The sequence below is a fragment of the Enterococcus sp. S86.2 genome, from assembly GCF_059834485.2.
Map to the genome: position 1 here is coordinate 1 of NZ_CM206813.1, position 230,686 is coordinate 230,686.

197 protein-coding genes, 1 riboswitch and 2 other annotated features (1 of these 200 cut by a window edge) are annotated in these 230,686 nt (G+C 38.0%); of the genes, 161 read left to right on the top strand and 36 right to left on the bottom strand.

What is annotated here, in order from left to right:
- The 18 genes from dnaA (at position 1) to AC6R0T_RS00090 (ending at position 21,855) form a co-directional block, all read left to right on the top strand.
- The gene (gene dnaA, locus AC6R0T_RS00005) at positions 1 to 1,329 is read left to right on the top strand and encodes a chromosomal replication initiator protein DnaA (RefSeq protein ID WP_206902929.1); all 1,329 of its coding nucleotides are present in this window, start codon (positions 1 to 3) and stop codon (positions 1,327 to 1,329) included.
- A gap of 385 nt (positions 1,330 to 1,714) precedes the next feature.
- Positions 1,715 to 2,845 carry a DNA polymerase III subunit beta gene (gene dnaN / locus AC6R0T_RS00010; RefSeq protein ID WP_206902930.1) on the top strand — a complete coding sequence of 377 codons (1,131 nt, stop codon included), beginning with the start codon at positions 1,715 to 1,717 and terminating at the stop codon, positions 2,843 to 2,845.
- 596 nt (positions 2,846 to 3,441) lie between these two features.
- A complete protein-coding gene (gene licT, locus AC6R0T_RS00015; protein WP_206902931.1) occupies positions 3,442 to 4,284 on the top strand; it encodes a BglG family transcription antiterminator LicT in 843 nt (280 codons plus the stop codon).
- Between the two features lie 157 nt (positions 4,285 to 4,441).
- A complete protein-coding gene (locus tag AC6R0T_RS00020; protein WP_303753661.1) occupies positions 4,442 to 6,325 on the top strand; it encodes a beta-glucoside-specific PTS transporter subunit IIABC in 1,884 nt (627 codons plus the stop codon).
- A 36-nt stretch (positions 6,326 to 6,361) separates the two neighbouring features.
- Entirely contained in the window at positions 6,362 to 7,801 is a 1,440-nt protein-coding gene (locus tag AC6R0T_RS00025) for a glycoside hydrolase family 1 protein (RefSeq protein ID WP_303753662.1), read from the top strand.
- Between the two features lie 977 nt (positions 7,802 to 8,778).
- Complete coding sequence (gene yaaA / locus AC6R0T_RS00030) at positions 8,779 to 9,021, top strand: S4 domain-containing protein YaaA (RefSeq protein WP_206903063.1); 243 nt, start codon at positions 8,779 to 8,781, stop codon at positions 9,019 to 9,021.
- The gene (gene recF / locus AC6R0T_RS00035; protein WP_303753663.1) at positions 9,008 to 10,117 is read left to right on the top strand and encodes a DNA replication/repair protein RecF; all 1,110 of its coding nucleotides are present in this window, start codon (positions 9,008 to 9,010) and stop codon (positions 10,115 to 10,117) included. The genes yaaA and recF overlap by 14 nt, the downstream gene beginning before the upstream one ends.
- A 28-nt stretch (positions 10,118 to 10,145) precedes the next feature.
- Positions 10,146 to 12,095, top strand: a complete 1,950-nt coding sequence (gyrB, locus tag AC6R0T_RS00040) for a DNA topoisomerase (ATP-hydrolyzing) subunit B (protein ID WP_206902935.1) — start codon at positions 10,146 to 10,148, stop codon at positions 12,093 to 12,095.
- A 273-nt stretch (positions 12,096 to 12,368) separates the two neighbouring features.
- Positions 12,369 to 14,867, top strand: a complete 2,499-nt coding sequence (gene gyrA / locus AC6R0T_RS00045) for a DNA gyrase subunit A (protein WP_500559742.1) — start codon at positions 12,369 to 12,371, stop codon at positions 14,865 to 14,867.
- Positions 14,868 to 15,428: 561 nt separating this feature from the next.
- Positions 15,429 to 15,728 (top strand): 30S ribosomal protein S6, encoded by a 300-nt coding sequence (rpsF, locus tag AC6R0T_RS00050; protein ID WP_173101904.1) that lies wholly within the window; start codon positions 15,429 to 15,431, stop codon positions 15,726 to 15,728.
- Between the two features lie 45 nt (positions 15,729 to 15,773).
- Positions 15,774 to 16,310 (top strand): single-stranded DNA-binding protein, encoded by a 537-nt coding sequence (locus AC6R0T_RS00055; protein ID WP_206902936.1) that lies wholly within the window; start codon positions 15,774 to 15,776, stop codon positions 16,308 to 16,310.
- Positions 16,311 to 16,333: 23 nt separating this feature from the next.
- A complete protein-coding gene (gene rpsR, locus AC6R0T_RS00060) occupies positions 16,334 to 16,570 on the top strand; it encodes a 30S ribosomal protein S18 (protein WP_206902937.1) in 237 nt (78 codons plus the stop codon).
- Positions 16,571 to 16,645: 75 nt separating this feature from the next.
- A complete protein-coding gene (locus AC6R0T_RS00065; RefSeq protein WP_526159500.1) occupies positions 16,646 to 16,858 on the top strand; it encodes a hypothetical protein in 213 nt (70 codons plus the stop codon).
- A 958-nt stretch (positions 16,859 to 17,816) separates the two neighbouring features.
- Entirely contained in the window at positions 17,817 to 19,766 is a 1,950-nt protein-coding gene (locus tag AC6R0T_RS00070; protein ID WP_303753665.1) for a GGDEF domain-containing protein, read from the top strand.
- A gap of 185 nt (positions 19,767 to 19,951) precedes the next feature.
- Positions 19,952 to 20,404, top strand: coding sequence for a 50S ribosomal protein L9 (gene rplI / locus AC6R0T_RS00075; RefSeq protein ID WP_206902939.1), 453 nt, complete (start codon positions 19,952 to 19,954; stop codon positions 20,402 to 20,404).
- Positions 20,405 to 20,716: 312 nt separating this feature from the next.
- On the top strand, positions 20,717 to 21,037 hold the full coding sequence (locus AC6R0T_RS00080; protein ID WP_206902940.1) for a PadR family transcriptional regulator: 321 nt from the start codon (positions 20,717 to 20,719) through the stop codon (positions 21,035 to 21,037).
- Complete coding sequence (locus tag AC6R0T_RS00085) at positions 21,030 to 21,635, top strand: DUF1700 domain-containing protein (protein ID WP_303753666.1); 606 nt, start codon at positions 21,030 to 21,032, stop codon at positions 21,633 to 21,635. The genes AC6R0T_RS00080 and AC6R0T_RS00085 overlap by 8 nt, the downstream gene beginning before the upstream one ends.
- Positions 21,625 to 21,855 (top strand): hypothetical protein, encoded by a 231-nt coding sequence (locus tag AC6R0T_RS00090; RefSeq protein ID WP_230709807.1) that lies wholly within the window; start codon positions 21,625 to 21,627, stop codon positions 21,853 to 21,855. The genes AC6R0T_RS00085 and AC6R0T_RS00090 overlap by 11 nt, the downstream gene beginning before the upstream one ends.
- Positions 21,856 to 22,108: 253 nt before the next feature.
- On the opposite strand, the gene AC6R0T_RS00095 is transcribed toward AC6R0T_RS00090, so the two are convergent.
- A complete protein-coding gene (locus tag AC6R0T_RS00095; protein ID WP_303753667.1) occupies positions 22,109 to 22,732 on the bottom strand; it encodes a DUF6273 domain-containing protein in 624 nt (207 codons plus the stop codon).
- 311 nt (positions 22,733 to 23,043) lie between these two features.
- Here AC6R0T_RS00095 and AC6R0T_RS00100 point away from each other — a divergent pair, with 311 nt between their 5' ends.
- Entirely contained in the window at positions 23,044 to 24,696 is a 1,653-nt protein-coding gene (locus tag AC6R0T_RS00100; RefSeq protein ID WP_303753668.1) for a MutS-related protein, read from the top strand.
- Between the two features lie 103 nt (positions 24,697 to 24,799).
- Here the strand turns inward: AC6R0T_RS00100 and AC6R0T_RS00105 are convergent, their stop codons facing one another.
- On the bottom strand, positions 24,800 to 25,789 hold the full coding sequence (locus AC6R0T_RS00105; protein ID WP_303753669.1) for a LacI family DNA-binding transcriptional regulator: 990 nt from the start codon (positions 25,787 to 25,789) through the stop codon (positions 24,800 to 24,802).
- Positions 25,790 to 25,968: 179 nt separating this feature from the next.
- On the opposite strand from AC6R0T_RS00105, the gene AC6R0T_RS00110 reads away from it, so the two are divergent.
- The 9 genes from AC6R0T_RS00110 (at position 25,969) to dnaB (ending at position 36,855) form a co-directional block, all read left to right on the top strand.
- Positions 25,969 to 27,285 (top strand): ABC transporter substrate-binding protein, encoded by a 1,317-nt coding sequence (locus AC6R0T_RS00110; protein ID WP_303753670.1) that lies wholly within the window; start codon positions 25,969 to 25,971, stop codon positions 27,283 to 27,285.
- On the top strand, positions 27,285 to 28,160 hold the full coding sequence (locus AC6R0T_RS00115; RefSeq protein WP_230709799.1) for a carbohydrate ABC transporter permease: 876 nt from the start codon (positions 27,285 to 27,287) through the stop codon (positions 28,158 to 28,160). The genes AC6R0T_RS00110 and AC6R0T_RS00115 overlap by 1 nt, the downstream gene beginning before the upstream one ends.
- On the top strand, positions 28,147 to 28,983 hold the full coding sequence (locus tag AC6R0T_RS00120) for a carbohydrate ABC transporter permease (RefSeq protein WP_230709797.1): 837 nt from the start codon (positions 28,147 to 28,149) through the stop codon (positions 28,981 to 28,983). Before AC6R0T_RS00115 ends, AC6R0T_RS00120 begins: the two co-directional genes overlap by 14 nt.
- Before the next feature lie 12 nt (positions 28,984 to 28,995).
- Positions 28,996 to 30,504: an alpha-amylase family glycosyl hydrolase gene (locus tag AC6R0T_RS00125; protein ID WP_303753671.1), complete on the top strand. Its 1,509-nt coding sequence runs from the start codon at positions 28,996 to 28,998 to the stop codon at positions 30,502 to 30,504.
- Complete coding sequence (locus tag AC6R0T_RS00130) at positions 30,505 to 31,404, top strand: DUF1861 family protein (protein ID WP_303753672.1); 900 nt, start codon at positions 30,505 to 30,507, stop codon at positions 31,402 to 31,404.
- 10 nt (positions 31,405 to 31,414) lie between these two features.
- Positions 31,415 to 32,476 carry a BtaManbiosPhlase gene (locus AC6R0T_RS00135; protein ID WP_303753673.1) on the top strand — a complete coding sequence of 354 codons (1,062 nt, stop codon included), beginning with the start codon at positions 31,415 to 31,417 and terminating at the stop codon, positions 32,474 to 32,476.
- Between the two features lie 5 nt (positions 32,477 to 32,481).
- Positions 32,482 to 34,203: a phospho-sugar mutase gene (locus AC6R0T_RS00140; protein WP_303753674.1), complete on the top strand. Its 1,722-nt coding sequence runs from the start codon at positions 32,482 to 32,484 to the stop codon at positions 34,201 to 34,203.
- A gap of 10 nt (positions 34,204 to 34,213) precedes the next feature.
- Entirely contained in the window at positions 34,214 to 35,179 is a 966-nt protein-coding gene (locus AC6R0T_RS00145) for a DUF1861 family protein (protein WP_230709788.1), read from the top strand.
- 302 nt (positions 35,180 to 35,481) lie between these two features.
- Positions 35,482 to 36,855, top strand: a complete 1,374-nt coding sequence (dnaB, locus tag AC6R0T_RS00150) for a replicative DNA helicase (protein WP_206902952.1) — start codon at positions 35,482 to 35,484, stop codon at positions 36,853 to 36,855.
- Positions 36,856 to 37,050: 195 nt separating this feature from the next.
- On the opposite strand, the gene AC6R0T_RS00155 is transcribed toward dnaB, so the two are convergent.
- Positions 37,051 to 37,881, bottom strand: a complete 831-nt coding sequence (locus AC6R0T_RS00155; protein WP_303753675.1) for a hypothetical protein — start codon at positions 37,879 to 37,881, stop codon at positions 37,051 to 37,053.
- 163 nt (positions 37,882 to 38,044) lie between these two features.
- Here AC6R0T_RS00155 and AC6R0T_RS00160 point away from each other — a divergent pair, with 163 nt between their 5' ends.
- From AC6R0T_RS00160 to AC6R0T_RS00230, 15 genes are all read left to right on the top strand, one after another.
- The gene (locus AC6R0T_RS00160) at positions 38,045 to 38,602 is read left to right on the top strand and encodes a sigma-70 RNA polymerase sigma factor region 4 domain-containing protein (RefSeq protein WP_303753676.1); all 558 of its coding nucleotides are present in this window, start codon (positions 38,045 to 38,047) and stop codon (positions 38,600 to 38,602) included.
- Between the two features lie 286 nt (positions 38,603 to 38,888).
- Entirely contained in the window at positions 38,889 to 39,503 is a 615-nt protein-coding gene (locus AC6R0T_RS00165) for a VanZ family protein (protein ID WP_303753677.1), read from the top strand.
- Between the two features lie 392 nt (positions 39,504 to 39,895).
- Complete coding sequence (locus AC6R0T_RS00170; RefSeq protein ID WP_303753678.1) at positions 39,896 to 40,639, top strand: MerR family transcriptional regulator; 744 nt, start codon at positions 39,896 to 39,898, stop codon at positions 40,637 to 40,639.
- An 81-nt stretch (positions 40,640 to 40,720) separates the two neighbouring features.
- Complete coding sequence (locus tag AC6R0T_RS00175) at positions 40,721 to 41,959, top strand: MFS transporter (RefSeq protein WP_303753679.1); 1,239 nt, start codon at positions 40,721 to 40,723, stop codon at positions 41,957 to 41,959.
- Positions 41,960 to 42,297: 338 nt separating this feature from the next.
- The gene (locus tag AC6R0T_RS00180; protein ID WP_303753680.1) at positions 42,298 to 43,191 is read left to right on the top strand and encodes an AraC family transcriptional regulator; all 894 of its coding nucleotides are present in this window, start codon (positions 42,298 to 42,300) and stop codon (positions 43,189 to 43,191) included.
- Between the two features lie 182 nt (positions 43,192 to 43,373).
- A complete protein-coding gene (locus AC6R0T_RS00185) occupies positions 43,374 to 43,871 on the top strand; it encodes a GyrI-like domain-containing protein (RefSeq protein ID WP_303753681.1) in 498 nt (165 codons plus the stop codon).
- Positions 43,872 to 43,993: 122 nt separating this feature from the next.
- Complete coding sequence (locus AC6R0T_RS00190; RefSeq protein WP_303753682.1) at positions 43,994 to 44,128, top strand: hypothetical protein; 135 nt, start codon at positions 43,994 to 43,996, stop codon at positions 44,126 to 44,128.
- On the top strand, positions 44,129 to 44,449 hold the full coding sequence (locus tag AC6R0T_RS00195) for a hypothetical protein (RefSeq protein ID WP_303753683.1): 321 nt from the start codon (positions 44,129 to 44,131) through the stop codon (positions 44,447 to 44,449). It abuts the gene before it with no gap.
- Positions 44,450 to 44,928: 479 nt separating this feature from the next.
- Positions 44,929 to 45,489, top strand: a complete 561-nt coding sequence (locus tag AC6R0T_RS00200) for a YdeI/OmpD-associated family protein (protein WP_303753684.1) — start codon at positions 44,929 to 44,931, stop codon at positions 45,487 to 45,489.
- Positions 45,490 to 45,543: 54 nt separating this feature from the next.
- Positions 45,544 to 45,924, top strand: a complete 381-nt coding sequence (locus AC6R0T_RS00205; protein ID WP_526159509.1) for a hypothetical protein — start codon at positions 45,544 to 45,546, stop codon at positions 45,922 to 45,924.
- Positions 45,925 to 45,999: 75 nt separating this feature from the next.
- Positions 46,000 to 46,347, top strand: a complete 348-nt coding sequence (locus AC6R0T_RS00210; RefSeq protein WP_230709773.1) for a hypothetical protein — start codon at positions 46,000 to 46,002, stop codon at positions 46,345 to 46,347.
- Positions 46,348 to 46,802: 455 nt separating this feature from the next.
- The gene (locus AC6R0T_RS00215) at positions 46,803 to 47,345 is read left to right on the top strand and encodes a helix-turn-helix domain-containing protein (protein ID WP_303753686.1); all 543 of its coding nucleotides are present in this window, start codon (positions 46,803 to 46,805) and stop codon (positions 47,343 to 47,345) included.
- Between the two features lie 29 nt (positions 47,346 to 47,374).
- Positions 47,375 to 47,995, top strand: coding sequence for a class I SAM-dependent methyltransferase (locus AC6R0T_RS00220; protein ID WP_303753687.1), 621 nt, complete (start codon positions 47,375 to 47,377; stop codon positions 47,993 to 47,995).
- A 25-nt stretch (positions 47,996 to 48,020) separates the two neighbouring features.
- Positions 48,021 to 48,167 carry a hypothetical protein gene (locus AC6R0T_RS00225; protein WP_526159512.1) on the top strand — a complete coding sequence of 49 codons (147 nt, stop codon included), beginning with the start codon at positions 48,021 to 48,023 and terminating at the stop codon, positions 48,165 to 48,167.
- Between the two features lie 191 nt (positions 48,168 to 48,358).
- Complete coding sequence (locus AC6R0T_RS00230) at positions 48,359 to 48,862, top strand: cysteine hydrolase family protein (protein WP_303753689.1); 504 nt, start codon at positions 48,359 to 48,361, stop codon at positions 48,860 to 48,862.
- A 73-nt stretch (positions 48,863 to 48,935) separates the two neighbouring features.
- On the opposite strand, the gene AC6R0T_RS00235 is transcribed toward AC6R0T_RS00230, so the two are convergent.
- Complete coding sequence (locus AC6R0T_RS00235) at positions 48,936 to 49,097, bottom strand: hypothetical protein (protein ID WP_206902970.1); 162 nt, start codon at positions 49,095 to 49,097, stop codon at positions 48,936 to 48,938.
- Positions 49,098 to 49,271: 174 nt separating this feature from the next.
- On the opposite strand from AC6R0T_RS00235, the gene AC6R0T_RS00240 reads away from it, so the two are divergent.
- The 5 genes from AC6R0T_RS00240 (at position 49,272) to AC6R0T_RS00260 (ending at position 55,653) form a co-directional block, all read left to right on the top strand.
- The gene (locus tag AC6R0T_RS00240) at positions 49,272 to 49,514 is read left to right on the top strand and encodes an AbrB/MazE/SpoVT family DNA-binding domain-containing protein (RefSeq protein WP_206902971.1); all 243 of its coding nucleotides are present in this window, start codon (positions 49,272 to 49,274) and stop codon (positions 49,512 to 49,514) included.
- Positions 49,511 to 49,918: a type II toxin-antitoxin system death-on-curing family toxin gene (locus AC6R0T_RS00245; protein ID WP_303753690.1), complete on the top strand. Its 408-nt coding sequence runs from the start codon at positions 49,511 to 49,513 to the stop codon at positions 49,916 to 49,918. The genes AC6R0T_RS00240 and AC6R0T_RS00245 overlap by 4 nt, the downstream gene beginning before the upstream one ends.
- Before the next feature lie 492 nt (positions 49,919 to 50,410).
- Positions 50,411 to 50,644 (top strand) — a binding site (T-box leader).
- 124 nt (positions 50,645 to 50,768) lie between these two features.
- Positions 50,769 to 52,418, top strand: a complete 1,650-nt coding sequence (locus AC6R0T_RS00250; RefSeq protein ID WP_282461864.1) for a peptide ABC transporter substrate-binding protein — start codon at positions 50,769 to 50,771, stop codon at positions 52,416 to 52,418.
- A gap of 11 nt (positions 52,419 to 52,429) precedes the next feature.
- A complete protein-coding gene (gene pepT, locus AC6R0T_RS00255) occupies positions 52,430 to 53,653 on the top strand; it encodes a peptidase T (RefSeq protein WP_303753691.1) in 1,224 nt (407 codons plus the stop codon).
- Positions 53,654 to 53,985: 332 nt separating this feature from the next.
- Positions 53,986 to 55,653 (top strand): peptide ABC transporter substrate-binding protein, encoded by a 1,668-nt coding sequence (locus AC6R0T_RS00260; protein ID WP_230709931.1) that lies wholly within the window; start codon positions 53,986 to 53,988, stop codon positions 55,651 to 55,653.
- Between the two features lie 120 nt (positions 55,654 to 55,773).
- On the opposite strand, the gene AC6R0T_RS00265 is transcribed toward AC6R0T_RS00260, so the two are convergent.
- Positions 55,774 to 56,115, bottom strand: a complete 342-nt coding sequence (locus AC6R0T_RS00265; protein ID WP_303753692.1) for a DUF3899 domain-containing protein — start codon at positions 56,113 to 56,115, stop codon at positions 55,774 to 55,776.
- 523 nt (positions 56,116 to 56,638) lie between these two features.
- Between AC6R0T_RS00265 and opp3b the strand changes: the two genes are divergently transcribed.
- From opp3b to AC6R0T_RS00295, 6 genes are all read left to right on the top strand, one after another.
- Positions 56,639 to 57,580 carry an oligopeptide ABC transporter permease gene (gene opp3b / locus AC6R0T_RS00270; RefSeq protein ID WP_206902977.1) on the top strand — a complete coding sequence of 314 codons (942 nt, stop codon included), beginning with the start codon at positions 56,639 to 56,641 and terminating at the stop codon, positions 57,578 to 57,580.
- Entirely contained in the window at positions 57,580 to 58,623 is a 1,044-nt protein-coding gene (locus AC6R0T_RS00275; protein WP_282461862.1) for an ABC transporter permease, read from the top strand. The genes opp3b and AC6R0T_RS00275 overlap by 1 nt, the downstream gene beginning before the upstream one ends.
- Positions 58,624 to 58,625: 2 nt before the next feature.
- A complete protein-coding gene (locus tag AC6R0T_RS00280; RefSeq protein WP_206903067.1) occupies positions 58,626 to 59,669 on the top strand; it encodes an ABC transporter ATP-binding protein in 1,044 nt (347 codons plus the stop codon).
- 12 nt (positions 59,670 to 59,681) lie between these two features.
- Positions 59,682 to 60,635 carry an ABC transporter ATP-binding protein gene (locus tag AC6R0T_RS00285; RefSeq protein WP_303753693.1) on the top strand — a complete coding sequence of 318 codons (954 nt, stop codon included), beginning with the start codon at positions 59,682 to 59,684 and terminating at the stop codon, positions 60,633 to 60,635.
- A gap of 611 nt (positions 60,636 to 61,246) precedes the next feature.
- On the top strand, positions 61,247 to 62,332 hold the full coding sequence (locus AC6R0T_RS00290; RefSeq protein WP_303753694.1) for an RNA-guided endonuclease InsQ/TnpB family protein: 1,086 nt from the start codon (positions 61,247 to 61,249) through the stop codon (positions 62,330 to 62,332).
- Between the two features lie 469 nt (positions 62,333 to 62,801).
- Positions 62,802 to 63,047: a GlsB/YeaQ/YmgE family stress response membrane protein gene (locus AC6R0T_RS00295; RefSeq protein ID WP_206902981.1), complete on the top strand. Its 246-nt coding sequence runs from the start codon at positions 62,802 to 62,804 to the stop codon at positions 63,045 to 63,047.
- A gap of 304 nt (positions 63,048 to 63,351) precedes the next feature.
- Here the strand turns inward: AC6R0T_RS00295 and AC6R0T_RS00300 are convergent, their stop codons facing one another.
- Positions 63,352 to 64,971: a glycoside hydrolase family 13 protein gene (locus AC6R0T_RS00300; RefSeq protein WP_303753695.1), complete on the bottom strand. Its 1,620-nt coding sequence runs from the start codon at positions 64,969 to 64,971 to the stop codon at positions 63,352 to 63,354.
- Between the two features lie 278 nt (positions 64,972 to 65,249).
- Here AC6R0T_RS00300 and AC6R0T_RS00305 point away from each other — a divergent pair, with 278 nt between their 5' ends.
- The 7 genes from AC6R0T_RS00305 to AC6R0T_RS00335 all read left to right on the top strand — a co-directional run bounded on the left by AC6R0T_RS00305 (position 65,250) and on the right by AC6R0T_RS00335 (position 76,562).
- Positions 65,250 to 66,500 (top strand): sugar ABC transporter substrate-binding protein, encoded by a 1,251-nt coding sequence (locus AC6R0T_RS00305; RefSeq protein ID WP_206902983.1) that lies wholly within the window; start codon positions 65,250 to 65,252, stop codon positions 66,498 to 66,500.
- Between the two features lie 151 nt (positions 66,501 to 66,651).
- Positions 66,652 to 67,545, top strand: coding sequence for a carbohydrate ABC transporter permease (locus AC6R0T_RS00310; RefSeq protein ID WP_206902984.1), 894 nt, complete (start codon positions 66,652 to 66,654; stop codon positions 67,543 to 67,545).
- A gap of 15 nt (positions 67,546 to 67,560) precedes the next feature.
- Positions 67,561 to 68,391: a carbohydrate ABC transporter permease gene (locus AC6R0T_RS00315; protein ID WP_173101934.1), complete on the top strand. Its 831-nt coding sequence runs from the start codon at positions 67,561 to 67,563 to the stop codon at positions 68,389 to 68,391.
- 32 nt (positions 68,392 to 68,423) lie between these two features.
- Entirely contained in the window at positions 68,424 to 70,574 is a 2,151-nt protein-coding gene (bglX, locus tag AC6R0T_RS00320; RefSeq protein ID WP_303753696.1) for a beta-glucosidase BglX, read from the top strand.
- 12 nt (positions 70,575 to 70,586) lie between these two features.
- On the top strand, positions 70,587 to 73,868 hold the full coding sequence (locus AC6R0T_RS00325; RefSeq protein ID WP_303753697.1) for a GH36-type glycosyl hydrolase domain-containing protein: 3,282 nt from the start codon (positions 70,587 to 70,589) through the stop codon (positions 73,866 to 73,868).
- Positions 73,869 to 74,555: 687 nt separating this feature from the next.
- Positions 74,556 to 75,524, top strand: a complete 969-nt coding sequence (locus AC6R0T_RS00330; RefSeq protein ID WP_206902987.1) for a LacI family DNA-binding transcriptional regulator — start codon at positions 74,556 to 74,558, stop codon at positions 75,522 to 75,524.
- Positions 75,525 to 75,794: 270 nt separating this feature from the next.
- Positions 75,795 to 76,562 carry an alpha/beta hydrolase gene (locus AC6R0T_RS00335; RefSeq protein WP_303753698.1) on the top strand — a complete coding sequence of 256 codons (768 nt, stop codon included), beginning with the start codon at positions 75,795 to 75,797 and terminating at the stop codon, positions 76,560 to 76,562.
- 185 nt (positions 76,563 to 76,747) lie between these two features.
- Here AC6R0T_RS00335 and AC6R0T_RS00340 read toward each other — a convergent pair whose 3' ends face one another.
- The gene (locus AC6R0T_RS00340) at positions 76,748 to 77,461 is read right to left on the bottom strand and encodes a GntR family transcriptional regulator (RefSeq protein WP_303753699.1); all 714 of its coding nucleotides are present in this window, start codon (positions 77,459 to 77,461) and stop codon (positions 76,748 to 76,750) included.
- Positions 77,462 to 77,611: 150 nt separating this feature from the next.
- On the opposite strand from AC6R0T_RS00340, the gene AC6R0T_RS00345 reads away from it, so the two are divergent.
- From AC6R0T_RS00345 to AC6R0T_RS00375, 7 genes are all read left to right on the top strand, one after another.
- Complete coding sequence (locus AC6R0T_RS00345) at positions 77,612 to 79,324, top strand: class I mannose-6-phosphate isomerase (RefSeq protein ID WP_303753700.1); 1,713 nt, start codon at positions 77,612 to 77,614, stop codon at positions 79,322 to 79,324.
- Between the two features lie 15 nt (positions 79,325 to 79,339).
- Positions 79,340 to 80,269, top strand: a complete 930-nt coding sequence (locus tag AC6R0T_RS00350; RefSeq protein ID WP_303753701.1) for an ROK family protein — start codon at positions 79,340 to 79,342, stop codon at positions 80,267 to 80,269.
- Positions 80,270 to 80,367: 98 nt separating this feature from the next.
- Positions 80,368 to 81,639, top strand: coding sequence for an extracellular solute-binding protein (locus tag AC6R0T_RS00355; RefSeq protein WP_303753702.1), 1,272 nt, complete (start codon positions 80,368 to 80,370; stop codon positions 81,637 to 81,639).
- Positions 81,639 to 82,502 carry a carbohydrate ABC transporter permease gene (locus AC6R0T_RS00360; protein ID WP_303753703.1) on the top strand — a complete coding sequence of 288 codons (864 nt, stop codon included), beginning with the start codon at positions 81,639 to 81,641 and terminating at the stop codon, positions 82,500 to 82,502. Before AC6R0T_RS00355 ends, AC6R0T_RS00360 begins: the two co-directional genes overlap by 1 nt.
- 18 nt (positions 82,503 to 82,520) lie before the next feature.
- A complete protein-coding gene (locus tag AC6R0T_RS00365; protein ID WP_303753704.1) occupies positions 82,521 to 83,399 on the top strand; it encodes a carbohydrate ABC transporter permease in 879 nt (292 codons plus the stop codon).
- Between the two features lie 24 nt (positions 83,400 to 83,423).
- The gene (locus AC6R0T_RS00370; protein WP_303753705.1) at positions 83,424 to 85,811 is read left to right on the top strand and encodes a glycoside hydrolase family 38 N-terminal domain-containing protein; all 2,388 of its coding nucleotides are present in this window, start codon (positions 83,424 to 83,426) and stop codon (positions 85,809 to 85,811) included.
- 22 nt (positions 85,812 to 85,833) lie between these two features.
- Positions 85,834 to 86,976, top strand: coding sequence for a glycoside hydrolase family 76 protein (locus AC6R0T_RS00375; protein WP_303753706.1), 1,143 nt, complete (start codon positions 85,834 to 85,836; stop codon positions 86,974 to 86,976).
- Positions 86,977 to 87,073: 97 nt separating this feature from the next.
- On the opposite strand, the gene AC6R0T_RS00380 is transcribed toward AC6R0T_RS00375, so the two are convergent.
- The gene (locus AC6R0T_RS00380; protein WP_303753707.1) at positions 87,074 to 88,459 is read right to left on the bottom strand and encodes a M24 family metallopeptidase; all 1,386 of its coding nucleotides are present in this window, start codon (positions 88,457 to 88,459) and stop codon (positions 87,074 to 87,076) included.
- Between the two features lie 265 nt (positions 88,460 to 88,724).
- Here AC6R0T_RS00380 and AC6R0T_RS00385 point away from each other — a divergent pair, with 265 nt between their 5' ends.
- Complete coding sequence (locus AC6R0T_RS00385) at positions 88,725 to 89,135, top strand: hypothetical protein (protein WP_230709729.1); 411 nt, start codon at positions 88,725 to 88,727, stop codon at positions 89,133 to 89,135.
- A gap of 101 nt (positions 89,136 to 89,236) precedes the next feature.
- Here the strand turns inward: AC6R0T_RS00385 and AC6R0T_RS00390 are convergent, their stop codons facing one another.
- Positions 89,237 to 89,893, bottom strand: coding sequence for a Crp/Fnr family transcriptional regulator (locus tag AC6R0T_RS00390; RefSeq protein ID WP_206902996.1), 657 nt, complete (start codon positions 89,891 to 89,893; stop codon positions 89,237 to 89,239).
- 224 nt (positions 89,894 to 90,117) lie between these two features.
- Between AC6R0T_RS00390 and AC6R0T_RS00395 the strand changes: the two genes are divergently transcribed.
- The 3 genes from AC6R0T_RS00395 (at position 90,118) to AC6R0T_RS00405 (ending at position 91,944) form a co-directional block, all read left to right on the top strand.
- A complete protein-coding gene (locus AC6R0T_RS00395; RefSeq protein ID WP_206902997.1) occupies positions 90,118 to 90,438 on the top strand; it encodes a hypothetical protein in 321 nt (106 codons plus the stop codon).
- A 109-nt stretch (positions 90,439 to 90,547) separates the two neighbouring features.
- Positions 90,548 to 91,756 carry an MFS transporter gene (locus AC6R0T_RS00400; RefSeq protein WP_303753708.1) on the top strand — a complete coding sequence of 403 codons (1,209 nt, stop codon included), beginning with the start codon at positions 90,548 to 90,550 and terminating at the stop codon, positions 91,754 to 91,756.
- A 20-nt stretch (positions 91,757 to 91,776) separates the two neighbouring features.
- Positions 91,777 to 91,944 carry a hypothetical protein gene (locus AC6R0T_RS00405; RefSeq protein WP_206902999.1) on the top strand — a complete coding sequence of 56 codons (168 nt, stop codon included), beginning with the start codon at positions 91,777 to 91,779 and terminating at the stop codon, positions 91,942 to 91,944.
- A 168-nt stretch (positions 91,945 to 92,112) separates the two neighbouring features.
- Here the strand turns inward: AC6R0T_RS00405 and AC6R0T_RS00410 are convergent, their stop codons facing one another.
- Together AC6R0T_RS00410 and AC6R0T_RS00415 are read right to left on the bottom strand one after the other, a co-directional pair.
- Positions 92,113 to 92,406: a hypothetical protein gene (locus tag AC6R0T_RS00410; protein WP_282461849.1), complete on the bottom strand. Its 294-nt coding sequence runs from the start codon at positions 92,404 to 92,406 to the stop codon at positions 92,113 to 92,115.
- 62 nt (positions 92,407 to 92,468) lie between these two features.
- Positions 92,469 to 92,702, bottom strand: a complete 234-nt coding sequence (locus AC6R0T_RS00415) for a hypothetical protein (protein WP_526159524.1) — start codon at positions 92,700 to 92,702, stop codon at positions 92,469 to 92,471.
- A gap of 193 nt (positions 92,703 to 92,895) precedes the next feature.
- Between AC6R0T_RS00415 and AC6R0T_RS00420 the strand changes: the two genes are divergently transcribed.
- Positions 92,896 to 93,357, top strand: coding sequence for a hypothetical protein (locus AC6R0T_RS00420; RefSeq protein ID WP_303753709.1), 462 nt, complete (start codon positions 92,896 to 92,898; stop codon positions 93,355 to 93,357).
- Positions 93,358 to 93,512: 155 nt separating this feature from the next.
- Here the strand turns inward: AC6R0T_RS00420 and AC6R0T_RS00425 are convergent, their stop codons facing one another.
- Both AC6R0T_RS00425 and AC6R0T_RS00430 read right to left on the bottom strand, forming a co-directional pair.
- Positions 93,513 to 94,634 carry a permease prefix domain 1-containing protein gene (locus tag AC6R0T_RS00425; protein WP_303753710.1) on the bottom strand — a complete coding sequence of 374 codons (1,122 nt, stop codon included), beginning with the start codon at positions 94,632 to 94,634 and terminating at the stop codon, positions 93,513 to 93,515.
- 196 nt (positions 94,635 to 94,830) lie between these two features.
- Positions 94,831 to 95,157 carry a PadR family transcriptional regulator gene (locus tag AC6R0T_RS00430; RefSeq protein ID WP_206903003.1) on the bottom strand — a complete coding sequence of 109 codons (327 nt, stop codon included), beginning with the start codon at positions 95,155 to 95,157 and terminating at the stop codon, positions 94,831 to 94,833.
- Between the two features lie 423 nt (positions 95,158 to 95,580).
- Here AC6R0T_RS00430 and AC6R0T_RS00435 point away from each other — a divergent pair, with 423 nt between their 5' ends.
- Both AC6R0T_RS00435 and AC6R0T_RS00440 read left to right on the top strand, forming a co-directional pair.
- Positions 95,581 to 96,069 (top strand): hypothetical protein, encoded by a 489-nt coding sequence (locus tag AC6R0T_RS00435; protein WP_282461846.1) that lies wholly within the window; start codon positions 95,581 to 95,583, stop codon positions 96,067 to 96,069.
- Positions 96,070 to 96,116: 47 nt separating this feature from the next.
- Positions 96,117 to 97,409 carry an adenylosuccinate synthase gene (locus AC6R0T_RS00440; RefSeq protein WP_282461845.1) on the top strand — a complete coding sequence of 431 codons (1,293 nt, stop codon included), beginning with the start codon at positions 96,117 to 96,119 and terminating at the stop codon, positions 97,407 to 97,409.
- Between the two features lie 64 nt (positions 97,410 to 97,473).
- Here the strand turns inward: AC6R0T_RS00440 and AC6R0T_RS00445 are convergent, their stop codons facing one another.
- Both AC6R0T_RS00445 and hutU read right to left on the bottom strand, forming a co-directional pair.
- The gene (locus AC6R0T_RS00445) at positions 97,474 to 98,238 is read right to left on the bottom strand and encodes a formate/nitrite transporter family protein (RefSeq protein WP_303753711.1); all 765 of its coding nucleotides are present in this window, start codon (positions 98,236 to 98,238) and stop codon (positions 97,474 to 97,476) included.
- An 85-nt stretch (positions 98,239 to 98,323) separates the two neighbouring features.
- Complete coding sequence (hutU, locus tag AC6R0T_RS00450; RefSeq protein WP_230709721.1) at positions 98,324 to 100,348, bottom strand: urocanate hydratase; 2,025 nt, start codon at positions 100,346 to 100,348, stop codon at positions 98,324 to 98,326.
- A 218-nt stretch (positions 100,349 to 100,566) separates the two neighbouring features.
- On the opposite strand from hutU, the gene hutI reads away from it, so the two are divergent.
- On the top strand, positions 100,567 to 101,820 hold the full coding sequence (hutI, locus tag AC6R0T_RS00455) for an imidazolonepropionase (RefSeq protein ID WP_230709719.1): 1,254 nt from the start codon (positions 100,567 to 100,569) through the stop codon (positions 101,818 to 101,820).
- A gap of 177 nt (positions 101,821 to 101,997) precedes the next feature.
- Positions 101,998 to 105,051, top strand: coding sequence for an AAA family ATPase (locus AC6R0T_RS00460; protein ID WP_303753712.1), 3,054 nt, complete (start codon positions 101,998 to 102,000; stop codon positions 105,049 to 105,051).
- 48 nt (positions 105,052 to 105,099) lie between these two features.
- Here AC6R0T_RS00460 and glmL read toward each other — a convergent pair whose 3' ends face one another.
- Entirely contained in the window at positions 105,100 to 106,497 is a 1,398-nt protein-coding gene (gene glmL, locus AC6R0T_RS00465) for a methylaspartate mutase accessory protein GlmL (protein WP_303753713.1), read from the bottom strand.
- 617 nt (positions 106,498 to 107,114) lie between these two features.
- On the opposite strand from glmL, the gene ftcD reads away from it, so the two are divergent.
- The 14 genes from ftcD (at position 107,115) to AC6R0T_RS00535 (ending at position 127,411) form a co-directional block, all read left to right on the top strand.
- Positions 107,115 to 108,014, top strand: coding sequence for a glutamate formimidoyltransferase (gene ftcD / locus AC6R0T_RS00470; protein WP_206903010.1), 900 nt, complete (start codon positions 107,115 to 107,117; stop codon positions 108,012 to 108,014).
- A 10-nt stretch (positions 108,015 to 108,024) separates the two neighbouring features.
- Entirely contained in the window at positions 108,025 to 108,651 is a 627-nt protein-coding gene (locus AC6R0T_RS00475; protein ID WP_303753714.1) for a cyclodeaminase/cyclohydrolase family protein, read from the top strand.
- A gap of 37 nt (positions 108,652 to 108,688) precedes the next feature.
- Positions 108,689 to 110,356, top strand: a complete 1,668-nt coding sequence (locus tag AC6R0T_RS00480) for a formate--tetrahydrofolate ligase (protein WP_206903012.1) — start codon at positions 108,689 to 108,691, stop codon at positions 110,354 to 110,356.
- Positions 110,357 to 110,476: 120 nt separating this feature from the next.
- Complete coding sequence (locus AC6R0T_RS00485) at positions 110,477 to 111,844, top strand: APC family permease (RefSeq protein WP_303753715.1); 1,368 nt, start codon at positions 110,477 to 110,479, stop codon at positions 111,842 to 111,844.
- A 57-nt stretch (positions 111,845 to 111,901) separates the two neighbouring features.
- Positions 111,902 to 113,485 carry a histidine ammonia-lyase gene (gene hutH, locus AC6R0T_RS00490; protein WP_230709710.1) on the top strand — a complete coding sequence of 528 codons (1,584 nt, stop codon included), beginning with the start codon at positions 111,902 to 111,904 and terminating at the stop codon, positions 113,483 to 113,485.
- Positions 113,486 to 113,565: 80 nt separating this feature from the next.
- Positions 113,566 to 114,441, top strand: a complete 876-nt coding sequence (locus AC6R0T_RS00495) for a YitT family protein (RefSeq protein WP_206903014.1) — start codon at positions 113,566 to 113,568, stop codon at positions 114,439 to 114,441.
- 21 nt (positions 114,442 to 114,462) lie between these two features.
- Positions 114,463 to 115,059 carry a HutD family protein gene (locus tag AC6R0T_RS00500; protein WP_303753716.1) on the top strand — a complete coding sequence of 199 codons (597 nt, stop codon included), beginning with the start codon at positions 114,463 to 114,465 and terminating at the stop codon, positions 115,057 to 115,059.
- Positions 115,050 to 115,146, top strand: a riboswitch (THF riboswitch). (Overlaps the previous gene by 10 nt.)
- Positions 115,147 to 115,193: 47 nt before the next feature.
- A complete protein-coding gene (locus AC6R0T_RS00505) occupies positions 115,194 to 115,715 on the top strand; it encodes a folate family ECF transporter S component (protein WP_206903069.1) in 522 nt (173 codons plus the stop codon).
- Positions 115,716 to 115,758: 43 nt separating this feature from the next.
- Positions 115,759 to 117,081, top strand: a complete 1,323-nt coding sequence (locus AC6R0T_RS00510) for a bifunctional folylpolyglutamate synthase/dihydrofolate synthase (protein ID WP_303753717.1) — start codon at positions 115,759 to 115,761, stop codon at positions 117,079 to 117,081.
- 280 nt (positions 117,082 to 117,361) lie between these two features.
- Positions 117,362 to 118,144, top strand: a complete 783-nt coding sequence (locus AC6R0T_RS00515; protein ID WP_206903070.1) for a sulfite exporter TauE/SafE family protein — start codon at positions 117,362 to 117,364, stop codon at positions 118,142 to 118,144.
- Between the two features lie 387 nt (positions 118,145 to 118,531).
- Positions 118,532 to 119,971, top strand: coding sequence for a helix-turn-helix domain-containing protein (locus AC6R0T_RS00520; RefSeq protein WP_303753718.1), 1,440 nt, complete (start codon positions 118,532 to 118,534; stop codon positions 119,969 to 119,971).
- A 34-nt stretch (positions 119,972 to 120,005) separates the two neighbouring features.
- On the top strand, positions 120,006 to 120,512 hold the full coding sequence (locus tag AC6R0T_RS00525; protein ID WP_526159531.1) for a hypothetical protein: 507 nt from the start codon (positions 120,006 to 120,008) through the stop codon (positions 120,510 to 120,512).
- Positions 120,513 to 120,528: 16 nt separating this feature from the next.
- On the top strand, positions 120,529 to 126,735 hold the full coding sequence (locus AC6R0T_RS00530) for an MSCRAMM family protein (protein WP_526159533.1): 6,207 nt from the start codon (positions 120,529 to 120,531) through the stop codon (positions 126,733 to 126,735).
- Between the two features lie 295 nt (positions 126,736 to 127,030).
- Positions 127,031 to 127,411, top strand: coding sequence for a GNAT family N-acetyltransferase (locus AC6R0T_RS00535; protein ID WP_230709701.1), 381 nt, complete (start codon positions 127,031 to 127,033; stop codon positions 127,409 to 127,411).
- A gap of 204 nt (positions 127,412 to 127,615) precedes the next feature.
- Here the strand turns inward: AC6R0T_RS00535 and AC6R0T_RS00540 are convergent, their stop codons facing one another.
- Positions 127,616 to 128,656 carry a DHH family phosphoesterase gene (locus AC6R0T_RS00540; protein ID WP_303753643.1) on the bottom strand — a complete coding sequence of 347 codons (1,041 nt, stop codon included), beginning with the start codon at positions 128,654 to 128,656 and terminating at the stop codon, positions 127,616 to 127,618.
- Between the two features lie 183 nt (positions 128,657 to 128,839).
- Here AC6R0T_RS00540 and AC6R0T_RS00545 point away from each other — a divergent pair, with 183 nt between their 5' ends.
- From AC6R0T_RS00545 to AC6R0T_RS00580, 8 genes are all read left to right on the top strand, one after another.
- The gene (locus AC6R0T_RS00545; RefSeq protein ID WP_303753642.1) at positions 128,840 to 129,820 is read left to right on the top strand and encodes a LacI family DNA-binding transcriptional regulator; all 981 of its coding nucleotides are present in this window, start codon (positions 128,840 to 128,842) and stop codon (positions 129,818 to 129,820) included.
- Positions 129,821 to 129,905: 85 nt separating this feature from the next.
- On the top strand, positions 129,906 to 131,168 hold the full coding sequence (locus tag AC6R0T_RS00550; protein ID WP_303753641.1) for an extracellular solute-binding protein: 1,263 nt from the start codon (positions 129,906 to 129,908) through the stop codon (positions 131,166 to 131,168).
- Between the two features lie 5 nt (positions 131,169 to 131,173).
- Positions 131,174 to 132,052 carry a carbohydrate ABC transporter permease gene (locus tag AC6R0T_RS00555; RefSeq protein ID WP_303753640.1) on the top strand — a complete coding sequence of 293 codons (879 nt, stop codon included), beginning with the start codon at positions 131,174 to 131,176 and terminating at the stop codon, positions 132,050 to 132,052.
- A 5-nt stretch (positions 132,053 to 132,057) separates the two neighbouring features.
- Complete coding sequence (locus AC6R0T_RS00560) at positions 132,058 to 132,885, top strand: carbohydrate ABC transporter permease (RefSeq protein ID WP_303753639.1); 828 nt, start codon at positions 132,058 to 132,060, stop codon at positions 132,883 to 132,885.
- A gap of 17 nt (positions 132,886 to 132,902) precedes the next feature.
- Positions 132,903 to 135,035, top strand: coding sequence for an ADP-ribosylglycohydrolase family protein (locus tag AC6R0T_RS00565; protein WP_303753638.1), 2,133 nt, complete (start codon positions 132,903 to 132,905; stop codon positions 135,033 to 135,035).
- 19 nt (positions 135,036 to 135,054) lie between these two features.
- Positions 135,055 to 135,648: a hypothetical protein gene (locus AC6R0T_RS00570; protein WP_303753637.1), complete on the top strand. Its 594-nt coding sequence runs from the start codon at positions 135,055 to 135,057 to the stop codon at positions 135,646 to 135,648.
- On the top strand, positions 135,629 to 137,065 hold the full coding sequence (locus AC6R0T_RS00575; protein ID WP_303753636.1) for a glycoside hydrolase family 32 protein: 1,437 nt from the start codon (positions 135,629 to 135,631) through the stop codon (positions 137,063 to 137,065). The genes AC6R0T_RS00570 and AC6R0T_RS00575 overlap by 20 nt, the downstream gene beginning before the upstream one ends.
- Positions 137,066 to 137,078: 13 nt before the next feature.
- A complete protein-coding gene (locus tag AC6R0T_RS00580; RefSeq protein WP_303753635.1) occupies positions 137,079 to 137,951 on the top strand; it encodes an ROK family protein in 873 nt (290 codons plus the stop codon).
- Between the two features lie 198 nt (positions 137,952 to 138,149).
- Here AC6R0T_RS00580 and AC6R0T_RS00585 read toward each other — a convergent pair whose 3' ends face one another.
- A complete protein-coding gene (locus AC6R0T_RS00585; protein WP_500559741.1) occupies positions 138,150 to 138,275 on the bottom strand; it encodes a hypothetical protein in 126 nt (41 codons plus the stop codon).
- Positions 138,276 to 138,631: 356 nt separating this feature from the next.
- On the opposite strand from AC6R0T_RS00585, the gene AC6R0T_RS00590 reads away from it, so the two are divergent.
- The 8 genes from AC6R0T_RS00590 (at position 138,632) to AC6R0T_RS00625 (ending at position 147,383) form a co-directional block, all read left to right on the top strand.
- Positions 138,632 to 140,164, top strand: a complete 1,533-nt coding sequence (locus AC6R0T_RS00590) for an ABC transporter permease/substrate-binding protein (protein WP_303753634.1) — start codon at positions 138,632 to 138,634, stop codon at positions 140,162 to 140,164.
- Positions 140,161 to 141,099: an ABC transporter ATP-binding protein gene (locus AC6R0T_RS00595; protein WP_303753633.1), complete on the top strand. Its 939-nt coding sequence runs from the start codon at positions 140,161 to 140,163 to the stop codon at positions 141,097 to 141,099. Before AC6R0T_RS00590 ends, AC6R0T_RS00595 begins: the two co-directional genes overlap by 4 nt.
- A 90-nt stretch (positions 141,100 to 141,189) precedes the next feature.
- Positions 141,190 to 142,578: a dihydrolipoyl dehydrogenase family protein gene (locus AC6R0T_RS00600; protein ID WP_303753632.1), complete on the top strand. Its 1,389-nt coding sequence runs from the start codon at positions 141,190 to 141,192 to the stop codon at positions 142,576 to 142,578.
- A 493-nt stretch (positions 142,579 to 143,071) separates the two neighbouring features.
- A complete protein-coding gene (locus AC6R0T_RS00605; RefSeq protein WP_206903025.1) occupies positions 143,072 to 143,947 on the top strand; it encodes a DegV family protein in 876 nt (291 codons plus the stop codon).
- Positions 143,948 to 144,018: 71 nt separating this feature from the next.
- On the top strand, positions 144,019 to 144,663 hold the full coding sequence (locus AC6R0T_RS00610; protein WP_303753631.1) for a DUF998 domain-containing protein: 645 nt from the start codon (positions 144,019 to 144,021) through the stop codon (positions 144,661 to 144,663).
- Positions 144,664 to 144,741: 78 nt separating this feature from the next.
- The gene (gene ade / locus AC6R0T_RS00615) at positions 144,742 to 146,481 is read left to right on the top strand and encodes an adenine deaminase (protein ID WP_303753630.1); all 1,740 of its coding nucleotides are present in this window, start codon (positions 144,742 to 144,744) and stop codon (positions 146,479 to 146,481) included.
- Between the two features lie 187 nt (positions 146,482 to 146,668).
- Entirely contained in the window at positions 146,669 to 146,878 is a 210-nt protein-coding gene (locus tag AC6R0T_RS00620) for a helix-turn-helix transcriptional regulator (RefSeq protein WP_206903028.1), read from the top strand.
- The gene (locus AC6R0T_RS00625; protein WP_526159539.1) at positions 146,859 to 147,383 is read left to right on the top strand and encodes a DUF3278 domain-containing protein; all 525 of its coding nucleotides are present in this window, start codon (positions 146,859 to 146,861) and stop codon (positions 147,381 to 147,383) included. The genes AC6R0T_RS00620 and AC6R0T_RS00625 overlap by 20 nt, the downstream gene beginning before the upstream one ends.
- 822 nt (positions 147,384 to 148,205) lie before the next feature.
- On the opposite strand, the gene AC6R0T_RS00630 is transcribed toward AC6R0T_RS00625, so the two are convergent.
- Positions 148,206 to 148,502, bottom strand: coding sequence for a bacteriocin immunity family protein (locus AC6R0T_RS00630; protein WP_303753628.1), 297 nt, complete (start codon positions 148,500 to 148,502; stop codon positions 148,206 to 148,208).
- 331 nt (positions 148,503 to 148,833) lie between these two features.
- Between AC6R0T_RS00630 and AC6R0T_RS00635 the strand changes: the two genes are divergently transcribed.
- Complete coding sequence (locus AC6R0T_RS00635) at positions 148,834 to 150,366, top strand: zinc ABC transporter substrate-binding protein AdcA (RefSeq protein WP_303753627.1); 1,533 nt, start codon at positions 148,834 to 148,836, stop codon at positions 150,364 to 150,366.
- Positions 150,367 to 150,439: 73 nt separating this feature from the next.
- Here AC6R0T_RS00635 and AC6R0T_RS00640 read toward each other — a convergent pair whose 3' ends face one another.
- Entirely contained in the window at positions 150,440 to 152,062 is a 1,623-nt protein-coding gene (locus AC6R0T_RS00640) for an ABC-F family ATP-binding cassette domain-containing protein (protein ID WP_206903032.1), read from the bottom strand.
- A gap of 470 nt (positions 152,063 to 152,532) precedes the next feature.
- Here AC6R0T_RS00640 and AC6R0T_RS00645 point away from each other — a divergent pair, with 470 nt between their 5' ends.
- Together AC6R0T_RS00645 and AC6R0T_RS00650 are read left to right on the top strand one after the other, a co-directional pair.
- Positions 152,533 to 153,051 (top strand): HdeD family acid-resistance protein, encoded by a 519-nt coding sequence (locus AC6R0T_RS00645; RefSeq protein ID WP_282461826.1) that lies wholly within the window; start codon positions 152,533 to 152,535, stop codon positions 153,049 to 153,051.
- A gap of 87 nt (positions 153,052 to 153,138) precedes the next feature.
- Positions 153,139 to 153,960 (top strand): ZIP family metal transporter, encoded by an 822-nt coding sequence (locus AC6R0T_RS00650; RefSeq protein WP_206903034.1) that lies wholly within the window; start codon positions 153,139 to 153,141, stop codon positions 153,958 to 153,960.
- Between the two features lie 491 nt (positions 153,961 to 154,451).
- On the opposite strand, the gene AC6R0T_RS00655 is transcribed toward AC6R0T_RS00650, so the two are convergent.
- Positions 154,452 to 154,658, bottom strand: coding sequence for a hypothetical protein (locus AC6R0T_RS00655; RefSeq protein WP_206903035.1), 207 nt, complete (start codon positions 154,656 to 154,658; stop codon positions 154,452 to 154,454).
- A gap of 290 nt (positions 154,659 to 154,948) precedes the next feature.
- Between AC6R0T_RS00655 and AC6R0T_RS00660 the strand changes: the two genes are divergently transcribed.
- On the top strand, positions 154,949 to 155,380 hold the full coding sequence (locus AC6R0T_RS00660; protein ID WP_206903036.1) for a GNAT family N-acetyltransferase: 432 nt from the start codon (positions 154,949 to 154,951) through the stop codon (positions 155,378 to 155,380).
- An 89-nt stretch (positions 155,381 to 155,469) separates the two neighbouring features.
- On the opposite strand, the gene AC6R0T_RS00665 is transcribed toward AC6R0T_RS00660, so the two are convergent.
- Together AC6R0T_RS00665 and AC6R0T_RS00670 are read right to left on the bottom strand one after the other, a co-directional pair.
- Complete coding sequence (locus tag AC6R0T_RS00665) at positions 155,470 to 156,216, bottom strand: YibE/F family protein (protein WP_303753626.1); 747 nt, start codon at positions 156,214 to 156,216, stop codon at positions 155,470 to 155,472.
- Positions 156,213 to 157,238 carry a YibE/F family protein gene (locus AC6R0T_RS00670; RefSeq protein ID WP_303753625.1) on the bottom strand — a complete coding sequence of 342 codons (1,026 nt, stop codon included), beginning with the start codon at positions 157,236 to 157,238 and terminating at the stop codon, positions 156,213 to 156,215. The genes AC6R0T_RS00665 and AC6R0T_RS00670 overlap by 4 nt, the downstream gene beginning before the upstream one ends.
- A 302-nt stretch (positions 157,239 to 157,540) precedes the next feature.
- Between AC6R0T_RS00670 and AC6R0T_RS00675 the strand changes: the two genes are divergently transcribed.
- The 5 genes from AC6R0T_RS00675 (at position 157,541) to AC6R0T_RS00695 (ending at position 162,539) form a co-directional block, all read left to right on the top strand.
- A complete protein-coding gene (locus AC6R0T_RS00675) occupies positions 157,541 to 158,020 on the top strand; it encodes a PTS sugar transporter subunit IIA (RefSeq protein ID WP_303753624.1) in 480 nt (159 codons plus the stop codon).
- Between the two features lie 84 nt (positions 158,021 to 158,104).
- Complete coding sequence (locus AC6R0T_RS00680; RefSeq protein ID WP_206903040.1) at positions 158,105 to 158,938, top strand: PRD domain-containing protein; 834 nt, start codon at positions 158,105 to 158,107, stop codon at positions 158,936 to 158,938.
- Positions 158,939 to 159,155: 217 nt separating this feature from the next.
- Positions 159,156 to 160,760 carry a maltose/glucose-specific PTS transporter subunit IIBC gene (gene malX / locus AC6R0T_RS00685; protein ID WP_206903041.1) on the top strand — a complete coding sequence of 535 codons (1,605 nt, stop codon included), beginning with the start codon at positions 159,156 to 159,158 and terminating at the stop codon, positions 160,758 to 160,760.
- Positions 160,757 to 161,950: a MalY/PatB family protein gene (locus tag AC6R0T_RS00690; RefSeq protein ID WP_303753623.1), complete on the top strand. Its 1,194-nt coding sequence runs from the start codon at positions 160,757 to 160,759 to the stop codon at positions 161,948 to 161,950. The genes malX and AC6R0T_RS00690 overlap by 4 nt, the downstream gene beginning before the upstream one ends.
- 181 nt (positions 161,951 to 162,131) lie before the next feature.
- The gene (locus tag AC6R0T_RS00695; RefSeq protein WP_303753622.1) at positions 162,132 to 162,539 is read left to right on the top strand and encodes a DUF4809 family protein; all 408 of its coding nucleotides are present in this window, start codon (positions 162,132 to 162,134) and stop codon (positions 162,537 to 162,539) included.
- 210 nt (positions 162,540 to 162,749) lie between these two features.
- On the opposite strand, the gene AC6R0T_RS00700 is transcribed toward AC6R0T_RS00695, so the two are convergent.
- Together AC6R0T_RS00700 and AC6R0T_RS00705 are read right to left on the bottom strand one after the other, a co-directional pair.
- Positions 162,750 to 163,448 carry an SDR family NAD(P)-dependent oxidoreductase gene (locus tag AC6R0T_RS00700; protein ID WP_303753621.1) on the bottom strand — a complete coding sequence of 233 codons (699 nt, stop codon included), beginning with the start codon at positions 163,446 to 163,448 and terminating at the stop codon, positions 162,750 to 162,752.
- A 208-nt stretch (positions 163,449 to 163,656) separates the two neighbouring features.
- On the bottom strand, positions 163,657 to 163,806 hold the full coding sequence (locus tag AC6R0T_RS00705) for a hypothetical protein (RefSeq protein WP_173102006.1): 150 nt from the start codon (positions 163,804 to 163,806) through the stop codon (positions 163,657 to 163,659).
- A 398-nt stretch (positions 163,807 to 164,204) separates the two neighbouring features.
- Between AC6R0T_RS00705 and AC6R0T_RS00710 the strand changes: the two genes are divergently transcribed.
- Both AC6R0T_RS00710 and AC6R0T_RS00715 read left to right on the top strand, forming a co-directional pair.
- Positions 164,205 to 165,404: an MFS transporter gene (locus tag AC6R0T_RS00710; protein ID WP_206903044.1), complete on the top strand. Its 1,200-nt coding sequence runs from the start codon at positions 164,205 to 164,207 to the stop codon at positions 165,402 to 165,404.
- Between the two features lie 339 nt (positions 165,405 to 165,743).
- Positions 165,744 to 168,287, top strand: a complete 2,544-nt coding sequence (locus AC6R0T_RS00715) for an HAD-IC family P-type ATPase (RefSeq protein ID WP_303753620.1) — start codon at positions 165,744 to 165,746, stop codon at positions 168,285 to 168,287.
- On the opposite strand, the gene mafR is transcribed toward AC6R0T_RS00715, so the two are convergent.
- Positions 168,288 to 169,736 carry a global transcriptional activator MafR gene (gene mafR / locus AC6R0T_RS00720; RefSeq protein ID WP_500559740.1) on the bottom strand — a complete coding sequence of 483 codons (1,449 nt, stop codon included), beginning with the start codon at positions 169,734 to 169,736 and terminating at the stop codon, positions 168,288 to 168,290.
- Positions 169,737 to 170,197: 461 nt separating this feature from the next.
- Between mafR and AC6R0T_RS00725 the strand changes: the two genes are divergently transcribed.
- Positions 170,198 to 171,400: an MFS transporter gene (locus AC6R0T_RS00725; RefSeq protein WP_303753619.1), complete on the top strand. Its 1,203-nt coding sequence runs from the start codon at positions 170,198 to 170,200 to the stop codon at positions 171,398 to 171,400.
- Between the two features lie 56 nt (positions 171,401 to 171,456).
- Here AC6R0T_RS00725 and AC6R0T_RS00730 read toward each other — a convergent pair whose 3' ends face one another.
- On the bottom strand, positions 171,457 to 171,759 hold the full coding sequence (locus tag AC6R0T_RS00730) for a hypothetical protein (RefSeq protein ID WP_303753618.1): 303 nt from the start codon (positions 171,757 to 171,759) through the stop codon (positions 171,457 to 171,459).
- A gap of 299 nt (positions 171,760 to 172,058) precedes the next feature.
- Between AC6R0T_RS00730 and AC6R0T_RS00735 the strand changes: the two genes are divergently transcribed.
- Both AC6R0T_RS00735 and AC6R0T_RS00740 read left to right on the top strand, forming a co-directional pair.
- Complete coding sequence (locus AC6R0T_RS00735; protein ID WP_230709663.1) at positions 172,059 to 172,349, top strand: hypothetical protein; 291 nt, start codon at positions 172,059 to 172,061, stop codon at positions 172,347 to 172,349.
- A gap of 113 nt (positions 172,350 to 172,462) precedes the next feature.
- The gene (locus AC6R0T_RS00740; protein WP_303753617.1) at positions 172,463 to 172,780 is read left to right on the top strand and encodes a hypothetical protein; all 318 of its coding nucleotides are present in this window, start codon (positions 172,463 to 172,465) and stop codon (positions 172,778 to 172,780) included.
- A gap of 291 nt (positions 172,781 to 173,071) precedes the next feature.
- Here AC6R0T_RS00740 and AC6R0T_RS00745 read toward each other — a convergent pair whose 3' ends face one another.
- Positions 173,072 to 174,319: a glutamate-5-semialdehyde dehydrogenase gene (locus tag AC6R0T_RS00745; RefSeq protein WP_206903050.1), complete on the bottom strand. Its 1,248-nt coding sequence runs from the start codon at positions 174,317 to 174,319 to the stop codon at positions 173,072 to 173,074.
- A 200-nt stretch (positions 174,320 to 174,519) separates the two neighbouring features.
- Entirely contained in the window at positions 174,520 to 175,323 is an 804-nt protein-coding gene (gene proB, locus AC6R0T_RS00750; protein ID WP_206903051.1) for a glutamate 5-kinase, read from the bottom strand.
- Between the two features lie 638 nt (positions 175,324 to 175,961).
- Here proB and AC6R0T_RS00755 point away from each other — a divergent pair.
- The 16 genes from AC6R0T_RS00755 to AC6R0T_RS00830 all read left to right on the top strand — a co-directional run bounded on the left by AC6R0T_RS00755 (position 175,962) and on the right by AC6R0T_RS00830 (position 189,926).
- A complete protein-coding gene (locus tag AC6R0T_RS00755) occupies positions 175,962 to 176,474 on the top strand; it encodes a dCTP deaminase/dUTPase family protein (RefSeq protein WP_303753616.1) in 513 nt (170 codons plus the stop codon).
- 62 nt (positions 176,475 to 176,536) lie between these two features.
- Positions 176,537 to 177,907, top strand: coding sequence for a DNA repair protein RadA (gene radA, locus AC6R0T_RS00760; protein WP_206903053.1), 1,371 nt, complete (start codon positions 176,537 to 176,539; stop codon positions 177,905 to 177,907).
- 134 nt (positions 177,908 to 178,041) lie between these two features.
- The gene (locus AC6R0T_RS00765; RefSeq protein WP_303753615.1) at positions 178,042 to 179,280 is read left to right on the top strand and encodes a PIN/TRAM domain-containing protein; all 1,239 of its coding nucleotides are present in this window, start codon (positions 178,042 to 178,044) and stop codon (positions 179,278 to 179,280) included.
- Complete coding sequence (ispF, locus tag AC6R0T_RS00770; RefSeq protein ID WP_303753614.1) at positions 179,273 to 179,773, top strand: 2-C-methyl-D-erythritol 2,4-cyclodiphosphate synthase; 501 nt, start codon at positions 179,273 to 179,275, stop codon at positions 179,771 to 179,773. The genes AC6R0T_RS00765 and ispF overlap by 8 nt, the downstream gene beginning before the upstream one ends.
- Entirely contained in the window at positions 179,770 to 181,227 is a 1,458-nt protein-coding gene (gene gltX, locus AC6R0T_RS00775; protein ID WP_206903055.1) for a glutamate--tRNA ligase, read from the top strand. Before ispF ends, gltX begins: the two co-directional genes overlap by 4 nt.
- 68 nt (positions 181,228 to 181,295) lie before the next feature.
- Positions 181,296 to 181,496: a binding site (T-box leader), on the top strand.
- Between the two features lie 234 nt (positions 181,497 to 181,730).
- A complete protein-coding gene (epsC, locus tag AC6R0T_RS00780) occupies positions 181,731 to 182,261 on the top strand; it encodes a serine O-acetyltransferase EpsC (protein WP_206902664.1) in 531 nt (176 codons plus the stop codon).
- Complete coding sequence (gene cysS, locus AC6R0T_RS00785) at positions 182,258 to 183,670, top strand: cysteine--tRNA ligase (protein ID WP_303753613.1); 1,413 nt, start codon at positions 182,258 to 182,260, stop codon at positions 183,668 to 183,670. The genes epsC and cysS overlap by 4 nt, the downstream gene beginning before the upstream one ends.
- Positions 183,667 to 184,065 carry a Mini-ribonuclease 3 gene (locus tag AC6R0T_RS00790; protein ID WP_206902662.1) on the top strand — a complete coding sequence of 133 codons (399 nt, stop codon included), beginning with the start codon at positions 183,667 to 183,669 and terminating at the stop codon, positions 184,063 to 184,065. The genes cysS and AC6R0T_RS00790 overlap by 4 nt, the downstream gene beginning before the upstream one ends.
- On the top strand, positions 184,055 to 184,963 hold the full coding sequence (gene rlmB, locus AC6R0T_RS00795; RefSeq protein WP_230709649.1) for a 23S rRNA (guanosine(2251)-2'-O)-methyltransferase RlmB: 909 nt from the start codon (positions 184,055 to 184,057) through the stop codon (positions 184,961 to 184,963). Before AC6R0T_RS00790 ends, rlmB begins: the two co-directional genes overlap by 11 nt.
- A gap of 1 nt (position 184,964) precedes the next feature.
- Entirely contained in the window at positions 184,965 to 185,492 is a 528-nt protein-coding gene (locus AC6R0T_RS00800; RefSeq protein WP_206902660.1) for an NYN domain-containing protein, read from the top strand.
- Between the two features lie 98 nt (positions 185,493 to 185,590).
- Positions 185,591 to 186,166: a sigma-70 family RNA polymerase sigma factor gene (locus AC6R0T_RS00805; protein WP_230709646.1), complete on the top strand. Its 576-nt coding sequence runs from the start codon at positions 185,591 to 185,593 to the stop codon at positions 186,164 to 186,166.
- A 75-nt stretch (positions 186,167 to 186,241) separates the two neighbouring features.
- Positions 186,242 to 186,544 carry a Veg family protein gene (locus AC6R0T_RS00810; protein WP_396139821.1) on the top strand — a complete coding sequence of 101 codons (303 nt, stop codon included), beginning with the start codon at positions 186,242 to 186,244 and terminating at the stop codon, positions 186,542 to 186,544.
- 91 nt (positions 186,545 to 186,635) lie between these two features.
- Positions 186,636 to 187,076 (top strand): GNAT family N-acetyltransferase, encoded by a 441-nt coding sequence (locus tag AC6R0T_RS00815; RefSeq protein ID WP_206902658.1) that lies wholly within the window; start codon positions 186,636 to 186,638, stop codon positions 187,074 to 187,076.
- Between the two features lie 228 nt (positions 187,077 to 187,304).
- Complete coding sequence (locus AC6R0T_RS00820) at positions 187,305 to 187,859, top strand: RNA polymerase sigma factor (protein ID WP_230709642.1); 555 nt, start codon at positions 187,305 to 187,307, stop codon at positions 187,857 to 187,859.
- Positions 187,852 to 189,222 carry a hypothetical protein gene (locus AC6R0T_RS00825; RefSeq protein ID WP_303753612.1) on the top strand — a complete coding sequence of 457 codons (1,371 nt, stop codon included), beginning with the start codon at positions 187,852 to 187,854 and terminating at the stop codon, positions 189,220 to 189,222. Before AC6R0T_RS00820 ends, AC6R0T_RS00825 begins: the two co-directional genes overlap by 8 nt.
- An 11-nt stretch (positions 189,223 to 189,233) precedes the next feature.
- Positions 189,234 to 189,926, top strand: coding sequence for a C39 family peptidase (locus AC6R0T_RS00830; RefSeq protein WP_242595750.1), 693 nt, complete (start codon positions 189,234 to 189,236; stop codon positions 189,924 to 189,926).
- Positions 189,927 to 190,055: 129 nt separating this feature from the next.
- Here AC6R0T_RS00830 and mscL read toward each other — a convergent pair whose 3' ends face one another.
- The gene (gene mscL / locus AC6R0T_RS00835; protein WP_206902654.1) at positions 190,056 to 190,505 is read right to left on the bottom strand and encodes a large conductance mechanosensitive channel protein MscL; all 450 of its coding nucleotides are present in this window, start codon (positions 190,503 to 190,505) and stop codon (positions 190,056 to 190,058) included.
- A gap of 514 nt (positions 190,506 to 191,019) precedes the next feature.
- On the opposite strand from mscL, the gene yfmF reads away from it, so the two are divergent.
- From yfmF to recA, 7 genes are all read left to right on the top strand, one after another.
- Positions 191,020 to 192,282 carry an EF-P 5-aminopentanol modification-associated protein YfmF gene (yfmF, locus tag AC6R0T_RS00840; protein ID WP_303753611.1) on the top strand — a complete coding sequence of 421 codons (1,263 nt, stop codon included), beginning with the start codon at positions 191,020 to 191,022 and terminating at the stop codon, positions 192,280 to 192,282.
- The gene (yfmH, locus tag AC6R0T_RS00845; protein WP_303753646.1) at positions 192,279 to 193,577 is read left to right on the top strand and encodes an EF-P 5-aminopentanol modification-associated protein YfmH; all 1,299 of its coding nucleotides are present in this window, start codon (positions 192,279 to 192,281) and stop codon (positions 193,575 to 193,577) included. The genes yfmF and yfmH overlap by 4 nt, the downstream gene beginning before the upstream one ends.
- A 2-nt stretch (positions 193,578 to 193,579) precedes the next feature.
- Entirely contained in the window at positions 193,580 to 194,305 is a 726-nt protein-coding gene (gene ymfI, locus AC6R0T_RS00850) for an elongation factor P 5-aminopentanone reductase (RefSeq protein WP_206902652.1), read from the top strand.
- A gap of 20 nt (positions 194,306 to 194,325) precedes the next feature.
- A complete protein-coding gene (locus AC6R0T_RS00855; RefSeq protein ID WP_303753610.1) occupies positions 194,326 to 195,234 on the top strand; it encodes a helix-turn-helix domain-containing protein in 909 nt (302 codons plus the stop codon).
- Positions 195,235 to 195,266: 32 nt separating this feature from the next.
- Entirely contained in the window at positions 195,267 to 195,845 is a 579-nt protein-coding gene (pgsA, locus tag AC6R0T_RS00860) for a CDP-diacylglycerol--glycerol-3-phosphate 3-phosphatidyltransferase (RefSeq protein ID WP_206902650.1), read from the top strand.
- A gap of 436 nt (positions 195,846 to 196,281) precedes the next feature.
- On the top strand, positions 196,282 to 197,517 hold the full coding sequence (locus tag AC6R0T_RS00865) for a competence/damage-inducible protein A (protein WP_303753609.1): 1,236 nt from the start codon (positions 196,282 to 196,284) through the stop codon (positions 197,515 to 197,517).
- A gap of 218 nt (positions 197,518 to 197,735) precedes the next feature.
- On the top strand, positions 197,736 to 198,776 hold the full coding sequence (gene recA, locus AC6R0T_RS00870) for a recombinase RecA (protein ID WP_206902671.1): 1,041 nt from the start codon (positions 197,736 to 197,738) through the stop codon (positions 198,774 to 198,776).
- Between the two features lie 51 nt (positions 198,777 to 198,827).
- Here the strand turns inward: recA and AC6R0T_RS00875 are convergent, their stop codons facing one another.
- A complete protein-coding gene (locus AC6R0T_RS00875) occupies positions 198,828 to 200,435 on the bottom strand; it encodes a C39 family peptidase (RefSeq protein ID WP_303753608.1) in 1,608 nt (535 codons plus the stop codon).
- A 374-nt stretch (positions 200,436 to 200,809) separates the two neighbouring features.
- Here AC6R0T_RS00875 and AC6R0T_RS00880 point away from each other — a divergent pair, with 374 nt between their 5' ends.
- The 8 genes from AC6R0T_RS00880 (at position 200,810) to AC6R0T_RS00915 (ending at position 210,879) form a co-directional block, all read left to right on the top strand.
- On the top strand, positions 200,810 to 201,754 hold the full coding sequence (locus AC6R0T_RS00880; protein WP_206902647.1) for an ABC transporter permease: 945 nt from the start codon (positions 200,810 to 200,812) through the stop codon (positions 201,752 to 201,754).
- 13 nt (positions 201,755 to 201,767) lie between these two features.
- Complete coding sequence (locus AC6R0T_RS00885; RefSeq protein ID WP_206902646.1) at positions 201,768 to 202,694, top strand: carbohydrate ABC transporter permease; 927 nt, start codon at positions 201,768 to 201,770, stop codon at positions 202,692 to 202,694.
- Between the two features lie 18 nt (positions 202,695 to 202,712).
- Positions 202,713 to 204,182: an ABC transporter substrate-binding protein gene (locus AC6R0T_RS00890; protein ID WP_206902645.1), complete on the top strand. Its 1,470-nt coding sequence runs from the start codon at positions 202,713 to 202,715 to the stop codon at positions 204,180 to 204,182.
- A 203-nt stretch (positions 204,183 to 204,385) separates the two neighbouring features.
- The gene (locus tag AC6R0T_RS00895) at positions 204,386 to 205,000 is read left to right on the top strand and encodes a YesL family protein (RefSeq protein WP_303753607.1); all 615 of its coding nucleotides are present in this window, start codon (positions 204,386 to 204,388) and stop codon (positions 204,998 to 205,000) included.
- Positions 204,993 to 206,720 (top strand): sensor histidine kinase, encoded by a 1,728-nt coding sequence (locus tag AC6R0T_RS00900; RefSeq protein ID WP_303753606.1) that lies wholly within the window; start codon positions 204,993 to 204,995, stop codon positions 206,718 to 206,720. Before AC6R0T_RS00895 ends, AC6R0T_RS00900 begins: the two co-directional genes overlap by 8 nt.
- Entirely contained in the window at positions 206,713 to 208,197 is a 1,485-nt protein-coding gene (locus tag AC6R0T_RS00905; RefSeq protein WP_303753605.1) for a response regulator transcription factor, read from the top strand. Before AC6R0T_RS00900 ends, AC6R0T_RS00905 begins: the two co-directional genes overlap by 8 nt.
- 72 nt (positions 208,198 to 208,269) lie before the next feature.
- Positions 208,270 to 209,664: a glycoside hydrolase family 1 protein gene (locus AC6R0T_RS00910; protein WP_303753604.1), complete on the top strand. Its 1,395-nt coding sequence runs from the start codon at positions 208,270 to 208,272 to the stop codon at positions 209,662 to 209,664.
- 357 nt (positions 209,665 to 210,021) lie between these two features.
- Positions 210,022 to 210,879, top strand: a complete 858-nt coding sequence (locus AC6R0T_RS00915; RefSeq protein WP_303753603.1) for an ROK family protein — start codon at positions 210,022 to 210,024, stop codon at positions 210,877 to 210,879.
- Between the two features lie 45 nt (positions 210,880 to 210,924).
- On the opposite strand, the gene AC6R0T_RS00920 is transcribed toward AC6R0T_RS00915, so the two are convergent.
- The 3 genes from AC6R0T_RS00920 to AC6R0T_RS00930 all read right to left on the bottom strand — a co-directional run bounded on the left by AC6R0T_RS00920 (position 210,925) and on the right by AC6R0T_RS00930 (position 215,581).
- Positions 210,925 to 211,785, bottom strand: a complete 861-nt coding sequence (locus AC6R0T_RS00920; RefSeq protein ID WP_303753602.1) for a helix-turn-helix domain-containing protein — start codon at positions 211,783 to 211,785, stop codon at positions 210,925 to 210,927.
- A gap of 620 nt (positions 211,786 to 212,405) precedes the next feature.
- Positions 212,406 to 214,550: a GH92 family glycosyl hydrolase gene (locus AC6R0T_RS00925; RefSeq protein ID WP_268990994.1), complete on the bottom strand. Its 2,145-nt coding sequence runs from the start codon at positions 214,548 to 214,550 to the stop codon at positions 212,406 to 212,408.
- Complete coding sequence (locus AC6R0T_RS00930) at positions 214,547 to 215,581, bottom strand: GntR family transcriptional regulator (RefSeq protein ID WP_206902638.1); 1,035 nt, start codon at positions 215,579 to 215,581, stop codon at positions 214,547 to 214,549. Before AC6R0T_RS00930 ends, AC6R0T_RS00925 begins: the two co-directional genes overlap by 4 nt.
- 163 nt (positions 215,582 to 215,744) lie before the next feature.
- Between AC6R0T_RS00930 and AC6R0T_RS00935 the strand changes: the two genes are divergently transcribed.
- The 4 genes from AC6R0T_RS00935 to rny all read left to right on the top strand — a co-directional run bounded on the left by AC6R0T_RS00935 (position 215,745) and on the right by rny (position 223,269).
- Positions 215,745 to 217,034, top strand: a complete 1,290-nt coding sequence (locus tag AC6R0T_RS00935; RefSeq protein ID WP_303753601.1) for a glycoside hydrolase family 125 protein — start codon at positions 215,745 to 215,747, stop codon at positions 217,032 to 217,034.
- Between the two features lie 63 nt (positions 217,035 to 217,097).
- Complete coding sequence (locus AC6R0T_RS00940; protein ID WP_303753600.1) at positions 217,098 to 219,767, top strand: alpha-mannosidase; 2,670 nt, start codon at positions 217,098 to 217,100, stop codon at positions 219,765 to 219,767.
- Positions 219,768 to 219,902: 135 nt separating this feature from the next.
- A complete protein-coding gene (locus AC6R0T_RS00945) occupies positions 219,903 to 221,237 on the top strand; it encodes a beta-N-acetylhexosaminidase (protein WP_303753599.1) in 1,335 nt (444 codons plus the stop codon).
- Between the two features lie 481 nt (positions 221,238 to 221,718).
- Positions 221,719 to 223,269, top strand: coding sequence for a ribonuclease Y (gene rny, locus AC6R0T_RS00950; RefSeq protein ID WP_206902669.1), 1,551 nt, complete (start codon positions 221,719 to 221,721; stop codon positions 223,267 to 223,269).
- A 65-nt stretch (positions 223,270 to 223,334) separates the two neighbouring features.
- Here rny and AC6R0T_RS00955 read toward each other — a convergent pair whose 3' ends face one another.
- A complete protein-coding gene (locus AC6R0T_RS00955) occupies positions 223,335 to 224,801 on the bottom strand; it encodes a helix-turn-helix domain-containing protein (protein WP_303753598.1) in 1,467 nt (488 codons plus the stop codon).
- A complete protein-coding gene (locus AC6R0T_RS00960) occupies positions 224,794 to 225,702 on the bottom strand; it encodes a WxL protein peptidoglycan domain-containing protein (RefSeq protein ID WP_526159557.1) in 909 nt (302 codons plus the stop codon). Before AC6R0T_RS00960 ends, AC6R0T_RS00955 begins: the two co-directional genes overlap by 8 nt.
- Before the next feature lie 310 nt (positions 225,703 to 226,012).
- Here AC6R0T_RS00960 and AC6R0T_RS00965 point away from each other — a divergent pair, with 310 nt between their 5' ends.
- The 5 genes from AC6R0T_RS00965 to AC6R0T_RS00985 form a co-directional block, all read left to right on the top strand.
- Positions 226,013 to 226,987, top strand: a complete 975-nt coding sequence (locus AC6R0T_RS00965) for a WxL protein host-binding domain-containing protein (protein WP_303753596.1) — start codon at positions 226,013 to 226,015, stop codon at positions 226,985 to 226,987.
- A 51-nt stretch (positions 226,988 to 227,038) separates the two neighbouring features.
- Positions 227,039 to 227,785 (top strand): WxL domain-containing protein, encoded by a 747-nt coding sequence (locus tag AC6R0T_RS00970; RefSeq protein ID WP_303753595.1) that lies wholly within the window; start codon positions 227,039 to 227,041, stop codon positions 227,783 to 227,785.
- Positions 227,786 to 227,927: 142 nt separating this feature from the next.
- Complete coding sequence (locus AC6R0T_RS00975) at positions 227,928 to 228,962, top strand: WxLIP family cell surface protein (RefSeq protein ID WP_303753594.1); 1,035 nt, start codon at positions 227,928 to 227,930, stop codon at positions 228,960 to 228,962.
- 46 nt (positions 228,963 to 229,008) lie between these two features.
- A complete protein-coding gene (locus AC6R0T_RS00980; RefSeq protein WP_526159560.1) occupies positions 229,009 to 229,308 on the top strand; it encodes a hypothetical protein in 300 nt (99 codons plus the stop codon).
- Between the two features lie 17 nt (positions 229,309 to 229,325).
- Positions 229,326 to 230,686, top strand: the 5' portion of a protein-coding gene (locus AC6R0T_RS00985) for a collagen-binding domain-containing protein (RefSeq protein ID WP_303753592.1). 646 nt of this gene lie beyond the right edge of the window; only the first 1,361 of its 2,007 coding nucleotides appear in the window; its start codon is at positions 229,326 to 229,328; its stop codon lies beyond the right edge, outside the window.

Below are 230,686 nucleotides of genomic sequence, written 5' to 3' on the forward strand. Positions count from 1 at the left end.
ATGTCATCATATGAAGCCTTGTGGCAAGAGGTGTTAAACAGCTTAAAAAATGACCTCAGCCCTGCCAGCTTTCAAGTTTGGGCAGAAAGTGCTAGTCCTCTTTCACTAAAAAACGATGAACTTTTGATCAAAGTCCCAACTAAAGTTCACCGTGATTATTGGGAGAAAAATTTAGCACCACGGGTGTTAGAAAACAGCTATCGCCTTTATGGCAGAGAAATTATGCCGGCTTTTATCACAGAAGATGAAGTGCAAGAAGAAATGCCTCAAGCAAAAGAGGAAAAAGTGGAAGAAAAAGTAGATCGTTCCATTATGTTAAACCCAAAATACACCTTTGACACTTTTGTTATTGGGCAAGGCAACCAGATGGCTCACGCTGCCGCTCAAGTTGTCGCGGAAGAACCCGGTTCAATTTACAACCCGCTTTTCTTTTACGGCGGTGTTGGTTTAGGGAAAACCCACTTGATGCACGCAATTGGGCACGAATTGTTAAAATATCGCCCCAATGCCAAAATTAAATACGTTAGTAGTGAAAACTTCACCAATGACTTTATTACCTCGATTAAAAATCGTACCAGTGAAGAATTTCGCCACGAATACCGCAGTGTCGATTTATTGTTAGTCGACGATATCCAATTTTTGGAAAATAAAGTTGAAACGCAAAACGAATTTTTCTATACCTTTGAAGAGCTTTACAAAAATAACAAACAAATCGTCTTAACCAGTGACCGCTTGCCAAGTGAGATCCCGACTTTGCCGGAACGTTTGGTTTCCCGCTTTGCCTGGGGCTTATCTGTCGATATTACACCGCCAGATTTGGAGACGCGAATTGCGATTTTGCGAAAAAAAGCGGAAGCAGAGCGTTTGGAAATCCCAGATGATACCCTAAGTTATATCGCCGGTCAAATCGACTCCAACATTCGCGAATTAGAGGGTGCACTTTTGCGGGTGCAGGCCTATGCGACGATGAATAATGCGGAAATCAGCACCAGTCTAGCTGCCGAAGCATTGAAATCTTTAAAGAGCAATGGCGGCGTTGCCCAAATTTCCATTTTGCAGATCCAAGAAGAAGTTGCAAAATACTATCACATTTCAATTAAAGACTTAAAAGGAAAAAAACGGGTAAAAAGTATCGTCGTTCCGCGGCAAATCGCCATGTATTTATCCCGGGAGCTGACTGATAACTCTTTACCAAAAATCGGCGCTGAATTTGGCGGCAAAGATCACACGACCGTCATCCACGCCCACGAAAAAATTCAGCAATTATTAGACAATGATCTGACAACCCAAACTGAAGTTTCAGAAATTAAAAATTTATTATTAAAATAAGCATGTGGATAAATTTTGACGTTTTCCATTTTTTATCCACAAGTTATACACAGTGGAAAACTCTTCCTGCGTCTTAGGTTTTGACACTTATCCACTGCTTCAACAGGCCCTACTACTACTACTATCTTTTTACTCTTAAATATAAAGGCATCCGCCTTCTTTTAACTTTGAAAAAAATGCTATAATCAGCATGAGTCATTTTTAGTTTTTAGCCGTAGTAAGCTAGGGAAAATTATTAAAAAAAGTAAAACAACATCAGCTACATTTTTCTAATTGCAATTATTTGTAAAAAGCAAAATATTTAAGTTTTGCAGTTTGTGGTGTTTAAACCTATTTTCCACCTGATAAAAAATTGTTACACATTAAAAAGATTGGAGTGCCATCTATGAAAGTCACAATGAATCGTTCTGCCTTTATGCAGGAATTACAAACTGTCCAACGGGCGATTTCTTCTAAAACTACTATCCCAATTTTAACGGGGGTAAAAATTGTTTTAACAGAACGCGGTTTAACCTTAACTGGGAGCAATGCCGATATTTCCATCGAGACATTTTTAGCCGTTGACAATGAAAAAGCGCAAATGCTGGTGGAATCAGCTGGTTCTATCGTGTTACAGGCACGCTTTTTTAGCGAAATTATCCGCCGCTTGCCAGAAGATACTTTCACGATGGAAGTTGTGGAAAATGAACAAGTTGCCATCACTTCTGGAAAAGCTAACTTTATGGTAAATGGCTTGGATGCAGATAACTACCCACATTTGCCAGTGGTAGAAAGTCGCGATCAATTAAAATTATCTGCACAAACCTTAAATCAATTAATTAGTGAAACTGTTTTTGCTGTTTCTGCCCATGAAAGTCGCCCAATTTTAACTGGGGTTCACTTTGTGTTAGAAAACAAGCAACTATTGGCAGTCGCAACCGACTCACACCGCTTGAGCCAACGGGTTATACCCTTGGAACAAGAAGCAGAGGATTTCAATATCGTTGTTCCCGGCAAGAGCTTGATTGAATTATCTCGTTCTTTAGCAGATGATGAAGAAGAAATTGCGATTAGCATTATGGAAAATCAAGTCTTGTTCCAAACTGAAAATATGCTGTTTTATTCTCGCTTACTGGAAGGAAATTACCCTGATACCAATCGGTTAATTCCAAGTCAATTCAATACTGAAATCGAATTTAGCGTGCCGAATTTCTTAGCAGCAATTGAACGGGCCTCTTTGCTTTCTCATGAAGGTCGGAACAATATTGTGCGCCTTTCAATTAAAGAAGATGCCGTGATGCTTTACGGTAATTCTCCTGAAGTCGGAAAAGTAGAAGAAGCATTAAATTATGAAAAAGTTAGTGGCGATCCGTTGGAAATTTCCTTCAATCCTGACTACATGAAAGCGGCATTGCGAGCTTTTGGTGATATGAGTATTACCATTCGCTTTATTTCAGCTATTCGTCCTTTCACATTGGAACCTACAGCTGGCCAAGCCAACTTTATCCAATTGATTACCCCAGTGCGAACCAATTAATTGCTAAAAATTAAATTTTGAAACGATAAACTGCCAAAAAGTACCCTCCTTAGTAAAAATAAAGTTTATTTTTGCTAAGAAGGTGAAATTTATTTGGCAGTTTTTTTGTTATGGAAAAATTTGAGAAACAATTTCTGAAAATTTTGCGCTTATTGCTGACGAGTAAAACGAGTTCGCAAAGCTTTTCTTTGATCCAGCTGCACAAACTATCCCGCTAAGAAATAAGTCAAAATTTCCAAAAATTTGAAGAAACAATTTCTGAAAATTCTGCGCTTATTTTTAGCGAGCTACGCAAGTTTGTTTCGCTTTTCTTTGATCCAGTTATAGGAACTAACTCGCGGCGACAATAAACCAAAATCTTTGCTAAATTTGGAAAACAATTTAGCAAGATTTCATTTTATTGCTTGCGAGCTAAACGAGTTCCGATAACTTTTCTGTCTGAAAAGGCTTGCAAATTATTTTTTACTGTGCTAGATTATGTCTAAGGATTGTTACTGTTTGGCAGGCAAAACCGGAATTTACCGCAAGTATCAAGGGGGAAATTCTAGGTTTTTTTATTTTGTCTGGAAATGAAGCAGACGCAGGGAGTGGGAAGCGTGGTAATTGAAAAAATTCTAAATAACAACATCGTCATGTCCCGCAATGAAGCTGGTGAAGAGGTCATTTATATGGGACGCGGTCTGGCTTTTGGTAGAAAAGTCGGGGATGTGATTGACGCTGGTGTGATTGAAAAAGAATTTATTTTGAAAGATTCGCTAACTTCTGGTCAATTTCAACAATTGTTTGCTGATATTCCATTAGAGGAAGTAGATTTAGTCAAGCAGATCGTCGACAATGCAGAGGAAAAATTGCAGCAAGAATTGTCGTCAAATATTTATCTGACGCTAACCGATCATATTCACTACGCATTGGAGCGTTGCAAAGAAGGAATTGAAATTCCCAATCCGCTTTTATTTGAAACCCGCAAATTTTATCCTAAAGAATTTGCCTTAGCCCAAGATGCGATCACTTTAATTAACGAAAAACTGCACGTGACTCTGCCGGAGTCAGAGGCGGGTTTTATCGCTTTTCACATCGTCAATAGTGAACAGCTGAATGCCGACGGCTCGATGCAACAAACGATGCAGGCAACAGAAATTGTGCGGGATATATTGCAGATTATCAGTCGTTTTTATGGTGTGGTTTTCCGCCAAGATTCCCTAAGTTATCAGCGGATCGTCACTCATTTACAATATTTTGCCCAGCGCTATTTAAAAGATGAATTAAAAGAAGAGCCCGATGAATTTCTTTTTGCTTTAATTCAGTCTAAATACCCGAAAGCTTTTCAAACGGTGCAGCGTATCAATGATTATTTAGTTAAAACGTATCAAAAACCCCTGGGAGAATCTGAGATGATTTATTTGACGATTCACATTCAGCGGGTGGTTTCAGAGGAATAAACATTCAATCAATAACGGATTGTTACTGTACGGCAGGCAAAACCCAGATTGAAAAGACAAAGATACCAGATGATTTATTTTATTTGGGATCATGTTTTTTCTATCTGGGTTTTTTATTTTTTTTAAAACAAATTGAAAATGATAAGGAGAGAAAAAAATGAGTAGTAATGAAGAAATTGCAAAACGCGTCTTAGAAGCTGTTGGGGGCAAGGAAAATGTGAATAGTGTGGTACATTGTGCCACCCGCTTGCGCTTTAAATTAAAAGATGAAGGCGTTGCGGACACGCAGCGTTTAAGTCAAGATGACGATGTTATTCAAGTGGTACAAAAGGGTGGGCAATATCAAGTCGTTATCGGCAGTCACGTTGGTGATGTTTACCGAGAATTAAACGGTATCGCTGATTTTAATAATGAAAAAGAGGCCGCACAGGAAAAAGGTGGCAATATTTTTGACCGTTTAATTGATATTATTTCTTCTATTTTCACCCCATTTTTAGGAGCAATGGCTGGAGCTGGGGTATTAAAAGGCTTTTTGACTTTGGCTTTGACTTTAAATTGGGTGAGCGATACTTCTGGTGTTTACGTCGTTTTATGGGCGATTGCTGATGGTTTATTTACGTACTTGCCAGTGATGTTGGCTTTTACGGCGGCTAAAAAATTCCGTACCAATGAATTTTTGGCAGCGGCACTAGCAATGGCATTGGTGCATCCTTCCATTACTGCTTTAGCAGGGCAAACGTTAAGTTTTCTAGGCCTGCCGGTTATTATTGGAGCAAGTGCTTATACTTCTTCTGTTATTCCAATTATTTTAGCTGTCTTTTTACAAAGTTATGTTGAAAGATTCTTTAAAAAAGTTATTCCGAGTTTCTTACAAACCATTGTTGTGCCACTGGCTATCTTTTTAGTGATGGCACCTTTAACTTTTATTGCAGTGGGTCCTTTGGGTACGATTTTAGGGAACGCATTAGGTAGCGGTTATGACGCGATTTACAGTTTTAGTCCAATTATCGCCGGTGCTGTGATGGGTGGTTTGTGGCAAGTCTTTGTAATGTTCGGGATGCATTGGGGCTTTGTACCGATTATGATGCTGAATTTAAATCAAGTAGGTTTTGACACGATGACACCGATGCTATTACCAGCTGTTTTAGCACAAGGTGGTGCAGCCTTAGCAGTTTTCTTTATGACCAAAAATGTGAAGTTAAAAGGATTGGCATTATCTTCTACTATCACATCATTTTTCGGTATTACAGAACCAACTGTTTACGGGGTTAACTTACCGCTTAAAAAACCTTTTATTGCAGCTTGTATCAGTGGGGCTGTTGGGGGAGCATTTATCGGCTTTTTCCAAGTCAAAAATTACGTTTTTGGTTTAATTAGTTTGCTTAGTTTGCCAGGTTTTATTCCCCAAGACACGAAAGCTATCACAGGTTTAATGATGGCAGCTATTGGTACTGGGATTGCCTTTGTTTTAGGCTTTGTTTTAACATTTGTCTTGCGTTTTGACGATCAAGTGGAAGTAAAACAACTAGCTGCGGCTGATAAAGCAGATACAGTCACTCCAGTGGCACAAGAATTAGCAAGTGGTCATACGATTATGTTAGCAAGTCCTTTGAATGGTGAGGTTTTACCTTTGACCCAAGTAAAAGATCAAGTTTTTTCTTCTGGTGCACTTGGAAAAGGTGTTGCCATTGAACCAACGGAAGGAAAGTTGTATGCGCCAGCCGACGGAACTGTCACAACACTATTTCCAACTGGGCACGCAGTAGGAATTACCACAGATGAAGGTGCTGAAGTTTTAATGCATATTGGCATGGATACTGTCGAATTAGATGGCAAAGGATTTACGATTAAAGTACAACAAGACGATCAAGTCAAAAAAGGAGATTTATTAGTAGAATTTGATTTAGCTGCAATTAAAGCGGCTGGTTTATCTACGATCACACCGATTGTGATCACCAATACGAATAGCTTTATGGACGTTTTGGATATGGATCAAAAAGAAGTCATTCACGGGGAAGATTTTTTAACTGTGGTAAAATAAAAATAACAAATCATTCAACAAACAAGGAGGAAAATCATGACAAAATCAGTATTCAAAGAAGGTTTCTTATGGGGTGGTGCAACAGCGGCCAATCAATTAGAAGGAGCTTATCAAGCTGATGGCAAAGGCTTATCAGTAGCCGATGCGATGCCTGGTGGAAAACAACGCTGGTCTATTTTAGCCGGTGCAGAATTTGACTGGGAAATTGATGAAAATAACTATATTTATCCCAATCATACAGGGATTGATCATTACCATCGCTTCAAAGAAGATATCGCTCTTTTTGCCAAAATGGGTTTCAAATGCTATCGCTTTTCGATTGCGTGGTCCCGCATTTTTCCAAATGGTGATGAAACTGCACCAAATGAAGCCGGCCTGCGTTTTTACGATGAATTAATTGACGAGTGCTTAAAATATGATATTGAACCTGTCGTGACAATTTCTCATTATGAAATGCCACTGCACTTGGCTAAAAAGTATGGTGGTTGGAAAAATCGTGAATTAATCGCTTTTTACGAAAATTTTGCGACGGTGGTTTTAAACCGCTACTACCAAAAAGTAAAATATTGGATGACCTTTAACGAAATCAACTCTCCTTTTGAACTACCTGCTTTAAGTATGGGGATGGTCAAAAGTAATGGCGGTGGTGATTGGCAAAATATTTTCCAAGCGTGGCATCATCAATTTGTAGCTAGTGCTAAAGCAGTTAAAATTGGGCATGACTTAGATCCTCATTTGCAAATCGGCTGTATGATTATTTATGGGACAAGCTATAGTTATGATGCTAATCCCATCAATCAAGTGGCAACCATGATCCAAAATCAAGAGTTCAACTATTTTTGCGCGGATGTTCAAGTTAGAGGGCAATACCCGGCTTATGTAAAACGGATGTTTGAAAAATACAACGTGCAGCCGCTAGAAATGAAAGCAGATGATCTAGCTTTAATTGCCGCCCATACAGTCGACTACATTGGCTTTAGTTACTATATGTCAACGGCGATTAACGAAACGACGACCGCTGAAAAAGTACAAGGGAATATTCTAGGCGGCGTGAAAAATCCATTCTTAAAAGCTAGCGACTGGGGCTGGCAAATTGATCCAGATGGTTTGCGTATTGCGTTAAATGAATTGTACAACCGTTACGAAAAACCACTTTTCATCGTTGAAAACGGCTTAGGCGCATATGATGAAGTAGATGAGAATTTCTACGTTGCTGATGATTACCGCATCGATTACTTGCGCAAACATATTAAAGCAATGGGCCAAGCCGTGGCAGACGGTGTCGATTTAATGGGCTACACACCGTGGGGCTGTATTGATTTAGTCAGTGCCTCAACAGGCGAAATGAGCAAACGCTACGGCTTTATTTACGTGGACAAAGACGATGAGGGTCAAGGAACTTTCAATCGTTACGAGAAGAAATCTTTTGACTGGTACAAAAAAGTCATTGCCACAAATGGTGCCGATTTAGTCTAAAAAATTGTAATGCAGACAACCAGAAAGCATCCATTCCTGAACTTTATCGGAATGGATGCTTTTTTTGTATTTTTGTATTACCGCCGCTTTTAGCTTTTCTTTGATCCAGTTATAGGAACTAACTCGCGGCGACAATAAACCAAAATCTTGCGAAATTTGAAGAACAATTTAGCAATATTTTATTTTATTGCTTGCAAGCTAAACGAGTTCCGATAACTTTTCTTTAGATCCAGCTTCAAGCACCAACTCTTCGGGAAAAATTCAAAAATTTGATTCTGATAAAGAGCATCAGCATCCAAATTTCCGACATTTTTCCAAAGAGTTACCCAGCGCTTTCAGCTTTTCTTTAGATCCAGCTGCACAAACTAGCCCGCTAAGAAATAAGTCAAAATTTCCAAAAATTTGAAGAGACAATTTCTGAAAATTCTGCGCTTATTTTTAGCGTACTGAACAAGTTTGTTTCGCTTTTCTTTGGATCTAGCATTGCGAACTAACTCGCTGCGACAATAAGTCAAAATTTCAAGAAATTTGGAAAACAATTTATTGAAATTCTGCCTTATTGCTGACGAGTAAAACGAGTTCGCAAAGCTTTTCTTTGATCTAGTTATAGGAACTAACTCGCGGCGACAATAAACCAAAATCTTGCGAAATTTGGAAAACAATTTAGCAAGATTTCATTTTATTGCTTGCGAGCTAAACGAGTTCCTATAACTTTTCTTTAGATCCAGCTTCAAGCACCAACTCTTTCAGCTTTTCTTTTTGCAATAAAATGAAAAACAACTGTATTACTTTCAGAAACTGCGAAATCTTCTTAAAAGGGCATAAAATCGTTTTTGCGGGTTTTTTATCTTTTCGGATAAAAATTATCTAAAAAGATTAAAACTTCTTAGAAGTGAAAAAAACTGGGGAAAATTTGTTTTCTTCCTTAAAAAACGGTATAATAAACCTAACTGTGACTGGAGAAACGAGGGATGAAAATGAAAGCAAAAATCGCAATCACAGGAGACTACATGACCTTAGGACAAGTGCTAAAAGAAGTTAATGTGATTTCCAGTGGCGGACAAGCCAAATGGTATCTGGCTGAGAATACCGTTTTAGTTGACGGAGAGATTGAAAATCGCCGTGGCCGTAAGCTTTATCCAGGGATGATGGTAGAAATTCCCGACGAGGGGACTTTTTTTATGGCGCAAGCACAGGAAAAAGATAATGCGCCTGAATAATCTTTCTTTGCAGCACTTTCGCAATTATTCTGAGCTTGCGCTTCATTTTCCGCAAAATTTAACGATTTTTCTAGGAGAAAATGCGCAGGGAAAGACGAATATTTTGGAGAGTATTTATGTTTTAGCCATGACGCGAAGCCACCGGACCAATAATGAACAAGAGCTGATCGAATGGGGATCAGATTTTGCCAGCGTCAAAGGTGAGGTGCAAAAAAATCACAGTAAAGTGCCGTTAGAACTTTTGTTAACCAAAAAAGGCCGTAAGACCCGCATCAATCACATTGAGCAAAAAAAGTTGAGTAGTTATGTGGGTCAATTAAATGTGATTTTGTTTGCCCCAGAAGATTTGGCTTTGGTCAAAGGTAGTCCTGCTTTACGGCGAAAGTTCCTCGATATGGAAATTGGCCAGATTGATCCGATTTATTTATATGACCTCGTCCAGTACCAAAACGTTTTAAAGCAACGCAATCAATATTTAAAACAGCAAAAAAAAGTCGACATGCTTTATTTGAGCGTGTTAGACGATCAGCTGGTGGATTTTGGCAGCAAAGTTTTGTTAGCCCGCGCCAAGTTTGTCAAACGGCTAGAATATTGGGCTAATTTGTTGCATCAAAAAATCAGTCATGAAAAAGAGAATTTGACGCTAAGTTATGTCTCTACGATTGATTTTAGTTTAGAAGATGATTTAGAAGTGGTTAAGACGCGTTTTAAGTCTGTCTTGGAGAAAAACCAAGCAAGAGAATTGCAGCGCTTGACGACGCTGTCAGGACCCCATCGTGACGATTTGAGTTTTGCGATTAATGAAATTGATGTGCAGATTTATGGCTCACAAGGACAGCAGCGCACAACAGCCTTAAGTGTTAAATTGGCAGAAATTGATTTGATGCAAGAAGAAACCGGTGAATACCCGATCTTGTTACTAGATGATGTAATGAGTGAATTAGATGATTCCCGACAGCTGCATCTTTTAGAGACAATTGAAGGCAAAGTTCAGACTTTTCTCACCACCACGACACTTGATCATGTCAAAAATAAAATGACCGTGACGCCAACCATTTTTTATGTGGAAAAAGGTCACTTAAGCACTACGAAATAGATTATAAAAGAAATGAGGATCCCCATAGATGACAGAAGAAGAAAAAAGCTTAATTGAGCGTGCCAAGGAATATGACGCCAGTCAGATTCAGGTCTTAGAAGGTTTAGAAGCGGTACGCAAACGTCCTGGGATGTATATCGGCTCTACTAGTTCAGAAGGTTTACACCACCTTGTCTGGGAAATCGTCGATAATTCCATCGATGAAGCCTTAGCGGGTTTTGCTACTAAAATTCAAGTTATCATTGAAGAGGACAATTCCATTACCGTAACCGATGATGGTCGCGGAATTCCGGTTGATATTCAAGCTAAAACTGGTCGTCCCGCAGTAGAAACTGTTTATACGATTTTACATGCCGGCGGTAAATTTGGCGGTGGCGGCTACAAAGTTTCCGGTGGTCTTCACGGTGTGGGGGCTTCTGTTGTTAACGCCCTTTCCACAAAATTGAGAGTTAAAGTTTACAAAGAAGGCAAAGTTTATTTCCAAGAATATCGTCGCGGTGCTGTTGTGGATGATTTGAAAGTCATTGATGAAACAGATAAGCACGGGACAGAAGTTCGCTTTTGGCCAGATCCAGAAATTTTTACTGAAACGACAGTCTTTAACTTTGATAAATTGGCGACCCGTGTGCGGGAATTGGCCTTTTTAAATCGCGGCTTGAGAATCTCCATTGAAGATCGTAGAGAAGAAAAACCGGTCTTAAAGGAATATCATTACGAAGGCGGGATTAAAAGCTATGTGGAGCATTTAGACAAAAATAAAACAGTCTTGTTCCCAGACCCAATTTATTTGGAAGACCAACAGCAAGATATTGCCGTTGAGGTTTCTTTGCAATATACAGATGGCTATCACATGAATATTTTAAGTTTTGCCAACAACATTCATACGTATGAAGGCGGAACCCATGAATCAGGTTTTAAAACAGCTTTAACCCGGGTTATTAATGATTATGCCCGCAAGCAAAAAATTATGAAAGACAACGATGACAATCTTTCCGGTGAAGATGTGCGGGAAGGTTTGACAGCAGTTATCTCGATTAAGCATCCAGATCCACAATTTGAAGGACAAACCAAAACGAAATTAGGTAACTCTGAAGTTAGAACGATTGTTGATCGTCTATTTTCAGAACACTTTATGAAATTCTTGATGGAAAATCCAACGGTCGGCCGTCAAATCGTCGACAAAGGGATGCTCGCTTCAAGAGCACGTCAAGCAGCTAAACGCGCCAGAGAAATGACACGACGCAAAGGTGCTTTAGAAATTAGTAACCTGCCAGGTAAATTAGCGGACTGTTCTTCTAATGATCCGGAACGTTGCGAATTATTTATCGTCGAAGGAGACTCTGCCGGCGGTTCAGCAAAACAAGGTCGTAACCGGGAATTTCAAGCGATTTTACCAATTCGCGGTAAAATCTTGAACGTGGAAAAAGCTTCCATGGATAAAATTTTGGCTAACGAAGAAATTCGTTCACTCTTTACAGCAATGGGTACTGGTTTTGGTGCTGATTTTGACGTATCAAAAGCTCGTTACCACAAATTAGTTATCATGACTGATGCCGATGTCGATGGTGCCCACATTCGGACGTTGCTATTGACCCTGTTTTATCGTTACATGCGTCCGATTGTGGAAGCAGGATACGTATATATCGCACAACCACCGTTGTATGGTGTCAAACAAGGAAAAAATATCACCTATGTACAGCCAGGTAAAGATGCCGATGAACGTTTGCAACAAATTATGAACGAATTGCCAAAAACACCAAAACCAACCATTCAACGGTACAAAGGTTTGGGGGAAATGGATGACCATCAATTATGGGAAACCACGATGGACCCAGATAATCGTTTGATGTTGCGGGTTTCAGTGGACGATGCGATCGAAGCAGACCAAGTTTTTGAAATGTTAATGGGTGATCGCGTGGAACCACGCCGCGCCTTCATTGAAGAAAACGCCCACTATGTACAAAACTTGGATATTTAAGCTTGTTTTTTGAAATTCTTTTGAAATTATGATGAGGCTTTACCTTTTTTGCAATCTAAAATGAGGTCGTCATGATCCATTTGATTTTGCCAAAGGTTAAAGCCAATCAATTATTTTTGCTAGAAAAGTCGAGTTTAAACAACAACAGCATTTTTATTTTAGCGCTGCTAAAGGCAGTCAAAGACCGCTGGTGTTGTTTAAACATCTCAGTTAGGAGTGAAACACTTGGAAGATAATAAAGCCCATATTCATGACGTCAATTTGAGTAGTGAAATGAAAAACTCATTTATCGATTACGCCATGAGTGTTATTGTAGCGCGGGCATTGCCAGACGTTCGGGATGGTTTAAAACCGGTTCACCGCCGGATTTTATATGGGATGAATGAATTAGGTGTAACACCAGACAAACCCCATAAAAAATCAGCCAGAATCGTCGGGGATGTTATGGGTAAATATCACCCCCACGGCGACTCTGCGATTTATGAGTCCATGGTACGGATGGCGCAACCATTTAGCTATCGTTATATGTTAGTAGACGGGCATGGTAACTTTGGTTCTGTCGATGGTGACGGGGCCGCTGCTATGCGGTATACCGAAGCTAGAATGAGTAAATTAGCTTTGGAAATGTTGCGAGACATCAATAAAGATACGGTTGATTTCACCAGCAACTACGATGATACCGAACGTGAACCAGAAGTTTTACCCGCAAGATTTCCTAATCTGTTAGTTAACGGAACTACTGGGATTGCTGTTGGGATGGCAACCAATATTCCACCTCATAATTTAAACGAAGTAACCGCAGCGATTAATTTATTAATGGAAAATCCGGACGTGACAACCAATGAACTGATGGAAGTTTTACCCGGACCAGATTTCCCAACCGGTGGTTTAGTCATGGGTAAATCCGGTATTCGCCGTGCCTATGAAACAGGGAAAGGTTCCATTACCGTGCGCGGTCGCGTTGAAGTTATGGACATGCCAAACGGCAAAGAACGAATTTTAGTGACAGAATTGCCTTACATGGTCAATAAAGCGAAATTGATTGAACGTATCTCCGAGTTACATCGAGATAAACGAATTGAAGGCATCACGGATTTACGGGATGAATCAAGCCGTGAAGGGATGCGGATTGTCATTGACGTGCGCCGGGATGTTTCAGCTTCTGTTATTTTGAATAACCTTTACAAATTAACAGCGCTGCAATCTTCTTTTGGCTTTAACATGTTGGCTATTGAAAAAGGCGTACCAAAGATTTTAAGCTTAAAACGCATTTTGGAAAACTATGTGGAGCACCAACAAGAAGTGGTGACTCGCAGAACAGCCTTTGATAAAGCTAAAGCAGAAGCCCGTGCTCATATTTTAGAGGGCTTGCGGATCGCCTTAGATCACATTGATGAAATTATTGCGATCATTCGTAGATCCAATACCGATGATGAAGCTAAAAATACTTTAATGGCAAAATTCGAATTGTCCGACCGCCAAGCGCAAGCGATTTTAGATATGCGCTTACGTCGTTTAACCGGTTTGGAACGGGACAAAATCGAAAAAGAATACCAAGAACTATTGGCTCTAATTAAAGATTTAGCTGACATTTTAGCGCGTCCAGAACGCGTAAATGAAATCATTCAAACTGAATTAGGTGAATTAACCCAACGCTTTGGAGACAAACGCCGGACAGAACTTTTAGTCGGTGAAGTGCTAAGTTTAGAAGATGAAGACTTAATCGAAGAAGAAGAAGTTGTGATTACATTGACTAACAACGGCTATATCAAACGACTAGCCAACAGCGAATTTCGCGCGCAACGTCGTGGTGGCCGTGGCGTTCAGGGAATGGGTGTTCACGATGAAGACTTCGTGAAAACTTTAGTTTCTTGTTCAACTCATGATACATTGCTATTTTTCACCAATGCCGGTAAAGTTTACAAAGCCAAAGGATATGAAATTCCAGAATACGGCAGGACTGCAAAAGGAATTCCAGTTATCAACTTATTAGGTATTGATTCTGCCGAAAAAATTCAGACAATTATTGCGGTTAGTGGTCAAAGCGATAATAAATATTTGTTCTTTACGACCTTATTAGGGGTAGTAAAACGAACTTCTGTGGATGCCTTTAGCAATATTCGCAGTAACGGTTTAATTGCCATTAATTTAAAAGAAAACGATGAATTAGTCGATGTTTTAGAAACAAGCGGCGACGACACCATGATTATTGGTACCCATGCTGGTTATTCGGTTACCTTTAAAGAAGAAGCTGTCCGCGATATGGGACGAACGGCTTCAGGTGTTCGGGGGATTCGCTTAAGAGAAAATGATTTTGTCGTTGGCGTTTCAGTTATCACAGACGACAAAGAAGTATTGGTGATTACAGAAAACGGTTATGGCAAGCGCACAGCAGGCGCTGAGTACCCTGTCAAAGGTCGTGGGGGTAAAGGGATTAAAACTGCCAATATCACCCCTAAAAATGGTCCATTAGCTGGTTTAACGACAGTTGGTGGTGACGAAGATATTATGCTTGTAACCAATAAGGGTGTTATTATCCGCTTTAACGTTGCTTCTGTTTCACAAACCGGTCGCGCAACATTAGGTGTCCGCTTAATGAAACTAGAAAACGATGCGAAAGTAGTCACGATGGCTGCTGTGGAAGCAGAACCAGCAGAACCAGAAACAGAGTCAGTTGAAACGACGGAAACGTCAGATGAAACAATTGATGCTAAGGCAGATACAAATAGCCCAGCAACAAATGATGCAGGCGATGAAGATTCCGCTGAATAAAAAAATTCATTGCAACACCCCTCGCAAAAGAGAAAGTTTTGCGAGGGGGGTTTTTTTACAATTAACGAGAAGGAAGAGATCAAATTTTAAGGAAATTTGAAGAGCGGTGTATGGAAGGCTCGGCTTATTACTGGTGAGTTGAGCGAGTGCATTCAGCTTTTCTATAATTAAATGCGATTAAGAAAATGCAAATTGTGGAAAAAATTTTTGAACGCATTTTTTAAAAGTTATCCACTGTGGAAAACTGATTTTTTTATTTCATTTGTATTTAAAATTTTGAATCGTTTTTAGTAAAGACTGATACTGGTGCGATTGGTTGTAGTCTTATAGCAGGGTAATGGGTTAAGCGAAAAAATCTGCTGAATTTTTTGTCTAGATGAAATTGAACAAAAATAGCGTAGATAATGATGGAGACGTTGAAACAAGCTTAAGCTGCCAATAAAAAACTCTTGCGCAAATGGCCTTTTTCCTGTATAATTCTACTTTGTGAGTAGTCTCAATGATACTCTCTCTGCTCTTAGGAAGCTAAGGGCCTAAAGTCCATAGGGAGGTGAAAAATCAATGGAAAACACGAAGTATGAAATCATGTACATCATTCGTCCAAACATTGATGAAGAAGCAAAAACTGCTTTGATCGAACGTTTTGATGCAATCTTAAAAGACAACGGCGCTGAAGTTGTTGAATCAAAAGATTGGGAAAAACGCCGTCTAGCGTATGAAATGAACGGATTCCGTGAAGGTATCTATCATATCGTCAAAGTTACTTCTCCATCAGATGCTGCAGCGATCAATGAATTTGACCGTTTAGCAAAGATCAACGACGGAATTTTGCGTCACATGATCGTTAAGGAAGAAGCTTAATATTGTTTCACGTGAAACAAATCTATGACGAGGAGATGAACCGGTTTGATTAACAATGTCGTTTTAGTCGGTAGATTAACAAAAGATCCTGATTTGCGCTACACAGGCAATGGTGCTGCAGTTGCGACTTTTACTCTAGCAGTAAATCGTAATTTCACGAACCAAAGCGGTGATCGCGAAGCAGATTTTATCAATTGTGTAATCTGGCGTAAACCAGCCGAAACTTTAGCAAATTATGCCCGCAAAGGAACGCTGCTAGGAGTTACTGGCCGCATTCAAACTCGGAATTATGAAAACCAACAAGGTCAACGTGTTTACGTGACTGAAGTGGTTGCTGAAAACTTCCAATTATTAGAATCACGTTCTGCCAATGAACAGCGTCAACAAAGTGGCGGTAGTACTACCACGAATGGTGGCGGTGGTTTCAACAATAATTATGGTGGTGCCAGCCAACAAAACAATTTTAATCAAAACCAACCTTCTCAAAACAACGGAATGCCGAGTTTTGATCGCGACACTTCTGATCCATTCGGGTCTGACGCATCAACCATCGACATTTCAGACGATGATTTACCATTCTAAGCAATTGATAGGAGGGAAATAGGATGGCACAACAAAGAAGAGGCGGACGTAAACGTCGCAAAGTAGACTATATCGCAGCTAACCACATCGAACACATCGATTACAAAGATATCGAATTGTTAAAACGATTCATTTCAGAACGCGGTAAAATTTTACCACGTCGTGTAACTGGTACTGGCGCGAAAAACCAACGTAAATTAACCGTAGCAATCAAACGCGCACGGATTATGGGCTTACTACCTTTCGTAAGCGAAGACTAAAAATTATTTTAAGAGGTTGAAAGAAAAGTCATTTTGACGATTCTTTCAACCTCTTTTTTTGTCTAGCAAGAAAATATGAAATTTCATGAGAAAAATATTGATTTGACTGTCGCCTGCTGTCTAGCTCCATACATAACCTTTTGGGTAGCAATCAATCAAAAGATTGAGAAATTTGAGGAATTTTTATTGAAATTCAATATTATTTTGGCGTGTAAGCAACGTTGCACAGCTTTTCATGCTAGCCCAAATAATTTAGCTTCTCCTATAAGCCTAGAAAAGGAATATTAGAAGTTAAAGTACTGGAAATTTTACTACGTGACAAATAAAATAGCTTATAAAATTAGTCCTTTTAATTTGCTTTATTTAATACTTGAAGAGGAAATTTTTAAGCTTATTCCTTACTTTCAGGCTGCTCCATTTGCAAACTTTGTTTTTTTATAGTTAGAGATTCAGTTACTTGAAATAGATAATTCAAAATTTGTAAAAGAAAATAATCTGTCCAATTTAAAAAAATTGAAAGTCAGGCAATAGAAAAAAAGCTCAAATTCACCTATTTATCCACAATTTTAAAAATAGCACAATCCAGTGTTAGATCGCTAAAAACCCGCAAGATAAACACAAAATACCAAAAAACTTATCCACACTGTGGAAAACTATTCTATTTGCTAATAACGAGAAAAATAAGTTTGTGTAAAGTAGCGCAAGCTGATTATACAGCAGTTGAATACTTATGCATGTAATTTTAAAATGTTATTTAAAAAGATTGCATAGCCGATTACTATTAATACGAATTTTGTTAAAAAATATCGGTAATGACTATTCTTTGCGCTAAATTATAAGTAAGGAGTAGCTAAAGTGAAAAAATGCTGAACTATTGCAAGGAGGTAATACGTTACTCCCAGAAGATAATCAAATGATAGTGTAACTAGTCATAGTGTAACTCTTGACAGTCAGCTACGGTCTTACGGCCTGTTTGTAATTTTAAAAATGTTTCATGTGAAACATTTTAAAAGGGGAAATGTAGTTCAGTCGCAATGTTTCACGTGAAACATTTGATTGCTGCGCATAAAAAGACTAAAAATCGCGCTATTATAGGATTTATGATAAAATGAAGGGTAGCAAAATGAAATGTTTGCTGGTTTTGTTAGAGAATATTTTTACGTCAGTCAAATTGTTTACGTGAGGTAACCGTCTTACTTAAAAGCAATAAGATAGGATGAAATGACGTTAAAATGAGGAGTAAACTATGAAAAAATACCCTTTTCTAAAAGTGATGGTGCTAGTTTTCATTGTAGAATTCATCTGTTTGGTGTTTAATCCCAATTTATGGGTGAACCTGGTTCTTTTTGCTGCGATAAATGTCTTTGTCTATTATGTTTATTATACGTTGCAAAATTTACAAGCTTTGACAGATGATCAACGAATTCGAAAATCGGCACAAATTGCTATTGATAACTCTAAGTTTTTGTCTAGTGTTTCCCCTTCGATTATCTTTATTTATCAGCCAAAAACGTTTCGTTTGGATTGGATGAATCATCGGGCATTAGATTTGAACGAACAAGTAGGGCAAGATTTGCTGTGGGATAAGACGTTGAAGCCGCTTTTAGTCGGTAGTAAAGACGAGGGTACGTTGCGAGTTTCTGATAAAAGTTTTGAATATATCATTGACCGGCAAAAAAATATTGTCTTTTTACTAGATAAAACGACAGAAGTCGCTGCGCAAAATTATCAAGCCAATCAACAAACCGCAATTGGCATTATCTCAGTTGATAATTACGATGACGTTGTAGATAAAATGGATGCCAAAGAGACTTCGTACTTAAACTCGTTTGTGACGACCTTCATCTCCGATTGGTCAGATGAATACGGTATTTATTTGAAACGACTGAACGCGGAACGTTTTTATTTTGTGGCCCACGCCTCTGATATTAAGAAAATGGCACAAGAACAGTTTTCTTTATTGGATAAGATCCGGACAGCAGCCGAAGAGCAATCTATTCCTTTAACAATTAGTATGGGAATTAGTTATGGCGATCAAACCGGTGAAAAAATTGGGGAAGTTTCTCAAACTTGTTTAGATATTGCTTTGGTACGCGGGGGCGATCAAGTTGTAGTTAAAGAAGCCAACGATGAAGCGAAGCCGAAATTTTATGGCGGAAAGACTGCCAGCGTTACAAAGAGAACACGCGTTCGTTCGCGAGCAATGGGAACTGCGCTGAATAAAATTTTAGCTGCTGCTGAAGATATTTATATCATGGGGCATCGTTATCCGGATATGGATGCGATTGGTTCAGCCTATGGTGTGGCGACCTTAGCCGATTTTCAAGGGAAAACTAGTTATGTGGTCATCAATGAAAATGAATTGATTCCTGATGTGGAACGCTGTTTACAAGAGATCCATAAAGACGAAGAACTAGAAGGCCATTTAATCTCGGTTAAACAGGCTCTAGGACAGATTAAGCAAAATAGCCTACTTGTGATGGTGGATTACCACAAACCGTCGCTATCGATCTCTCAGGAGCTTTATGAGAAATTTGACAAGGTAGTGATTATCGATCATCATCGCCGGGGCGAAGAATTCCCGACACAACCCCTGTTGACCTATATTGAATCTTCCGCTTCTTCTGCTTCGGAATTAGTAGGAGAGTTAATTCAATATCAAAGTAGCACCAAAAAACAAATGGATAAAATGACTGCGACGTTATTATTAGCCGGAATTTTTGTCGATACGAAGAATTTTTCTGTCCGTACCAGTTCTAGAACTTTTGACATTGCAAGTTATTTAAAATCAAAAGAAGCCAATGGTGAATTGGTGCAATACATCCTAAGTTCGGATTTAACTTCATTTTTAGAGATTAGTGAATTGGTTTCAAAAAGTGAATTTATCGATCAAGATATTGTGGTGGCTTGCGCTAGTGAAGATAAGATTTACGATAGTGTAACGACTGCCAAAACAGCCGATACCTTACTTTCTATGAATGATGTTCAGGCTTCTTTTGTAATCACGAAGCGCCAAGATGGATTAGTTGGTATTTCGGCGCGAAGTAATGGCAAAATCAATGTCCAATCTATTATGGAAGATTTGGGCGGTGGCGGTCATTTTACCAATGCGGCCACACAAATCAAAGAGAAATCCCTTAACGAAGTGAAAACAATGCTTTATAATGAGATACAACATAGTCTAAAACAAGAATAATTGCTGCTGTCTGAAATTGTTTTACAGTAACAGCAAGAAAAAAACAGTTTAAAACAGCGGGATTATAAAAATTTAGGACTTGATTTGACCTTTCACAAAATGCATAATGTCAGAAAATTTTTAGCCTGACTGGCAGATGTCTGTAAACAAGGTCGAATAAACAGCTTTACAAGGAGGAAATTAACATGAAAGTTATTTTTTTAGCTGATGTAAAAGGTAAAGGTAAAAAAGGCGAAATCAAAGAAGTACCCACTGGTTACGCACAAAACTATTTAATTAAAAATAAATTGGCACAAGAAGCCAATAAAGGAAATGTCGCTGAATTAGCAGCCAAAAAGAAAGCGCAAGACAAGCACGATGCTGAAATTTTGGCCGAAGCAAAAGCATTAAAAGAAACATTAGAAAAAGAAGAAACAGTGATTGAATTAAAAGCCAAAGCTGGCGAGGACGGCCGTCTATTTGGGTCAATTCCTTCAAAACAAATCGCCACTGCTTTGGAAAAACAATACAATGTCAAAATTGACAAACGCAAAATCGAGTTGGAAAATCCAATTCGCTCCCTTGGCTTCACCAATGTGCCGGCTAAGTTGCATCCTGATGTCGTCGCAACGTTGAAAGTTCATGTTGGAGAAGAATAAATTTTAACCAATAACGCTTTCTTGAAGTAGATCTACGGCAACAAGCCGAAATTACCGCGGAATTTAAAAATAAAACAGGCAAACAAACTTCCAACTGTAGATTAAAAATCGAATGTTTGGAAGTTTGTTTTTTTATCAAGACTGATACGATTTGCTGAGAAAATTAGGTTTCCAGCATGACACACAAGCTCTTTAAGCTTTCCTTCTCAGACCAAAGGCTGATTTTTATTCTTCGTAACAGAAAATAATTGCTCACTAATACTATGTCATGTATAGTATCAGGTGTAAGGTAATAATAAAGGCGGTGATAACTTGGATAGTCAATTAAAAAGAGGCCTATTGGAATACTGTGTATTGGCGTTTTTATTGCAGCAAGATTCTTATGGCTATGAAATTGTTAAAAATATCTCGCCTATCATTCACATCAGTGAGTCCACGTTGTATCCGATTTTGAAACGATTGGAAAAACAGCAGTTAGTTGAGACGTATAAAGAAGAATTTAACGGTCGATTACGGAAATATTATCGTATCACAGCAAAAGGGCAGCAGAATTTGAAGATTTTTTATAAGGGTAAAAAACAAGTTGTCTCAATTTATGAGTACATTGGAAGGAGTTTGACGCAAAATGGATAGAAGACAGTTTTTAGCGAATTTGATGGCAGCGTTGCCGGCAGGCGTCGATCAATTAGAAGCCTCAGAATTTATTGATTATTATGATGAAGTTATCCGAGATTTTATTGCAGATGGCTATACTGAAGCAGAAGCTGTTGCGATGGTAGGTGATCCGGCTGAAATCGTGGCACAATCTGAATTTTTCAAAGGAGATTTTTTGCGAAATACACCTCAAACTGCGGTGAAAAAAGTTGCACCTTGGGTAATTATTTTATTAATTCTCGGCTTTCCTTTGTGGGGCAGTTTAGCGCTAGCCGCGTTTTGTTTATTTATTAGTGCCTACATCATTTTATGGGTGCCCTTAATTATTACCGGCAGTTTCACCTTAGCTGGCGTTATCGGAGGACCCTTTGCAATGCTGACTTCTTTTTTTGCTTTTGGTGATGGTCTGGGAATTGGTTTGCTTCAATTTGGCAGTGGTGCATTGCTTTTAGGATTAGGTTTAATTTGTGGTGTGATTACTTGGAAAATTGGCGGTAGTCTTTTGAAGATCACCTTTAATTTGACCAAATTTATCATTGGCAAAATGAAAGGCCAGGTGACTGCTTATGGATTTTAAACGTATCGTAAAACTTGGCGTAGTTTGTATTGGCATAGGTTTTGTGTCTATTGCGGCAGCGTTTATCGTATCCGGTGGCGATTTACAGGCAATTTCTGGTGGCCATCAAGATGCTTGGTACCGCGTAATTCGTTTTGATTCTGATGATTTTAGCGACACAAAACATGAAGATGAATGGGAAAAAGTAGAACACAAGCTAGACAATATGTTTGAAGACTAAAACTGTTTCTCGGTGCAGTTTACTAAAATTAATTGCCTACAACGGCTTTTCAAGGAGCGCATTTGGTAAAGTGGAGAATATAGGTCAACCATTTCTCTGAAATAAAAAATAAGACTAAAAAACACCAATTTCTGTTTGACGTAACGTATTTTTTCGTCAGAAGAAGTTGGTGTTTTTGTCTTTATATTGCAATCAGAAAAGCATCCTAAATCAGACTGTTTTTTTGTATCAGTAAACTTAGGAAATTTAAAAATCAGTGGAGAGAATCAAGGGAAAGCCATAATGCTGGGCGCAAACCACCACTATTATCACCTGTTAGAGGGTGAATGGTGGTGCTACTGTAGTGATCTGTTTTATTACCCTGAATTCCGACGTTGCCGTCACCGTGTATATAAATTGCCCGCTGCAAATCGCGTCCAGGAGTACGCAGCCACCACCACCAAATATGCTGATCATAAAAGGCGCGGCGTTGATCATTATTTGGATCTTTCTTTTGGAACCAATACCGTTGTTTCGGGCTTTTTTGCATAAGGTTTTTGCTGCTGTCACCAAAATAGTGGCAGACCACTTCTTCTAAGCTTAGCAGGAAAATGTGATCGTAGGTCTTATTGCCGCCAGTAACGTTGTACCAGGGATTATCAGCTGTCAAAATTTCAGTAGTTAAAATTTTTTCCCTATTTTGAGGTGCAAATGATTGGTAGAAGGTGTCGTTTAAATAGGCTCTCACTCCACTGGTTTCCCAAGTGACATCTCCTTTTTTGTGATGATAGGGACGCTGCTGGATAATATCTTCTGTTATCAATAAGAGGCGCCGCTCCTCTTTTGCTAATATCCGCCAAGTAAAACGATCAAAAGTCAGTGTATCGCCAATTTCCATAGCTGTCTCCTTTTTAGTTAGGCCGTTAAGTCATTTTAATCCTGACTAAAAGATAGAAAAAAGGCCTGCTTTTTATAATGATATTTTAATTTTAGCATAAAAGCGTATCCGTTACAGTTGCCAGAACAACTCAGAAATAAAAAAGCTTAAAAATAAAAGATTATATCCGGTATAATAAGGACACGTTGCAAGTGGATCGCTATTTTTACTTTTTATAAAAGAAGCCATTGCAAAATTTATGCGTGTTTTTAGTTGTGGGACTAAAAATAGGTTCGAAAAAATGAAATAACTAAAATTGATGAGGTGTAAAAATGTCACAAGAAATGATTTTAGTCATAACGCTCGCAGTCTTTGTACCGGTGGTGTTAGTTGCGCTGAATTACCGGTCTAGGATGAAGTTAAAACAAAGTATCCGACAAAAATGGGGGACACAGCCATATCAAAGCCGGCTTGATCAAGAGGAAAGCTTGAAAGAAGCCTGGCTGGAAGAAAAAAAATATCATCACTATGAAGCAGAAGTCGATGATTTGACTTGGTATGATTTAGATATGGCTAGTATTTTTGCCTTGTTGAACAATACTTACTCCAGCGTAGGTTCAGAAGCTCTTTACAAGCGTTTGCGCAATTACAACTTTAACGATCAAAAACGCTATGAAGCCTTAATCAAATTTTTTGCTGAAAACTCAGCGACAAGAGAAAAAGTGCAATATCTTTTTGCAAATTTAGGGAAACAAGACAATAATTTTTCCAAGCAATATCTGGCAGAAGGTGGTAAAAATAAATTACCAAACACATGGCTATATGTTATTTTAGGATGTATACCAATTTTGGCGATTTTAGCATTACCGTTGCAACCAGCTTTGTTTTTAATTGTTATTTTATTAAGCTTCTTTTTCAATGTAATCCTCTATTTCACCCAAAAATTTCGTTTGGAAAGAGAACTGACAATCATGCGTTATCTGGTGCAAACGCTGGTTTTGGCTAAAAAATTAAGCAAAGTTGCAACCCCGTTACAAGCCGACATAAAAGAAAAGGTAAAACCATTTAATGGCATTGAAAAATTTGCTTTTTCTTTTCGCGTCAAAGGAAATTCAGAAGCCGAAATTTTATTTGAACTGGTTAATATGATCTTTTTATTGCCGTTGATTTCTTATAATTATGTATTAGGAAAAATTACGCGGTACAATAAAGCGGCCATCTCACTATGGGATAATTTGGGGGATTTAGAAGTTGCCTTAGCGATTTTGAATTTTCGGACGTATATGCCCTTAACGTGTCAGCCTGTGGTAAAAGAAGGTGGTGTCGTTGCACAAGCGATTTATCATCCTTTAATTCAACATGCCGTGGCTAATCCAGTCGACTGGCAAAAAAATACGCTCGTAACAGGCTCCAATGCTTCAGGAAAATCCACTTATGTCAAAAGTATCGCAATCAACTGCATTTTAGCGCAATCGATTAATACCGCAACTGCTGAATCCTTCACATTAGAACCAGGGCATGTATTAAGTTCGATGGCTGTTGAAGATGATTTATTTGAAGGGGATAGCTATTTTGTGGCTGAGATCAAATCAATTAAACGTTTATTGGACAAAGTTGCAACCAACGAACGCTGTTATTGCTTTATTGATGAAATTTTAAAAGGTACCAATACGATCGAACGAATTGCTGCCTCCAGCAGTGTAGTAGAGTGGTTATCACAACAAGCTAGCTTGGCCTTTGTCGCAACTCACGACATCGAATTAACCGAAATTTTGAAAAACAGTTGTGACAATCTCCATTTTGAAGAACAAGTCACCGCTGAAAATGGTATCACATTTGACTATCGCTTGCGTCAAGGCGCAGCAAAATCCCGCAACGCCATCGCGTTACTTGGCGTTTTAGGCTACCCTGCTACATTAGTTGCAAATGCTAAAAAAGAAGCGGTTTATTTTGATCAGAAAAAAAGTTGGCAAGTGTTGGCGTAAGGGGGAGTCTTGGATAAAAACGACTTTACATTAGTTTAACAAAAAAGATTACAAACTACATGACAAGTAGTTTGTAATCTTTTTTTATTTGTAATTCGGATGACTATTTAAGTTTTACTGAACTGCGAATATTTAAACTTGGAATAATTTGTTGATGAACAAAAGGCGTAGCCGGATTTTCTATTCTTTGCATAAGAGCTTGTACAGCCAGTTGTCCCATAAAGTGCAGGTCAGTTGCAATATTTGTAATGGGCGGAACAGCCATACGCGTAAATTCTGTGTCATCGTAACAAATAATACTAATATCATCTGGAATAGTATATCCAGCAGATTGTAAGTAACTATTTAACATAAATGCTAAACCAGAGTTGACGCAAAACCAAGCGTCAGGCATTTTTTCAATATTTTTTAGCTTATTAAAAAGTGCTCCTTGTGTTTCTTCAATCTGAGTCACTTCTATTTTTTTATCATAAGCCAAGCCATACTCGCTCAGTGCGCGATGATATCCCCGATAACGTTCTAAATAACTTGGTGAAAATTCAATGTCACCAATAAAGCCAATTCTCTTTAAGTCATTTTCAAGCAATAGAGAAACAGCTTGGAATGTTCCATCTGTATTTTTTGAAAGAATAGCATCAGCTAATAAAGAAGGATCATGATGGTCAACGAGCACAACCGGGAGTTGTGTAGCGATAACTTCCTTTATGTAATTATTGTCACTATGCGATAAAAGAATTACACCATGATAATCTAAAATATTTGCCGGTAAAGTTAAATTCTTTATTTCTTTTTGAGTCAATGGATGAATATCTAGCTGGCACCCTTTTTTTCGAAGAGCATCTTCAATACTTTTAATGATCTCCCCAAAGAAACTTGTTTGTGAAATTGCAAATTCAGTAGCTACTAATAAGATGCGTTTTTCTCTATTTGTAAGAGGAGTAGTTTGGTATTCGTAGCCGATTTCATCGGCTTTTTGTAATACTAAGTTTTTTGTTTTTTGACTGACGCCTGGTTTGTTTCGTAATGCTTGTGAAACTGAATTTTTTGAGATTCCCAGTGCATCTGCAATATCTTGCATGGACGCTTTTTTCATGTTTATCACCTGATTTTCTAAGCTTTGTATTAAGTATATCATAAATTACTAAAAAATGTAATGTTTTGTAATTGTAAAATGTAATTATAAAAATATCATTACAAAACATTGACAACACGAATTACACATTGTAAGATACGTGTTGTAAAGAAAACGTTTACCATTTAGGAGGAACGATGATGAAAATGAACAAATTGATCGTAGGTATTTCTGCTTTATTGTTAGGAACTGTTGCTTTGGCTGGTTGTGGCAATTCCGGCGCAAAAGATTCTGGTTCAAGTGATGGCAAAACTAAAGTTACTTTTTGGGCCGCTCCAAATCCTACCCAAGTAAAGTATTGGGAAGAAATGGCGACTGAATTTGAGAAACAAAACAAAGATATCGATGTTGAAGTTAGTCAAATGAAAGAAAGCCCATCTTCTGAAGCCACTATTCAAAGTGCAATTGCATCAAAAACGGCACCCACACTATCTGAAAATATTAATCGTAGTTTTGCGGCACAGTTAGCAGCTAGTAAGGCAATTTTACCATTAGATAAAGAAAGTGACTTTAAAAATGTTGTCGAAAAAAGAAATATGAGTAAAACAATCGAGAGCTGGAAATTTTCTGATGGCAGTCAATACGTTTTACCAGTCTATTCAAATCCAATTTTGTTTGGTTGGCGTTTAGATACATTAAAAGAGCTAGGTTTTAATGAACCGCCTAAGACATACTCAGAATTATTAAAAGTTGTCGAAAAAATTAAAGGTACAGATAAAGCCTTGTGGGCGAAAAAAGATATTGCCGATCCAACTGCTTGGATGCGTTGGTTTGACTTCTTCCCATTGTATGACGCAGCAAGTAAAGGTGCCAATTTTGTTGAAAATAATAAATTTGTTGCAGATGAAAAAGCAATGGAAAATGTTTTTGATTTAATGAGCACATTATCTAAAGATAAAGTTTTGCGCACTGGTGAAGCGACTGATCCATTTGAAAATGGCGATAGCGTTATGACCGACATTGGCCCTTGGACATTCCCGAACTGGGCAGAAAAATATCCAGAGCTAAAATTTGGTGAAAATTACACAGTTACAACACCCGTTGTCCCAGATGAATTAGCTAATGAAGAAAATGTTTCCACATATGCTGATGCTAAGGGAATTGTGATGTACGCGCAAGCAACGGAAAAAGAACAAGCTGCTGCGATGAAATTTTTAGAATTTGTTTTTGGTGATGAAAATAATGATATGAAATTATTAGAAACAACTTCTTTGATTCCTGCACGTGATGATGCAACAGAAAATGCTGCGTTTAAAGAATACTTCGAAAAAAATCCAGTAATGGAAGTTTATGCTGCTAACGTTCCAAATGCAGTTCCAGCAATGGATAATGAAAAGTACAACGATATTCAACAAGTGTTTGGCGAACAAGCATGGGTACCTGTTGTTCGAGGTGAAAAAGCACTGGCTAAAGCCGTTACAGATGCAAAGAAAGCCGTTGAAGGGGCGCTTCAATAATGAACAAAAATACAAAATTGGGCTGGTTATTTACCAGCCCATACCTTATTTTTACATTTATATTTTTCCTTTTACCATTACTGTGGTCATTTTGGCTAGCCTTAACAAGTTGGAACATGATCTCACCAGATGTTGAATTTGTTGGAATCAAAAATTTTATCGATGCAGTCAAAAGTCCCGCGATTCAAGCGGCTTTTGTTGTTACATATAAGTTTTTGATTGTTTTTGTTCCAATGGCCATGATTATGTCGATGATTATTGCACTTTTAGTTAATAGTTTACCGAAGTTAAAAGGTTTGTATATGGTAGCTTTTTTCCTACCGTATCTTTCCAGTGGTGTTGTAACTTCCTTGATTGTTAAGGGATTACTATCTTATAACGGTCCTTTCAATACATTTTTACGTAATAAAATGGGCTGGGATATTGATTGGCTAGGAAATCCACATACGGCCATCATTATTGTGTCCTTGATGATTGCCTGGAAAATGTCTGGCTATTATGGTCTGATTTTAATTTCGGGTTTAAGCAATATTAATCAAGAAATTTATGAAGCTGCGGCTATTGATGGTGTCACACCGTGGAATCGTTTTTGGAAGATCACATTTCCAATGTTATATCCCGCTTTCTTCACAGTGGCTGTACTTGCTGTGGGGGTTAGTTTCGGCATATTTACGGAGGTCTATCAATTGACTGGTGGGGGTCCTAATTTTGCTACTAATACGTGGCAAATGGAAATTTACAATCAAGCCTTTGTCGGTTTGAAGTCAGGTTATGCTTCTGCTGTAGCTTTATTAGCCTCTGTGGTCACTTTTGCATCAATTGGAATCATTCGCAAGCTTTTAGAAAAATGGGGTGAAAGAAATGGTTGGACTTAAAAGAACGAAAGGACAAACCATTCTATTATATGTTGTTACGACATTAGTAATGTTAGTTATGATTTTTCCGTTTATTTATCTGGTAATGCATTCTTTTGCATCATGGGACCAAGTGGACCGCAAATTAATTCCGAGTCATTTTAGTTTGCGTTCATGGACGTGGTTATTTGGCGGATCGGCTACTTCAGCTAATGTTCCTTGGGTGGGCGCATTTATTAATACGGTTATCGTAGCTACCATCGCGACGTTTTTAATGTTGTTATTTGCATTGATGGTGGGATATGCCTTAGCAAAAATTGAATTTAAAGGCAAAAAATTTGTTAATAATTTTATTTTATTCCAAATGTTTTTCCCAGCCATTATTTTGTTGATTCCACAATTTTTAATGATTACAAATGTGGGATTACTTGATTCTTACGCAGGTATGATTATTCCAACGGCGATTAGCTTGTGGGCAATTTTTATGTATACCAACTTTTTTAAAGCAATTCCCGATGCCTTAATTGAAGCAGCAAAATTAGATGGCGCTTCTGAATTGCAAGTACTTTTTAAAGTTGTTTTACCAATGTCTAAATCTATTACAACAGTCATCTTTTTATTCTTGTTTACGGATCGTTGGACCAACTTATTGTGGGATATGATTGTTTCAAAAAGTGATAGTACGGTTACGTTGAATGTTTTAATCTCTCAAATGTTTGGCCCTTATGGTACGTATCCTGGACCAATGTATGCTGCTTCGGTATTGCTGACATTACCTTTGATTATTTTATTTTTAATCTTCTCTAAACGATTCCAAGATGGCATGCAATTTACTTTGAAGTAGGAGCAAACAAATATGTGGTGGGAAAAAGCTGTTTTTTATGAAATTTATCTACCTTCTTTTGCAGATAGTAATGGCGATGGGATTGGGGATTTTAACGGAATAAAAGAAAGATTGCCTTACTTGAAGCAATTAGGGATAGATGCACTTTGGCTGACACCTTTTTATCCATCACCAAAAATTGACAATGGATATGATGTGTCAGATTACTGCGATGTAGACAGGCAATATGGCACATTACAAGATTTAGAAGAACTAATTCAAGTGGCAAAAAAAAGTGGGATGCACGTCATTATCGATGTTGTTTTTAATCACACATCGACGCAACATCCTTGGTTTCAATCAGCATTACAAAGTACAGAGGACAAAAAACGAGATTGGTATATCTGGCGAGATAGACCGAATAATTGGGAAAGTTTTTTCGGTGGGTCGGCGTGGGAATACGATGAAAAAAGCCAACAATATTATTATCACAGTTTTGCCAAAGAACAAGCTGATCTAAATTGGCACAATCCTGCCGTCAAGCAAGCAATCTTTCAAATACTGGATTTTTGGATAAAAAAAGGTATTGATGGTTTTCGTTTTGATGTGATTAATAACCTAACTGTCAGCCAGGACTTTAAAGATAATCCAGTTGATGAAACCAGGCGACAGATTCACCAAAATGATGTAAATCAACCAGGTGTTCTCGCTATTTTAAAAGAAATCAATGCGTATATTAAAAACTGCAATCCAGAACTGTTTACTGTAGCCGAAATTAGCTCCGATGATCTTAAATGTATTGAACAGTATGTTGGGGCGGAGTTATTTGATACCGCTTTTAATTTCAATTTAGGTAGTCAAGAAAAACTGAATTTAAATTATTTTGCAAGCCAGTATGAAGCTATGAATACTGCTGCTGAAAAATTGCCAACGCTCTTTTTTAATAGTCATGATATGAGTCGGTCTTGGGAGCGTTTGGCAGACAAAAACGTAGATGTTTATTACTTGTTAATTGTCTTATTAACAATCAACCATGGCATAACTTTTTTATTTCAAGGAGAAGAATTAGGGTTAGGTGATTTCTTAGCTGCTAATTTGACAGATATTCGTGATATTCAAGCGAAAAATAAGTATTTTGAATTATTGCCCTCTGACGGTGAAGTAAGAGCGATAGCAGCAGCAAACCTAGTTAATCGTGATCGTTCAAGAGGAATGTTGCCCTTTAATATAAAGGGGTGGATTGGCTCAGCAAAAGTGAACGAGTCAGAAAAAGTAATTATGGCTGGCTACAAAGCGTTAATTGCACTGCGGCATAAAGAAGGTCCATTTTTACCCTTAGAAAAAATTCAAGCAGAAAATGACCTGCTTTCTTATTGGAGCGGTGATATTCACGTGATACTGAACTTTTCCGAGAAACCACGTCAGATTGAACTATTGGAAGATAGGCCGTGGCAGACGTTATGGTCCCATAATGGGCCGTATTTAGCAAAAAATAAAATTTACTTGCCCGAAAGAGCAGGTTGGATAGGAAAGAGAAATTAAATGATTTATGCGGAAGAGCTATTAAAAAAATACCGTGAAGAGCAACTTTATTCTAAAGCAACCGTCTTAACATTCAAAGATGTAGCAGACAAAGATGTTTATAATATTACGGCGCCATTTTTGCTAGAGGGACAAGTGGTTCTTGCAGGTAGAGTTGAGTCTAGAGATGATGAACATTCAGAAATCGTCTTGTTTACAGAAGCTGAAGAGAATACGTGGGTGCCTATTAAAGAAAGCGTTCGTCTTTCTTTACAAGATCCTTTCTTTACCGAAATTGATGGTGACATCATTTTAGGCGGCGTGGAAGTAAGCTTTCTTTCGTCAGGACAAGCCAAATGGCGTACCGTCTTTTACCGTTTAGAAACCAGCCAAGATGCTGTCCAAATTTTTGCCGGTCCATGGGGAATGAAAGATTTACGTTTAAAACAATTAAATGATGGGAAAATTCTTGTGTTAACACGTCCACAAGGTACAAAAGGTGGACGCGGCAAAATTGGAGCTGTGATTATTGACGACTTAGCATCTTTGTCCGTTGCGCTTATTGAAGATGCACCGTTACTAGCAAATCAGTTTACAGATAGTCAGTGGGGCGGAGCCAATGAAATTCATCAAACTAAAACATCTATTTGGGTTTTAGGGCATATTGCGAACTTTGATGAAGAAAATAATCGTCATTATTACGCAATGGCTTTTGAATTAGACTTAGCCAACTTCGCCATGAAAAATGCCAAGATTATTGCCGAAAGAAAAGATTTCGCAGCTGGACCAGCTAAACGGCCAGATTTAGTTGATGTTGTTTTTAGTGGCGGGATTGTTATGAAAGATCAAAAAGCCGTGATATATGCTGGGATCAGTGATGCTGGTGCTCAAAAATTAGAAATTGAAAATCCGTTTAGATAGAGGTTATGACATGAAAATAGATCGTTTTGCAGAGAACCCGTTAATTACACCTAAAGATGTGACGCCACTTCATGAAGGTTATGAAGTGATTGGAGCCTTTAATGGCGGCGTTGCCAAATACAATGATGAAGTATTGCTATTACTACGCGTAGCAGAAAGACCCATCTCTAAAGATCCAGAAATTATTAAAGCTCCAGTTTATGATGCACAAAAAAAAGAAATGACTATTATTGAATTCAATCGTAATGATCCCAAATATGATTTTGAAGATCCTCGTATGATTCGTCATACAGATAAGCTTGATAGTTTTGCTTATTTGACCTCTATTTCTTATATTCGCATTGCCCGCAGTCAAGACGGTCATAACTTCACCATTGATGATAAAGCCTTCTTATATCCATTTAACGAATACCAAAATTATGGGATTGAAGATGCGCGTTGTACAAAAATTGGTGACACGTATTACGTTAATTTTAGCTCAGTATCTCCTGTAGGTGTGTGTGATTCATTGATTGCTACGCAAGATTTTGAAAGCTATCAAGATTTGGGAAATATCTTTGCACCAGAGAATAAGGACGTTTTAATTTTTCCAGAAAAAATTAATGGGAAGTATTATGCACTGCATCGTCCTTCGCTTAAAAGTATCGGAAACTATGATATTTGGATTGCGTCATCTCCAGATTTAGAAAGTTGGGGACATCACCAACATTTAATCGGTATTCGCCCAGATTCTTGGGATAGTGGTCGTGTGGGTGGTGGTTTAGTGCCAATCAAAACGGCAGAAGGCTGGCTCGTTCTTTACCACGGCGCGACACCCGAACATCGTTACTGTATGGGAGCAGCCTTACTAGATTTAGAAGATCCGACTAAAGTTTTGGCGCGCTCTAACCAACCAATTATGGAACCAGATGCTGAATATGAAAAGAATGGTTTCTTTAGCGATGTTGTCTTTGGATCTGGCGGGATAGTAAAAGAAGATCAATTAACCATGTATTACGGTGTCGCAGATACTTCAATGGCAGGTTGCACCTTCTCCATTGCTGAAATTATTAGACAAACAAAAGAGGGCTAGCAGGAATGAATTGGCAAGAAAAATTACAAGAGTGGCAAGATTTTGCGACTTTAGATTTAGACTTGAAAAATGAATTAGACCAAGTGACTGACCAAGCAAATTTAGAAGATCGTTTTTATCGTTATCTTGAGTTTGGCACAGGTGGTATGCGCGGAGAACTAGGGGCGGGTACGAATCGAATTAATAATTATACGATTAAACGCGTTGCGCTAGGGCTGGCACGCTATATTGAAGAAAATGGTTCTTCCGCTTGTGAGCGTGGCGTAGTAATTTCTTATGATAACCGCTATAAATCAGAAGAGTTTGCCACATGGACGGCGCGCATTTTAGCAGCCTGCGGTGTTAAAGTTTTTTTGTCTGATACATTACGCCCGACGCCAGAACTTTCTTATCTAGTTCGTCACTATCATGCTTTTGCAGGAGTTATGATAACGGCTAGTCACAATCCCAAACAATACAACGGCTTTAAAGTATATGGCTCAGATGGTGGTCAAATTACGCTGGAAACTGCTGAACGCCTAATGACGTTATTAGAAAGTATTACAGATGAACTTCAAATTACCGCAAAATCTCGTGCCTACTATGAAAAAAATGACCGGATTACTGTATTTTCTGAAGAAGCAGATCAGTGGTATATTGAAGAATTAAAAAATGTTGTACAAAATCAAAAATTAGTCGCAAAAGAAGGTAAAAACTTAGCGGTTATTTACACACCACTACATGGTACGGGAAAAGTTTTAATCAAAAAGGCTTTTGCTGCCTTTGGCTTTGATAATTTAAGACTTGTTTCAGCGCAAGAAGATCCAGATCCAGGCTTTTCTACTGTGACTTCTCCTAACCCAGAAGATCAGGCAGCATTTGCTTTGGCATTAGAAGAAACAAAGAAAAATCCAGCTGATCTATTAATTGCTACTGATCCGGACGCAGATCGTTTAGGCGTAGTTGTGTTTAAACAAGACCAACCGATTTATTTAAATGGTAATCAAATTGGTGTTTTACTCTTGGACTATTTGATCCAACAAAAATCACCAGCGGATGTGAAAAATTATTTTTTAGCAAAGACAATTGTTACTTCTGATTTAGGTGCAAAAATTGCAGCAAAACACGGACTGCAAGTACGTAATACATTAACAGGCTTTAAATTTATTGGTGAACAAATCAAATTATCGGAACAAAAACAAGACAAAAAATTTCTCTTTGGTTATGAAGAAAGTTTTGGCTATTTAATTTCTCCTTTTGTCCGCGACAAAGATGCAATCCAAGCGGCCACGTTATTGGCAGAAGTTGCATTGGTTTGTAAGCTGTCAGATCGTAGCCTAGTAGATCGACTAGAAGAAATTTACCAAGAATATGGCTATTTTGAAGATGACTTAGAAACAAAAGTTTTTCTAGGAAAAGATGGTATTGCGGAAATGGCACAATTAGTTGAAAACTTACGTCAAAAAGAAGTGACCCACTTAGCAGGTGAGGCAGTTGTGTTTAAAGAAGATTATGGCTTAGGTACGCAAAAGAATTTAGTAACGCAGAAAGTAACCAAACTAACGCTGCCACAATCCAATGTTATAAAATTAATTTTGGCAGATGAGTCGTGGGTTTGTGTCAGACCCTCTGGCACAGAACCTAAATTTAAGATTTACTATTCAGTAAACGCTTCTTCAAAACAGGTAACAGAATCAAAATTGCAAGCGCTAAAAAGCGATTTTCATCAAATGCTGACAGAACTATAAGGAGATTAGTATGAAGGCAGATCAAAGAAAACGAGAATTTGAAGCCAACGTTTCAAATCACCCTCAAGCTGACATTTTGACATTTTCAGGTGTTGAAGAATTCGATGTATACAATTGTTCGCAACCTTTCAAAATTGAAAAAAACTGGTATTTATTTGGTCGTGTTGAACGCCGTGATGAATGGATGCGTTCATGGGTAAGATTATTTATTAGGGTAGAAAAAAATCATTGGACCTTAGTTGAAGATGCGATGATTTACCAACTGGAAGATCCATATATTGCTAAAATAGCGGATGATTTTGTCCTTGGTGGTACCCATGTTCAGGTGAAACAAGAAGATGTTTTAGACGCATATTATGGGTATTTTTACTATGGCAAACAATTAGATAATTTAAAATACTTCACTACGGGTCCAAAAAATATGAAAGACATTCGTATTGTCCCGCTTGCTGATGGCAGAATCGGTGTTTTTTCGCGGCCACGGGATAAAGAGCTAATTGCAACGTATGGTAGTGAAGCATTAATTGGTTTTACGATTATCGACAGTTTAAACGAGTTGACGGCTGACAAAATTAATCAAGCGAAAATATTACCTAATTTATTTGCCGATTTAGAATGGGGCGGCGTCAATCAAGCATTTTTACTCGATTCTGGTAAAGTTGGTGTGATTGGTCACTTATCTTTTAACCAAGATGATCAAAGCGTGTATACCATAGTTTCTTTTGTATTGAACCCTCTTACATTAGAAATAGCAGATTATCAAATCATTGCAACAAGAAGTTGTTATCCAACTGCACCGGCTAAACGAGCCTTTTTACAAGATTGTTGTTTTCCTTCAGGGATGATTTACCACACTGATGATTTTTGTGAGCTATATTCAGGCTTAGGCGATACATGTGAAGGTGTGATGGTAATTTCCTACCCATTCAAAGGTCACGGTAAAATAGTAGAAAAACAATATATTGTGAGCGACTAATGCAATTGCACTGATTCCATGGCAAATTTTTTTGCCATGGATTTTTTTTATAATCGTAATATGAAGTTAACGTCTAATTTATACCTTCAAAGAACGCACAACAAAAAGTTAACATCAAAAAATAAAGCCGCCCAATCCCAAGCTAAAAAGCTTTTTAACACTTTTTTAAAGCTTGCTTTAAAGGGATGGACAGCATTTTTTTGACGCATTTTTTCTCTTGGGAGGCACTTGCCATATATTGTACTTTTACTGAAAGTTATGTAAAATTAGTAGACTGAAAACTTTTAGGAGCGATTATAATTATGGCAGTAGAAGATATGTGGCAAGACCGCATGCCGCCGCAAGATATTCAAGCGGAGCAGGCTGTTTTAGGTTCGATTTTTTTGGCTCCCGATGAGCTGATTAATGCGATGGAAGTTTTGAGTGCCAAAGATTTTTATCAGCGGCGCCATCAGCTGATTTACCAAGCGATGATCAATTTATTTGATCGTAATGAAGCCGTTGACGTGGTGACGTTAAAAGCAGAATTGGAAAGAGGCAATGCTTTAGAAGATGTCGGTAGTGTCGGCTATTTAGTTGAATTATCCCAAGCGACGCCTTATGCAGGCAGCATTGGCTTTTATGCGAAAATTGTCGCGGACAAAGCATTATTGCGCAATTTAATCCAGGCTGCAAATAAAATTGTCGCCGCCGGGTATGAACAAGATGAAGACGTTTCGGCCATTGTCGAAGATGCAGAACGGGGAATTTTGGAGGTTTCTGAGCGCCGTAATAGTAATGGTTTCCAAGCCATTGAGGACGTGCTGCAAGAAACCTTCCGCAACATCGATCAATTAGCGCAAAACGATGAAGCCATCACGGGGATTCCAACTGGTTATCCGGCATTAGATAAAATGACGGCTGGTTTGCAGCAAGGGGAATTAATTATCTTAGCTGCCCGGCCCGCGGTGGGGAAAACGGCCTTTGCATTAAATATCGCCCAAAATATTGGGACGAAAACCGATGCTTCGGTGGCGATTTTTAGTCTGGAAATGGATGCGGAATCGTTAGTTAAGCGGATGCTTTGTGCCGAAGGTCTGATTGACGCAGGGCATTTGAAGACCGGTCAATTAACCGATGAAGAGTGGGGCAATTTAGTGGTGGCAATGGGAAGTTTATCCCGTGCCAGTATTTTTATCGACGATACCCCGGGGATTAAAGTTTCTGAGATTCGCGCCCGTTGTCGTCGCTTGGCCCAAGAAAAAAAAGATTTGGGTTTGATTTTAATCGATTATTTGCAATTGATTGAAGGGACTGGACGGGAAAATCGCCAACAAGAAGTTTCTGAAATTTCTCGGCAGTTGAAAAAATTGGCGAAAGAATTAAAAGTGCCGGTTATTGCCTTATCTCAGCTTTCCCGTGGGGTAGAACAACGGCAAGATAAACGGCCCGTGATGTCTGATATTCGGGAATCTGGTTCCATTGAGCAAGATGCCGATATCGTTGCCTTTTTATACCGGGATGATTATTATCAACGGGATTCAGATGATCCAGATGAACAAGAAGACACCCGCGATAATATTATCGAAGTTATTATCGAAAAAAATCGTTCTGGTGCCAGAGGGACGGTGGAATTGATGTTTATTAAAGAATACAATAAGTTTTCATCGCTTTCTCTGCGGGAGGACGCCATGTAACGTAAGATGAATAAAAGCGGTTGTGATAAAGGAAAGTTTGCCTTTGTCACAACCGTTTTTTTAGTTTTTTGTTGTGGGTAGTTGTTAAAAAAGATCCCTGTGTCTTTTTAAAACTAAAATTCAGTAAAAAGTTGTAGAAGGGTTTTTGTAACTGATCGCTCAAAGTTTGCGACAAACGGCTGCATATAAGTTTTTTTAAAGAAAAGCGGTAATTTTGTGTTGGTTGTCATACCAGGTTTCGTAATCTTCGCATAATGATTGAACGGCTTTATGGTGGCGCAGCGTGTCGTAGTGGGGGTAGAAAAACTGATTGGGCCAATGGCGTTGTCTGCTGTCAATTTCACTGCAAGCGGCGTTAATCAAAGGTGTAGGATCGATGTTTAAGTATTTGGCGACCGAATCGATTTGGGTGAGACGATCATAATTTTCTTCTTTTTTTATTTGGGTATGCAAAATGAAGGCTTTACTCATGCAGTGAATCAGAGCAGTTTTTTTAATGGGGATGACACAATCAAAACCTAATAAAGTTTTGACAATATTCTGATGGTTGGCGCAGTAAAAATCAGCCAGAATAATCGGATTGATCCAGACCGTGTTTTTCGGGGCGGTCTTGCTACCAGTTAAGGGTAAAAGGCAAAAATCGCGGGTAGCAAAAGGTGCTTTTTTGAAGTGGTAAAGGCTTGCGACGGCTTCAAAATAAAGTTCGCTGTCTTGGCAGCGGTAGGCAGGGAGGATGCGCTTTTTAAGTAATTGTGTCGGCGTACCATAAACTAGCGCCAACCCCTCATCACTAAAAACAAGAGAATACTGGCATTTTAGTTTTTCGTAGGGGATTAAAGCATAATATGTTTTGCCAAGGGAAAGCTCGGCATGGGGAATAAGCTGATCAGCCAGCTGATGACGAGAATCTTTGGTCAAAATAAAAGGTTGCTGCGGCAAGAAAGGGGAGATTTTAGCTCGAATTAGACTGATTTCGGGGCGTAAATGGAACTTTAAACAGTTTTCGTCAATTGGGACATAGGTCATTGAATCGCTTCCTTTCAAAAAGAACTTTAATTAACTATAGCTATTTTTTTGCAGGGTTGTCAGCTAAAATGGGGTTCTTTTGCTGTTTATTTTTAGGTAGCAGTAAGTCTTCTTTTTCTAAAATATAGTTACCGGCCGGAATAAAGCAAAAGAGGAAATTTAGATGAAAGAACAATTGATGAATGAAGCGTTGGAGCACTACGATACCTTGTTTCGTCGCGTTTTGGCTAAAGAGAATATCTTTGTGCAAAATAGTGAGTATGATGACTGTCTGCAAGAGATGCGGTTTAATTTAATTGAGCTGCTGCATGATTATCGGGATTTGGAAATTTTCAAAGAAGATTACAATAACAGTTATCTATTTCGCCGTTTTCAGTGGCTTTGCCAAGACTGTCGTCGCAAATATTTAAAGCGACCAGAAACATTGCTAGAAGAAGACGCCGAGCAAATTCAGGCGCCCTTTGATTTTATCGCAGACATTGAATTAGCGGAAATGCTGCAGCAAATTTATCTAGAACTAAGTGAAAGTGAACAGCGGGCTTTTACTTCGTTACTTATTGACAGTCACCAGCTGCAGGATAATATAACAGCTACAAGACAGTTTCCTTTGAAATATCCCAAAAGTAAGCCGCAAAAGAAAATTTCCCGCCAAGTGCGGGCTTATTACCGCAAAAAATTGCGGCGCGTCCGCAGTCAAATAAAAAAGGCGATGGAAAAATAAGGCTGCAATGCACTTGTCTGAAATAAAAGATAAGTAATGGGGGAGTTGCTGGTATTGAAAAAGCAAAAAAATTTGTTTCACATGAAACATTTTGAAATAGAAGTCTGAGAATGGGGGCGTTTTTAGCCAGGTAGTCAAGTGATTAGCCAAATTTGAAAGACAGCACTCCGAGATTGTTTTAGTTTTCTCTTAAGTATTTTAAGCCAAATTGACGCCACAATAGCTGCTAGTGTACTGTTTTGTGTAGTACACTAGCAGCTACATTTTTCCAAATGGAGGAAATAACATGGATAACTACACAATTTTTGATTATTTATGGGAAATTCTTTTTGTAAATCCCTTAGCTTTAATCGGCGTTATTTTGATTACAGCTTATATTTTGTCGTTTAAATTGTCTTGGCGGCGAAAAATTGCGATTTTGCTTCCGGCACTATTGCTGTTTTACTATTTGCAAATTGGCTTAACGCATATTTTTGGCATTACCACAGTGGGGGAATTGCAGCGCATGCTGCGATTAGGTGAAGGTGTTTTTCATCCCAGGTGGGAATGGCGTCTGCTAGCAGAAGGGCTATCTAGTGGCTTTATCGCAAATATTATGGTCTTTATGCCAATTGGTTTTTTACTGCCTTTTATTAGCCGCAGTTTTCAAAAGGTGTACAAGACGGTATTTCTTGGCGCGGGCATTTCTTTAGCTATCGAAATTAGCCAAATCTTCACGTTATATCGGGCAACGGATATCAATGATCTTTTAGCAAATACAATCGGAACGCTAATCGGGTGGTGTTGTTTCAAACTTGTCGCTAAAATTTTCAAACTGCAAGCAACAGTAGAAGCACAAACCCGATTTTTACCTATCATTGTTGTGGTCATTGCTTTTTTAAATGTATTTTTGAATGTTTAACTTTTTCAATGAAGCCAGCAATAAACGCGTGCTTTGTTTTTGTTTAGGATTTTATTTTGCTAGCTGGTTACTATTTGACGGCAGTAAATGCTACCCCGGGGATACGCAAGTGGAAAAACAAAAAAAGATTTCTACACGCAATCGCTTTTTCAATTTAAGTGTCAAGTATTGAATATGGAATATGAATACCTTACTGAAAAAGTAGTGGTAAAAAACCAGAGCTAGATTTATTTTTTGCACTAAAAGAGACATAAGCTGATAACAAAATTTAATTAATTGGCTATTTGTCTTCGACTAAGTAAATTTGCTAGAAGCTAAGGCAGCAAATATTTAAAAAAGGATCAAAGGAAATCAAGCTGATAACTAATGGTCTTTGTGAAAGGAGGCATATTATGCCAATGAAAACTTATCGAACGGCCGAGGTGGCGGCTGCAATTGGTGTACATCCTAATACGATTCGTTTTTATGAAGAGCAAGGACTTTTGCCAGTAATTCCGCGCTTGAAAAATGGTTATCGTATTTTTGATGAGACGCATCTCTTACAAGCAAAGTTGATTCGACTTGCATTTCAGGCAGAAATTCTCAGTAGTAATTTGCGGAAAAGCGCCATTGATATTGTAAAAACAGCGGCTAATGGTAACTTTTCTCGTGCTATCGAAAAAACCGAGAAGTATCAAACACAAATTAAAGAGGAAATTCAAAAAGCGCTGGAGGCGATAACCTTAACAGAAACGATTCTAGCTGATCCACATAAAGCAGATACTGTCTTTGAGGGCAATACAATAAGTAGAAGGGAAGCGGCGATCCAAATTGGCGTGAGCATGGATGTCCTGCGGGATTGGGAACGTAATGGTTTAATTGAAATTCCCCGCAAAGGAAATCGGCGAATGTATGGTGCAATGGAGTTGAATCGCTTGAAAATTATTGCTGTTTTACGCCATGCAAACTACTCGCAAATGGCTATTAGGCGCATGCTTACACAATTAGAGCAGGGGAACATCAATTTGCGCGCCGTCATTGATACGCCTGAGGACAATGAAGATATCATCTCAGTTGCAGATCGTTACCTAACGTCGCTTACTTTAGCATTAGCGGATACGAAAAAAATGCTAGTCATTTTACGTGAATTACGCTAAAAAGAAAGCAACCCTCCAGTATACCACCACCTTATTTTTTGATGTTAACCTAGTGTTACACGAAAAATAAGGGGGGATTTAATGAAAAAGCAAGCAAGTACGCTGACAAATCCAGCGTGGCAAAAAAATACAGTGCTATTTATTAGTAGTCAGGCAATTACGCTGTTTGGTTCCTCCATTGTTCAAATGGCGATTATTTGGCAAGTTGCACTGGAAACATCCTCGGGTCTCTGGATTACGCTACTCTCTTTAAGCGGAACCTTGCCGCAGTTGATTGTTTCTTTCTTCGGTGGTGTCTTGGCAGACCGCTATGCTAGGAAAAAACCAATTATTTTAGCCGATAGTTTCATTGCGGTCGTTACGTTTATGCTAGCAATGGTCATTTTAATTGGCCGAACAGCTGATCTATTACCTTGGCTTTTAGTCGTATCCATGCTGCGCTCGCTTGGATCAGGTATTCAAACACCCGCGGTCAGTGCTGTAATTCCACAAATCGTGCCGGAAGAACATTTAATACGCTATAACGGAATTAATAGCAGTATGCTAGCTATTGTCCAGTTTGCCGCACCGGCCGTAGCTGGCGCTATTTTATCTTTGGCGCCCTTCTATGTGATTTTGTTACTAGATGTACTGACAGCCATAATAGGTCTACTGATTTTGTTGTTTGTCGTTATTCCTTATCAAAAGCCGGAACCATCAAAGGAAAAAGTTAGTTTCTTTAGCGATATGAAAAGTGGCGTGAGCTATGCGGCAAAGAACAGTTTAGTGAGAAAGACACTGTTAGCATTTGGTACCTTCATTTTTCTCTGTACACCATCAGGGTTTCTTTCTGTTTTAATGATTGAACGCATTTTTGGTGACAGTTATATGTATTTAAGTGTCAATGAAATGGCGGGCTTTGCCGGCATGGTGGTTGGCGGACTGATACTGGGTATGTGGGGCGGCTTTAAAACGCGACAAAAGACAATGGCCCTAGGCTTAATTTGTTATGGCCTATTTTCAGTGCTGTTGGGTTTTGTAGATAAATTTTGGCTATTTGTTGCCTTAATGTTTATGATTAGTTTTTTTATTCCGGTAGTGCAGTCTTCCGCCACGACATTGTTGCAAGAAAATGTGCCCGAGGAAAAACTTGGACGAGTCTTTAGTCTATTTGGCATTATGTACAATGGGTTTATGCCGCTGGGAATGGCTTTTTTTGGACCACTAGCAGATAAGGTGGAGATTCAATTTCCCGTAATCTTTTGCGGTATAGCGATACTTGTACTTGGATTCAAGCTATTATTTGATCTAAATGTTAGCGGAAAAGCAACGTTACCTTAAAACTCACAAAGAGAATATCCTGTAATTTTTAACGATGAATAAAAATTGAATTTTACGTCATTAATAGTGGGAAAACGCCTTTGTTTTTATTTACGAACAAGCTAAAAGGTGTTTTTTTGCTGTTAAAGGCTTGTTCCTTTTTTGTATATTACAAGTGATAGGCAGTAAATAAAATGAAATTAGATGATAGCCAATTGAAAACAGTAAGAAAAATTAATATTATGTAATAGATAATTCTTTTTTGTTAGTACTTAAATAACTGCTGATGATAAGCTGAACAAAAAAGTTAATTTGATGTGTCCAAATTTTAAAAAATCTAGAATTAAATGGAGATTTATATGACCACAGATATTAAACGCTTTTCGGCAACCTTAGATTTTATCGAAAACCATCTTTTTGAAGATATATCCCTTAAATTATTAGCAAAGCAAGCCTTGCTATCAGAGTATACTTTTCATCGCTTTTTTACCTATCTGACTGGCCATTCCTTTTCAAATTATGTGCGTAATCGGCGCTTATCAGAAGCGGTAGAACTTTTACGAGCAGAGTATAGCATTGATGAAGTTGCCGACATGTGTGGTTATGCGAATCGTTCCGCATTTAATAGAGCATTTTCCAAATTTCATAATATAACGCCAAGTCAGGTTAATAATCCGTGTGTTTCCATCAATTATTTTCCCCCAATTCGCTTCGAATTTAATATCGATGGTGGAACTGTAATGCCTCATAGAATTGAGAAGTTACCAGAATTTCGTATTGTGGGAAAGATGAAAGAGGTCTCGCTGGATGATAAACTACTAGAAAATACATATACACAATGGATGTCTTTTTTTGGGGATCCAAGAATGAAGACACTTGAAGAGAGCAAAGTAATAAGAAAAGGTTTCTTTGGTGTAAACAGAGCACCCTATTTCGCCGTTGCTAATCCGAGTCTACCTAATTCAAATTATTTAAACTATTTCACAGGGTTTGTACTAGATGGCAACAGTCAATCCAGCGAGGATTTATCTTTCACGATTCCTGAACAAACCTATGTCGTTTTCTCAAGTGAAGCGTATGACGTCAATAATTTAGAAAAAGTTCCGACTATTTATGATGATCTACATAGAAGAATATATAATACTTGGTTTCCCCAGACGAAATATGAGAAATGTGAAGGACCAGAATTGGAAACCTATAATGCAATGGGCAAAAATGCTTGTCTTGAGATTTGGATTCCGATAAAAAATTGAATTTTCAAGAATTAAGTATCGGATGTTCTTGAGTAAATCGTTAGTTTGAGGTCATAAATAGGAGGCCCATTTTGTGGGACACATATGCTACTCCCTATAGTTTCTTTACCTTTTTTTCTTCAAGAAATGGTAAAAGGAAATGAAAAAAGTTTGCTATCATAAATTTATGAGGAGGAGTATATATGGAACATAGAATTGTAGAATTAGATAATTATAAGTTAGTGGGCTTTAAAAAGGAATCGACAAATGAGAATCAACAAGGAATGAAAGACTTGCCTGCTTTTTGGAATGAGATTTTGTCATCCGATAGTCAAGCATCACTATTACCATTAATCAATCGTGAGCCTTTTGGTTTGATTGGCGCAAGTTTTTACAACGTGGATGAAGTAGATTCAAAAAGATTTGACTATTATATCGGTGTAGCCACAACAGGAAAAACACCTGAAGGCATGGAAGAAATTGAAGTTCCTGCTAACATTTGGGCAGTCTTTCCTTGTACACGAGCGACAAATCACCAGACACAGTACAATATTGTAACGAAATGGGCACCAAACTCAGAGGAATATGCGTTGTTAAATACGGGCTATATGACGGGAGATATGGTATCTGGCGGTCCGGATATTGAAGTTTTTGGTCAAGGCGATGAAGTAGAGATCTGGGTGCCGGTTAAGAAAAAATAAATTTGTAGACAAAATCCATTTTAAAGAACAGCATTGAATATGAACTTATGTTTATTCAATACTGTTCTTTTTGGTATAGCAATGATATAACTTAGCAAATTAGAAATTTTAGGAGTAAAGCTATGCGGGATATTAGAGATTTAGTAAATGGACTTACTAATAAAAATAATAAACATGCTTATAAATGCTTGCATGAATTGCAATCACTTAGCAAACAAAATAATGAAATCTATAAATACTTTGATGAATTTTTATAAATGCTTAATAGTACCAATTCCTATATAAGAACAAGGGGATTCCTGCTAATTTCAGCAAGTGCAGAATGGGATGAAGACTGCAAAATTGATGAAATAATTGATAATTATTTGAAGCATATAAAGGATATCAAACCGGTTATTGCAAGGCAATGTATAAAGGCGCTACCTAACCTTGCCAAATATAAACCTGAATTAAGAGAGGATATTATCAAAACGCTAAACAAAGTAGATGTTTCTATATATGCCGAGAGTATGCAATCATTGGTACACAAAGATGTCAGGGAAGCATTGGCTGAGATTGATGACAAAAGTAGTTTATAAATTCATATGTAATGACCAAGCAATAAAATCCCAGACAATTAAATTGATCCGGGGTTTTGCATATTAATTCATATAATGAATGAAGAAAATGTGATAAAGATACTTTATCTACACTCTGAGTTACTTTTATAGTAACTTTGTGATAAGCAGTAATGTAGTTTATAGCAGGGCATAACTGTAAAACTCGGCTATAAAGCATTGAAGAAGCAATTATAGCGTTTAGGCGATAAAAGACGGCAAACAAGGAGATTTTCTTTGTAGGTCGTTTTTTTAGTTTAATATACTTGTACTAAAAACAGGAATTCGGCTTTTTTGCTATTTTTACATGGAGAACTTTGCTTAACAAGTTGCATAAAGACGTGCGCCGAATAGTTAGGGGCAAAGTAGGATCTCACTAACGTTTGTCAGCCTTCCTCAGGTATAATTTATGTAGAGCTTATTTCTAGTTTATTATGTGAAAAGAGAATGAAGGTGACGATATGGACAGAAAATTGACGTTTTCTAAGCGTGAAGATTTTCGGCAGTGGTTGGTAGAAAATTGTGAAACAAGTGAGGGTGTTTGGCTACTATTTGGCAAAAAAGGAGGTCTTCAGACACTAAAAGCGGCAGAAGCTTTAAAAGAGGCACTTTGTTATGGCTGGATTGATGGGAAAATGCAAAAAATCAATGAAACAACCTACAAAAAATATTTTAGTCAACGTAGAAGAAACAGCAAATGGTCTGAAAAGAATAAAAAGTTGGTTCAAAGATTGGAAGAACGAGCATTGATGACAGACTTTGGACGCCAAAAAATTTCTGAAGCAAAAGAAAATGGGCAATGGGATCTTGAACAGCCAACAGGGATAACAGCCGATCAGGTAGTAGAACTTACTGAAACTCTCGTTAAATATGAACCAGCCTATACAAATTTTTGTAAGATGTCGCCATCGGTAAAAAAAACTTACGCGCGTGCTTACTTTGATGCAAAAACAACAAAAGGACAACAAAGTCGCCTTACCTGGATGGTGAACCGACTAAATAAGAATTTAAAGCCGATGTAACGGTTTGAAAAGAAAGGGGAAAAAATGAAACAGTTGCTGATTTTTGATTTTGCTATGGCGATTTTTGGTGCCGTTGGTGCCGTTGCCGCTTTAGTACCTGGTGGTGCAAAAAGTATGGGGGTAAGTACTGATTTATTGGTTCATGCTCCCTTTGATACTTTTTTGATCCCGGGAATTTTTTTGTTGCTCGTGATTTTTGGCGGGAATTTTATAAGTGGCGTTTTACTTAGTAAAAAACGGAATATAGGTGCTTATTTGTCCGCTTTTATGGGATTTATCACAGGAATTTGGATCATAGCGCAGTGGCTTTTGATGGCAGCGGTTTTCCCGATTCAGCTTATTTTTATGCTGATCAGCTTTTTGCAGTTTATACTCTCAGTTTGGTTGATTCAAAAGCACAAATTGCCATTCCCCTTTGCTGCGTATCAGCATTGAATCTTGTCAGCAGTAATAAATCGACAGAAGGCTTGCTACTAAAAGAGAAAAGAAATTACTAGGAGGTGTTTTAGTTTGAATGAACAAATTTTGAACCAACCGTTAGAAGGGCTATGCGGACAAACATGTATTGCTTTATTGGCGGACACAACTGTTCAAGCGGTCGTAAGTAAAACCAAATGCGGTAAAAATAAAATGACTGGGCATAAATTATTTACAGCTCTAGATCAATATCATATTTCCCACGCCGAAAAAATGAAATACACCCGGGGAAAAACAGTAGTGTTGCCTAAACGTTGTTTACTTAGCGAGAAGGGACATTTCTTACTCTATGTGGATGGTTTGTTTTATGACAACATCAAAGGAGTGTTTTCCGAATATGATTATACAAAATTGACAGCTTATCTGGATTTAACGCTTTAAGCTATTAGTTGATTAAAGTTAAGAAGTTTATGCCAAAAATTTTGCCCTTAAATTTCGTGAGAAAAGCAAATTCATTATTTCACGTTTTCCTAATGTCGCTAAAATTGGGAACCACTACAATAGAAAAATTTAAAAGCGTGAAACATAATTTTTCTGACGAAACAATTGTTTATTCAAAACGAGACAAAATTTGACGGGCTGAAAAATGGGTGCCGTTCCAAAGTTTTGCTCTTTATTTTTATCAGATTTACTAGGACCATTCCAGTTTAAATAGAAAATAAATAAGGAGTAGAAGTGTGTTAAAGTATAGAATTTAAATTATTTTTTTTACTTAACACTCTTTAAAAAACCCGATATCAATAGGTTGCTACGAATAAGTTACAGTAAAATCATGAGAAGTTCTTTACTTGGAAAATTGATTCCGGTTACAGTGAAATTAGAAGGAGGGCACAGAGATGACGTCTGTTGGATCAAATATTAGGCACTACCGCCAGCTGCATCATTTGAGTCAAAATGATTTGGCAAATGAATTGCATATTAGCCGCCAAACGATTTCCAAGTGGGAACGCGGTATCAGCCAACCAACGATTGAGTATTTGTTGGGACTGTCTGAATTCTTCCAAATTACAATTGATGAATTGATCAAAGCTGAGCCAGAATTAATCAAAGAGGAGGAAACACTCATGAAAAAAGCAGTATTTCTTGTTAGTAGCTATACCGCATCTGGTGATAGTCAATGGGGAAAAGAAGCAAAAGATTATGGTACTAGAAACTTTCTTGCCAATCTTAGCCAAATGTATCCCATGTATGAATGGCGCGCAGCTAAACCAAGTGAACTGGCCGCTATTTTGGCAGAAGAAAAAATTGGCATGATCATGCTGGCACCGACCGTTACACCGAAAATAAAAGAAGTTGAAACACAATATCCCGGGAAAATGAAGATTATTGCTCCTGGGGAATACGCTAAAATTTCCATGAATTTTATTTTGGAAAGATAGCGTGATAGGTTGTGAATAAGGAGTTAAAAATGAATTATTTTGAGAAAAATAAGCAAGCCTGGGAAGAGGCTTTTGAACACCGCCACGAAAATTGGGGCGAAGATAATTATCGTCGTTTATTGAAAGAAGAGTTCCCATTTTTTGATGAGAACGTCGCCAATGAATTGAAAAAAATTAATTTTAAAGAAAAAAAGATTGCCCAATTCTGCTGTAATAATGGGCGGGAATTGCTGTCTTTAATGTCTTTGGGTGCAAAGTCTGGTGTTGGCTTTGATATTGCTGATAATATTTTAGCTCAGGCAAAAAACACGGCTGAAAAAGCGAATATTAAAAACTGTGAGTTTGTAACAGGGAATATTCTCGACATCTCACGTGCTTACCATGGACAATTTGATTTCATCTTTTTTACGATTGGGGCAATTACTTGGTTTGAAGATTTAGAAGTCCTTTTTAAGAAAGTCACAGCTTGTTTAAAAGCTGATGGTGTACTGCTTATCCACGATTTTCATCCCTTTATGAACATGCTTGCTTTGCCAGGAGAAGAAGATTTTAATGAGGAGATAAAACAGGTGAGCTATTCTTACTTTAGAGCAGAACCTTGGATTGAGACTGAGGGCATGGGCTTATATGTCAGAAAACTATTCCTCTAAAGAATTTATCAGTTTCTCTCATACCATGGCAGCAATTGTAACGAGCCTGGCAAAAAACAACTTGAAAATAACAAAATTAGAAGAATTTGATTACGATGTTGGCTTGACTGATGTCTATGATAAACAAGGTTTTCCTTTATCATTTTTAGTAACCGCCCAAAAAATTTCGTGAGATAGTTTATGAGTGATGGGACAATTCATTATTTTAAATAACGTTGTTTTCAAACGCGTAGATGATAGTCCGCACTGGTTTGAAAATTGTCTAAATCCGATCCCAGCATGAATTTTCACAGGGAAAAAAGGGGGCGAAAAATTGTCAAAAAATACAATTCAGCGTAGGATAATCAAAAAAGGGGTGGGACAGTGGAACAAGTAAGTGATGCATTATTAATCATTGATTTACAAAATGGTGTTTGTCACCAAGAAAATACGACCATTCATCAGCTAGAAAAGTTGGTTGCAACAGTAAATAAGCGCATTGCTTTATACAATCAGGCCAAATTACCAATTATTTTTGTACAACACAATGACAACGAACTGCGCAAAAATTCTTTTGCTTGGGAAATCTTGCCAGCAATACAAACGGATAAGGGTGATTATTTTGTTAATAAAACCCATGCCAATTCTTTTTATCAGACCAATTTGCAGACAATACTTACTAAAAATAACGTTAACCAAATAGAAATTTGTGGTGCACAAACGGAGTATTGCATCGATGCAACAATCAAGTTTGCCCACGGACTAGGTTATGATTTGCGGATGCAAAAAAACATGTCTACCACCTATGACAATGAATTTATGACCGCGACACAGACAATCAAATTTTACGAGAAAATTTGGGATAGACGGTTTTTGACGTTTATTTGAGTTGGAGAAGGTTTTCGCCTCACTGGAATCAAATAGCGAAGAAATTACATTAAACCATAACGCGTGGAAAAATTCAGAACCACATCACATCATCATTTACAAAAGTAGTAAGTGGTGAAGTCGCTTGTGTTCGTTTTCCAATGCCATTAAAGAAAGAATATCGAAAAGTAAATTGGGCATTACTTGGCCATGGCAATTCGTTGGGAATTGGATAAAGCAAAACACGGTGATACATATCGTCAAGTTATGTTGAAATCAGCCAAACCAAATCCAATTGCTCGTGTTACCATTTCAATTATTAGGTGGTCAGCGCTAGGTGGCAGGTGCTTTTCGCTCTTTCTTGCATCCTTCTCTAGTAGCGTATATACTGTATCTACAGGATATACAAAATTAAAAAGGGGTGAAAACTATGGCGATAACAGAAAGGAAGCTTCGCAAAGTGGGGAACTCAACTGTTGTAACGCTGTCTAAAGATTTTTTAGATAGTATGGGTATGTCTGAATCTGATACTGTCATCATTGATGAAGAGAAACTAAAGGAAGCAATGGTGAAAAAAGTGGAAAAAGATGAAGATCAATTACTAGTGGAGATGTCTATGGCTAAAATGTCTAAGCAATATGAAGAAACGTTTAAAGCTTTGGTGACAAAATGAAGTATTTAACTGGCAAGCAGATTAGCATGATGAATGCTTTTCAAATAGCTGAATATTCTCCTGGCGAAACAGTTGGAATAAGAGATATTAACGCTATTGAAATGGCGGTCAATCAGCCAAAACAAGTCGTTTTCGGAAAAGAGTTATATTCGACGATTGAAGAAAAGGGTGCTATTCTTGCAATTAACATTATCAAAAAGCATCCGTTTCATAACGCAAACAAACGAACAGGGACTTTTGCATTGCTTGTTTTTTTAGATTTAAATGGCTACGATTTTGTTATGGATAAACAAGAGCTAACGAAGTTGGTCGTTCATATTGCTATTTACGAAGGAGAATTTGACGACCTAAAGACTGAAGTATCTAACATCATTAAAAGCGCAATGGTAAAACGTGCAGACTAATAACAATATAAAATCTATCACTTGTGGATAGGTTTTTTTCTTATATTTGTTGATAGTCACGCTTTGTCGTTAACTATATTTCGCCTAAGAGTATTAGATTGTTACAGACACAGATAGGGAGGCTAACTTTCTATAGCTGTAATGAGGATTTGGGGTTTAGTTATTTTTATAGGAGATAAAATGAATGTGTAGCAAATAATTTCTCGTACGTGTATTCAGCCAAAAATTTTTGGAATTTATCCAGCTTTAATCAAATTGCTAGAGTCATTAGATGCAGTAAATTAAAATTGATAGATATGCTTAGTAAATATAGTATACCCTTCATTGTTTGAATCTTGCGACAAAAAAATGTAGAACCTGACTGTTTATTAGGCTTTGTTCCAACTTTTTTTCTGTTATTTTTATCCTTGAAATATTCCGACTTTTAAAAATTTTACAAAAAAATTGTTGACAATTGTCAAGAGGTTAAGTAAGCTAACAATCAATTAAAGAATTAATACGTTGAAGAGAAGAGTAGCTAAAAAGAGTGATCCAAGAGAGTCCGGTTGGTGGGAAAGGACATTGCGCGATTTAGTGAAGATGAGCTCTGAGTATTTCAAATGGTTTACGCTATTTGGACGGAAAAGCAATCGTTATCAATGCCGGGTATCAACAGGTACCGTTGAGATATTATTTGTGAGGATAATATGAATAAGGGTGGTAACGCGAAAAGTCTTCGTCCCTTTGTTTGTCATAGTTTGACAAACAAAGGGATGGAGATTTTTTTTTTGCTTTTGATAAGAGCTCATCACGATTTGACGGAATTTTTTGACGATTTATAGATTTAGATCAATTTGGAGGAGTTGGAAAAATGAAAGTGAAAAAGAGTATTTTGGTGGTAACAGGAATTTTGGCTGCGGTGACGTTAGCCGGGTGTAAAACTGGCGGGGCAGCTAAGGAAAGTGCTAGTTCAACAGCAAAACAAGCAATAAAACAAGAAATCAGTGTCAGTTTACCGGCGCCGTTAAGTACGTTAGATACAACGCAAACTACCGATAAAATCACATTTACTGTGGTACAGCATTTGTTTGAAGGGCTATATCGTTTTGATGATAAGAGTCAACCAGTGCCTGCTTTAGCAGAAAAAGTTGACATTAGCCCAGATGGAAAAACATATACCTTCACTTTAAGAGAAGACGCGAAGTGGAGTAATGGGGAAAAAGTAACCGCCAATGATTTTCTTTTTGCCTGGAAACGACTAGTAAATCCGAAAACAATGGGGCCAAATGCGTATTTACTGGATAATGTGGTGAACAGTCAAGCAATTCGTGAAGGTAAAAAAGCAATTGATGAAATTGGTTTAGCTGCACCGGATGAAAAGACTTTTGAAGTGAAACTAACACAAGCCCAGCCGTCATTTTTATCTGTGGTTTCCATTGGTTGGTTGGCACCGCAAAATGAAAAATTTGTCACCGACAAAAAAGATGAGTATGGCCGCACCAGTGAGGATCTTTTGTATACGGGACCTTTTGCATTAAAAGATTGGAAACAGACCGGAGATGAGTGGACCTTGGTGAAAAATGATGATTATTACGATAAAAAAGCTGTCAAATTGTCAGAGGTGCACGGTTCTACGATCAAGGAAGAAAATACCGGAATTCAGTTAGTGGACAGTGGAGAATTGGATTTACAGCGTATTAGTGGTCAATATGTGGAACAATTCAAAAATGATCCACGGTTAGTGACAGAAAAAGATGTGGCCAATCAATTTTTAGATTTTAACAAAAAAGCCAACAAAGCCTTAGGAAATGTACATGTTCGCAAAGCGATTGCCCAAGCAATTAATAAAGAACAACTGGCAAAAAATGTTTTAAATGATGGCGCCACGCCTTTAAATGGCTTGATTCCAACGGGTCTTTATAAAAATCCTCAAACAAAAGAAGATTTCCGCAAATTTAGCGGCGACTACAACACCTATGATGTAAAAGCAGCTAAAAGTGAATGGTCCAAAGCCAAAGCGGTCATTGGCGATAGCTTAACGTTGAAATTATTGGTAACCGATGATGATAACGGTGAAAAAGTTGGTGAGTATTTGCAAAGCCAGTTACAAGAAACATTGTCCGGCTTGAAAATTGTTATTAACAAACAACCAAAAGTGAATTTGAACCAATCCCGTACCGATGGAAATTACGAATTGTCGGTTTCTGGTTGGATCGCCGGTTCTAGTGAACTGGATTCCTATTTCAATTTATATAAGACGGGTTCTTCTTACAATTACGGCGGGTATGCTAACAAAACCTACACAGATTTAGTCGAAAAAGCCCGCACTACAGATGCGAATGATCCTAACGCATTTTTTAAAGATTACCAAGAAGCAGAAAAAGTATTGCTCGCAGATGATGCAGCGCAAGTACCGCTATATCAAAGTGCTTCAAATTATTTAATCAATGAAAAAGTAAAAGGTATCGTTTTTCACGCCTATGGTGATTATTTCAATTTACGGACAGCATCTGTGAAGTAAGGAGAGAAAGTATGCGTCAATTATTGGAAGATTTTTTAAGTTATGTCAAAGTGAATACCCGCTCAGATGAAAAATCCACCTTCATTCCTACTACGCCAGGTCAAATTGATCTGGCGCTGCAATTAAAAGAGCAACTGGAACAATTGGGATTAAGTAATGTTGCTTATTTTGAGAAAAATAGCTTTGTGATTGGGGCTTTAAAAGGAAATGCCGCAAAACCTGCAATTGGTTTTATTGCCCATGTGGATACGGCGGATTTTAATGCAGAAAATATTCAAGCGCAAGTTCATTACAATTACGATGGCAATGAGGTGGTTTTAAATGCAGCTCAAAATATTGTTTTGTCTCCTAGCCAGTTTCCCAATTTAAAAGACTATGTAGGCCAAACGCTAATTACGACAGATGGGACGACTCTTTTAGGTGCCGATGATAAAGCCGGGATTGCTGAAATTATGGCCGCGTTGCGAAACTTAAAAGAAGTTCCAAAAGAAAAGCGTGGGGATGTTTGGGTCGCTTTTGGGCCAGATGAAGAAATTGGTCGTGGGGCAGATAATTTTGAGGTTGCAGATTTTCCGGTGGATTTTGCCTATACAATTGACAGTGGTCGTGTTGGACATTTTGAATATGAAACGTTTAATGCTGCCAAAATTGAGATCACAATTGAAGGGACCAGTGTCCATCCTGGTACGGCGTATGGGCAATTGGTGAACGCCATCAAGATTGGGGAGACCATTGACAGTCGCCTCCCTCAAGCAGAAGTACCGGAATTAACGCAAGATTATGAAGGTTTTTATTTATTGAATAAATTTAGCGGGGATATTTCTTTAGCGCAGTTGGATTACATTATCCGGGATCATGATCAAGCCAAATTTATAGCCAGAAAAAATCAAATCGTAGCGATTATTGACGCCTTGAATGCCACCTTCACCTATCCGCGCATTACGTATCGCCTGTTTGATCAATATTACAATATGAAAGAAATCGTAGATAAAGAACCCCGGGCGGTAGACTATGCACTTTTAGCGCTGAAAAATTTAGGGATAAAACCGATTGTCACCCCATTTCGTGGTGGTACTGACGGATCGAAAATTTCGTATAAAGGAATTGCTACCCCGAATTTATTTACCGGAGGCGAAAACTTTCACGGACCATATGAATTTATCACCCTTGAAGCAATGGAAAAAGCCCGCGATACCATCGTTGAAATCGTTAAAGTAGCCGGTGAGGAAAAATAATTTAGTTATTTTTGACAGTTTTTGTTGGTTTTTGAATTCGTCAAAATATTTCACAAATAATTATTTTACTGAATTATTTTGAAGAATTATTCCCGCTTTTGGAATAGGAAAACCTGTTTTTATAATACTTTTCAAGAATTTGATTGTAAGTAATTTTCTTCACGTAAATTTCACGTCTTGTTTTTTGAATTATCAGAAAATTTATATATATTTGTTTTTTAATGAATAAAGTATTGCTTTTTTAATAATTATTGATTAAAATTTTCGTTAACTTCAGAAAATGTTTAATATTCTGAAAATTCAATACAAGACAAGGGGTAAAGGGAATGAAAATGAAGAAGACATCATTATTTGGCGTTATTGCTGTCTGCGGTGTTGTGTTATCAGCATGTGGCAGCGGTAGTGGCACAACAGATGGCAGCAGTGCTGCAGGCGGTTCTGGTAAAGAAGCGGACAAACAAGAATTTAGAGTTTCTGTCTTACAAGAAATGCCGAGTGCTGATTTATCACTTGCGACAGATACCATTAGTTTCACTGCGTTAAACAATGTCTACGAAGGAATTTATCGTTTGGACAAAGATAGCAAGCCAGTGCCAGCTGGTGCCGCTGAAGAAGCCAAAGTTAGTGAAGACGGTTTGAAATATACGATTAAATTAAGAGAAGATGCCAAATGGTCTGACGGAACACCCGTTAAGGCTTCTGATTATGTCTTTGCATGGCAACGAACAGTCGATGCCAAAACCGCATCTGAATATGCTTATTTATATGAACCCGTTGTGAATGCAGCCGATATTACTGCCGGCAAAAAAGATAAATCTGAGTTAGGCATTAAGGCTGTCAACGACTACGAATTGGAAATTACGTTAACGCGTCCAACGCCTTATATGGATTATTTATTCGCATTTCCTTCATTTTTCCCACAACCACAAAAAGTTGTTGAAAAAAATGGCGACAAATTTGCTACAAAATCAGAAAATTCTGTTTACAACGGTCCATTTGTTTTAGCCGGATTTGACGGTCCTGGTACTGATACAGAGTGGGAATACAAGAAAAACGATACTTACTGGGATAAAGATACAGTAAAATTAGACGCTGTCAAAGTCAGCGTAGTGAAAGAATCCTCCACAGGGTTGAACTTATTTAATGACGGACAAACAGACGATGCAATCTTAACCGGTGAATTGGCACAACAAAATGCCAATCAAGAAGCTTTCCAATCGGTTAAAGAAGCCCGCACTTCTTATCTAGAATTAAATCAACGAAAAGAAGATTCACCATTTATGAATGAAGATTTGCGTTTGGCAATCTCTTACGCAATTGACCGCAATGCAATCGTTAATTCTGTTTTAGGCGATGGCTCGGTTGCTTCTACTGGTTTGATTCCATCGGATATGTCTAAAAATCCAGAAACCAACGAAGATTTCACCAAAGAGGCGGGCGATTTGGTCAGCTTTGATGCGAAAAAGGCAAAAGACCACTGGGAAAAGGCTAAAAAAGCTTTAGGAAAAGATAGCTTTACCTTTGATATTGTCGCTTCTGACGATGACGGAACTAAAAAAGTTTTAGAATATTTGCAAAGCACACTCGAAGAAACATTGTCTGGTATCAAAATTAAACCAACGCCAGTACCATTTTCTGTTCGGTTAGATCGTTCAAATAACGGTGAATTCGACATGGTATTAGGTGGTTGGGGTGCTGACTACTCAGACCCATCAAGCTTTACAGATTTATTTGTTACAGGGAATTCATATAACCGCGGGCAATGGTCAAATGAAGAATACGATAAAGTTGTGAAAGAATCTAATACGACCAATGCAGGTGATCCGATGAAACGTTGGGCTAATTTGCAAGAAGCAGATAAAATTATCAGCTCAACTGCTGGAGTTATCGGCGTTTTCCAAAAAGCAGAAGGTCACATGATTAATCCGAAAGTAAAAGGTATCGTTCATCACGCTGCCGGCGCTTCATGGGATTACAAATGGACATATGTAACCGAATAATAAGTAACACTTAAGTTGCTACTCAAAACGTCATTTAAATAGTAAAAAGAGGCTGGCACTGCCAGCCTCTTGCAACTATTTTTGCTATTGGTGTAGTCATGCTTTAGAAATTAATAATTATTAAATGCTGCCAATGGCATAAAAAATGAGCGAGCAGACCAAGATGATACCGGCAATTTTTAGCCAAAAAAGATACACACCCTGGCCAACTTGTGATAAAGGCGTATAGTTAGCTTTTTTCTTTTGCTTTCTTCCTACAGCTTCATGCATGGATCGTTGAAAAGTATCGAAGAAGCCAGAGGAAAAAACCCATAACAAAATGCCAATAATCAAAAAAGGCAGTCCCAACATAAACAGAGTGTCTGATAACATGATCAGACTTAAATTCTTTTTGATCAGACCCCAGATAATAGCGATAACGAAGATAACGACGGCAATAAACGCGGGAGGATATTTTTTCATAATGGACTCCTTGTTGGTTTTTGTAGCTTTTATACAGGGCAAGTTTTTTAGCTAAAAACTAGCGCTAAACAAGTTTCAAAAGCTTTTCCAATGTCTAGCTTTTCAAACTAACTCTCGGCGACAATAAGCAGAAAATTCGAGAAATTTGAAGAACAATTTATCAAATTTTTGTCTTATTGCTTGAGCGCTAACCAAGTTTCAAAAGCTTTTTCAATGTCTAGCTTTTCAAACTGGCACTCTAAGAAATAAGACAAAATTTTCAAAAATTTGAAGAACAATTTTCGAAAATTCCGTACTTATTTTTTGAGCGCCAACCAAGTTTCAAAAGCTTTTCTTTTACTTTATCGAATCCATTTGGCAAAGTCAAAAGAGTTTTTTTTAGCACCATTTACTTCTTAAGGTAGGGAACTTGTTTTAAAAAACAGAAGATTTCCCACCTGCAAAAAATTTTCACTTCATGTGCAGTTGATGCATTTTTTGTTCTTGTTGCATATTCTCAATTTTATTTAGGAGGAGAAATAATTTGAATGACTTTCTCAAATATTTTCTAAAACGGCTATTTTTTATGCTGGTAACCTTGTGGCTGATTGCTACGATTACATTCTTTTTATCAAAAATGTTACCAGGAACGCCTTATACCAATGCAGAACGTTTAAGCCCAGACCAAATTGCGTTGTTAAATAAGCAAATGGGTTTGGATAAGCCGGTTATCGTGCAATATGGAACGTATCTGAAAAACTTACTTCAAGGTGATTTTGGAATTTCCTTCCAGTTTAAAAACCAACCAGTTGCAGCCTTACTGGCTGGTCGCGTGGGACCTTCCTTACAATTAGGGATGCAGGCGATTTTACTGGGGACTTTCGTAGGGATTATTTTAGGGACGATTTCAGCCATGAAACAAAATACATGGGTGGATACGTTAGCGACTTTAATTGCGATTTTGGGTCGTTCGATTCCAAACTTTGTCTTCGCCGTTTTACTGCAATATGTTTTTGCGATTAAATTGCACATTTTGCCGATTGCTAAGTGGGAAGGTTTTGCCTATACGATTTTACCAACGATTGCGCTGGCAATGTCGCCTTTAGCCGATTCGGCACGTTTTATTCGAACAGAAATGGTGGAAGTTATGCACAGTGATTACGTGGAACTAGCTCGAGCTAAAGGATTAAGCCGTTGGGAAATCGCCTTTAAACACGGCTTGCGTAATAGCTTGATTCCCTTGATGACATTACTCGGACCTTTAGCAGTTGCTTTAATGACTGGTTCTTTAGTAGTAGAAAATATTTTTGCGATCCCTGGTATTGGGGAGCAATTTGTAAAATCAATTACCACCAACGACTATCCAACCATTATGGCGGTAACCGTCTTGTACTCGGCAATGTTGATTATTGTCATTTTAGTGGTTGACTTATTATACGGCATCGTTGATCCACGAATCCGCGTGTCAGGAGGGAGCAAAGGCTAATGGAAAATGCAAAACCAAAATATGATACTATTGCCAAAATCCCAGCGTCAGAATTTGAGCTGTACCACGGTAGTACCATTAAAGAACGGGAAATGATTGCCGCTCCGTCTTTGACTTTCTTACAAGATTCTTGGCGGCGCCTTCGAAAAAATAAAGCAGCGGTCGTATGTATGGCGATACTACTCGTAATTATTGTGATTTCGATTATTTCAATTTTCTTTTCACCCCATAATCCCACGAAGCAAAATGTTGCTTATATGAATTTGCCACCACGAATTCCTGGGATTGATATTAATGGCTTAAACGGAAAAGCAATGGTTGGCGGACAATTAGTCGATAAATATGCCGCAGCGAATGTACCGGATAATTTGAATTATTATTTTGGGACTGACGGATTGGGCCGTGATGTTTTGAGCCGTCTTTTGATGGGAACGCGGGTCTCTTTATTGATCGCCTTTATCGCGGCGATGTTCGACATTATTTTTGGTGTTACTTACGGATTAATCTCTGGTTTAAAAGGCGGTACAGTGGATACGTTAATGCAACGTATTTTGGAAATTCTTTCTGGTATTCCAAACCTAGTTGTCATGATTTTAATGTTGGTCGTTTTTGAACCGGGTATTCCATCGATTATTGCTGCCATGGCCATCACTAACTGGATTCCAATGGCTCGGATCGTTCGGGCACAGACGCTGAAATTAAAAGACCAAGAATTTGTGTTGGCTGCCCAAACTTTAGGGGAAAGTAATTTCAAAATAGCCTTTAAACATATTTTGCCCAACATCTCCAGCGTGATTATTGTCCAGATGATGTTCAGTATTCCAACGGCGATTTTCTTTGAAGCCTTCTTGAGTTTTATCGGTTTAGGTTTAACACCGCCGAATGCTTCACTGGGTACAATGTTAAGTGACGGGTATAAAACCTTCCAATATCTGCCTTACCTATTGTGGGTACCAGCAGTTACGTTATCTGTCATTATGATTGCCTTCAACTTACTAGCTGATGGTCTTCGTGATGCCTTTGATCCGAAAATGAAAGAGTGATGATGATGCCAGAAAAAGTATTAGAAGTTAAAGATTTGGAAATCTCCTTTGATACTTATGCGGGAACAGTCCGCGCAATCCGCAATGTTAGTTTTGACCTTTATAAAGGAGAGACTTTGGCGATTGTAGGGGAGTCAGGTTCCGGTAAATCGGTAACTACTCGCAGTATCATGGGACTTTTAGCCAGTAACGCCAATATTGATAAGGGTGAAATTATTTTTAAAAATTCCGATATTGTCAAAAAATCGGAAAAAGAAATGCAGAAGATTCGAGGTAAGGAAATTGCGATGATTTTCCAAGATCCCATGACCTCTTTAGATCCAACCATGCCAATTGGCAAACAAGTTGCGGAGTCTTTGATTATTCACAACAAAGTGTCTAAAAAAGAGGCCTTAGCTTCCGCGTTGGAATTATTAAACTTAGTTGGTATTCCCAATGCCGAAAAACGATTGAAAAACTATCCCCACCAATTTTCCGGTGGACAACGGCAACGGATCGTAATTGCCATTGCGCTTATTTGCTACCCGGAAGTTCTGATTGCTGATGAACCAACGACCGCTTTGGATGTAACAATTCAAGCCCAAATTTTAGAGTTGATGAAAGATATTCAGAAAAAAATTAATACGTCGATTATTTTTATCACCCATGACTTAGGTGTTGTGGCAAACGTGGCTGATCGGGTGGCAGTCATGTATGGGGGCAGAATTATCGAAGTTGGAACGGCAGAAGAAATTTTTTACAACCCGCAACATCCGTATACATGGGGGCTGTTAGGTTCAATGCCGACTTTAGAAGGGGGCGAAGAACGCCTATATGCTATTCCAGGTTCGCCACCAGATTTGCTGCAACCACCAAAAGGGGACGCTTTTTATCCTCGTAATGAATTTGCTTTAAAAATCGATACCGAGCAAGCACCACCATATTTTGACGTCTCTAAAACCCACAAAGCGGCAACGTGGCTCTTAGCACCACAAGCCCCTAAAGTAACCCCACCGGCCGAAATTGTTCGTCGTTGGGAAATTTTCAAAGAAAAACAAGAAGCCTAAGGAGGTAGCCGCGTGAAAAAAGTTTTATTAAACGTAACTCACTTGAAACAATACTTCAATGTCGGACGTAAAGACGAAGTCAAAGCAGTGGATGATATTAGCTTTCACATTTACGAAGGCGAGACTTTTGGCTTAGTGGGAGAATCCGGTAGTGGCAAATCCACCACCGGGCGCACGATTATCCGCTTAAATACGCCAACTGATGGAGAAATTGATTTTGCTGGTCAAGATGTGATGAAAATTAAAGGCAAAGAAGGCTTAAAAACATTTCGTCGCGATGTGCAGATGATTTTTCAAGATCCGTATGCCTCTTTAAATCCTCGCATGAAAGTGCGGGACATTATCGCAGAAGGCATTGATATTAATGGTCTTGCAAAAAATGAAAAAGACCGCAATGCCCAAGTGGATGAACTGTTAGAAACGGTGGGGTTAAATCCTAGTCATGGAACGCGTTATCCCCATGAATTTTCCGGCGGACAACGGCAACGGATCGGTATTGCCCGCGCCCTAGCCGTAAAACCAAAATTTATTATTTGTGATGAACCAATTTCAGCTTTGGATGTTTCCATTCAAGCCCAGGTGGTAAATTTATTGCAAGACTTGCAAGAACAGCAAAATTTGACGTATTTATTTATCGCCCATGATTTGTCGATGGTAAAACATATCAGTGATCGCATTGGTGTTATGCACTTAGGCAAATTGCTGGAAGTGGGTACCAGTGATGCCATTTATAATCACGGTGTTCATCCATATACGGAAAGTTTGCTGTCGGCAATTCCATTACCAGATCCAGATCATGAACGTAACCGCAAGCGGATTAAATATCAGGCCCAACCTGATGATGGCAAACAGCGGGGAATGCATGAAATTGCAGAAGGACATTATATTTATTGTTCAGAAGATGAAATTACCATGTACCAAGCAAAATTACAGCAAAAAACGACGCAAAGCCAAGTGGCACTGTAATTGGATTCTTGCGGACTGAGAAAGTTCATAAAGCTTTTCTAGTTGTCTAGCTTCATGAACTAACTCTCGGCGACAATAAGTCAAAATCTTGAGAAATTTGAAGAACAATTTATCAAGATTTCGCCTTATTGCTAGCGAGTTGACCAAGTTCAATCAGCTTTTCTAGTTGTCTAGCTCTATGAATCAGCCCTTCGGCCATAAGCCAAAATTCGCGAAAATGAAAAAGCCATTTTAGCAAATTTTGATCTTATGGCTCAGGGCTAAACGATTCAATCAGCTTTTCTTGTTGTCTAGCTTCATGAACTAACTCTCGGCGACAATAAGTCAAAATCTTGAGAAATTTGAAGAACAATTTATCAAGATTTCGCCTTATTGCTAGCGAGTTGACCAAGTTCATTCAGCTTTTCTAGTTGTCTAGCTTTATGAACTAGTCCTCCAAGAAATAAGGCAAAATTTCCAAAAATTTTGGGAGCAATTTCCGAAAATTCCGCTCTTATTTTTTGCGGACTGAGAAAGTTCAATCAGCTTTTCTTTTAAAAAATTTGTTAGGTTAGGTAAGGTTAGGTGGGACAAGGGGAACGTCCCTACCAAAAGCCACCACAACTGAAGTAATGATCAGTGAGGGGAGGCAGGTACCAATTAAAATATTAAAAGCTTATAAATTTGCGCTTTATCCTGATGAAGCGCAAAAACAATTTTTTATTCAAACTTTTGGCTGTGTTCGTTTTACTTATAACACGTTATTGACACTGCGGCAGACAAACTATCAAGATAATAGCGAAACTTTTACAAATCCAGCTTCAGGGCGGTTAAAGACGCAAAAGTTAACGCCAGCTAAATTAAAAAAGGAATATTCTTTTTTAAAGGCGACGGATAGTTTAGCTTTGGCTAATGCGCAACGTAACTTGGAAAAAGCCTTTCAAAATTATTACCGCGGCCATGCCAGTTATCCGAAACTAAAGAGCAAAAAAAGTGCGTGGCAGTCTTATACTACAAATAATCAAGGTCATACTATTTATCTTGAAAAAGATGGCTTGAAGCTTCCAAAGTTAAAAAGTAAAGTTTTGTTGCATCAACATCGTAATGTGACGGGAAAAATTCGCTCGGCCACTATCTCTGCTAAAAATCGGCAGGAATTTTATGTTTCTTTATTATGTGAAGAAGATAGTACTGCTTTGCCAAAAACAGGTAGCAAAATTGAAATTACCTACAATGGGACAACACTAATTGAGCCAAGTGTGGCAGTGCGCGGCATACCGACGCTTTGCCAAGTGCAACTTTTAGCGCAGCTAAAAAAAGCGCAGCGGCGCCTTGCCATCCGGGCTAAGAGTGCACAGCGACGCAATGTAAAGTTGGAACAAGCTAAAAATTATCAAAAACAAAAATTGCGCCTCCAACAATTATATATCCGCAAAATGAAGCAAAAAGAAGACTTTACAGAACAACTGTCGATTGCTCTTGTGCGCCAATTTGATTGTATCGTGGTCACAATGCCAGCAGCAGGAGACGATGAAACAAAAAACAAGGGCAATAAAGCCCTTAAAACGCAGAAAAATAATCAAAGTACCCCAGTTTTGCAAAATATTGAAGAGAAATTTACTTTAAGTGACTGGAATCGTCTCCTTTTGAAATTGAAATATAAAGCCGATTGGTATGAAAAAGAGTTAGTCTTTTGTTCAAAGCAAAAAGCCAACTAAAATTAGAAAATTTTTTTAGTTTAAGAGAATTTGATTGAAAAAATATTTCCGACAGATAAAAAAAGAAACACTAACTGCAAAGCGTTTCTTTTTTAAGAACTGGAAGGGGCTCCAGGGATCGCCTTGGGTATATAAAAAGTGCATCAGCACTTTTGTTTCTAGGAATCCGCTCACTAATTATGATAAACCATTGTCAGCTTCTTTAAAAAGAGGCTGGGGGCATAGGCTAAGTTATGTAAATGACTTGGTCTATGTTTTTTTTGATTGAAAAAAAGTTCGAACACGTCATTTTGCACCCCACAAAACAAATTCACCTAAAATTTTCTAAAAATTAAAATATATTGCATAAAAAAGATAAAAATAAGTCGTTTTGTTTTTAATTTAGGCAAGAAGAGGGTATTCTATGGATACCCAAAAAAGCAATAAAATGAAAATTATTATAAATATTGGTAGAAAGAAGTGAGTGAAAATGGGTTTAATTTGGTCTTTAATCGTTGGTGGTGTCATTGGTGCGATCGCAGGTGCGATTACAAATAAAGGTGGTTCAATGGGAATTATTGCAAATGTCGTTGCCGGTCTAATTGGTTCTGCGATTGGGCAGTCTTTATTGGGTCATTGGGGTCCAACTCTAGCTGGAATGGCAATTGTCCCTTCTATTATTGGTGCAGTTATTTTAGTGGCAGTCGTATCGTTCTTTTTTGGTAGAAAAGCATAGACATAGTCAGCTTATTTTATTAGTAATAGGTCGTCATTTTGTGACAAGTTATAAATTTGCTGAAATGATTCGGATTGAAAAAAACAGGAATTCAATTTACAATCGTGGTCTATCTTTTGGTTAAATAACTAGAATGTTTGCAATCAGATAGAAGTATAATCCCAGAATGATATAAATGATATAACCGACAGTAAAAGTGTAGGTGCCATTTTAATGGGTGGCAAAACCTACTAAAAATCTGTCTGTAATTAAAAAAACTGCAAGCGCAGGTAAAGTCACGAGACTTTGCCTGCACTTGCAGTTTTTATGCTAGTTTTACGACAAATGTTTCGTAAGGCAGTAAGTTCAACTGATTTAAATGGTGATACGTATGGGGATAGTTTGTGATAATCGTTTCTGTGGCGGCATAAGGCAATGAGACTGCTTGTTTGCTGTCAGAAAAATTCGCACAAATAAGCCAAGTTTCCCCTTCGTAGCTGCGAGTATAGGCAAAAATATTTTCAGCGGTATCCAGTAAGTCATAATCTCCCCAGACAATTAGCGGATAATTTTTTCGCAACTGAATTAATTTTTGGTAGGTGTAAAAAATGGATTCAGGATCATCCAGCCGGGTTTGCGCATTGATAGTTGTGTAGTTGGGATTTAAATTGTACCACGGAGTTACGTTTTCTCCTGTAAAGCCAGCATTAGGCACATTAGACCACTGCATTGGCGTACGGGCGTTGTCACGTCCTTTAGTATTAATGGCTTGCCAAATTGTTGCCTCACTGCTGCCTTTAGCTTTTTCTTCTTCATAGTAATGAATACTTTCAATATCATCTAATTGGCTAATTTTATCGACGTATTGGTTGGTCATGCCCAATTCTTCGCCTTGATAAATAAAAGGAGTCCCCCGCATCAAATGGAGTAAAATGGCCAACATCTTACTGCTTTTCGTGGGGTAATCAGCTACATTGCCCCAACGAGATAAAATTCGTGGTTGGTCGTGATTACTCCAAAATAAACTATTCCAAGCTTCTTTTGGTAAGTCTGTTTGCCAGCGGGATAGCACCGTTTTTAACTCGGAGACATTTAAGGACTTCAAATTCCATTTTGAAGTTTTGGCAACTTCATCTAAGGCCATATGTTGAAATTGAAAGACCATCGACAGCTCTTTTCTCTTAGGATCTGTATACAAAGGAGCAGTTAATGGCGTGACACTGCCAGTCTCGCCGATGGTTACAACGTCGTGTCCTGCTAAAACTTCGCGATACATTTCTTGTAAATATGGATGTAAGGCGGGGCCGTCCCCAATAATTTTTTGATCGGGAATTTTACCAATTAATTCGATCACATCTAAGCGAAAACCACCGACGCCTTTTTGCAGCCAGAAATTCATAATTTGCCATACTTCTTTGCGGACAGCAGGATTTTCCCAATTCAAATCGGGTTGTTCTTTGGCAAATAGATGGAAATAATATTCGTTTGTTGCGGGCAAGTGTTCCCACGCACAGCCGCCAAAAAATGAATTTAAGTCATTTGGCAATCCATTTTTATCAGAACGAAAAATGTAATAATCCTTATAATGTGGATCGCCTGCTAAGGCTTTTTTAAACCAAGGATGTTCACTGGAGGTATGATTGACTACTAAGTCCATGATAATTTTTATGCCCGCTTTTTTTGCTGTGGCAATTAATTCTTCCATATCTGCCATCGTGCCAAATTCTGGCATAATAGCGCAATAATCACTCACATCATAGCCATTATCGACATTAGGAGATGCAAAAACTGGCGAGAGCCAAATGGCGTCGATCCCCAATTTTTCTAAGTAAGATAAACGCGCGGTAATTCCTTTAATATCGCCAATGCCGTCATTGTTGCTATCTTGGAAACTCCGGGGATAAATTTGATAAAAAACGCTTTGTTGCCACCATTTTGATGCCATAATAAAACTCCTTTCAAAAAAATAAACTTTTAGTGAAACGTTTTTCCTATTTAGTAAAATATTTGCAGCTAGATTTTACCATGAATTTGTTTTCAAATGGTTGTTTTATTAAAATATTGTCATTTAATTTTTGATAAATGCTTATTTAACGCTGATTTTACTTATTGTGAAAAGTTTTTTTATAAAAAATCGTAGAAAACGGTTGCAAATTAAATCGCGGCATTATATACTCTGTTCGTAGAAACGTTTCACCAAAAATGAAATACGGAGGAAGAAAGATGAAGATTTCGAAAAAGCTTTGTTTATTGGGTGTAACAGCAGCGATGACACTGGGTGTTTTAGCAGGTTGCGGGTCAGGTTCTGGCGGAGATTCTGCTAAAGATGACAAGGTCTTAAATATTTGGGGTATGGGAGAAGAAGTGAAACAATTATCCAAAATGACGGATAAATTCACAGATGAAACTGGGATCGAAGTTAAAATCCAGTCTATTCCTTGGTCAAATGCCCACGATAAATTATTAACAGCTGTTGCTTCTAAGAGTGGCCCAGACGTATTGCAAATGGGGACAACTTGGATGCCTGAATTCCAAAAAGCTGGTGCTTTAGCAGACATGAGCAAGTACATTGAAAAATACGACAATTTAAAAGCTGAAAACTTCTATCATGGTTCTGTTGAAACGACAAAATTTGACGACAAATATTACGGTATTCCGTGGGCAGCTGAAACACGCGTACTATTTTACCGTACTGATGTTTTAGAAAAAGTTGGCTATAAAGAAGCGCCAAAAACTTGGGAAGAATTAGAAGATGCTGCTAAAAAATTAGCTGCTCGCGGCGATGACAAATACGGTATCAACATCGACAGCAAAGAACAAACACTAGGCTTTATGTTTGCTCGTCAAAATGGTTCACCATTATTAGAAGATGGCAAACCTGTCTTCAATAAAAAACCTTTTGTTGACGCTGTTTCTTACTTGAATGACTTTATCCAAAAAGGTTACTCACCAAAAGAAGATTTAGGTTTGGATGTATCGCAAACTTTCTCTGGTGACGATGCAATGGTACCAATGTTTATCAGTGGTCCTTGGATGGCAAAAACTGTAAAAGACACAGTAAAAGATGTAGATGGCAAATGGGCGATTGCAACATTGCCGAAAAAAGAAAACAACATTTCTTCAATGGGTGGCTCAAACTTAACTATTTTTGAATACTCTAAGAAAAAAGATGATGCAGCGAAATTCATCGAATTTATGGCCCGTCCTGAAAACCAATTAGAGTGGATGAAATTAACTGACGCACTTCCAACTGCTTTAAAAGCTTGGGAAGATGATTCTTTGAAATCTGATCCTGTTTACAGCGTCTTTAACGAACAATTACAAAACTCTGAACCAATGCCTTTAATCCCTGAATTTGAAGAAATCGCACAAAACTACTTGAAACACTTTGAACAAATCTATCTTGGCGGCGCCAACGTTCAAAAAGAAATGGACGCTTTCAACCAAGAGTCAGAAACTACTTTAAACAAATAATCGTGGTATAAAAATTTAACAGCTAAGAAGTGTTAAATCGTCACCACAAATTTTTTAGGAGTGGTCCAAAAGTCCTGTTTGGACTTTTAACCACTCCTTGCTTTTGTCAATTCCTACAATTCACGAAATTATTTTGAAGGGGGCGCTTCCATTGCGAAAAGCCAAAACCACCAAAGCACCATATCTTTTCATTGCTCCAGCCTTGATTTTACTTTTGCTATTTTCAATTATTCCTATCTTTGTTGCATTTTTTATTAGTTTTACTGATATGAGTCTTGTTGGGCTCGCCGACTGGTCACAAATTAAATTTGTTGCGTTTAAAAACTATCAAGATATTGTTTTGGACCCTGTTTTTCTAAAGAGTATTAAAAATACGCTCTTTTATGTGGTATTTGGGGTGCCGGTTGTTATTGCCTTATCAATGGGTTTGGCGTTAATGATTAATTTTGGTAAAAATCGAATTTTTTCTGCTTTTCGAATGATTTTTTACACACCGGCGATTACAAACGTGGTTGCCGTGGCAGTAGTTTTTGCCTATTTATATAATCCAAGTTTCGGCTTTTTAAATTATTTGTTGTCACTTTTACACATCGATGCGGTGCCATGGTTAACCAATCCGGTCATGGCAAAAATTTCCTTAATTATTTTAGGGGTATGGCGCGCAGTCGGGGCCAATATGTTGATTTTCTTGGCTGCCATTCAAGGTATTCCAAAAGAATTATATGAAGCCGCTTCACTAGATGGTGCTTCAAAACGGCAGCAAACTTGGTATATTACCATTCCGTCTTTACGCTTTTCAACGTTCTTTGTTACCGTCACAACTTTAATCGGCTGGTTGCAATTCTTCGAAGAACCATTTGTTTTAACTAATGGTGGACCGCTAGATTCTACGACTTCTGTTGCGTTGTTTATCTACCGCAATGGTTTCCAATTAAGTAAATTTGGCTATGCTGCAGCGGGATCGTTCATTTTATTTGCTGCTATCATTATCGTGACATTGCTACAATTTAGAATGCAACGCAAAAATGCAGAAAATCAATTATAAGTGAGGTAATCAAAGATGACAAAAGAAATGCAAAGTAACCGTCGTGCCAAAATTGCAATCGGGATTGCCTTAGCCATTGGTGCGATTATTTGGATGATTCCTTTTGTATGGATGATCCTTTCTTCTTTTAAAACAGATGCGGAGATTATGCAATTTCCTCCGAAAATTTTACCGGAACATTTTTCTATGGATAACTTCAAAGAGTTATTCGGTGCCTTCAATTTTATCGTGTATTTGAAAAATACGTTGATCGTTGTCGCCTTCTCCTTTTTAGGCATGTTCTTTAACGCTATGGCAGGTTTTGGCTTTGCCAAATACAACTTTAAAGGCCGTGAACCTTTGTTTTACTTGGTCTTAGCAACAATGATGATTCCCGGTCAGGTAACGATGATTCCTGTTTACTTGATTATGAACTCTTTAAAATTAACCAATACTATGGCAGGGATTATTTTGCCCGGCTTAGTGGGGGCATATGGGATCTTTTTATTCCGCCAATTTGCTTCCGCTATTTCCAATGAACTTTTAGAAGCTGCTCGCTTGGATGGCGCAAGTGAATGGTATATCTTCACCCGCATCGTTTTGCCTATTTCCAAACCGGTGTTGGCCGTACAAGGGATTGCGACATTTATCGGTGGTTGGAATTCATTCTTATGGCCGTTGATTATGGCAAACGACGAAAAATATTACACCTTATCTGTTGGCTTGCAGTTGTTAAAAGGACAATATGCGAATAATTACTCCCTACAGATGGCAGGTTCAACCTTTATGGTCGTGCCAATTTTAATCATCTTCATGTTCTTACAAAAATATATCTTGGAAGGCTATAACGTTTCAGGAAATAAATAAAAAAAACGCACCAGCTAAAGGAGGATGCAGCAATGGAACAGGCAAAATTAACTGCATTGGTACAAGAAATGACATTGGCTGAAAAAGTCGATCAGCTTTTACAATTGGCTGCCGATTTTTATTCACAGGCCGCAGAAGAAAAAACTGGTCCCATGACAGAAATGGGCTTAAAAGATGAAAATATTCAAAATGCCGGTACTATTTTAGGTTTAGCCGGAGCCAGTGAAGCCAAGCGAATTCAAAAAGAGTATATGGAAAAAAATCGCTTGGGTATTCCTACACTATTAATGGCCGATATTATTCATGGCTTTCGCACAATTTTTCCGATTCCATTGGCTCTTGGCAGCAGTTGGGATCTAGCAGCCGCAGAAGAAATGGCGCAAATTTCTGCCAAAGAAGCAGCAGTTTCTGGCTTACACGTTACCTTTTCACCAATGGTCGATTTGGTAAGAGATCCACGTTGGGGCCGGGTGATGGAATCTACAGGAGAAGATCCATATTTAAATGCCCGCTTTGCTGAAAGCTTTGTTAAAGGTTATCAAGGGGATGACTTAAAAAATGACTTCACGCGCGTTGCCGCTTGTGTAAAACACTTTGCAGCTTATGGGGCAGCTTTAGCTGGTCGGGATTACAATACTGTCAATATGTCAGAAAGACAGTTGCGGGAAAGTTATTTACCAGGGTATAAAGCTGCCTTAGATGCCGGTGCTAAATTAGTTATGACCTCCTTTAATACCGTTGACGGCATTCCTGCCACGGGGAACAAGTGGTTATTCCGGGATGTTTTACGTCAAGAATACGATTTTGACGGCGTCGTGATTTCAGATTGGGGCGCAGTAAAAGAATTGATTCCTCATGGGGTTGCCGCTGATGAGAAACAAGCGGCGCAATTAGCCATTGAAGCGGGTGTCGATATTGAAATGATGACAACCTGTTATACCCATTATTTAGCAGAATTAATTGAAGAAGGCAGTGTAGATGAGGCGTTATTAGATGAAGCCGTTTTACGTATTTTAGAATTGAAAAACGATTTGGGATTATTTGAAAATCCCTATCGTGGTGCCAGTGTTGAAGATGAAAAGGTGATTTTATCACCAGAGCATCGCCAAGCAGCCCGTGAAATTGCGCAAAAATCAATCGTCTTATTAAAAAACGAAGCAGATATTTTACCTTTAAATTCAGAAGAAACCGTCGCAATTATTGGACCTGCGGCAGCCAGTCGCGATGTTTTAGGGGCATGGTCTTGGCAAGGAAAAATGGAAGAAGCCGTTTCACTTTTAGAAGGGGCGCAAGCGTATAGCTCACATTTATTAGTCGGCAAAGAAGAGTTTGATTACTTTACCCCAAGTCAAAAAGCTGTGGCAGAAGCCGTTTCATTGGCGCAAAAAGCCGATAAAGTTGTGTTGGCTTTAGGCGAAGCAGAATGGATGAGCGGCGAAGCGGCAAGTCGTAGCGATATTACTTTGCCAAAAGCGCAAATTGCCTTGTTTGAAGCTGTTAAAGCAGTCAATCCCAATATTATTGTGACCTTATACAATGGTCGTCCTTTGGATTTAAATGGCATCGATGAAGCCAAAGCCATTGTGGAAGCATGGTTTGCAGGTACAGAAGCTGGAAATGCCTTAGCCGATATTTTATGGGGGGCCTTTAATCCAACGGCGCGCTTGTCCATGTCATTTCCTGAAAGCGTTGGCCAAGTACCGATTTTTTACAATTGTGATAGCACGGGCCGCCCTTATGAGAGTGCACCGAATGAAAAATATGTTTCAAAATATTTGGATGTCTCCAATTATGCGAAATATCCTTTTGGCTTTGGCTTAAGTTATAGCCAATTTTCTTATCAAGACGTCGTGATTGACCAGACAGAATTAACGCCAGAAAACCAAATTCTGCTCACAGTGACAATCACAAATGAAAGTGAACAAACAGGCAAAGAAACAGTGCAGTTGTACATTCAAGATTTAGTGGGACAAGTTGTACGTCCGATAAAAGAATTAAAGGCCTTCCAGCAAGTTGTTTTAGCCGGTAAAGAAAGCCGCAAAGTTTCTTTTGCCATTACAGAAGAGATGTTGCGCTATGTCCATCAAGATCAAAGAACGATTAGTGATGCAGGTGCCTTTTTGGCAATGGTGGGACCAAACAGCCGTGATTTAACTGCGGTAACATTTAATTTAGTGAAGTAGGGAGCCAAAACAATGAAGCAAATCATTTTGAACGCCGGAGATGTCCAAGCGGCATTTTTACCCACAGGGGATTTATACGAGTTGTGCAGCAATGAAATTATGATTAATCAATTAGATGGTAACGCCTTAGATGGTAGCGTCAATCAAATTTATTTACGTATTTTTGATGAAAAAATCACAGCGATACCTTTAATTGGTTCAAATACTAACAGTACTTTTTCACAAAATGAAAATGGCGTAACGTGGCAAGGTAGCGTTGAAGAAATTAGGTACCAAGTGGACTTTACCTTAAGTAAAAAAAATATCTGGTTTTGGACGATCACGTTAAAAGGTGAAGGACAAGTTGTGGATGTCATCTTTGGGCAGGATTTAGGCAACGCCGCCAAAGGTGCTGTGCAATCAAACGAAGCATACATGTCCCAATATGTTGACCACAAAGTAACACAGCAAGAAAACGGCTATATTATCACTTCACGTCAAAACCAACCACAAGGTGGAGAATTTCCAGTAGTGGAACATGGTAGCTTAACGAAAAACCGCGGCTTTTTAACCGATGGCTATCAATTCTTTGGAACAAACTATAAAACTACAGCGACACCGCAAGCTTTAGCGATTGATCAATTTGAAAATGAAGTTTATCAATACGAGTTTGCTTATCCCGTATTACAATCTGAAAAAATGACTTTACAAGGTGAAGCAGAAGTAGTTTTTTACGGCGGCTTTAAAAATAATCATCCTAAAGAAATAACAGAAGCTCTTTTTACCAAAGAGCAAGTTGCTGCAGCCTACCAGAAACCAGTAGTTTTACAAAATGAACAAGGAAACACGCGTCAGAAAAAAATCGGTGCGCCTTTAACGGGGAAAAAATTAACTGCCGCTGAAATTGATGCCTTATTCCCAGAAAAAAACCAAGTCGAAGTAGTTGATGGCAGCGTATTGTCTTTCTTTACACCAAATTATCATCACGTGGTTTTACAAGAAAAAGAAGAACAGATGGAACGGGCAACCGGCCACATTTTACTAAGTGGGACGGACTTAACTGTCGATAAACCGCTTCTAGCAACGACAGCTTATATGTACGGAATTTTCAACTCCCAAGTGGTTTTAGGCAACACTTCCATGAATAAATTAATGAGTAACAGCCGTAACAGCTTAAATGTTTTAAAACATTCTGGCCAACGCCTGTATGTAAAAGAAGGCGAGAACTGGCGTGTTCTAACCATGCCTTCTGCTTTTGAAATGGGCTTAAATTCGGCAACTTGGTATTACCAATTAGACGATGATTTACTGACAATTACGACCTATACGATTGCAAATGGCCGCGAAATTCGTCTGAATTGCCACAGTGCCATTGGCAAAAATTATACCTTTGCTTTAACGAGTCATCTTTTGATGGGGGCACAAGAAACACCAACGTATCAAATGACACAAACGGGCAATCAAATGACGATTAAACCGGCAGCAAGCTCACCTGTAAACAGTGAATACCCTGATTTGATCTATTATATGACCATGGATACAGCATTTAGCGTGACAGATGAAAGTCTCTTTGGAGTAGAATCTTCTGACTTGCAAGTTGTAGTTTTAGAAGATGTTTCAGGTTTTGAAAGTATTATCCAAGGCACATTAACAGGGGCAGATTTTGTTGAAACTAAAACGGATTTGATTGCAGAAGATGCAGCCTATGTAGCTTTTGTTGACAGCTTATTACACAATTTCAAATTGGAGCATGAAACGGCAGACGTTAGCAGTATGAATTATTTGAGCCGCTGGTATGTTCACAATATGCTCGTTCACTACTTATCCCCACATGGTTTAGAACAATATGGCGGGGCTGCCTGGGGGACGCGGGATGTTTCCCAAGGTCCAACTGAATTTTTCTTTGCAATTAACCGACCAGAAGTTGTAAAAGATATTATTAAAAAGGTGTATGCCAACCAGTTTGACGATGACGGCAACTGGCCGCAATGGTTCATGTTTGATCGTTATGAAACGCAAAAAGCTGATGAAAGCCATGGGGATGTAATCGTTTGGCCAATGAAAATTATTGCAGATTATTTAGCTAAAACAGCGGATTACAGTATTTTGCAAGAAAAATTGCCTTATACAAAACGCAGTGATTTCCATAAAACGGCTGAAAGCTACACGTTATTTGACCACTTGAAAAAAGAAGTTCAATATATCGAAGATAATTTCTTAGCGGGAACGTATTTATCTTGCTATGGCGATGGCGATTGGGACGATACTTTGCAACCTTATGACAGCCGTTTGAAAAAACATATGGCCTCTAGTTGGACTGTCGCTTTAACATACCAAGTTATGAATAAGTTAAGTCACGTTTTAGCGACAGAAGATGCCGCCTACAGCCAACATTTAGAAAAACTTGTAGCTGGTATTAAAACAGACTTTACAAAATATATTTTAGGCACCGATGTTATTCCTGGCTTTGTTTATATGGAAGAAGATGGCACGCCTGAATTAATGATTCATCCAACTGACAAAAAGACCGGAATTCAATACCGTCTATTGCCAATGACTCGCAGTATGATTGCAGAATTACTAACACCTAAACAAGCACAAGCTCATTTGGCTGTGATCAAAGAAAACTTGCAATTTCCAGATGGCGTACGCTTGATGAATCGTCCTGCTCATTATGCCGGCGGTGTGAGCACTAACTTTAAACGGGCCGAACAAGCCGCTAACTTTGGGCGGGAAATTGGTTTGCAATACGTTCACGCCCACATTCGTTTTACCGAGGCAATGGCAAAATTAGGCAAAACAGAGGAAACTTGGCGGGCATTACAAACCATTAACCCAATTAATTTAAAAGAGCGGGTAAAAAATGCTAAATTACGCCAAGCCAATGTGTATTTCAGTAGTTCTGATGGCGATTTCAAAACAAGATATGAAGCACAGGAAAACTTTGGTAAACTAAGAGATGGAAGCGTTGACGTCAAAGGCGGCTGGCGGATTTATTCTAGCGGCCCGGGAATTTACTTAAATCAACTGTTAACGAATGTTTTAGGCCTAAGAGAAGACAGTAAAACAATCGTCTTAGATCCCGTTTTACCGGCAGAACTTGACGGACTTAAAGTAAATTATGCTCTAGCTGATGCACCAGTAGCGATCACTTTTTATACTGCAGCAGATAAAAAGCGCAAAGTCGTAATCAATGGTAAAGTGGTGGAAACAAAAATAGAAGCGAACCCATATCGTACCGGTGGCTTTGTCATAGACAAAAAAGACTTCAAAGAATATTTGAAAGACGGCAATCAAATTGCTGTTTATTGCTAGCCTTGAAGGTATAAGTATTTGAAAAAACGTAGCAGAAAGAAATTCAATTGTGAAACGACAATTGAATTCTTTCTGCGAGTTTTAGAAAAAGCAGTTTTTAAGGCTAAACGTGACGCATGTTTGGACTTGTTTTTTAGAAAAGAATAGATCTGCTTAAAATGAAATAGGATGTCAGTTTCTCACAGCGGTTTTCGCTGATGTGAAATGATATACGAAGAGAAAATAAGACTCATTTTTTTCAAAAAAATGAATACATTAAAATGAAATAGGATGTCAGTTTCTCACAGCGGTTTTCGCTGATGTGAAATGATATACGAAGAGAAAATAGAACTCATTTTTTTCAAAAAAATGAATACATTAAAATGAAATAGGATGTCAGTTTCTCACAGCGATTTTTGCTGATGTGAAATGATATACGAAGAGAAAATAGGACTCATTTTTTTCAAAAAAATGAATACATTAAAATGAAATAGGATGTCAGTTTCTCACAGCGATTTTCGCTGATGTGAAATGATATACGAAGAGAAAATAGAACTCATTTTTTAAAAAATGAATACATTAAAATGAAATAGGATGTCAGTTTCTCACAGCGATTTTCGCTGATGTGAAATGATATACGAAGAGAAAATAAGACTCATTTTTTTCAAAAAAATGAATACATTAAAATGAAATAGGAGCGTAAGGCACATGGTTGGTATTAAAGATATAGCAAAAGCCGCAGGGGTATCGATTTCAACAGTTTCATATGCTTTAAACGGCAGCACCAAAGTAACAGAACAAACCCGCCAGAAGATCATGGCAATCGCCAATGAGCTGAACTATGTCCCCAACATGGCCGCCCGCACTTTAAAAAGACAACAAACAAACATTATCGGTGTCTACCTAGCCGATTATGCTGGTAGCTTTTATGGTGAATTATTAGACGGGATCAAACGGGGACTAGCGGCTTACGATTATGAAATGATTGTTTGCAGTGGGCAAAAATCACACTTATTTATTCCAGAACGAATGGTGGATGGGGCGATTATCTTGGATTGGACTTTCCAAACCAAAGAAATTGAAATGCTCGCAAATCGTGGTCATCAAATGGTGGTATTGGATCGTGAGATTGCCAACGACAATATTTCCCGCGTTTTATTAGATAACAAAGGTGGTGCAACCTTAGCGATTGAGCGATTAGTTGCGGCACAGACGAAACATGTTTATCTGGTAACCGGTTCAATGGGTTATGATAATGAACAACGCTTGTTAGCCAGCACGAAAGAATTAACGCGTTTCAATATTAGTTATGAAATAATTGAAGGAAATTTCACAGAACCTTCTGGCTACGCCGCCGCTGAGAAAATCGCGGAGAGGCTCGATCAAAAACAAAGTGAAACACCAATTGATATTTTTTCCTTCAACGATGAAATGGCCGTTGGGATTTACAAATTTTTCGCAGATCGGCCAGAAAAAATTGGACAAGATATTCGGATTGTCGGCTTTGATAATATTGAAATTAGTTCATTTTTAACACCACGATTGGCGACAATCGCCTATTCTAAACATCGATGGGGCATGGTCGCTGCCGAAAAAATTATTCGCCTGATTCAAGGTGAAAAAGTCGAAGACGAAGCTATCTACACCACCTTTGTCTCTGGTAGTTCACTAAGTTAAAAAAACTCCAGTTACCGCAATTTCCAAGTATGACTTCAATTGTACTTGGAAATTGCGGCTGGAGTTTTTTAATTTAACTGAAAGAAAAAGTTCTTTTTGCCAAGGTGTAAGGTGATTTTTCTTGTGAAAATCTTTGAAGAGCAGTGGGTAAATTTGAATTCTTATCAAGCAATAAGTTAGAGGCTATCAGAATGTTATAAGTAACGGTGTAAAAGAAGTGTTATAAAGTAAGAATCAATTTTCACATTTCACATACAAAGGAGTTTTTTTATGACAATTTGTCGGATGAATTTTAAATCACAGGTTTTAGATTTGAGCACCAGTGTCAATGTCTACTTACCAGATAATGAGGTAATGATAGCAGAGGCGCCAATACTTTATTTGCTCCATGGGTGGTCAGATGATTGCAATGCGTGGCTTGATAGTACAAATTTAATACGACAAGCGCAAGCATACCCTTTTGTCATTGTGATGCCGCAAGTAGGTTTAAGTTATTATACGGATATGGTTACAGGAGGCGATTATTTCACTTTTTTGACGAAAGAATTACCACAAAAAATTGCGCAATGGTTTCAAATTATGCCGCAAAAAAAGAAAACTTTTGTCGCTGGGCTTTCCATGGGAGGATACGGTGCTTTTAAATGGGCGCTAACATATCCCGAACAATTTTGCGCTGCAGCTTCCTTGTCAGGTGCACTAGACGTTGTAAATATATGGCGCCAAAAACCAGAGCGTAAAAAGCATCTTGCGGCCATTTTTGGTGATTTGGATTTACTTACAGATAGCCGTAACGATTTATTTGCTTTACTAAAAAATCCGGCGCTAGTAGAAAAATCTTGCGAGACGCATTTTTTCCAAATGTGTGGGACAGAAGATTTTGTTTACGCCGATAATCAACGCTTTTTACAAATAGCAAAAAAAACTTTGCGTAATTTTGAATACCAAGAAAGTCCCGGCGATCACAATTGGGATTATTGGGAGGGAGCGATTGAGCTAGTTTTGAAGCGCTTTGCGGGGATTTATGAGGAAACAGTATAATGATTAAAATAAAGCGTCGTTTCTTTTATGCGTGAAATTTATTTTTTTGAAAATTGTTTATATCCTTTGAAATAGATTCTGAGGTGAAATTCTTATTTATAGTATCTTCATCTCAGAGTCTATTAGTGATGATTTGGGAGTAGGAAATAAAGAATATTGAAGTTTATAAATTAAGATTTTTAAATTCACTTAAAGCTCAGATAGTACTTATATTCACTCCCGATATAATAACATTCTGTATACTCTTTGAATAAGTTTCTTTGGTCACTAGTGAATCTAGTTCTTTTTAAAACAGGCGTATTCTGTGAAATTTTAAGTATATGTGCAACCTCTTTGGTAGGCAAAACAGCTTCGATAATTTCTTCATTATTTGTAACTCGAATATCTAATGTACGAAGTAATTCATAAAAAGAAGCGTAATAGTACTTTTTATCGAGAGGAAAGAAAGATTCAAATTTGAAATAAGTAATAAAATAAGCAAAACCTTTGTTATCAAGCCCTCTTAATCGTTTCAAAATAATTATTTTTTCTCCAATAGGGATATCTAAGTATTTACTGAGTTTTTTATCTGCAAAGGAAGTCAGAACATTGACTTGAAGTGTGGTAATATCAATTCCGATTTCTTTCATTTCTTCAGTAAATCCACGAAAATGGGTGAAATGGTCAGCTTTTTCTTCTGTAAAAGATTTTACATATGTTCCTTTGGGTCTTCTCTTTACTAATAAATTCTCCTTCACAAGTTCTTCTATAGCATTGCGTATTGTTATTCTACTAGTATGGTAAATTTCACATAGTTCCATCTCAGTAGGAATTTTTTCGCCTTCCTTCCATTTCTCAATTTGAATATTTTTTCTTAATTCATCCGCTACCTGTAAATAAATTGGTAAACCATTATACATAAATTATCTCACCTTTCATTGTTATAAACATAATACAATAACTAGAAACACTTGTGCTGTTTGAAGCAATTATAGCCACAAAACGTTATTGAAATCGCTAACAAATTGATTATACTATTGTTATAACAAAAAAACAAAGGGTGGTTTATGGTGTACGATGCAAAACCAAAGATTGAGATAAAAAGAAAGATAGAGACTCTTTCTGGATTGGAAAAAACAGCAAGTAAAGTTATTAATGAAGTCTATGCGGATGATTCTAAAATTGTAAGACTGGAATGTTATCCAGGTGTAGATACAACAAAATTAGAAGCGCAGATTAAGGCGATGGATCCAAAAATTGAGATAAAAACTACAAGTGAATTTTTTTTATCGCCAGATGAAATGGAAGGACGATTAAAAGAAACATTAACAGAGGATCGTGTTTTCGGAAGATTTTGTCATGACGCTTTTATGGATTTTTCGATTCCAAGTAAAGTAACCAATTTCCAATTAACACTTCAAGAAAAAGAGCACCCTGTAATTTTAATTGGTGTTGGGGCATCTCAGATTTTGGCTGAAGGTAGCTTAATCTATGCTAATATTTCGCGTTGGGAGATTCAAACACGTTATAGAAAAGGAATGTCAAACTGGCAAGCAAATAATAAAGATTCAGAATTTCTTCAAAAAGTTAAACGAGGGTATTACTTTGAATGGCCTGCTGCGGATGAATTAAAAAAACAAGTACTTCCTCATTCGAAGTTCATTATTGATTTTAATAATATAGATATTCCTCAAATGTTAGCAAAAGATGATTATTTACAGATTTTAGCTGAAATTCCAAAACAGCCCTTTCGATTAGTTCCATATTTTGATCCTGGGGTTTGGGGCGGTTCATGGATGCAAGATAAGTTTGAAGTGGACACTGACAAAACTAATCTTGCTTGGAGCTTTGATGGAGTACCGGAAGAAAATAGTATTATTTTAAAATTTGATAACGCAGAAATGGAATTTCCAGCAAATGATCTTGTGCTCTTTTATCCAGAATCTTTAATGGGCCCAAAGACATTCGGACGTTTTGGCAGTGATTTTCCAATTCGATTTGACTATCTGGATACTATGGATGGTCAAAATCTCAGCCTACAAGTCCATCCCACGTTAGATTATGCCTATAGAAAATTTGGATTGAAATATACACAAGATGAAAGTTATTACATTATGGACTGCAAAGAAAATGCTTTTGTATATTTGGGCCTCAAAGACGGAGTAAACGAAAAAGAATTGATTGCTGCTTTAGAAAGCAGTCAAATTACTGGCGAATTTGATGCTGATAAATATATTAATAAAATTCCAGTCAAACCTCATGATCATTTTTTAATACCAGCTGGAACGATTCACTGTAGTGGTAAAGATTGTGTAGTCTTGGAAATAAGTACAACACCCAATCGTTTTACATTTAAGCTTTGGGATTGGGATCGTGTAGATTTTGATGGGAAACCAAGGCCAATTCATGTGAATCACGGCAAAAAAGTCATTGATTTTAAAATGACATCAAAAAAAGTTTATTCAGAACTTGTGAACCATTTTGAAATCTTAAGTGAAGAAAATGGAATTATCGAAGAAAAAACAGGGCTGCATCCGAAAGAGCCGATTACAACGATTAGGCATACATTTACAAATACTGTCCACCATAAAACAAATGGCGAAGTTAACATGATTAATTTAGTTTCAGGTTCAAAGGTTATTGTAACGAGCCCTACTGCTGAATTTTCTCCTATGACGATTAATTATGGAGAAACATTTATTGTTCCAGCAAGTGTTAAGGCGTATAACATATCACCAACTAACCAAGAAGAATGTAAAACACTGAAAGCTCATATCAATTAAGGAGGGATGTATCTCGTGGCGGAGAAATTAAATATTTGTTTGGACATCGGCGGCACTTTTATTAAGGGCATGGTTTTTGATGAATTACGAACCGAAAAAATTGAAGGCATTAGTTATTATCCTTCAAAGTCAGATGAATCTAAAAATAAAATCATTGAAAATTTTTACTTAATTATAAAGGATTTATTGAGTCAAATCCCTGATGAATATATTTTATCGTCAATCACTATGGCATTTCCTGGTCCATTTGATTATGAAAGGGGGATTTGTTTAATACAAGGACTAAATAAATACAATTCACTATATAAAGTAAATGTTGGTAGTGAAATAAAAGAACGATTGAATCAGGATTCGAAATTTAAGGACTCAGATATTCCAATTCATTTTTACAACGATGCAGTTGCTTTTGCATATGAGGAATTTTGTAGTAACCAACCTAAGAATTATAAAGGTGCATATTTCACACTGGGGACAGGTTGCGGCTCAACATTTATCGATAGAGGAGAATTTGTGAAAAATGAATACGGTATTCCAGAATCAGGGATGATTTATAATGAAAGATTTAATAATAGTGTAATTGATGATTACATTTCCGCTAGAGGATTGGAAGATATTATTTCTGAAAAGTATGGTTATCGAGTAAACATTGAGAAAATTGCTTCTAAAGCAGAAACAGGGAATAAAGATGCTACTGATATATTTTTCCAGTTTGGTGAAAATATTGGCTTAGCGTTAAGACCATTTTTAGAGAATTTTTCTCCTTCGGCAGTTATTTTTGGAGGACAAATAAGTAAAAGTTTCAAATTTATGGAAGAAGGGTTCAATAAAGGAGTAGGGGATTTAAAGATAGATCACATTGGTGTATCTAAAGATACTTCATACTCAACAATTCGTGGTCTAATGCGCTTAAGCAAAAAACAGGTCATAAATAGTTCAGAAGTATAGCCTAATTTTTAAAAGAATATTTGTTGCTCAAAGTGCGTATAAGTTAAATATAAAAGTAAGTATATCTGAAATATGAATAAAAATAAGGAGTGAGTATTTTGAAAAAAATCGTTATGACCCTGCTAATTGGATTAAGTACTTTGTTGCTAGTGACTGGGTGTGGAAGTAGTGGTAAGGCATCCGGCAATACCGGGGAAGAGAATTCTAAAGATTTAACATTTTGGGGACCTTGGGATGGAGAAACACAAGAGCAAATTCAAGTAATTGTTGACGGGTTTAATAAAGAAAACGATGCGAATGTGAAGTACGTTAGCCAAGCTGATATGATGAATACATTTCAAGCATCATCTATCTCAGGTGATGTGCCAGACGTTATGTTGTGGGATGGAACAGAAGTACGTCGCTATGCCAAAATGAATCAATTAGAACCACTAGATTCGTATATGGAAAAACTTGATGTCCCGCTAGCAGATTATAATGATCAAGCGATTGATGAACTTACCCACGATAAAGAGGTTTACGGGATCCCTATTAATATCGATATTTGGGGTGTTTATTGTAACTTAGATATTTTAAATAAAGCGGGCATTAAGGAAGTACCTAAAAATTGGGAAGAGCTTGAAGCTGCTGCTGTTGCAAGTATGGACGTAGCAGGTGTTAAAACAGGGTTAAATATGAAAAATGCACCAGGGTTATTTAATTCATTTCTCGTTGCAAATAATGGCTCAGCGTTAACTGCCGATGGTAAAAAATTAAATTTGAATGAAAATGCTCTTCAGACTTTGGAATTTTATAAAAAGTTACTTGATGACAAAGTATATTCCACTGATTACTCCGCTTCAAAGGGTTCAGACGGCTTTTTAACAGGAGAAGAAGCAATGACGTTCTGGCCAACTTCTATGTTAAGAACATATAAAAAATATGGAGATAAAATGAATTTTACATTTGTACCAATTCCTGCCGGTGAAGCGGAAGGTGCCAAAGCAGGGGGCATTCAGACGAGTTTTAGTTTAGTAGTGCCACAAAAAGCTTCCAATAAAGAATTGGCAACAAAATTTATAAAGTATGCACTTCATGATGAAAAAAATAGTTTAATTTGGTCTGATATTATTGGCGGTTTTTCAACATTAAAATCTATTCAAAATGATGAAAAGTTTGCAAATGATCCGTACTTGAAAAATGTCTTATCTGAACTAAATAATTGTAAAGTGCGTTCAGATGTTCCTGGATTTATTAATTTAGAGCAAACTTGCTTCATCCCAGAAATCGAAAAAATGTTTGAAGGATCACAGACCCCACAAAAAACGATTCAAGCAATGGATAAACAAGGCAATGAACTGCTTAAAAAATATAGAGAAGAGGGGAACTAGTGAAGCGAAAGACTAATTTGATAGGATGGGGCTTTATCGCACCAGCCATGATCTGTTTTGTTATTTTCTTACTATTTCCTGCCATCATGGCTATTTATTTAAGCTTTACATCTTATAACGGCTTTACACCGAGTAAATTTATTGGGTTAGATAATTATATCAGGTCTTTTCAAGATCCTATTTTTCTTAATTCTTTAAAGAATGTAGGGATTTATGTGGCTCTTTTCGTTCCAATAGTGGTGATTTTATCGTTTTTGTTAGCGGTGTTACTCAACAACAAAATGAAAGGTATTAAAATTTTTAGGATTCTTTTTTACCTACCGTGTTTAACATCAGCAGTTGCATCATCTATGGTTTGGAAATGGCTAATGAACCCTTCTGAAGGTTTGTTAAATCAAATATTTAGACTGCTACACATCCCAACATCGTCTTGGCTCAATAATAGTAAGACTGCGATGATTTCGATTGTAATTATTTGTGTCTGGTCCGCGTTGGCTAGTAATATTATGATTTATTTATCGGCACTTCAAAATGTTCCGGATAGCGTGTACGAATCTGCAGAGTTAGATGGAGCAGGTCCCATTCGTAGATTAGTGTCTATTACATTTCCATTGGTTGCACCAACAACCTATTTTGTAATCACGATGGCATTAATAGGGGCTTTTCAAGTATTCGACCAAGTTTATGTTTTAACTTCTGGGGGACCAGCAAATTCAACAACGGTGCCGCTGTATCTAATATACACAAACGCCTTCAAAGAAGCACAGGTTGGCTATGCTTGTTCGCAAGCAATGATCTTATTCCTTCTTATCATGGCAATCACATTGATTCAAAGAAAATATAACAAGGAATCGCTGATTTAGTGAAAGGGGAATAATTGCATGAATAAAAGAAAAAGAAACTCCCAGATTTCAAATGGACTAAATATGGTAATGTTAATATTTTTTGGGATTGTGTTTACGTTACCTTTTTACTGGACGGTTTTAACCGCAATTCGTCCCAACAGTGAAATCTTTTCTTCGGGGCTTAAATTGTTTACTACTAATCCAACTTTCGAACATTTTGTGAAAGCGTTTAATGTTATTCCTTTTATGGAGTATACCAAAAATACGTTGCTGATTACGGTAATTATAATTGCAACAAATTTAATATTTTGTTCATTAGCAGGATATGCTTTTGCAAAAATTGATTTTAAATTTAGAAAATTTATTTATAGATTACTGCTGTTTAGCGTGATGATTCCAGGTGCAGTATTAATGATTCCTCAATTTTTAGTTCTTGCACGATTTCCTTTAGCTGGCGGGAATAATTTGATGGGTCAAGGTGGTAGTGGTTTTTCAGGTAATTTACTAGGTGTCGTTTTACCTACTGCAATCAGTGTTTTTAATATTATGTTTATGCGCGCCTCATTTATTTCCATGCCAGATGAATTAGGAGAAGCGGCTCGATTAGATGGTGCAAGTGAATTACAGATTTTTTATCATGTTTACTTGCCCCAAGCTAAGCCCGCATTAGCAACGTTAGCAGTCTTTTGCTTTCAAGCAGGCTGGAATTCCTTTATGTGGCCTAATATCATCTTACGAAGTGGTGACTTTAAAGTCTTATCACAAGGACTGCAATCCTTCACAACAAATAACAATGTTGACTATGGTCCAATGATGGCTGCTGCGGTATGTGCCACAATTCCTGTAATTATTATATTTATTTGCGCCCAAAAATATTTTATCAGAGGCATAGCTTTTTCAGGATCAAAAGAATAATTTAACAGATTAAGGGGATATATAATGAGTACAAAAAATAATAAATTTAAAATCTATGTTTTACACTTTTCTCATACAGATGTAGGGTACACGGACACACAAGAAAAAATGAAGGCACATCACGTTGCCTTTATTAAAGAAGTGCTAGATATTATTGATGAACGAGAAGACTTTAAATGGAATTGTGAAACTTATTGGGTAGTTGAATGTTTCTTAAAAGAAGCAAGTCAAAAGGATGTAACTCGTTTTATTGCTGCAGTTAAAAATGGAAGAATTGGATTATCAGGTAGTTACCTTAACTTGACAGAACTTGTTCCAGAAGGTGTCTATCGTGAAATTATGAGTGACTGTAAAAAGCAACGTGATTTACTAGGTATTGAAGCTAAAAGTGCGTTAACTGCAGATATAAATGGATATAGTTGGGGATTTGCAGATATCTTAGCGGAACAAAATATTACAAACCTGATGTCTTGCATTCATACACATCATGGTTATCACCCTATGATGAAAAAGCAAATGCCTTTTTGGTGGGAATCTCCAAAAGGAAAGAAAGTTTTGGTTTGGAATGGAGATCACTATAATTTAGGAAATGAGTTAGGTTTTGCTCAGGCTTCCTCATTTGAATATACCATACAAGATGGTTTAACCTTCTCGGATTTAAATCAATTTGATAAATCTGTTTTACGAATTAAAACGTATGTTGAAACAATCAAAGAACAAGGCTATGAGTATCCATTTGTTCCGATTAGTTTGAGTGGAAATATGACGGATAATTCTCCGGCATCAACTAAGATTCCAGATTTTATTGAAGAATTTAACCAATTAGATTGTGATATTGAGTTAGAGATGTGTACATTAGATGACTTTTTTGACTTACTACAAGCACAAGATCGGATTGAAATTCCGACGTATAAAGGTGATTGGACGGACTGGTGGGCAGATGGTATCGGATCTACACCGGCAGATATCATTCAATATCGTAGAGCTGCTAGAAACTATAACATTGTGGAAAAGATGGATTCAGAACGTCAATTGATTTCAGATGAAATGTTCAAATCTGCTCGTCATGACTTAATGTTTTATGGGGAACATACCTGGGGATATTCATCGTCAATTACTGAACCATATCATCCTCAGGTGAATAATCTAGATCAATGGAAGCGTCTGTATGCGCTTAAAGCGAGTGAGACAACGACGATTATGCTAGAAAAAGTTCAACAAAATTTGGGCGAAACTGCACTCTCATTGCGTAAAGAACTTCAATTTAAAGCGGTGAATCCACATAATCGTCCAGTTAAAGAGATGTTGACAATTGACCTTGAACATTTTTATGGTCATGAAAATTTCGATGTTGTTGACAAAGAAACTGGAGAATTTGTACCATTTCAAATTAGTCGCTATTCTCGTGGTCCCGAAATGTGTATATGGCTAGATATGAAAGAAAAAGAAGAAAAAGTTTTTGTATTAAAGGAGAAAGAAAAACGCCTGAACTCACCTGGTCTAAAAGCATTAACCGGAATCGAAGGTGTTGATGATCTTGCTTGGAGAAGAGCAGAAGAACTTATGACTGGTGGAACAGCAAGTATCGAAGGCATTGAAAATAATTATTTGAAGATTGATTTTAATAAGACTTCAGGGATTTACTCTATTTATGATAAAGTGCGTGACATTGAATATCGTGATAATGATAAACCATATGGTATGTTTACGCCGATATATGAAGTGACACCACGAGAAATGGGAGAAGACTACCTGTTTGTTCGACGGAACTTGGGGCGAAATCGAAAGGCATTTCGAACAGAGCGTAGTGTAGGTAAACTATGTGATGTTAAGATATTAGAAAATGGAGATCTCTACTCCCGAGTTGAACTAAAATATGATCTTCAAGGTACGGGGGATTGCGCTGTAATCCTTACAACATATCACTTAACTCCTAAAATGGATATCGATTTACGATTACACAAGGACAGTGTATGGGAACCAGAGAATGTCTATTTATCATTACCTTTTATTAGTAAAACTACGTATATTGATAAATGTGCATCGATTGTTAGACCTCGTATTGACCAACTTCCAGGAACTTGTGTTGATTTTTATTCAATACAAAATGGTTTAGTTTTTGAAAATGATAAATCGCAGATTCTATTGAGTTGCCAAGATACACCACTAATTTCAATGGGAACATTAGATGCACATAATATTCGTCTAATGGGTGATGATGTTTCCAATACAGCAGAAGTTTATTCTTGGGTTATGAATAATTTTTGGGAAACTAACTTTAAAGCAAGTTTAGGTGGTTTTTATCAATTCCACTACGAGATGGAAATTAGTGATAAAAAAGATGTTGCAGATTCGTTTGAACAACTTGAAGCAATGAACGAAGGCGTATTACAGTTCTATACGTTTGAGTAAGCTTAAAAGCCGGAGGAATATTATGAATGGTAATGAACGGATAGAATTTTTAGAAGCAATCATTAATAGCTATGCCATCGATGAAGAAAAAGGAATTTATAAAGAATATGCACCACCAAAGACAGAAGATATTCCTTATGCGTATTTATTCTCTCAATTTGGATTGACAGGAATGTTATATTTTGCTGTCAAATCTGGTTTAGAGGTAAAAAAGCAGTATAAAAGTGCATTGGATGGTTTGAACTATTATAGATCAATGCCATATGATGATGATAGTATCAAGTATCATTCTGAACGCGGAGAAAACTATAATGGTGGTCATGCTACCTGTTTTTTTGATGATAATATTTGGGTAGCGAGAAATAATCTCTTTGCGTATGAAATTTTTGGAAAAAAAGAATATTTGCTGGAGGCCCAGAGAATCACTCGTTATATTTATAAAGGCTGGGATGAAGAATTAGGCGGTCTAGTATGGAATGAGCTTGGTTTAACTCCAAAAGGTAGTGAGCAAGATCTTGAAAGAGGGCTTTCAGCCAATGCTTGTTGTATCATTGTAAACAGTCTACTTTATCAAATCACAGGAGAAGAGTCCTATTTGAATTGGGCCAAAAAATTTTACAAATTTTGTAAAAGAATGCAAGATCCGGTAACAAAAGTCTATTACAATGGTGTTCATACTATCGTTGAGGATGCGAAGAAACATTCTGGTGCCATTAATAAAGACCTCTATGCTTATAATTCAGGCAGTATGATATTAGCAGATATCTTGCTTCATGAGATTACTAACGATGATAATTATTTGCAAGATGCCATTGCTTGTGCACATGCAACACATAAAGCATTCCTTGTTGATAAGGAGGATAATTTGAAATACTATGATGGGTTCAATTGGTTTACTGCAATTCTGATTGAAGGATATCAAGCATTGGTAGAATATCCTAAGACTCCAGATTCTGATCGTGAGCTAGTTTTGAGTTATATGGACATGGTTAAAGAAGGGTTAACATATTCATTTGACAATTTTAAATCTGAATATGGCCTACTGCCCCACGACTATACTATTGGTTGGCGAGATAATGAACCAGAAGAAACAAAAGTGTTTGATAGGCTGTTTTTAACGCAAACTGGACTGGCTGAAATGGTATTTTTAACAGCTGATAAATAGTGCAGATGTGAAATAATTGAATCCAATTAAAAGTCGCGCTGAAAATGTATGTTTTTAGCGCGACTTTATTTTTTTTAATATATTAGTAGCCTCCTCTTTATCCCTTCACAAAAGCTAAGTCTTTTGCTAAGAAGAAGGGAGTGTAAAAGGCGACACCGCTTGATAGTGGCAAGACGTGGTCAGGTAAAGTGATATTAAGTGTTTGGCGAATGTATTCTTGTCGGGTTTTAATGCGTTGCCAAACTGCTGGGTAATTTGCGGCTAACTCTTGGCGGAGGTTAGCGTCGGACAAAGCGACGCCGTTTTCGCAGCTGACGCCAGCAAAGCCTGCGACCGCAGGAATGATGTCAATTTGCAGCAACATTCCTGAAGTGAGTTTAACGGACGAATTTTCCTTCACGGGCGAAGACATCCACTCTTCATCAGCGGTTAAGTGACCAGGATTTAAATGCCAATGATACGTATTTTGGGGCAGGACATCTTCAATTATTTGATACAATTGCCCGCCTGTCATTCCGATTTCAATTTGCTCTAACCACGTTGTCACAGCGTTAAAGTAAGGTTGCGCAACTTTGGACAAATAATTTTCTTGTCCTTTCGGTAATTCTTTTGCAGTGTGAATAACATAGCCACTGCGACTAGCTAAACCACCTTTAAAGCCAGTCGTTAAAGACATTTTATCTCCTAATTGAATTTTTTTGTCAGTTGGGGAGATAAAGGCGTTCAAAAAGCGCTCGCCACAAGCTGCAATCGGCATAACATTTGGTGTTTGCCCATAGCGCACGAGGTGACTAGCGACCTCCATTTCCGTTTTGCCGAGGTTTACGGCATCAAGGGCGCTTAATACGCAGTCAGAAGCCAGACTGGAGCCAAATTCATAATAGGCGATTTCGTTGGCGTTATTTGTTGCACGCACGCCATAAGCTGGATGAATAAAGATGTCACTGCGATTTTCAATCTGACTTTTTGGCGCGGCGGCCTCTAATGCTGCAAGGATAAAATGCGGGACATCAAAAAGCTTGCGATTGTCTTCTTGAGCGCTGGTAAACATTTTCCAACCGATAACGCCAATATTTTGCTGTTCGTTTGAGATTTTTGCTGCTTGTAAAACAGCTGTCAAAGATTTTTCACCGTTCATTGGCTGGTCGGGCAGTGAAAATTGCGGATAATGCAGCAGCGTCGCAGGTAGGCGGCTGTGTTGATTCATCTTCAAATTTTCATTTCCGGAGATGAAAAAAGCGGTCCCGTCTTGATGTAAAACCAGCAGACTTTCTTCAAAGCGGGTCATAAAACCCGTTAAATAAGAAAAATTACTGCCGTGTTCTAAATCGCAATATATAATGATGCTGTCGATGTTCTCTTTTTGCATTGCAGCTAACACTTTTTCTTTTCGTAACGCCATTGTTTCATCGGTCAGATGATAAATTTTTGCTTCGTTGTCTTTAGTAGGCGGCGTTACTTTTTTTAATTCAATTTTCGCCATGGGAGACCTCTTTTCTTGGTTTACGTCTTTAGAATCAATTCTTTCTTTTATATTACGCAAAAAAGAGTAAGAAACGAAGTCTTTTTCATCATTCTTACTCTTTTTTTGCTAATATGTAGGTATTTTTGCGAAACGATCATATTTTTTTGTGCTTTTACTGTAATTGGTACAGCCAGAGTAAGTTATTTCAATAGTAATCACAACGCCAATTTACAATTTTCTGCTAAACTAAAAGTAGTTTCAAAATGACGAAAGTGGGATTGTGATGGAAAAGATATTGAAGAAGATTCCGGCTTTATTAGCCAGCAAGCTTTCTATTTTTATTTACCTATTTCTATTTTTTTATTTGGTCATCTTTGCCTTTTTAACCAAATTAATTCCAGCTTTAAATTCGTGGGCGCCGGATAATAATGTCCAATTAGTCTTGGGCAATTACACGAATGTATTGAGCGCACTGGGGGCTTCCATTGCGGCTGGCAATGGCGTGGCGGTACGATCAAAAATGGATAAAATGCAACGCCGGCATGAAGATATGCACCAAGAGCTGTCAGACAAGATTGCCGAACTACACAGCAAACTGGAACATCTGGAAGCATTGCGCTCCGCAGAAAGCACAGCAGCAAAAAATGATGGGACGAAAGCTGAACAGATAGTGGACAGTGATAAAATTGAGTAAGTAAAAAAACATGAACCAGCAAAAAGAGGCATAAAGTCCTTCAAAAATTGCTGGTTCATGTTTTTTTTACCGGCGGAAGGATAAATTTTTACCCAACTTCATTAAAAAATAATATTATCCTTAATAATCTCAAGGTCTAAAATTATAATTTTTCGCCTTTTCATGGTGATGGCGCCCATATCTTTTAGTTGTTGCATCATGCGGTTGACGCTACTGGCAGAAGCGATGCCGCAAAAATGCGCAATTTCTTCGTTGGTAACGACAAAATCGATTAATAAGCCTTCGGGTGTTTTTACGCCAAAGGTATCGTAAAGTTCATAAATTTGCGTGCAGACGGCACCAAATTTGCCATTCATCAACATTTGTTGCATGCGTTTCATGGAATGCAGCAAACGCACGCGGTAATAATCTTTTACAAAAAGCTGTAAATCCAAGTTTTGATTGATGTCTTTCCAAAACTGTACCCGATCGATTTGATACAATTCTGCTTTACAGGATTCCACGCGAATATTAAAGGGTGCATCAATAAATTGGGAATATTCATCTTTTAATAGTGAAACAATTTCCAAGCTGTTGATATAGCGCAAATTAAATTCTCGTCCATCGCGGGAGATGACGCTTGTTTTAATCGTACCGCTTTTTAAAATGTAAACATTTGAGTCTTGCAATCCCTCATAAGTTAAATACTTTTTCTTCTCCTTAACCACTACCGGAAAATCATGAGCTTGTAAATAGTCCTCCAACACTCGATTATCCATTCAAGTAACCGCTCCTTAGCCTTTTTTAAGTAACTTTCATTTTTTTTCAGAAAAATACAGTTAGCACTATTTAAACTGATAAAAGCTAGAAAAACAATAACAAATGTTAATGTTTTTTGTTTTTGCGAAATCTTTTTAACTTTTTTTATGCACAAAATCGCATTTTTTCTCTGCTTTGTATCGCTATACTAAGGCACACAACGAAAAGAAAGAAGGAAATTTTCATGAAAGAATGGAAAGAAATGATTTTAGAGCGATTGGACGCGGCGTATAAAGCACGATTTGAAAAAGATCAAGCGCTAATTTTTTTAAATGATGCCTATCAAGATGTCTTATTCTGGAAAATGCAAGTAAATGGTAGTGAGAAAACTGACTTTACGGCATTTATGGCGGAATTTATGGAAGTACGGGATTTATTTATTGGTCTTTTAGTAGATCGTTATCCTTCAAATTACCGGGAAGTAGAAGCAAAATTGGAACATTTGAAAACAGGAAATATTCCTGAAACAGAATTTGTTGCCAATTTAGCGGAATCTTTTGCTTAAGGATAGGCTGCAAAAAAATTTTTAAAAATTTTCGTCAGGTTAAATATCATTTAGTTTACGAAATGTTTAAAAAAAGAGACGGAAATCAAAAATTCTAGGAGGAAAAAGATTGGAACACCAAGCAGAAAAATTATTTAATAAAGGCTTTATTAGTATCACCCTCATTAATTTTGTTGTGTATTTAGTGTATTATTTGTTAGTTGTCATTATGGCGGTCATTGCGCAGGATAATCTTCACGCGACATTAGGACAAGCGGGACTTGCAACCGGCATTTATATTTTAGGAACTTTATTAGCCCGCTTAATTATCGGAAAAACATTAGAGCTGTGGGGACGAAAAGCCGTCTTGCGCTACGGGGCGCTATTTTACTTAGTGACCATGATAGCTTACTTGTATATGCCGACAATTGGGATGATGTATTTGATCAGATTTTTAAATGGCTTTGCCTACGGAACGGTTTCAACAGCAACCAATGCGATTGTGACCGCCTATATCCCCAAAGCAAAATACGGTGAGGGCATTAATTACTACGGCTTATCTACAAGTTTAGCTGCCGCAATTGGACCGTTAATCGGGATGGTATTACTAAATACGACGAATTTTTATTTTATTATTATTTTTTCCATTGTTTTGATCTTCATCACGACAATTGCTTGTTTTGCCTTTCCAGTCAAAAATATTGTTTTAACCAAAGAACACCGAGAACAATTGTCAAAATGGACCTTTGATAGTTTTGTAGAAAAGAAAGTTGCCTTTATTTCCTTTATCGGCTTTTTGATGGGGCTAGCTTACTCAAGTGTCTTGGCTTTTCTTTCTTCATACGCCAAAGCAATTGATTTAGTAGAGGCAAGTTCATTGTTCTTTGTTGTTTATGCACTGGTCATCACTTTTACACGACCAATGTCTGGGCGTATCTTCGATTTACGGGGTGAAAATTATGTGATGTATCCCAGCTATCTCTTCTTAACTGGCGGGCTCTTTTTATTGAGTATCACCAACGCTAGCTGGATGTTGCTTTTAGCCGGTGCCTTAATCGGTTTAGGTTATGGAACCTTTATGTCAAATGGCCAAGCGATTTGTTTGAAAGTCAGCGAAGATCACCGCATTGGGATTGCACTGTCCACTTATTTTATCGGTCTTGATTTAGGTCTTGGCATTGGGCCTTTTGTTTTAGGGGAATTACGCAGTGTTTTATCTTTCCAAGGAATCTATTTAGTAGCAGGCTTTTTACCTGTAATTTGTGCAATTTTATATGGCATTTTTTATCGGGTAAAAACGAGTGAAAAGAAAGAAAATCTTGTCGTAGAAGAAGATTAAACCTTACAGGAGGCAAAAAAATGAATACAGAACAAATCACAACCTTATTGCAGCAAGTGTTGGTGAAATTAGAAGAAACCGACCAGTGCTTAGAAGAAATCAAAGCCCAAGAAGCTGCCCAAGTGCAAAATACTAAAAAATACCTTTGTGCCATTCAAGAAGTGATCCAAAACAATAATGTTATGTAGTAAAAAGCTGTCAGGTGACAGTTTGAAAACTGCTAACTAAGCTGACTAGAAAATTCTATGTATGACAAAACAGTTAAGATTGTTTTATTAAAAAATCAAAAAATTAGGCAAATAAAAATACCGCGGAAACCAGTAGCTGTTTTCTGCGGTATTTTTTTAATTTGTAAATTATGAGATATCTAAGAGTATAACAAGGAAAATAATAATACAAGTAGTTGTCATATACAGCATGTTTTCAAATTTTCGTGTCTTTGTTTGAAATAATAAACCAGGCTCAGTCGAAAAGAAGTTGCTACGGTATTTCATTGGAATAAAATTTCCAATTAATATCCCTACCAACAAGAGATAAAAAGGCCAGTTTTGTGTCATTCCCCTAGCTAAAAAGGCCCATACAAGAGAAATTCCATAAATGATAGACTGAATGAGTGTCACAATGAAAAAAATTTTTTTATCCTTATGCAAGGACTATTCCTCCTGCTACATTATATTTGTTTCATTTTACCATTCCCTTGGCCTTACTGTCCCTAAACAAAATAAAAATAACTGATATGATTAATTAAAATAACGAATTTTTGATTTGGAAACACAATTAAATGTGATAAGATTAATCCAACCAACAAGAAAAGGGTTTCAAAAATGGTGAAAGCAAAAGCTGTACTAGCAACTTCAATGATGATAGCCGGAGGCCGTTTAGCAGCATGTAAAACTGATGTGCAAGCGCCAGCAAGGTAAAAAAGTAGTGGAGAATACATATTCATAAGCTTAGTTAAAAGAGAACACAATTAACGGATCAATAACGAAAATTGAAGATACGAAAGACAGTGCTGAAAATCCGGCAGTACTGATTACATCTGAAGTAATCAAAAAAGCTATTCACTTACAGCCCGGGCAAATGCTGTAAAATTTACTCCGTAGTAAAACCAATAATAGAAAAATGTAAAGGAAACCTTCATGAAAAAAGTAATTGTTGCAATTTTAGGAATAGCCATAACACTAGGAGGAATTTTATTGATTAACTCCGAAATGAAAGACAATTCAGTGCAGACAAAAAATGATAGTTCTTCAACAAAAGTCGACAATGATTCAGTCAAGTTCAAAATTGTGGATGGAAATAAAGAAGATTTGGGAAGAAACATAAGTCTGGATAATTTAGATTCCGGAGAAATTCTTTTTATTTTTGATTATCTGCCGATGTCTTATTATTCGGGTATCTTTTTAGATGGCAAACAGGTGCAACAAGCAACACGCGCTACCAAACGGGAGTGGGGCTTTTATTTGACCGAAGATGCGCATAGTGATTTCTTGAAAATAGGAAATCATGAAATTGATATAAAAATATTTAAAACCAAAGAGGATATTCAGGAAGATAATGTTTTTGAAGACGTACATTTTGAATATTCAATCCAAAAATGATGCCACGAAGAAAATCCAAGCAAAAAAAGTAAAGTCAGTTTGTAGTGTGTACGGCCCCCAGAAGTTAGAGCAAAATTCTAGCCTTTGGGATCGGTACAGTTGCTGAAACTGACTTTACTTTTTTATTGTTAAAAATTGGCAGGTTTTGGGTAGCATTACTGTTTATTTTTGAAATATTTTAAAATGCTGTCTTGGAAAATTCCGGCGATAACAAAAATCAGCCAAGAATAACCCCAACCGCCAAAAATAAAGGACCAGATAAGGTAGATTACAACGACAGCCGGCCAATAAACCGTAGAAAACATGCCCACAAGGGGTGCGTTTTTGCCATAAATATGCTGACGGGCATTTGGACCAGGCTCATCTTCATCTGAGATAAAAATAGGACCATTATCAAATCGTTTGTAATAAGCTTGCACAATACTGCCGTAAATAATTAAAAAGGCACCCAGACCGGCGATAATTAAAAACAGCGTAATACCTAAATGCTCACTGTATTGGAAAATAAAAATAGGCATAAAAGAAACGATACACATAAAAATACCCGCAACCAGTGAAAAACTAAAACTACGGTGATATTGCTGGGCGTACATTTTACCTGTTTGGCGCACATCTTCTTTAATTGGACGATCATCCAATACTTTGTGGGCACCAGAAAATTTCATTCCTGCGGTAATAAACATGGTCACGGCGACCGCTACGAGTAAAAAGAAGCCCGCCAAGCCAAGAGCATCAGAACCCCCCCCACCTTGAAAAACAAGGAAAGCAATGGCAACAACGCAAAGTAGGACGCCGCTGGCAATGAAAAGCGCAAATTGACGGATCATACTCCAGTAATCTTCTGCTTCACTTAAGGTAATAGGATTGGCTAAATTGTAGCTGTAATCTTCATCTGCAGCATCTTTTTGATTTGGATCTTCTTCTGCAAACTCTTCGTGGTTGGCTCGCCAAGCAGCTTTGGAAAAGTCTTCTTCGTCGAAATTAAAGTCATCATCCAAACTATTTTGTGTTTTTTCATTGGCTTTTTGGATCGTTTTGCTTGCTGGTGGGGCTTGGGGTATTTCCCGCTTTAAGTCTAACTCTTCTAGTAATTCATCGATTGAACCAAATTCGGTAATAACAGCGCCGATTGCTTCATGTTCATTTTTTCCCTCAGCAATTAATTCGTTGTAATGGTCTTCCATCAAGGCCAGTAAATCTTCTTTTGCTTTTTTTGTTTCCGGCGTGATGGGGACATTTAAAAACAAACTATCTAAATACTCTGCGATAATTTTCATTTTTATTCCTCCTAGTTTGATCGCTGTTAGATTTTGTTATCAGACTAACAACGCAGTCCATATTTCAAATTAAAGCTGTCTTTTTTAAGTATTTTTAAGTGTGAAGTTAAAAGACCTTTTTATTTTCCAGCTAAAATTGAAGTAGCGTAATGACGATTTATTTTTGTACGGGTTTAAAAATATGTGCAGCAATTATTTAGGAGCCAATTAAAAAACGATCTACGACTTTTTTTGTCTGCTCCCATTCGGCGATCTTTTCTGTCAAAGCACTTTTACCGGCAGCGGTGATGGCATAGTAGGTACGTTTTTTCCCGTGGGTCACCTCACCGGGATAAGAAGTAATAAAGCCAAGTTTCCCCAAACGCGTAAATGCGGAGTAAAGCGTGGTTTCTTTGATGACATAGATTTCGTCGGTGCGTTCTCTAATTTCTTTTGAAATCGCATAACCGTAAGAATCACCTTCTGCCAAAATGGTTAAAATAATCGCATCGTTGTAACCGCGAATCCCATCGCTTGAAATCATAGTGTCACCGCCTTTTATAATTACTTCATCTGTCGTAATAATAATAGCATGTTTACTACGACAGATGAAGTAAAAAAACTTAATTTCACAAAAATCAGTCGCAAGTCTGATTTTCTTTTGACAAGGGGCTGCTTTTTTTCGTTGTTAAAGTGAAAGGCAAAATTTTTTTGCTGTGTTTGGCAGCTGGAGCCTAGATGAATAGGAGCGGGATATTCATTTAACTCAGTTGCTATTCACGGATAAAGGTTGTGACACAAGGAGCGTTTTTATAAATAAGTCGAAATTTCACAAAAATTTGAGGAACGATGTTCACAAAATTTTAGCTTTTTTTGAAGCTGAACACTTTTATCCCAAGTTCAAAAAGCTGATTGCAAGTCCAACTGTAGGTCGCAAATAATATTCAAAAAAGAAAGGAGCAATGCGATGTATTGCCCATTTTCAGCCAAACAAGTCTTTGGCTTAACAGCAAAAACTCTAACCAAACGCATCAAAACCTACTATCAAGGGGAAGAATTTGATGAAAGGATTTACTTACAGTTGTTGAAATGTTTTCAAATACGGGAATACCTTGCACAAACGCCCGAATTTCCCGCTGCTTGTTTTGCCCGCGAACTTGCAGAAATTTATACAAAAGAAGAATGGAGTCTTTGGCAGCTGAAATTTTTCTATGACTTAAAGCGATTTTTTGCTGCTAAAAATTGGGTATTATTTTCTAAACGTTACATTACAAAAATTCGTCAGCTGGGCTATGCTCTTGTCAGCTGTCTTAAAATAAATCAAAAAACTCGTGTGCAAGTGGAGCAAAATAAAAGTGCTGAAATTTTGACTACGTTGTTTAATGTTCGTGTTTTGGCTCGTTTGAAGAATAAATTAAAATCATTATTCGAGAATAAGTTGAATAATTCCAGTTAACCTGATACAATAGTTCAGGATTGAATAAAAGAAAATGAGGTGTTCGTATGTCATCAGTAGTAGTTGTGGGGACACAATGGGGCGACGAAGGAAAAGGAAAGATCACTGACTTTTTAAGTGAAAATGCAGAAGTTATCGCACGTTACCAAGGCGGCGATAATGCGGGACACACGATCAAATTTGATGGTGTGACATATAAATTACATTTAATTCCCTCAGGTATTTTTTACCGGGAAAAAATCAGCGTGATCGGTAACGGCGTCGTAGTGAACCCGAAATCATTGGTGCAAGAACTGGCTTATTTAAAAGAACACGGTGTTGCTACTGATAATTTACGTATTTCAGATCGCGCCCATGTTATTTTGCCTTACCATATTAAATTAGATCAATTGCAAGAAGATGCAAAAGGGGATAACAAAATCGGCACGACCATTAAAGGAATCGGCCCAGCTTACATGGATAAAGCAGCGCGGGTTGGGATTCGAATTGCTGATTTACTTGATAAAGAAATCTTTGAAGAGCGTTTACGTATCAATTTAGAAGATAAAAATCGTCAATTTACCAAAATGTTTGACAGTGACGCAATGAACTTTGATGATATTTTTGAAGAATATTACGCCTATGGTCAAGAAATTAAAAAATATGTGACAGATACTTCAGTTATTTTAAACGATGCTCTAGATGCAGGAAAACGCGTTTTATTTGAAGGGGCACAAGGGGTTATGTTGGATATCGATCAAGGCACATACCCATTTGTAACTTCATCAAATCCAGTTGCCGGCGGTGTGACAATTGGTTCTGGCGTTGGTCCTTCAAAAATTAATAAAGTTGTCGGTGTCTGCAAAGCCTACACTTCTCGTGTGGGAGACGGCCCGTTTCCAACTGAATTATTTGATGAAACTGGTGAACAAATTCGCGAAGTTGGTCGTGAATATGGTACAACAACAGGACGTCCGAGACGGGTTGGCTGGTTTGACTCTGTCGTGATGCGCCACAGCAAACGGGTTTCAGGGATTACCAATCTATCACTAAACTCCATTGATGTTTTAAGTGGTCTTGAAACGGTTAAAATTTGTACGGCCTACGAATTAGACGGCGAATTAATTTACCACTATCCAGCCAGCTTAAAAGAATTAAATCGTTGTAAACCTGTTTATGAAGAATTACCAGGTTGGTCAGAAGATATTACAGCCTGCAAAGATTTAAGCGAATTACCAGAAAATGCCCGCAATTATGTGCGCCGTATTTCTGAATTAGTCGGCGTCCGCATCTCAACATTCTCTGTCGGACCAGACCGTAACCAAACCAATATTTTAGAAAGTGTTTGGGCACAAATTTAAGGTAGAAAGTAAAAGCTCTGTTTCACTTTATGTGAGACAGAGCTTTTTTTCTTAGACGAAAAATTTATTTTTTTCCCCGATAGCTAAGGTAGTAAAATCCTGAAACAAACAGCGCGCCGCCCAAAATGTTACCTAAATAGACCGGCAAAAAGTTCAGGATAAAATCTTTCCAAGTTGCACCGCCTTCAAAAATAGCAGCTGGAATAATAAAACAATTTGCCACGCTATGTTGAAAACCGATGGCAACAAAGATCATAACGGGAAACCAGATTGCAACTATTTTTCCTGCTGCGTCTTTTGCCCCATAGCATAACCACAGTGCTATGCCTACAAACCAGTTGCAACCAATACCAGAAACTAATGATTGCATAAAAGTAGCATGAATCTTGTGTTGTGCAATCGTTCGTACATGTTCTTGGTAAATACCGTTGCTGGTTAACCCAATAAAATGTCCAAAAAAGTAAGCAACAAAAAGTCCACCGATAATGTTCCAAAAAGTAATGACAAGCCAGTTGGATAAAAGATTTTGGAGTGAAATTTTTTTATCGTAAAAAGCAATGGATACAGCCATCATATTACCAGTAATTAGTTCTCCTCCAGCGAGTAAAATGACAATTAAACCAATCGGAAAAACAGATGCGCCTAAAAGGGTTCCCAGTCCAGTAAACTCTGTGGGAATAGGGGCTGATATTCTAATATAGGCAAGATAGCCTAAAGAAATCATTGCCCCACCAATAAAGCCTAAAATGCACTTTGCCTGTACAGTTTTATGGATTTTTTTTATCCCAATTTGAATAGCAATTTCCATGATTTCCTCTGGTACATACATGAATTTACATCCTTTCAATCTGTGCTTTAAAAAAAGATGTTGGTGACCTCACCAACATCTCCTAAAGCAAAAGTCTTACATTTTATTATTTAAAAAGCGTATTGATTGCAGTGTCAATCATACTTTGATTAGCTAGGTAAGGAATTGTGATATGATCAGTACCTTTATTCATTTTGTTATATTCAATCGATGTTTCAATGGCGTGATCATTTCGTGCCCAACTACGACGTGCTACACCGCCCATTGTATCCCAAGCGATAGCAGATTTAATAATATCATCTACTAATTTTGAACCGTCTAATACAAGGCCAAACCCGCCGTTGATTGATTTTCCGATGCCAACACCACCGCCGTTATGAAGCGCAATTAATGACATTCCACGAGCAGCGTTGCCTGCATAACACTGTGTTGCCATATCGGCACAAACATTGCTGCCATCTTTTATATTGGATGTTTCTCGGAATGGTGAATCTGTTCCGGAAACGTCGTGGTGATCACGCCCAAGCATAACTGGGCCAATTTTTCCTTCTCGAACCAATTCATTGAATTTTAGTGCGATATTTACTCTACCCATGCAATCTTGATATAAAATGCGTGCTTGCGTGCCAACAACAAGTTGATTTTTTTCCGCATCACGAATCCAGTTGTAGTTATCGCGATCTTGATAGCGACGATTAGGATCAATAACTTCCATCGCGGCATGATCGGTTGCCACTAAGTCTTCATGGTTGCCACTCAAGCAAACCCAACGGAAGGGGCCATAGCCATAATCAAACAACATCGGGCCCATGATATCTTCTACATAAGAAGGCCAAATAAAACCGTCTTTATCATCCACGCCGTTTTTAGAAATCTCTTTAATACCGGAATCATAAATAGCCTTCATAAATGAATTGCCATAGTCAAAGAAATAAGTTCCTTTGGCAACAAGTGATTCAATGACATGATAGTGGCGTTTTAGCGTTTCATCTACGAGTTGATGGAATTTCGAGCTGTCTTTTGCGAGTAGTTCTGTTCTTTCTTCAAATGTAATTCCGGCGGGACAATAACCGCCATTATAGACATTATGGCAAGAAGTTTGGTCAGATAATAAATCAACATGGATATCATGTTGCGCAATATATTCTAACAAGTCCACGATATTTCCATGATAAGCAATTGATGTTTTTTCTTTTCTGGCAAGATACTCTGACGCAATTTTTACAGCTTCTGCCGGCGTAGTAGCAAGATTAGAAATCCAACCCTGTTCTAAACGAGTATCAATACGTGAACGGTCAACCTCTGCAATGATTGCCACCGCATTGGCAATTTCTCCGGCCTTCCCTTGTGCACCGGACATGCCCCCAAGACCAGAAGAAATAAATAATTTTCCTGCTAGATCACCATCGTCGGCAATTCCCAGTTTTAAGCGCCCAGCATTTAAAAGTGTATTAAAAGTGCCGTGTACAATCCCTTGTGGTCCAATATACATCCAACCGCCTGCTGTCATTTGTCCATAGTTGGTTACACCCATTTCTTCGGCGATTTCCCAATCGTCGATATTATCATATTCTCCTACCAACAAACCATTTGTGATAATTACGCGAGGCGCATCCTTTTTAGATTTGAAAAGACCTAGTGGGTGTCCAGATTCCACTACTAAAGTTTGTTCGTCTGTCATAATTTCAAGGTACTTTTTTATTAGATTATATTGCATCCAGTTGGAACAAACTTGTCCAGTTTCGCCATATGTGACTAATTCATAAGGATAAAGAGCAACTGAAAAGTCCAAATTGTTATCAATCATAACTTGCATTGCTTTTGCAGCCGTGCAATTTCCTTGGTATTCATCAATAGGCTTTCCGTAAATCCGTTCTTTGGGGTACCAACGATAACCATAAATCCGTCCCCGTGTTTTTAATTCTTCCAGAAATTCAGGAATCACAACTTCATGGTATTTTGGATGGACATAACGCAGGGCATTTTTCAATGCAAGCTCAGTTTGTTCCTTCGTTAAGCGAAACCCGCGGTCGGGTGCTCGCCGAATTCCCTCTTGAAAAATAGTTTTCTCTGGTAAAAAGTCATCTAATTTTACCGTCATCGCTTGTTCGATGTCTTTTAAGTCAATCATTGGTATTTCCTCCTTCATGTTTCTAATTGTTTGTGAATGAATGAAATGATTTCAAAGCTTTTACGCCTTTTAGTATATGTAAGCGGTGTCAACGAAGCGTCTATCGCTTAAAAAATTTTTTAAAAAATTTTTTTGACAAAAGGGAAGTCTGGTTTGACTCCTATTTGACTATATTTTTTTATACTAGAGGTACGAAAATGATATGAAGGAGTAAAATTATGAAAGCAGATAAAATTCTTAAAAATTTTAGTCAAATTTTTTGTCCTATTGATAACGGAGTTCCTTTGCGAGGCGAGGAAATGAGTAAGGCGGTAATCATTGAAGATGGTTATATTGCGATTAAAGATGGCAAAATTTTAGCTGTTGATCAAGGAGAGCCAGATAGTGATCTAATTAATTATGATACCGAGATTGTTGATTATACAGGTAAATTAGCTACACCAGGCTTAATTGATTGTCATACGCATTTGGTTTATGGCGGTAGTCGTGAACATGAATTTTCACAAAAATTAAATGGCGTCCCTTATTTGGATATTTTAGCGCAGGGCGGTGGAATTCTGAGCACGGTGAGAGCAACAAGAAAATCTTCTTTTAATGAGCTTTACGATAAGTCATCTGCTCTACTTGATAAAATGTTAGCTCATGGTGTGACAACAGTAGAAGCGAAAAGTGGTTATGGCTTAAATTGGGAGACAGAAGAAAAGCAACTAAAAGTCGCAAAAGAGTTGAATAAGAATCATGTTGTCGATGTAGTTTCGACATTTATGGGGGCGCATGCTATTCCCGAAGAATATAAAAACCGTTCAGGTGAATTTATTGATTTCGTGATTACAGAAATGTTGCCAAAAGTAAAATCAGAAAATTTAGCCGAGTTTTGTGATATTTTTTGTGAAAAAGGGGTATTTACAGCAGCAGAGTCCTATAAATTATTACACGCAGCAAAAGAAATGGGTTTTAAATTACGCATACATGCTGACGAGATTGCTTCCATTGGCGGGGTAGACGTAGCAGCACAATTAGGTGCGGTTAGTGCGGAACATCTGATGATGATCACAGATGAAGGCATTAAAAAATTAAGTGAAGCCCACGTTATCGGTAATTTATTACCAGCGACAACATTTAGTCTTATGGAAGATACGTATGCACCAGCAAAAAAAATGATTGAAAATGGGATGGCGATTACTTTGACAACAGATAGTAATCCAGGCAGTTGTCCCACCGCAAATTTACAATTTATTATGCAATTGGGCTGTTTTATGCAGAAGTTAACACCCATTCAAGTATTTAATGCCGTAACAATTAATGCAGCGTATTCTATTTGTCGAGCAGAAACTATTGGGAGCTTTGATAAGGGAAAAGCAGCTGATATTGCTATTTTTGATGCACAAAATATTGATTATCCATTATACTTTTTTGCCACAAATTTAGTGACAGATGTATATAAAGCTGGAAATTTAATCAGTGCATTATGATAAAATAACCAGTAAAAAGCATTTTGTTTCTTATCCTCTCAAATTCTAGCTATAGAATTTGAGAGTTTTTTACTAGTCTGTACTTTTTGCTTTTGAAAGCGGTATCTTTATTTGGATGCTTCCTTTAGAATAAGGATGAAGAATTGGCGGCAATAATGGTTGAAAGAAGGTACAACGATGCCACATATATTATCTTTTGAATTATTAGGTACGCCATCTATTAAAGTAGATGGGGAAACAAAAATTTTTTCATTTTCGAAGATCAATGCATTACTTTATTACATGGTCATTAATAAGCGAATTAGTCGGGATGAGATTGCGGGTATTTTATGGCCTAGTAAAGATGAAAAAAGTGCAAAAAAAAATTTACGCAATACAATTTATCAAGCCAATCGTGCGATGGGCGGCGAATTTATTGTTTCGCCAAATAAAACAATTTTGACCTTTAATTGTGATGTGACAGTTGAAAGTGATACTTATCGTTTTGAAGAAGATGCTTATACGCATCTAGAAGAATATCGTGATGAATTTTTAAAGGGCTTCTATTTGAAAGACTCGGATTTGTTTGATGCTTGGTTAGCAAAAATGCGTAACTTGTATGAACACCAATTTATTGAATGTTGTTATCAAAAAGTAGCAGAAGATATTTCGTTTCATGCTGTAGCCGATGTGGAAAAGAATATTCGTAAATTAATTGCGATTGATGAATTTGATGAACGTAATTATCAATTGCTGATGCGTTTTTATATCGAGAACCATCGAAATGGTAAAGCAATTGAAACATATTACGAATTAGCGGAAATTTTAAAAGTTGAATTGGGGATTGAACCAGGAGAAGAAACAAAGCAGCTATATCAAGAAACATTGAAAATTGCCAACCAGAAACATGGTGATTTACGAAAAAAAAGAGCGTATCATTTTTATGATCGTGCCAACGAGGTTGAACGCTTGGAGTTAAACTTAGCAAATTTAAAACAAAAGAAACCATTTCAATCCGTTTTGGTTAAAGGTGATTTAGGCGTTGGCAAATCAGCTTTATGTCAGCTAGTTTTAGAAAATATTCAATATTCATACGAATGTCTCAAAGTGACTTGTTATAAAGCAGAGCAAAAACATTTTTTACGTCCTTGGCGAGAATTATTACAGCAACTGATGCTTTTATTGCAAAAAGATAATTTGGCTGAGATCGATCAATGGGAACAAACATTTAGTCGACAATTTCCTTTTTTTAAAGAGTTAAAAGCACAATCTATGTCAGAAAACGTCGCCCCAGCTGAACTTAATTTTTTGGCACAAAGCATTTCAGAAGCCTTGCAACAGCTAGGGAAAAAAAGACCCCTTATTATATTTATTGAAAATCTCCAATGGATGGATCAAGGGAGCATCAAATTATTGACGAGTGTACTTCTGCACAATCCTCATTCTGATATTATTTTTATTATGACCTTGCAGACGGGCTACCGCAAAGAAATATACGATTTTATTGCCAGTGTCCGGCATTACGAAAAGATCATTACCTTAGACTTATCACCATTTAAAGACTTTGAAGTACGGGCTTTTTGTGAAAAACAACTTCCTGATTATTCGTTTCAAACGACAACGCTAGATTTTATTGCAAGAGAGTCAGAAGGAATTCCTTTATATATCAATGAATACTTGAAACAATTACAAGAAAGCAACACGTTAGAAGTATTGACACCAAAAATGAATGATGAGTTAAGCTTACAATTTGTAAATTTGACTGCACTGGAATCTGAATTGGTCGACTTTATTTCATTTTTTCAAAAAGTTGCGCCAATGAGCCTTTTAACGCAACTAGCTGATGCCAAAAAAATTGAGATATATACCGCCTTGGATAATTTAAACAAGCAGGGATTGGTCAAAGAAAATGTTTATCTTGATGAAGTATGTTTTAGCTTCAATCATAAAAAAATGAAACAATATATTTATGCGCAGCAGTCCGCAATGAAATTACGAGTTATTCATGAAAAAATCGCAATTTTATTGGAACAAAAATTAAATGAGGTTACAGAGGATAGTGAACTACTAGCGGCGATCGGGTATCATTATCGCCATGCCCATCAAGAGCTAAAATCTTTAGATTATGAGTTGTCGCATCATCAAGCCTTTTTAAGAATCCAGCATGAACTATTTCCGATTTATCATCAGGAACATCTGTCATCGCAAGAGACAGTTAGAAAAGCAGAACCAAGCGAATTGGAAAAGTTTAAAGAAATTGGAACGAGATTAAAAGAAATTGAAGGACAATATGCAGAAGATAGTACCTATCAATTGTTGTTAGTAAAATTTCTCTATTTAGAAGGACGTTACTTGATTAATTGCGGTGATTACAACCAGGGCTTGGAAAATATTCAGCGTGTTATCGTGAAAGCCAAAGATTTTCATCTTACAACTTACCTATTGCGCGGGTATCGTCAGATGATTTATTACTATATTCAAACAGACAATGCTACGGACATGGCGCATTATATTGATTTGGCAATGGACGTTGCAATCAGTGCGAACAACAATGAATCTATCGGGATTTTATTACGCTTGAAGGGATTATATCATTTGATGATTGGAGATTTGGATCAAGCAGAATCGCTGTTTCAAGAGTCCATTACGATTTTTAATATAGCCAATCGCTTTGATGAAAAATACAACAGCAATATTGCTGCAGCCTACGATTATTTAGCAGAGATTCAGCGCTTACGGTCAAATTACCAGCAATCAATTAAACTACAACAAAAAGCCATCAATCTTTGCAAAGATAATAATCTTATGACAAGCTTAGCTATTTTTTATGTGGATATGGGAATCACCCTTTATGCAAAAAAAGACTACGACCAAGCGGAAACCTATTTTTTAAAAGCAAATGAATTATTTGAAGTTACCGCATCTCTTTGGAAACGTGTCCAGCTAAATGCTTATTTGTCACTGATTTATTTATTTAAGCAAGATTATGAAAAGGTAGCTTTTTATATAAAAAAAACCATTAGCTATCAAAATCAATTAGCCAATCCTCGCGATAGTGGGCTTGTCTATTTTAGCAAAGCACTGATTAAAGAAAAATGTTTGGCAAATCAGATTGAAAATTCGCAATTAGGTGATTTAGTAACCGAGGATCTATCCTATTATGTGACTAAAGCTGTAGAAAATCTCAGTCAATATCGTGATCGGTATGAGTTACAAGTATTAAACGAAACTTTTCATTTGAAGATGAACTAAGTAAAAAGCCACGCAATATTGCGCGGCTTTTTACTTTATCAGGCAGGATCAAAGGCGGCGTAAACTTTTTTTTAAGATAGTCAGCGCCGCTTCCGGATATTTTTGACTTAAAAGCCCCATTGCCGATAAAAGATAATCTTGGTCAACATACCTTTTTGGATTGATCGGTAGCAATGCATCATCTACTGGCAAAAGCTCATTTTTTACGATTTCTTCAGGGTGTTGACTGTGAACGACAACACCACCAGTGGCAATAATGGTGTTGAAATGTTGAAGATTTTTTCCTTTTTGATAATACAGCGTCCGCGTTGGTGTTTGAACTGCTCTTTTCACACCCGCGTGCCGCTTTAAGGCAAATGTCATACTAGCCTCAGCAAGAAATTGATCAAAATCAATTTCTATTTTTGTTTTTGGAACAAAGGTTGGATGAGTACAGCGATAGTGGCAAGCCGATCTTAAAGCAGATATATTTTCAGGCAGCAAATCTTCTTTTATTTCAGAGCTGCTTAAAAGCTGTTCCAACAAACTTTCAGCTGAAGAGCGCATACCAAGATCACCTTCGACAGTTCTTTTTAAATATGGTTCAGCTAAGCCTTCAAAAAATACATCGTCAGATTGAAAGAGACCAGAACCGACTGAATGGACATCTGTTGTTGCACCACCAATATCTACGATTATTAAATCTCCTAGTCCTGAACAGGTTTTTGTTCCTTCCTTCAATAGTTTTGCAGCAGTTAAAACGGCTGTCGGTGTTGGAATAACAGGTTTATTACTATAAGGAGCAACCTGGTTCAGCCCTTTTGAATGAATAATTTTTTTCAAAAAAACCTTTTGTACAATTTTACGTACAGGGTCAGGATTTAACATATTTATTTGGGGCATAACGTTTTCAGTATAGAAGACATTTGCCCTGTTTTTGAAAGTAGCACTAAGTTGAGCAGTGGCAGCTTCATTTCCGGCTACGATAATTGCAATATCTGAAGGTAATTGTGCAAGTAAGCACGCATTATAACAGATGATTTCCAGATTACCCCCGTTGCATCCCCCAGTTAGCAAGATAACATCGGGCTTTAGCTGATAAATTTCAGTGATTTGATCTAAAGTCAGACGGTAACAATATGTTTTTAAAATCCGGCTACCTGCACCTAATGCGGCTCTTTTGGCTGCTTCGGTAGTTAGGCTTTCTGTTAAACCAATCGCCACCATTTTGAATCCTCCCCAAGCAGATGAACAAAAGTATTCTTCTACAGGTAGTTGATTTTTTTCCCCTATTTTATTAAGTAACTTTTCCTTCCCTTTTTTATAGCACAGATAAAGCCCTTCTTGGCTACTAGTAGGCAGTTTTAGTGTCGCTACAATTACTGCCTCAATCGGATTAACTAGTGTTAGTTTTGTGTAAGTACTCCCAAAGTCAATTAATAAAGCAAGTTTTTGCAAATTTAGCACCTCTTTTTTTGATAAATTCTGTTATAAATAGAAAAAATTTCAGGAGAATAATTAGTTTTTTTTAATCTTTATTTATAAAAAACGAAACACTTCGACTATTAAACGTCAAAAATGATTTCTTATTTAAATATTCAATTTTTATTTCCCATCATTTTTTTAAAGAGGATTTAACCCATTGGCATAATGTCCTCTTGGTTTATAAAGAACGATTTTTTAAAACGCAGAAATCATTAGCTATAATCCAAAATATTATCTTGTTTTCTATCTGTTTTGGTACAGGTTTTTTAACAAGGTAATTTTATTTTAAAAAATATAGTCAAAAAAAGGTCAAATGAAAAAAATGACAAATAAAATCAATAGATTGATTATCGATTTTTACTTAAAAAAACAGTTGTAGGTTTTATGAAAAAATTATAAAAAGCTGATTTTAACGGCATTTGCAACCGTTTTGAAAGAATGATAAGCTGATTTTGGCTGATGGAAGCGGTAACAAATGAGCGCATGTTAAGAATATCTGCTAAGAAAAATAACATGTGTAAAAAAATGCATGAAAGAGTAAAGTAACAAAATAAAAACTGAACGAAACCAAGTTCAAATTTAAGAAGGAGTGTTTTACGATGGCAAAATTAATCGAGTGTATTCCAAACTTTAGTGAAGGGAGAAACCAAACTATAATTGAGGGCTTAGTTAAGATCGCTAAAAATGTAAAAGGGGTTACGTTATTGGATTATTCTTCTGACTCTTCTCATAACCGAAGCGTCTTTACTTTAGTTGGCGATGAAGACGGGATTCAAGAAGTTGCTTTTCAATTGGTAAAATATGCCAGTGAAAATATTGATATGACAAAACACCATGGCGAACATCCACGGATGGGAGCAACTGATGTTGTACCTTTTGTCCCAATTAAAGATGTCACCATGGCTGAATGTATTGCTATTTCAAAAAATGTTGCCAAACGAATTAATGATGAATTGCAAATTCCTATTTTCTTGTATGAAGATTCTGCGACAACTCCAGAACGAAAAAATTTGGCTAAGGTTCGTAAAGGACAATTTGAAAAGATGCCAGAAAAATTATTAGAAGAGCAATGGGCACCTGATTTTGGAGAACGTAAAATCCATCCTACTGCTGGAGTTACTGCCGTAGGGGCAAGAATGCCGCTGGTTGCTTTTAACGTTAACCTAGACACCGATAATATTGAAATTGCCAATAAGATTGCAAAAATTGTGCGCGGTTCTTCTGGTGGTTGGAAATATTGTAAAGGAATCGGAGTTATGCTGGAAGGACGCAATATTGCGCAAGTTTCTATGAATATGGTGAACTTTGAAGGAACACCGTTATACCGTGCTTTTGAAACGATTCGGTTTGAGGCCAAACGTTACGGCGTTTCGATTATCGGAAGTGAAGTTATTGGTTTGACACCAGCAAAAGCGTTGATCGACTGTGCGGAGTACTATTTGCAAATTGAAGAATTTGATTATGACAAACAAGTTTTAGAGAACCATTTGTTGAATTAGGAGGATTATTATGAAACTCGTTGATATGCAGTTAAAAGAATTTGTTAACGTCCTTGGTTCTGATGCACCAGCTCCCGGAGGTGGCTCTGCTTCTGCTTTAGCGGCTGCCCAAGGAATTGCACTAACAAAAATGGTGGCAGAACTGACGATTGGTAAGAAGAAATATGCTGATTTTGAAACTGAAATGAAAAATTTACAACAAAAAGCAACTGATTTGCAAGCGGAATTACTCGTCGCTATTGATGAAGATACTGCGGCCTTCAATCAAGTTTCAGCCGTTTTTGAAATGCCAAAAAGTAGTGAAGAAGAAAAAAAAGAGCGTCGCAGAGCACTCCAAAAAGCCTTGCAAGGAGCCGCAGTTACACCGTTTAATCTGATGGAAAAAATTGTTACAGCCTTAGAACTTACACAAGGAGCTATTGGTAAATCCAATAGCAATGCTGCAAGTGATCTAGGCGTTGCTGCACTAAATTTGAAAGCAGCACTCCAAGGGGCTTGGTTAAATGTTTTGATTAATCTTTCAAGCATTGAAGATGATGCTTTTGTCTTAAAATACCGAAAAAATGGGGAAAAACTAGTAAAACAAGGAAATAAAATCGCTGATGACATTTATCAAAAAATTATTGAAATCATTTAACGGTTTAAATTTTGTTTGAAGAAAGGAAGTTTGCTACATGGTCTTATCAGATATCGAGATTGCAAATTCAGTCACAATGAAACCAATCGAAGAGATTGCAGAATCTATTGGAATTAACAAAGAAGATTTATCTTTGTATGGCAAATATAAAGCCAAAATTAATAATATTAAAGATTTAGACGGTAAAGATAACGGGAAATTGATTTTGGTCACGGCTATTACACCAACACCGGCTGGAGAAGGTAAAACTACGACGTCAGTTGGCTTAGTAGATGCCCTCACAGCAATTGGGAAAAAAGCTGTCATTGCGCTACGTGAGCCTTCATTAGGGCCAGTTTTTGGCGTAAAAGGTGGTGCAGCTGGTGGTGGCTATGCACAAGTTGTCCCAATGGAGGATATTAACTTACATTTTACAGGAGATTTTCATGCTATTGGTGCGGCAAATAATTTATTAGCGGCGTTATTAGATAATCATATTCATCAAGGCAATGTCTTGCAGATTGATTCCCGTAAGATTACGTGGAAACGAGTTGTCGATATGAATGACAGGCAATTACGGCACATCGTTAATGGTCTGCAAGGACGTGTCAACGGTGTTCCACGGGAAGATGGTTATGATATTACAGTGGCTTCTGAAATTATGGCAATTTTATGCTTAGCCAATGATATAACTGATTTGAAAAATAAACTACGCAATATTATTGTTGCTTATAATTTTGAAGGTGAGCCGATTACAGCCGGAGATTTAAAAGCAGAGGGCGCATTGACCGCATTATTAAAAGATGCGATTCAACCGAATATTGTTCAAACTTTGGAACACGCACCAGCTTTCATCCATGGCGGCCCCTTTGCCAATATCGCTCATGGCTGTAATAGCGTATTGGCGACAAAATTAGCACTAAAATATGCTGATTACGCTGTAACAGAGGCGGGTTTTGGAGCTGATCTTGGAGCAGAAAAATTCATTGACATTAAATGTCGCTTGGCCAACTTAAAGCCAGATGCAGTCGTATTGGTAGCCACAATTCGTGCTTTGAAAATGCACGGCGGCGTTAAAAAAAGTGAATTGGGAACAGAAAATGTCGCGGCGGTTATTGCAGGTATCCCGAATTTGGCTAAGCATTTAGAAAATATTACAGAAGTTTATGGCATGCCAACAGTTGTAGCGATTAATAAATTTCCAACAGATACATTAGAAGAAGTCGCGGCGGTTGAAGAAGCATGTGAAAAATTAGGTGTTGCAGTCGTTTTATCTGATGTATGGGGCAAAGGGAGTGCTGGTGGTAAGGCGTTGGCTGAAAAAGTTGTTGCTTTGGCCGAAGAACCCAACAACTTTAGCTATGTTTATGATTTAGACGATTCAATTGAAGAAAAATTAAATAAAATTGTTCAGAAAGTTTATGGTGGTAAGAAGGTAGACTTAACACCAAGCGCAAAAAAAGAACTAAAAGAGTTAGAACGTCTTGGTTTTGGGAATTATCCCATTTGTATGGCAAAGACACAGTACTCATTTTCTGATGATGCAACGTTGTTGGGAGCGCCAACAGACTTTACAGTAACAATCCGAAATTTAAAAGTATCTGCCGGCGCGGGTTTCATCGTCGCGCTTACGGGTGCGGTTATGACAATGCCAGGGTTACCAAAATCTCCTGCGGCTGAACGAATTGATGTTGATGAAAAAGGGAATATTACCGGTCTATTTTAATGGATTAAAAAGATATAGGGAGATAAAAAATCTCCCTATATCAAATTATCTTTTAGAAAGTAGTTCAATTTCCAAAATATTGAAAGCGCTTTAAAAAATACAAAATAAGAGGTGAATATTATGCAAAAAGATGTGGAAATCCCAGAGGTATCAGATGTCAAAGACATTGATTCAGCAGAACTGGCAGAAAACGAGAACGCCAAATTTAGTTTGGGAGGCGCAACCTTATACGGCATTAATGCTGTTATTGGTTCAGGAATTTTCCTATTACCCCGAACGATCTATCAAGATTTAGGCCCGGCTTCTTTAGTGGCCATGCTGTTAGATGCTGTTTTAGTTTTGATGTTAGCGGTTTGCTTTGCCGAAGTTGCTGGTTATTTTAATAAAAACGGCGGCGCCTTTCAGTATTCAAAAACCGCCTTTGGTGATTTTATCGGGTTTAACGTAGGAGTTTTAGGTTGGTTTGTTACAATTATCGCTTGGGCTGCCATGGCAGCGGGTTTTGCTAAGTTATTGATTCAAACTTTTCCTGCTTTAGAGGGGCAAAATACACTAATTAGTATTTGTTTGGTTATTTTCTTATCCATTATTAACAGCATGGGTATTAAAACTTCAAAAATTTTTACAATTGTAATTACCATCGCAAAATTGATTCCGATTATTGCCTTTACACTGATTGCAATTTTCTTTATTAAAAGCGGTATTAATGGGGGCAACTTTACACCATTTTTACAACTAAACCCAGACTTAACGTTATCAAAAGCGATGGCTTCGACATCACTTACAGTCTTTTATGCTTTTATCGGGTTTGAAGCCTTACCAGTCGTTGCTGGTGAAATGCGAAATGCTAAAAAGAATGTACCCAAAGCTATTATTGGTTCCATTAGTATCGTGTCACTACTTTATTTCATGATTATCGCTGGCACCATTGCCATGCTTGGAACAGGTATTTTACAAAGTAATGCACCCGTTCAAGATGCCTTTGTTAAAATGATTGGTCCTGCGGGTAAGTGGATCATCTCTATTGGAGCTTTAATTTCCATAGCAGGGTTAAATATGGGGGATTCGTTGATGATACCTCGTTATGGTGCTTCCATTGCAGATGAAGGTCTTTTACCAAAAGTTATTGCGAAAAAAAATAAAAAGAATGCGCCGATTATTGCCATTATCTTTTCTGGATTGTTAACAATTGCCTTTTTATTGAGTGGATCTTTTGAACAGCTAGCAGAATTATCAGTTGTTTTTCGATTCTTCCAATACATTCCCACTGCATTGGCAGTTATTTGGTTAAGAAAAAAAGATATGGAAAATGTCCCAGCCTTCAAGTTACCATTTGGCCCAGTCATACCAATTATTTCGATTATTGTTAGTATTTGGATGGTAGCAGCTGCAAATCCAATCAACTTGGTTGCCGGTGTTATCGGTGTAATTGTGGCAAGTATTTTATATGTCATTTTGAACAAAAATAAAATGAAACAAGCGAATTAAGTTTGTCTCTTATAAGCTGTATTGCGAATGAGAGAGATTAAAAAGTGAGGGAAAATTATGAAAACCTTAGTTAAAGATCAAAAACAAGATTTTGATAGATCAGCTGTAATTATTTTGGATGGAGCTAGTTTAACCTTAGAAGATGTTGTAGCAGTAGCCCGTCACCACGTGCGTTGTGAAATCGCAGAAAGTGCCAAAGAAGCGGTTATTGCATCCCGTAAAATCGTTGACAAAATAGTAGAAGAAAGACGAGTTGTCTATGGGGTCAATACAGGCTTTGGGTCATTATGTAATGTCAGCATCTCTAAAGAAGATACAGTGCAGCTACAAGAAAATTTGATTCGGACTCACTCTTCTGGTTATGGTGAACCATTTTCTGAAGATATTGTACGCGCCATCATGTTAATTCGGGTTAACTCCTTAATCAAAGGTTATTCTGGCATTCGCTTAAGTACAGTTGAAAGTCTGCTGGCTATGTTAAATGCCGGAGTACATCCGCACATCCCAGAAAAAGGTTCATTGGGAGCTTCTGGCGATTTGGCACCATTGGCTCATATGGTTTTACCATTATTAGGTCTGGGAAAAGCATACTACGAAGGAGTTTTATACCCTGGTAAAGAAGCAATGGAAAAAGCAGGTTTACAAATTATTCAACTAAGTGCTAAAGAAGGCCTAGCGTTTATTAACGGTACGACCGTGTTGAATGCAGTCGGTGCTTTAGCAACTTATGATGCTATTGAATTATTGAAACTCTCAGATATTGCCGGCGCACTTTCTTTAGAGGTTCATGATGGGATTTCTAGTCCATTTGAAGAAGATTTGCATACAATTCGTCCTCAAAGCGGACAACTAGCGACGGCCCGTAATATTCGCCGTTTGATTGAAGATAGTCAATATATCACAGAGGCAACACCAGATCATGTGCAAGATCCATATACTTTGCGTTGCATGCCACAAATTCACGGTGCTAGTAAAGACTCGATTGCCTATGTGAAAGAAAAAGTAGAAATTGAAATTAATTCTGTGACCGACAATCCAATTATTACGCGTAGTGGTGAAGTAATTTCAGGTGGGAATTTCCATGGGGAGCCACTAGCACAACCATTTGATTTCTTAGGAATTGCAGCAGCTGAAATTGGAAATGTTTCAGAAAGACGGGTTGAGCGGCTAGTCAATCGACAGTTAAGTAAATTACCATCTTTTCTAGTAAAATATCCAGGTTTAAATTCTGGCTTTATGATTACACAATATGCATGTGCTTCATTAGTTTCTGAAAATAAAATATTGGCGCATCCGGCAAGTGTAGACTCAATTCCGTCTTGTGAAAATCAAGAAGACTTTGTCAGCATGGGGACAACAGCTGCACGAACAGCATTAGAAATAGTGAAAAACTCACGTCGTGTGGTAGCGACTGAGATTATGGCAGCTTGCCAAGCGTTGGATATTAAAGGTTATCAGCATGGATTGGGTAAAGGAACCCAAGTAGCCTATGATGCTTTTAGACGTAATGTATCTTTTATCGAACATGATAAAGATATTGAAATGTATGATGAATTGAATAAAGCAACAACCGTTTTAGAGGCTGGAGATTTCTTAAAAGAAGTTGAAAAAAATGTTGTATTAGATTTGCAGTTTAATTAAATCAGTTTTTCTAAATTGATTTGCAATATTGCATCAGTGATAAGATCGTTCACCTCATAAAAAAGGATGTTAAATAAGTCATGACACATTTCAAAAGAAAAGAAGTCTGGCAAGAAATGGTGACAAAATTAACAGTTATCCTTATTTATGCCTTCTTATATTCCTTGGCGCTAAATATTTTTTGGCAGCCAGGGAATATTTATGCAGGCGGGCTAACTGGGATTGCTCAAATTCTAGCAACTATATTTTCGAGCCGTCACATTGCTTTGCCTATTTCTATTATCTACTATTTATTGAATGTCCCCATGTTTATTCTTGCTTGGTTTAAAATCAATCGAAAATTTGTGTTGTATACGATTATTTGTGTAACGGTGGCTTCCTTTGCAATTCACATTGTTCCAAGCACGACATTGACAACAGATCCTATTATTTGTGCAATATTTGGTGGCGCTATTAATGGTTTTTCATTAGGGTTGGCTTTAAAATATGGGCTTTCAACGGGTGGTATGGATGCACTTATTATTACCATTCGGCAAATAACCGGTCGCAGCATTGGTGTTATTTCTATTATTATAAATGGCATTATCGTTTTAATTGCTGGCTACTTATTTGGCTGGCCGTATGCTTTTTATAGTGTACTATCAATTTTTGTAAGCGGGAAAGTGACAGATTTAGTTTATGTGAAGCATAAAAAAGTCCAAGTGACAATTATCACGCAAAAACCAAATGAAGTAATTCCAGCCTTGCAAAAGAAACTCAGCCGTGGGATTACCATCATCCCTCATGCATTAGGCGCCTATAATCAAGAAACACAAACAATTTTGATTTTAGTTATTACGACTTATGAAATGGAAATTTTGGATCAGATTATGAAAGAAGTAGATAACCGGGCATTTGTCAGTGTGGCCCAAGATATTAAAATTCTTAGTCAGTTTGAAGAATTGGACATTGTGTAAGCTGTTGGAGGTAGTCTTAAAGTGTTAGAAAAGAAGTTAAAAAAAGATTATTTTACGACGAAATGGGCAGGGGGCGTTACTACCGAAATTTTAATTGCGCCGGCAGCAAGTAGCTTGGCACAACGAGATTTTGATTATCGCATTTCAACAGCGACTGTTACGGACTCACCATCTAATTTTTCAAATTTTACCGGGTATGAACGAATTATTCTGTCTTTAGACGAACCTATTTCGTTGCAGCAAAAAAATAACGTTATAGAACTTGCACCTTTTGTACCTTATCGCTTTGACGGAGATGTCGCGATGAAGAGTCTAGGTAAATGCCAAGATTTTAATGTGATTTTTAAGAAGAATAATCATGTTTGGGTAACGCTATTGCAAAATGGTGCAGCGCAGGATTTGATTATCGAGGGAGAAAATATTTTATCTGCTCTCCAAGATATTAAGGTGAGACTGATTGCTCGGAGCAAAAAGCAAGAAATTTTATTACAAAAAGGTGAAACACTTCTTATCAGGCAAGAACAGTTTGAGCAGATACAAATAATAGCGCAAAAAAAGTCTTTAATGGTAGAAAAGACGGCTATTTTGACGCAGATAAAAAAGAAAAAAACAGAGTAGGAGATAGAGCGTTAAGTGTCAAAAGGATGGGATGTTGCCTTTTGGACGAAGAAGCGTATTCACGATTCTATCTTCGCATTCGCTGCATGAATAAATTATGTAGCAGCTCTATTTAAGGAGATGCACGGAAAATGATAAAGAAGAAAATAGATGCACATTTTATTGCAACAATGGGGTTATTAATTGGTCTAATGGTAGTATTGTCGCAAATACTCGGTTTTGAAACACAACTGTTAAAAATTACCTTTGATTTTATTCCTGAAGTTGTCATGGCAAGTTTATTTGGTCCTTTTTGGACAGCTGTAGGTGCTTCAATTGCAGATATTATTGGTAATACGATACTAGGAAAGGCCCCTTTTTTTATTGGTTTTACCTTGAATTCTTTTATTGCGGGTTTAATATATGGTTACTTTTTTTATAAAAAGCCCATTACAGTTAAAAATGCTTTTTTATGTGTGTTGTGCAATACATTATTAATTAGCTTGTGCTTAACACCGATTTGGTTATCTATGATGTATGGTATACCTTTAACGGATGCTAAACTTTGGGGGATACGTTTGCTTAAAGCAGTTATTATGCTACCTGTCCAAACGGGATTAATTGTATTTTTTGGAAATGCACTTCCTTTTAAACGTTTCGCAAAAAGTATGGTATAAGCGCAATTTTAAGGTTGTTTATCAGATGTGGAGATGATTTTTAATGTTTGAAACTGGAGAAGAAGCGATAGAATGGATTCATTCTCGTAAAAAATTTGGTTCACGCCCAGGACTGATACGAATTAAGAAATTGCTGAATTTAAGTGGCAATCCTGAAAAAAATGTCATAGGAATTCACATTGCTGGAACAAATGGGAAAGGTTCTACGGTTACGTATTTACGCTGTCTATTAGAAACGCAAGACATTAAAGTCGGGACTTTCACGTCACCGTATATTGAAAGCTTTTACGAAAGAATTTCAATTAATGGACAAGCAATATCAGCGGATGATTTTGTTAAGTTAGCCAATAAATTCCGACCGTATATAAAACAGATGGATGGCTGTCCTTCTTACCAGGGAATAACAGAATTTGAAATTTTGACGGCGATGGCTTTTGATTACTTCAAAGAGCGTGTGGATGTCGCAATTTTTGAAGTGGGCATTGGGGGTTTAATGGATAGTACAAATGTTTTTACGCCAATTTTGACGGCCATTACTACAATCGGCTTAGATCATACTGATATTTTAGGGGAGACAGAAGAAGCGATTGCCAAGCAAAAAGCGGGTATTATAAAACGAGGTGTCCCCATTGTAACGGGAAATATTGCTTCTGGTCCCCTGCAAGTAATCTACCAAACTTCTCTTAGACAAAAAGCTGATTTATTTAGACAAGGAAAGTCTTATCAAGTTCAGTATGTTTCAAGTGATAACTTACACGGCGAAAACTTTCATTTTCAAAATGAAGATTACTATTTTACTAACTTGAGAGTTCCGTTATTAGGAAAATATCAGGTGGAAAATGCCGCTGTTGCAATTCAACTATTCTTGTTATATTGTCAGCAACAAGGAAGATTTGTAAATAAAAAAACGATTATAAAAGGGCTAGATCACGCGTTATGGCCGGGGCGGATGGAACGAATTAGTACAACGCCGAATATCATTATTGATGGGGCCCATAATCCCCACGCTGTAAAGCAATTTGTCAAAACGGTTAACGAAGAGTTCCAGTACGGAAAAAAATACATTTTGTTTTCGGCACTTACAACAAAAAATATTAAGGAGATGCTAAATGAGATTCAATCTATCTCACAGGCAGAGCTGGCATTGACGACCTTTGCGTATCCCAATGCATTAAAGATGGGTAGTAGTTTTAACCACGGAGATAAGCAGATAACTTATTATCCAGATTGGCAACGCGCAATACAAGAAATAATAACAAAAATGACTCCAGCAGATACTTTGTTTATTACAGGTTCTCTTTATTTTGTGGCACAAGTAAGAGATTTTTTTAAGAATAAACAGTTAGAACAAGCTGTTTATTCTTAACACGATATGTTTAGGAAAGCTTTAAGACAAAAGCAAACGTAAATTTTGTCTTAAAGCTTTTTTTTGGATAAAAAGGAACGCAAAGCAATAAGAAAGTTTTACAAGTTTACAGTGCAATAAAAAATATCTCTAGTTGGCTTTAGCATTTACATAGTCATTTTTCCCATTCTTTTGTACAATTTTAGTGAGGCGTTTTTAAAATTATATTATGTATTAAACGTGTAGTTTCACACATTTTGTTTGACGCACGAGCTAGGTTTAAAGAAAGGATTTTTTTATGCTGATTGGGATTATTTATTTTGTGGTGATTGTTTTAGCCAATACGATTGGCGCGGTTTCTGGTATGGGCGGCGGCGTTTTGATCAAACCGATTTTAGATTTAATTGGGGCCCATTCGGTGGCAACAATTTCTTTTTATGCAACAGTGGCAATTTTTGTTATGAGCTTTGTCTCTACTTGGCGGCAGGTGAAAAAAGGAAGTGAGATAAATTTTCATCTAGCGGGCTATGTGGCAGCAGGTTCCATCGTAGGGGGGATTTTAGGCAACTTGGCTTTTGAGTTGTTACTCGCACTTTTTGCAGAGGAGTCTTCTGTTAAATTAATTCAAATTGCGCTGACGCTTGTCACGCTGATTTTTGCTTTATTGTACTCTTGTTTTGACTGGAAACATTACCGTTTAAAAGAAGGAAAATGGTATGTCATAGCTGGTTTAGTGCTGGGTTTTTTGGCTAGTTTATTAGGAATTGGCGGCGGCCCAATCAATGTGTCGTTACTGATGCTGCTATTTTCCATGCCAATCAAACAAGCAACCCTATACTCGATTACGACAATCTTCTTTTCCCAATTGGCAAAACTTGTCACGATTGCTTTTGCCACTGGTTTTGGGCGCTTTGATTTGAGTATGCTTTTTTATGTGATTCCTGCTGCTATTTTAGGGGGAGTTTTAGGGAGTCAATTAAGTAATATCCTTTCTGCCAAAAAAGTTACTCTCGTTTTTCAAAGCTTGATTGTAGTGGTACTCTTAATCAATTTATATAACGGCTGGCAGATTGTGGTGGAATAATCTTTTTAAGATTAAGTTATAACTGATAGGAAGAATTTGTTCGGCTACACAAAAAATATAACAATTATTTTTTATTTGAAAATAAAACTAATTTTCAAATTGTATTTTCATAATATTAATGTTGTGCTAATATTATAATATTGAAAAAGAGATTTATAAGTGATAAGTCTCTTTTTTTTTGAGAAAATTTGAAAATATAAGGACAAAAACATCATTTTACTAATTAAAATATATTTGTCCAAATAATATAATTAAATAGTCTAGAATAAACTAATCGTTTTCCCATTTTTAAACATGCCTAATTTAAATTATCAACAAAATAAACTACTAAAATAAAAACTTTGTTTAATAACTATACAAGATTGTTCTGTAGGAAAGGAGCGAGAAATGCAAGCAAATGATCTATTGATGGACGATGACCGATACAAATGGTATTTGCTCCAATATTTAGAATTAAATAAAAATGCCCATTGCACTATTGACCAGCTTGGAGATATTTTGGAGGTTTCTCGTTATAAGTTGGAAAAGTATTTACAAGAACTTTGTGATGAGTTACGGGAAAATAACTATCTTGCTTCAATTGAACTGCTTGAAACTGGTGAGATTGAGGTGAAACAACTAACACATTCAATTGTAAAAAAAATGCGACTTATTTTACTTGAGCGAAGTTTGATATATCAAATTTTTCATTGTTATGTGACAAAAGAAACCAGCTTAGATAAGCAAATTGCACTGTTGCATGTTAGTCGTTCTAGCACCTATCGATTGTACAAACGATTAAAAGAATTACTGCATGATGAAGGTTTTGAGTTAAAGAAAAATCAGTTGATTGGGAATGAATTTGCAATCCGCAGTTTTTTATTTGGATTATATTATGAGATTTTTAATGGGATAGCCAGTCCCTTTGAAAAAGAAATTCAAAAAGAAGCAAAGGAAATTTTTCATCATTTAGAACATTATTTAAACCTCTCATTACCTAAAACGAAAGAACACAAATTACTATTTTTTATAAGTATTTCTTTGATTCGTTTAAGGAAAGAACATTTGCTTGACCAAGAATATATTGTCTATGAGAAAAGCGCCGTAACAGACTATTTAGAAAAATGGTTGGGAAAACATTTTATGTTGACATCAGTAGGAAAACGGCAAGAAATTGCTGCATTACTGCTATTTTGTCAAATGATGGAAATCGATTTGCAACAGGAACTGGTTTTTACCTCGCAAAATGAAAATGAAGAAGCTGAGAGAATCGTTGCTGAATTTTTAGAATTTCTTGCAGTCAATTCTCGTTTTGAGCTTTCTTATTTAAAAAAAAATAAGCAATTAGTTGATGGATTACTAAGAATTAATCGACATTGGCTAATTTATCATTTAAGAGAGTCAACATTTGTCACCAAAGTTCAACGTCGCTACTTTCAAGAAATCAATCCTAAGCTAGATGACTTGATTCAAGCCTTCATTGAAAAAATTGGACAACGTGGCCTTTTTCATTCGCATCAAGAGCGAAACAAATTGTACTATGATTATTTATTCTTTTTAATAACTCAAATTTCAGTGGAAGAATTGGAGGAGCCAGTTTTTATTTGTATCGATTTTTCTCATGGTAGTAGTTATAACGCATATATTCAAATGATGTTACGTTCACTGCAAAGTATGAATATCTGTTATGAAAATAAGCTAAGTACAAAAACTCAGATTTATTTGTCCGATTTTTTGATTGACAACCTTCCCTGCTTACAAATGATTTGGAAACGACCACCGACACCAGATGATTGGGCGGAATTTGGCCACCTATTGATAAAAGTTAAAGGAGATGCCTATGCATAGAAATCTGTTGGTTGCCCTTGCTCTTCCTTCTATAATGTTCTATCAATCCAGTAATCCGTTTTTATACAGTAACGATAAGTTAATTACGCAAGAAGAACAAGAAATGCTGACCTTTGATTTGAGCGAAACGGGGAATACATTGGTTATTTCCAATGATCGGCTAGAAGAACCCGTGATAGAAGAGACGTATCAGCAAGTTGAGCTAGGCCAAGTAACTAATCAAACGAGAGCAGATTCACTTATAGATGATTGGATAGATGAAAAGGCAGATAAAAATGATCTATTAGATGGGGCATTTTTGGAAAGAGAAGGTGAAATTCCACGCACAGGCAGGCAAACACAATTATCGCTAAATAAAAAGAAAAATCACGATGCGTTAGAAATGATTGAACGAAGAATCAGTGACTTACCCTTCGTTGAACCACATACTAACAAAAATAATGCATCTGAACTGGCACGTATGTTAGCAAGTATGTCAGGAACGATTCTATATGGTACCAAACAACAGTCAAATAATTGGCAAGAATATATTACATTTTAAAAGGAGATGAAAATAAATGAACCGCTTGAAAAAACTGTGGTCATTAACAGCAATTTTTGGAATGGTCATTGGAATGATACCACTTTCTGTTTTCGCAGAGACAACAGAAGTAACAAAAGTTGAGATTACAAAAGCTAAAATAACAAATGCAATGGATGAATCCATTACCAAAGAAAATCGTTTGAATCAAGGGGATGCTGTCAAGATTCAACTTGGTTGGTCCCTTAATCAACCAACCTTGATTGAAAAAGGAACCTCGCAAATCATTGAATTGCCAAACAATTTAAACTATCCAGACCAATCTGGCCAGTTAGCTGATATGGGGAGTTTCCAATTACGAGGTAACCAGCTACTCCTCACTTTCAATCAAAACTACAAGTTATCTGTTGATGAGAAGACACCTGATTTTTCCAGTGTCAAGCTTTACGCGGGAATGTTGACATTAACTGCGACAACGATTGCACAAAATCTTGAAACTGAGAAAGTGTCTTTTGGTAAAAATATTAGTCAGACACTTTACTATAATAAACAACTTGATCCTTCCGCAGATCCCCTAGTAGAAAAAGTGACGCCTCAAAAAAGGGGTATACAAAAAGAGTTAAATCATAATTTGAAAGAACGCGGCATTAACTTATTTAATAATATGAAAATCACTGATCTTGATGGCAATGAGTTTTCGGAATCAAATCCAGCAGTCAAAGATGCGAATATCAAAATTCACTTTGATTGGAGTTTAGACAACAGTGTAGATCTTCAAGCAGGTGATTTTTATGAGTATCAACTACCTGATTATTTTTCAATTCATAATTCTGTAAACGGCGATTTGAAAAATGATGCGGGGAAAACTTTAGGTAAGTTTACCCTTGATCAATCTGGGAAGTTAGTGGTTACCTTCAACGAGGTTGGAGTGAATCTAAGTGATCGCGAAGGGACAATTGATTTACAAACAGAGTTAAAACTTGTCACTGAAAATGAAGAAGTTGAAATTGTCACTGACATCAAAGATGACGATGGTGAAGAAATTAACATCACTATTCCAGTTGTTAAAGGTGATATTAATAAAACGGGCATGATCAATGCCGACAATACGGTATCTTGGACCATCATCGTGAATGAAGATCGTAAAGAATTGAGAAATCCAATTGTGACAGAACATTTTCCAGAAGGAATGAAGCTTTTATACCACAGTTATTTCGTGATGAATGATGCAGGGGTATGGGAGAAGTCGCCAGATGGTTTTATTCAAGGCTGGGAAGTTTCGGAAAAAAGGCAATACGTCTATAAATTATCAAAAGACATTATGAATAAACCAGTAAAAATTGTTGTTAATATGAAAGTTACCGATAAAGAAAAATTAGAGTTTTTAAACAAGGCGACAATTACTGGGGATAATTTTTTAGAAAATGCTGCAGAAGCTAGTGTTTCTTTTAACAATAAAGAAAATTACAAAATGTGTACAGATTATAATGTAAACACGGGTATCTTTAACTGGGAAGCAAAGACTACCTACTCGCAAGATGGTGGAATTTTTAAAGATTGGATGTATCAAAAGTATCAAGATCCTAGTACCGCCAATCACTACTTACTAAAAGATACAATTGAAGTTTATGATGAAAATAATGATTTGGTGACCAATTGGACTTATTCGGAAGAGCCGGATGATTCAAAAACAAAAGATGATAAAATTGTTCATTTTACACTGAAATTTGCTGATAAGGGTGTCTATAAAATCAAGTATACAACACAGTCATTTGTAGTACCTGTACCGATTCAGACTGAAATTTATAATACTGCAACGATTATTGATGGTGATGACTCAGAAGATGTTACCGGCGGAGAAAAGGTTGCTGTCGATGGTACGTTGGGCGTTGATAAGGGAATTAATACTAAGGATTTTGCAAATCATACGTTTGATTGGCAAGTACGCGTGAATAAAAACCGAATTCTAATGAAAGATGCGGTTATTGCAGATAAATTCACATCATTAAACGGTACGAATGTAAGCGCGATGCAGCTAATTGAAGATTCTTTAGAAATTACTGCAGAAAATGGAACAACGAAGAAATTAGTAAAAGGTACTGATTATACTTTAGAAAAATTAGCAGGAGATCCAGATTACAAAACAGGGTTTACCGTTAAGTTAATAAATAATTACGCCGCAACAACTGATTTAATCATTATGAAATATAAAACAAAATATTCGATTGATGAACAAAATAGTGAGACCAATGGTCCTGCCCGAATTAAATTTGATAATAGTGTTCTGGTTACCTACACAGGTGAAGATGGCCGTCCGCACACAGATGGTGATGAGTGTGCCGTATGGTTGCATAAAGATCTAAGTTATAATGGTTTGAAATTTGGGAAATACGTTCCAAAAGGCGGCGAAGTTGCAAGTGCGTATACTCATGAAAATCCTTTTTCAGAAACCATTGCCGAAAAAGACAGTGTTTATTGGACAGCATTGTTCAATACTTGGAAAAGAGAGCTGCCCAAAGATACGACAATTGAAGAAGCATTAGGTGAGGGCCAAACAGCTAGAGATATCGTGATCTATGATGTCAATATAAATCCAAGTGCAGTAATTGTCGCGAGTCTTGGAACAAAGTGGGTTGAAGATACGGATTATAAAATCGAAGAAAAAGATGGCAAATCGGTAATTACGTTATTGAAAGAGAAGAATAATCCTTTTGCAATTTTTGTCGCTGCGGATGCCGCTGAAGAAGTTTATAAATATAAAAACGTGGCAACTATGACTATTCCAGGTATGAAAGATCCGTTAAAGGTAGAAGGAATGGCTGAAAAAAGCGATAAGGATGCGTGGATTGATAAAAGTGGCGTGCAAGGCACAGGTGACGATTATCGTAAAATTAATTGGTCGGTTGTATTAAATAAAGATGCCCATAAGATTGTTGAGCCATATATTCAGGACACAATCAGTGTGAACGACCAATCATTTATCTACGATGACGACAAAAATGTCGTAGTAAAAGTTTATAAAGCTAAATCCGATGGTAAAAACGGTTTTGTAAAAGATGGTGACGCACTCATCTTCGCTGAAGATGATAAACCTTATGTGTCCGTTGATGCAGTAAATGGAACACAAACATTGACGATTGCCTTAGGCGAATCAATTAGTTCACCATATATTGTTGAGTATCAAACATTGCTTGATCCTGGAATTAAAAATAATGAAAAAATCAGCAATAGTGCGACTCTTTTTGGAAAAGATATTAGTATTCAAAATACTAGTAAGGAAGTTGTAGTAAAATCGACAGATGGAGAAGGTACCTCAAGTGGTAAAAACGGATCCCTAACGATTGAAAAACTAGATAAAGATAATAATTTGATTACTAGCGACTCTGCTTTCTTTGATCTTTATCGCAAAGATAATGACGGAAATTTGGCACTCTTGTTCTCTGATATTGAGGTTAAAGGGGATAAGATTATTGAAGATGGTATAGAAGTTAATCAAATTTCAAATCTACGTTATGGAACTTATGTTATCGTGGAAAACACCGCACCAAATGGTTACGTGAAAAACGATCAGAAATCTGAATTTGTTATCTCGAAAGATCAAGTACATTATACGTTTAGTTTAGTTAATCAACGCCAAATTTTACCAGGCAGTGTACAACTAGAAGCGAAGAAAGAATTAAGCGGTCGCCCATTAAAAGCAGAAGAATTCAGCTTTACCCTAAAAGGTGATGGGAACGTAAATGAAACCAAGAAAAATGACGAAGATGGTAAGATTTTATTTGATGAAATCAAATATGACAAAGCAGGTACGTACGAATATACAATCACAGAAGCAACACCAAGCACACCAGAACTAGGGATTACGTACGATAGTACGCAATACAAAGTTACCGTAACGGTAACAGAAAAATCTGGGAAGCTAGAAGCAACCGTAGTATATGAAAACGTAAAAGCAGAAGAAGTCCCTGTCTTCAAAAATACGTACAAAGCCATACCAGGCAGTGTACAACTAGAAGCGAAGAAAGAATTAAGCGGACGCCCATTAAAAGCAGAAGAATTCAGCTTTACCCTAAAAGGTGATGGAAACGTAAATGAAACCAAGAAAAATGATGAAGACGGTAAGATTTTATTTGATGAAATCAAATATGACAAAGCAGGTACGTACGAATATACAATCACAGAAGCAACACCAAGCACACCAGAACTAGGGATTACGTACGATAGTACGCAATACAAAGTTACCGTAACGGTAACAGAAAAATCTGGGAAGCTAGAAGCAGATGTAGTATATGAAAACGTCAAAGCAGAAGAAATTCCCGTCTTCAAAAATACGTACAAAGCCATACCAGGCAGTGTACAACTAGAAGCGAAGAAAGAATTAAGCGGTCGTCCCTTAAAAGCAGAAGAATTCAGCTTTACCCTAAAGGGTGATGGAAACGTAAATGAAACCAAGAAAAATGATGAAGATGGTAAGATTTTATTTGATGAAATCAAATATGACAAAGCGGGTACGTACGAATATACAATCACAGAAGCAACACCAAGCACACCAGAACTAGGGATTACGTACGATAGTACGCAATACAAAGTTACCGTAACGGTAACAGAAAAATCTGGGAAGCTAGAAGCAACCGTAGTATATGAAAACGTCAAAGCAGAAGAAGTCCCTGTCTTCAAAAATACGTACAAAGCCATACCAGGCAGTGTACAACTAGAAGCGAAGAAAGAATTAAGCGGTCGTCCCTTAAAAGCAGAAGAATTCAGCTTTACCCTAAAAGGTGATGGAAACGTAAATGAAACCAAGAAAAATGATGAAGATGGTAAGATTTTATTTGATGAAATCAAATATGACAAAGCAGGTACGTACGAATATACAATCACAGAAGCAATTCCAAGCACACCAGAACTAGGGGTTACGTACGATAGTACGCAATACAAAGTTACCGTAACGGTAACAGAAAAAGCTGGGAAGCTAGAAGCAGACGTAGTATATGAAAACGTAAAAGCAGAAGAAGTCCCTGTCTTCAAAAATACGTACAAAGCCTTACCAGGTAGTGTACAACTAGAAGCGAAGAAAGAATTAAGCGGTCGCCCATTAAAAGCAGAAGAATTCAGCTTTACCCTAAAAGGTGATGGAAACGTAAATGAGACCAAGAAAAATGACGAAGATGGTAAGATTTTATTTGATGAAATCAAATATGACAAAGCAGGTACGTACGAATATACAATCACAGAAGCAATTCCAAGCACACCAGAACTAGGGGTTACGTACGATAGTACGCAATACAAAGTTACCGTAACGGTAACAGAAAAATCTGGGAAGCTAGAAGCAGACGTAGTATATGAAAACGTAAAAGCAGAAGAAGTCCCTGTCTTCAAAAATACGTACAAAGCCTTACCAGGTAGTGTACAACTAGAAGCGAAGAAAGAATTAAGCGGTCGCCCATTAAAAGCAGAAGAATTCAGCTTTACCTTAAAAGGTGATGGGAACGTAAATGAAACCAAGAAAAATGATGAAGATGGCAAGATTTTATTTGATGAAATCAAATATGACAAAGCAGGTACGTACGAATATACAATCACAGAAGCAATTCCAGAAGTAAAAGATCCAAATATTACCTATGATGACACTGAATTTAAAGTAACTGTTAATGTGGAAGAGAAAGCTGGAAAACTAGTGGTGAATGCTAATTATTCAGTAAATGGTCAAAGCGTTGACAATCTATCTTTCAAAAACTCCTATACACCACCAAAAACAGTTAATAAAGGTGAGATTTTATTGAAGAAGGTCGATAGTAAAACTGGGAAAACTTTAGCAAATGCCGAGTTCAAATTATTGACTGTTGATGATAATCCAGTTGTAGGTTATGAAAAAATTGTCACTCGTGAAGATGGAACAATCTTTATCAAAGGTCTTGGAGACGGTAGCTATAAGCTAATCGAGACGAAAGCACCAGCAGGATACCAGATTGATGAAACGCCAATCAGATTTTCAGTAAAAAATAGTCAACCTAGTCAAAAAGAAATCAGCAAAGAAAATACAAGAATTCCATTGTCGAAGACACATGGCACAAATGAAAATAATGAAATTTCGACGAATTTAAATACTACTAGAAACACAACTACTACCAAGCGTATGCCGGCAACTGGCAGTACAAGTAGTTGGAGCTTGATTTTAATAGGGATATTTTTCTTAGTTTCCTTTGGATGTATTTTATTGGGAAAATTAAGAAAGCATAGTTAAATATGTACCGATCCCCAGAAGTTAAACTAGCAAACTAACCTTTGGCGGTCGGTATTTTATGACGAAATATAGTTTTGAATTAAAGTCGAAAATCATTCATGAGCCTTTAGAAAGCAATGGAGATCACTGTTATCTGGTTGAGCTTCTTGGAACCTCAAAATTTTCGAAAGCGATCTTTATGTATTGGCAAAAAGTGTGGCTTCCTTGTAGTGGTACTCTTAATCAATTTATATAACGGCTGGCAGATTGTGGTGGAATAAAAAATGGCAGGATAATACGTTTAAAGGAGCATTTAATGATAATAAAAAAATACACACAAGCAGATGAAAAGGCTCTCTTTGCACTAATTGAACAAGAAGGTGTCGAATGGGCAGAATATTATGATACTAAAAAAGAACAGTATCAAAAAGCACTGGCACATTCCATCACCTACGTATTATATGAAGAAGAGTTATGCGGGTATTGTCGCTGTCGTAATGATGATGGGTTTGGCATTTATATTTATGATTTACTGGTGGACAAAAATTATCGCGGGAAAAGCTATGGGCGCGCTTTGATGCAGCAGATCAAGCGGGATTATCCACAAATGGCAGTCTATGTCATGAGTGATGTCAATTCCTATTATGAAAAGCAAGGATACGCGGAAGTAGGCACTATTTTTGCAGTAGAACTTTAGCGTTTTTAATTTATAAGTGCACAAAATAGCTGTAACAAAAATATTTCCCGATAATTTGCGAAAAAAATTTAGTTAGTAAAGCTAACCTAACCTTAAAAGCACTACAACGTCTAAAAAAAGACGCTCCTTTCTGATAGCGACCGCAAAAAGTCTAACTTTTTCGAGCGCTATAGTTTGAAAGGGCGTCTTTTTTGACGGATTAAATTAACGTCTTACATCCAAAAATAAGTTCAATGGAGCGGCAGGATTTTCACTATCGGAAATAAAATATTGAATTTCGGCAAAGGCACCGCCGGAAGCACGCTTGTGGCCGCCGCCGTTAAAATAACGTGCAGCAAGGGCAGATAAGTCGATATCGTCGTTATTGGTACGTAAAGAGACACCTTTACCGTTTAGGACCAAACTAAAATCAACTTCTTTTTTTGTTTCCGGATGTTCTAGCCGAGCCAAGGCATTGCCTAAAACAGAAGTGTATTGTTCTCCAAAAGTGTAGGCAAAAGTTTTGCCGTCTAGGACGCCAAATTGCGCTTTTAGTGATTTGCTGCGGACATAATCAGCTTCTTTTTCCTTTAGAGCTGCGATGATTTCGCTGTAATCAAAAAGCAAGTTAAGACCTGCGGACATCACACTGCCCATTAGTTCAATGCGTTTGTCCCAACTGTAGAAGTAAAAAAGATTGTTAAATTCAGCAGCAGATTCTTTGTAAGCGGCATTGGGATTTAACTGCCAATCCCAGCAGTCATAGCAGCGAATAATATCAGCAACATTTGCCAAACGCTGCCATACTTCATCTTGAAATAGTTCGGTGGGCATTTTGCCAACTAAGACTTTAAATAACACACTAGTCGCAGAATGTTTTAAATTTGTCGCCTCGTCTGCCACGATAATAGAAGCATTTTTAGGATAGTTTTCATTAACGTGGACAGAAGTGATGTGGTGATCGAAAATATGCCAGCTAATTTTATTTTCAGCACAATAGGCCGCTAATTGCGCGATCACATCGTCAGATGGACAAATATCGGTAATGTAAAGCTCTGTTACGGGGTCTTCATTTGTTTGGATAAAGTTTAACACGTGTTTATCAATCGTCCCGTCAGCACCAGGTTCAGAGTAACCCACGGGCAAATAATTTTCTGCCACGTAACCTTTTTGTTCTTGTAAAATGGCTTGTAATAATAAAGCGGACCCCACGCCGTCTAAGTCGGTATGGGAAAATTGTTTGATTAAAGTTGGTTTGTTTTCCATGCTAGTTGCCTACTTTCTTTCTTGATTCCTGCAACGTAATACTACACCATTGGGATAAGTTTTGATAGCACGAGTATTATAAGAGGATAACAAAATCGAAAATATGCGAAATTTTTTTGAAACGTTACAAAAAAGTAGATTTTTAATGTGTTTCACTATACAATAATGATGAGGAGTGATGAAATGAAGGCTACAATGAAAGATGTTGCAGAAAAAGCAGGCGTTGCTTTAGGAACCGTTTCACGTTATTTTAACGGAGGTATGTTAAAAGAAGGAACTAGAATTAAAGTAGAGAATGCAATTGCGGCGTTGAATTTTGAACCAAATCAGTATGCACGAGGGCTAAAAATCGATAAAACAAAAACGATTGCTTTGATTTTACCAACAATTTGGCATCCTTTTTATTCAGAATTTGCTTACTATGTAGAGGCAACTTTAGAAAAAACAGGATACAAATTATTTTTGTGTAACTCTAATAATAATCCGGAAAAAGAGCGTGAATATATTAAGCTCGTAAAACAAAATAAAGTAGATGGAATAATTGGCATAACGTATGCAGATATTGATCTTTATGTTTCTTCAGAACTTCCTTTTGTTAGCATTGACCGTCATTTTTCTGAGGATGTTACATATGTTACAGCAGATAATTATATTGGTGGTCAAATAGCAGCTAAAGAATTGATTGATCGCGGGGCAAAACATTTGGCTTTCATTGGCAGTGAACTACCATACCCAAGTGAAATGACCAATCGTTTAAAGGGTTTCAGTGAATACTGTGATTCACAAGAAGTTCCTTTTGAATCACTATTAATGGCGGAGCCAATTGTGAACGAAATAGATCAAATTGAAAGTTTCTTAAAAAATCATACTTATGTGGATGGAGTTTTTAGCATTAACGATATGATGGGGATTAATGTGTTAAATACGCTTGTAAAATTAAATAAGAAATCACCTGAAGATGTACAATTAATTGGATTTGATGGAATCAAGTTAGAAAAGAACTCAGAATTTTTGATATCTACAATTCAACAACCAGTTGATTTAATGGCTGAAATGGCTGTAACAGCCTTGATTGCTCAAATTAACGGAAGAAAAGGTGAAACGCGCTTTATTCTACCTGTTAACTTTATTGAAGGAAAAACAACTTTGGAAAAAAAATATTGACAGCGCTTACCAAGAACCGTATAATCAACCTATAAATGAAACGTTACAAAAAAATGAAACGTTACAAAAAGGAGGAGAAAGATTCATGAAGAAATTATTTGCATTGGGAATTTCGATGATGGCACTTACTGTCTTAAGTGCATGTGGCAACGGGGAAAGTAGTAAAGATTCAGATGGAAAAACAGTAGTTACTATGTCAATTGCTGGTTCAACTTCTGAGAATAAAATTCGTAAAGAAACAGCTGAAGAATTTATGAAAAAAAATCCAGACATTTCAATTGAATGGGTAGATCTTGGCGATAGTCGCTATGAAAAAACATTAACTCTGATTTCTGGAGGAAATGCTCCGGATATTTTGTATGTCAATGAATGGACTACAGCTTTAGCTGAAAAAGGTGCATTACTTCCACTTGATGATTTAATTGAAAAAGATAAAGATTTTTCAAAAGAGGAGTATTATGAAAATCTGCTAGCAGGAAATGAATACGACGGGAAACTTTATGCTATTCCTCAGGAAGTTTCACCATTCGTGATTTATTACAATAAAGAAATGTTTGATGCTGCTGGTGTAGAGTATCCAAAAAATAACTGGACACAAGAAGAGTTTTTGGAAGTTGCCGAAAAATTAACAAATGAAAATGAAAAGCAGTATGGTTTCTTATTAGAAAATGGCTATAATCCAACGCTTGGTTGGTTGTATCGTCAAGGCGCACAATTATATAAAACTAATGCAATGAAAGAAAGTGCAATGAATTCAACTGAAGCGTTAAAAGGATTAGAGATTTTAAACCAGATTACAGAAAAGAAAATTTCACCTAATCCAGCTGAGTTGACGGCTAGCGGACAAGGTGCTGACGCGATGTTCCGAAATGGACAAACAGCAATGATTAGTGCTGGAATGTGGTTTATTCCGCCGTTTACTGATGAAGCCTTAAACTTTGATTGGGATGTCGTTCAGATGCCAAAAGCAGAAAATCAAAAAGTAACAGCGGGAATTTTAAACTGGGGTATTTCTAAGGACACAAAAAATAAAGATGCTGCCTGGAAGGTATTGAAATACTTCATTGGTGAAGAAGGACAGAAAAAAATTGCTGGTACGGGAATGGCGTTACCATCAATGAAAACTGATGCTGTCAATAACGTAGTTAGAGAAATTGAGAAACCGCAAAATATTGAAGCTTTCATTAATAGTGCTGAAAATACTAATATGGATGGATATTTAAATCCTCGTTCAACTGAAATTCAAGATCAATTTCAACAAGAAGTTGAAAAAATGTTAATTAGTGACCAGTCGCCAAAAGATACACAAAATAAAATTGTCAAAGCTATGAATGAAATATTGGAGTGATTACAATGGTTACTAAAAAGATATTCAGTCGGGAGTCAACTTGGGGGTACATTTTTGTACTCCCCTTGCTTATTGGATTTAGCGTGTTCATGGTATATCCACTAGTTTCTTCTTTAATATTAAGTTTTACAGATTCAAATGGAATTAATTTGCCAAATTTTGTCGGTTTAAAAAATTATGTTGAGCTATTGAAAGATGATCGTTTTAAGCAATCTCTATTTCATACGTTGATTTATGTTGTAGGGACAGTGCCGGTTGGTGTGTTTCTGTCACTTTTATTAGCGAATGTTCTAAATAATAAAATTAAAGGAAAAACTTTTTTTAGAACAGCTTTTATGATTCCTTATATTACATCAATGGTAGCAATTGCTACTGTTTGGAAATGGCTTTTTAATACAGAATATGGGGTTATTAACAATGTTCTTGAATTTTTAAACTTGTACCAGCCTCCTTGGTTAACAAAGGAAGGATGGGCGATGTTTTCGTTAATTATTGTAGGTATTTGGAAAGGGCTTGGTTATAACATGATTCTTTATTTGGCAGGCTTGCAAAATATTTCCGAATCAATATATGAAGCCGCAGAAATAGATGGCGCTAATGCTATTCAAAAATTTTTCCGGATAAAAATTCCATTATTACGAAATACAACAATTTTTGTCACCATTATGTCCACAATTGGCTCTTTTCAAGTTTTTGATTTGGTTTATGTAATGACAAACGGAGGGCCAGCAAATTCTACCTCTGTAATTGTGTACTATATTTATCAGAATTCCTTTATATTCTTTAAACAAGGCTATGCTTCAGCAGCTGCGTATATTCTATTTATTATTATTTTAATTATTACCGCTATTCAATTTGGCTTAAATAATCGTGGAAAGGATTGATCGTTATGAAGGAGAAAAAAAGAGCTACGACAATTGTTATGTATGGCTTTTTAACTATTATGGCGCTATTCATGATCTTTCCACTCTTTTGGATGGTAATGAGTTCGTTTAAAGAAACAAATGAGTTATTTACTATTCCCCCCAAGCTTTTTCCAAAAGAGTTTAAGTGGGAAAATTATAAATATATGTTTCAAGAAGCCCCATGGGGATTATATTTCTTTAATACGATAAAAATTGCAGTATCTGTTGTAATCGGGCAAGTATTTATCAGCGCAATGGCAGCTTATGCTTTTGCGAGATTACGCTTTAAAGGAAGAGAAATAATCTTTGCAGTGGTACTGGCGACGATGATGGTTCCATATCATGTCACAATGATTCCTACATTTCAATTACTAAGACAATTAGGCTGGCTAAATACTCATTTGGCACTAATTGTTCCACCTTTCTTTAGTGCCTTTGGTGTTTTTATGCTACGACAATTTTTCTTAAGCATTCCCAAAGAATTAGAAGAGTCTGCAATTATAGATGGTGCTAGCTATCCAAGAATCTTCTTTAGTTTGGTATTACCCATGTCTAAGCCATCGATTGTTACTTTGGCAATTTTTACCTTTATTGGAACGTGGAATGATTTCTTAGGTCCATTAATTTACTTGAATGATGACAAATTGAAAACTTTAACTTTAGGATTAAATAGTTTCCAAGGAACATACACGACGCAATGGAATTATATGATGGCTGGTGCTGCAATCGTTACGATTCCAATTGTGATTATTTTCTTACTTTCACAAAAATATTATGTGAGCGGTTTAATGACCAGTGGAATGAAAGAATAATTGAATGGAGAATAATAATGACAAAATTACCTGATAATTATTTAGAAAAAGTTTATGCCGGATGGTTAGGAAAAATTATTGGTGTCCGTCACGGTGGGGATATTGAAGGTTGGACAGCTGTACAAATTGAAGAAGCCTTTGGTGAAATTGACTCGTATGTGCGTACATATAATAATTTTGCCGCTGATGATGATACAAATGGCCCAATTTTCTTTTTAAAAGCAATTGAAGATTCTAAAAAAGGGAAGGAGGTTACATCGCAAGATATTGCACAAACTTGGCTTGACTATGTACCAGATGGGCACGGATTTTTTTGGTGGGGAGGCTATGGAATTTCAACTGAAGATACTGCATATCAAAATTTAAAGAGTCGTATGAAAGCTCCTCAAAGTGGTTCTATTAAACAAAATGGTTATGCAGTAGCAGAACAAATAGGCGGACAAATTTTTAGTGATCCATGGGGATTAATTGCACCAAATGATTTAGAATTAGCAGCTGAATTAGCAGATAAAGCTGCAGCTGTTTCTCATGATGGCGAGGGTCGCTATGGGGGGAGATTCGTTGCAGCAGCAATTGCTGCTGCTTTTGGAACAGATGATATTGAATTAGTAGTGGAACGAGCGTTATCGACAATTCCAGCCGATTCACTGTACACACGTGTTTTCCGAGAAATAAAAGATTTCTATTATCAAAAGCCGGATAACTGGCGTGATTGCTATGAATACGTTAACGAAAATTACGGATACGATAAGTTTCCTGGAAACGTCCATATAATTCCCAATGCTGCAGTAATGGCAATTTCACTTTATTATGGTCGTGGTGATTACTCAGATACAATTAATATTTGTAATATGTGTGGATGGGATACTGATTGTAATGTAGGAAATGTTGGGACAATTCTCGGTGTAATGGTTGGAATTGAAGGCATTTCAGAAAAATGGTGGCAACCAATCAATGACTTTATCTGTTTTTCGAGTTTAGTAGGTTCGGAAAATATTGCAGATATTCCTGCCGGAGCTGCCGAGATTGCTCGCGTTGGCTATCATCTTGCACAAGCAAAACCAGAAGATGTTCTCGTAGAAAAAATTTTGAATCATGAGCACTTTCATCATTTTGAATACCCCACATCTACACATACCTTTAAGGTTTTACCAAGTGATGAATATGACTACCGCAGAAATGCAATCAGCAATACAGATGAGCAAGCACATACTGGAAAGAGATCACTAAAACTCGTTGTTCCAGAAATGCGACCAGCTAGAAGCGTAAAAATTGCCAAACAAACATACTATTATTCAGATGATTTTGTCGATAGTCGGTATGATCCGTGTTTTTCACCAATAGTATATCCTGGGCAAAAAATTTCAGGTTATATAAAGACAAAAAGGATTAGTAAATTTGCCGGACAAGCTCGTTTATACGCTTATGATGAGAAATCGAAAAAGAACTATACCGGTGAATGGAATAGTGTTAATGAAGAATGGACAAAATTAGAAATGAAGATTCCAGCATTGAATAACGCGACGATTAAATTTGTTGGTATTGAAATTTTTTCAAATTACGAACATCCAGTAAGAGAAATTTTTTATATTGATGATATTTCTTTTGAAGGAAAGGCGGACTACAGCATTGACTTTTCTGAATGGTTTTTTGATAAGTGGAATGATATTCATAAAGAACTGGAACAGTTTACCCGGAATCGCGGTTCAGTTTATTTTGAAGATAATTTATTAAATATTAGTCATGCGAATGAAGCGGCAGAATTATTTACAGGATTAAGACGTTGGCGAGATATTCAAGTTTCAACAGAATTTCAGCCGATTGTTGGTGATGCCCACCGCTTGTATTTTCGAGTTCGCGGTGCAGGCAATTGTTATATCGCTGAATTTGGAGAAAATGTGCTACGGGTGATTACTCGAATTAATTCAGAAGAAAGTATACTTTGTGAAAAAGAAATAGGAAAAAACATGAATTCCTCATTATTTGTAAATATGCAAGTAAGCTGTATTGGCAATGATATTACGGTTGCCATTAATGGAGAAAGTATACTAGAAGTACAAAATAATCAACATGAAAAAGGCATGGTAGGATTGGGAAATGCTAATGCTAGTCGTACACGCTTTAAGTCGTTTCAAGTAAAAGAACTTTAGGCTGCAAGGAGTTGGCGAAATGACAAAAAAAGAACGATTTTATTATTTATCACTAACTGCAACGGAGTTATTCCTCGTTAATTGTCTCTCTTTTTTGATGACTCTAACAATTATATTGGCGCCACTATGCTGGCTTGCTAATAAGCGATTGTGGCAAAAGGTAAGTAAAAGTAATGATGTGACTTTAAAAATGTTTTTAACTGAAGTCAAAATTAATTTTCGAAATAGCTTATCTTTTACGTTAGGGATGGCTATTATTTTGTTCGTATTGTCAGTAAATTTTACCTTTTTGCAGTCAGTATTAAGTGTAAAGCTATTTTCAGTATTAGCGGGCATGTTAGGGATTGTGATACTAGCACTTTCTACTTATTGGATGACGCTTTATCACAATAAAAAAGATTTTAGATTTAAGGATTTTTGGAAAATACAGTCAGTAACAAAAAAAGATATAAAAAGGACAGTTATTGATAGCATACTAACCGCTGTTTTATATACAGTTAGCTACTTGGTACCCATTGTATTTTTCCTATTGTACACCTCAATGGTGAAACAGATATCACATACCAGTAATTTTTTAATACAGGAGAAAAAATATGGGCGAATTATTAGATAGAGCAAATCGTTTTGTTACCGAAAATAAAAATAAAATTGATACAAAAAATCGTTTGCATTTTCATTATATGGCTCCAATTGGATGGATTAATGATCCAAATGGACTTTCCTTTTTTAAGGGGAAATATCATCTGTTTTACCAATACTATCCATACCAAAATATTTGGGGACCCATGTATTGGGGACATGCAGAATCAAGGGACGGAATTGCGTGGGATACACAGCCTATTGCACTAAGCCCAGATTATAATTATGACCGAAATGGTTGTTTTTCCGGTAGCGCCATTGAAAAAGATGGACGTTTGTATTTATTTTATACAGGAAACATCGAGGGGGATAACCCTGAGCAAAATCAAAATATTGCTTGGACAGATGATGGAGAAAATTATACAAAATACGAAAGTAACCCCGTCATTTCAACTCCTCCACCTGAAGGAAGTAAAGACTTTCGAGACCCCAAAGTTGAGAGGATTGGGGATAAGTATTACATGTTTATTGGAACGAAAAAAGGCGATGTCGCGAAGCTTGCGATCTATATTTCAACAGACTTGCTAGAGTGGCAGTATTCAGGAATTGCTTTTGAAGATAACGACGGAACTTACGATATGTGGGAATGTCCAGATTTATTTCAATTAGATAGCTCTTTTGTGCTTATTACATCCCCCATGAAAAAAGGGGAAAATATTTTGCCTGTCTATTATCTTGGTGATTTTGATAAGAAAATTGGACGTTACATCGCAGATACACCGAAAATCCTCGACTACGGTACTGATTTTTATGCGCCACAGACATTTTGTGATGATAAAGGTCGTAGACTTATGATTGCTTGGATGAATATCTGGCAAACAAAAGATCCTTTAGAAAATGATCAATGGCGAGGGGCGATGACTGTTACACGCGAATTAACGCTTGATCATGACCAGCTAGTGCAATATCCCGTTTCGGATATCGAAAATTATCGCTATGATGAGCATGCTTACCATAATGTGGTTTTAAATAAACAAGAGAAATTTACAGAACAGCTAACAGAAGCTGCGGATCTCCTTTTAAAAATTAATTTGCGACATGTGGAAGCTAAAGTATTAACATTTGGGATTAAGTCTTCTGCGGATGGAAGTGAGAGAACAACTTTGCAGATAGACTTAGAAAAAAAATGGCTTTTTGGTTCCCGCAAAGATAATTTTCAAGGAGAAAAAACTGACTTTGATGGTCCGCTTAATCTTATCAATGATGAGTTGGAAGTTCGTATGTTAATAGATACAAACTCACTAGAAATTTTTGTAAATAGAGGGAGAACGGTTTTTACTACTCGAATTTACAATAAAAAAACTAGCCAGAATTTTACTATTGAAGTTGATGAAGAAACAGCTGTTTTTGAAGAAATTAAATGGTGGAAAATGAGAAGTGTTATTGATTGAGAGGAGGGAATTTATGATTGGAGCAATTGAAGCTGGGGGTACAAAATTTGTTTGTGCTATTGGAAGCAGTCAATTAGAAATCATGCATAGAGAAAGTTTTAAAACAACTACACCTTTAGAAACGATGTCTAAGGTTATTGATTTTTTTAAAGCTTATCAAGAAGAACTTGAGGGGATTGGAGTAGGTTCATTTGGACCAATAGATATTCACCATGAGTCCCCCACGTATGGTTTTATTACCTCCACTCCCAAAATATCATGGCAGAATTTTGATTTTATCGGTACTTTGAAAAAACATTTCCAGATACCTATTGCATGGACTACTGATGTAAATGCAGCGTGTTTTGGCGAATATGTTAAAGGTCATGGTGAAGGCTTCGATAATCTAGTCTATTACACAATTGGGACTGGCATTGGTGGTGGTGCTATCCAAGAAGGGCGATTTATTTCTGGATATAGCCATCCGGAGATGGGGCATATGCTAGTTAACAAACATCCCGAGGATAATTATGAAGGAGCGTGTCCATTTCACGGTAATTGTTTAGAAGGTATGGCAGCAGGACCAGCTATTGAAAAGCGTTTAGGTAAATCTGGGCAGTCGCTAAAGGGAAATGATCCATTCTGGGAGATTGAAGCGGAGTACTTGGCACAATGTGTCTACAATACTACACTGATTCTCTCTCCAGATTGTATTATTTTAGGAGGTGGCGTAATGAAACAGCCACTATTACTAGAATTAGTACAATCTAAGTTTAAATCTCTCATGTCAGGGTATATAAAATATCCCCAAATTGATCAATATATTCGAACACCGAAGTTAGGCGATAATGCTGGAATTATTGGTTGCCTTGCATTAGCAAGAGAAGAAATATTACACATACACTAAATCAAAAACTCACTATAAACTCATTATAATCATGGTACCGCTTAAAAGATGGATAAAAGAGGTCTTTTTATCAATCACTTTAGAGACGGACGATGAAAGAATAGTGAGTTTTTTTAGAAGTAAATTGTTAAATGAGTTGCTTTGTAGTAGTAAAGTGTGCAAATGAAGCAGCTTAGACTAAAATTTCATCAATTAAAATTAATTCTGCTTTAGAAAATGGTGTTTTTCTAAAGCTTTTAAATTATCTTCCAACTGGTTGACGCAGGAGGTACCAATCAGAATGCTAGCTACAGTGGATTGCCGCAAGTTCCAGACTAGTGCCATTTCTGCCAGTGTTTGCCCACTCGTCGATACGACGTTTTTTCATAACGCTGTTCATTTGCATGAGACATAAAAAATCTCACTTTCTTGTCCAAATTTTAACTCAGAATTATCCCTAATATTCAGTGATATTCAAGTATACGAAGTACTTATGTTTTTAAGTTGTTAAGGCTTTCTTTTTCTAGCATACCGCTTATAGCTAGATTCAGGTACATATTTTTGTTGTTTTCAATCGGCATTTTGTGACAATTGCCATGCGTATCTTTCGAGTTATTTTTCCCCCTAAGCTACAATGAAAGTATGAAAAAAGCTGTTAGCTAAAAATTTTTCTATTTTTAGTGGCAGGAAGGTGGGAAAATATGGAAGCGTTACGGCAAACGTTGATAGAGCGAAAAGGCGAATTGGTTTCAGCGCTAGTTGAGCATATTAGCATTTCACTAGTCGCCTTATTATTTGCGATGGTAATTGCGATACCGCTAGCGATTTGGTTGGTTAAATATAAGAAGTTAGCAGAAATTATGTTACAAATTACCGGAGTCTTACAAACAATTCCGTCGTTGGCTCTCTTAGGATTATTGATTCCTCTAGTAGGGATCGGGACAGTGCCGGCGATTATTGCACTGGTGATTTATGCCCTCTTGCCGATTTTTCAAAGTACCTACATCGGTTTAAGTGAAATTGATCCTTCATTAGAAGAGGCAGCGGACGCTTTTGGTATGAGTCGGTTTCGCAAGTTGCGCAAAGTGGAGCTGCCGATTGCCTTACCGGTGATTATTTCTGGAATTCGTACGGCGTTAGTTTTAATTATCGGAACGGCAACACTGGCGGCGTTAATTGGCGCCGGCGGTCTGGGGACTTTTATTTTATTGGGAATTGACCGCAATGATACGAGTTTAATTATTATTGGCGCTGTAAGTTCTGCTTTATTGGCCATTATTTTTAGTACGGCTATTCGGCTGTTACAAAAAGTGCGGCCGCGGGTGATTATTACAAGCTTAGCGGCGCTATTTTTGGTAATCGGCGGTATTGGCTTGTCCCAATCAGTGCTCTTTCAACCTGAAAAAGTGACGATTGCCGGAAAATTAGGGGCAGAGCCGGAAATTTTGATTAATATGTACAAAGAATTAATTGAAGAAAATAGTGACGTGCAGGTGGAATTAAAGCCTAATTTTGGTAAAACGACCTTCTTATTCAGCGCTTTAAAAAATGATCAAATCGACATTTACCCTGAATTCACCGGAACAGTTTTGGAATCGTTGGTTCAAGTACCAAAAAAAGATACCGGCAAACATTCGGCGGAAAAAACCTATACCTTAGCCAAAAATTTATTGGCTAAACAAGCGAAGCTAGAATTTTTAGCGCCAATGGCTTATGAAAATACTTACGCTTTGGCTGTGAAAAAGTCTTTTGCAAAAGAACATGATTTAAAAACAATTAGCGATTTGAAAAAAATCGAAAATCAGGTTCACGCTGGATTTACGTTAGAATTTAACGATCGTAATGATGGCAATAAAGGCTTGAAAGATGTGTATCAATTGCAGTTAAAGGTTAGTCAGATGGAGCCGGCTTTGCGGTATACGGCCATTAATAACGGCGATGTGAATGTCATCGACGCCTATTCAACCGATAGTGAAATTAAGCAATATGATTTAATGACCCTACAAGATGACGCGCATCTTTTCCCACCTTATCAAGGTGCACCTTTAATGCGGCAAGATTTTGCTCAAAAGCATCCTGAAATTGTGAAAAGTTTGAATCGCCTAAAAGGAAAAATTACCGAAGCTGAGATGGTGGCCATGAATTACGCTGTAAATGTTGAAGGGCAAAAACCAGCAAAAGTCGCCAAGGATTATTTAGTGCAAAATGGACTTTTAGGGGGCGAGGGAAAATGAGCGATTTAGTTGTTTTTGACCATGTGGGGAAAAAATTTGATGACAGTACAGCATTAGAAGATGTTACTTTTCAGATTAAAACCGGTGAAATTTTTGTCTTAGTGGGTTCTTCTGGCAGTGGTAAAACGACTTCTTTAAAAATGATCAATGCCTTACATGTGCCTACTAGCGGGGATATTTATTTCAAAGATAAAAAAATTAAAGACTACGATACACAAAAATTACGCTGGCAAATCGGCTATGTGTTGCAGCAGATTGCGCTTTTTCCCACGATGACGGTTTTAGAAAATATTGAAGTTATTCCTGAAATGTTAGGTTGGAGTAAAGAAAAGCGTAAAGAACGGGCCTTTGAATTACTAAAAGCCGTGGAATTGGACCCAGGAGTTTACGCCAAGCGTATGCCGGGGGAATTATCTGGAGGCGAGCAGCAACGAGTGGGGATACTGCGCGCGTTAGCCGCTAAACCAGATGTTATATTGATGGATGAACCATTTAGTGCCCTTGATCCGATTTCAAGAGAGCAATTGCAAAATCTCGTTTTAACACTGCACAAAGATTTGCAAAACACGATTGTTTTTGTCACCCACGATATGAAAGAAGCCATAAAACTAGGCGATCGCATTGCAGTGATGAAAGAAGGAAAGCTGATTCAATGTGATACCCCGGCAGAAATTGCGGCCAATCCGGCCAATGAATTTGTCGCCGAATTCTTTAAGGGGATAAAAGCAGTGGGTCAACCACTACAGACAAAATTAGAAGTTGTCGTAAAAGAGGGCTTTTATACAAAAGATGAAAAAGCTACTTATCCGATTGTGGCACTGGGGGAAACTGTGCAGGCAAGTTTACCGCTGTTAGCAAAAAATAATGTACGGGTGGCAGAGGATAAAATAATTACCCCCGCGGATATCCTCAGTTTTTTAGCGGCTAATCCTTAAAGGGTTAACCTGACAAAAAGCACAATAAGATGCCTAAGTAGGCGTTAGCAGGTTTGGGACAATCATTAAAAATTAGTGGAGGGTGACAAGATGGAACATTATGATGTAGCAATTATCGGAGCCGGGCCGGCGTGTTTATCGCTAGCCTATGATTTAAAGGCAGCAGGAAAAACGGTGGCAGTAATAGAGGAAAATCTTTTTGGCGGAACGTGTCCGAATGCAGGCTGTGATCCAAAGAAAATTTTATTTGCAGTCGAAGAAGCCCGTAGTCGCGTTGCCCAATTTGTTGGCAAGGGCTTTTCTGAACAAGCTGTACCTAAAGTTGTTTGGGAAGATTTGATGGCTTATAAAAAAACATACACAGATCCTGTTTCTAAAGAAAGAATTGCAGGCTTTGACGCCAGTGGCATCAAGCATTTTCACGGACGAGCAACACTAGTATCTCAAAGTGAAATCGCCGTAACTGAGCAAAAAGAGCATACAATCGAAACAGACACGCAAGCACTTGTTTCTAAGACGCAGCATTTTACTGCTGAACAAATCGTTTTGGCTACTGGACAACGGGCATACCTGTTGGATATCCCCGGTAAAGAGCACTTTTTAACCAGCACTGATTTTCTAGCCTTGCCTCATTTACCAGCGGAAATGATTTTTCTTGGGGCTGGTTATATCAGCTTTGAATTAGCGGCAATTGCCAATGCCTGTGGCGCTAAAGTGACAATCTTGCATCACAACGCCACACCACTGCGGGGCTTTGACCAAGACTTAGCCAAACAGCTCGTGACAGCGTTAGAAAAAAGCGGAATTCAGTTTATTTTTAATGAAAACATTCAACGTGTAGAAAAAAATGATGCCAAAATTTTGACAGTCACCACCGACAAAGCCACGTATCAAACCAGTGCTGTCATTTGCGCCACCGGCAGAATAGCCAACGTGGAAAACTTAGGCCTAGAAGAGTTGGGCATTGAAGCGAGCCGTCGCGGCATTGTAGTGGATGGACAACTAAAAACAAGCCAGCCCAATATTTTTGCGATGGGAGACTGCATTGCCAAAAAAGAACCGAAAATGACCCCGGTGGCAGGTTTTGAAGGGCGCTATTTAAGCCAATTGTTGTTAGGAAAAACAAGTGAGGATATTGCCTATCCACAAGTACCAACAGCTGTCTTTACCCTGCCGACATTAGCACAAGTTGGTGTAACCAGTGAAGAGGCTGAAAATAAACCTGATTTGTACAAAACGGAATGGTTTGACATGAGCAAGTGGTACAATTATTTTCGTACCAATGATCCGGTTGCCTTGGCTAAAATTATTTACGCAAAAGACAGCGGTGAAATTGTCGGTGCGGCTACATTAAATCAAAAAGCCGACGAATGGATCAATCTGATGACACTCGTCATCAATCTCGGTATCAAAAAAGAACAATTACAAAATATCATCATGGCATATCCATCTGTTGGTAGTGATTTGCAGTATTATTAAGTAGAAGTAGAATTAGAAAAAGAAGGTGTGACAAAAGTCTTGTCACACCTTCTTTTGAATATACGAAATTTTTCTAGCAATAAGTAAATCATACCCCAAATATGGGAAACTATTTGCGCATTATTCAAGTAATTACTGTGAGCGACAGCAATTATTTTGACAGAGGGGATATTACCTACTTGGTTCTTAAAGCTAAATCTTTTTTCCCTTCATTTTTAATCAAGGGTGTGTCTTAGACAATAAAAATCACGATTTTAATAAATAGAAAAGTTGCATTTTTTACGCCTTTTATTCATGAAGACTACACTACTTTGTGAAATTCAATCGTGCATAATAAGAAAATTCGTTATTTTAAAAGATGCTTTCTTTTAAAATTTTCAAAGGTAGTGGCAATATGGTAAAATAACAAAGTAGCTAGTTTAAAAACTTTTTTAAACTTTTTTGTCACAAAATATTTGTGAAGTTTTAAAGAGAACATTTAGGGGGTTAAGCCATGTTTCAAATCGTAACGGATTCTTGTTGTGATATTCCGTTTCAATTTTTGGATGAAGCTGGTATTGCATTTTTGCCGATGCTGGTAGAAATTAATGGCAAAGAGTATGAAGATGACTTAGGGAAGACATTTGATGTTGATTTTTTCTATCAAGCCTTGAAAGATAAACAAATGCCAACGACTTCGCAAATTAATGTGGGGCGTTATTTAGAGTTCTTTGAACCCTATGCAAAATCCGACACTCCTGTTATTTATTTGTCTTTTTCATCGGGAATGAGCGGCTCATATTACAGCGCCCTTCAAGCGGTGGATGTTTTAAAAGAAGATTATCCGGATGCCCAAATTGCCGTAGTGGATACCTTGGCGGCGAGCTTAGGGCAAGGTTTATTGGTGTTAGGTGCAAAAAAACAACAAGATGCTGGTAAAACTTTTGCTGAAGTCATCGCGTGGGTGGAAGAGCATAAAATGTTGCTGCAATCTTGGGTAACTGTGGATGATTTAAAGCATTTGGAACGCGGGGGCCGGATTTCAAAATCAGAAGCGGCTTTAGGCGGTTTATTAAAGGTGAAACCAATTATTCATGTGGATGAAAATGGAAAATTACAAAACGTTGATAAAGTGCGCGGCCGGAATAAATCGTTGCAAAAAATTGTAACGGAAACACTGAATAATCTGACTTCGCGGGAAAATCAAATTGTTTATATCGCGTATTCGGGGGATGTTGCTGCGGCTGAAACAGTGCTTGCAACCATTGTCGAAGACGTAAGCATTGAAGATATCGCATGTCTGCCGCTGGGGCCGACAATTTCAGCCCATACCGGTTTGGGCTGTGTGGCAATTTTTACCTTTGGAAAAAATCGGAACGAAAAAGTATAACGAATAAAACTTTAGTCTGACAAAACAGGCTAGAGTTTTTTTGTAATTTTGTCTAAAAAGGAGCACAGTACATGAAATTTTATCGCAACTATGGCTGGATCTTACTGCTTTTATTTGTCCTCTGTGATGGCGGAATGCCTTATCTCTTAGGTGGGATGTGGTCACAATTTAGTCAAGCGCACCAAGTTGTTAGTGATTTGGGCAGCGTGACGAGTCCAGTTAAAAATTATTTTGAACACGGTTCAATTTTAACGGGCAGTTTATTGTTAGTTTCATTACCGGCGATTAAATTTTATTTTGCTGCCCCAATTTTCCAAGCCATGCGGCGCGAAATTTTCTGGTTACTGCTTAGCATCGCCGCCTTTGCAATTGGTGATTGTATTTTTACTGGCGTTTTTTCCATCGATCATACAACGAGCGGTCTTACTTTAGCGACAATGATTCATGGTCTTGGCTCAGGAGCAGGAATTTTGGGTATGCTGGCAGCACCGTTATTGTTAGCGCGAATTTTTAAGCCAATCAATGCCACCTTTGCCAAAATTTGTGGCCTGATTTTTTTAGGTGCACTGCTAAGTGCAGGGGCCAATGGCTTATCCCAGCTTTTTGCCTTTAGTTATAAAGGAATTATCCAACGGGTTTCACTGGTGTTTTTATATTTACCCCTGGTAGCTTTAGCCCTTAAAATGCAGCAAAGATGGCCAAAATCACGTAACTAATTTCGCTGGTAACGTGTTATACTTTAAAACAATATTTAAAAAAATTGTTGTCACCAAGACCGATAAAGGAGCGAATTTATGAACAAAGAGGCACTAAAACGACTGATTGACACTGCTGCAGGAAGAAGACCGGCTGATTTAGTATTGAAAAATGCTCAAATAATTGATGTGTATCAAGCAGAAATTATGACAGGAGACATTGCACTTGTTGATGGCTTGATTGCAGGAATTGGCGCTGATTATGAAGGAATTAAGACAGTTGATTTAGCCGGCAAATTTGTAGCGCCAGGTTTTATTGATGCCCACATTCACGTAGAATCAGCTTATGTCACACCAGAGGAATTCGGGCGTTTATTGGTACCCCACGGCACAACCACAGTGCTAGCAGATCCCCATGAAATCGTCAATGTGCTGGGTTTAGCTGGGTTGGATTACATGGTGGCTGCCGCCAAAAAAACGGCTTTGGATATTCGTTACAACATGCCTTCTTGTGTGCCGGCAACCAATATGGAAAATTCCGGTGCCGTCATTACAGCCGCAGATATGCTGGCTTCCTTTGAAGAAAAAACAGTAACCGGTTTAGCCGAGTTTATGAATTTTCCAGGAGTAATTGCGGCTGATACTGCTGTTTTAGATAAATTATTAGCAGCTAAAAAATACGGTCTGCAAGTGGACGGACACGCGCCAATGGTAACTGGTAAAGCGCTAAACGCTTATATCGCAGCTGGGATAAAAAACGATCACGAATGTTCAACAGTGGCTGAACTAAAAGACCGCATTGCTCGTGGCATGTATGTTTTACTACGGGAAGGGACTGTTACGCAGAATTTACGTACCCTTTTAAAAGGAGTGACGGATACGAATTACCAGCGTTGTGTTTTAGTTGCCGATGATTTACAGGCTAAAGATATTTTGGCAAAAGGACATTTGGACAATAGCATTCGCATTTGTATAGAAGAAGGGATCACGCCAATTCGTGCCATTCAAATGGCGACAATTAATGCTGCACAATGCTGTCAATTATCCGATCGCGGTGCCATTGCGCCAGGTTTGCGGGGAGATTTGGTCATCTTTTCAGATTTACAGGCACCAGTTATTGAAGCGACCTATATAAAAGGAGAACGCGTTGCTGAAAATAACACCTATCTTCCAGAAGTAAAACGGGTTGCAACTAAAACAGTTCAATCTAGTGTCCATATTGCGAAATTTAAAAAAGAACAATTACAACTACCCTTAACCAGTGATCGTGCGCGGGCGATTGAAGTGATTCCCCAAGAGGCGCTGACAAACGAAGCAATTGTAACCGTGAAACGAGCTGACAATGGTGAATTTGTGTATCAGCCAACAGAAGATGTGGTGAAACTGGCTGTGATTGAACGGCACAAAAATACTGGCAATGTTTTTGTCGGTTTGTTGAAAGATTACGGGTTGAAAAAAGGGGCAATTGGCATTTCAATCGCCCATGATTCCCACAATTTAATTGTCGCTGGCACAAATGACACAGATATGGAAGTGGCAGTTAAAGCCCTAAAGATTCAAGAAGGTGGCGTTGTCTTAGTCGAAGCTGGCAAAGTAATCGGGAGTATGGCATTGCCAATTGCAGGTTTAATGAGTGAGCTGACTGGCGAGGAAGTTGCCCGCCAAGAAGAAGCAATCAACCAATTGGCTCATGAAAAATTAGGCATCTCGCCAAAAGTTGACCCGATTATGACCTTAAGCTTTATGTCACTGGCTGTCATTCCTAACTTAAAGATCACCGACATTGGTTTAGTAGATGTAACCAAGTTTGAAATCGTCCCTATTTCAGTTACAGAATAATTGTTTGACCTAGTTTTAAACCATGATGAAGAAGATTTGCACAGTATAATTGTTCACTGTGCAAATCTTTTTTTGTAAAAAATTCGGACATGTTAAATTAGAATGTCAAATATACTTGACGTTACAAAAGATAAGTTTATAATTATTGCTAATAAGTCATATATATATGACACGAAAGAGGAACGCCGTGAATCAAGTAAAAATATACCGTAAAAATATGCAGCTTTCACAATTGGACTTAGCCAATCAAGTCGGAGTGGCACGCCAAACAATCAATATGATTGAAAATGATAAATATAATCCTACGCTTGATTTATGTTTGAGGATTGCCTGGGCATTAGAATCAGATTTAAATACACTGTTTTGGAGGGATAATGATGAAAATAACGCGGGATAATGTAGTAAAGCACTTTTTTGGCATCGAAGGTACGCTGGATGAATATAAACGCAATGAAGCAAATCGCATTGGAAATAATGCGTTCATTGGATTGTATAGTTATCTTTTATTTTCTTCGCTGATTGCACTAATGTTTGGTCTAAATCATCCGGAAAATGCGCTGTATGCACTGCTTGCTTGTAATATTTTAACTGTTGTTTATGGTGTCGGCATCTATATTATGAAGGCTAGTAAAAGTGCTTTGCTGACGGAAAACGAAGTAACCAGCGCCAATGTTGCGCGCGTTCGTAAATACAATCGCAAAAAAGGAATCCAATCTGCAATTTATTTTGGGATTACGATTCATCTTTTACAAGCTGTTTTTTCATGGGTAGCTGGAGATGGTTTTCTGGCGTATATAATTTCACCGTTTGAGCTAATTATTTCCTGTGGTGCGGGCATTTTATTTGGCATAACGACAATTTTTATGATGAATGCCAAAATTAGTGATATTGGCAAAGGGTAGAAAATAAAATGATCAAACAAAAAGTGAAAAGTTATGTAAAGTCGTCTGCTTTTATTGTAGATAGTTGTGTTTTTATTACATTATTAATTACCGTCAGGCCTTGGGTTAGTGGCAATCACCAGTTCTTGCGGACCCTGGTATCCGTGGGAATACCAGCACTGCTTGTCGCTCTTTCTTTTAAACGAAAAAAATAAAAACAGCTCTTTTTCAGTGGGGGAGTGGCAATCACGTAACCTTACTGAAAAGAGCTGTTTTTTTGTCGTGTAGTCCATTACATTTTTTGATCTGTCTTAAAGTTGGTAAGTTATGCGAGTGCATCAAGCTTTTCTAGGTGTCTAGCTTTCTGCACTAACTCTCGGCGACAATAAGTCAAGATCTTGAGAACTTTGAAGAACAATTTATCAAGCTTTCGTCTTATTGTTGGAGAGCTGACCGAGCGCATCAAGCTTTTCTAGGTGTCTAGCTTTTTGCACTAGCTTTATCGGCATTAAGCCGAAATTTCAAGAAATTTGAAGAACAATTTATTGAAATTTTGTCTTAACACTCAAAAGCTAAACGAGCGCATAAAGCTTTTCTAATTGTCTAGCTTCATGTGCCAACACTTTGGGAAAAATTCAAAAACTTAATTCTGATGAAGAGCATCAGAACATAAGTTTCCGATATTTTTCCAATGTGCTAGCCGGCACCTTCAGCTTTTCTTTCATGTCTAGCTTTCTGCACTAGCTTTATCGGCATTAAGCCGAAATTTCAAGAAATTTGAGAAACAATTTATTGAAATCCCGTCATAATGCTCAAAAGCTAAACGAGCGCATCAAGCTTTTCTTAATACCCGTAGCGAATTTCTGCTAGGCTAAGTAGTTTTTTGATCTGGTCGGAGGCTTCTTGGGAAAGTATAATTTTATTTTTAGTTATACAATTAGATACCGAAACTGCCATGCGGCTTAAGATATAGGGGACGGCTGTCACACCTTCGTTAATTTCTTGTGCGTAATCAAAAAGCAGCTGGCGCAATGGCGCAGTGTTTGTGTCGGCGGGAATCAAACCTAAAATTGTCGAAATGTCACTTAAGGCGACTTCTGCACGTTCGCTACCGCCGCTAAACCATTTTATTTCTTTCATTTTCTTTTCACTCCCTTTTTCACAGGGTACTCCTCAATCAAAACAAATGCAAGGCTATTCTAAATTTTTAAAATATTTAGCGGTGATAGATTTTTCACCGGTTTTTTTGTTATCAAATATATTTTCATCTCGTTTGAAATCAGACTATAAAAGTCATTTAGATGAATGTATAATCATTTGAATAAAATTTCATGTTATTTTTTATTGACAGCAGAAAAAAGTGTTGCTATTGTTATTGGAGTAAATCGTAATTATTTCGTTTTGATAAAGGTAAATCGTAATGGCAGCAAAAAGTTATCAGAGAGGTTAGAGAATAGAAAGGATTTGAAGTATGAAGAAATTGGGAATTGGTTTAGTAAGTATGGTTGTACTAGGAATGCTGGCTGCTTGTGGGACAAATGCCAAAAGTGCAGAAAAGACAGCTGAAACTAAAAAAGATAAATTGGAAATCGTTACAACTTTTTATCCAATCTATGATTTTACGAAAAATATTGTAGGCGATGAGGCCAACGTCAAATTGATGATTCCGGCGGGTTCTGAACCACATGACTATGAACCGTCCGCCAAAGATATGGCGGCAATTCATGATGCAGATGTATTCGTCTATCACAATGAAAATATGGAAACTTGGGTACCTAAAGCGAAAAAAAGTTTTGCCAAAGATAAGCCCAATGTGATAGAAGGTACCAAAAACATGATTCTTTTGCCTGGTGGTGAAGAAGAACACGATCACGATCATGCAAAAGAAGGACACCATCATGAATTAGATCCTCATACTTGGGTTTCACCTCATCGGGCAATGAAGGAAGTAACGAGTATTAAAGAGCAACTGGCTAAACTTTATCCGCAAAAAGCCAAAGTTTTTGAAACGAATGCGGAAAAATATTTAGCAAAATTAACCCAGTTGGATCAAGAATACAGCGACAGTTTAAAAGACGCAAAACAAAAAAGTTTTGTCACACAACATGCGGCGTTTGGCTATTTAGCTTTAGATTATGGGTTGACACAAGTGCCAATTGCCGGGCTTTCCCCAGAAGAAGAACCTTCTGCGAGTCGCTTGGGTGAGTTGAAGGAGTATGTGAAAGCTAACGACATTCGCTACATTTATTTTGAAGAAAATGCCAGCGATAAAATTGCCAAAACACTGGCAAATGAAGCAAATGTTAAGCTAGCAGTGCTAAATCCATTGGAAAGCTTGACCAAAGAGAAAATCGCTGCTGGTGAAGATTACATTTCCGTGATGAAAGAGAATTTGCAAGCGTTGGAAAAAACGACGAATATTGCCGGCAAAGACGTGAAACCAGAAGAATCTCACAAGGCGGAGGTGAAAACTGTTGCCAATGGTTATTTTGCCGACAGCGCAGTCAAGGAGCGTAAATTAAGTGACTACACCGGTAAGTGGCAGTCCGTTTATCCATTACTACAAGCAGGCGAGCTAGATCAAGTCTTTGATTACAAAGCAAAATTAAATCAAGATATGACTGCCACAGAATACAAAAAATATTACGACACCGGCTACAAAACCGATGTAGAAAAAATTGACATTACCGATAATACGATCGATTTTGTGGTAGACGGAAACCATCACAAGTATGAATATGTGGCCAAAGGATACAAGATTTTAAATTATGAAAAAGGTAATCGGGGCGTGCGCTTTTTATTTGAAGCAAAAGGCGCTGCTGGTCGTTTTAAATATGTGCAATTTAGCGATCACAATATTGCACCTGAAAAAGCAGTCCATTATCATATTTTCTTTGGTGGAAAAAGCCAAGCCAGTTTATTTGAAGAAATGCACAACTGGCCGACGTATTACCCAGATAATCTCACTTCCCATGCCATTGCCCAAGAGATGATGGCCCATTAAAAAAAGCTGTGAAACCTATTTAGGTTTCGCAGCTTTTTTTGACTGTAAGACAAGGATAAAGGCTAAGGGCGATTTAAGCAAAAATCTCCGCCATCCGAGTTTTGACATCCGGGTTTTCTAAGAATTCATCGTAAGTTGTCTCAGAACGATCCACAACACCTTTATCAGAAATCGCAATGATGCGGTTTGCTAATGTTTGGATAAACTGGTGGTCATGAGAGGCAAATAACAATGAACCCGTAAAGGCCATTAAGCCATCATTTAATGCGGTGATTGATTCCAAGTCTAAGTGGTTGGTTGGATCATCTAAAACCAAAACGTTAGATTTAGAAAGCATCAATTTAGAAAGCATGCAACGTACTTTTTCCCCACCGGATAAAACGTTGACAGGTTTTAAAACTTCATCACCAGAAAATAACATCCGGCCTAAGAAACTCCGTAAGAAAGTATTGTCGTCTTCTTCTTTTGAAGCGTATTGACGCAACCAGTCTAAAATTGTTAAGTTGCTGGCAAATTCGCTACTGCTGTCTTTTGGCAAATAAGATTGCGTTGTGGTTACACCCCAACGAACGCTACCTGTATCCGGTGTGATTTCACCCATGATAACTTTGAATAACGTTGTTGTGACAATGTCATTATTAGCAACAAAAGCAACTTTGTCATCTTTGTTTAGCGTGAAGCTGATATTATCCAAGATTTTTTTGCCATCGATTGTGACGCTGACATTATCAACTTGCAATAGGTCGTTACCGATTTCTCGTTCTGGCTTGAAACCGACAAATGGGTAGCGGCGGCTTGAGGGTTTAATATCATCCAAAGTAATTTTATCCAACATTTTTTTCCGTGAAGTCGCTTGTTTTGATTTTGAAGCGTTGGCAGAAAAACGGGCGATAAAGTCTTGCAATTCTTTGATTTGTTCTTCTTTTTTCGCATTTTGTTGCGCTTGTAATTTCGTTGCCAATTGACTTGACTCCAACCAAAAATCGTAGTTTCCGACGTAAAGTTGAATTTTACCAAAGTCTAGGTCGGCCATATGGGTGCAGACTTTGTTTAAGAAGTGGCGGTCATGGGAAACGACAATGACCGTATTTTCAAAGTTGATCAAAAATTCTTCGAGCCAATTGATCGACTGAATATCAAGTCCGTTGGTTGGTTCGTCTAGTAAAAGTACGTCAGGTTTACCAAATAGTGCTTGTGCTAGTAAAACTTTAACTTTTTGACCGGCTGTTAATTCTTTCATTTGCAAGTGATGCAAATCTTCAGCGATGTTTAACCCTTGTAGTAAAACAGCTGCTTCTGGTTCGGCTTCCCAACCGTTTAATTCAGCAAATTCTCCTTCTAATTCAGCCGCTTTGATACCATCTTCATCGCTAAAATCTTCTTTCATGTAAATGGCATCTTTTTCTTTCATTACATCATATAAGCGTTTATGCCCCATAATAACTGTTTCAATCACTGTATATTCTTCAAAGTCAAAGTGATTTTGGCGTAAAACAGCCATCCGTTCGTCTGGACCAAGGGAGACATTCCCGGTGGATGGTTGCAACTCACCAGATAAAACTTTTAAGAAAGTTGACTTGCCGGCACCATTTGCACCAATTAAGCCGTAGCAGTTCCCCGGCGTAAATTTAATATTCACATCATCAAAAAGTTTGCGGTCTGAAAAATGCAAACTTACGTCACTAACTGTAATCATAAAATAATCCTCCTAATCGATTCTACTCCCCAAAAATTGAGCGGGCAAAAAAAGATGCGGCCGCATAACTTTAAATTTTGGCTTCAGGTAAAGAATTACCTAAAAATTTAAAGGGGTCGCTGATGTTTTTAATTTTCCTACTATATATGTCAGATATATATGCAATCTTATAGCATTATATAGGCGCTGATGGGAAGTTGCAACCATATCTGGACATTTCCTGTTAAATTCAAAGTTTTTATTAGGAAATAGGTGGGGAAAATGGGCTAAAAAGCAAAAAATACAACGTAAAACTAAAAAATAGCTAGCCTGTGCCTGTTTTTACTCGAAATCAATTCCCTGCAAAAAAAGCTTAACTTTTGACCGTTTCCAATCACAAGCGTAACATTATTAATGTAGATAAGCGATATGGTGCCGCAATTTTTGGTGTGGCGCTACATCTGGACATTAAAAAAGGAAGGTGAATTGTAATGGAAAAAAGAAGTTTTGACTGGGGTTCTTTGATCTTAGGTATTTTATTTATTATTGTGTCATTAATGTCTTTTCGTGATCCTGTTGGCAATCTCGTTGCAATTGTCATTGTCTTTGGTGTATTGGCAATTTTGAAAGGGATTTTTGAAATATTCTTGCGGAACCGGTTTAAAGATTTAACTGGTTATAAAGCAAAAATGCCCATTTTGGTTGGGGTATTAGATATTTTAATCGGAATTTTCTTGTTGTGGAATATGCAAGCCAGCATTTTGGCATTGCCGTTTGTATTTGCGATTTGGTTTATCGTGGATTCGATTTTTGGTTTATTTGGTTTAGAAGCTGCCAGAAAACTGAACAACGGCTATTTCTGGTTTTCGCTAATTGTTAATATTTTGGGAGTCATCGTTGGTTTCATGTTATTATTTAATCCGGTTTCTTCTGCTTTAACGTTAAGTTTCCTAGTTGGTTTTTACTTTATGATGTGGGGTATCACGCATATTTTGGTGGCATTTCGCTAAGAGTAAGCAGTTTAGATGAATAGTAAAATAGTCGCTCTCCTGTTCTTTTTATGCTACAGTTAAATAAAAAGAACGGGAGGTTTTTTTGTGCTGAATTGGATTTTACAACTGCAGCCCTGGCAACAAGCCTTAACGGGAACAGCCTTTACTTATTTTATGACAGCACTTGGGGCGGCGTTGGTTTTTTTCTTTAAGGAAATCAAAAAGGATGTTTTAAATTTGATGCTCGGATTTGCCTCTGGGGTAATGATTGCGGCCAGTTTTTGGTCATTACTTGATCCGGCAATTGCACGAGCAGAAGAAAACGGCTCGCAATTTCCTTGGTTAGTTGTAGCGATTGGTTTTGGGGCAGGGGGCTTATTTTTATACATAGCCGACAAGACGATTCCCCATATGCACTTTGGGCCAGATCATGAGCAAGAAGGTTTACCAACACATTTAAAACGGACTATTTTATTGGTCTTTTCAATTACACTTCACAATATTCCAGAAGGATTAGCGGTAGGTGTGGCATTTGGCGCAGCGGCCAGTGCTGATAATCCAACAGCCGCAGTCTTAGCTGCCATATCCGTTGCTTTGGGAATTGGGATCCAAAACTTTCCAGAAGGCGCAGCCGTGTCAATTCCGTTACGGCAAGAAGGACTTAGTCGGACAAAAGCATTTATTTACGGACAAGCATCAGGGATCGTCGAACCAATTGCCGGGGTCATTGGCGCAATTTTAGTTTCAAGAATGACCGCCATTTTACCTTATGCTTTAGCTTTTGCAGCTGGTGCAATGATTTATGTCGTGGTAGAAGAACTCATCCCAGAAGCACAACAAGAAAGCTCCAGCCATCGCCATTTTGCGGTGTTTGGTACCATGTTAGGCTTTATGATCATGATGATTTTAGATGTAGCACTAGGCTAAAAATTTAATTCTTAAAAAAAGAGCGCCTCAAAACTAGGTTAAAGCCTAATTTTGAGGCACTCTTTTTTTAAAGGGAGTAATATTTTTTTCTTGTGAAAAAATATTGCTTTAATTTATTAGCACAAGCTGACTTTTCGAACTAGCTCCTTTCGGCCTTAAGCAGAAATTTCAAAAAATTTGAAGAACAATTTATTGAAATTCCATCTTAATGCTCAGAAGCTAAACGAGTTCGTAAAGCTTTTCTTATGTCTAGCTTCACAAACTAGCTCTCCAAGAAATAAGTCGAAATTTTCAAAAATTTGAGGAACAATTTCTGAAAATCTCATTCTTATTTTTTGAGAGCTAAGCGTAGTTTGTTCCGCTTTTCTTAGTGTCCAGCTTTCTGCGCTAACTCTCGGCGACAATAAGTAGAAATTTCAAGAAATTTGAGAGACAATTTATTGAAATTCCGCTTTATTGCTTGAGAGTTGACCGAGCGCGTAAAGCTTTTCTTAGTAATAGCGGCGGTTGTTGCGTTTTGTAGAAGTGCCGGTTAAAAAGCGGACGATCACAATTGCAATTAATAAAGGAATCCCAAAACGAAAGACCAATGCAATTAATGAACCTGCAATCCCCAACACTAAATTCAAAATGATCCCTGCGACAAAAAGGAAACCAATAAACATCAAAATGCGCATTAACATTGAATTATTTTCCATAATAACTCCTCCATTTATTTAAAAGCTTGCGTCAGCTGCCAAAAGTGATTCTAAAACCAACTTTTCCTGTTTGTAAGTAGCTAGCGTCTCTCTTTTTTCTATGGGTCTATCATAGCAAGGATAACGGTTGTTTTAATCGGCCAAAAGTCCGATATTTTCCTCAGACTATGTGCGGAAAATCTTAGTGCTGCGTTTATTTTAGTAAAAAGGAGTTAAATTTTTGCTTCGGCGTTTTTTTTGTTATGCTAAAGTTAAGCGAAAAAAATTGCAAAAAGAAAGTAGGTTTTTTCATGGAACTAAAGCTTGGCAATGAAAACTTTCAACGGGCGGCAAGTTGTTTTATCCGCATGGAAGTCTTTGTTTTGGAACGAAATATTCCGTTAGCAGAAGAGTTTGACAATCTCGATACGCCGGAACGTGTTTATGCGGTTGTCTACGATGAAAATTTGCCAGTCGCAACTGGTCGAATTGTTATTGAAGATGAAAAAACGATTCGTCCTACGCGAATCGCTACTTTAAAAGCGTATCGCAAACAAAATTTAGGAGCCAAGATCATGAAAGCAATCGAAGCTTATGGGGTGAAAAATGGCTATATTCATTCTTTGGTGCATGCCGAACAGACGGCGGTTGGTTTTTATCAAAAATTAGGCTACAAGATTTGTTCGGATATTTATTATGAGGATGGTGTACCTTGTCAATCATTGGAAAAAGCTTTGGTTTAAGTTTGATTTCAATTTTTGACAAGCTGGTTAAAAAGTGGGAAAAGCGGTGCTATCGGCTTTTCCCACTTTTTTATTTGATGCTGCTGCGGTTAGCGGGTAAAAAATTTTGCGCCAAAATAAGCAGTGAAAGGTAGTGTGGCCACTGTCATAATTCCAGCTGAAATACTAATCACAAGCTCTGCTACAAAAGCTTTGGCGTTAATGAGTGTTTCAAAAGAATAGTGCAAATCACTAAACCAAAAAATTAAAGCGAGGTTATTGGCAACAAAAGCAAAGAAGAGGGTATGAATACTGGAACCTAAAATTTCTTTAACAACTTTCATGCTTGATTGAAAAAGTGCAGTGGCAGATAGAAGCTGCCCTTGATAGCGTAACTCGTAAAGTGAGCTTGCCACCGCCATGCTCGCATCGATCACAGCACCAGCCATACTCATAATAATTAAAACTGCCGTGAGAGCTTGATATGAAATGGGGACAGCAAAGTTCATCGTCGCCAGTTCGTCGATTTCTTCAGGCGTGAAACCAGCAATCGCAATGCTTTTTGTTAAGAGTGGAATTAGTAAAATCATCAACGTAAATGTTATGACCGAGCAGAAAAAAGCGAGTTTGGTCTTTGGATTAAAACCATTCGTATAAAATAAAATAATTCCCGTCAATGCTAGCAAAACGACAAGAAAAATCGGCAGAACAGCAAAGTTGTGACTGATTAAATAAATAGCCACTAAAAATAGACATAATGTCATAAAAATGCCGGTAATTAAGTAAAAAGCGGGTTTTCCTAAAATCAAAAAACTTAAGAGACAAAGAATAAAAAAGAGAAAAAGTAAAACATTCACGCTTTGCGCCTCCTTTCAAAAATAACACATAAAAGACTTGCGGGAATGGAAAGCAAGATGGTAAAGGCACCACAAAAAGCGCGCAATAATTCCAGGGATAAATGAAGCTGTAACGTCGCGACAAATGGCCAGCCATTTTTCAAATAAAAGACCAGCATGGGAATTGAACCGCTCAAATATGCAAATAATAAAACATTAATCATCGAAGATGTGACATCTTGGGCAATGCGCTGTCCAGAGCGTAACAATTCTTTTTGGGTGATGGTGGGTTGTTGATAGATAAGTTCTTTTAATGACGACACCAATGTCACCACCATATCAACAGCTGCGCCAATCCCACCAACAAGTAAGCTTCCATAAAAAACACCTAAATAAGGACGCGTTAAAAATTGCATCTCCTCAAAGCGGATGCCGTTGTTCTCAAAAGCCTTTAAAGCTAGAAAACAAATCAAAAAGCCCCCCAAGACAATGCCGCAAGTTGTGATGATTAAATCACTGCGAAAAGCCTTGATGCCGTAATTGGCCAAAAAGGTAATGATAATGGAGCAGACACCGTAAATAAACATCAAGCCTAATGTTGGTATCTGTAAAAACGAGGTATCTAATTTTAGTAAGGCAAAAAGCAATGTCAAGTTCAGTAATAGCCCTAAGAGTGCCCTCATGCCGGCGACTTCTCCTAAAATCAAAACAAAGCCCAAAAAAATCAATAAAAGACAGACAACAATCCCGTCTTGTTTTTCTGTAATTATTTCTTCTTTGTTGTGATTAAGTAAAAGCTGTTGCCCTTGTTTGAAATTAATTGTAAGGGCAGAAACGGCATTGGTATCCACTTTAATTGTGATATTTTCCTGGTGATGATTGACTAAACGACCAGAGAGCGTAAGCTGATTATCTTGTTTTTGAACGTCCTTCACTTTTAAAATAGGCGCTTGATAAAAAAGTCCACTATAGTGTTGCACGGCAATGCCAAGAGTAATCGCGCCAATGATCAGCAAAAGCAGTGTAATAGATTTCTTCTTCACAAAAATTTACTCCCTTCTTTTAAGGAATACTAAAAATATACACCTTGCAATTAGTGGTTACAAATGTCGCAATTGTCATTTGAATGAAGATACATGTTATTTTTCATGGGGTGAGTAGAAAATAGAGGTAAAGGACGAAAAAATAGGAGCACGTATTCTTATATGCGTTATTTTTATTATTTCAACCCAATAAATCATGTTCTAGCAATCAAAATTAAAAAACACGTACCATTTTTATCTTGCATAATCTGAAACCGCATACTATACTTGTTACAAACTTTTTAGGAAAGTAGGGAATTGAAATGTTCTTCAATAAAAAGAAAAAAAGTGAAACAATTTATAATCCAATTAATGGTACTTTAAAAGAATTGGCACAGGTTAGTGATCCAGTATTCTCAGAAAAAATGATGGGGGACGGTTTTGCGGTAACGCCAAAATCAGGGGTATTATATTCACCAGTAAATGGGACAGTATCAAGTGTTTTTCCGACAAAACACGCTATTGGGATCACCACTAAAAATGGTTTAGATGTCCTAATTCACATTGGCATTGACACAGTAGAGTTAAATGGCGCCCCGTTTGAAATTTTCGTAAAAGAAGGCCAAAGCGTTACACCAGAAACAAAATTAGCGACGATTAATTTGCCTCTTTTAGCTGAAAAAGAAAAAGAAAATGATGTGATGGTGATTTTTACTAACATGGATGCCATCAAGTCAATTGAATTAAAAATAACAGGAGATTCAAATTTTGCAACTGAAATTGGAACGGTGGTAACGAAATAACTGTACCAGTACAGTTATCAAAAAGATGTTGACACCGTTTTCAAATTCTGTTAAATTGAGCATGCAGAACAGAAAGGGACCGTCATGAAAGTTATTAAAGTACTGAACAATAGTGCGGCAATCGTCTTAGATGACGATCATGAAGCAATTGTGATTGGCAATGGCCTTTCTTTCGGCAAAAAAAGTGGTGATGAAGTTGATCCGTTAAAAGTTGAGCGGAAATTTGTTGCCAATACGAACCAAATCGACGAGAAATTCCAAAAACTATTTGAAAAGATCAGTTATGAAGAGTCAAGTCTGGCTTTTGAGATTATTGAATATTTCAAAGAACAATTGGATTATCCGCTAAATGATCTAATTTATCTTTCGTTAGCAGATCACATCAGCTTCGCTATTGAACGTGCCAAGACAGGTGTATATCTGCCTAACGCGGTACTTCATGAAGTACAGATGTTTTATCCAGCGGAATATCGGTTAGGGGCGTGGGCAGTTTTGCTTTTGAATGAAAGGGCCCAAGTTAATTTACAAGCAGATGAAGCGGGTTTTATTGCGCTGCATATCATTAACGCTCGCTGGCAGGCAGACAAGACGCACTCCGAGCAAGATTTTAACAAAATAATTCGTGATTTGATCGCAATTCTAAATGAAACCTATCAACAAGATTTCAAGCACGACAGTATTAATTATCATCGCTTGGTGACGCATCTGAAATATTTCTTATTACGGGAATTTGGAATGCAGCAGCAGGCAAAAGTAGATGATTTCGGTTATTTTGATCAAGTCATTAATGATTTTCCCCAGGCTTATGCCGGGGCTGAAAAAATCGCCAAATATTTGGAGACGTTTTTTAACCACAAAGTACCAAAAGAAGAAAAGGTCTTTTTGACCATTCATATTAATCGCATTCTTCAAAACTAGAGTGTTACTATTCGGTAGGCAAGATCTAGTCAGAAGGGTTTCTAAAGCGCAGTGACGACTGCTATCTTTAGGCTACCTTCTGACTAGGTCTTTTTATATTTCACTTTTTAAAGCGGTTACTTTTATTGTTGCATGCCAATTTTGAGTAAGTAAAAAAGTGGAAAAGCTGTTTTAAAAAATTTGAAAAAGTGAACAATCAAAATTAGGAGGAAAGAAAATGAGCAACGCAGCGACAGTATCACGATCACTTAGGACGAAAGTTTTAAGCTTTTTACAAGAGTTGGGGAAAACCTTCATGTTCCCCGTTTCAACACTAGCTTTTATGGGGATTTTAGTCGGGTTAGGCAGTTCGGTAACTTCAGAGGCAATGATTGAAAAATTACCTTTTTTAGGCAATGATATTATTCAATTTATTTTTAGTTTTATGAATACAGTTGGTGGCTTTGGTTTTACTTATTTGCCAGTTATGTTTGCCATGGCAATTCCCTTTGGAATGTGCAAACGCAATAAAGGTGTAGGCGCCATTTCAGCTTTTGCCGGTTATGTGGCCATGAATTTATCCATTAACTTTTTGTTGAATTATCGCGGTGAATTAGCAGATGCTGCTAGTATGAAAATTGCCGGCCAAAACATGGTCTTAGGTATTCAAAGTATTGAAATGGGCGTTTTAGGTGGGATTATTGTTGGTCTAATCGTCTATCTATTGCAAGAAAAATTCCAAGATATTCGCTTACCAGATGCCTTTTCTTTCTTTGGCGGTATTCGCTTTATTCCAATTGTTAGCGTTTTAGTTTTGGGCTTGGTTGGCTTAGTGGTACCTTTTACTTGGCCAGTATTGCAATCGGGCATTGAAGCATTGGGCAATGGGATTCAAGGTGCGGGTATTTTCGGTCCGTTCTTATATGGGTTAGGCGTATTATTATTAAAACCTTTTGGGATGCATCATATTTTACTTGCATTGGTTCGTTTCACAGAAGCTGGCGGGACTCAAGTTGTTGACGGCAAGCCAATTTCAGGGGCATTGAATATTTTTTATGCCCAATTAAACGCAGGAGAAGCGATATCTCACCAAGCGACTGCTTTTCTTTCACAAGGTTTCATGCCAACCTTTATGTTTGGTTTGCCTGCCATTTGTTTAGCGATTTATTTAACTGCCTATAAGAAAAATCGTCCGGGCATTAAGGGCATTTTAATTTCAGCAGTTTTAGTGGCGGTTGTTACCGGAATTTCAGAACCAACTGAATTCTTGTTCTTATTCTTAGCACCAGGATTGTATTTATTCCACTCCGTTATGTCTGGGGCAGCGTTGATGGTAATGAGTCTAATCGGTGTAAATATCGGCAACACCGACGGCGGGATTTTAGATTGGTTGATTTTTGGGATCATGCAAGGCAATGAAACAAAATGGTACTTGTTGATTCCAGTAGGGATCATTTGGTTTGCTGTTTACTTCTTTGTTTTCCGTTGGTACATTTTGAAACACAATTTAGAAACACCTGGACGGGAAAAAGAAGAGGAAGTTACATTGGCAGATGGTGTCACAGCAAAACCCAAAACATTTACAAAAGGCAATGGAATTTACGATCCAGGTATTATTTTGGACGCTCTAGGTGGCAGTGCCAATGTTACCAGCTTGGATAATTGTGTTACGCGTTTACGCCTGCAATTAAAAGATAAGAGCTTGATGGATAAAGCAACCTTGAAAAAAGCGGGTGCTTTGGCAATCGTAGAATTAGATGATCACAATGTCCAAGTGGTTATTGGTGCCCAAGTACAGACGGTGAAAAACGGGATTGAAGAAATTATGGTGAGCCCAGCATGATGAAAGTTGACTATCAATTTGACCAAATGGCAGATCGCACCATTGACCATGCGAGAAAATGGGATCAAAAAATTATTCAAAGTAAATATCCTGGTACGCCAAAAGACTGTATTCCGATGTGGATTGCGGATATGGATTTTCCGGCAGCGCCAGAAATTAACGCAGCCTTTATGAAAATTGCACAAAATGGCGCATACGGCTACACCTATGCTTACGATGAATTTTATGAGGCGGTCATTAATTGGCATAAACGCCGCCACAATAATCAAGTTAAAAAAGAATGGATTACCTTATCTTATGGGACTGTTTCGACCATTCATTATTTGTATCAAGCTTTTTGCCAGCCCAATGAGGCGGTGATCATGAACACACCTGTTTACGATCCATTTCGTTATGCCGCAGAGCATAACGGGATTAATGTGGTGGCCAACACGCTTAAAATCGTCAATGGGCAATATGAAATTGATTACACTTTATTAGAAGAACAATTACGCACCAAACGACCACGGGTTTTCTTATTTTGTTCTCCGCATAACCCGTCTGGTCGCGTGTGGCACATAGAAGAAATTGAAAAAGTGGCCAAATTATGTCGCCAATACGGCACAATTTTTGTCAGTGATGAAGTGCATTCAGAAATTATTTTAACTGGAAAATTTGTTTCGGCTTTGCAGCTGTCAAAAGAATACCACGATAATCTGATCGTGTTGACATCTCCTAACAAAGGTTTTAACTTAGGCGGTTTGAAAACTTCTTATTCCATTATTCCAAATGAAAAATTGCGGCAGGTATTTCGTCATCGTTTGGAAATGAATTCCATTACTTCGCCGAATTTATTCGGGGTTGTAGGAATCATTACCGCCTACAATGAATGTGAAGATTGGCTGGAAGCTATGACGGACTACATTCGCGAAAACTACCGCTACACCAAAGCTTTTATTGCCGAAAATTTGCCGGGCTGGGAATTAATGGAAATGACCGCGTCATACTTGCCGTGGATTGATATTTCCAAAACCGGCAAAACAGCCTTAGAGATTGTCGAACCATTGGCAAAAAGCGGGGGTGTCATTATTGAACCGGGAACCAATTATGCCAGTGACGGTGAAAATTTTGTCCGCTTAAATATCGGCACACCAAGAGGAATTTTAGCAGAAGCGCTAGAGCGTATGAAAGTTTTTGTTGCGCAAAACTAAGCCACATATCTAAGCAAGATCCGTCTTTTAGTCGTAAAATTAGTTTAAAAACTGATTTTACGATTAAAAGCGGATTGTTTTTTTAGCGTGTAAGCAAACGAAAAAATCTGCTATTCAAAAAAAATAAAGGGCGGTATAATAAAACAAAATTATCTGTATCAGTAAAAAAGGAGTAATGCACATGAAAGCAGTAATCACCAGCGAAGAGTTTTATACCCAAGGGGGCTGCAATGCTTGTCAGCCTTTTACCATGGCGACGTATGATTTAACTTTTGAAGATGGCACGATCACCTCGTTAGAAGAATTGGACATGGCTTCTTTAATGATGGCGTTGGCGCAAAAAAACCAGTGGCGGCAAAGCTATGTAGAGGATGATTTTGACGATATCCTAATTTATCAAAAAGGCGATAGGAAAATTGCGGTCAAAGAAACACCGCGGAAGATCACCTTTCAAACTCAGCAAGAAAAGAAAACTTTCGATAAGAAAAACTGCGATCTAACGGCTTTATTTGCCCAAGTCAACGAGATCTCTATCGGGCTTTTCAATTTGGAAAAAACAGAATTTGAAGTGAAGCCTTTAGAAAAATAAAAATAGCGACAAGACAAAAAAAGGCTCTGGGTAAAGATCAGCTTGATCTATACTGTCAGAGCCTTTTTTAGTTAAAAAAATAAAAAATCTTATGTTCAGACTGCTGCTGCATAAAGGGATGCTTTTTAAAAAGCGGATAAATATAGCGGCAAAAAACACGCGCAGATAAATTAAGCCAAATTTTTCTTTTGGGTAGGTTTCATTGCGGGTTTACCAGCCCAAAATACCATTACGATCAACAAAAGTGCCCGTAGGACCATCTTTACTTAGTGTTGCCATTTTGAAAATAGCGTCAGTTCCTTCGCTGGGATTTTGAGCGCCGCGCTTAAAATTCCCCCCTGTATTTGTAGGGCCGGGATCAACGGCATTTACCCGCATATTCGGTAACGCTTTTGCATATTGTAACGTCAGCATGGACACCGCGGCTTTTGAGGCAGCGTAGGCTGGCGAAATGACTTTTGATTCCAAGGTTTTAGGATCGGTTTGCTTGCTAAAGGAGCCGACACCACTGGAAACATTGACGATAATCGGCGTTGCCGCTTTTTCTAAATAAGGTAAAAAAGCTTGCGTTGTGCGGACGATGCCAAATACATTTGTATTAAACACCCGTTCCATTAAGGCTGCATCCACTTCTTTTATTGCGCGCATCTCACCGGGGATCCCTGCATTGTTGATTAAAACATCTAATTTGGCTGCTTTTTTGCCAAATTGCTCCGCCGCTAATTCCACTGATTTTTCATCGGTAACATCCATGACGAGATAGTGGACAGCTAATTGTGCTGCCGCTTTTGCGCCTTTTTCTTCACTGCGACTGGTGATGTAAACTTCAAATCCGGCTGCTTTTAAGCGCCGCGCACTTTCAAAACCAAGGCCTGTGTTTCCGCCAGTGATTAAAACTGTTTTTGTCATCTTGCACCTCATTTTTTTTATTCCTTTACAGTTACCATTGCCTTATCTGTCTTTAATGTAGCGCGTTTTATGAAAAAAGCATAGTCTGAGCTTTTTTTCCAAAGGGAACTTAGCGAATTTAAAATTTTAGACAACAAAAAAGCACCTGCACATAAATTTGCAGCTGCTTTTTAAGAATAACTGGAATCTTCCATGGGATTTGAACTCCTTATGCAGATTTTTGTAATTCTTGAACCGCTTGTTCAATCGTTACACCGGTAGCAAAGTGATTACTGTTGCGTTGGTCAAAAACGATAAACAAGTTCAACTTGGTGTCTAAAGTTACCCGATAAGGTACTTGTGTGTTATAGAATGTCATATTCATTCTCCTTTCTTTTGTTTGCTTACGAAAGGCAACTAAGTTGATAACGAAATTCCACTGTTATCATACTGCCATTTCAGAAAATTTTCAAACTTAACGCTTGCATCCTTAAAGACGCTGTTGAAAATGTGTACATGCTTTTACTTTGCGGTAAATCAAAACGTAGCAAATTTTTAGCGAAGCTAGCGAATCTTTTGTTGCGTTTTTTATTAGTCACAATATTATGGCTGATACCATGAGGATAATTTTACAAGCGCTGGCAGATAAGAGCTGGCAGGATTTGTTACAAAAGCTAAGAAAGTCTTTTGCATTGCTGAAAGCTGTGCTACAGTCAAAGTAAGCGATTTAAAAAAATAAAGTTCACGTGTCGTGGGAACTTTTGTCTAGGAGATCAAATGAAAAATTATCAACAAACGATTTACGCCTGTTTTTTGGCTTACATCGTGCAAGCGGTCGTCAATAATTTTGCCCCATTATTATTTTTAACTTTTCAAACACAGTTTCATATTCCCTTAACCCAAATTACGCTTTTGGTGACCTTTAATTTCTTATTGCAATTAATCATAGATTTTGCGGCAATCTTTTTTGTGGATAAAATTGGCTATCGCATTTCCATCGTGGCAGCACATCTTTTTGCTGGTGCGGGGTTAGTGGGATTGGCGCTTTTTCCAATAATTTTTGCCACACCTTTTATCGCGCTGTTGGCTGCGGTGAGTTTGTATGCGATTGGGGGCGGCTTATTAGAAGTACTAGTGAGTCCAATTGTAGAAGCCTGTCCAACAGATCATAAAGAGAAAACCATGAGTTTACTGCATTCCTTTTATTGCTGGGGTGTTGTTGGCGTCGTGGGACTTTCCACTTTTTTCATTGCCTTTTTAGGGATTGAAAACTGGCCTTATCTGGCTGTGATATGGGCAATTTTGCCTTTTTGTAATGCGTTGTTTTTTACCAAAGTACCGCTTCGTCCTTTAGTAGCAGAAGGAGCGGGGCTCAGCATTAAAGCATTATTCAAGTTGAAAAGCTTTTGGTTATTTCTTGGTTTGATGGTTTGTGCTGGTGCAAGTGAGCAGTCGGTTAGTCAATGGGCCTCAACTTTTGCTGAAAAAGGGTTGCACGTTTCAAAAGTGGTGGGAGATTTAGCTGGCCCTTTATTATTTGCTTTTATGATGGGACTATCCCGCATTTTTTATGGGAAATATGGTCATAAATTAGCGTTGCAGCGTTTTATGACGATCAGTGGTATTTTATGTGTGGCATCGTATTTGTTAATCGGTCTTTCCACCAGTGCGCCTTTTGGCTTTTTGGGTTGTGCGTTAAGTGGTTTGGCAGTGGGTATTATGTGGCCGGGCACGTTTAGTTTGACGGCCAGAACGATTCCAAATGGCGGCACAGCTTTATTTGCTTATTTAGCTTTGGCGGGAGATTTGGGCTGTTCCATCGGGCCAACGGTAGTGGGCTTTGTTTCTGCTGCTGCGGACAATCAGCTGCGGTTTGGTATTTTAGGCGGCATTATTTTTCCGGTTGGTTTAGTGGTTGGCGTCTATTTATTAAGGCAAATGTACCGACGGCGAAAGGTGATTGTCCTACAAGATTAACCTGAAAAGTTGGCGCAAAGTAGCAAGTATACTAAACTGTTTTTTTTAGATCTGTGACCAACAGGGCGCAGGTCTTTTTTTGTTTGGGATCATTTTTTTAAGCTAACTTTCAGCAAAGGCTGCGGCACATTTTTTTCAGTTGCCACTGAAATTATCGGCGGTTTAAAAATTTTTTTCTCCCTATAATAAGGGTATCAACAAATAAAGCAGCAAAAAAAAGTGAGTTTTACTTGGCACAACTACGATGAACTTGCCTAAAAAGAAAGGGCATCATAAAAGGCAGTCGGCTAGAACTTGCCATTAGCAAGTGCTTAAAATATTTATTAGGAGGATATGCCAATGAAATGGTATCAATTAACGACCCAACAAGTTTTACAAAAATTCAACAGTACCCCTGCTGGTTTAACAAAAAATCGCCAACAGCAGCTAGCAAAATATGGTGAAAACAAAATTGCAGAAAGTAAGCAGGTAAAACCTTGGCAAAAGTTTTTAAAACATTTTACGGATTTACTGATGCTCGTCTTGCTCTTTGCGGCAATTTTAAAATTTGTGACCGGCGACTATGTTGAAGGCAGCATTATTTTACTTGTCGTAGTGGTGAATGGTTTTGTCGGCTACTGGCAAGAGCGCAAAGCCGAAGAATCTTTGGATGGCTTAAAGCAGATGATGAGTCAAGAGGCAGTAGTTTTGATTGACGGACAAAAAGAAACGATCGCAACAACTTCCATTGTGCCTGGAGATATCGTCTATTTAAAAGCAGGGGATGTGGTACCTGCGGACTTACGCTTAGTGGAAGTCCACGAGCTCGTAGTAGAAGAAGCGATTTTAACCGGTGAATCTGAAGCAGTGGAAAAAAATGAAGACGCAATTTCCCAAGAAGTAATGGCGGGTGATCAAAAGAACATGGTCTTTTCTGGGACGTTGGTGCAAGCAGGATCGGCATTGGCAGTTGCGGTTGCAACCGGCAATGACACAGAAATTGGCAAAATTAATCAGGCGTTGCAGTCTGTTACAGGTACCACGACACCGCTCGTTCGAAAAATGCATCAGCTAAATAAGCAAATCTTCCGCGGCATCATGGTGTTGATTTTATTTCTAGTATTCTTTACGACATTTCTTTACGGTATGGAAATGAACGTATTGTTTTCTGCTATGATTGCTTTAATTGTTGCCATGATTCCAGAAGGATTACCGGCAGTTTTGACGATGATTTTATCTTTAGGGGTAAAAGAGATGGCCGAAGAAAATGCGATCATCAAAAGCATGCCTTCAGTCGAAACATTAGGATCTATGACGGTGATTTGTTCAGATAAAACCGGAACGTTAACCAAAAATGAAATGACTGTAGTCAAAACCAGCAGCAATGATGAATCTTTACTCATGGAGATTATGAATAACTGTCAAGATTTGAAGTTACAAGACGATCAAGCGGTCACACAATTAAAAGGGAATCCTACTGAATTAGCTTTGTTGCAGTATGTGGCGGCTGAAAATTTGACTTTGAAAAAGCAAATTGGCAAATTACCCTTTAGCTCTAGCTACAAATATATGGCAACATTACATCCGTTTTCGGCAACAGAAAATATCGTCTTTGTAAAAGGCGCACCAGAAGTTTTACTGGCTAAAGCACAGTTATCGCAAGCAGATGTAACCGCGTGGCAAAAAAAGGCATCCAAACTGGCAAAAAAAGGGCAACGGGTCTTGGCCTTTGCGGCTAAAAAAATAGATGCCCAAATAGAATTAACCCACGAGGTTTTAACGAAGCTTGATTTTGTTGGCATTGCTGGGATCATCGATCCGCCAAAAGAAAGTGCCATTCGCGCTGTAAAAGAAACCCAAGCAGCAAAAATTACAGTTAAAATGATTACCGGTGATCACAAAGATACCGCCCAAGCGATAGGAAAAGAAATTGGGCTAAAACATACGGATCAAGTTTTAGAAGGAATTGAGATTGATCAATTAACCGATGAGCAATTGGCTCAAGTCGTGACAAAAGTGGATGTTTTTGCCCGCACTACGCCTAATCACAAGTTGCGTATTGTCACGGCGTTACAAAATAATGGTGAAGTTGTGGGGATGACCGGTGACGGGGTGAATGACGCGCCAGCCTTAAAAAAAGCGGATATTGGGATTGCAATGGGGATCAAAGGAAGTGAAGTCACAAAGCAGGCCGCGGATATGGTTTTAGCAGATGATAATTTCCATACGATTGCCAAAGCAGTAAAAGAAGGACGCCGTATTTTTGATAACTTGAAAAAAACCATCAACTTTTTCTTACCATCGGCCTTATCACAAGGGTTGATCGTCGTCATTGCTTTATTATTAAATCAGCCGTTACCGCTGACACCCGTACAGATTTTATGGGTCAATATGGTGACAACCATCACCCTTTCGTATGCATTAGGTTTTGAAAAAGCCAGCAAAGACACGATGAATCGTCCGCCGCGAGCAGCAAATGAAGGTATCTTAAATGGTTACAGTCTGTTTCGAATTGTGTATGTTTCCTGCGTGATCGTCCTGCCAGCTTACTTTATTGCTTTGCAATTTGAAGGGACCGCATTACAGCAGACGATTTTATTACAAACAATTGTCATGTCACAGGCGGTATATATGTTAAATTGCCGCGAGTTGTTAAATCCGGCCATTAATAAAAGTATGCTGCAAAATAAAGCGTTGTTTATTTCACTAGCCCTCTTGTTGGTGCTGCAAACAACCGTGGTCTTTGCACCATTTGCGCAGAATTTAATCGGTACAACCAGCTTGAATTTAACCCAACAATTACTCGTCTTAACCAACGTCGCTGTTTTATTTGGGATTGTTGAAGTAGAAAAGTGGCTGACCAGGCGCTGGGTTAAAAGTTTCGCTGTTCAAGACGCAAGCTAACTATAAATAACTTTCATAAGTGAGCTCGGCTAATTGGCGGAGCTCATTTTTGGTTGGGGTAGTTGAGATATAAAAAACCGGCAGTGGCGCTTTATCTAAAGGAAAGTTAGAAACAATCAAATCTTTAATCCCAAAATTTAAGATCTTTAAATCTGTTACTTCAATGGTTTTTAAAATAATACGCTTACCTAAATAGTCATTGAGTTCTTGTTCCACAAAGGTTTTCCAAGCCGGCTCACTTTGGAAAAGAAAATAAAGCGTTCGCGTTTTTTTATCCAGTGAAAAAAGAGCCTGTTGTTGCAAAAGGGCCATTAAATGAAGCAGGTAGGCTGGTTCTTTTTTTGCGGGCAATCCATTTGTGTGTTGGTGTAGCAAAGCTAAATTTTCTTGGTACAAATTAGTAGTTGCTGTTATTTGTTTTGGCAGTGCTTTTTGATAATCTGATTCAAACTGAGCGGATAATTCAGGGGACTCGTCATATTTTAAAAGCAATAGTAGCAAGTTTTCTGCTAATAAAGTATCTTTTAGAGATGGTTCTTGTAATTTTAAGGCTAATTGCTGCACGAATTCTTTTATAGCTGTTCTTAAATTCGCGTAGTTTTCTTGCAATGTTTTCTTTAGCTTCACACCAAAGGTATTGTTATAATTCCAGCTTTCCAAAAAGCAGAAAAAAGCAAAAAATAATTCATTTTGTTGCAAATAGACCCCTTCTTTTTGATAAAGATCTTTTAACAAGGGGATATAAAGGGAAAATAAGGGATCGGTTTGAAAAGAAATTTGATTAATGGCACAGCCCGCTTTATTGCGAATTGTGTTAATGAAAAACCAGCAAACACCAAAAATTTCTTCTGTTTCAGCCTTGATCTGGGCTTTTGAAACGTGATTTAAAAAATCAAAATAATGACTTTCGTGGACAGCATAATCGACAAAGAAATAATTATTATGGGTAAAAGGGACTAAGAGACGGTGATAAAAAAGGCGAATACTACTTTCTGCTCCCAGAAAAGTGGCCTGTGTACTAGTCAATTTAATTTGTAAATGATAATCCTTTAAAGCGGTGTTTACTTTACGCGTATGACGTTTTAGCGTTTCATAGGAGACACCGGTCTGGCGCAAAAAAGGTTTGACGGCTAAATCAGGCTGAAACAACAGTGCTTTAATGAATTGCACACTAATGGAATGGGGCAAGAAAACCTCCCACAGCTCATTAGTTAAGGCGTCTTTTTGAGGTTTTAAGGCGATGCCTGCACTATCTGTTTCAATTTGCCAATTGGCCGGTAAATTTTCCCGCATGATTTGTAAATCGGCAAAAACAGTTCGCTCAGTCGTGTCAATATGCTGTGCCAATTTTTTAGCAGTGACTTGCGGCTGCTGGAGTAACTGCTCCAATAGCCGAATTTGGCGGTGCAAGTCCTTTTCAGTAATAATCTTTTTTAACATCGAATACATTTTCCCCACCTCCTTTTTTAAGCATACGGAGAAAAAAATGCTGCGTCAAGGTAGAGCAAAGAGAAGTAAATACCGCAGAAAAATCATTGTATAAATCTTCACAAACAAAGAAGAAAATCACTTGTTTTTTTATTAGAAGAAAAAAAGTTTAATGAGATTTTTGCTATGTGTAATTAAGGGTAATTTTCTGAAAGTTTTCTAGGACAATGACGTAAACTGATTTACTTTAAAAAACAAAACCTAACATGGAAATGTCAGAAGCGCCTTGTTTTTCTGCCAAATAAGGGTAAAATCTTTTAAAAATCCCACGCACCTTCAGCCGTTTATGGCGCGATAGAAAAATAATGATGTGAAAAAAATTGGCAGCGGTAAAACGCCACAAATTTTTTTTGCCCAAAATTCCTTCTACTGTCGTAAATAAATGCTAAATGTCAGCGTCGGATTTAAGAAAGGTGTTTTTTATGTCAAAATATCAACGAAAAGTATTGGTTTCTACCTCAGCGGGGATTGCTCTAGAAAATATGGATATCATGTTTTTATCCTTCTCCTTGTCGACTATGATTACAACTTTTGGCATCACAGGCACCCAAGCTGGCTTTATCTCTACGATTACCAATCTTGGTATGTTAGTAGGGGGCATTATTTTCGGTATTTTAGCCGACAAATTTGGTCGCGTTAAAGTTTTCTCGCAAACCGTTATTATTTTTTCATTAGCTTCGGTATTAATGTTTTTTGCTTCAAATATTTATCTCGTTTATCTTTTCCGTTTTATTGCCGGCATTGGTGCCGGTGGTGAATACGGCGCTTGTATGTCACTTATTTCAGAGACTTTTTCAAAGAAACATCTGGGACGCGCAACCTCAACGGCTGCAATTGGTGCGCAAGTAGGGGCTATTTTGGCCGCCGTTTTAGCTTCTCTTATCATTCCGCTACTAGGTTGGAAAATGCTATACGTGATTGGGGTTATCCCTGTTCTTTTGGTTTTGGATATTCGCAAAGGACTAAAAGAACCAGAATCATTTGCGGTGAGTCACAAAGATAAAAGCGCAGGAAAATTCTCACTTCTTTTTGCTGACAAAGCAACAGCCTGGCAAACAGTTGGTTTAAGTTTAATGGTCACAGTACAAATTGCTGGTTATTTTGGTTTAATGAACTGGCTGCCTTCTATTATGCAAAAGCAGCTGCACTTGTCTGTTTCGGGTTCTTCTTTGTGGATGATTAGTACAATTTTAGGCATGTGTCTTGGGATGATGACCTTTGGCACGGTGATGGATAAATTAGGGCCGCGTTTAGCCTATGGTGTATTTTTGATTTGCTCGTCTGCTTCCGTCTTTTTAATTGTTTTAGCCCACGATAAATGGACGCTACTAGCAGCAGCGGTAATTGTCGGCTACTTCATTAATGGCATGTACGGCGGTTATGGAGCGATTATCAGTAGCTTATATCCGACCACGATTCGGGCGACAGCCAATAATTTCATCATGAACGTTGGGCGGGCAATTGGTGGTTTTTCATCGGTTGTAATTGGCTTTTTGATGGATCACTATTCCTTGGTGACCGTGATTATTTTCTTGTCGGTCATCTATTTGCTTAGTTTAGCCGTGATGCTGACGTTACCAGGCTTAAAAGTCATGCATTCACAAGCAACAGCACCAGAACATTAAAATAAATAGTCCGGCGTATCTGTCTACTTCAATAGTCAGCACGCCGGTTTTTTTATTCAGATTTTTTTCAATTTTTTAAAACGAAGCACAATTAAAGAACAAAAACTAATCGCGGCGACAATAAAGAAAATCGTTACCTGTTCCCTGTGACCGTGAAATGTAAAATACCAATCACTCCATTTAAAATGGAGGTCAAACCACCACCAAATCGTATCGAATACATAGCAGATAATTGTGACAGCTAATAAAAAGTAGTCTGTTTTTTGAAAGGGAACTTTCCAGGTCAGTCCCAGTAAAAATCCCATTCCCACTAAAGTAATAAAAATCACAAATAGGCCTTCACTCACAGAATATGTCATTTTATTTCCTTTCTTATGCTTGTTAGTAAGAATTTGTTACGTTTAAGAGACAATGTTTCACATGAAACAATTGTAACCTCTTTTGCCTGCGATTACGAAAATTAGAAAAGAAATCGGTATTATTTTTAAAATCTGATTAAAGAAATTTATTGCTGGATTTCATTTTGTTTGCGATTAAATCAATATTTTTTATTTTATTTAAAATTTTGATAGCTAACAAATGAATTTAAGATTAGAAAAAATCTAATCTTTTTGTTACAATAAATGAAGATGAATTTAAAAGTGAAAGGGGTGGTAGCATGAGTAAATTGTTAACGAGTTTTTTAGTGCTTTTCGCATTGAATATTGGCGGGAATTTTGTTATCCCAACCACACAAGTGCTACCACAAGCTACGGTGTTGAACAATACAGTAGAAAATACTACTAATCCGACACTTAAGACGCCACCGGTTTTATCCCCCCACGTTGAACCGAACCTAAATCAAAGAGCAGGCAGTAAATTTACGGGCAAAAGTTTGCGTAATATTTTTGCTTTTGGCTTAGGCAGCATTCTGGCATTATTAGCGATTTGGCGGCAACGTAAAAACTAAATTTTACCCCACCAAGGCAAAGAATTCGGGGAAACAAGGCAGATACGTTATACTCTGGCTAAATAATATTGGCTTGAAGGGTTGGTTGGGTTAAATAGAAAAGAGCTGCTGAAATGGATACGTTATATCAAAAATTAATTCAAATTATTGAAGAAGAATTGCAAGAAAAAGGTAAAACATACACCGTGGGCAAGTTTACTGGTTTGGGCTGGCTATTTCCGCTAGAAGCTGATGGCGTACCTAAAGTTTCTTTAAAACAGTATGAAAAGACGGTAAATTTGTATTTATTCCCTAAAGAAGCGGGGGAACCCTTATTACCCAAATATGAGGATGTCTTTAAAAAAAGCAACATGGGTAAGAGTTGCTTGCGCTTAAAAAAATTGGATGCAAAAAAAATTGCAGCCATTCGTAGCTTGTTGCAAAAGGTTTAAGCTTGAATTTAAAAATTAAAAAACACGAAAAATTTGTATCATACCCGCAAAAAGCAGCCTTTAAACCTCACTTTTTGAAGGATAGTACAATTTTTTCGTGTTTTTTGTTGAAAATCACAGGATTAAACTTAATTTTTGCGGACTAAACGAGTTTGTCTTGCTTTTTGATCTAGCTTTTCAAACGAACTTCCTGCGGCCTTAAGCTAAAATTCCAAGAAATTTGAAGAACAATTTATTGAAATTTCATCTTAATGCTTGGAAGCTAAACACGTTTGAAAAGCTTTTCTTTTCTTATTCCCGGATTTGGCCGTCGCCGTAGATGATGTATTTGGTAGAGGTTAACTCTTCTAAGCCCATTGGCCCGCGGGCGTGTAGTTTTTGGGTGGAAATGCCAATTTCAGCACCAAAGCCAAAGACAAAACCATCGGTAAAGCGGGTTGAAGCATTCACATAAACTGCGGCTGCGTCTACTTCGTTTAAGAATTTTTGGCTAGCGAAGTAATTATCCGTGATAATTGCTTCTGAGTGTTTGGTATTGTAGCGATTAATATGATCAATGGCTTCATCGATGGAATCCACGACTTTAACAGCCATAATGTAGTCCAAATATTCTGTTGACCAGTCTTCTTCTTTGGCCGCAACGGCTTGTGGTAAGTAGGCGATTGCTCTTTTATCAGCGTGTAACTCAACGTTATGTTCTGCTAATTTGGCCGCAATTTTTGGCAAAAATTCGGCGGCAACGTCCTGGTGAATTAGTAAGGTTTCAGCAGCGTTACAAACAGAAGGTCGTTGTGTTTTGGCGTTGTCGGTAATTTTTATCGCCATTTCCAATTGCGCATCTTTATCCACGTAGATATGATTGTTTCCAGTGCCAGTTTCGATTACGGGTACTGTTGCTGTTTCTTTGACGCGGCGAATGAGGCCTGCGCCGCCACGAGGAATCAAAACATCTAAGTATTCGGTTAGCCGCATCATTTGGTTGGCGACATCATGGCTTGTGTCAGAGACAAATTGCACCGCATTTTCATCAACGCCAGCACTTTTTAAGGCGTTTTGTAACACAGCTACTAAAATCTGGTTGGAATAAAAGGCTTCTTTGCCACCACGTAAAATCACAGCGTTGCCGGTTTTAAAACACAAACTCGCTGCATCGGTGGTCACATTTGGCCGTGATTCGTAAATGATGCCGATGACCCCTAAAGGCACTTTTTGACGCCCAATCATCAAACCATCCGTATTTTTCCACATTTTTTCCACTTCACCAATTGGATCAGCCAATGAAATAACTTGGCGGATACCGCTCGCCATTTCCTCAATACGCTGGCTAGTTAAGCGCAAGCGATCTTGCATCACAGCTGAGATACCGTTATCACTTGCGTTGTCCAAGTCTTTTTGATTGGCAGCTAAAATATCTGTCTTATTAGCCAAAAGCGCTTGTGCCATTAATTCCAATAATTCATTTTTGCGTGTTGTGGACATGAGTGCCAATTGCCGGGAACTTTTTTTAGCCTGTTGCCCTAAAACGGTTAAATCAAACATGTTTTTCCTCCTTTTAGCGTTTTTACAGCATGCCTTTTTATTTTTTGTCACGTAGATAGTCAAACTGTTTACTCGGTTGCCATTATTATAGAACCTTTTATGCAAAATGCGAGCAAGTTTACTTGAAAGCATAAGTTCTAGTAAAAAGAAAGTCGCAAAGGTAGTGTTACTAGCAGGATATTTTAGTTAGCCAATAAAGGTTAGGCCCGGCAAAAAAGCGTGCCGATTTGCTTGCCGGCTAAAATATCGAAAATAACTTGTGGTTTCTGGCCGTTAGCCAAAACCATGGCACTGTCAGTGGCTAAAATTCGCTTTGCAGCATTTAATTTACTGATCATACCGCCAGTGCCGAATTTCGAGCCCTTATCACCAGCGAAATCCCAAATTTCCGGTGTTATTTCGTGGATGGCATGAAATAAAATCGCGTTTTTATTTTTGGCAGGATTGCCAGAATAAAATCCGTCAATATCAGACAGCATCACCAATAAGTCCCCTTTAACAAGCTGGGTTACAATGGCTGAAAGCTGGTCGTTATCGCCAAATTTGGTTTGATGATCCAATTCATCAATAGCGACAGTATCGTTTTCGTTGATGATGGGAATAATCCCCATTTTTAAGAGCTGTTCCAAGGTGTTGACCACATTTTTGCGACTTTCGGGAAATTCGACAATGTCTCGGGTTAGTAACACTTGGGCGGTCTGCTGGCTGTAGGTCAAAAAACGCTGATTGTAAATGTTCATCAATTCTGCTTGCCCCACCGCGGCTACGGCCTGTTGTTCTGGAATTGTGGCGGGGCGTTCTTTTAGGTGAAGCTTATTCATCCCCACGCCGATTGCGCCAGAAGAAACCAAGACGACTTCTTTGTCTCTATTTTTTAAGTCCGTTAAAACAAAAGCCAATTGATCAATGCCAGCTAAATTAATATTGCCGTTGGGATAAATCAGGGAGCTGGTACCGATTTTAATGACAATCCGCTGAGCGGTTTTTAAAAATTCACGTTCCATATCATTACTCCTTGTGAAGTTGTAGGTAAAGGCAGTGTAGGAAAAAATTTTTGCCGCGTCTGCGTTGCGCTCTTATTTTAGCAACAACCAATTGCAAGTAGACGTAAGCTTGATTTAAAATCCTAATTTACCGCTAGTTTTTATTCATTGTACTTGGTTTTGTTAAAAATTTCACCTGTTGTTTTCCTAAAACGATCGTCTTTATGGGTCATTTTTGTTTTTTTCTCTCGGGATAAAAGCTAAATTTTACGATCTTAAAAAACGAATTTTTACAGATGAAAAATAAGAAAGAAATAAGTTTAAGGACTGATTTTTGAAGATTATATGGAATTTGCGAAATTTTTCGTATTATTGTTTTGAATTCATAAAAAAATGCGCTAATTATGCTAAAATAACGTTATGTAAAATAAGCAGATTTGCAAGAGGTTGGGACAGAAGTGTTCAGCTTTTAAACCAAGACGGGGATTTTTCAAAAATTGTTCCACAAATTTTTGTGAAATTTCCTCTTGTTGCCAAAAAAGCTATTTCTGGACCACCGTTTATCCGTAAATAAGGGCTGTAATTATATTAATGTCACAGCTCCCTGTAAAGATTAAAAAATTATTTTTCATTTGATTGCAATTTTAGGAGGTACTCATTTGCGTACACGAGGTTTTGAAGTAGTTTCACATTTTTTAGATCAAGATATTTCCTTGCCAAAGCGGGCAACCAATCATGCGGCAGGTTATGATTTTGAAGCGGCCCAAGATGTTGTCATTCCAAGTATTTGGCACGAAGGCTTAGTAAGCGGGCTAAAAGCTTTGAAAGCTGCTAAAGATGGCGGTAAATTTTTGAAGCCTATTTTAGTTCCGACCGGAATTAAGGCTTACATGGGACAAGAAGAATTTTTACAGTTGGCTAATCGTTCTAGCAATCCGTTAAAACGCTTTTTGGTTTTAACCAATGGTGTCGGGGTTATTGATAGTGATTACTATGATAATCCTGATAATGAAGGGCATATTATGTTTCAATTCACTAACTTTGGTCTAGCGGATGTCGTGATTAAAAAAGGCGAGCGAATTGGGCAGGGGATTTTCTTGCCATTTCTAAAAGCTGACCAAGATGACACTGCATCTGTGCGTACGGGTGGTTTTGGTTCATCAAATAAGTAAAAAGACACGTTTAGTACAGGGGGAATACCTCTGGTATGCTAAAATAAAATGGAGGGATGATTGTGGCTAAAAAGCCAAAAGTCCAATTTGAATGTCAACATTGCGGCTATATCTCACCAAAATATCTCGGTAAATGTCCCAATTGCGGTAGTTGGAATTCAATGGTGGAAGTGGTCATCCAAGATACAACAGATCGCCGCGTACGTACCAGTTTAACTGGTGAGAAAACGAAACCTACGAAAATTGCCGATGTTATCCCGAAAAAAGAACCACGGGTTAAAACGAAATTAGCAGAATTAAACCGTGTTTTAGGTGGCGGTGTGGTGCCGGGCTCGATGGTGTTAATCGGCGGGGACCCCGGCATTGGGAAATCAACGTTGCTCTTGCAAGTTTCGCAGCAGTTGGCAGAATCAGGTGGAAAAGTGTTATATGTTTCCGGTGAAGAAAGTGCCGAGCAAATAAAAATGCGGGCCGAACGTTTGGGCTCCATTAACACCGAATTTTATTTGTACGCGGAAACAGATATGCACGAAATTTCCCGCGCAATTGAAAATTTAGCCCCAGATTATGTCATCATCGACTCGATTCAAACTATGACACAGCCCGACGTGACGAGTGTGGCCGGAAGTGTTTCGCAAGTGCGGGAAACAACGGCTGAATTGTTAAAAATCGCCAAGTCCAATGGTATTGCTATTTTTATTGTTGGTCACGTGACAAAAGAAGGCTCCATTGCCGGGCCCAGAATGTTAGAGCATATGGTGGATACCGTTTTGTATTTTGAAGGCGAAAAGCATCACACGTTCCGCATTTTGCGGGCCGTAAAAAATCGTTTTGGTTCCACCAATGAAATTGGTATTTTTGAAATGCATGAAGATGGCTTGCATGAAGTGGCCAATCCTTCCCAAGTTTTCTTGGAGGAGCGTTTGGCGGGCGCCACAGGTTCTGCGATTGTGGTAGCGATGGAAGGCAGTCGCCCAATTTTAGTTGAAATTCAAGCACTGGTCACACCGACGATGTTTGGCAATGCCAAGCGCACCACTACCGGACTGGATTTCAATCGCGTTTCCTTAATCATGGCTGTTTTAGAAAAACGCGCCGGACTATTGTTGCAAAATCAAGATGCCTACTTGAAAGCCGCCGGTGGTGTGAAATTAAATGAACCAGCCATTGATTTGGCTGTTGCAGTAGCAATTGCGTCTAGCTACAAGGAAAAAGGCACCAGCCCAACGGAATGTTTTATTGGTGAGATTGGTTTAACCGGTGAAATTAGACGGGTATCTAATATTGAACAGCGGGTCAAAGAAGTACAAAAGCTGGGCTTTACCAAAGTTTACTTGCCTAAAAATAATTTAAGCGGTTGGGATGCACCAAAAGGTATTCAAGTTGTCGGTGTTGCAACACTGGCAGAAACATTAAAAAAAGTTTTTAGTTAAAAATTGTTATATTCTTCTTTCTGGCTGCAAGTTAAGAAAGTCGCACTGATTTTGAAAAGGTAGGCAGATGAGATCGCTTTTTCACCTTTTTATCTTTTCTAATTCAGTAGCAAAAAAATCGGAGGAGTTTTGTTATGCAACGACGGATCATTATCTTATTAATGGTCGTAGCTGGCGCAAGTTTGGGAGCTTCATTTTTACCCATGGCGTGGGATACGATCGGAATGACCGGCAATCAGTGGCTAAACAATCCCTTTACCAACATTTTGATTGGCGCAATTATTTTCTTTTTATTCGCGTTGGTATTGGAGCGTTATATTTCTGCTGGTTTGTCTTATATTGAGAAAAAATTAAGTGAAATTAGTCTAACCTATCTGCTTTTTGGTGCGATTGGGACGATTATCGGCTTGATGATTGGGATGATTATTTCAATTCCTTTGTACAATTTGAATATTCCTTTTGTGACGAGTTTCTTGCCGTTTTTCGTGATGATTTTACTGGGTTATTTTGGTTTTCAAGTGGGGGTAACACGAATTGACGAGTGGAAGAAAATTTTCACACCGAAATCCAAGAAAACAGAAGAAACCCAACAACAAATTTTAGAACGTAAAGCAGGGGATACTTTTCACCGCTATAAGATTTTGGATACAAGTGTCATTATCGACGGTCGCATTTACGACATTGCCAAAACCGGCTTTTTAGAAGGGACACTTTTAATTCCTAATTTTGTTTTATACGAATTGCAATATATTGCCGACTCTGGTGATAGTCTAAAACGGGTGCGGGGACGCCGCGGCTTGGATATTTTGAATGCTTTACAAAAAGAAGAAGATATTTCAGTTGAGATGTATGATGGTGACTTTGAAGATATTCAAGAAGTTGACAGCAAACTGATTAAACTAGCTAAACTTTTGGATGGGGTCGTGGTCACAAATGATTACAACTTAAACAAAGTCGCTGAGTTTCAAAATGTTCCGGTTTTAAATATCAATGCGTTGGCCAATGCGGTTAAACCAGTCGTTATTCCAGGCGAAACAATGGATGTCTTGTTAGTTAAAGCCGGCACTGAGCGCCAACAAGGGGTTGCGTATTTAGATGACGGCACGATGGTTGTCGTAGAAGATGGCCAGCACTATATGAATGAACGAATCAAAGTTGTGGTAACCAGTGCCTTACAAACGGCCGCTGGTCGCATGATTTTTGCTAAACCGGCACATTCTGGTCGTGGTATTGATGACGTGAAGCCTGAAAATGCAGCCGAAGCAGAAGATGCAGCTAATACAAATAACAATCCGACAAATAATGGCAATCAAAATCAAAACAGTCAAAATGGCAATCAAAAAAATCGGAATAAAGGCCGCAAAAATGCTTAGAATTGGGCAGGGCTATGATTTACATCCCTTGGTGAAAGGACGGCCGTTAATTTTAGGTGGCATCCAAATTACCCACCCGCAAAAGCTCGGTTTAGCTGGGGTGACCGATGGGGATTGTTTGACCCATGCGATTATTGACGCACTTTTAGGAGCGACAGGTTTAGGCGATATCGGTCAGATGTTTCCTGCTAGTGATCCTACAGTAAAAAATGCCGCTTCCACCAAACTATTGACGATAGTTTTGCAAAAAGCGTGGTCGCTTGGCTTTACTATTCACAATATTGATTGTACAATTCTAGCTGAACAGCCGAAACTTGCGGACTCTATTCCCAAAATGCGGCAAGTGCTTTGTGAAATTTGTCAGTTAAAAGAAAATCAGCTTAGTATTAAAGCCACAACAATGGAACAATTAGGGCCTGTTGGTCGCAATGAAGCGATTGCGGCGTTGGCTGTTACCCTACTTGAAAATAACTCGAAGGAAGCGATTAGATGACTAAAATCCGCGTGCGTTACGCACCAAGCCCAACTGGACACTTACACATTGGTAATGCCAGAACAGCGCTATTCAACTATTTATTTGCCCGCCATAATGGTGGAGATTTCATTATCCGCATTGAAGATACGGATACAAAGCGTAACATTGCAGACGGCGAAAAAAGCCAATTGGATAATTTAAAATGGTTGGGAATGAACTGGGATGAATCCCCAGCAAATCCGGGGGAATACGGCCCTTATCGTCAATCAGAAAGAGCCGATATTTACCAACCGCTAATTGATCAATTACTTGCTTCAAACCGGGCATATAAATGTTACTGTACCCCTGAAGAATTAGAAGAAGAAAGAGAAGCGCAACGTGCTCGTGGCGAAATGCCTCACTACTCTGGTAAATGTGCAAACTTAACGCCAGAAGAACAAGCAAAAAAAGAAGCAGAAGGTTTAAAACCAGTTATTCGTTTCCGCGTACCAAAAAATACTGAATATCAATTTCACGATATGGTGAAAGGTGAAATCACCTTTGAATCGGATAATGTCGGCGGCGACTTTGTTATTCAAAAACGTGATGGCATGCCAACTTACAACTTTGCCGTTGCTGTGGATGATCATTTGATGAAAATCACCCACGTTTTACGGGGGGATGATCATATCGCCAACACACCAAAACAATTAATGATTTATGAAGCATTTGGCTGGAAAGCACCAGAATTTGGCCATATGACCTTAATTATTAATTCTGAAACTGGTAAAAAATTAAGCAAACGGGACGAATCGATTCTACAATTTATCGAACAATACCGTGAATTAGGCTACTTGCCAGAAGCTATGTTTAACTTTATTGCTTTATTAGGTTGGTCACCAGTAGGCGAAGATGAAATTTTTAGCCAAGACGAATTGATTAAAATGTTTGATCCAAATCGTTTGAGCAAATCGCCAGCAGCCTTTGATGCCAAAAAATTAGAATGGGTCAACAACCACTACATTAAAGCAATGGACTTAGACGTTTTAACAGATATGTGTCTACCTTACCTTAAAAAAGCCGGACGTATAGCAGAAGATTTGTCTGCTGAAGACATGGAACGGGTGAAAAAAATCGTAGCCTTGTATCAACCACAAATGAGTTATGCTGCGCAAATCGTTGAATTGTCTGAATTGTTCTTTACAGAACATCCTGTTTTAGACGATGCTGCAAAAGAAGTTTTAGCAGGAGAAACAGTACCACAAGTACTGACAGCCTTTAAAGCAAAACTTGAAGCAATGGCTACTGTGGATGCACCAAGTGTCAAAGCAGCAATTAAAGAAGTACAAAAAGAAACTGGTGTAAAAGGTAAAAATCTATTTATGCCAATCCGAGTTGCTGTTTCTGGTCAAACACATGGTCCAGAATTACCAGATACTGTTGAACTTTTAGGTAGAAAAAAAGCGCTAGCACATTTACAACAAGTTTTATAAAATAAACTTTTAGCCTGCGGGATGCAACTAGTTAATCCCAGGCAGGAAAGTGCTCGTTTCAGTTGAATAATAATGCGTTGATCAGACGAAGTACTGCGGAATTTTCTAAAGAGAGGCTACAACTGGTGGAAAGTAGCTGAAATGAGGCAGGAAATGCACCTGGGAGCAAGCTTTAAGCCGTTTTGTGGACGTTACCCACCGATGAGGAACAAAGTGTAGGCATTCCTTTGTTCAAATGAAAGTGGAACCACGCCAAAAGCGTCTTTTAAGTAAGGAAACTTATTTAAAGGGCGCTTTTTTTACGATAAGAAAAGTATAAAAATTTCAGTTTGCTCATTTTCTAAACGAGCTGCTAAAACATCTAAAAAACGAGTTCAAAATGATTTGATAGTTCGGCAATAAGAAAAGTGTCTTAAGTGACAAAATACGTCACTTTAGCCCCTTTATCTTATTGCTCACTATCAGCCCAATCATTTTGAACATCTTAATTAGGAGGGAACATGATGGGGTGGGGGAGACGTGCGATTCAAGCGGCCAAGGAAAATGATCCGGCGGCCCGACACACATTGGAAATTATTTTGACATATCCTGGGATACATGCGCTGTTTTGGCATCGCTTTGAACATTTTTTGTACAATCACAAGCTGTTTTTATGGGCACGGCTAAGTTCTCAATTTCAGCGTTTTTTAACGGGGATTGAGATTCATCCAGGTGCTAAAATCGGTCAGGGTGTTTTCATCGATCATGGTATGGGCGTGGTGATTGGTGAAACAGCAGAAGTTGGCGATGATGTGGTATTGTTTCATGGTGTCACTTTAGGTGGTACAGGTAAACATGGTGGAAAAAGACACCCCACGGTAAAAACTGGTGCGATGATTTCCGCCAATGCTCAAATTTTAGGGCCGGTGACGATTGGTCAAAATGCAAAGATCGGTGCTGGTGCCGTCGTTTTAAAAGACATTCCAGATGAAGCAACAGCGGTCGGAGTCCCGGCCAAAGTTGTTCGAATTGCAGGAAAGAAGGTTGAAATATGATAAAGATTTACAATACAATGACGCGGGAAAAAGAGATATTTAAACCAATTGAAGCAGATAAGGTTCGTATGTATGTCTGCGGGCCAACGGTTTACAATTATATTCATATCGGCAATGCTAGAAGTACGATTGCTTTTGACACAATTCGTCGTTACTTTGAATACCGCGGCTTTCAGGTGAATTATGTGTCTAATTTTACCGACGTTGATGATAAAATTATTCGCGCGGCGAAAGAACTTGGAGTAACAGCACCAGCAGTGGCGGAGCGTTTTATTCACGCTTTTGAAGAAGATACCAATGCTTTAAATGTTAAGCCGGCAACGCTACATCCGCGGGTAATGGATCATATTGTTGACATCGTTGATTTTATTAGCGTCTTAATAGAAAAAGGCTACGCCTACGAAGCAGGTGGCGATGTGTATTATCGCACCCGTAAATTTGAAAATTACGGCAAGTTAAGTGATCAATCAATCGATGAATTAGAAGTAGGGGCGAGCCAACGAACGGGCACCGAACAAAATATTAAAGAAGATCCATTAGATTTTGCTTTATGGAAAAGTGCGAAGCCAGCAGAGATTTCTTGGGATTCACCATGGGGAGCTGGACGTCCGGGCTGGCATATTGAATGCTCTGTCATGGCCACCAAACACTTGGGTGATACCATTGATATTCACGGTGGTGGCCAAGATTTGGAATTTCCGCACCATGAAAATGAGATTGCGCAAAGTGAAGCAAAAACAGGCCATACCTTTGCAAATTATTGGATGCATAACGGTTATGTGACAATTGGTGAAGATGATGAAAAAATGAGTAAGTCACTAGGGAATTTTGTAACTGTTCATGATTTGATTCAAAAAGTTGAGCCCCAAGTTTTGCGTTTCTTTATGGCGACAACGCAATACCGCCGCCCGATTCGCTACAGTGAGCAAACTTTAAAAGATGCCGCTAATAATTTGCAACGCCTAAAAACAGCAAGTGAAAATGCGAATTTCCGTCTTAAAGCAGCACAAGACACCTTAGCAGATGATGACGTGAAATTAGCGGAGTTACAAGAGTTGGAAAAACGGTTTGTCACTGAGATGGATGATGACTTTAATGCTGCTAACGGCATCACAGTCGTTTATGAATTAGCAAAATGGCTAAACACCTATGCCGAGCAAAGTGACGTTTCACAAGTTGTTTTACAGGCTGCGATTGAAAAATTCCAAGCGTGGTTGACAGTCTTTGGGATTCATTTTATCAGTAATGAATTATTAGACGAAGAAATCGAAAAATTGATTGCCAAACGAATTGAAGCGCGTCAAAATAAAGATTTTGCCCGCAGTGATGAAATTCGCGATCAATTAAAAGAACAAGGGATTATTCTAGAAGATACCGCGCAAGGTACCCGTTGGAGACGAGAAGCATGAGAGATTACACACAATTAAATGGTTTGGCACTAGCTTATGTGGGAGATGCGATTTACGAAGTTTATATTCGTGATTATTTAGTGTCTACAGGTCAAAGTCGTCCTAATCAATTACACAAACAAGCAACCCACTACGTTTCAGCCAAGGCGCAAGCTTTTTTAATGAATGAAATGTTAGCTGCCAAAATTTTAACAGAAGAGGAAGAATTGTTCTATCGCCGTGGTCGCAATAGTAAAAGTCATACCAGTGCCAAAAACGCCGATGTTACCACGTATCGCATCGCGACAGGCTTTGAAGCGTTGATGGGTTATCTTCATTTGCTAAATAAAAAAGAACGCTTAGAAGAGCTGATAGACTGGTGTATCAAGAAAGTAGGTGAAACAAATGGCAAATAAGCGAGATGACAAGCTGCAAAGAAATCAAAACCGCGCAAGTTATGGCACAAAAGATAAAAATAGACGTGGAAAAAACTTTGACGACAAAGGAAATTTCCGTCATAAAAAATCAGCTAATTTTAAAGCAGATAAAAAACTCAGCGATGCAAATAACAGTCAAGAAACCGAGGTCAATGAAAATTTTGTCTTTGGTCATCATGCGGTAGTGGAAGCTTTAAAAGCTGGCCGCGGTAACAAATTATTTTTAGCAGAAGATGCTCGTGGGGATAAAATCGAAGGCTTAAAAACTTTGGCCACCGAACAAGCAGTCCCGGTTAAATGGGTGCCTAAAAATAAATTAGATACCATGAGTGACAGCGGGGTTCACCAAGGAATGGTGTTGGCGATTACACCTTATGAATATCTCTCCTTAGCTGAGTTGCTGGAAACAACAACGAAAGAAAATCCTTTTTATCTGATTTTGGATAATCTAGAAGATCCTCATAATTTTGGTTCGATTTTACGTACTGCCGACGCTGCCGGCGTTGATGGAGTCATTATTCCTAAACATCGCGCCGTGGGAATTACGCCGATTGTGGTGAAGACATCAACAGGAGCAGTAGAACATATGCCAATTGCCCGCGTGACCAATTTAAGTCAAGCTGTTCAGCAGTTAAAAGATGCTGGCTTTTGGATTTTTGGTACCGCCATGGAAGGCACAGATTATCGCAAGTGGAATGCCAAAGGGAAAATTGGTTTGATCATCGGCAATGAAGGCAAAGGGATGAGTGCCGGTTTGATGAAATCAGTGGATGAACTGCTGACCATTCCTATGGTCGGACACGTTCAAAGTTTAAATGCCAGCGTAGCCAGTGGCCTTTTGATGTATCAAGCCTTCAGCCAACGGGCAGGTGAATAGGGTGAAAAAACAACTATTAATTGTCGATGGCTATAACATGATTGGTGCTTGGCCAGAATTGGTTTCACTAAAAAAAGCCGAGAAATTAGAAGACGCAAGAGAAACACTGCTGAATTTGTTGTCAAATTATGCCAAATATGAGGGCTTAGAAATCATTGTCGTTTTTGATGCCCAATTTGTACCCGGTATTACCCAACGCTATACGAAATATCAACTGCAAGTAATTTTCACTGAAGAAGGGGAAACAGCCGATAGTTATATTGAGCGGGTTGCCGGCGAGTTAAATAATGCCTTAACCCAAGTCACAGTAGCTACGAGTGATTTGGCTGAGCAGTGGGTGGTATTCTCCCAAGGTGCGTTACGGACTTCTGCTCGTGAGTTGTACAAAGCAGTCCACAAAACCAACAAATTGATTTCAGAACACCAAGAAGATTTGAAATTTAGTAATTTTCGCCGCAATTCGCCTTGGAATGATCTGCAACTTTCCGAGTTGCAACAAAAGTTACAAGAATTAAGCAAAAAGAATTAAAAATTCCCCAACGCTAGATTAGCCCGCCGGATGAAACTGGTTGGGCTTTTTTTCGTGGTACAGTCAAAAAGCAAGAGAATTTGGGAGGAGGCATTAAAATGATGAGAACAGATTTTAACCCCCAAGTAGTTTTGAGACACATGGAAGTTTTTGAAAAGCTCTTTTTTGATTATCGACCGGTTATTTATAAAGTGATGGGACGCTATTATTTGCGAGATTTTGATTACGACGATTGGTTACAAGAAGGGCGTATCAGTTTTTTTTATTCTTTATCTTGTTATGAAACGTGTCGTGGTGTTTCTTTTGGTACCTTTTTTAGAAACAACTTTGAAAATAAAATAAAAAGCGAGTTGCGAAAACAAGGTGCCTATAAAAGAAAGGGAATGGTAGAAGCCATCTCTTTAGAAGAAAAGATAGCAAAAGAAGGGGCAGACTTTTTAGTGGCCCATAATCAAAGTGTCGTTTTCGCCGAAGAGCAACTATTATTAGAAGAGAAGTTGCGGGTGGCTTTTTGCTTATTATCAAGGTTGGAAGCGGATGTATTGCAGGCTTATTTAAGAGGAGAACAGGTGGAATATTATGCCTATCAACGTGCCATGAGTCAGCAAAAAATTGGGTGTGCCTTAGAACGGGCGCGCAGGAAAATCCGCAAGGAAATGAAAATGAGCTCTTGAAATTTTTTTTAAAATAGAACCTTTTAAAAAGGAAAAAAATAACGCGAAATTCAGTATTGAAACGACAAAAAATTTATGATAAACTTGAAATTTTCAGAAAAATGTGATAAGATGGCAAGCGAGGTGAACGCGATGCCAACAACTTTAGCTTCTATCAAAAAAGATTTAGAATGTCGCATTGGCAGTGAAATTATGCTGGTGGCTCAAACTGGTCGTAAACGTCAAACCGAACGCAAAGGGATTCTTACAGAAACATACCCTTCTGTCTTCGTAGTCGATTTAGATCCAGAAGAAAATTCTTTCGAACGAGTTTCCTACAGTTATTCCGATGTTTTAACTCGCACTGTCGAAATCGAATTTTTAGGTGATGCAATATAAAAAATTACGAAGGCTCAGCTGGGCTTTCGTATTTTTTTAATATTTAGCTAGAATTTACCAGATATTTATCGTTCAATCTGAGGAGGTAGAAATGGAATATATTGTAAAAAGTTTTGCTGAATTAACGACCAAAGAGTTTTATCAAGTGGCAAAAGAGCGGGTCGCAGTTTTTGTCGTAGAGCAGAATTGTCCCTATCAAGAAATTGATGAAACCGATGAAGTGGCACTACACACGTACTTTGTCACAGAAGATGGACAAATTGCGGCGTATACCCGAATTTATGAAGAAGCAAAAGCGGTGCATTTTGGCCGGGTGCTCGTGAACAAAAATTTCCGTGGCACAGGCTTAGGAAAGAAAGTTGTTGCCAAGACGCTTGCTGTTATCAAAGAAAGATTTCCGGGTAAAAAAATTGTCATTGGCGCTCAAGCTTATCTGCAAGATTTTTATGCCAGCTTTGGTTTTAAAGCCATTTCTGAAATCTATTTAGAAGACGATATTCCCCATATCGATATGCAGCAAGAAGCACTTTAAAGAGTCTCTTACACCAATTATTATAAGTTGGTGTAAGAGCTTTTTTTGTACTATCAGGACTAGAAATATTTCGTACAAATCAAGAATGTAAAAAGAGCAGCCTTAAGTAAAAGAAGCCAAAAAAAGGCATTAGAAAAGTGAATTCTTTTATCTTTTTTTAGAAAATTAATTTTAAGGGAGGATTTTTACATTTTTTGCTGTATATATGTGTGAAGTGGAGGAGATAACTTGAAGGATAAAGAAATAGCTGCAGCTATTACACTTCGTGACGAAGTGGCCTTTAATCGACTGATCAAAGAATATTCGAAATTATTATGGGCGGTGGGTTGGTCGATTATCGGCAAACAAGGTTCAGCAGAAGATTTAGAAGAATTAGTGAGTGACGTCTTTTTACGTTTTTGGAATCAGCCAGAAAAATATGATGAAAAGAAAGGTTCGCTGAAAAATTATTTAGCATTAATGACAAAAAGCATGGCCTTGAATCGATTGAAAGCACAACAAAAAATAGTGGAGACCGATGATGCTTTTTTACTTGAGACAATACCTGAAAAAGAGCAGGCAGACGACGCCATTTGGCGGGCTTTTTTTCAAGCGATTGAAACATTAAGCGAACCGACCCGAACCATTTGCTTTCAACGTTTCTTTTTAGAATGGAAGCCGGCATTTATCAGTGAAAGGTTACAGTTGAGTGTTGATGAGGTAAATCGGCGTTTGTATCGCGGGAAAAAGAAAATTCAAATTGTAATGGACAAATTACTTAAAGAAGGTGCAATAAATGACTAAAAAATACGAGAATAACCCCTTGTCCCATTTAGACGATGCGCAATTGACTAAATTATTGCAAGATACGGGGATGCCCTTTGATGACATCAAGCAAGAAAAAATTATTCGTAATATAAAGAAAAAGCAGCGGCCAACGAATAAAAACAAACGCTATAAAAAAATCTTAATGGGAATTGCCGCAGCAGCAATTCTAATTCCAACGAGCGCTTTTGCGGCCAATAAAATATGGGAAGTCACGACCAAAAAAGATGGCTTTTTAACGACACTATTTGTACAAAATGAAGCAGAGGACACAGCGTATTATCGTGTTGACGCAACCTATGTTCCCAAAGAACTTACGGCCATTCCCCAAACTCAGAATATGAAATATTGGCGAAAAGAAACTCGAGATGGTGGGTTTTCGCTAGCGCTTATTAAACCAGAAAAAAATCAAAAACTAACAGTCCCTAACGCAGTAGGCACGGTAAAGTCAACCAGTGGGCAACATGATGTATATACAGTGAAAAGACAGGGAAATGGCAGCTCTTATGATACGGTTTCTTATTTGATGCTACCAGAAGAAAACCGCATTTTACAGATTATGTTTGATCATACTGTAAATAAAGTGCAGCAAGAAAAAATCATTGCGGGTTTGCGCTTGGAAAAGGTGACAGCCCAAAAAGCAACACCCGTTACACCACTAAATCAAAATGAGGACAAAGCAAAAGAAAGTTATACGCCACTTCAGGAAAATCAAAAAACAATTTACCATGAAAATGAAGCCTTTCAAGCAAGTTTTGGTGATAAAAAAGACGCTTTGAAAATCCAAGTAAAAGAAAATGCGGCCCAAAAACAACTCCCGGATTACGCTAAACGTGCATATATCGGGCAGGTAGAAGAATTTGCCAAAGCCGGTCTAATTGATAAAACTGGCAATCTAGGTACCTATGAAGGCAGTAGTTATCAACGTGGTGATGGCGTCAAGACGATCGATCAACTACTAGCCAAACAAAAAATTCAACCGCAGTATCGCGAAATGACCATCACCATCACCAATCAAACTGCAAAAAGAGTGAAGGACTTGTATTTTGCGCCACAATTACAATTAATGAACAAAGTAAAAGCAGGTTATCAGTTTGACGAGGCGACTTATTTACAACCTTTTGATCACGATGGGGAACCTGTTTTTATTAGTGAACATGGCGAAGGGAAAAGTTATTACAATATCGGAAATTTAGCTGCCCATGAAATGAAAAAAGTAACAATTGGCTATATCGTGATTAACCCAGCTAAAAAAGCAGAATTTTTACAATTCAACTTAACAGGAACAGGAAGTATGGACTTGAATAATTCTGCCTTTACGTGGGTTTTGCTAGATGAATAGTAGGTGAGATGATGAAAATCAAACGCATCTTCTTTGGTGTTCTTGTCTTAGGTGCATCTTTATTGGGCATTTCAACAGTCTATGCTAAAATGCAGCCGGTCTTAAACCAACAAGCCGTAACAATTCAAGTGCCCCTGGAAAATCAAAATGAAGAAAAAAAGCTCGGAAATGGTTGTGAAATTACGGCACTATCGATGCTGTTAAACTATTATGGCTATCAAACTACAAAAAATAAGTTAGCAGAAAAATTAACTTATGTTCCCGTTTGGGTCAACGACACGCTTCATGGCGATCCACAAGATGGATTTGTCGGGAACATCAATGGAGGATTAGAGGCGATGGGCGTTGGGGTTGAACCGGTGGCCCAAGTAGCACAACAGGTGGTGCAATCTGATGTTGCTGTTCATGCAAGCCGTAATTTGGATTTTGCTGAAATTGAGTCTTTAGTTAAGCAGGGGACACCTGTCTGGGTGGAAACAACAACAGACTTTAGACTGCCAGCTAAAGGTGAAATAAAAACGTGGCAAACGCAACATGGCACAATTAACGTAGTGACATTATGCCATGCCGTCGTGATTACAGGAATTAGCCAAGATTGGGTCTATGTTAATGATCCTTATGGCCACAAAGATCGGCAGGTGGAAAAAGCCCGCTTTATCAAGACCTACCAAATAATGGGAAGTCAGTCGCTGTATTTAGCGTAAAAAACATAATTAGCAAAAAAGAAGCTGAAAATACAAGTTAGCACATGTTTTTAGTGCAGTAACTTCTGTATCTGTATCGCAAAAAGGCTCTGGGACAAAAGTCAATTGACGTTTATCCCAGAGTCTTTTTTAGTATTCTGAATTATTCAAATCTTCCCGTGCTTTTTTTGTGGCAGGTCCACTTTGTGCTTCCAACAAATCGCGAATATCTTTTAAGTAGTCTTCAGCTGTAATTTCTGGTTCTTCTTCGACTTCTTCTTTTTTGCGTAAATCTTTCGCGCGGTTGGCGAATTTTACGATGATGAATAGTACAAAACCAGTGATGATAAAGGTGATAATAGCACTTACGACATTGCCAAATTCAAATTTGACACCGTTAATTTTAACGTCCAAAACGTTCATGGCGGAATCTAAATCGCCTTTTTTAGTGAACAATGACACGATAAGTCCAATTAAAGGTGTGATCAAACCTTCCACCACTTGATTGACGATGCTCGTAAAAGCACCCCCGATAACAACCCCAACGGCTAGGTCTAAGACGCTACCCCGCATTAAAAACTCTTTAAATTCTTTAATCATTTTTTTTGCTCCTTTCTTTTATTTCCCGCATTGAAAATGAAAGTGAAAAACCTTCAGCTATCATGAAAAATCTGCATTAAAATGCGGATTGCTAAAAACAGTATAACGAAGATTTTTAAATATTTGAAATAATATGAAACAAAATCGCAAACAGGCGTAAAATCAATCTTTACTACAGGGCTATGCTATAATTAAAGTGATGTTGTTTTAAAATGAAAACGAGTGGCAAGTACACATAACGACAGGATTTAGCTTTAAAAATAAGAATTTTATCGCGCCTTTTCTTTATAGCCAAAAAGGGCGCGAAATTCTTCATAAGAAATTGTAATTTCACCAGCTTTTCTAAAGGCAATTTACAAAGCTTTTCTGATAAAGCGGCGGTAAGATTCAAACTCTACTAGGAGCGCTAAGAGTGCCCAAATTTTTGCATAAAACGCATATGAAGTGCAATAAAATTTATTGTAGCGACAACTTTTCTTTGAGAAGTTGAAATTATTTGATGAGGAGCATGTATATGTCAGTTGAATTAGGCCGTGGTATCAACCTTGAAGTAATACCCACCAAGAAATATAAGACAACGCGGATTTTAATCCGTTTTTCGGCCCGCCACAGTGAAAAAACGGCGGCGGCCCGCACGTTATTAACGAGTTTATTAGAAACAAATAGTTTGAATTACCCCACTCAAAATGAGTTAAGTACCCGTTTAGCAGAACTTTACGGGGCAGGCTTTGGCGTTAGTGTTGCTAAAAAAGGCAATATCCACCAAGTCAACGTTGGGATGTCCATCGTCAATGGAAGCTATGTAGGTGAAGAAGATTTATTTGCACAAGCTGTCGCCTTTTTGCAAGAGATTTTATTTGCCCCTAATGTAAAAGACGGGGCCTTTGATGAAAAGACCTTTACGACTGAAAAAGAAAATTTAATCGCCTATTTAAAGAGCATGAAAGAAGATAAGCAGACTTTTGCCTCTTTACGCCTACAGGAATTATTTTTCCAAAATTCTGCCGATCAAAAGGTGCCAAGTTTTGGTACTGTGGCGACAACAGAAGGTTTAACGGCCGAAGAATTGGTAGCTGTCTATCAAAAAATGATGACAGAAGATCACATTGATATTTTTGTTATTGGCGACGTTGAAGCCAAGCCGGTTAGTGAAATTTTGGCGCAATTACCTTTTGAAAAAGGTGAGCGGGTGAAACCAGAAATATTCTTTGCGCAAAATCACAGCAATATTATTAATGAACAAGTGGAATACGACCAAGTGGTACAGGCTAAATTAAATTTAGCCTATCAAATGGATACCTATTACGGCGATGCCGACCGTTTTGCTTTACTTGTTTTCAATGGCCTATTTGGCGGTTTTCCTCATTCCAAGCTCTTTATGAATGTAAGGGAAAAAGAAAGTTTGGCCTATTATGCCTCTTCTTCTTTTGATTCTTTTCGCGGCATGTTAAAAGTGCAGACAGGTATCGACCAAGAAAAAAGAGAAGCTGTGTTGCGTTTGATTAACGAGCAGTTGGAGAGCTTAAGAAAAGGGGAAGTTTCTACCGAAGAGTTGGCACAAACCAAAGCGATGTTAAAAAATCAGTTTTTATTGTCTTTAGATAATCCCCAAGCCTTGATTGAAAATGCGTATTTAGACTTGTGGCTACCACAGACGAAAACATCTGAGGAAGATTTTCTTAAAGGTGTTGACGCAGTAACAATCGACGCAGTGAAGAAAATGGCGTTATCGGTAGAATTAAAAGCCATTTACTGCTTGGAAAGGAGCGCCTCATAATGAAAAAAGTGTACGAAAAGGTAAACGAAACCTTATACAGCGAAATTTTACCCAATGGCTTAACGGTCTACTTACTGCCAAAACCCGGGTTTCATAAAACTTATGGGTTATTTACAACCGATTATGGCTCCATTGACAATCGCTTTATTCCACTAGGGGAAAAAGAATTTATTACTGTGCCAGATGGCATTGCGCACTTTTTGGAACATAAAATGTTTGAAAAAGAAACAGGAGATGTTTTTCAAGATTTTGGCAAACAAGGCGCATCGGCCAATGCCTTTACCAGCTTTACGAAAACCAGTTACTTGTTTTCAGCAACGGATAATATCGATTTAAACGTGACGACTTTACTGGATTTTGTGCAAGCCCCATATTTCACAGCTGAAAGTGTGAATAAGGAAAAGGGAATTATCGGTCAAGAAATTCAAATGTATCAAGATGATCCGAATTGGCGGCAATTTTTTGGCATTATAAACAACTTATATCCAGAGCATCCCTTACACATTGATATTGCCGGAACGGTGGAAAGTATTGCTGAAATTACAGCTGAAGATTTATACACCTGCTACAACACTTTTTACCATCCTAGCAACATGAAATTATTTGTGGTGGGCAACATTGATCCAGATAATATGATGACGCTGATTAAAGAAAATCAAGCGGGCAAAAAATTTTCAACTCCACAACCGATAAAACGCGAATTTCCCGCCGAAACGCTAACAGACATTAAAAAAGTCGATCGCTTAGAAATGCCTGTGGCGCGAGCTAAAGGCATTTTGGGAATTAAAATGTTGACGGCTGATCTTCCGACAGACAACAAGGATTTATTACGTTTCAAAACAGCCGCTAGCTTGTTGTGGCAGCTGCTTTTAGGTACCACTTCTAAAAATTATTTGCGCCTGTATGATGAAGGGGTTATTGATGATACGTTTGGTTATGAGTTTAATTTGGATCGCACCTTTTGCTTTGCTGATTTTGGCGGCGACAGTGACAAGCCGGCTGAACTTACCAAAGCCGTAAAAGAAATCTTACTCCATTACGGCGAGGATGAAGAAATTAACGAAGCCAACTTATCTTTATTGAAAAAACGGATGCTAGGGAAATTCTTCCAGTCTTTGAATTCCTTAGAATATATTGCCAATCAATTCAACCAAAATTTATTTGGTGAATTGACGTTGTTTGATTTGCCCCAAATTATTCAGTCGATAACCTTAGAAGATATTTATACCTGTGGCCAGCGGTTAATAAATGCAGACGCTATGAGTGAATTTTTCATGTATCCTAAGGGGGAGTAAGCATGAAAAGTGCACTTGTAATGGGGGCTAGCGGCGATATTGGTGAAGCGATTTGTCGCGCTTTAGCCAAAGACGGCTGGTCGTTATATTGTCACTATCATCGCAATGAAGAAAAAGTATTAAAATTTGTTAGCGAGTTAAAGGAAACCTATCCCCAGCAAGATTTTTTTATGGTATGCTTAGATATGCTAGAAACCCCCGATATTCCGTCATTTTTGGCGGGTTTGTTTCAAGTGGATGGCATTGTTTTTGCCGCCGGTTTTACCAAATATGGTCTGCTTGGTGAACATACACAACAAGACATGCGGCGTCTGTGGCAGCTGCATTTGGAGACACCGCTGCTGATTTTGCAGGGCTTGGAGGAAAAATTGCGGCGTTCTAGCCAAGCAAGAATTGTTTTTGTCGGCTCTGTTTATGGTTTAAATGGTAGCAGCCTAGAAACTGTTTACAGTGCGGTTAAAGGCGGGCAGCAAAGTTTTGTCAACGCCTATGCAAAAGAAGTGGCCGCTAATGGCTGTACGGTTAATTGCATTGCACCAGGAGCTGTTGCTACGAAGATGAATGAAGATTTCACAGCAACTGAATTAAAACAATTAATAGAAGAAATCCCGCTAGGAAGACTAGCATACGCTAAGGAAATCGCGGCAGCTGTAGCCTTTTTATTTCAACAAGATGCGCAATATATTACCGGTGCGACAATTCCTGTGACAGGAGGCTGGCTGCATTAAAGACTGGAGAGAATGTGTAAGTGGCAAATGAAGCAACAACGATCGGCACAAGATTACGGCAAGCCCGTTTAAATAAAAATATTTCACTGGATGAATTACAACAAATTACCAAAATTCAAAAACGCTATTTAGAGGCAATCGAAAGCGGCGAATTCGATCTGTTGCCGGGTTCTTTTTACGTGCGGGCTTTTGTGAAGCAGTATGCCCAGGCAGTCGGAGAAGATGGAGACAAATTAGTCGCCGTATTAGCAGGCAAAGAAACGCTAACGCCGCCACCGCCAAAACGACCGCAGCCAGAAACCATCCAAGGCTCTAGAAAATCGTTGCACGTAGAAGAAAAAACCGGCAACCCGGTTATGCGGTTGTTACCGGTCATTTTCTTTGGGTTGGTTGCGTTGGTTATCGTCGTGATTGTATTTTACATGACGTGGCAAGATCGCAATAATCAAACGCCAATGATTGCGGACAATTCTTCAGTGGTAGTGGATCAAGCAACAACTACCACGAGTAAAGTAGCTGAATCTTCCACCAAAGAATCGACAGCAAAACCAGCAGAATCCACGAAAGAATCTGAGAAAAAAGAAAAAGAAATGGCGGTAAAACTAGATAGCAATACGCAAACAGAAGCTGTTTTCAGTTTGAGTGATGCCAAAGGTCCAATTAAATTAGATTTTGTTGGCAATGCCAATGGTCCTTGTTGGATTGGGGTATTAGTTAATAATGGCTATGTTTACCAATATACATTGCAAGCAGGAGAAACACAGTCAACGACTTTACCTGAAGCTGTGACCAATGTGACCATCGTTTTAGGTGCAAGTGGCAACTTAAGTATCAAAGCCAATGGCAAAGACTTGAATTATACAGATCCTAATATTCCGGCTTTACGGAAAAATGTAACATTGGCAATTAATTATCAAACGGCTGAATAGACGGTTTTAAGTAGAAAAGGAGATTTTTTCAATTGAATTTACCCAATAAGTTGACGGTTATTCGAATCTGTATGATTCCACTTTTTATTTTGATTTTGGTACTGCCTTTTAATTTTGGCACGCTAGTACTCGGAACAACTGAACTACCCATTACCCATTTAGTCGCAGCGATTATTTTTGCTGTCGCAAGTTTTACCGACTGGCTAGACGGTCATATCGCCCGTGCTCGTGGCTTAGTTACAAACTTTGGTAAATTTGCGGATCCACTAGCAGACAAAATGCTCGTTATGACAGCTTTTATCTTGTTGGTTGACTTGAACAAAGCTCCTGGTTGGGTTGTCGCAATTATCGTCTGCCGTGAATTAGCAGTAACAGGATTGCGTTTATTATTAGTCGAAGGCGGCGAAGTGATGGCTGCCGCATGGCCAGGCAAAGTAAAAACAGCTACTCAAATGCTTGCGATTATTTTCCTATTTTTAAACAATATGCCCTTTAACTTAATCGGGCTACCTGTTGATCAAATTTTACTTTATGCCTGCCTGATCTTCACGATTTACTCAGGTGTTGATTATTTTGCTAAAAATACCGCGGTCTTTAAAGGCTCGATGTAAAAATCAAGGCTTTTGGAGCTTGCTCAGCTTTTGAGCGTTAAGATGGGGTTTCAATAAATTGCCTTTCAAATTTCTTGAAATTTCAGCTTAAGGCCGATAAAGCTAGTTTAAAAAGCCAGACATGAAGAAAGGTTTTGTAAACTTGCTCAGCTTTTGAGCATTAAGATGGGGTTTCAATAAATTGCCTTTCAAATTTCTTGAAATTTCAGCTTAAGGCCGATAAAGCTAGTTTGAAAAGCCAGACATGAAGAAAGGCTTTTGCAAACTTGCTGTGAAGCGATTTATTCATGTGGAATTTTTATAGTTAAATAAAACAAGTGGGGATTTTTTTACTTCATAACCCCAGCTGAGAAATGAGGTGCTGTAAAATGAAATTTATTTTGCAGGACCTCATTGTTTTTTTTACAAAATGCGTATATGAAAGTGAGGAGCTAGTATGAAAGCAGAAATCATTGCAGTGGGAACAGAAATTCTATTAGGCCAAGTCGTCAATACGAACGCGACTTTTATCTCAGAAGAATTGGCGGACCTGGGAATTGAGGTCTATTATCATAGCGTGGTGGGGGATAATCCCGCCCGTTTAGAAAACTTGCTGCAGATAGCAGATGAGCGCAGTGATCTTGTGGTGTTATGTGGTGGTTTGGGGCCGACGACTGATGATTTAACAAAAGACGTGGTCGCAAAACACGTTGGTCAAAACTTAGTCGAAGATTACGCTGGTCGCAAAGAATTAGATGCTTTTTTTACGAAAGCCAAACGGGAAATGACACCGAATAATTTAAGACAGGTACTCATTTTTGAAGACGGAATTGCCCTGCCAAATGAAACGGGTCTTGCCATTGGCATTTTTTATCAAAGTGCAACGACAGCCTTTTTACTTTTGCCCGGCCCGCCTTCAGAATTGCGTCCGATGTTTTTACACCACGCTAAACCGCTTTTAGAAGAAAAATTTCCTCAAACAGACCAACTGATTTCGCGGGTATTGCGATTTTACGGCATTGGGGAATCTAAATTGGTGAGCCAGTTAGCTGATTTAATTGAAAAACAAACAAACCCCACGATTGCGCCTTACGCCAAACCTAATGAAGTTACGCTGCGACTGACAGTTAAGGCACCTGATAAAGCAATGGGCATGAAATTATTAGATGAAACAGAAGCTGCAATCAAAAAGGAGGTGGGGGAATACTTTTACGGCTACGGTGAAGAAAATTCATTGGAAGCAGTGGTCGTAAAATTATTGCAGGAAAAAAATTGCAGTATAACAGCAGCGGAAAGTCTAACGGCAGGACAATTCCAAGCAACCCTCGCCAATATCAGCGGCGCTTCGAAAGTTTTTGCTGGTGGTTTTGTAACTTATGCAAAAGAGCAAAAAGAAAAACTCCTTCAAATTGATGCAGCGCTATTGCAAGAGTACGGTGTGGTCAGTGAAGCCTGCGCCAAAGCAATGGCTAAAAATGCCCGAAAAATTATTGGTGCGGACTACGCATTAAGTTTTACTGGTGTGGCAGGACCAGATGAGCTGGAAGGTCAGCCAGCTGGAACAGTTTGGATTGGTTTGGCAAGTGAAACAGAGGTTACGGCCCACTTGTATCACTTCACCCGTGATCGCGCCTATGTACGTCATAGTGCAGTTATGGCGGGCTTAGATTTATTGCGGCGTGCAGTTTTGTAAATAATTTTCCAAAAGCGAACAAAAGATTAATATCTTTTAACATGCGAAAATACGTTCGCTTTTTCTTGCTTTTTTAATTTAGAAAGGCTATTATTAAAGCTGTGATAAGGAGTTGTTTTTCCTTACCAGTTGCACAAGTTTTTATGTTTGGTTACAAGTTTCGCTTCAAAAGATGAAGCTTTTGGTAAATAGATGACAAGATAATGGAGGGAATTCATTTGGCAGACGATCGCAAAGCAGCCTTAGATGCTGCGTTAAAGAAAATTGAAAAAAACTACGGTAAAGGCGCCGTGATGAAATTAGGAGAAAAGGCAGATCAACAAGTTTCCACTATTCCAAGTGGTTCGCTAGCTTTAGATGTAGCCTTAGGTGTTGGCGGTTATCCTCGTGGGCGAATTGTTGAAATTTACGGTCCTGAAAGTTCTGGTAAAACAACCGTTGCGCTACACGCGATTGCGGAAGTGCAAAAAAATGGCGGGACAGCTGCTTTTATCGATGCAGAGCACGCGTTAGATCCATTGTATGCACAAAAATTAGGCGTTAATATTGACGAGTTACTATTGTCACAACCAGATACAGGGGAACAAGGATTGGAAATTGCGGATGCTTTGGTTTCCAGTGGTGCCATTGACATTGTTGTTATCGACTCGGTGGCAGCTTTAGTACCTCGGGCAGAAATTGATGGTGAAATGGGGGATGCCCATGTTGGTTTGCAAGCGCGTTTGATGTCACAAGCATTGCGCAAACTTTCAGGCTCCATTAATAAAACCAAAACAATCGCAGTCTTTATTAACCAAATTCGTGAAAAAGTCGGCATTATGTTTGGTAACCCCGAAACAACACCAGGTGGACGGGCGTTGAAATTCTACGCAACGATTCGTTTAGAAGTTCGCCGTGCAGAACAATTAAAATCTGGGACAGATATTATTGGGAACCGGACGAAAATCAAAGTTGTTAAAAACAAAGTAGCGCCACCTTTTAAAATAGCTGAAGTTGACTTAATGTATGGTCAAGGTATCTCGCAAGAAGGAGAGCTTTTAGATATGGCGGTAGAACAAGATATCGTTGATAAAAGCGGTGCTTGGTATTCTTACAAGGGCGATCGTATCGGCCAAGGTCGTGATAATGCCAAAAACTACATGAAAGAACATCCTGAAATGAAAGCTGAAATCTCAACGCGTGTCAGAGAAGCATATGGCATCGGAGATGGTAGTGAAGTAACTGTTGAAGAAGCACAAGAAGAATTACCTTTAGATTAATTTAAACAGGACAAAATCCCCGCGAAAATTTTTTCGCGGGGATTTTTTGTCTTATCTCACTAAAACAGCAAGCCGGGAAACATTATAGGCTGTTTCAAAAGATTTTCCAGCAATCCAGCCGGGGCCAAAAACAGGATCGACCACGTGATAAAAGCCATCTTTATAACCGTCTAACGTTACGACATGACGATTCCAAATGGCATCGCCCCAAAACATGCGTTTGTGTTCTGCTGGTGCAAAAGCATAGGTAACCCAGGTTACAACAGGATTGCCCTTGGCTATTTCACCTTTTAAAGTTTGAATAGTAGCACCGGAAATATTTGTGAGTTTGCCACCGTTTTGATTGCCCCATTTAACGACAGGACTTGGATTCATTCCTTGGTAAGTTCCGTTGACGTTATGGCGCCATTCACCAGAAAATCCGTTATTGGGATTATTATTTGGTGATAAGGGCATCGATTTAACGAAGGTCATCAAATTTTGATTGGTTGCAATTTTTTTGTAATGGAGGGCTTGTAAAAGTGAAGTGCCTTCACATAACATCGTATTGCCTTGGCTAATAAAAGGCACACCTAACAAAATCGTTTTATTTGGTTTTGGTGCAGCACTAATTGCTGTAGCACCACTATTAATATAGCCCAACCAGGTTCCTTTTTGATTGTAAAGGGAGTAATAAGTAGCGCCGTTAAAATGTTTATAATAGCCCTTGGCTAAAATGGGTTGTTTGGCAATGCTTGTGGCAGAGCTTTTGAATTGCCAATTAAAATTTCGCCAGACCGACCAATTTTTCGTAATTTTAACGTATTTGTTAAAGTTGTGATAATAACCTTGGGCAGCGACTTCTTTTACCCCGCCAGCATTCAAATAGCCAAGCCATTTGTTGTTATTATCATAAAGAGAATAATAAGTGGCGCCATTAAAGTGAGTGTAATAGCCGGTCACTTTAACTACCCGATCACTTAATGTTGCAGCTTTGTATTTTGCTTTTCCAGCAAAATTATTCCAAATAGTCCAAGTCGGTTGGGAAATGGTGACATATTTTTGCATTTTGTGCCAACTACCTTGAATGGGAGTTGTTTTAGTTGCTGCGGCATTTAAATAGCCCACCCATTTGTCTTGATTATTGTATAAAGAATAATAGTTCGCGCCATTTTGATGGGTGTAGATGACTTTTACGTGAAGTAATTTCATATAATAACGGGAACTAACAGCGCGCTGTTGCCAAGAAAAGTTTGACCAGATAGCATAATTTTTATTGGTAATTTGAACGTAAAAATTTGCCCCTTTAGCTTTAACCGGACTAGCGACTGCTGTTTTTTGGCTAGCAGCTTTTACAGGAGTCACTTGTTGTGGGGTACTTTTAATTTTAGCCGCTGTTTTTACTTGGGGCATAACTTGTTCTTTACTGATTGAATTTGGTGTAACTTGATTGGTGGTAGTGGTGGTAGTTTGCTCTGTGGAAATTGCCGCGCTATTTTTACTAGTTGAAACAGACTCAGACAGGGCAGCAGTTTGACTACTATTTTCAGTAGAGGTCGGTATCGTCGTATCTGAACTATCCTGCGTAGCTGCGATTGTTTTTGCTTGTGTTGAAAGGCTGCCAATGCTTAAAGCTGCTAAAAGCGCTAAGCTTGCAAACACTATTTTTGTTTTCTTCATTTTCTTAACTCCAAACGTCACTTTATTTCTCAAACAGCTGTTATTATACACCAGCGCTAAAAATACTGGAAATAATAATTGTTATCTCTTAGCTGTAAGTGCGGTTTAAAAGAATATATCTTTAATAGTAGACAAAGTAAATTTAAGGATAAGTTTTGTTATCTTAAAATAAAAACAGGTCTGCAGTTAAGGTTACTAGCGTATTTTAAATGTGAACAAAATATGAAAAAAGATATACCATTTCTAAAATTTGTTGCATTTTATCTAAAGTTTGTTCCTTACCTCTTTGTTTTGAAAGCGGTATTATTACTACGTCAGGAAGGCCCGTAAGATTAAAAAGGCCGTGATGCAGAAAAATATAAGGAGGTTTAAAGATGAAGAAAAAGAAAAAAGCGAGCTTTTGGCAAAATGTGTGGCGCTATAAAGCTTTGATTTTAATGGCGTTACCAGGATTTGTCTGGTTTATCTTCTTCTTTTATATACCAGTATTTGCTAATGTGGTGGCTTTTAAAGATTTCCACATTTCGCCAAATGGTTTTATTGATAGCTTGATGACGAGTAAGTGGGTAGGCTTTGATAATTTCAAATTCTTATTTGCTTCAAAGGATGCTTGGTTAATTACCCGCAATACAATTGCCTATAATGTCGTTTTCTTAGCCTTTAACTTATTCTTTGCGATTGCTTTTGCAATTATTATGAGTGAATTACGCAACAAAAAATTGGTGAAAGTTTATCATACGATGTCACTTTTACCTTACTTTTTATCTTGGGTTGTAATCGGTTACTTTGTATATGCCTTCTTAAGCCCAGACAAAGGGATCTTCAACTTATGGTTAACCAATAACGGTAAAAATCCGATTAACTGGTATACCGATCCAACTTGGTGGCCATTGATTTTTGTTGTGATGAACGTTTGGAAGAGCCTAGGTTACAACAGTATCATCTATTATGCTTCTGTCATGGGGATTGACCCAACATATTATGAAGCGGCAATGGTAGACGGTGCTTCAAAATGGCAACAAATTAAAAACGTCACGATTCCGCAAATCGTACCAATGATGATGGTCTTATTGATTTTAAACATCGGGGGGATTTTTAGAGCCGACTTTGGGATGTTCTACAACTTGCCACGTAATAATGGGGCCTTGTATCAAGTGACGTCTGTTTTAGATACGTATATTTATAACGGCTTAACGGCAACTGGTGATATCGGGATGTCTTCTGCTGCTAGTTTATACCAATCTGTTGTTGGGGCGATTTTATTATTAGGAACAAACTTCGTGGTTCGTCGGATCGAACCAGATTCAGCATTATTCTAAGGAGGAGCGACACATGCGTAAAAAAGAAAAAGTCTCAAAAGTGGAAATTCGTTCCTTTAGTCCCACTGTTAACATTATCTTCAATATCGTCATTGCATTATTTGCGATTTCGTGTGTACTACCATTTATCTTTGTGGTGATGATTTCTTTGACAGAGGAACATTCATTAGCGGAGTTGGGTTATCGTTTTTGGCCTAAAGAATTTTCAACGGCTGCTTATTCTTATATTTTTGCCGGTAAAATGAGTGGAAAAATCTTCCGTGCTTTTGGCGTAACGATTTTTGTAACGGTGTTAGGAACTGTGGTGAATGCGACGATGACATCGCTTTATGCGTATGTAATTTCTCGTTCTAACTTCCCATTCCGTCGCTTCTTTACTCTTTTTGCCTTAGTTACAATGTTATTTACCCCAGGGATGGTAGCAACTTATTTAATCGTCAGCAATATGCTTTATTTGAAAGATACAATTTGGGCGTTGATTTTGCCAATGGCATTGGGGCCGTTTAATATTTTAGTGATGCGAACCTTCTTTATTAAAACAGTACCAGATAGTATTATTGAGTCGGCTCGGATTGACGGTGCTACAGAACTACGGATTTTTACGAAAATTGTTTTACCTTTAGCAGTACCAGGGATTGCCACGATCAGTTTGTTTGCCGCATTAGGTTATTGGAACGACTGGTTTAATGCATTGCTTTATATTCAAAATGACAACTTGGTACCATTGCAATATTTATTGATGAAAATCCAAAGCAACTTGGATTTTCTAGCCAAAAATGCTGGGATGGGTGCGCAAATCCAAGGTGGACTTGCTGCGTTACCGTCTGAATCAGCCCGCATGGCAATCGTTGTGGTTTCAACATTACCGATCGCATTGACCTATCCGTTTTTCCAAAAATATTTTGTCGGCGGATTGACAATCGGCGGAGTGAAAGAATAAAAGAGTGGAGGAGAAGTAATGAAAACGTGGAAAAAAGTGCTAGGTGTTAGTGCATTGGCATTAATGACAGCAGGGTTAGCAGCTTGTGGCAACCAAAAAGAAGCTTCAAAAGACTCAGAAGCAAGCGGCGACTCAAAAACATTATTAATGTATCAAGTAGGGGACAAACCTGAAAATTACGATGAATTAATGAAAATCGCCAACAAACGCATTAAAGAAAAAATTGGTGTAACCATTGATTTACAATATATCGGTTGGGGTGACTGGGATAAGAAAATGCCAACCATCATCAACTCTGGTGAAAGCTATGATATTGCCTTTGCTTACCAATATGTGGCAAACGCACAAAAAGGTGCTTTTGCTGACTTGACTGAATTATCACAAAAATATGCCAAAGATTACATGGATCAACTGCCTGAAATGTACAAAAAGGGAAATGAAGTTGATGGTAAATTATACGCTATCCCAGTTTACGGGAATGCTTGGGCACAACAAGTATTAACTTTCAACGATCAATACGTGAAAAAATACAACTTGGATATTTCAAAAGTTGACGGTTCTTATCAATCAGCGACCGAAGTTTTAAAACAATTCCATGAAAAAGAACCAAATATTGCTGCTTTTGCAATTGGTCAAAGTTTTAATGCTTCTTCTAATCTAGACTTCCCATTAGGAAAAGATTATCCTTTTGCAGTTCGTTTAGATACAGATGGCGCACCAAAAATCATCAACCAATACGAAGATAAAGAATTCCAAAACAACTTAAAAACATTGCATGAATGGTACAAAGAAGGTTTGATTCCAACGGATGCTGCAACCAACACAACTGGTTTCCCATTAGAAGGAAACACTTGGTTCATGCGTGAAGAAACACAAGGACCAATGGATTACGGCGATACAATTTTACGTAATGCAGCCCAACAAGATTTAACTTCTCGTCCGTTAACAAGCCAATTGAAAACAACTAGCCAAGCACAAATGGCAAACTTTGTTGTTTCAAATACTTCAAAAAACAAAGAAAAAGCTGTTGAATTCTTGAACTTGTTAAACACGGATCCTGAATTATTAAATGGTTTAGTTTATGGTGTTGAAGGCAAAGCTTGGGAAAAAGTTGGCGACGATAAATTGAAATTACTAGATGGTTACAAACCAAATGAACACATGGCGGCTTGGAACACTGGTAACAACATGATCTTATACACTCAAGATACAATTACTGACGATCAAATCAAACAAAGAGATGAAAGCATTGAAAAAGCACAAACTTCTCCAATTTTAGGTTTCAATGCCAAAACAGATAATTTCAAAACACAATTATCTAGCATCATGAATGTAATGAATCGTTACAAAGCCAACTTAAATACTGGTTCAATCGATCCTGAAAAAACAGTTCCAGAATTAGTTTCAGAACTTAAAAAAGCTGGTTGGGACGATGCCCAAAAAGATATGCAAAAACAATTGGATCAATTTGTCAAAGATAATAAATAATTAATTGAAACGTATTCTCCTTTAGAAATCGTCAGTGGTGGTAATTATTTGCTACCACTGGCTTTTCTCTTAAGGGAAATGTGGTAAAATTTGGTGGTTAAAGCTGAGAGAAGAAGGAATTGTTTTTTCAGCTGTAAGTATCAAAGCAACTGAACTTTTAAGTCGAAAGATTTTTTACAGTATTTTATAAAGGAGTTTTTTAAATGGTAAGTAGTGGGATTCAGCGACTATTTTATGTAGTCTGGATGATTATTAAATTAAACTTATATTTTGTGTTGTTTACCTTGATGGGTGGCGTGATTTTTGGTGCAGGCCCAGCTTTTCAAACCATGACGGATTTATTGATGGAACACGGTATTGATTATCAACAAGTCACCTTCAAACGCTTTATGACCCATTGGAAAGCCAATTTTAAACGCAGTAATCTTCATTTTTTGATTTTTGCAGGCATCAGCTTTTTCTTAGGGTACAATTTGTATTTGTCAGCGCAAATTCAAGGCTTGTTATGGCTGGTTATTGATTTTATCTTAGCCTTTGTGTTGTTGTTAATTGCCGTGTTATACCTTTATGTGACCCAATATGAAACCAAGTATGAGATTTCCCATTTCAATTTGTTTAAATTAGCCTTTATCAGTGTCTTTTTAAACTTTGGCGCTTTTTTGAAAGTACTCTTTGGCTTAGTTTCGATCTTTGTTTTGACCTGGTTTTTCAAAGGGTTATTCCTTTTTGCTACGTTTTCGTTAATTGCCGTCTGGAGCGGTTTTGCTACCAAGGATAATCGCTTTATGGTGGCAGGAAAGCTGGCGAGACATGGCTAAATTTTTAGCACGCTTTTACAAAAGAAACTATTTAATGAATCGCTTGATGCAAATTTACAGCCTTCTGTTGGTGGGAGTTATCCTGCTAACGGTGGCTGCTTTGTGCGTTTATACGGCCGATAGCAATTACCGCAAAATGACGAGTGATTTAGCGGGATTGGAAAATCGAATTATGAATTCAGTGGAAGACAACAATGATACGCTGAGTTTTATCTATATGGAATTAGCTGGTTCCAATGCGGCCATTGATAATGTGCGGCAGTATTTGAATTTATCTGCGGCAGATTATTTTGAATACACGCAAGATTCCTGGCAAGCGTATCAGCGGGATACGCGTATTTCAGAGACCATCAATGGTTTTTTTAATGCCTTTAACGACTTGGATCAACTTTATGTCACCTTAGATGGTTCAAAAGACTATTTAATGGCGGATAGTTACAATCATAATGGTCGCAAGCTACAGGGCAAGATGCCTGCAAAAAGCGGCTTTGTGATTACGCGTCCGATTGTAGATCAATATGGTTCTCAAATGGTTGGCGAGATTTCAGCGGTCTTTTCTCGGGCGGCAGTGCTGGGAATGTTGGAAAATTCGATGGTGGAAGATGGCATGGATGCCTATATCTTTGATAATGCGAATAATCCGATGTTTACGACCCACAACCAGCTTAGCAATAAAGCGTATCAAAAGTTGGTATATGCTATTGAAAATAAACAACCTTTGCCTAAAAAGATCACAGATAAATACTATGTCCTACAAAAGAAAACGAGTCGGGATCTTTCGTACGTTTTATTAGCCAGCAAACAGGTCTTGTGGCAAAAAAATCTCCGAACCTTTGCAATTGCTATTTTGGTAGGCAGTGGGTTGGCGGCAATTTTGTTAATCACCTTGAATCGAACCTTTAAGCGTTATTTTCAACAAATTGAAACCATTGTGGGCATCACCCATAGCGTAGCAGAAGGAAACTTGCAAGAGCGCATTGACGTCAATAAAGTCCAAGATGAATTGTACGACTTATCTGAAGCCATCAACTTTATGATCGCAAGTCTGGATCAATATATCCGCGATAATTACGAGTTGGAAATCAAGCAAAGAGATGCCCATATGCAGGCCTTACAGTCACAAATTAATCCTCACTTTTTGTACAATACGCTGGAATATATTCGCATGTACGCTTTAAGTAAGCAGCAAAAGGAATTGGCGGATGTCGTCTATGCTTTTTCTGCACTTTTGCGCAATAACACGACCCAAGAAAAAACAACGACGCTAAAAAAAGAACTTTCTTTTTGTGAGAAATATGTTTATTTGTACCAAATGCGTTACCCAGATCGCGTGGCCTATAATTTTGTTATTGCGCCGGAGTTGGAAAATTTGATTATTCCTAAATTCACAATTCAACCGCTAATTGAAAATTATTTTGTCCACGGAATTGATTATACGAGAAATGACAATGCCATCAGCGTGAAGGCCAATTTTGACGCGGATGTTATCGTGATTTCTATTATTGATAATGGCAAAGGGATGACCCCAGAGCGCTTATCAGAAGTTAGAGACAAGTTGAAACAAACAGAAAATGAAGCGCAAAACTCAATTGGCCTGCATAATGTCTATGCGCGCCTGCAAAATACGTTTGGCGTAGGCTTTAGTATGACAGTAGCTTCCCAATTGGGTAAAGGCACCACTCTGACGATTAAAATCAAAGGAGGGCATAATTTTGTATAAAGTAATGTTAGTTGATGATGAATATATGATTTTAGAAGGCTTAAAACAAATTTTGCCTTGGGGTGATTTGGGTTTTAAAGTCGCAAAAACTGCCCGGACCGGCTTAGAGGCACTGGCTTATTTGAAAAACGAGTCGGTAGATTTGGTCATAAGCGACATTACCATGCCGGAAATGACCGGTATTGCGATGATTGATACTGCTTATAAACGTGGGGATAAGTTTGCAGCAATTTTTTTATCAGGTTATCAAGAATTTGAATATGTTAAAGAAGGTATTCGGCTGGGGGTCAAAGATTATTTGGTAAAGCCGGTGGACCAAGAGGAACTATTAGCCATAGTCAAAAAAATCAAAGAAGAATTAGATGAAGCCGCACATCGCCAAGAACAAGAGCAGCTGGTGTTGGAAAATAGCTTGAGCCGCTGGTTAAACGATGAGTTAAATGAATCGGACTTTTTTGAATTAATGGCCCACTTTCAGACAAATCCAGATGGACCGTTTACCGTGATCAAAATTTTAAGTGATTCCGCTATTTTGTTAGAAATTGCAAAAGAAGCCAAAAAAAGTGGACAGCCCTTGTTGATTGCTGGCGGACCGCAACAACATCAGCAGATTACGTTGATTTTCACCGGGTCATCTGAGAAAGTATTGCCTTTTTTGGCCTATTTAAAAAGACAGTATCCCGGCTTATTGAAAATATTTGTTGGCGAAACCATCAAAGAATGGGAAAATTTATACGAAAGCTATGAAAAAGTCTTGCAGATGGAAGAGTTAAATAATTTTTATCCGGATTTGTTGCCCACATCGCCGGTGGATTTGGCAGATGAATTAGGGAAAGGGGAATTTTCCTTTTTAGCTTTCAATAAATCATTAATGATTGGCGATCAAAAAACCATTCAACAGGAATTGGATGCTATTTTTGACGATGCAGTGGCACGCCAATTGCAGCCAGAAAACGCGCGTTACATTGCTTTTTTACTCTTTACCGATATTTCCCGGCAATATCCAACCGCAACCAAAGATATTTATGAAGCCACAATTGAAAAAATCCGTCATAGCCATACCGTCTACCAGCTTAAAGCGTTGTTAGAAGACGTTTTACAAATGGCAGATCGCCAACCGCTGGAAAAACAATTTTCCGAAATGACACAAAGAGTAATTGAGATCGTACAAAATAATTATCGGCAAGATTTAACTTTAAAGTTAGTTGCCGACGAACTGCATTTAAACGCAGTGTATCTCGGTCAAGTATTTAAAAAAGAAATGCACAATAGTTTTTCCAAATACTTAAATCAAATTCGCATTAAACGCGCGCAACAATTACTGCTGCATAGTAATCTAAATATTAATGAGATCGCAGATGAGATTGGCTATAACAATACCAACTATTTTTCAAAAATGTTTAAAAAGTTAAATGGGATTACACCAAAAGAATTTCGGGAAGCCTATCACGGTGATTATTCTGATTTACAAAGTTAAGTAAAGTCGCAGCAGATGAAAGAAATTGTTTCATTTGCTGCTTGCACCAAGCAAAATAAGGGGGAAAAGAATATGACAACAAAACAATTTCCAAAAGGTTTCTTATGGGGGGCGGCGACTAGTGCACCTCAGACAGAAGGCCATAGTTTAGAAAATGGAAAATCAAAAACAACGTGGGATTATTGGTATGAAACTTCACCAGAAAAATTTAATGATGCCCAAGGCCCAAAAAATACTTCTAATCTATATGAAATGTATGCTGAAGATTGTAAACGGATGCAAGAAATCGGGTTGAATTCTTACCGGACATCGATTGCTTGGGCCCGCTTATTGCCTGATGGGAAAACTGTGAACGAAGAAGCAGTTACATTTTACCGGGACTATTTCAAAAAAATCAAAGAAAATGGGGTGACACCCATTATCAATTTGTTCCACTTTGATATGCCAATGTGGTTAATGGAAAAAGGCGGCTGGGAAGCGCGCGAATCTGTGGCTGCTTTTGCCTTTTATGCTAAAACTGCCTTTGAATTATTTGGTGATTTGGTGACAGATTGGACAACCTTCAACGAACCAATTGTCCATGTGGAGATGGGGTATTTATACGGCTACCACTATCCGGCAATCGTTGATTTCAAAAAAGCTGTTCAAGTCGGGTATCATACGCTTTTGGCTCACGCGGCCGCAGTAAAAGAATTTCGAGCAGTTTTGCCAACCGGAAAAATTGGGATTATTTTAAACATTACGCCAACTTATACCCGCAGCACAGATTATGCAGATCAAAAAGCAGGTGTGGCTTCTGATTTATTAAACACGAAAAGTTTCTTAGATCCAGCAGTTCATGGTAAAGTTCCGCAAGAGCTGATTGATTTATTGGCTGAAAATCAATTAACACCAAAAACCAAAGAACATGACAAAGAACTGCTGCAAAATACGGTTGATTTTATCGGGCTGAATTATTACCATCCTCATCGCGTGAAAGCACCGCAAAATCCTGCCGTACCAGCTAAAATGCCAGAAGATTTATACGAACCTTACGACTGGCCAGAAAAACGAATTAATCCGTATCGCGGTTGGGAAATTTACCCAGAAGCTTTGTATGACGTGGCTATGATGATGAAAAACGAATACAACAATTTGCCGTGGTTTGTCTCTGAAAATGGAATGGGTGTCGCCGACGAAGAACGTTTCATGGATGAAAAGGGCATGATCCAAGATGACTACCGCATTGAATTTATGGTGGAACATTTAAATTATTTGCACAAAGGAATTGAAGCAGGTAGCAACTGCTTTGGCTACCATACCTGGACATTTATCGACTGCTGGTCATGGCTAAACGGCTATCGCAACCGCTACGGTTTTTACCGCGTTGATTTAGAAGATCACTACAAACGCAGCTTGAAAAAAAGCGGCCTGTGGTTTAAAGAAGTCAGTCAAAATAATGGTTACACAGATGCAAGTTCAACTTAATGGTATCTATTTAGTTGAACTGTATGCGAAGCAAAGCGGAGCTTTTGCCTTGTTGCTCATTTTCTAAACGAGCTGCTAAAACATCTTAATGAAAACGAGTTTTAAACAACCTGCTAGCTCGGCAGTAAGAAAAATAGTTTCAATGATAAAGAGCATCATTGCATCTATTTTGCCTTACTGCTCGCTAGCAAACCGGTTGTTTTAAACATCTAGCAAAACGAGTTTTAGCAGCTAGAAAAATCGACAACAAGAAAACAATCGCAAATGACAAAAAGCATCATTCACGTTTGTTTGCCTTGTTGCTCATTTTCTAAACGAGCTGCTAAAACATCTTAAATAGGAGGTAAGGATATTATTATGGTACTTGCGGTTTTTGATATTGGTGGTTCTGCTGTGAAGTATGGAACGTGGAAAGAAAAGGCGTTATCCAACCAAGGAAGTTTTAAAACGCCGGCTACGTTTTCTGAAATGGTAGCAGAAATGAAAGAAGTTATTGCAACAATTGGGGCAATTGACGGGGTGGCAATTAGTTCGCCAGGGGCTGTGAATGTAGCAAAACGCCGAATTGACGGTATTAGCGCAGTGGAATATTTACACAATCGGCCGATTTTTGATCAATTGGAAGCAGCGTTTGGTGTGCCCGTGACAATTGAAAATGATGCCAATTGTGCCGGTATTAGTGAAATTGAATTAGGAGCTGGGACAAAGGCGCAAAATGCAGTATTTGTCGTGATTGGAACCGGGATTGGTGGTTCAATTTTTATTAATCGAAAAATTTATAAGGGCAGTCATTTGTTTGGTGGCGAATTTGGCTTAATGAAACCTTTTGGTAAAAGTATTTTAAGTCCGATTGGTACGGCGGTAAACAAAGCGCGGGAATTTTCTGAAGCGACAAGCCGTCAGGTAGATGGTCGCATGTTGTTTGAATTAGCAGATAATGGGGATGAAATGGCGCAAAACTATCTAGCCCAAATGTATGATGCATTGGCTCTTTCTTTATATGACATGCAAGTTTCTATTGATCCGGAAATTATTATCATTGGCGGCGGTATCTCAGTTAGATCAGACGTGATTGAAAATATTAAAGGGCGTATTTTTGATTTACTAAAAGCAGAAGGCGTTGAAAGTATCATGCCAGAAGTTGTTGCTTGCAAATTTAAAAATGATGCCAATTTAATTGGTGCAGCTGCCAATTTTGAAGTTTTACAAGGCTAAAAAAAGTCCAATCAAGTACATTTAATGACTTGATTGGACTTTTTTTCAGCTGTTTTCTCCGATGATTTCTTCATAAAATTCTTGTAATTCTTGGGCTTTTTCACTCATGCCAAATACGTTTAGTCCAGCGTAAAATTCAGTAAAATCGACTGTTGCCGCTTTTTTTGCATTGCGGGCTTGCAGTAGTTTTTCAAAATAAGTGGCCATCATTTTGGCGTACATGTATTTTGGTTTTTTTGCGACAGTCTGTAAGCCGGATAAAAATTGTACTAAAATGTGATCATTTTTTCGTTGGAAACCAAGGATAATGCCATTAATAAAAAAAGTCGTCATCAGGGAAGTGTAGTAAGGATTGGTGGCATTTTTAGTCAAGGTTTCTTTGGAGCTGTCAAAAAGAGCTAAAATCATTTCATCTGAAAAAGCGAACATTAAATTCATAAACGTCGTCAGCTCAAAGTGTTGCCAAACTTCCACTTTAAATAAATAGTCACAAATTTTAGTAATTTCTGCTTCATATTTTTTAGCGTCAAAGTGATTATTTTTATAAGCTAAAATCGTTTTTGTTTCAAACCACAAAATATAAAAATAGAAATCGTGACTTTCTAAATAAGCTTGCCAAATCTCTGCTTGTAAGCTGGGGGAGAAAGTGCCGGTATAGTATTCTTTGACAAATTGATCGGCCAATCGCCTTTTAGCAGAAATTTCCTGGTCCTCTAAAAGCAGCTGGTATTCCTCGACCCGCAAATTCATCCGGTCTAAATATTGAAACAAAATGCCGCTTGAAAGCTCAGTTCCGCGATTTTCAAAGGAAGAAAGCGTCGTGCGGGAACTAATTCCTTCGCAAAGTTGCTTTTGCGTATAGCCTCTTTCGGTGCGTAATTTTTTGATTAAGTGTGCTTGGTCCATATCTGCTCTCCTGTGACGCATTTTTGTACAAAGATATTATAGCCCGAAAAAAGTGATTATACTAGAGCAGTAAGAAAAAGCGAAATGAATTGTAGCTTAAAAGAGGAGTGACCGCGATGTATCCTAATTCACCATGGGAAGTCGAAGTGTTCTAATTAAAAATGAAAAAGTAGGGTTTTAAATCAGCAATGCAAAAGGGGAATGCAAATAAAGCTGATTCATTTTTTTAGCGGAAATAAAAATAAACGGACTTTTATTTTAGCGTGTCATTTGTGCTGACGGATTGAAGTAAAAGTCAAAATTTCATACATAAGGTTGCAAAATAGTTCGCCGTTTTGTCCATAGCGTCTTGCGCATTTGTCTTTTTTCTATATGAAAAAAGAGTTCAATAATAGCTCCCTTTATTTTGGAGTATTGTCTATATTTATAAAAACAAGCAACTTTAATCTTATGTCAGCATCTGCTTACAACAGGTCGCAAAAAGCCGTCCAATTTTGAAATACACTAGTTTTGGTGCAATTTCAAAAGACGGCTTTTTGCGATTTTTTAAGTTGGAAATAAAGTAGCAGGTGATCTTATTTTAATGCCAACCTCTTATTACCAATAATAGAAAAGCTAAACTATTTAGCAGCACTTAAGGAAAAAGGCAGTTTGTCTGGGGTATGTTCTTTTGGATTTGGAACAATTCCCAGCTTAAAGTCGATATTTCCACCGGCTGCTAATTCCTCATGGGTGAAGAATAATTTTTCTTGTAGATTTTGATTTCGTGTTGTCTCTTGGACAAATAGCTGTTGCGGATGATTTGGTGTAGCGTTAATTGTCAGGGTGTTCCCACTCGATAATTTCAAAGTAGCTTTTTTCACCAGTGGCATACCAATGACGTATTCGCCAGTTCCCGGACTAACAGGATAAAAGCCTAAGGAGTTAAAGATATACCAACCCGCCATGCTGCCGTTATCCTCGTCACCAGGGTAACCATCAACAGCTGCAGTAAAGCATTCTGTCAGCAAGCTCTTAATTAACGGCTGCGCCATTTCTGGTTTGCCAAGATAGCTAAAGAGGTACGGATAATGGAAACTAGGTTGATTGGAAATCGCCAATTGGCCAAACTCAATGGCGGCCATTTCACTCATCTCATGAATTTCAAAACCATAGCCTTTGACATCAAAATCGGGTGCTTGGTTGCAAAGTTCAATTAATTTTTCCATAAAGGCTTTTCTGCCACCCATTTGGTTAATCAATCCTTGGAAATCTTGGTAGACAGCAAAACTACTTTGCCAGGTGCTCCCTTCGGCATAGTCTTTGCCCCAACGAATCGAAGAAAAATCTGCGCGGAAATCACCGTTAGTATCTTTTGCCCGCATAAAGCCAGTTTTTTCATCAAAAATATTTTGGTAATTTAACGCTTGCTGGCTATAATATGTCGCTGTTTTGTCATCGCCTAGAGTTTTGGCCACTTGGCTGATGCAAAAATCGCTATAGGCATAGTCTAATGTATGGTTGACGGATTCGTGATAGTTGCTTGGGACATAGCCGTATTTGAGATAATCTAATGTTCCTTGGCGACCATAATTTGATTTGTCACTTTGAACAGTAGCGCCTTTTTTCATAGCTTCTAAAAGACGCGGCATTAAATCTTTGCGGATACCTTTGACAGCAGCGTCGGCTACGACAGCGTCAATTAAGGTGCCCGGCATTAAGCCCCGCTCGTCTGGTGATAACCATTTTGGTAAAAAGCCGGTTTCTTCATAACTCGTTAAAAAGCCTTCCAGCATCTCTTCGTATTTTTCCTTGGCAACAAGAGAATAAAATGGATAGACCGTTTTATATGTGTCCCAAAATCCGTTGTTGGTGTATAAAATTCCTGGTTTTACGGCTTTATTATACGTATCGTAATGAATTTTTTCGCCATTTTCATTTAGTTCATAAAAAGTTTGTGGGAATAAGAAAATACGATACAAATTGTGATAAAAAGTTTTCGTATGTTCAGAATTTGTATGTTCTACTTGAACGCGGTCAAAATAGTCTTCCCAAGCACTTTGACTGGCGCTACGAAAATCAGCTACGCTCATAGCTTGTTCCCGGGTGCGATTTAAGTCGGCTTGGGAAAAGCTGATAAACGAGGTGCCTAAATGAAGCGTTTGCTTTTTCACGTTACCAAAATCTAACAATACAAAAGTTTTTTCCCCATCTACTTGTTTCAGATTGTGAATTGGGTTTTCAAAATGCAAAGACAGATAAAACGTGAAGTCATCGTCTTCTGCACCAGAAAAATTCACGACACTGACGTGTAATTCATGGTCGCTAATCTGGGTGATCTCTTTTGCGCCAGGCAATGTTAACATTAAGCCATTTTGGTCTTTTTCATAGTTTACTGCCAGAATACCGCCATACATGCTGGGAATTACAGTGGAGGAGATGTTGTAACGTAATTGCCGAATTGAAAGTTCATAAGGGCGGAAAATAGCTTCTTTAGGCCGATAAGAGCTTTGCGCATGGAATAACGAAATATCAGATAATTCACCACTAATTGGCGTAAAAAGAACGTGGGAGAAATCTCCCATCCACGGACTTGGTTGATGCGTAATGCGATAACCTTGGAAGGTGTGATCTTCAGGGTGGAACCACCAGCTGCCATGGGCGTCATTTGTTTGGGCTGCAAAATAGTTCATCCCAAAAGGTACGCCGGTATAAGGCAGGCAGTTTCCATTTGAAAAGCTGTGTTGATTTGCAGTACCGTGGCGTGTGTCGATTGTTTCAATCATGATTTAATCTCCTTTGTTGATTCCCGCACAAATAAAGTGACGGGAATTTTTTGACTGTTTGGTTTTTGACCAGTTTTTATCCAACTTAATAAAGCTTCACCGGCAGTTTCACCGATGGCTTTAAAGTTTTGCGAAATGGTGGTGAGGGGTGGATCAACGAGTGCTGCTGCTTGAATATTATCAAAGCCCACAACGGAAATATCTTGTGGGATGGCTAGACCAGCCTGGCGCAATGTTCGCATGGCTTGAATGGCGGTGATATCATTTTCGCAAACAAAAGCAGTAATTTGATTTTGCTTCACATAGCGTAATAAGTGGTCTTCGCTGGTTGTATCTTCTTCAAAAGAAGTATGAAAATCAATTTGATGTTCCATCAAACTTTGGATATAGCCTAAATAACGTTGGCGCGTCGATTGGGGATGATGACGGTCGCCAAATAAATACGCAATGCGTTTGTGCCCGGCTTTGACAAGATAATCACAGGCTTTTTTGCCCCCGGCTAAGTTATCAGATAAAAAAGAAGGCAAACTTAAATCAGGCACCTCTTTATCTAAAAGTACGATGGGAAAGTCCGCAAAAGATAATTCAAACAATAGATCCAAATGTTGATTTTCATCTTCGGTGTAATAAATCAACCCATCAAACTCGGCTTTAATATCTTGGGGAGTGTGAGTATTTAAAAAGTCATAAGTGGCAATCATCAATTCATGCTGTGCATGTTGCATCACAGGTAAAACACTGCCAGATAAGTTTCCAATGGCGACATCGTCGGTAAAAGGCAATAAAATCAATACGCGATTTGTCGCAGCCGTAGTTTTTAATTTACCCGTTACAAAACTACCCTTGCCGCGAGTACGTTCAATCAAGCCTTTTTGTTCCAATTCATTTAGTGCCCGCTTTGAAGTGATGCGGCTAACGCTGTATTTTTCAGAAAGTTCTTTTTCAGTGGGTAATTGATCGCCGGCAGCTAATAAGCCACTGGTAATATCGGCTTGTAAGTCCCGTAATATTTTTAAATATAAAGGTTCCATTTTTTTCTCCTTCAATTGGTATATCATATACAGTAGTTTATCACATATTTTGCTGCTGTAAATAAATAAAAAAACTTTTTTGAAAGCGTAGACATCTAGGTTAAAGTGCTATATAATCAAACAAGAATTAAAGATATATCATTTAGCGGAGGCGACGAGGGAAATGACTTATAAAGATATACCAAAATCAGTACAACAATTTATGGATGATATTACAGCAAAATGCGGGAGTGAACATGCCGACTGGGCAGAAAACTTTAACGCAGCTTTTGCCAATACTTTATTAACAACAGTAAAACGTCACGAAGACGGCACGACTTTTCTATTAACAGGTGATATTCCAGCCATGTGGTTGCGGGATTCAACCGCCCAAGTACGCCCGTATCTTGTCGTTGCCAAAGAAGACGAAGATTTAGCGGCGATGATTTCTGGCTTAGTCAAAAAACAATTTTACTATATTAATATCGATCCTTATGCCAATGCTTTTAACGAAGAAGCAAATGGTGCCGGTCATCAAAGTGATCACACAGAAATGAACCCGTGGATTTGGGAGCGAAAATATGAAATCGATTCCTTATGCTATCCAGTCCAATTGGCTTACTTGCTTTATAAAAACACTGGGCGAACTGATCAATTTAACGAAGATTTCATTACAGGGGTTAAAAAGATTTTGACCGTCTTTACTACCGAGCAAAACCATAGCGCATCACCTTATACTTTTGTCCGGGATACCGATCGCTTAGAAGATACGTTAGTCCGTGAGGGTAAAGGGGCAGAAGTTGTGCCAACTGGGATGACCTGGTCTGGTTTTCGCCCAAGTGACGATGCATGTAAATATGGCTACTTGGTACCGTCCAACATGTTTGCCGTCGTTATTTTAGGTTATTTAGAAGAGATTTTTAGTAACGTTTTAAAAGATGAAGAGATTGTAGCGAACGCTCACCGATTGAAAGTCGAAATCGAAGCAGGTATTAAAGAACACGGGCGTACAACTAATAAGGCAGGAGAAACGATTTTTGCCTATGAAGTTGACGGCAAAGGCAATGGGACAATTCAAGATGACAGCAATGTGCCTAACTTAATTTCAGCGCCTTATCTAGGCTATGGCAAGATGGATGACACCCAATATTTGGCAACCCGCAAAACCTTATTAAGCAAAGAAAATCCTTATTTTTACGAAGGTAAATTTGCTAAAGGTATCGGCTCTTCCCACACACCAGAAAATTATGTTTGGCCGATTGCGATGGCAATGGAAGGGATGACAACGGCTGATAAAAAAGAAAAAGAGCGCATTTTAAATCAATTGGTGGCAACAGATGCGGGAACGCATTTAATGCACGAAGGGTTTGATGTGGATGATCCCAACCAATATACAAGAGAGTGGTTTTCTTGGGCTAACATGATGTTTTGTGAGTTGGTTATGGACTACTTTGATATTCAAGTGAAAAAATAATAACAGCTTGGGGCAAGTTATAATGTATCGGTTGCCGCAAGATTTATTTAGGAGACGACAAACATGAAGAAAAAAGTATATATTATTTCCCACAGTCATTGGGATCGCGAATGGTATATGGCCTATGAACAGCACCATATGCGCCTTGTTACTTTGATGGATGACTTATTGGAATTGTTTGAAAAAGATCCAGATTTTAACAGCTTCCACTTGGACGGCCAAACGATTATTTTAGATGACTATCTTCAAGTTCGTCCGGAAAAACGTGAAGCCATTCAAAAGGCGATTGACGCTGGCAAACTACGAATTGGACCTTTTTATATTTTACAAGATGACTTTTTAACTAGTTCAGAGTCAAATGTGCGCAATATGCTGATTGGCATGGAAGACAGTAAAAAATGGGGCACACCGGTTATGTTGGGCTACTTCCCGGATACTTTTGGCAATATGGGACAAACCCCACAAATGATGAAGCAAGCCAATTTACAAGCAGCGGCTTTTGGTCGCGGTGTGAAACCAATCGGCTTTGACAATCAAGTTTTAGCCGATGACAATTACACTTCGCAATATTCTGAAATGAATTGGATTGGTCCAGATGGCACGGATATTTTTGGGTTATTATTTGCTAACTGGTATTCAAACGGCAATGAAATTCCCGCTGAAGAAAAAGCGGCTCGCGCTTTTTGGGATCAAAAATTAGCGGATGCTGAAAAATTTGCCTCTACCGATCATCTGTTAATGATGAACGGCGTTGACCATCAACCTGTTCAAAAAGATGTCGCCAAAGCAATAAAATTAGCCAACGAACTATACCCCGATTATGAGTTTGTTCATTCTAACTTTACTGATTATTTAGCTGCGGTTCAAAGTGATTTACCAGCAGATTTAGGTGATGTAAATGGCGAATTGACCTCACAAGAAACAGACGGCTGGTTTACCTTAGCTAATACAGCTTCGGCGCGCGTATATTTAAAACAATGGAATACGCGCGTTAGTCGCCAATTAGAAAATATAACCGAACCACTGGCGGCGATGGCGTATGAAGTTTCTGGCGAATATCCTTTTGATGAATTGGATTACGCTTGGAAAACATTGATGCAAAATCATCCCCATGACAGCATTTGCGGCTGTTCTGTCGATGAAGTCCATCGGGAAATGATGCCGCGTTTTGAAAAAGCAAATGAAGTCGGCAAATACTTGGCTGATGAAGCGTGCGCGCAGCTAACAGCAGCCATTGACACGTCAAAATTTCCAGCAGATAGTTTTCCATTTGTCATCTTCAATACGGCCGGCACTAAAAAAAGTGGTGTCGCCCAAGTTGATATTGAAGTAAAACGGGTAACTTTTGCAGAGCTTTATCCTTCTGAGGGCTATGACAAGCTAGCTGCAGAGGATGCGCAAAGTTATTATGTTATCGATCAAAATGGCAAAGTGGTGCCAGCAGTAATTAGTGAAGAACAAATTCGTTTTGATTACGACTTACCAAAGGATCGTTTCCGTATTCCTTACATGGAAAAATACGTAACCGTAACAATCGACGTTGCCGCAATGGCAGGTTATGCCTGGGATAGCTTTGCTTTAGTGGTAGGAGAGGCAAAAGAGCTTCCGAATTCTTTAGTCGCTAAGCATGGCCGCATTTTGGAAAATAATTTTATTAAAGCTGAAATAACATCAGATGGTAGCTTAAGTGTCACCAACAAGGAAACCGGGAAAACATTAAACAATTTACTTGTTTTTGAAGATGTGGGAGATATTGCCAATGAATATATCTTTAAACAACCTAAAGGTGATCACGCGATCTTATCAACGTTCTTTCCTCATCAAGTTGAAGTGTTAGAAGACAATGGCTTAGTGGCTAAAGTACGCTTAACTCATGAAATGGAAATTCCGAAGTCCGCTGAAGATCTACTGGATTTGGAACAAAAGAAAGTCGTGGACTTCCGCTTCCGTGACGCAAGTCGCAGTAAAGAAACAATTGCTTATCCGATCGTAACGGAGATCACTTTAAATAAAAATAGTAAAATGGTGGAATTTGCGACAACAGTCAATAACCAAGCCAAAGACCATCGTTTACGGGCGTTATTTCCAACAACTTTAGATGTGGCCACGCATGAAGCAGACAGTATTTATGAAACCGTGATCCGGCCAAACCAAGTTTCCAAACACTGGGAAAATCCAACGAATCCCCAGCATCAACATGCATTTGTCAATTTGCATGCGGATGACTTTGGATTAACGGTATCTAACTATGGTTTAAACGAATATGAAATCGTCAATGATACCATTGCGTTAACTCTATTACGTTGTGTCGGCGAATTAGGGGACTGGGGATATTTCCCAACACCAGAAGCACAGTGTCTGGGCGAGCATACGTTTAATTACGGCATTGAACTTCACGGTGAAAAAGAAACGCGTTTTGACAGCTACAAACGAGCTCATAGCGCGCAAGTCCCACTGAGCGTGAAACAAACAGATATCCACCACGGCAAACTGGCCCCACAAGATGTTTTTGTAAAAATTACGGGTGAAAAATTTGAACCAACTGCCTTAAAACGTCGTAAAGACGACCAGGCGTTAATTCTAAGAGGGTACAACTTAAGTGGCGATAAAGATGCTTTGGTACTAAAAAAAGATGATCAGGCGCCAATTAAGACCTTAAATCTATTAGAAGAACCTTTAAAAGACTATGAAGATACATTACAGCCTTACGAAATTCGCACAGTAGAATTTTAAAAAAGTAGACTTTACGGCAAGTAAATAAAGATACCCGAGCTTAGCATGCTTAATCCCAAATACAGCCTTGTCGGCAGTTGGAATACGTCAGCTTAAGCTACGGGTATTTTGTTTTGAAAAAAAGGAGTTAATAAAATGACCGAAATTTTAATTGGCTTTCAAACAGCCACACCTAAAGCAGCACAAGTCGCAGAACAAGTGGCGCAATTATTCAAAGCATGCGGCTATGAATTTTCATCAGAAACTACACGTAAAATTGAACTGGTATTAGTGCCTTCTTTAATGCAGGAGTTTACTTATGAGGAAAATGAACATTCCCAACTTTTAGCAAAAAACGAGGCGGGACTGTTTTATGGCGCAGTTCAGTTGGTTTTACATGAACTTTTTAACGAAGAGTGGCGTATACAGTTACCACAAATGAAAGAACGCTGTTTAATGATTGATATTGGCCGCAAATTCTATCCCTTAAAAGAATTAAAGCGTCTGGTACGCAGCATGGCCTTGTTTAATTTTACGCACTTACAATTGCATTTTTCAGAAAATGAAGGCTTTCGGATCGAGTCAAAAAAACATCCGGAAATTGTTTCAAAACAACACTTAACCCAAGCAGAAGTAAAAGAGCTGATTGCGTATTGTCAAAACTTTTATATTGAAGTAATTCCAGATATTGACAGTCCTGGACACTTAGAGCAGGTGTTAGAAACTTATCCGGATTGGCGATTAGAAAAATCCGTAGCAGGAAAACTAGTGGCGGATGTGCGGGCGCTCGATATTTTAAATCCGGCTGCGGTAGATTTCGTCTTTGAAATTTATCAAGAATACGCAGAACTTTTTAAACAAAGCCAGTACTTTCACATTGGCGCGGATGAATTCATTGATTTTGACCAAGTGGAAGTATATCCGACCTTGCAAAAAGCTGCCTTAGAAAAGTTTGGTCCAAAGGCGAGCGGAATTGAGATCTTTACTGACTATGTGAATAATTTAGTCGCAAAAATCAGTGACTTAGGCTTTGTCGTTCGCGTTTGGAATGATGGTTTTTATCGCTTGAATCGGCAAGAACAATTGACCCTTTCTAAAAATTGTCAGATTTCCTATTGGACCCGTTGGAATAAAAATATGGCGCCAGTGGAGACATTTTTTGAAGCGGGATATCAAGTTGTGAACCATAATGATAATTATTTTTATTATGTTTTAGGGGAGATGGCAGGATACAGCTATCCGACCTATGAAAAAATTCAACAAGGCTTTACATTGGACTTATTTGCCAACGATCAACTTGTGGCCGCGAAATATTTAGCCCAAACACCCGCTGTCGCCTTGGCGATTTGGGCCGATGATCCCAATGCTCAGACGGTAGCTGAGGTAATTGATGCCGTCTTTTACTTACAAGCAGCCTTAAATGAAAAAGTCAGTCAGCTAACTCGGACTAAAGCGCACTATCACACACTTTTTGAGCACTGGCAAAAATAAAAAGCGCAAGTATCTTGAAACTATGGCACCTAGGATACAAACACAACCTATTAAAAATGCGGGTAACCTATTGGTTGGCAGGACTTTTTATACTAGCGATAAAAAAGCACTACTAAATAGACTGAAATTTTTCCAAAAGTTACAGCCAACTCTTGATAGTTTCTGAAAATTTCACGCTTATTTTGGTGAAGCCCCCTCATTTTTATCCGCTTTGCCCAGGTGAGTTTTACAAATAAAAAAACGAAATAAATTTGTTACTTCCCTGCAATTTTTTCAATAAAATTAGAAGAAAAATAACGCTCCTTTATAAGAAGTACTTTTAACTTTTATAAGTTGACAGCCCTTACGACAAACATTAGAATAAAGTTGTGTCTAAAACACATATGCATGTAGGCATATTGATAATTTCAGATTAAAGTTTATCAAAAAACTACGAACAATAATTGAATAAGATAGTACGGAGGTGGATCTATTGACTTTAATGTATATTCTCCTCGCTATCATCGGTTTAATTGTCGGTGTTTTATTAGGGCTATTCGTTGCTAAATCTCGTCACGAAAAAGAGATCGCAGGGGCGCAAAGTTCTGCTCAAGGGATTTTGACCAGTGCGCAAAAAGAAGCGGAAACTCTAAAAAAAGAAGCCTTGTTAGAAGCTAAGGAAGAAAATCAGAAGTATCGTGCAGAAATTGAAAGTGAGTTGAAGGAAAGCAAACTTGAATTAAAAACCCAAGAAAATCGCTTGCTCCAAAGAGAGCAGCTGCTTGATCGCAAAGACGACTCAATTGAAAAACGCGAAAACTCACTGGAAGAAAAAGAAACAAAACTTAGTGCGAAACAGCAATTAATTGACGAGCGAGAAAATGAAGTCGAAAAATTAATCGAAGGACAACAGCAAGAGCTTGAAAAAATCGCTGCTTTGTCCCGTGATGAAGCCAAAGAGATCATCATGAAATCAACAGAAGAAGAGTTGAATCATGAACTGACCTTAATGGTGAAAGAGTCTGAGCAAAGAGCCAAGGAAGAAGCGGACAGAAAAGCCAAGAACTTATTGTCCCTAGCCATCCAACGCTGTGCTGCAGATCAAGTTTCCGAGATGACAGTCTCTGTTGTTTCATTGCCAAACGATGAAATGAAAGGACGGATCATCGGTCGTGAAGGCCGCAACATTCGTACCTTGGAGACTTTGACAGGGATTGATTTGATTATCGATGACACACCAGAAGCAGTGGTATTGTCAGGGTTTGATCCAATCAGACGGGAAATTGCCCGCATGACATTGGAAAAACTAATCCAAGATGGTCGTATTCATCCAGCTCGTATTGAAGAAATGGTGGAGAAATCTCGTAAAGAAATGGATGAACGCATCCGTGAATACGGGGAAGAAGCCGCATTTGAAGTTGGCGCCCACACCTTGCATCCTGATTTAATTAAGATCTTAGGACGCTTACATTTCCGTACAAGTTATGGTCAAAATGTCTTGAACCACTCCATTGAAGTTGCCAAGTTATCTGGTATCTTAGCCGCTGAACTAGGTGAGGATGTACAACTTGCTAAACGAGCAGGTCTCCTTCACGATATCGGTAAAGCGCTAGATCATGAAATCGAAGGCTCTCACGTGGAAATCGGTGCGGAATTAGCCGCTAAGTACAAAGAAAACCCAGTTGTGATTAACGCCATTGCATCACACCATGGCGATACAGAAGCAACGTCAGTTATCTCCGTCTTAGTTGCGGCCGCAGATGCACTATCTGCTGCTCGCCCAGGTGCCCGCAGTGAATCATTAGAAAACTACATCAAACGGTTGGAAAACTTAGAGAATATCTCCAATAGTTTTTCTGGTGTAGAATCAAGCTTCGCTGTCCAAGCTGGTCGCGAAGTACGGGTAATGGTTAAACCAGAAGAAATCTCAGACTTAGAAGCGGTTCGCTTAGTGCGAGACATCCGCAAAAAAATTGAAGACGAACTGGACTATCCAGGCCATATCAAAGTAACTGTGATTCGGGAAACCCGCGCCACAGACTACGCCAAATAATTTTGAAATCAAACACCCCGCTGAATTTAGTCAGCGGGGTGTTTTTGAGTTAGGGGGAAAGTTCACTAGATGCCGTTTTTCTGCATAAATTGCTGTAATAATCTCTGATAAAGATTATTAAGGTTTCGGGTACCAAATTCATGCTGCCAATAATAAATAGGCTTATCAGTTGGTAAGGTAGCTAATGTAGATATGATCAAATCATAGCTTTTTCCTTCTTGAAAATAAGCCACATCAACAAAGCTTAATTCCTTTAAAAAATTCAATAAATTAAATGTTAATAAATAGTTTGGCTCAGACGCAATCGCAACCCGGAGACGGGTATGAGTGTTAGAACGCAATATTAATGGAAGTAGGCTTTCCCGAATCATTTTTGCTAAAGGCAAGGCTGACTTTTGAAATACTTGGAATTCAGGTTCATTCGTTAATCTCAATAAAAAAAGGTAAATATCATTTTGAAATTCATTTTCGATTAATTTATGATTTCCTTTTGGGATTAAAAAACTAATCAGATTTGGAAAAGGACCAGAAAAAATATAGAAGGCTAGTAAACTATTGTATAAATTAGCGCGTAACAGATTCGTCAGTTCCCTTGATAAGTCTAATTGCAGCGTTTCAGCAACAAAACAAACGATTCGATCGCCAAAGTTTCCCACCGGATTTGCCACAGTTTGAAAGGTCTTTAAGCTAGCTGCGATAGCAGGGTCTTCTGGCATCTCATAAAATGGGAAAAAATTACAAATAAAATAAATAAAGCGTGCCTCAGCTTGGGATTGATATTTTTTTAAGCCATATTCATTGTTAAGTTTATTTAAGTCATAATGAGGATTTGCCTCAAAAATAAAATCTACCCGAGCATCAGCAGGCATTAACTTGTGCTGGTGGATGCGCGTTATACAGACCCCACCAAAGATGGTAAGCATCAAACGGCTGACATAGCGACCGTTTTGTGGAAAAAATTTAGCAAACTTTTCAACTTGTAGTGCAGCTTCCACTTGCGAAATTGTAAAAGGCCAGCTGAGATTGTGGTGGCACAGATAAATAAAGTAGTAATAAAATAGGCGGATCTTGTCTTCGCGGCCAGTTAAAGCAAAATCATGATAACTAATTTGAATGCCGTACTCCTTCAAAAAAATAGTCATTTTGCGCATTTTACGTGATAAAGTAGAGCGGCTTATAAAATGGCGTTTACAAAAATTTTCTAACCCGAGTTCAGGTTCTAACAAAGTGGCCAGCAAAAAATGATAGGGCAGACTTTCTTTTAAAAGAAACTCCAAATATTGATCTGTAGAAATAGTCATTTCAGTGGTAACGACGCCGATATTAGGGCGGATCAGCGGTTGGGTTAAATAGTTAGCTTGTGTCAATTCTTCCTCAATTTCCAATAATCCTTTTGTTAACTGACTATAAGTCAGTTGCGTCGCTTCGCTAATTTCTTGATACGTATATTGACCAGGAGCGCGTTTGCTTAGGCTACGGAAAATATCTAGCTTGATTTGCGTGCCTGTTTCAAATAGTAATTCTTCAAACATTCTCCTTAGCCCTCCTTTTACGACGTAAATAAAGTCCAGCTCCTACAATAACCAATAAAGCAAAACCAATTACGACAAAGATCCAAGGACGAGTAGTCTCACTGACAGAGAGTTTGGTTTGTCCTTGAAGCTTAAAGTCTTTTTTGAAGTTGTAATTAATAGAAGGAATTTTCAAATTAAGCTGATAGGTGCCGGCTTTTAAATTCTTTGAAAAAGGTAATGTTAAGGTTGCCTTGTCCCGAGCCACGATACTTAATTTATGGTTAGAAAATTTATCTTCCATATTGCCTGTTAAAGATCCAGTAAAGTCCGCTTGAGATAAGCGACCGTCTGAATTATTGGTGATGTCAATGACGAGCTGGTGATCTTTGATGCGTAAATTATCAAAAGAAACTTCTGCTTTGGGTTCTTGCTTTTCTTCTCGAACAGCTAAACCTATTTCATAGGCAAACTTATTGTTTAATCCAGATTTATTATCTTCTTCAAAATTGTCAACACTTTGAATTTGAAAGGCTCCGATTAGGATACCGTTAAATTTTTTTGGTGGCATATGTAGTTGATAGGAAACAACTTTCGCTTCATTAGGAGAAAGTGTTACAGTTTTCGGCCCGTTGATTAATTCCGCTACATTTAAGTTATTAAGAAGTTTATGACTTTTGTCAGTATATTCTAAAGCCCCGTTTTGATTCGTATGAGCAGGATTGACTGCTACTGCCAAGTTTTTTTTTGTTGTAGTCAAATTTTCAAAATACAGATCCAGTTGGTAGACTTTTTGCGGGGAAACAAGAATATCAAAGTAGCTCACCTTACCAATCTGATTTGAAGGGAGTATCGGGGTCACACTGTAATCTGCACCAGCTGCCAAAGCATAATTTGAAAAGAGAAAAAAAGCTCCCCCCACGCTCAAAAGGATAAAAATAACTGAAAAAAACCGCTTTTTCAAAATAATAGCCAACTCCACTCGGACATTATCACACTAGAATAATGTTTTTATAGTAAAAAAATACTATCTTCAGTATAACAATAATTTTTTTTTGCGTATATTTTTTTATGTGCATAAAAACTAGGATTATTTGAAGAAAATTGCACAGCCGTTATCCTACATGTATTTACAAGCTATTTCAGTAAAAATAAGGAAGAAGTTAATTTGAATTGTAAAAAAAAATAAATATAATTGTGGTTGCTGAGAATTTTAATAAGGGGGAGGTAGGATGCTGAAAAAGAAACTTTACATAGCAGTATTACTATTGATTCCGTTTTTTTTTAGTTTTAACTTGCAAGCAGCCGCTGCTAGTGGAGATGTAACACTTACGCCATTGTCGTTAGATTCACGTCGCGTGGTTAGTCAAAAACTAGAGATCCCTGCAGATAGTAACGTGCATCAGTTAAAACTTTCTGTCACTAATTTTTCCGGTAATAAGAAAGCATTGATCTTAACCGGTGTCGATCCGGTGACAGACTTTGAGGGAAAGCTTGTATATCAGGACAAAACATTCCCTGTTAAAACAGCACCTTTTAAATTCGCAGCTGTAATTCAAAAACAAAGTATCACCATTGCTGCCGGTCAAACACTAGAAATAGCGACACCAATCAAAATACCTACACAATTTTCTGGTCATCTTCTAGGGGGGATTCGCCTAACAGAAGATAATCAAGAAGCAGCGTTGTTGCCTGTAACCGTTTTGGGCAGCAAGGAAAAAATCAATCAGGCTAATGTTTCTGTCAATCAATTTGTCGCAAAAAACATTACTGGTATGCCAGCTGTTGGTGTACGTTTTGTGAATGATGTCGGTGTTTTGGAGGAGAATTTGACCTTTGATCTTAAGCTTACCCAAGAAAGCTTCTTTGGTCTTATCAAGAAGACTTGGCAAGCTCGGCAAGCTCAAGTGCTGTTAGCACCTTTTAGTACTTTTGAAAAAGGTATCTCATTACAAGGGATGGCTATCTCTGCTGGAAGCTATCATCTCACAGGCACAATTAAAAGTAGCCATCAGCAAATAAAGCTAGATCAGCACTTCACAATTACCAAAGCTGATGCAAAAAAAGTAAATGACGCAGCAAAAGTTGCTTATCGTGATAATCATCTTTTATTGCTGTTGATTATTGCGCTATTGGGATTGCTTTTAATTGGTGTTATCTTCTTGGCAATACGCCAAGCTAAAAAAAGGAAAACGAGCGACGGTTAACGCTCTTTTCATAAATTGTTGTTAGTCGCTTAAAATAAGGGGGAAATAAAATTGAAAAATATTCTTAAAGGTTTAACTGTATCAGGTATGGCATTATTAGCTCTTGCTGGTGGTAGTGGCGTTGTGTTTGCCGCTGATGAACCAATTGCAACCGCCGAAGATGGAAATCCTGCCGTTGGAAAATCAACAGCTGAGTTTCAAGTTGAAGCTGGTGATACTGGTAAATTAACGCTAGATAAAGTTCCAGATTTGAATTTTGGGAAAACAAACGTTAAAGATATTGCTACAAAAGGGGTTACATTACCATTAGTTAACGGAGAAGTAACAAGTGGTGGCAACAACGTTACTTCCAAGGATGTGACTGCTAACGATGGGAATTCAGATCTTAAACTAAAAGTATCTGATTTTCGTGGCGTTAATTCTGGATGGAATTTAACTGCGAAATTGGGAACTTTTGAAGCAAAAATTAAAGATAGTAAGTCAGATGATATTAGCGATAATTTAGGCACACTAAATGGTGTTGTTCTTCACTTAGTTGTTAAGTCAAGTGATGATGCTACGAAGACAAATTCTGTTACGCCAACTGATGTTGATTTGAAACAAGGTTCCGCTGATGGTGTAATGACTCTTTTAAAAGCTGATGGAGATAAAAGTGAAGGTGGCGGCGAAAATAACTTTATTGCTGATCCATCTTCTACCCTAACAATCCCTCAAGATCCAAAAATCAAAGCTGCCACATACCAAGCTGATATTACATGGACATTAGGAAATACTTTTGATACTGCTGCCGCTAAATAGTAACGAATAATCTAAAATTTTAGATTTTAGTAAAATATATAAAAACCCGAACGTCTCGGCGTTCGGGTTTTTGTAAAAATGTACCTTTTATCATAAAATGAAAACGCAGGGTGTCCCTGACAGATTACAAAGGATGTTGACAATGAAAAAAAGTAAATTTCTACTGTTAGGACTGCTGGCAATACTAGCAGTAACTATTCTACCGTCTTCAGTTTATGCAGAAGGTGGGGCGGGTTTTACGATGGAAGCTGCAATCCCTGATAATCAAGTGGGAACGAGCACGTATTTTGACCTTCATGTGAAGCCTGATACAAAACAAAATTTAACGATTAAATTTACAAATTTAGAAGATAAGGCGATTAAGTTGAATGTCTCACCTAATCCGGCTTTTACGAACCGTAATGGTGTGATTGAATACTCGCAATATAAGTATCCTAAAGACGATAGTGCCAAATATACAATTCCAGAGCTTTTTTCAAAACCGCAAGATATCACGTTAAAAGCAAAAGAGGTTAAAAATGTGACCTTTACCATGACTACCCCTAAACAAGCCTTTGATGGCATGATATTGGGTGGATTTTATGCTTTGCGTGATGATGAGAATAAAACACAAAGCAGTGGTAATATTCAAATTGATAATCGTTATGCCTTGGTTTTAGGTGTGGCGTTGCGGGAAGATTTGAAAAAGACAATTGAACCTGAATTGAAATTAAATGCAATTAAGCCGGGATTGGATAATAGCAGAACTGCTGTCTTTGCTAATTTGCAAAATATTAAGCCCCAAGCTTTTGGTGAGATGACCGTTGATGCTAAGGTTTATCAAAAAGGTAGCGATAAAGTTTATAAAGCTACGAAAAAGGATAAACAAGAAATGGCACCAAATTCCAATTATGATTTTGCAATTGATTGGAAAAATCAACCGATTGAAGCTGGCGATTACCATTTAAGTTTAGTTGCAACTTCTGGCAAGAAAGAATGGAAGTTTGAACAAGATTTTACGATTGCTGATAAAGGCTTGCAAAAAATTAATGAAGAAGCTGTCGGACTACCGGAGAAAAACTATCTATGGCTCTATATTTTGATTGCGGTACTCTTACTTCTAATACTCGTAATTTTGGCCTTTATTTTGGGCCGGAAAAAAAGGAAAGAAGATGAGGATGATACTAAAACAGAATAGAAAATTTTCAATTTTAAAAATAGGTCTCGTGTTTTTTTCATCACTTTTGAGTGTAACCTTTAATCTGGTACTATCTTTTCCAGCTGTCGCCAGTGAAACAAGTACGGCGCAAGTAACGATTGTCGATAATGGCTATCGGCCGACAGCACCGATTGTAATCCCAGATGGTCATGAGAACTATTTAATTGGGATTGCCCCCCATGACCGCCAAGGGTTGATTCCACAATTCGGATCACAAGAGCTATTTTCTCTCATTGTGATTGGAATTGAAGTGGTTGTGTTTGCTATCTTGCTCTTTTTGCTTTTCAAAAAGTGCCAAAAAGAGCAGACAGATGAGTACGCATAAAGTTGGAGGGGATACTTTTGAAAAAAATAGTCTCTGGCATTCTAATTGCCAGTTTATTAATCGGTAGTCCACTAACTGTATTTGCTAAAGTGACCGAGTCCACCAGTAGTAGTGTGTTGGAATCAGCACCTGATACGACCGCTTCAGATACAGCAGTTAGTGAAATTTCGCCACAAGCAAGCACGACTAAAACAACAGACAGCACGATAAAAGACGCCGTCAAACAAAGTGAGTCCGTAAGCTCTACAGAAGAAAAGACAGAATCATCTTCAACAGAATCTTCAGCAAGTTCAACTGATAATTCTGTTAAAACAGAAAAAAAGACAGCCAGTGTCAAAAAGGCACTCACAAAAGCAACTACACAGGAGTTAAGTACAGACTTTCTCGATCGAACAAAACGATTTAGTGAAAATCAATTCCAAAATGTGGCTGAAATTCAAGATTGGCTAAATACGTATGATGTTTTTTCACTTGATGGGGCACAAATTGTCAATTATCCATTTACTGGCTCCGTTGCGATTATAAGTGGAGGTTTAAACGTAAAAAACACAAGTGTTTCAATTAAAGATTCAAGTAAATCTGATTATGGTGCTATTATTAATGGTCCGTTATATGTTGAAAATAATACATTAAGTTTTGATGGTGTTAGTAAAGATAAAGGTGTGTACTCTGATTATTCATTACAAAACCAAGTAACGTATTATAATAGTCCACGTCCAACAGGAACAGGTGCTATCACGGGTTTAGGTTCAGAGACAGATTCTAAAGTGAAAAGCTTTAGCGATAAGTTACGAGAAAAAGAATTGACTATACCTGACTTCTTACAAGCAATATTAAATCAGTCAACTTATTTAGATGGATTGGGAATACAGCAAGACTATTCTGGAACTACGGTTGTAAAAAATTCAAAATATGAGCTAGCTGATCAACCTAAAACCTATGTATATGATATGACGGTATCAAATAACAAACTTACTAACATAAATTTCAGCGATTTTTCATCAGATGATACAGTTATTGTGAATGTACATGATACAAACGGTACGGTAGATATTCAAGGTGGCTATAACCTGAATGGGGCAAATGTAATCTGGAACTTTCCAACAGCTGAAACAATTACTAATAATGTGGCCTTTAAGGGAAAAATTATCGCACCAAAAGCAAGTATCACCACCAACCAGTCTTTAGATGGAGGGATTTTTTTGAAATTTGGTTTTGGTGATGCAAGTTCCATCGAAAAAGCACGTATCAAAGCGCAAAGTAGTGTTGATGTTCCTTTGAATTCGGATATTAATAAATTTTTGTCGAATGAAAAACAATTTATAGAAGCTATTACAACGCATAATGGTATAACTTATCAACGAGATACGAACAATCC

What these genes read in the sequence shown, in the direction of transcription:
- AC6R0T_RS00335 (WP_303753698.1), top strand. Translation starts at nt 75,795, where the DNA reads ATGACAATTTGTCGGATGAATTTTAAATCACAGGTTTTAGATTTGAGC.
- AC6R0T_RS00085 (WP_303753666.1), top strand. Translation starts at nt 21,030, where the DNA reads ATGGATAGAAGACAGTTTTTAGCGAATTTGATGGCAGCGTTGCCGGCA.
- AC6R0T_RS00675 (WP_303753624.1), top strand. Translation starts at nt 157,541, where the DNA reads ATGTTCTTCAATAAAAAGAAAAAAAGTGAAACAATTTATAATCCAATT.
- AC6R0T_RS00740 (WP_303753617.1), top strand. Translation starts at nt 172,463, where the DNA reads ATGGATACGTTATATCAAAAATTAATTCAAATTATTGAAGAAGAATTG.
- AC6R0T_RS00910 (WP_303753604.1), top strand. Translation starts at nt 208,270, where the DNA reads ATGACAACAAAACAATTTCCAAAAGGTTTCTTATGGGGGGCGGCGACT.
- rplI (WP_206902939.1), top strand. Translation starts at nt 19,952, where the DNA reads ATGAAAGTTATTTTTTTAGCTGATGTAAAAGGTAAAGGTAAAAAAGGC.
- AC6R0T_RS00405 (WP_206902999.1), top strand. Translation starts at nt 91,777, where the DNA reads ATGAATACAGAACAAATCACAACCTTATTGCAGCAAGTGTTGGTGAAA.
- AC6R0T_RS00275 (WP_282461862.1), top strand. Translation starts at nt 57,580, where the DNA reads ATGGAAAATGCAAAACCAAAATATGATACTATTGCCAAAATCCCAGCG.
- AC6R0T_RS00290 (WP_303753694.1), top strand. Translation starts at nt 61,247, where the DNA reads ATGATCAGTGAGGGGAGGCAGGTACCAATTAAAATATTAAAAGCTTAT.
- AC6R0T_RS00700 (WP_303753621.1), bottom strand. Translation starts at nt 163,448, where the DNA reads ATGACAAAAACAGTTTTAATCACTGGCGGAAACACAGGCCTTGGTTTT.
- hutH (WP_230709710.1), top strand. Translation starts at nt 111,902, where the DNA reads ATGAAAACCTTAGTTAAAGATCAAAAACAAGATTTTGATAGATCAGCT.
- AC6R0T_RS00140 (WP_303753674.1), top strand. Translation starts at nt 32,482, where the DNA reads ATGAATTGGCAAGAAAAATTACAAGAGTGGCAAGATTTTGCGACTTTA.
- AC6R0T_RS00715 (WP_303753620.1), top strand. Translation starts at nt 165,744, where the DNA reads ATGAAATGGTATCAATTAACGACCCAACAAGTTTTACAAAAATTCAAC.
- dnaN (WP_206902930.1), top strand. Translation starts at nt 1,715, where the DNA reads ATGAAAGTCACAATGAATCGTTCTGCCTTTATGCAGGAATTACAAACT.
- cysS (WP_303753613.1), top strand. Translation starts at nt 182,258, where the DNA reads ATGATAAAGATTTACAATACAATGACGCGGGAAAAAGAGATATTTAAA.
- AC6R0T_RS00730 (WP_303753618.1), bottom strand. Translation starts at nt 171,759, where the DNA reads ATGACATATTCTGTGAGTGAAGGCCTATTTGTGATTTTTATTACTTTA.
- AC6R0T_RS00115 (WP_230709799.1), top strand. Translation starts at nt 27,285, where the DNA reads ATGAACAAAAATACAAAATTGGGCTGGTTATTTACCAGCCCATACCTT.
- ade (WP_303753630.1), top strand. Translation starts at nt 144,742, where the DNA reads ATGAACAAAGAGGCACTAAAACGACTGATTGACACTGCTGCAGGAAGA.
- AC6R0T_RS00555 (WP_303753640.1), top strand. Translation starts at nt 131,174, where the DNA reads ATGGTTACTAAAAAGATATTCAGTCGGGAGTCAACTTGGGGGTACATT.
- AC6R0T_RS00130 (WP_303753672.1), top strand. Translation starts at nt 30,505, where the DNA reads ATGATTTATGCGGAAGAGCTATTAAAAAAATACCGTGAAGAGCAACTT.
- epsC (WP_206902664.1), top strand. Translation starts at nt 181,731, where the DNA reads ATGGGGTGGGGGAGACGTGCGATTCAAGCGGCCAAGGAAAATGATCCG.
- AC6R0T_RS00930 (WP_206902638.1), bottom strand. Translation starts at nt 215,581, where the DNA reads ATGGAACCTTTATATTTAAAAATATTACGGGACTTACAAGCCGATATT.
- AC6R0T_RS00200 (WP_303753684.1), top strand. Translation starts at nt 44,929, where the DNA reads ATGGACAGAAAATTGACGTTTTCTAAGCGTGAAGATTTTCGGCAGTGG.
- AC6R0T_RS00545 (WP_303753642.1), top strand. Translation starts at nt 128,840, where the DNA reads ATGAAGGCTACAATGAAAGATGTTGCAGAAAAAGCAGGCGTTGCTTTA.
- hutI (WP_230709719.1), top strand. Translation starts at nt 100,567, where the DNA reads ATGAAAGCAGATAAAATTCTTAAAAATTTTAGTCAAATTTTTTGTCCT.
- AC6R0T_RS00915 (WP_303753603.1), top strand. Translation starts at nt 210,022, where the DNA reads ATGGTACTTGCGGTTTTTGATATTGGTGGTTCTGCTGTGAAGTATGGA.
- AC6R0T_RS00385 (WP_230709729.1), top strand. Translation starts at nt 88,725, where the DNA reads ATGGAAAAGATATTGAAGAAGATTCCGGCTTTATTAGCCAGCAAGCTT.
- AC6R0T_RS00525 (WP_526159531.1), top strand. Translation starts at nt 120,006, where the DNA reads ATGTTCTATCAATCCAGTAATCCGTTTTTATACAGTAACGATAAGTTA.
- AC6R0T_RS00070 (WP_303753665.1), top strand. Translation starts at nt 17,817, where the DNA reads ATGAAAAAATACCCTTTTCTAAAAGTGATGGTGCTAGTTTTCATTGTA.
- AC6R0T_RS00695 (WP_303753622.1), top strand. Translation starts at nt 162,132, where the DNA reads ATGAAAGCAGTAATCACCAGCGAAGAGTTTTATACCCAAGGGGGCTGC.
- AC6R0T_RS00020 (WP_303753661.1), top strand. Translation starts at nt 4,442, where the DNA reads ATGAGTAGTAATGAAGAAATTGCAAAACGCGTCTTAGAAGCTGTTGGG.
- AC6R0T_RS00375 (WP_303753706.1), top strand. Translation starts at nt 85,834, where the DNA reads ATGAATGGTAATGAACGGATAGAATTTTTAGAAGCAATCATTAATAGC.
- yfmF (WP_303753611.1), top strand. Translation starts at nt 191,020, where the DNA reads ATGTCAGTTGAATTAGGCCGTGGTATCAACCTTGAAGTAATACCCACC.
- AC6R0T_RS00225 (WP_526159512.1), top strand. Translation starts at nt 48,021, where the DNA reads ATGGCAGCAATTGTAACGAGCCTGGCAAAAAACAACTTGAAAATAACA.
- AC6R0T_RS00235 (WP_206902970.1), bottom strand. Translation starts at nt 49,097, where the DNA reads ATGTATCACCGTGTTTTGCTTTATCCAATTCCCAACGAATTGCCATGG.
- AC6R0T_RS00420 (WP_303753709.1), top strand. Translation starts at nt 92,896, where the DNA reads ATGAAAAAAGTAATTGTTGCAATTTTAGGAATAGCCATAACACTAGGA.
- AC6R0T_RS00935 (WP_303753601.1), top strand. Translation starts at nt 215,745, where the DNA reads ATGACTTATAAAGATATACCAAAATCAGTACAACAATTTATGGATGAT.
- AC6R0T_RS00790 (WP_206902662.1), top strand. Translation starts at nt 183,667, where the DNA reads ATGAGAGATTACACACAATTAAATGGTTTGGCACTAGCTTATGTGGGA.
- ispF (WP_303753614.1), top strand. Translation starts at nt 179,273, where the DNA reads ATGCTTAGAATTGGGCAGGGCTATGATTTACATCCCTTGGTGAAAGGA.
- rny (WP_206902669.1), top strand. Translation starts at nt 221,719, where the DNA reads ATGTATATTCTCCTCGCTATCATCGGTTTAATTGTCGGTGTTTTATTA.
- gyrB (WP_206902935.1), top strand. Translation starts at nt 10,146, where the DNA reads ATGACAGAAGAAGAAAAAAGCTTAATTGAGCGTGCCAAGGAATATGAC.
- gltX (WP_206903055.1), top strand. Translation starts at nt 179,770, where the DNA reads ATGACTAAAATCCGCGTGCGTTACGCACCAAGCCCAACTGGACACTTA.
- AC6R0T_RS00110 (WP_303753670.1), top strand. Translation starts at nt 25,969, where the DNA reads ATGAAAATGAACAAATTGATCGTAGGTATTTCTGCTTTATTGTTAGGA.
- AC6R0T_RS00735 (WP_230709663.1), top strand. Translation starts at nt 172,059, where the DNA reads ATGAGTAAATTGTTAACGAGTTTTTTAGTGCTTTTCGCATTGAATATT.
- AC6R0T_RS00300 (WP_303753695.1), bottom strand. Translation starts at nt 64,971, where the DNA reads ATGGCATCAAAATGGTGGCAACAAAGCGTTTTTTATCAAATTTATCCC.
- AC6R0T_RS00885 (WP_206902646.1), top strand. Translation starts at nt 201,768, where the DNA reads ATGCGTAAAAAAGAAAAAGTCTCAAAAGTGGAAATTCGTTCCTTTAGT.
- AC6R0T_RS00170 (WP_303753678.1), top strand. Translation starts at nt 39,896, where the DNA reads ATGCCAATGAAAACTTATCGAACGGCCGAGGTGGCGGCTGCAATTGGT.
- dnaB (WP_206902952.1), top strand. Translation starts at nt 35,482, where the DNA reads ATGGCAGTAGAAGATATGTGGCAAGACCGCATGCCGCCGCAAGATATT.
- AC6R0T_RS00540 (WP_303753643.1), bottom strand. Translation starts at nt 128,656, where the DNA reads ATGGAAAACAAACCAACTTTAATCAAACAATTTTCCCATACCGACTTA.
- AC6R0T_RS00090 (WP_230709807.1), top strand. Translation starts at nt 21,625, where the DNA reads ATGGATTTTAAACGTATCGTAAAACTTGGCGTAGTTTGTATTGGCATA.
- AC6R0T_RS00580 (WP_303753635.1), top strand. Translation starts at nt 137,079, where the DNA reads ATGATTGGAGCAATTGAAGCTGGGGGTACAAAATTTGTTTGTGCTATT.
- AC6R0T_RS00340 (WP_303753699.1), bottom strand. Translation starts at nt 77,461, where the DNA reads ATGTATAATGGTTTACCAATTTATTTACAGGTAGCGGATGAATTAAGA.
- AC6R0T_RS00830 (WP_242595750.1), top strand. Translation starts at nt 189,234, where the DNA reads ATGAAAATCAAACGCATCTTCTTTGGTGTTCTTGTCTTAGGTGCATCT.
- AC6R0T_RS00530 (WP_526159533.1), top strand. Translation starts at nt 120,529, where the DNA reads ATGAACCGCTTGAAAAAACTGTGGTCATTAACAGCAATTTTTGGAATG.
- malX (WP_206903041.1), top strand. Translation starts at nt 159,156, where the DNA reads ATGAGCAACGCAGCGACAGTATCACGATCACTTAGGACGAAAGTTTTA.
- AC6R0T_RS00185 (WP_303753681.1), top strand. Translation starts at nt 43,374, where the DNA reads ATGGAACATAGAATTGTAGAATTAGATAATTATAAGTTAGTGGGCTTT.
- AC6R0T_RS00605 (WP_206903025.1), top strand. Translation starts at nt 143,072, where the DNA reads ATGTTTCAAATCGTAACGGATTCTTGTTGTGATATTCCGTTTCAATTT.
- AC6R0T_RS00260 (WP_230709931.1), top strand. Translation starts at nt 53,986, where the DNA reads ATGAAGAAGACATCATTATTTGGCGTTATTGCTGTCTGCGGTGTTGTG.
- AC6R0T_RS00280 (WP_206903067.1), top strand. Translation starts at nt 58,626, where the DNA reads ATGATGCCAGAAAAAGTATTAGAAGTTAAAGATTTGGAAATCTCCTTT.
- AC6R0T_RS00550 (WP_303753641.1), top strand. Translation starts at nt 129,906, where the DNA reads ATGAAGAAATTATTTGCATTGGGAATTTCGATGATGGCACTTACTGTC.
- AC6R0T_RS00575 (WP_303753636.1), top strand. Translation starts at nt 135,629, where the DNA reads ATGGGCGAATTATTAGATAGAGCAAATCGTTTTGTTACCGAAAATAAA.
- AC6R0T_RS00025 (WP_303753662.1), top strand. Translation starts at nt 6,362, where the DNA reads ATGACAAAATCAGTATTCAAAGAAGGTTTCTTATGGGGTGGTGCAACA.
- mscL (WP_206902654.1), bottom strand. Translation starts at nt 190,505, where the DNA reads ATGATTAAAGAATTTAAAGAGTTTTTAATGCGGGGTAGCGTCTTAGAC.
- AC6R0T_RS00240 (WP_206902971.1), top strand. Translation starts at nt 49,272, where the DNA reads ATGGCGATAACAGAAAGGAAGCTTCGCAAAGTGGGGAACTCAACTGTT.
- yaaA (WP_206903063.1), top strand. Translation starts at nt 8,779, where the DNA reads ATGAAAGCAAAAATCGCAATCACAGGAGACTACATGACCTTAGGACAA.
- mafR (WP_500559740.1), bottom strand. Translation starts at nt 169,736, where the DNA reads ATGTATTCGATGTTAAAAAAGATTATTACTGAAAAGGACTTGCACCGC.
- AC6R0T_RS00590 (WP_303753634.1), top strand. Translation starts at nt 138,632, where the DNA reads ATGGAAGCGTTACGGCAAACGTTGATAGAGCGAAAAGGCGAATTGGTT.
- AC6R0T_RS00395 (WP_206902997.1), top strand. Translation starts at nt 90,118, where the DNA reads ATGAAAGAATGGAAAGAAATGATTTTAGAGCGATTGGACGCGGCGTAT.
- AC6R0T_RS00630 (WP_303753628.1), bottom strand. Translation starts at nt 148,502, where the DNA reads ATGAAAGAAATAAAATGGTTTAGCGGCGGTAGCGAACGTGCAGAAGTC.
- AC6R0T_RS00610 (WP_303753631.1), top strand. Translation starts at nt 144,019, where the DNA reads ATGAAATTTTATCGCAACTATGGCTGGATCTTACTGCTTTTATTTGTC.
- AC6R0T_RS00250 (WP_282461864.1), top strand. Translation starts at nt 50,769, where the DNA reads ATGAAAGTGAAAAAGAGTATTTTGGTGGTAACAGGAATTTTGGCTGCG.
- AC6R0T_RS00965 (WP_303753596.1), top strand. Translation starts at nt 226,013, where the DNA reads ATGCTGAAAAAGAAACTTTACATAGCAGTATTACTATTGATTCCGTTT.
- AC6R0T_RS00655 (WP_206903035.1), bottom strand. Translation starts at nt 154,658, where the DNA reads ATGGAAAATAATTCAATGTTAATGCGCATTTTGATGTTTATTGGTTTC.
- AC6R0T_RS00495 (WP_206903014.1), top strand. Translation starts at nt 113,566, where the DNA reads ATGACACATTTCAAAAGAAAAGAAGTCTGGCAAGAAATGGTGACAAAA.
- AC6R0T_RS00925 (WP_268990994.1), bottom strand. Translation starts at nt 214,550, where the DNA reads ATGATTGAAACAATCGACACACGCCACGGTACTGCAAATCAACACAGC.
- AC6R0T_RS00415 (WP_526159524.1), bottom strand. Translation starts at nt 92,702, where the DNA reads ATGAATATGTATTCTCCACTACTTTTTTACCTTGCTGGCGCTTGCACA.
- AC6R0T_RS00390 (WP_206902996.1), bottom strand. Translation starts at nt 89,893, where the DNA reads ATGGATAATCGAGTGTTGGAGGACTATTTACAAGCTCATGATTTTCCG.
- AC6R0T_RS00825 (WP_303753612.1), top strand. Translation starts at nt 187,852, where the DNA reads ATGACTAAAAAATACGAGAATAACCCCTTGTCCCATTTAGACGATGCG.
- AC6R0T_RS00625 (WP_526159539.1), top strand. Translation starts at nt 146,859, where the DNA reads ATGAAAATAACGCGGGATAATGTAGTAAAGCACTTTTTTGGCATCGAA.
- AC6R0T_RS00370 (WP_303753705.1), top strand. Translation starts at nt 83,424, where the DNA reads ATGAGTACAAAAAATAATAAATTTAAAATCTATGTTTTACACTTTTCT.
- AC6R0T_RS00165 (WP_303753677.1), top strand. Translation starts at nt 38,889, where the DNA reads ATGGATAACTACACAATTTTTGATTATTTATGGGAAATTCTTTTTGTA.
- AC6R0T_RS00145 (WP_230709788.1), top strand. Translation starts at nt 34,214, where the DNA reads ATGAAGGCAGATCAAAGAAAACGAGAATTTGAAGCCAACGTTTCAAAT.
- pepT (WP_303753691.1), top strand. Translation starts at nt 52,430, where the DNA reads ATGCGTCAATTATTGGAAGATTTTTTAAGTTATGTCAAAGTGAATACC.
- rlmB (WP_230709649.1), top strand. Translation starts at nt 184,055, where the DNA reads ATGGCAAATAAGCGAGATGACAAGCTGCAAAGAAATCAAAACCGCGCA.
- AC6R0T_RS00315 (WP_173101934.1), top strand. Translation starts at nt 67,561, where the DNA reads ATGACAAAAGAAATGCAAAGTAACCGTCGTGCCAAAATTGCAATCGGG.
- AC6R0T_RS00265 (WP_303753692.1), bottom strand. Translation starts at nt 56,115, where the DNA reads ATGAAAAAATATCCTCCCGCGTTTATTGCCGTCGTTATCTTCGTTATC.
- AC6R0T_RS00975 (WP_303753594.1), top strand. Translation starts at nt 227,928, where the DNA reads ATGAAAAAAAGTAAATTTCTACTGTTAGGACTGCTGGCAATACTAGCA.
- AC6R0T_RS00565 (WP_303753638.1), top strand. Translation starts at nt 132,903, where the DNA reads ATGACAAAATTACCTGATAATTATTTAGAAAAAGTTTATGCCGGATGG.
- ftcD (WP_206903010.1), top strand. Translation starts at nt 107,115, where the DNA reads ATGGCAAAATTAATCGAGTGTATTCCAAACTTTAGTGAAGGGAGAAAC.
- AC6R0T_RS00330 (WP_206902987.1), top strand. Translation starts at nt 74,556, where the DNA reads ATGGTTGGTATTAAAGATATAGCAAAAGCCGCAGGGGTATCGATTTCA.
- AC6R0T_RS00600 (WP_303753632.1), top strand. Translation starts at nt 141,190, where the DNA reads ATGGAACATTATGATGTAGCAATTATCGGAGCCGGGCCGGCGTGTTTA.
- gyrA (WP_500559742.1), top strand. Translation starts at nt 12,369, where the DNA reads ATGAAAAACTCATTTATCGATTACGCCATGAGTGTTATTGTAGCGCGG.
- AC6R0T_RS00875 (WP_303753608.1), bottom strand. Translation starts at nt 200,435, where the DNA reads ATGAAGAAAACAAAAATAGTGTTTGCAAGCTTAGCGCTTTTAGCAGCT.
- AC6R0T_RS00955 (WP_303753598.1), bottom strand. Translation starts at nt 224,801, where the DNA reads ATGTTTGAAGAATTACTATTTGAAACAGGCACGCAAATCAAGCTAGAT.
- AC6R0T_RS00595 (WP_303753633.1), top strand. Translation starts at nt 140,161, where the DNA reads ATGAGCGATTTAGTTGTTTTTGACCATGTGGGGAAAAAATTTGATGAC.
- AC6R0T_RS00305 (WP_206902983.1), top strand. Translation starts at nt 65,250, where the DNA reads ATGAAGATTTCGAAAAAGCTTTGTTTATTGGGTGTAACAGCAGCGATG.
- AC6R0T_RS00710 (WP_206903044.1), top strand. Translation starts at nt 164,205, where the DNA reads ATGAAAAATTATCAACAAACGATTTACGCCTGTTTTTTGGCTTACATC.
- AC6R0T_RS00440 (WP_282461845.1), top strand. Translation starts at nt 96,117, where the DNA reads ATGTCATCAGTAGTAGTTGTGGGGACACAATGGGGCGACGAAGGAAAA.
- AC6R0T_RS00135 (WP_303753673.1), top strand. Translation starts at nt 31,415, where the DNA reads ATGAAAATAGATCGTTTTGCAGAGAACCCGTTAATTACACCTAAAGAT.
- ymfI (WP_206902652.1), top strand. Translation starts at nt 193,580, where the DNA reads ATGAAAAGTGCACTTGTAATGGGGGCTAGCGGCGATATTGGTGAAGCG.
- AC6R0T_RS00805 (WP_230709646.1), top strand. Translation starts at nt 185,591, where the DNA reads ATGATGAGAACAGATTTTAACCCCCAAGTAGTTTTGAGACACATGGAA.
- AC6R0T_RS00480 (WP_206903012.1), top strand. Translation starts at nt 108,689, where the DNA reads ATGGTCTTATCAGATATCGAGATTGCAAATTCAGTCACAATGAAACCA.
- AC6R0T_RS00585 (WP_500559741.1), bottom strand. Translation starts at nt 138,275, where the DNA reads ATGGCACTAGTCTGGAACTTGCGGCAATCCACTGTAGCTAGCATTCTG.
- AC6R0T_RS00560 (WP_303753639.1), top strand. Translation starts at nt 132,058, where the DNA reads ATGAAGGAGAAAAAAAGAGCTACGACAATTGTTATGTATGGCTTTTTA.
- AC6R0T_RS00690 (WP_303753623.1), top strand. Translation starts at nt 160,757, where the DNA reads ATGATGAAAGTTGACTATCAATTTGACCAAATGGCAGATCGCACCATT.
- AC6R0T_RS00365 (WP_303753704.1), top strand. Translation starts at nt 82,521, where the DNA reads ATGAATAAAAGAAAAAGAAACTCCCAGATTTCAAATGGACTAAATATG.
- AC6R0T_RS00425 (WP_303753710.1), bottom strand. Translation starts at nt 94,634, where the DNA reads ATGAAAATTATCGCAGAGTATTTAGATAGTTTGTTTTTAAATGTCCCC.
- rpsF (WP_173101904.1), top strand. Translation starts at nt 15,429, where the DNA reads ATGGAAAACACGAAGTATGAAATCATGTACATCATTCGTCCAAACATT.
- AC6R0T_RS00645 (WP_282461826.1), top strand. Translation starts at nt 152,533, where the DNA reads ATGGAAAAAAGAAGTTTTGACTGGGGTTCTTTGATCTTAGGTATTTTA.
- AC6R0T_RS00725 (WP_303753619.1), top strand. Translation starts at nt 170,198, where the DNA reads ATGTCAAAATATCAACGAAAAGTATTGGTTTCTACCTCAGCGGGGATT.
- AC6R0T_RS00180 (WP_303753680.1), top strand. Translation starts at nt 42,298, where the DNA reads ATGACCACAGATATTAAACGCTTTTCGGCAACCTTAGATTTTATCGAA.
- AC6R0T_RS00895 (WP_303753607.1), top strand. Translation starts at nt 204,386, where the DNA reads ATGGTAAGTAGTGGGATTCAGCGACTATTTTATGTAGTCTGGATGATT.
- AC6R0T_RS00445 (WP_303753711.1), bottom strand. Translation starts at nt 98,238, where the DNA reads ATGTATGTACCAGAGGAAATCATGGAAATTGCTATTCAAATTGGGATA.
- AC6R0T_RS00485 (WP_303753715.1), top strand. Translation starts at nt 110,477, where the DNA reads ATGCAAAAAGATGTGGAAATCCCAGAGGTATCAGATGTCAAAGACATT.
- AC6R0T_RS00220 (WP_303753687.1), top strand. Translation starts at nt 47,375, where the DNA reads ATGAATTATTTTGAGAAAAATAAGCAAGCCTGGGAAGAGGCTTTTGAA.
- AC6R0T_RS00325 (WP_303753697.1), top strand. Translation starts at nt 70,587, where the DNA reads ATGAAGCAAATCATTTTGAACGCCGGAGATGTCCAAGCGGCATTTTTA.
- bglX (WP_303753696.1), top strand. Translation starts at nt 68,424, where the DNA reads ATGGAACAGGCAAAATTAACTGCATTGGTACAAGAAATGACATTGGCT.
- AC6R0T_RS00380 (WP_303753707.1), bottom strand. Translation starts at nt 88,459, where the DNA reads ATGGCGAAAATTGAATTAAAAAAAGTAACGCCGCCTACTAAAGACAAC.
- AC6R0T_RS00865 (WP_303753609.1), top strand. Translation starts at nt 196,282, where the DNA reads ATGAAAGCAGAAATCATTGCAGTGGGAACAGAAATTCTATTAGGCCAA.
- AC6R0T_RS00640 (WP_206903032.1), bottom strand. Translation starts at nt 152,062, where the DNA reads ATGATTACAGTTAGTGACGTAAGTTTGCATTTTTCAGACCGCAAACTT.
- AC6R0T_RS00245 (WP_303753690.1), top strand. Translation starts at nt 49,511, where the DNA reads ATGAAGTATTTAACTGGCAAGCAGATTAGCATGATGAATGCTTTTCAA.
- AC6R0T_RS00205 (WP_526159509.1), top strand. Translation starts at nt 45,544, where the DNA reads ATGGCGATTTTTGGTGCCGTTGGTGCCGTTGCCGCTTTAGTACCTGGT.
- AC6R0T_RS00535 (WP_230709701.1), top strand. Translation starts at nt 127,031, where the DNA reads ATGATAATAAAAAAATACACACAAGCAGATGAAAAGGCTCTCTTTGCA.
- AC6R0T_RS00900 (WP_303753606.1), top strand. Translation starts at nt 204,993, where the DNA reads ATGGCTAAATTTTTAGCACGCTTTTACAAAAGAAACTATTTAATGAAT.
- AC6R0T_RS00175 (WP_303753679.1), top strand. Translation starts at nt 40,721, where the DNA reads ATGAAAAAGCAAGCAAGTACGCTGACAAATCCAGCGTGGCAAAAAAAT.
- AC6R0T_RS00705 (WP_173102006.1), bottom strand. Translation starts at nt 163,806, where the DNA reads ATGACATTCTATAACACACAAGTACCTTATCGGGTAACTTTAGACACC.
- AC6R0T_RS00435 (WP_282461846.1), top strand. Translation starts at nt 95,581, where the DNA reads ATGTATTGCCCATTTTCAGCCAAACAAGTCTTTGGCTTAACAGCAAAA.
- AC6R0T_RS00765 (WP_303753615.1), top strand. Translation starts at nt 178,042, where the DNA reads ATGCAACGACGGATCATTATCTTATTAATGGTCGTAGCTGGCGCAAGT.
- AC6R0T_RS00105 (WP_303753669.1), bottom strand. Translation starts at nt 25,789, where the DNA reads ATGAAAAAAGCGTCCATGCAAGATATTGCAGATGCACTGGGAATCTCA.
- AC6R0T_RS00635 (WP_303753627.1), top strand. Translation starts at nt 148,834, where the DNA reads ATGAAGAAATTGGGAATTGGTTTAGTAAGTATGGTTGTACTAGGAATG.
- AC6R0T_RS00475 (WP_303753714.1), top strand. Translation starts at nt 108,025, where the DNA reads ATGAAACTCGTTGATATGCAGTTAAAAGAATTTGTTAACGTCCTTGGT.
- AC6R0T_RS00815 (WP_206902658.1), top strand. Translation starts at nt 186,636, where the DNA reads ATGGAATATATTGTAAAAAGTTTTGCTGAATTAACGACCAAAGAGTTT.
- AC6R0T_RS00215 (WP_303753686.1), top strand. Translation starts at nt 46,803, where the DNA reads ATGACGTCTGTTGGATCAAATATTAGGCACTACCGCCAGCTGCATCAT.
- AC6R0T_RS00100 (WP_303753668.1), top strand. Translation starts at nt 23,044, where the DNA reads ATGTCACAAGAAATGATTTTAGTCATAACGCTCGCAGTCTTTGTACCG.
- AC6R0T_RS00745 (WP_206903050.1), bottom strand. Translation starts at nt 174,319, where the DNA reads ATGTTTGATTTAACCGTTTTAGGGCAACAGGCTAAAAAAAGTTCCCGG.
- AC6R0T_RS00460 (WP_303753712.1), top strand. Translation starts at nt 101,998, where the DNA reads ATGCCACATATATTATCTTTTGAATTATTAGGTACGCCATCTATTAAA.
- AC6R0T_RS00125 (WP_303753671.1), top strand. Translation starts at nt 28,996, where the DNA reads ATGTGGTGGGAAAAAGCTGTTTTTTATGAAATTTATCTACCTTCTTTT.
- AC6R0T_RS00880 (WP_206902647.1), top strand. Translation starts at nt 200,810, where the DNA reads ATGAAGAAAAAGAAAAAAGCGAGCTTTTGGCAAAATGTGTGGCGCTAT.
- AC6R0T_RS00160 (WP_303753676.1), top strand. Translation starts at nt 38,045, where the DNA reads ATGAAAGAACAATTGATGAATGAAGCGTTGGAGCACTACGATACCTTG.
- AC6R0T_RS00920 (WP_303753602.1), bottom strand. Translation starts at nt 211,785, where the DNA reads ATGGACCAAGCACACTTAATCAAAAAATTACGCACCGAAAGAGGCTAT.
- AC6R0T_RS00890 (WP_206902645.1), top strand. Translation starts at nt 202,713, where the DNA reads ATGAAAACGTGGAAAAAAGTGCTAGGTGTTAGTGCATTGGCATTAATG.
- AC6R0T_RS00065 (WP_526159500.1), top strand. Translation starts at nt 16,646, where the DNA reads ATGAAATTTCATGAGAAAAATATTGATTTGACTGTCGCCTGCTGTCTA.
- dnaA (WP_206902929.1), top strand. Translation starts at nt 1, where the DNA reads ATGTCATCATATGAAGCCTTGTGGCAAGAGGTGTTAAACAGCTTAAAA.
- AC6R0T_RS00940 (WP_303753600.1), top strand. Translation starts at nt 217,098, where the DNA reads ATGAAGAAAAAAGTATATATTATTTCCCACAGTCATTGGGATCGCGAA.
- AC6R0T_RS00945 (WP_303753599.1), top strand. Translation starts at nt 219,903, where the DNA reads ATGACCGAAATTTTAATTGGCTTTCAAACAGCCACACCTAAAGCAGCA.
- AC6R0T_RS00190 (WP_303753682.1), top strand. Translation starts at nt 43,994, where the DNA reads ATGCGGGATATTAGAGATTTAGTAAATGGACTTACTAATAAAAATAAT.
- hutU (WP_230709721.1), bottom strand. Translation starts at nt 100,348, where the DNA reads ATGATTGACTTAAAAGACATCGAACAAGCGATGACGGTAAAATTAGAT.
- AC6R0T_RS00680 (WP_206903040.1), top strand. Translation starts at nt 158,105, where the DNA reads ATGAAAGTTATTAAAGTACTGAACAATAGTGCGGCAATCGTCTTAGAT.
- AC6R0T_RS00195 (WP_303753683.1), top strand. Translation starts at nt 44,129, where the DNA reads ATGCTTAATAGTACCAATTCCTATATAAGAACAAGGGGATTCCTGCTA.
- proB (WP_206903051.1), bottom strand. Translation starts at nt 175,323, where the DNA reads ATGGAACGTGAATTTTTAAAAACCGCTCAGCGGATTGTCATTAAAATC.
- AC6R0T_RS00810 (WP_396139821.1), top strand. Translation starts at nt 186,242, where the DNA reads ATGATAAACTTGAAATTTTCAGAAAAATGTGATAAGATGGCAAGCGAG.
- AC6R0T_RS00660 (WP_206903036.1), top strand. Translation starts at nt 154,949, where the DNA reads ATGGAACTAAAGCTTGGCAATGAAAACTTTCAACGGGCGGCAAGTTGT.
- AC6R0T_RS00095 (WP_303753667.1), bottom strand. Translation starts at nt 22,732, where the DNA reads ATGGAAATTGGCGATACACTGACTTTTGATCGTTTTACTTGGCGGATA.
- AC6R0T_RS00295 (WP_206902981.1), top strand. Translation starts at nt 62,802, where the DNA reads ATGGGTTTAATTTGGTCTTTAATCGTTGGTGGTGTCATTGGTGCGATC.
- AC6R0T_RS00520 (WP_303753718.1), top strand. Translation starts at nt 118,532, where the DNA reads ATGCAAGCAAATGATCTATTGATGGACGATGACCGATACAAATGGTAT.
- recF (WP_303753663.1), top strand. Translation starts at nt 9,008, where the DNA reads ATGCGCCTGAATAATCTTTCTTTGCAGCACTTTCGCAATTATTCTGAG.
- AC6R0T_RS00120 (WP_230709797.1), top strand. Translation starts at nt 28,147, where the DNA reads ATGGTTGGACTTAAAAGAACGAAAGGACAAACCATTCTATTATATGTT.
- AC6R0T_RS00510 (WP_303753717.1), top strand. Translation starts at nt 115,759, where the DNA reads ATGTTTGAAACTGGAGAAGAAGCGATAGAATGGATTCATTCTCGTAAA.
- AC6R0T_RS00430 (WP_206903003.1), bottom strand. Translation starts at nt 95,157, where the DNA reads ATGATTTCAAGCGATGGGATTCGCGGTTACAACGATGCGATTATTTTA.
- rpsR (WP_206902937.1), top strand. Translation starts at nt 16,334, where the DNA reads ATGGCACAACAAAGAAGAGGCGGACGTAAACGTCGCAAAGTAGACTAT.
- AC6R0T_RS00570 (WP_303753637.1), top strand. Translation starts at nt 135,055, where the DNA reads ATGACAAAAAAAGAACGATTTTATTATTTATCACTAACTGCAACGGAG.
- AC6R0T_RS00155 (WP_303753675.1), bottom strand. Translation starts at nt 37,881, where the DNA reads ATGACCTATGTCCCAATTGACGAAAACTGTTTAAAGTTCCATTTACGC.